This window comes from Humiphilus diazotrophicus (assembly GCF_059726315.1).
Genome location: NZ_AP040870.1, coordinates 5,056,886 through 5,287,571 on the forward strand (window position 1 = coordinate 5,056,886; position 230,686 = coordinate 5,287,571).

The window sequence follows — 230,686 nt, forward strand, 5'->3', positions numbered from 1 at the left end:
CACTCCTCCGTGGTGATCATGATGCCCTGACCGTTTACGTCTATCGAGCCGCCTTCCAGGACAAGACGGCGTTCCCCCCCATCTGGGAGTGGGGTAGTGGGCGTCCAGACCGGTACCTGGAGGAATTCTGCTGCCAGTGTGGGTAGCTGGTCGTCTAACTGCCAGTTGTCGTATTTTGCCCAGCCGTTGAATTTCCAATTTGTTGCTGCCAGCTTGCCGCTCGAGTCGCGGACAAAGATCGGTCCGGAATCCCTTGTCCAAACACGATTCGTTGGCCAAGTGTGAAAACTGATATTTTCCAGATTTGCCCCGACGCGATGCAGCATTCCTTCCGCACGCTTCTCCGCTACAGCATCGTTCACCGCAATATGAACTTTTTCAACCCGAGACAGATTGCGTACGATATCGGCGTAGACCCAAGGTATCGCCTGAAATTTACCTGGCCAGTCATTGGCATTGTGCGGCCAGGCAATCCAGGTTGCCTCATGCTGTTCCCATTCCGCCGGCATGCGGTAACCGAGAGAGTGCGGTGTTTGTTCCTTCGTCAAAATCATGGAGATGGTCACTTCTCCATTCCGGGGACGTCGAGGAAACGGTGCACGATTGGTCCATAAGCGTCGATACGTCGGTCACGCAGGAAGGGCCAATTGCGACGCGTATCCTCCAACAATGCCAAGTCGATTTTGCCGATGAGAATTTCTTCTTTGTCATGGGAGGCCTTTGCCAGGATTCGACCAAAGGGATCGGCCAAGAAGGATCCGCCCCAAAACTCCAGTCCTGGGCCATCGACGCGGTTGCCGCGAATATCGCCGTGCTCGGGTCCGACTCGGTTGACCGCGGCTACATAGACCCCATTGGCAATTGCATGAGACCTCTGGATGGTCTGCCATGCTTCATATTGAGCCGTTCCGTACTCTTCTTTTTCGGCCGGATGCCAACCGATTGCTGTTGGGTAGAAAAGCAGATTTGCGCCCTGTAACGCTGTTAACCGAGCCCCTTCCGGATACCACTGGTCCCAGCAAACGAGCGTGCCCACTCGTCCTACCTTGGTGTCGCAGGCGCGAAAGCCTAGATCTCCCGGAGTGAAGTAGAACTTTTCGTAGTACAGAGGGTCATCCGGAATGTGCATTTTGCGGTACATGCTGGCAATCGATCCGTCCGCATGCAGCGTTACCGCAGTATTGTGATAAAGTCCCGCGGCCCGGCGCTCAAATAGGGAAGCAACAATAACGACATTTTCCTCACGAGCGACGGCTCCCAACTTTTCGGTGCTGGGCCCTGGAATTGGCTCAGCTAAATCGAAGAGCCGAATATCTTCGCGCTGGCAAAAGTATTGTGCACGGAAGAGTTCCGGCAGGCAGATGATTTGCGCACCCTGCTTAGCTGCCTGGCGGACCAGGTCAGCAGCTTTTTCCAGGTTGGCATCTGGATCAGGACTGCAGCTCATTTGAATCAAGCCAACTCTGTAGTTCTTTACTTCAGACATGAATCGTCTCCCATGCACACGAAAGGCGCAGGCTCTAGAGCGTTTTCGCTTTTAGTATGGTCCAGCGGAATTCAGTGCAGTGTGGCCGTTCTTTGACGAAACGGCCACGCGGTCATTTGTTCCGGGTCTACAGTGAAAGCGAAATTGCTCTAGTTCAAACCCGCGCCCGACTGTATCTGCATTCTTTATTCGAAGATTAAGATTGCTGCTGCAATCGTCGTGGTCCAAAGACCACGTTTGTCGCCGATGGCAGATTGCGTCACATTAGCGGTACGAACAATTTTATTCGAAAACCTATAAATCTCTTTTTTCTCGTCCCAGCTCTTGTCTGGATCGAATTCTACGTTGAGCGTAGTTGCAAGCATCTCGGCAGCTAGCTCTTCTGCGTATTCTCCAGCCTGTTCTTCAGTTTCACCGAAGCTATGGTGCTCGCTGAGGTATCCGTAGGTATTCCGGTCCGAGGGAATGGCAACTCCGATACTGGATGCCACTAATCGATGCGCCTCACGTGTGGAGTTTTCTGCCACCACCGCAAATACTACTTCTCCGGGAGAAAGGTATTTTAGGCCTTCCTTGCGGGGAATTAGCTTCGCATTGGGTGGGAAAATCGACGATACGCGGACAAGATTTTGGGCCGCGATTCCAGCATCTCGAAGAGCAAGCTCAAATGACGTTAGACGTTCCTTATGTTTCCCTACGCCCTTTGTGAAAAAGAGGCGCTTCGGGACCATACTTTTTCCCAATTCAAAGACCCTCCGAAAAGGCAAATTAGCAGCAAATCCTTGTGGTTCCCGCATGAAAGTATCACATTCATACCCCCGGGGAAACGATTAGCCACGATTTTATGATGTGTTTTTACATGAAGAGGCGGATTTGCTTCCTAGAAGCTTTGGATGTTCCAGCTTACGGTTAGGTGCTACCTAGGTGTATGATGCCCGGTTGCTAACTTTGAGCTAGTTTGAAATTTCTTGAGAATATGCAACGTCTTCGTATTCTGACTGTTGTCGCCGTTCTGGTTTTCCTGGCTGCGCTGGCGGCCTTGGCCGCGGCCGAAGTTTTCGCCTAATCTTTGTTGACTGGTCCCAGGAGATACAGAGGTTTCTTCGGGTTGGAAATCTGCTGCCTGAATGCCCTTGCTGTGTCTCCCTGGACACAAGAAGGCAGGCCGTTTGAGGCTCGGTTTTCTTTTCAAGTGTCCCGAAATGCTACTCTGAAAGTTGCTGGCATCAGGAACAGCAAGGAGTTTTTCAGATATGACAGGATCCACGCTCGCATGAAAATCTGTTTAACCGCAGGTTCCCTGCTGCTTTCCACCCTAGTTTTCGGTAGTTTCGGTGCAATTGCTCAAGAAACTTCAATTCAAACAAACCTGAAAAAATCGAACTCGCCACAGGTAGCTGGTTCAGGAGCAAATTCTCCTCTTCTTATCCCGGTGGAATCAATTCCGGAGTCCGCTCAGGTTGGTTCTGCTTACATCCCTGTCGATAGCTGGGTCTATCCCGCGATGTGGCGTTTGTTCTCCCTCGGGTACGCAGATTCAGCGTATCTCGGATTGCGTCCATGGACGCGTCTCAGTGTGCTCAATATCCTTCGGGAGACAGCTAGCAAGCTGGAGCAAGACTCAGACAATGCTGAGGCACGAGAGATCTATGCAGCCGTTCGTAAAGAGATGCTGAGGGAAGAACCCGTAGCTGGAGATAATCTGGTCAACGATGCGCGGCTAGAGTCCGTATATACGCGTTTGGAGGGTATCTCCGGAACGCCGTTGAACGATAGCACCCATTTCGGGCAGACCATCATCAATGACTACGGGCGTCCCTTCCAGGAAGGTTTCAATAACCTGACTGGATTTAGTGTGAGAAGTGAAGCTGGGCATCGTTTCTCGCTATATTTCCGCGGTGAGTACCAGCATTCACCCTCTGCTACTGGCTATTCGAAGACAGTAGCTACCACGCTGGCGAATATCGATGACACTCCTCTTGGTCCTCGCCTTTCTACCATTCCCTTTGGCGCTATTGCTGCGCGGGACGATATGAGGGTAATAGAGGCCAACCTTTCCGCCAATTTCTTGAATCACGAAGTTTCTTTCGGAAAGAGTGACGAATGGATGGGGCCAGCACAGGGCGCCAGCATGGCATACAGCAACAATGCCGAAAATATCTATTCTTTTCGAATTAATAGGGTCGAGCCGCTTTATATACCAGGCATATCCCGCATTACAGGGCCATTCCGTTATGACTTTCTAGTGGGCAGCTTGAAGGGGCATAGTTATCCGAATTCTCCCTGGATCCATGCCGAGAAACTGAGTTTCAAGCCCACAAAGAATCTTGAATTCGGCTTCCAGCGGTCAACAATCTGGGGTGGTAAGGACCATGCGCCGATTACCTTTCACAGTTTTTTGAAGAGCTTTTTCAGCTTCCAAAATGTCACACCTGCGAAGAAGCTTTCTAGAGACGATCCTGGCGCTCGCTTTGGCTCTTTCGATTTCTCCTATCGTTTGCCGTATCTGAGAGACTGGGTGACTTTATACACCGATTCAACCGTTCACGACGATGTAAGTGCGATCAGTGCGCCTCGTCGAGCTGGATGGCGGCCGGGTGTTTATCTGGCGAAGTTCCCGCATGCGCATAATCTCGATCTCCGCATGGAGGGTACTTATACAGAGACAGTCAGCCATTCGGCAGATTTAGGGCGGTTTTTGTATTGGGAAGGTGTTCAGCGGCAGGGGTATACCAATAAGGGCTTCTTTATTGGGGATTGGATCGGCCGACAGGGAAAAGGCGGACAGGCGTGGCTTACCTACCACCTTAGCCCGAGTGAGTCTGTTCAACTGAGCTATCGGAGAGCAAAGGTATCAAAGAATTTCATCCCCGGGGGAAGTACCCAGGATGATTTCACTGTCGATGTGGTGAAGCGCCTTGGACGAGAATTCGAGGTCCACGGCTGGATGCAATACGAACAATGGAAGGCGCCTCTCATCAAGAGTGGTTCACAGAATAACGCCGTAATCGGCGCTCAGATTACCTGGATTCCAGGGAAAGCCTTACATTTCTAGAGTCCACAACCCCTGTTCAACAGATAAGCCTTTCCGTCTCGGAAAGGCTTATCTGTTTTATCGATACTTTTTGCATCTTCAACTGGCTATTGGAAATCGTCTATCAATAGAGTTTGCTGCTGCTATACCGTATCGTGAATTTGTGGCCAAAGTCATGTTGCACGGCACAACCGTTCTGGAGCTATTCGTCCTAGTGAACTCTCTTCCTGTGCCGCAATTGTCACTCGGGACTTCACGGTGATAGCCTCGAAATGCCTAGAGCATTCTCAGCGTAGCTACCTGCCGGGAGCCACGAGGAATTGCGCAGTTGTCTCTTCCGGTATGAGGCCTGCATTTTGATGGTCTCGGATGTGTGGTAACACGGGAATGCTTTTGAAACGATGCCTGGTTTGGCATTAAACGTAACTTCCTCGGAGTGTCCAGAGAGAGATGAAATCAAGCTATAACGGAGTTCCTCTACCGGCTGATGGTGAGCCCATTCAATATGCAAATGGCAGTTTCAAAATACCTGACTGCCCTATTATTCCCTTTATCGAGGGTGATGGCACCGGGCGTGACATTTGGCGAGCTTCGCAGCGTGTGTTCGATGCCGCGGTTGCTAAGGCCTATGGCGGAAAGCGCGCTGTTCGCTGGTATGAAATTTTTGCCGGGGAAAAAGCGTATCGTCAATTTCAGACCTGGTTGCCGGACGAGTCAGTGGAAGCTGCCCGCGATTTGCGTGTTTCGATCAAAGGACCACTAACTACGCCTGTAGGTGGCGGCATTCGTTCTTTGAATGTGACTCTGCGCCAGACTTTAGATCTGTATTCCTGTGTACGTCCGGTGAAGTATTACAGCGGTGTACCTTCTCCTGTAAAACATCCTGAAAAGTTGAATGTCGTTATATTCCGGGAGAATACGGAAGACGTCTATGCCGGAATTGAGTTCCGTCAGGGAACTCTTGAGGCAGAGAAGCTTATTGGCTTCTTGAACAATGAGATGTTGAAGGGTGGAAAAAAGAAGGTTCGGGAAGATTCGGGCATCGGTATCAAGCCAATTTCCATCTTCGGAACGAAAAGGTTGGTACGCCGCGCGATTGAGTTCGCGATTGCTAATGATCGCAAAACGGTGACTCTGGTTCATAAGGGCAATATTCAGAAATTCACTGAGGGTGCCTTCCGTGAGTGGGGATATGAAGTAGCCAAGTCCGAATTTCGCGATGCAGTAGTAACCGAGCGGGAGAGCTGGATCCTCGGTAATGTCGAAAAAGACCCTTCAATGACGGTCGAGCAAAATGCTGTATTGATTGAACCTGGGTTGGAATTTGCGTCTGAGAGTTTTCGGAATGAGCTATACGCTGAGGTAAAGGGTGTTCTGGACTCCATTGGCCAAACCCATGGTGGCGGTAAGTGGAAACAGAAGGTGTTGATCAATGACCGGATTGCCGATTCTATCTTTCAGCAGGTCATTATCCGTCCCGAAGAATACAGCGTCTTGGCTACACCGAATTTGAATGGAGACTATATCTCCGACGCCTGTGCGGCACAGGTCGGAGGGTTGGGAATCGCTCCGGGAGCGAATATCGGCGACGGTTATGCCGTCTTTGAAGCGACTCACGGAACGGCACCTAAGTATGCCGACAAGGATGTTATTAATCCGGGTTCAGTCATGCTCTCGGGAGTTATGCTCTTCGAGTTTCTCGGTTGGAAAGAGGCTGCTCAGCTGATTGAGAGTTCGATAGAAAAGACCATTCAGCAGAAGTATGTCACCTATGACTTCGAGAGGCAGATGCAGGGTGCTACGAAGGTAAAGACGAGTGAATTTGCCACTCGCATGATTGAGAATATGTAACGGTTACAGGTTCCCCTAAGGCCGAAGTTCCCCTTATCAACCAAAGGAGGTTTATGCGTAAGAAAGTATCGATTGTCGGAGCTGGCAATGTTGGTGCGACCGCAGCGCACTGGCTGGCAGCAAAAGAGTTGGCAGATATCGTTTTAGTGGATGTTGTCGAAGGTGTTCCCCAGGGTAAAGCTCTGGATCTGCTTGAGGCAATGCCCATCGAAAAGCGGGATTCTCTAGTAATAGGTTCGAATGACTATGCTGCTACTTCCAACTCCGACATCGTTGTAATTACTGCCGGTATTCCCCGGAAACCGGGAATGAGCCGCGATGACTTGCTACAAACCAACCATAAAATCATGTCGGATGTTGTCAGCAAGGTGGTTGCGCAGTCTCCCGACTGTATCCTGATCATCGTGTCAAATCCTCTGGATGCGATGGCTCAGGCTGCGTTCCGTCAGTCAAAGTTCAATCGTGAACGTGTGATAGGTATGGCCGGAGTTTTGGATTCGGCTCGGTTCCGCTCTTTCATTGCCGAAGAGTTGAAGGTCTCTGTTGAGAATGTAACTGCATTTGTTCTGGGTGGACATGGCGATACTATGGTGCCTTTGCCGCGCTACTCTACGGTGGCAGGTATTCCAATTACAGAGTTGATTGCTCCCGACCGTTTGGAATCTTTGGTACAGCGTACCCGTGATGGCGGCGCAGAGATTGTGAAATATCTGAAAACTGGAAGTGCCTACTATGCGCCTTCAGCTGCTGTTGCTGAGATGGTTGAAGCGATCTTGAAGGACAAGAAGAAGATTCTTCCATGTGCAGCCTATTTGAAAGGGGAGTATGGCATCAATGGATATTATGTCGGCGTGCCATGCAAGCTCGGAACCAGAGGGCTGGAACAGATCGTAGAAATCAAGTTGACAGCTGAAGAAGCAGCGGCTCTCCAGAAGAGCGCAGATTCGGTTAAAGAACTCTGCGACGTGATTGGTGTCTAGAGCGGATAACTAAAATCCTTCGGCCATTGCGACCGGCTGCTCTTGCTGAGATGTTTAATATCGGTTCGCGCTGGTTTGATGAAGAGAGAGAAAAAGGCCCATATGTGTGGGCCTTTTTCTCTCTCGTTCTTGGTATTGCTATACCGATTTCACAAAATACTAGACTATGTCCGGATAAACATTTGTGCGGAGCGGCTTTTCTTGACGGAAAAGCCGCTCCGTGTCCAGTTCTTTCGGATATACCCATTGTGAAAACGGTCTAGACGCGTTCAATTGTCAAAGTTTCAATTGTGATCGCTTTATGTGGCTTGTCCTGAGCATTGCGGGGAGCCTGCGAGATCTTTTCTACAATCTCGTAGCCTTCTACCACTTCGCCAAAAATCGTGTGCCGTCCTGTGAGCCACTCTGTTGGTGCTACGGTGATGAAGAATTGAGAGCCATTTGTATTTGGTCCCGCATTGGCCATAGCGAGCTTCCCCGGGATATCGAACTTGTAGGGTGATCCCTTGGTCTCATCTTCAAAGCGGTAGCCCGGCCCTCCGAAACCTGTGCCGGCAGGATCTCCCCCCTGAATCATGAACTGTGGAATGACACGATGAAAGACGCTCCCGTCGTAGAGCTTATTCGTGCTTTTTTCCTTGGTGACAGGATGTGTCCATTCCCGTTTGCCCTCGGCAAGCTCGATAAAATTAGCGACGGTTTTTGGGGCATCCTTTTCAAACAGGCGGCAAACAATCTTGCCTTCGCTGGTATTGAAGACGGCGTATGTGCCGGGTTCAAGGGACATAACTTCTCCTATTCTTGATTACTGTTTTGGAGCTGCGGTGGAACTTGGAGTTGGCGCAGGTGACGGCGTCGCCGGCAAAGGCGGCATTGGCTGTCCCTCTCGTACGATCGTGACTTTCTTAAGAACAACCGGCTCCAGTGGTTTGTCTTGACCATCCCGAGAAACTCTGGCGATCGAGTTAACCACAGAAACACCCGATTCATCACATTGTCCGAAAATGGTGTGGCGCTGGTTCAGATGTTCCGTAGGAGCCTCAGTGATGAAGAACTGTGAGCCATTTGTGTTGGGGCCGGAATTGGCCATTGCCAACCGTCCAGGAACATCGAAGTTGAGGCTGGGATTAAATTCATCTGCAAAGAAATACCCCGGATCGCCCATTCCTGTTCCTGTCGGATCGCCACCCTGAATCATGAAACCTGGGATAACCCGATGAAAGATCGTGCCGTTATAGAGTGGCTTGCCATGGATTTTCTTATGATTGACCCCGTCGACCCAATCTTTGGTTCCCTCTGCCAAAGCAATGAAGTTAGCTACTGTTTCCGGTGCCTGCTGATCGAATAGCTTGCACGTGATACGACCCATGCTTGTGTCCAAAACCGCAGTTGGGCCTGTTGGCTGTACCTGAGGTTGAATTTGGGCGCCGGGTGCATCTGGCAGCTCTTCAGGCTTCTGAGTTGATTGCTGAGCGCTGGCAGCTGTACATGCCAGCACAAAGGCAAGAAGGGAAGACATCACTTTCATGCTTTCAGAAGACTATAGCGTTTTCGTATTCAATGTAAACCCAGGGCTAAGGCCCGTATCGTCATGCCCGACTGGGAAGTTCTGAACGTTTGCGGTGTAAATACGGGCGGATAGGTCCGTGAAAAGAGTTGAGAGGCGCTTTTTGAGGCGAAGCGCCTCCTCTGGCTTGTATTACTACTTCTTTTCGAAAGGCTGTTTTTCAATAATTCGAGGGCGATTCTGAGTCTGCAGGTCACGGCTTACCCGTTCAACTTCCCGAAACACACGGAGCAAGTTTCCGCCCAGTATTTTGCGGCAATCTTCTGCGCTATAGCCACGCTGCATCAAAGCTGCGGTGATCTTTGGCAGGTCAGCTGCGGAATCGATTCCTTCGGGTAAGGAGCTGATTCCATCAAAGTCAGAGCCCAGCCCCACGTGATCGATCCCTGCAACCTTTGCGATGTGGTCGATATGATCGATTAGCACATTGAATGGTGGACGTGGAATTTTGGCTGACCATTCTCTTTCAAGTGCATATACGGCGTTGTCGTCGACTGGTTTGCCCTCGGCTTGATATTTTGCTTTGAGTGCATCAATCGCAGCTTTTCGCTCCGGGGCTTGCTTGGCATACGCGTCGCGGTATTGGGGGCTTAGAAATCCTGAATAGAAATTCACCATTACCACTCCGCCATTTACACCGACAGCATGAAGCATCTCATCGGTCATGTTACGGGGAACGTCGCAAAGGGCACGTGCAGAGGAATGGGAAGCAATGACCGGGGCTCGGCTAATGACCAGGGTTCGGTAGAAGGTTTTGTCTGCTACATGTGAGACATCCACCATCATGCCTAAACGGTTCATCTCATAGACGACATCCTTTCCGAACTCATTCAGTCCCTCTTCTGTGTGAGGAACTTTGGAATCAGTAATATCCCCAGAAGAGTCCGCCCATCCTATGGAGTTTGTCCAGGTGAGGGTCATATAGCGGACGCCGAGCCGATAACAATCGCGAAGCAGGCCAATGTTATTTTCGATGGAATGACCGCCTTCTATTCCCATCAGCGCAGCTAATTTGCCTTCAGTATGAGCTCGCTCGATGTCCGCCGGGGAGAAGGCCAGCTTTATGCGGTCTGGGTGTTTTGCCGCCTCTTGATACACACTATCGATGAGTGCCAAAGTGCGGTGAGCGTACTGGCCCTTAAAGCGTTCTGGATCAACCCATATTGAGAAGAACTCGGCTCCAAGATTGCCTTTTCGGGCTGAGTCCAGATTGAGGTGACCCCCCTTGAGGGCGTCGGCAAGATCATAATTCTCGTCAAGTAAACGTTGCGTTGTATCGGCATGCGTGTCGATGACAATAGCACTGTGGTGAACCTGTTCTGGAGTCAAGTGCTTTGAGACCGCTTTCTTTGAGACGTTTTGAGCCGTTGTAACGATTGAGACAAACAGAAGGGCTGCGATGGCAACTGCGCTTCGGGTCTTCATATTCGTATGCAAAGTCTACACTTTGCACTCCCGAAGGAGTTAAAAAACAAGGAGCTCAAATATTCGAGCTCCTTGTTTTTCTGCGGATTAGCTTCGGAGGAAGTCTTTCACTTTTTGCACTACGACATCTCTCCCCACATCGGCTATAGCGTTGGTGAGAGGAAGCTGCTTGGGACATGCTTGCACACAATTTTGTGCATAGCCGCATTCCTGGATGCCGCCATCGCCTGCAAGGGCGCGCAAGCGCTCTTCTTTTAGGACCGCTCCTGTGGGATGCTCATTGAACAGCTTGACCTGTGCAATCGTAGCTGCGCCAACAAAGCCGGTAGCTTCGTTGAATTGAGGACAAACTTCCATACAGCAGCAGCAGGAAATGCATCGGGAGAGTGGATAGTTTACTTCCTGGACTTGGGGAAATATCCGGGGTCCTGTGCCCAGGTCATAAGTTCCGTCCAGCGGAACCCATGCCTTGACGGCTTTGAGATTTTCGAAGAGAACACTCCGATCTACGGAGAGATCCCGAACCACGGGAAACTTTGACAATGGTTCGAGTTTCAAGGGTTGTTCGAGGCGATCAACCAAAGCGGAGCAGGCCATTCTAGCTTTGCCGTTGATGACCATTGAACAGGATCCGCAGATTTCTTCCAGGCAATTCGAGTCGTAGGTAATCGGCGTTGTCGGCTTGCCATCTGCCGTGTTCGGGTTGGCGGCAATTTCCTGGAGCACCGAAGTGACATTCATGCCTGGACGATAGGGTATTTCGAATTTTTCCCAGACCACCTTGGCGTCAGGTCCACTCTGGCGTTTGATCTCGACCTTAATCGTTCGTTCTGCCATGACTTATTCGTTTCTCCCTTGTCTATTTGGCGGCGTCATAACGGCGCGGGCGTGGCTTGATGTACTGGGTATCAACGGGGTCGTACTCAAAGCGTGGCTCATCGGCATCAGGAGCAAAGCTGGCTTTGGTTGTTTTTAGGAAGCGCTCATCATCACGATCTGGAAAATCGGGTTTGTAATGAGCTCCACGAGATTCATCGCGACGGGCCGCTCCTTGAGCGATCACTCTTGCAAGTTGCAGCATGTTGTAGAGTTGCCGTGTAAAGGCAAAGCTGGTATTGGCCCACATGCTTTTGTCGCTGAGATTGATCTTGCGATACCTCTCTAGAAGTTCACAGATCTTGGTGTCGGTATCGAGAATGGCCTTGTTATAGCGAATAACCGTGACATTCTTCGTCATGATTTCGCCCAGTTCCCGCCAGAGCTTGAACGGGTTTTCTGTTCCATCCGAACTTAGTAAGCGATGGTTGAGTTCCTGCTGACGTAGCTTTTCTGCGGCATGCCCGCCATCGCCCGGAGCAGCTGAAAGGCTTTTGGCATAGGCTATAGCTTTTGGTCCAGCCTGAAAACCGCCGAAGATGCAGGAAACTAAGGAGTTTGCGCCAAGACGATTGGCTCCATGGTATTGATATTCTGCTTCACCGGCAGCAAAGAGTCCGGGAATGTTTGTCATCTGATCGAAATCCACCCAGAGACCACCCATGGTGTAGTGCATTCCAGGGAAGATCTTCATTGGGGTATCCCGGGGATCGTCGCCGACAAACTTCTCGTAAATCTCAAGGATGCCTTCCAGCTTGCGGTCCAACGTGGCGCGATCAATGTGAGTCAGGTCTAGATAGACCATTGGCTGACCGTCAATACCTAGTCCGTGCTCATAGACGACCTTATGGATTGCCCGGGTTGCCACATCTCGAGGAACCAGATTCCCGTACTTGGGATACCACTCTTCCAGGAAATACCAGCGTTCAGACTCAGGAATGCTGCGAGGGGCGCGGTTGTCTCCCGATTTCTTGGGCACCCAAACACGTCCGCCCTCTCCTCTGGCCGATTCGGACATCAGGCGCAGTTTGTCTTCGCCAGGGATCGATGTCGGATGGACCTGGATGAACTCGCCATTGGCATAGTACGCACCTTGCTGGTAGACGGCAGATTGTGCCGAGCCCGTGCAGACAACAGAATTTGTGCTTTTGCCAAAGATGGCGCCTATACCGCCTGTGGCTAGAATGACGGCATCTGCCCGGAAGGTTCGCAGTTCCATCGAGCGCAGATCGAGTGCACTGATGCCTCGGCAAACATGATTGGAATCCAGAACGGCGGAAAGAAATTCCCAACCCTCGTATTTCTTGACCTTGCCTTCGGATTCGTAACGGCGCACCTGTTCGTCCAGCGCATACAGCAGCTGCTGTCCTGTGGTAGCGCCTGCAAATGCCGTACGGTGATAGAGGGTTCCTCCAAAGCGACGAAAATCGAGCAAACCTTCCGGAGTACGGTTAAAGGGAACGCCCATGCGATCCAGTAAGTCGATGATTCCCGGAGCAGCTTCGCACATTGCTTTTACGGGAGTCTGATTGGCGAGGAAGTCTCCGCCGTAAACGGTATCGTCAAAGTGCTGCCAGGTAGTGTCGCCCTCGCCCTTCAGATTTTTGGCGGCATTGATTCCGCCTTGGGCGCATACCGAATGCGACCGTTTTACAGGGACGATAGAGAAGAGATCTACATTTCCGCCGGCTTCGGCGATTTTGATTACAGCCGCCAGTCCGGCTAAGCCTCCACCGACGACGATGATCTTGGGAACCGCTGCCATGATGAAATTCCTATCCTTTCCTACATAAGGCGCTGAATCGCCTATTGGCTGATCTTTGGAGAGTGCCAGTTATTTCGAGAGTGGTGGTTCTCCGCTCGCGGGTGGTGGGGCTGTTGCTCCCTCAATAATTTGAGCCGGAGTCAGATCCGCAGGAGCATTCTTGTACCAGGGGCCGACAAAGGCATAGAGGCTCCCCAGTCCAATGACTCCCAAAATAATGCCGAGAGCTGTACAGGCTACTCCAAAGCGCTTCCTTGACTTGGTTCCTGGCGTGATGCCCCACTTGGCGGCAAATAACCAAACGCCGTAAGAGAAATGCCAGCAGGTGGCGACGATGGCTATGACATAAAAGAGAAGCATCCAGGGATTGGATAATTCCATTTGAACCTTGTGGAACGAGGCTCCAGGATGTTCCGGCAGCATTACGCCCGTAAAACGCTGCCTCCAGACATGCTGGATGATGTAGAGAAAGGCGATGTAGCCAGTCCATCGCTGAACTTGATACATCCAATTGCCTGCCCAGGGATAGTAAATAACGTTACTCTTGCCTCGGACAGCAATATACACACCATAAAGTCCGTGGTAGAGGATTGGCAGAAAGATAAACGCCCACTCAAGCACTCTGACGAAAGGCAGGCTGTTAAGAAACTTTACCTGGGCTGCATAGGCTGCAGGTCCCTTCAGCGCTTCGAAGTTAGAGACCAGATGCTCGATGAGGAATGCTCCGATGGGCACAATTCCGCTGAGTGAATGCAATCTACGGAGCAGAAACGAATGCCCTTGACCGGCACGGAGAGGCTGCACTCCGCGTAGCTGTTCCGTGGTGTTAGGGCCGACGGCGGTAGCCATGTTGTTTGACTCCTTACTCTAGGTCCCGCATAGGGGGATAACGGTGGGTCTCTGTGACCAGAATCACAAATCATTATTCGTGTCCACAAACACCACCGTCAAGGAAAGTACCTCTTAGTGAGACTTTATTAGGTCTGGAAGATGTAAGAGAAGGGATCGAAAAGCTCGTCCTCTATGGCTCAAAGTGTGTTTGATTTCGATATCGATCTCTGCCATCGTCTGATCCAGTTCCGGCAGATAAAATAGCGGATCATATCCAAAACCACCAGTGCCGCGAGGTGCTGTTAAAATTTTACCGTCTACTGAACCGTCGGCTGTGATAAGGCACTCTCCGTCTTTTGCAGCAGCGAGGACGCAATAATAACGTCCTTGTCGCATACCATCCGGAACATCCGTCATATTTGTGAGCAGAAGCATGTTGTTCCAGACGTCCGAATTGTCATTGGCATCTGGGCTGTCTGTCATTCCGGCATCTGCGGCATAACGGGCGGAACGCACTCCAGGTGCGCCATGGAGGGCATCTACTTCCAGTCCGGAATCATCTGCCAGGACAATTTCTCCAGGAAGATATTGGCTATAGTAGGTGGCTTTTGATCGAGCATTGCCCTCAAATGTCGGTTCTTCTTCTGGTGCCGGAGGGATTTGGTCAAGTCCAGGAACAGGCAGAATCAAAATGTCATGAGCAGCACTAGCGACAGCGAAATCACGTAATTTCCCTGCATTTGTGCTGGCGACGTAAAGCGTTATCGACATGGCTCCAGTTTACCTGTGGGCTTTTGTGAGCGAGTTGCGGAGATCTTTTGCCAAGGGGCATTCTTCACACTTCGGCTTTTGGCTGCAATGTCTTTTGCCTACTTCGACAATAAGCGCATGAAACTCGTTGAAATGTTGCAGGTGGCTGGAGGGAAGGTCTTCGGCAAAGGCACGGGTTGCTAAATCCTGGAGTTCGGAATAGTTGGGGTTTTCGTTGCTGAATCCATGACGAATTGCCACTCGTCGCAAATATTCGTCCACAACCATGACCGGGTATCCCAGTGCGTATAGCAGGATGGCATCTGCGGTCTCTGGTCCAACTCCGAATAGAGAAAGAAGCTTAGCTCGGGCAACATCGACAGGCTCCATGGCCAGTGATTCCATAGAACCTTGATATTCATTATCGAGAAACTCGACAAATGTTTTCAGTGCGGATGCTTTGCGTTGCATATAGCCCGATGGGCGAATCAATAGTCGTAGGTGCTCTTCAGGGATTGTTCTTATGCCGCATGGAGTGAGTAGATTGTTTTCGCGAAGGTTCTTGATTGAGCGTTCGACGCTAGTCCATGAGGTGTTTTGAGTCAGATATGCTCCCACTACTACCTCAAAGGGTGTTTCGGCTGGCCACCATTTTCGAGGGCCGTAGGCCGAGAAGAGCAAGTCGTACAGTTTGCGTAGGTGGCGAACCGATCGTTGTTTGATGGGTCTGTTGGCCATAGTTATGACAAGGAAGTAACAAAAGGGAATGATTGCCGAAACATCGAAGCACAAAGGCTTTGGCAGATTTTCGCTAAAGGAAGCTGCTCTTCCCCTTTCCGGGTGTGTGTATATCTATGCGGGAAATGCTCTGCTTCTTCAACTCCATGTAAATAGCATTCTTCAACGAGAGTTCGTGGACTGTCTGGCGGAGGAGCAAGGGAGGAAGACATCTCACTGGTTATGATAAATGTCGGGAGGATGAATGAAGAGCTATACCGAATATCTGAAATTCGAGACAAAGAAGCGTCGGGAGATGGTGCATATTACTCCCAAGATTGAACAGATTGTTAAAAAAAGTGGAATTCGTGACGGACTATGCTTCGTTTCTCCGATGCATATTACGGCTGCAATCTACGTGAATGATCATGAATCTGGACTGATTGAGGATATTGAGAAGTGGCTTGAAGAATTAGCGCCTGCGAAACCTGGGTACAAGCACCACCAGACCGGTGAAGATAATGCAGACGCACATTTGAAATCTTTATTGTTACATCATGAAACAACGCTGCCGGTTACCAATGGAAAACTGGATTTGGGAACCTGGCAGCGAGTCTTTTATGCAGAATTCGATGGCCAACGCTCAAAGCGGGTTATCGTGAAGGTTTTGGGAGTGGAATAGCTGTTGCAGCAGGTGAACCCTTTTGCGGCTTTTCCGGATCTGTAATGCGTTGCCAAACTACAGCTGTTTTTGCGCGTTGGTTACCTTGCAGGCTCGAATGAGGGAGAACAATGACGTCAACCCGGCGATTCTGAGCACGGCCTTCCGGTGTATCGTTCGAAGCTACAGGATGAAATTCGGCATAGCCGGAGGCCGAAAGCCGTTCAGGTTGGTAGTTATGCCCTTCGATAAAAATACGAGCTAATTTTGTTGCACGAGTCGTTGAGAGCTCCCAATTCGAGTCGAATTGGGACGTGTGGATCGGAATGTTATCGGTATGACCTTCGATACGAATGTCATATGGCGTTGCCCGCAGAGCAGATGCAATCTGTCCTAGAACAGGTATTGTTGCCTCGTGGGGGGTTGCTGAGCCGCTATCGAAGAATCCCGCTTCTCGCAAGGATATGACCAATCCATCATGAGTCATGTGGATGGAAACAGTGTGCTGTGCGATCTGGTTCGAAAGTAGACCTTCCAGCCTTTGCTGAATAACACGCAGATCTTCTTGCTGTGCCGCGGGAGACATGGCCTGCTCTCCCATCACAATGTTCATCGGAACCATGGGTGTATCGGTTCCCTGCGCGGGCAATGCTGGAAATTTACCATTCGCTCTGCCTACATCTTGAAACATTCCAAGAGAACGGAAGGCTGCATCGATAGCTTGCGCAAACTGTGCTTGTTTGCGACTGTCGGCCTTTGAGGATGCATATAGAACTACAAAGAAGGCAAACAATAACGTCAGAAAGTCCGCATAAGAGACCAGCCACCGTTCATGGCTAGGTGATTTATGTACCCTGCGCTTCATGCTTTCCGCTCCGAATCAACACCTTTTGCATCGGACAAAAAGCTGGATAGCTTAATTTCAATCATGCGAGGGTTCATACCCTCAATGATGGAAACAACGCCTTCGAGCATCATTTCTTGTAATAGCTGCTCTTCGCGAATACGAATCTTCAGCTTTCCTGCGGCAGGGAGAAAGACAAGGTTAGCTGCACCGACTCCGTAGATTGTGGCAACGAAAGCGACTGCAATACCTTTACCTACTTCGTCCATTTTGTCCAGGTGTTGCATAACCTGGATTAGGCCGAGGACAGCACCAATAATTCCGATCGTAGGAGAGAAACCTCCGGCCGATTCGAAAACAGAAGGAATACGTTCTTCACTTTCCGTTCTGTTGTAGATCTCCAGCTCCATAATCTTGCGGAGTTCGCTGGGCTCTGTACCGTCGATGGCCAGCATGAGAGCCTGCTTAAGGAAGGGGTCCTGAATTGTTCCCAAATCCTGATCGAGAGAGACTACACCGCTGCGCCGCGCCTTATTGGCATAAGCAACGATTTGCTTAATGAAAGCTTCTTCTTTACTCTTCGGGGTAAAGAAAACAATAGCTAGTCGGCGTATTGCGGCATAGATTGTCTTGAGAGGGAACTGAAGCATAATTGCTCCGAGCGTGCCACCAAAGACAATCATCGCTGCAGTGGGCTGCAGGATCTGTCCAATATTGCCGCCTTCTAAGAGCAGGCCGGCGATGATCCCTCCAATCGCCAGCACAATTCCAATAACGCTACTTTTATCCATGTTTCGTTGCCTTTATCATGCTCTGTGAATCACTGCGGGACGCATGGTAGTTGGTTGCGACTGCCTCAGTCGTCCTTACGTCGTCTTTGTGCCGCACCTTGGTCTATTTCAATCTCGTCGCCCGATCCTCTGTTCATTTCTTCCAGAGATCTCCGTTGGAGTGCTCCTCCGGGAGCCGATAGAACGGCCAGAGATCCCGGGGCTAGTTTGGCTACTTCAGCCAAGAGGCTGGCGCGCCATACCATCACTTTTTCAACGACCTGCTGGCAGCTCTCGCGAACCATAATCTTTTCGCCATTGATAAGCGTCAGCATGGTATCGGGAGAAGATTCGGCCGATTTGATCAAATCACTGTTGAGTACAACCGCATTACCATTGAGACGTGTCAGTTCAATCATTTAGGTGGATAGCCTCCGCTCTCTAAAGCCTATCGGCAGAAGATGGCAAAGGTTGATATTGAGCAATATGGCTCTTGTTGGTGCCTCTGCTTCCAACACCTATTAAGAGAGTGGTTCAGCGGAATTAAGAATGTTCTCTGGGCTTTGGGTGCTGGACGATCTGTCAGCCGGAAGAGAGATCATTAGAGAAAATTAAGTAAAAACGATTCAGGAGAGCCTTAGGATGGTTTTTCTTTGTACCCAAATTCCCGGATTGGTACCTTTCTTCCGGGGCATAATGTGCTCTGGCCATCGGGGGAAATCTTTGAAAAATAAGGGCAGTATTTTTGCTTAAAAGAGCTGATTGGAAGTTCTACGGAGGGGCTCCAAGTGGAATTCCACAGCTTTCCAAGGACAGTCAAAAGAAGGTGTAAAGTGTAAATTCCCTGGGTCGATGAAGCCAGTGAGTAACGTGGTTCCTTATAGCTAAGGTGAGCAAGGACGAGCAAGATCCGGTCAGGCACCCACTAGGAGGGAACCCGAGTTTAACTCATATTGAATTCAAAATAGGAGTAATCATATGTCCTTGGGTGTCCTGAATAATATTTCCGCAATTTACGCACAGAATAACCTCAGCAATACACAGAAGAGTCTGCAAAACACCCTTCAGCAGCTTTCTTCCGGTTCACGCATTAATTCCGGTGCCGATGACGCAGCCGGTCTGTCTCTTTCCGATGCTTTGAATGCTTCGGCAACAGCTCTTTCACAGTCTGCCAAGAATGCCAGTGAAGGTGTTGACCTTCTGCAGGTTGCTGACGGAGCAATGTCGCAGATCACCAGCTTGCTGAATCGCGCTGTCACGCTGGCCACGGAAGCTTCCAACGGTACTCTGAATTCGACTCAGATCTCCGCAGCCAATGCTGAGTACACCAACATTATGGGTGAGATCGACAATATTCAGAACAAGACTGAATACAACGGCATCACGATCTTCGGTGGAACTATCAACATCTACACCAGCGATGGTACTTCCAACCAGACCAATAGCAATGCATTTACCAAGGTTGATTCAAGCACATTGGGATTATCCAGTGCTGGCTTTACGACTGCGTCTTCGGCTCAAAGTGAGCTTACAAAGATCACTCAGGCGATTTCTACCATAGCAGCAGATCGCGGTGCGGTAGGTGCAAACATCAACACGCTGCAAGCGGTATCAAACGTGATGTCAACTGAGTCGACGAATACCCTGGCAGCTCAGAACGACGTTGTGGCGACCGATTATGGCACAGCAACCTCGAACCTGTCGAAGTATCAGATCCTGATGCAGACCGGTATTTCCGCTTTGGCCCAGGCCAACAGCACACAGCAACTGGTTACCAAGCTGCTTCAGTAGTCTAGATAGCTTGATTTGAAAAAGAGGGCAAGCTGCAAACGCAGCTTGCCCTCTTTGTTGGGGCAGAGTTCAGGCATAACTTCGGCATGTTGTCGAACGAACTTCTGGTCATTAGGTTCGTGAATACCCTGTCAATAAAGATGATGTGAGGTGACGAATTCGGTGTATTCGGACGAAGACGTGTGCACATTCTAAAGAAGCCCGCTGGATTCCAACAGATGCTTTTGGGTGAAAGGGACTCTAAGTGATTGTTAAATTAATGATTTATAAGGTTGGACCAAACAAAAGGTGTAAAGTGTTTTGCTTGCATGTCGATGAAATCAGTGGGTAACGTGGTTCCTTATAGCTAAGGTGAGCCGGGACGAGTAAGGCCCGGTCAGGCACCCTCTAGGGGGGAACCCGAGATTAACTCATATCGAACGTAAAATAGGAGCAATCAAATGTCCTTGGGTGTCCTGAATAATATTTCGGCGATTTACGCACAGAATAACCTCAACAATACACAGAAGAGTCTGCAAACCACCCTTCAGCAGCTTTCTTCCGGTTCACGTATTAATTCCGGTGCCGATGACGCAGCCGGTCTATCTCTTTCCGATGCTTTGAATGCTTCGGCAACAGCTCTTTCACAGTCTGCCAAGAATGCCAGCGAAGGTGTTGACCTTCTGCAGGTTGCTGACGGAGCAATGTCGCAGATCACCAGCTTGCTGAATCGCGCTGTCACGCTGGCCACGGAAGCTTCCAACGGTACTCTGAATTCGGTTCAGGTCTCTGCAGCCAATGCTGAGTACACCAACATCATGGGCGAGATCGACAATATTCAGAGCAAGACTGAATACAACGGCATTGCGATCTTCGGTGGAACCATCAACATCTACACCAGCGATGGTACTTCCAACCAGACCAATAGCAATGTCTTCACCAAGGTTGATTCGAGCACATTAGGATTGACCAGCACTGGCTTTACGGATGCGTCTTCGGCTCAGACTGAGCTTGGAAAGATCACCAAGGCGATTTCGACGGTAGCAGCCGATCGCGGTGCGGTAGGTGCAAACATCAACACGCTGCAAGCGGTATCAAACGTGATGTCAACTGAGTCGACGAACACCCTGGCAGCTCAGAACGACGTTGTGGCGACCGACTATGGCACAGCAACCTCGAACCTGTCGAAGTATCAGATCCTGATGCAGACCGGTATCTCCGCTTTGGCCCAGGCCAACAGCACACAGCAACTGGTTACCAAGCTACTTCAGTAGTCTAGATAGCTTGATTTGAAAGAAGGCAAGCTGCAAACGCAGCTTGCCTTCTTTATTGGACTAGTGTTCAGACAATGAATTCTGGTTTGTATCGTATGAACTCCAGGGCTGCAGATTCATCTATGTATGTATTTAGAGAATTGCGGTATCAGTGGCGATTGAATGAGATCTGTGCAATGTGAGGTAAGCAAATTGAGGCATTCGTCGAATATGTGTACACATTCTTTAGTGCTTGTTCCTTTCCTCTAGGGTCTGTTAAGTGGCGAATACCTCTTTACCTACCTTCATCTGAAGAAGATCCCCGATTTCTTTTGTAAAAGGGACTCTAAGTGATTGTTAAATTAATGATTTATAAGGTTAGACCAAACAAAAGGTGTAAAGTGTTTTGCTTGCATGTCGATGAAATCAGTGGGTAACGCGGTTCCTTGTAGCTAAGGTGAGTCGGGTCGAGTAAGGCCCGGTCAGGCATCTTCTATGAAGGATCCCAGAAAATTAACTCGCATTGAACTCAAATAGGAGCAAGATCAAATGTCCTTGGGTGTCCTGAATAATATTTCGGCGATTTATGCACAGAATAACCTCAACAGTACCCAGAAGAATCTGCAAACCACCCTTCAGCAGCTTTCTTCCGGTTCACGCATTAATTCCGGTGCCGATGACGCTGCCGGTCTATCTCTTTCCGATGCTTTGAATGCTTCGGCAACAGCTCTTTCACAGTCTGCCAAGAATGCCAGCGAAGGTGTTGACCTTCTGCAGGTTGCTGACGGAGCAATGTCGCAGATCACCAGCTTGCTGAATCGCGCTGTCACGCTGGCCACGGAAGCTTCCAACGGTACTCTGAATTCGGTTCAGGTCTCTGCAGCCAATGCTGAGTACACCAACATCATGGGCGAGATCGACAATATTCAGAGCAAGACTGAATACAACGGCATTGCGATCTTCGGTGGAACCATCAACATCTACACCAGCGATGGTACTTCCAACCAGACCAATAGCAATGTCTTCACCAAGGTTGATTCGAGCACATTAGGATTGACCAGCGGCGGCTTTTCAAATGCATCTTCGGCTCAGACTGAGCTTGGAAAGATCACCAAGGCGATTTCGACGGTAGCAGCAGATCGCGGTGCGGTAGGCGCAAACATCAACACGCTGCAAGCGGTATCGAACGTGATGTCAACTGAGTCGACAAACACCCTGGCAGCTCAGAACGACGTTGTGGCGACCGACTATGGCACAGCAACCTCGAACCTGTCGAAGTATCAGATCCTGATGCAGACCGGTATCTCTGCTTTGGCCCAGGCCAACAGCACTCAGCAACTGGTCACCAAGCTGCTTCAGTAATGTATTGACGGCTTGAGTCGATAAAACAGGAAGGCTGCTCACATAGAGCCTTCCTGTTTTATTAGGAGTTCCTAATCTTTTGAGCCGATAGTGGCGAGTGCTTTGCTGGGTAAAGATTGAGTAAGGAGAAATTATCATGGGTGTTGTTGGACTAAGTTTTGGTTCCGCTACCAGTGGTCAGGGGTTCGATGTATCAAATACGGTCTCTCAAATTGTTTCGAATTTGAGAACTGTGGAGACACCCTGGAAGGCGCAGCTGACCAAATTGCAGGCACAAGACGCCGTATTGAGTACGCTTGGTACCGATCTGTCATCCATGCTGACGACTCTGCAAACTCTAACCGATTTTACTGGGGTATTGTCGTACAAAAAAGGATCGAGTTCCAATACTAATATTTTGCAGCTCCAAGGAGCCACTTCGTCTGCTGCAGCTGGTACTCATACCGTTGTTGTAACGCAATTGGCCCAAGCCCAATCTGATGCTTCGAATTATCTATCCTCTGCTAGTAATACCCTAAGCGGATCGATCACAGTCGCTGGAGCGACCTTTAATCTGACGAGTGGTACAGATACCCTTACAAGTTTAGCCGCAGAAATTAACAGCCGCGGCTTAGGTGTGACGGCTTCTATCTTAACTGGGGCAAGTGGTGTCAAACTATCGATCGTGAGTAACACCACCGGATCATCTGGGGGATTTACCGCTACTGCTAGCAACTTGAAAGATTCTACGGGAACTGACGTTTCTATGTCTCAGGGGCAGCCTCCTCAGGATGCCCAATTTACTGTTGATGGAGTGTCCCTTACCAGCACTTCAAATACGGTCACAAATGCTATTGGCGGAGTGACATTCCAATTATTGACGTCCACAGATCATTCCCCCGTACAGATTGTTATTACCAATGACAATGATAGTGTAGAAAGTTCCATCCTGAGCTTCGTAAGCAAATACAACACAGTTATCACTGCTCTTAATGATCAGGAAGGCAACGATACCTCCGGGAATGCTAAGCCTCTTTATGGAAGCTCCATAGTTTCCAGTTTGCAGCAACAGCTTGAACAGGGCATGATTTATTCTTCCGGACCTGGAAAAGTCAAGGCGTTGACAAATCTTGGAATTTCAATGAATAAAGATGGCACAATGTCTGTTAATACAGACACTTTGGTATCCGCTTTGAATTCTAACTATTCAGACGTGGTTTCGTTCTTCCAGGATTCGGGCCAATTCGGTAGGACTTTATCAACAACTTTGAACAACGTTGGCAGCGTATATAGCTCTGGTCTGATCACGCTAACAAAGGATGAAATCTCCTCTCAAGAGAAGTTGATCCAGGACAAACTAGATTCGCAGGAATCCCTGATTTCGCTCAAGCAAGAAACCCTGACCTCCGAGCTAAATAAGGCAAACCAAACACTACAGGCGATCAAGGATAATCTCGATTACGTAAATAAGATTTATTCCGCCGCGACCGGCTACAACACCAGCAAGTAATGGCCAAAGGTGAATATGGATTACTATCAGGTACACGCACTCGAAGGTGCTTCGCCCGTTGATTTAGTGGTATCCCTTTATGACGGGATTATCCGCTTCCTCTCCTCCGCAATCGATGCGGTGGAGAGGAAAGATGTTAGTGCACGGAGAATGTATGTCAAGAAAGCCATGGACATTATCATTCATTTGCAAGCAACACTGCGGATGGATGTTGGTGGCAAGGTAGCCGAGACTCTTTCCGAATACTACAGTTCCATATTCGCCATCATTCTGCAGGCTTCACAGCTGGAATCGCGTGAGCGTTTTGAGCACGCAATCAGCTGTGTTCAGACAGTTAGAGAGGCGTGGAAGAAAGTTGCTTCCGATCCCGAGGCTCTCGAAGCGCTACGAAATCGGCAGGAGGCTTCTTCTGGGGTGGTTAGAGCTTCTGTTGTTCAGCAGCAAGAATCGGATAGCTCTCCTCGCTGGACAGCCTAGCCCGCAAGCTTAAGTATTTCTCTTAGTGCTCAATACTCAGTTCTTCTTCTAGTAATTGCTTTTGGAAAAGGGCGGCATAATATCCGCCTTTTTCAAGCAGTTCTTCATGTGTGCCGAGTTCTACTATACGTCCGGCAAGAAGGACAGCAATTTGATCGGCATTACGCACTGTTGAGATACGATGTGAGATGAAGATTGTTGTTCTTCCCTTCATCTCTTGACGTAGCTGTTCGAGAATTTGCTCTTCTGTATAGGTATCTACGCTGGCGAGAGCATCATCTAGAATCAAAATCTTCGGTTGCCGAATCAGAGCTCGCGCGATACTGGCACGCTGCTTTTGTCCGCCGGACAGTGTGACTCCGCGTTCTCCTACCATCGTTTCGAATTGGTGAGGAAACTCTTCAAATTCTCTTCTGATGTGTGCAGCTTCAGCTGCCTGTAAAATCTCTTCCTGATTGGCTTCAGGTTTTCCAATGGAGATATTTGCCCGAATTGTTTCGCTGAAAAGGAACGTCTCTTGAGGTACCACTCCGATGTTGGATCGCAGAAAGGCCAGAGGATAATCCTGAATGGGACGACCATCGATCAAGATTGACCCGTCCGGGGCATCATACAGGCGTGGAATGAGATTGATCAGCGTCGATTTTCCTGTGCCTGTAGGTCCAACGATTGCCAGGCTCGTGCCGGCTGGAATCTTCAAGGAAATATCGTGAAGTACTTCGGTATCTGCATAGCTGAAGCTAAGATGACGAAATTCTATTTCTCCCTGGATAGAAGGCGCGTCTTCTATCGGGAATTTCGCGTGGCGATCATCAATTTCGGCCTTGGCCTTTAGCAGTTCATCGAGTCTTCCGATGGAGGCCGTGCCTCGTTGAAAGAGGTTTACCACCCATCCCAATGCAATGATCGGCCACGTCAACATCAGCATGTATGTGTTGAAGGCAACAAACTTACCCACCGTGATGCGATGAGCCAGGACTTGATGCCCTCCGACAAGGAGCGTGACAGCTAAAGCCAGGCCCAAAATGAATTCAAGGGTGGGCCAGAGCATTCCCATTAGCTGAACAAGTCGAAGGCCGCGCCGGATGTTTTCGCGGTTCGATTTCTCAAAGGCATTAATCTGTGCTTTTTCTTGAGCAAACGCACGAATTAATCTTGCCCCGGAGATGTTTTCCTGTGCTTGGGCGGAGATTTCCGAAAACATAGCTTGGATCTTTTCGAAGCGTTCATGAATTCTCCTGCCGAAAAACTGTACCAGGATGCTGGCTAATGGCAGCGGAGCCAAAGCCACCAGCGTGAGTGTAGGGCTAATACGTATCAGGAAAAATACCGCCGCCGCAAAGAAGACAAGCGTGTTTGCGCTGTACATAATTGCCGGACCCAGCAACATTCGTACCGCGTTCAGATCGTTTGTCATACGAGCCATAACATCGCCGGTGCGATGTCGATGGTAGTAGGCTGGGGATTGTTGCTCGAGATTGCGGAAGAGGTCATTTCGCAGGTCAAACTCAATTTCTCGCGAAATACCAATAAGGATCCAGCGCGTCAGAAAGGTAAATATTCCTTTTACCAGGGAGACTGTCAGCAACAATGTGGCATAGAAAAGGATCTTCTGGCGGGTGATACTCAGATTTAGATCGTCGATAGCGTGCTGAATGACTTGGGGAAAGAGTACCGAGACCAGGTTGCCAACTACGACACAGACTCCGCCCTCTATGTAGCCTTTTCGATAACGCCGCATGTAGCCAAAGAGGGGACGAAGCTGATTCAACATAGGATTATTGTAATGGGCTCTTGCCGAAGTTTATGTCGGTGTTCTCAGTAGCAGATATCCTCCAGCCAGGCCAAAAAGTATATCCGGGGACCAGGCCGCCATCATGGCGGGCAATAAATTCACGTTGCCCATTGCTTCGAAGATGCCTGCTACGACCCAATAAGTAACGGCGACTCCAATCGCTATAGCGACTCCTGTCAGAGAGCCACGACGACCCGTCGAAAGCGAAAAGGGAATGGCCAAAATTGCCATAACCAATGCAATCAATGGATAAGCAAGCTTGCGGTTCAACTGCACACGGAGCCGCATAGTATCGAAACCGCTCTGTCGTAAATCCCGGATGTATCGTTCCAGCTCTCCGAAATTCATTTCCTGGGACTGATAATTCTCTTTTTTGAAGTACGTTGGTTCTTCGCTGATCTCAGAAAAGGTTTGAACTTCGAAGGTGTTGAAGTTGCTTATGATTTCACCGTTGCTTGTTCGTACCCAGCCTTTTTCGAAGATCCAACGGTGTAGCTCCGGTTCCCAGTGCGCGCTCGAAGCAAAGATCCTTTTCGATATCGAGAATGTCTCGGGATTGAACTCAAAGACACTGATGTTTGCGAATTTGTTTTGATCGGGATCGAAAAATTGGTAGTAGAAGATCCGGCCTGGTTTTCCCGTTTCCTGCAGGCCAAAAATCCATTTTCTATCCGGACGAAGAAAGGTCTGCGCCGGCTTCCCCTTTATGATGCTTCGCAATGCCTCTTGTTTCCGATTTGCTTGCGGTACATAGAACTCATTGAAGATGAACAGAGCAGTAGCAAGGGTTGCCGCAATCACCAGAACGGGAACTACGAGGCGGTATAAGCTGATGCCGGTGGCCTTCATCGCCGTCAATTCATTTGTGCGATTTAAAACGCTAAACGTAACCAAAACAGCGATCAAAACGCATAACGGAGTGATGTTGTAGATCAGGCTCGGAGTCAGATTGATCAGATACTCGCCCACCGTGAGCAGGGGAGTATGGTTCTTGATGATATCTCCGATCAGCTCAAAGAATGTAAAGACGAGCAGGAGCATGATGAAGCTAATCAGCACCAGAGCAAAAGTGGTTAGGAATTCTCGCAAGACGTAATCGTCGAGAATAAGTGGAAATCTGCTGCGGCCATGCCTTGCAACCCGTTTGGGCAGAGCAATTCGATCCAAAGGCCCATGGCTTTCCGGTCGTTTGCTTTTCAGACTGATAGAGGTAAGTGCCGCAAGAAAACTCCCCCCTGTTGACATCTGCCGTAGCAGGATAGTTCCGCAAACAGCAAAGAGGGTGTTTGCCAACCAGACGCCTACAAACGCAGGCAATTTGTTTTGCCTGCCTAATGCCACACCTGTGATCGAAAAGAAGTAATAGATAAAGACAAGGACGATGGTGAGGATGAACCCTGCACTTTTCCCACCTCGTTTGGAGGAGACGCCGAGCGGGACTCCGACAAGCATGAGCACTAAACAGGCAGTCGGATAGGCAAAGCGCTTATGGAGCTCAACTAGGTACCATCTGCCGTCTCTTTGGTGACCACGTGCCCACAGCTCTTCAGTTGACATGGCCAGGGTTGGAGAATTGCTGCGTCCCTTTTGTGTGGCGGTCTGCTCTCCTATTTGTAGCGGAACATCCGTATCCGCAAAGGTCGAGATTGTATATTGTGTCGGATTACTGGAGGAAGTTTCGTGTCGAGCTCCGTTACGCAAGCGCATACGGAGGCTCTGTTCGTCACCATTCACAACCGTTGCAGATTCTGAAGTTGTGACGATAGGTGCTACAGGATCACTCAGGTCGGCAAGAAAGATTCGATGCCAATAAGCGGCTCCATAGCCTGTCCGGACGTCCTGAACGTAAATTGCGTAATTCCGAAAACCTTCATAGAAGACTCTCGGCTGGATCTCATAGGAGATTTGAGAGTTCTTGAGCCGGTTTTCCAGATCCAGTAAAGCCTGGGTAGCTTTGGGAGCAAGATATAGAGAGTTGGCCAGCCCTATCAGCCATCCCGCAACGCCTACAATCGCCACGATGCGGACAAAGGCCCAGATGCCTACTCCTGAGGCGCGCATTGCGGTAATTTCGCTGTCGGCGGCAAGCCTGCTCAGTCCGAGCAGAATTCCGACCAAAACAGCCATTGGAATGGTCAAGGTAAAGCTATTAGGAAGAGTAAAGAGGAAGATTTCTATGACATTGGTAACGGAAGCGCTATTTCGGACCAGAATTTCCAAAATACTGGAAAGATCCTTCATGAAAAGGATGAACGTAAACAGTGCGCCGCCTAAAAACGCGTGCGATAGCACCTCTCCCAGGATGTAACGCCTCAAAATCCGCACTGGAAATCTTCCTAAGCTCAAGTCTACCGTGCATGGCGGTAGATTAAGTCGATCAATTCGTCATACATAGCTTCTGCCGAAGTCTCATCCTTTTTGATGGCTGAAGTGGCACAATGCTTCAGATGATTTCTCATCATCATGCGAGAAACGCCTCGGAGAGCTTCCTGTACCGAGCATATCTGAACCAGAATATCGGCACAGTACCGTTCCGTTTCAACCATCTTCTGCAATCCCCGGACCTGACCCTCGATTCTGGCCAGCCTTCGTAGGGTTGCGGCTTTAATTTCCGGGTCCACCGCAACGGCTTGCCTGTTGCTGTGGACGAGACATTGTTCTTCTGAATCCGAAGTCTTCTTTTTCATTGGGCAATGAAACTCCTCAGCCGGAGGCTGTTCGCCAGTACACTGATCGAACTCATGGCCATAGCTGCACTGGCGAGGGCCGGGCTCAGCAAAATGTGAAAAGCGGGGTAAAGGACCCCGGCCGCAATAGGAATGCCAATCACGTTATAGAGCAGTGCCCACCAGAGGTTTTGCTTCATTGTGGCAACCGCTTTCCGTGCTAAAAGAATTGCGGCTGGAATGCTCCTGGGATTTCCACCCAGAAGTATTGCATCGCCTGCTTCACGTGCGAGATCGGTGCCCGTTCCAACTGCCAACCCTGCGTCCGCCTGGGCCAGTGCTGCGGCGTCGTTGATTCCATCGCCAACCATTGCTACTTTGTGGCCCTCTTTCTGTAGTTTTCGGATGTGCTCAAGCTTCTGCTCAGGGAGCATTGAGGCGATATATTTATCCACGCCAGCTGCCTCTGCGATTGGCTTGGCGGCTTCCGGACTATCTCCGGTCACCATGGTTGTTTTCAGCCCCTGCTTCTTGAGTGACTCAATGGCAGCAGTGCTTTCCTGGCGTAATGTGTCGCGAGCTTCCAGCCATCCGGCCAAAACGTTATCGCGTGCGACAAAAAGCAAAGTGGAGCCTGTTGTGTTTGACTGAATTTCGGGGAGGAGGGGGATGCCGTATTCTTCGATCAGGCGGCGACTTCCCACCATGATTTGGTGCCCATTCATTTCAGCCTGAATGCCACGTCCGGCCAGTATCTGAATTTCTTTTGCAGGTACGAATGGAATCCCGCTTTCTTTGGCTTTTTCAACAACCGAATGTGCCAAGGGGTGTTCTGATCTGGATTCCACAGCGGCTGCCATCTCTAGCAGGAGGTTGTCCTCAATCCCATTCTGTCCTTGAACAGAGACAATCTGAGGTTTGCCGTAGGTCAGAGTTCCAGTTTTGTCGAAGAGGACGCTGTCGACTCCGGCTAGTCGTTCTAGAGCCTCTCCCCCTTTGAAGAGAACCCCTATCTGCGCTCCTCGTCCTATGGCAACAGTAAGAGCTGCCGGAACTGCCAGACCCATTGCGCAGGGGCAAGCGATAACTAATACTGCAACTGATGCTGCGAAGGCACGTCCAAAACTGTGTTCCGGGTCCAACACCAACCAGAGTACGAAGGTGATCAGGGCCAGGATCAGAACTGAGGGTACAAAAACGGCGCTGACTTTATCTGCCAGCCGTTGCATGGGCGCTTTTGACGATTGCGCCTGGTCCATCAATTTCATCATTTGGGCCAGCACACTATCACTTCCAAGCGACGATGCCTTGCACACAAAGGCTCCATCGTAATTGAGCGATCCCCCAATGACCTTATCCCCAATCGAGCGTTCTACCGGGGTCGATTCTCCTGTGATGAGGGATTCATCAATCGTAGTGCGGCCCTCTATGATGATTCCGTCCACAGGGATGCGTTCTCCTGGACGAACCAGGACTCTGTCGCCAAGGACGACCTCACTCAATTGAAGCTCTGTTTCGGCCTGATCTCTCAATACATGGGCAGTGGAAGGCTGCAAGCTGGCAAATGCCTGCAAAGCTCCCAACGTACGATGTTTAGCGCGGTCTTCCAGCCAGTGGCCAAGGAGCAGGAATCCTAGAATCAGCAGAACCGATTCGTAGTAGATCTGTGGTTTCAGGCCATGCCGCAGAAAGAATTGAGGCGCAAAGGTAGCGATTGTCGAATAAACGAATGCTGCTCCAGTTCCCAGCGTCACCAAAGTATTCATATTGGAGGTGCCATGTCTGAAGGCGCGTATAGCACTTCCGTATATCGAACGGCCAGACCAGACGATTCCCCCTAATGCCATGAGGAAAAGGAGCACATAGAGACGTTGTGCTGGGATTTCCCAAAGAACAGGGAAAAGCCGCATCAGCCAATGATCCAGTGCGCTGTGGGTTTGCATCAACGGCATCGAAAGGACCATGGCGATGAGCCCTGCAAATACCGTTAGCAGCGCCTTCAGCTGAAGACGGTTCTTTGGGTTATCCTCCGCTGTATCGTCTGTCTGCTGGTTGTTACGGGGAATGCTGGCTTCATATCCCGCGTCTCTTATCGCCTCAACCAGATTCTCAGGTCCGGTTTTTGCCGGATCGTAGGAGACACGAGCGCTATGCGTCATCATGTTGACATTTGCGTCTTGGACTCCTGGCGTATTCTGCAACGCCTGCTCAACATGGTGCTGGCAGGCGGCGCAGGTCATTCCCAGGACTGGAATTGTTAACTCTGTTGGTGTGGAAACCGTTGTATCGACTGCCATGGCTACTTCTCCTGATAGGCGCTGTATCCGGCGTTACCTACAGCAGCAATGGCGGCTTCAGTATTGGCCGGATCCTGGACTTTCAGGCGGGCAGTTCCAACCTTGATTTCTTCTGCTTCAACACCAGAAACAGATTGCAGTGCTTGCGTTACACGGCGGACGCAGGCTCCGCAGTGCATTCCATCGATCTTCAAAACTACTTCAGTCATTCCGTATACCCCCTACCCCTATGATAAGGGAAAGAGAGTAAAGGATCTAATTTTTTACGGCTTCTGGAACAGGTTGGAAGCGATACCCCACCCCTCGTATGGTTGTCAGGTAGATCGGATGGGTCGGATCATCTTCAATATATCTGCGAAGTCGAACGATGAAGTTGTCGATAGCTCTGGTATCTGTGTCCTCATGGACCCGCCAGACCTGTTCCAACAGCTCTTTTCGCGAAACGATACGCCCCTGATTCTTAACGAGATAGCGTAAAAGATCGACCTCCATAACGGTTAAGTGGGTCGTTTTCCCCAAAGCTTTCAACTCTAGAGAATCAAAATCGATCTTTCTATCCGCGAAGGAGAAAGATGTAGGTTCCGCTTTCTCCGGGGCATTGTCGATCTGTTGTTTTTGCCAGGCGGTCCGACGCAGTAAACCTTTAAGGCGTGCAAGCAAAATGGACAAGTCGAATGGCTTAGGCAGGTAATCGTCGGCACCGGCGGCAAAACCTTCCAGAACATCTTCCGGCCTGCCTCTGGCTGTCAGCACTAGCACCGGGACGTAATTCTGTTTTTGACGAAGGGTAGAAACCACCTCGAAGCCATTTATTCCCGGCAACATAACGTCCAGGATGATGGCGTCAAATGACTCCCCACTGGCAAATCTTTGCAGGGCAGACTCGCCGTCACCCTCCAACAGGACAGAGTAGCCTTCTGCCTGCAGGTTGAATAAAAGGCCCTGTGCCAAGTGAATCTCATCTTCGACAATCAGAATGCGAGTTTGTTGCGGTATGGCAGAAGAGAGATTCTGTGTCATTTCTTTTCCTCCCCTTTATCTTTCTCGGAGAGTATGCGGGGCAAAAGAAAACGTACTGTTGTTCCTTTACCTTCTCCGGTACTCTCTGCGGTGGCATCGCCTCCGTGCTGGCGAGCAATGGTTCGGACCAGAAAGAGGCCTAGTCCGGTTCCTTTCACCCGAAAGGTGCTTAGATTGGGTACTCGATAGAAGCGGCGAAAGACTCGTTTCAAATGTGCTGCTGGAATTCCAATGCCCTGATCCGTTACGGTGACAACTACCCAGGCATCATTCTCGATTGATATGCGAATACCGATATGAGGGCCTTGTGGCGAGTATTTGACGGCATTATCCAGAATATTGAGAACTGCAGTTTTGATCTCTTCAGGATTTCCGCGAATATGAAAGCTGGTATTTTCGCTGTCTCTCTGTACTGTTATCGCTTCCGCATTCAGGTGATATCTCTGCAACGCGGTTTGAACGGCTTCAGCGACAAGCTCAATCATATCGATGTGCGTGCGAACAGCATTGTGACTGCGCTGGCCCAGTTCCCCAGCTTTCAGAACCTGCTCTACGGTAGCTAGCAAGCGATCACTATCGATCAACATCGTTCGATAGAACTCTTGCCGCTGTTCCTCGCTCAAATTCCGGCGTTGCAATGTTTCCAGGTAAAGACGGATAGAGGCGATTGGCGTTTTCAGCTCGTGAGTAACAGCGTTGATGAAGCTGTCGTGACGTTCATTGCGTTTGACTTCTCTGACCAGGAAGATCGTGTTCAGAATGACTCCGGCAATGAGCAGGCAGAAGAAGGGGATTCCGAGAACCAGTGGAACCAGTTCCCTCCAGTTCAAGATGATCCAACCAACGTTGAGTGCGATGGCTAATGCGACAAGGCAGGAGCCCAACGTGATAAAGAAGACGACAGCCGGTCTACGTCGAGAAATACGCATTGAAAAAATTTTAGGCGTCTGTCAGGAACTCTGAACAGGCGCCTTCAGGGTAAACCAGTTTGAGAAGTATTAGAGTATTTCCCTCATAGGTATAGACTCGCCAAATATAGAGAGGTGCAGCTTTCTTTGGCGGAAAGCTGCGTAAGCTTTTGTGAATTGGTCTACGTCTTTGCGGGAAATGCTCAGGCTGCACCTGCCGGTTTTGGATCGGCAGGATCGTATTGAGCGATTTTCACGTTCCAGGCGAGTCCTAGCTTCTTTAGCAGCCAGATCCCGTAATAATTGGGATCAAATTCGTACCACTTCAGCCCATGACGGGCAGAAACCGGGTGGGCATGATGGTTGTTGTGCCAACCCTCGCCTCCGGTCAGCAGGGCGACCCACCAGTTGTTTCTCGAGTCGTCGCGTGTTGGGAACCGCTTTGAGCCCCACAGATGGCTTGCCGAGTTGACCATCCATGTGGCATGCAGCCCTGCGGTCACGCGCAGAAAGACTCCCCAAAACACAAAACTCCATCCTCCAAATGCAAGGAGCAGCAGTCCAACGGTGGTCAAGGGAACCCAATGATATTTGCTGAGCAGCACATGGAATCGATCTCGTGCCAAATCCGGAGCGTATCGGCCTAGGAGTGCAGTTTCCGAGTGCAGTGCTGCTCCGCTCATGATCCAACCTGCATGTGCCCACCAGGTTCCTTCGTGCGGTGTATGCGGATCGCCTGGATGGTCACTGAGCTGGTGGTGAACTCGATGGGTGGCTACCCAAAAGATTGGTCCGCCTTCGAGTGAAAGAGTTCCACAGACGGCTAAGGCATATTCAATCCACTTGTAGGTGGAATATCCACGATGTGTATGCAGCCGATGGTAGCCCATCCCAATTCCCATATTGATAGCCAGAACATAGAGAATTGCCGAAACAATCAGAGCTTTCCATGAGAAGCAGAACAACGCTGCTATCGCGCCAGCATGGAAGATGAGCATAAAAAGAATGGTTACCCAATTGGGCTTGTTTCCTTGTGTTGCTCGTCCGAGTTGAGGCACCTTAGGGGTTTGCCGAGCTGCTTTCACTTGAGACCGATACGTCGTCTCAGAAACATCTGTGACAGATTCCGATTTTGTCGATACAGGGTCGAGTAGGTCAACTGGAGTCAAAGTGGGGAATTCCTTTGTAGCAATATCGCTACTTTGACGCTATCAAGCCTTCTCTTCAGGGTGGCGTAACAGTTTTGTAATTATGGAAACTGCTGCTGGTTGGGGGATTCTGGCGTTCTTCAGACTTCCAGCCTGTCATATCCGGTACTGTGCGTATGTTGCTGGTCACATTGGTCATACATAAAAATTTGATAAAAGTACCTGTTCCTGTTTCAGGAGTCGAATCTGTCTCGTTAGGAGTTCTGCTTCAATAACAGTTATGAGGATTGCCCGGCGTTTTCTTTTCTTGAATTGTCTGCTGGTGTTTTTGCCGATGTCGGTTTTAGCTCAGGAATCCATCAATTTGCCTACTAGTAAGCAACTCATTGAACCGGTTCCTGGATCACCAAAGCCATTGAATAGTCTTCCCATGTCCATGTCATGGTCGCCAGACGGGCGCTATCTGGCTATTCTCAATGCCGGTTATGGTACCTATGAGTCGCAGTACGCTCAGTCGATTGCGGTGTTAGATACCACAACAGGAACGATTATGGATTTTCCTGAACAGCGCACATTGAGCTCGGCACCACAGACTCTCTATCAGGGACTGGCATTCAGTGCGGATGGCGTGCACCTTTACGCCAGCTTCGATTCCTTATCCTCTCCCGAGGGCGGATCTTCAGAGAAGACAGGAAATGCAATCGCTGTGTACCGGCTGGCTGACGGCAAATTGGTTTCCGAACGTTTAATTCCTATTCCTTTGCAGTCTCTAGCTCCTGGGAAAAGGCAGAATTCCATAGGAAGTGTTCTGCCCAATGGAAAGGCGATTCCTGCTCCAGCTGGAATCGCAGTCGTACGGAGCAAAGAGGGAACAGAACAGCTTTTGGTCGCAGACAATTTTTCCGATGATGCTCTTCTCCTTGAGGCTGCAACGGGAAAGATCATTTATCGATTTGATTTGTCCGACGGGAATGTAGTGCCTGCAACCTATCCCATTTCGGTGACTGTGACTGCAGATGGCCATAAGGGATTCGTTGCTTTGTGGAATGGCTCCGCAATTGTCGAGTTGGATCTCCATAACGGCAAGATTCTCGACAGGCTACCGCTGTTGCCGCCTACGCAGGCTATTTTGCCTAGCTCTCATCCAACTGCATTTGCATTCAGTCCAGATGAAACTCAGCTCTATGTCGCTCTGGCAAATCGTGACGCAATTGCTGCCGTAGATATCAAGCACACGAAAATGCGGGTGAGAGGATTTTTCGATACACGTTTATCAGGGCAGGGATTTTTCGGTGCTATGCCTGATGCCGTCGTTATTTCTCCCGATGGGAAACGACTGTACGCAGCAAATACCGGATCCAATTCCGTTGCTGTTTTTGATGCGCAACCACGGTTCTCTTCGAAAGCAGTTATGCCGGGAATCAAAGCCCTGGGGTTTATTCCGACGGAGTGGTATCCCACTGCCCTGGCTGTTCGTAATCAGCATCTCTATGTCGCTACCGCGAAAGGGAAGGGAACAGGCCCCAATGCAGCGCCGCAAAGAGTAGTTGAAGGATCTGCAAGTGGTCACCGCGCGCATACCTACATTGCGAGTCTTTTGTACGGATCTCTTGCCACAATCGATCTTTCTACACTCGATCCTAACTTGGCGGCATTAACGAGAGAGACGATTGTCAGCAATCGTATTAGCGCGGCCCGGAAACATATCCAATTTGCGAGCGGAAAGAATCCGATTCGACATGTCATTTACATCATTAAGGAAAACCGGACCTACGATCAGATCTTTGGCGATCTTGGAGTAGGGAATAGCGATCCCAGCCTTACGATGTACGGGAGAGGGATTACTCCCAATCTTCATAAACTGGCTGAGCAGTTCGGCGTCCTCGATAATTTCTACGATTCCGGAGAGGTTTCAGGCGATGGCCATGTTTGGTCTACCGCTGCAATATCGAGTGACTATACAGAGAAGACTTGGCAGCAGAGCTACCGGGGCGGACAGAGGCTGTATGACTATGAAGGCGTAGTCGAAGAAGGATATCCGCTGGAAGAAGGCATTTCAGATGTCAATGAGCCGAACAGCGGCTATCTTTGGACGAATCTCGCACGAAATAAGAAGTCTTTATATCATTTCGGCGAATTCATCTCCACGAAGTTTTGCGATGATTCCGGTGAAGCTCCCAAAAAACAATTACCAACGGAAGGAACGCCTGAGCTAGCCGGTAAAGGATGCACACGCAGTTACATTCATTTGGGAGAGCCTGTTCCTCAGAATTATGGCGGCGGACAGAGCCCCTGGCCATGGAAGATTCCTCTTATTTTGAAGAACACAGCGACGAAGCCGGAACTCGAAGGCCACTTCGATCCGGAATTTCCGGATTTTCATCTGAGCTTTCCTGATCAACTTCGTTACGAAGAATTCGCGACTTATTTCAATAAATGGGTGCAAGCTCGTAAGGCCGGGCGGGATGAGATGCCTCAATTCGTAATGCTGCGTTTCCCAAACGATCACACGGCCGGAACACATCCTGGCATGCCTCGTCCTCAAGCCTCTGTTGCCGATAACGATTTGGCTGTGGGCCGTGCTGTCGAGGCTGTTTCGAATAGCCCATACTGGGACGATACGGCATTCTTTATTCTGGAAGATGATGCTCAAGATGGAGCAGATCATGTAGATGCTCATCGCAGTACGGCTTTGGTGATAAGCAAGTATTCTCCTCGCCAAACCAAACCATTCATTGACAGCCATTTCTACACCACGGTCAGCTTTATTCGAAGTATGGAGGATCTGCTCGGTGTTCCTCCAATGAACAACAATGACGCTTTTGCTTCTTTGGTTGAGCCGCTATTTAGCGGCAAGGGTGACCAGCCAGCCTTCCATGCCGACTACACCAATCGCGACAGTGGAATGATCTATGAAGTGAATACTCCTAAAGCTCCTGGTGCGAAGGAATCGAGCAAGATGGACTTTCGTCATGAAGATAGGGCGGATGCGCGACTGCTAAATGTCATTCTCTGGCGAGATGCGATGGGATCAAAGCCAATACCGGCTATGATTTTGCATCCTCACGAGAAAGCTAGAGATGATGATGACGACTAGGGCAATTTCGCTTTCACTGTAGACCCGGAACAAATGACCGCGTGGACGTTCCGTCAAAGAACGGCCACACTGCACTGAATTCCTCTGGACCATACTAAAAGCGAAAATGCTCTAGGGATGTTGCGGCATAGCTGTATCCTGGAGTCCACGAAAACTGCACTTTAGACGCATAAGCGGCTTTGCCTGGCAGAGCCGCTTATGATCCCTTCCTCAGCTCTTAAACGGGTTCTATCAAGGCACTCAAAAGCTTCAGGCGACTGTCTGTTCCGGATCTGTGGATGGTGGTTCTTGATCGTCAGTTGTGAGCTTTGACGGTACCTTATCGCCATAGCGGAAGATGTAATTCGGACCTAAAGCTTTCGCATAGAAGAGGGCTTGTTGCGCTTCCCTCAGGACAACTAAGGGAGATCGTCCTCGACTTTGGGATAGTCCAAAGCTTGCGGATATGGACGCAGTGCGGAAGCCGAGGTCGAAGGGCTTTTGGAAAACGACCTTGCGCAGCCTTTCTGCCAGCATGATGCTGTCTTCTTTGCTGCAGCCTGGTAATGCGATCAGAAACTCGTCTTCTCCCATCCTTCCAATGAGGTCGTAACTGCGGAGGTAGCGCTGAAAGCGTTCTACAACCATTTGCAAAACTCTATCGCCGGCATCCATTCCCCACTCAGCATTGATTTTGGAGAAGCCGTCGAGATCGAGAAGCATAAAGCAGAGCGGAGTCCGCATTCTCTGTACCCGATCAGTTTCGCGAAAGAGATTGGAGAGCATCGTTTCGCGGTTGAGAACGCCTGTCAGCTTATCGTGCAAATTGTGGAATCTGGATCTTTCCAGAGAGTGATTCAGTTCTTCCTGCAGGATGCGCATTCGCTCAGCAGTATGAATACGTACCTTTAGATCCAACTCCTGTAACGGCCGTGCTACCAGATCATCAACGCCTGCATCTACCGCCATTTGCACCAAATCCGGTGCAGAAGAACTAATCAGAAGGATCGTCCACATCCGTTTTCTTGCTTCTGATTGTCTTAGCTTATGTAAGACATCGATGGCGGGAGTTCCGGTGAGGTTTGAATCGAGTAGTACGATCTCGGCAGCTTGCGGATCGGCCAGTCGTCTCAGGACTTCTGTCCCTGAACGAACCACCTCGACTTTGTAACTCCAGGACTCAAGCAATTGGCGCAAAGCTTCTGCGGTGTTCTCGTTACTGTCGCCCAGCAGAATTCGAGTCCCAGATAGAGGAGCAGTCGTCATTCTCTTCTCCAAAATTCAATTATCGGAGATTCTTAGAATTTCCTTAAGATTTTCTGCGTTTCTTCACATCCAGTGGGTCTTTGGAAATCGCTCCGGTTGGCGTTGTTTTGACGACAAACGCGATCTGGCAGTGGTTGCTTTGGACTACTTCGAATGTAAAAACGCTCACGGGGGAACAGCATAACCAAACTCCAGTTTTGCGAATAGCTGGAGAAAGTTCAAGTCGTTTGAGAGAGCTTTGTCGAAATTTCTTTTGGATGTGACAAAAAACGGAACTTTTGGATGAAGGCGAGGGAAAAGGGGGAAGAAGTGCAGTATCCGCCAGGGATCTGCACTTCATTCGACAGAATTAGCCTACAAAGTCGATTTTTGGAGCATTGGGAATGATTCCGCGCTCATGTCCCATCTCCAGTAGCTTGCGGATTGCCAGTTGGCCATCTTCACCATAGCTCAGCGTCCGCTCGTTGACGTACATGCTGACAAAACGGTTCGCTAAGGTTGTGTCGAGATCACGGGCAAACTGCATTGCATAAGCCAGAGCCTCATCACGATGATCGAGAGCATGCTGAATGCTTTCTCTCAAAGCCTGGGTGACGATCTCCATTGTTTTTTGTCCGAGCTCACGACGGATGGCATTTCCGCCTAGAGGCAGAGGCAAATTGGTCTGCTCACGCCACCATTGGCCTAGATCGATGATTCGCTGCAAGCCGTTGTTTGCGTAGGTGAGTTGTCCTTCGTGAATAATCAGTCCTGCTTCGAAGTTTCCGGCTACCACTTCAGGAATGATTTTGTCGAATGGGACAACCGTCGTCTCGATCTCGGGGCAAAAGAGCTTTAACGTCAGATATGCCGTTGTCAGCGTGCCCGGGACGGCAATGCGAACTTTCTTGAGTTCGTCCAGCGTGAATTTTCTGTTGGACACTACCATCGGGCCGTAGCCTTCGCCCACGCTGCCACCGCAGGTCATTAATGCATAGTTGTCCTGAATGTAGGGATAGGCGTGGAAGGATATCGCTGTAACGTCGTAGTAGACCTCATCCATAGCCTTACGGTTCAAGGTCTCGATATCGCATAAAGTGTGCGTGAATTTAAAGCCGTTCTTTCTGACCTTGTTCGTGGCCAGTCCATAAAACATAAAAGCGTCATCAGAATCGGGACTATGCGCGATTTTGATTTCCCGGCTTGCGGCCGACCTGCTTCCGTCGAGCGGTGAAGGTGATGATGCTGTCACTGCTTTTTCTGGTCCTTTCTACTTGGCGGCGGGGCACTTCGTGCAGTCCTATCGCCGTAACAAAACATGGCTGCTTATGGTCTTCTGCGAAGACGTGTAAATCCTGCCGCAATTCCTGCCGCGGCAATGACCTTTAGTGCGTCTCCGGGAAGGAATGGCAATATGGTCTGAGCGGCAGCAACCTTAAGCGGCATGTGTGTGAGTGTGAATAGCCAGAGCGCACCACAGGTCAAAATGACCGCATTTCCTACAGCTGCAGCAATGGCTAAATTCTGAAAACTTCTGGTCTTTAAGCGCGCCAACCACGAGGTGGCAGCCGCTGAAAGCGGGTAGGAGAGCAAATACCCTCCAGTAATGCCAAAAAGCTGAACGACCCCACCGGGACCCTGCGGGGTGAAAACCGGCAGGCCGGTCGCGCCTTCCACAAGGTAGAGCAGCATGGAGGCAAAGGCCACCGTAGGGCTCAATAGCAGGCCAATCAATATAACGGCAAAGGGCTGCAATGTGAGTGGCACCGGTGTGAAGAAGAGCGGTATCGCTATATGGGAGCAAATGGCAACGAACAGGCTTGCCGATATGGCCTTTCCCGCCATTCGAAGCTTCTCATTGACTCTGCCAGTCACATCCAGGGTGCTGCTCGAAACGTACATCGGTTTCGCCATTGTTTCTCCCTTTGATCTAGTATGCATCTGGATTATCTAGTGTGCGCTTTGCTCATTTATTAAGGCGCGTTTGCTCTTCCGCATTGCTCTTTTCAGCTGTCTTTTTGGCCCCATGCCGACGAATGTGCCTGGCAATCGAAATTGCCGCCCAGAGCAATGCACATAGACACAGGATAAGAACGAAAAAGAGGACTCGCATGAAGAGAAAGCCTGGCTCAGAATATCAGAGCTTACACATCATCGGAGACTCGAAGCTATCCATTTGAGGTATTCTTCCCCTCCGCCTTCGGGGCTGAGAACCAAAAATTCAGGTAAATCATAGCTATGAAGCTTGCGGATTGCCTCATGTACTGGTTCTATCGAAGAGGCCTCGGTCTTGATGATAAGAAGCACCTCCTGTGATTCTTCCACTTGTCCCTTCCAGCGGTAAATAGAGTGGATGGAATCAACAAGATTTACACAGGCAGCTAACCGGTTTTCCACAAGGAATCGGGCGATCTTCTCCGCTTCTTCGCGGGTACCAGCGGTGCTAAGGGCTATCCGCGTCTCGACCAAGATGTCTTTTCCCTTTCGACAGATACCCTAGAACTAAGGGCTTGCCTGGGATTCTAGAGCATTTCGCGCATAGGGACATAGAGTGTGCGGCTTTCTTTCCACTCCAGCCAAAGATATGTTTACCGTGCTTCGGCTTTGGCTGAAGCTGTTTGGTCTGATAGCCCTCTTTGCGGGAAGTTTTCTAGAGCCTGGCTTTTATGTGCGTGCAGTTCTGAACTTTTTGCTCCAGGTACAGTCGAGAGTTGCATCTGAGAAGCAAGTTGCTATCGCTGGAGAGTTTTGCGATGAAGACTGCGAAGAATTGTTGACCAGTACGGCACATTTATACAGCTGAAGCACATAATTCCCCTTCCGTCCGGTTATCTGGTGGAAACTTGAAAATGGGGAATGCTGTTGTCGAGTCAGTTGCCACAACTAACTTCCTCGACGCTTCCGCCGATGATCACGAAGTATAGCTCTATGAAGCTCCGTCAGGCTTCTAGTGTATTGGAGCGTTGATCCGCGAATGCAGCTCGCAATGAGTAACGTGCAGAGGTGACGACTCGTGGACATGTTCCAGAGATGGATGGTGCTCTTGCCGACTTCTTATCGCTGAAATAGTAGCGAGTCGAGTAAGAATCTTGGAGCTTTATTCAAGGAACTATTTGTCAAAGTTGGTTCCTCTTTCTCTGCCGGGCAGAACTTCCGCTTGACTCTGGAGGAGAAACAAAAGTTCACTGAGAAATTGCGGCAAGATCCTTCGGAGTTGAGTGGTAGGCGAAGCAGTCAGGACGTACGCCCCAATGATTTGAAGTTGATCTTCGAAGATGGTTCGTGGGCGTACTGTCGGGTTTCCGAGACGGAGCCAATAATCCGCGCTCTTACCGAGACCCGATCGGGAGCGGATTGAAATTACTGAGCAAGGCCGCCAGAGAATGGATGCTGGCGTAGAACAGCTTTCATCTCATGGTTAGGAGTTGGAAGCCGATAGCTCAAAGCTGCGTATTAAGGATCAGAATGCCAAAGAGTTCCAATGCGTCTGTATCACCAAGACTGACTGTCCGGCTTGTCCGGGCGATGTATCAGTCGCGGCGCCGTATTGGTACGGGTTTGGCCATTGTCTTTGCCTTGTTTCTGGGCTATCACGTGATGATGGGACGGAATGGTCTCTCCAGTTATCAACAGAAGCGCAGAGAAGACCGCGCGCTGCAGCAGGAGATTCAGCAACTGCAGGATGAAAACGTGCGCTTGAAGCAGCATGTAGACCGGTTGCAGAACGATCCCGACGCCATTGAACACGAAGCTCGCGAGCGGCTGCACTATGCGCGGCCGGGTGAGGTGATTTATACCTTGCCGGAGAAGCGTCCTGCCGAAGGTTCATCCTCGAAGTAACGCCTGCAACTTTTTTCTAGAGGAAAACCAGCGTTACTATGTCCTATCCAAATTCGGCGATGTGCAGGTTTTTTTGACGGAAAACCTGCGCAGGGAGTTGTGGCTCGGGATACACCTACGCTGGTTTTGCTCTAACGAATCTATCCCCTGCGAAAATGCTTTAGCAATGCAGGGAGCTGCAATCATCCTTGCCTATAAGGCTTGATAGGAAGCAAGACTCTACAGCCCATCGCCAGATGCAGAAACCCTTCGGCACGGCAAAAGCCGTGCCTCTTTTCGGTCTTAAGAGCTAGGCCAGCATATCTTCGCGCAGCTGTTCCAGCATTGCCAGCAGTACTGAGGCCAGGGCTTCCCGAGTTTGAGCTTCGAGTTTGGCTCCGTTCTGGGTCAGATAGAACACATCGATTGCTGTTTCTCCCTCTGTGTCCACCAGGGCTACCTCGATGTTGCAATCATGCTTGGCAAGTGTGAGGGCAATTTGGCGCAATAATCCTGGTTCATCCTGCGCCACAATCTGCAGCAGTGTGCTGTGGGAAGAGGATTCGATATCGAACTCCAGTCGGGTTTCGATGTCGATTTTGACGGCGCCATTGCGGTGAGAGTGCCTGCGTCCGCGAAGGAGGTCTTCTACCTTGACCTTCCTTGCGACGATGTCCTTTACGCTTTGTTGAAAGCGTTCTATTTCCGACGGATTCAATTCCAATGTACGGAAGGTGTCAGTGAAGTGAAAGCTGTCAACGATGACTCCGGTATCGTTTGAAAAAGCATCTGCTTTGACGATGTTCATGCCCCAGGCGGAGAGTACCCCTGCCATATCGGCGAAGAGCATGCTGCGATCCTGAGTAATAACCGTGAGTTCGCATAGCTGGCGAGTCGTACGGAACTCCACCTGAACTGGATCTGCAGGAAGTTTCAGCGCCAGGAGGAAGTGGTTGCGTACCTGCTCCGGTAGCCTGGTCTGGAGATAACGCTGTGGCAGTCCATCCAGAAATTGCTTGAGCTCTTCGGGGCGATCCGGAACCATTGCCCGGATGCGATAGAGCAATGTCGGATCGATATCCGAGTGGTAGCGAACCTCATCGACACTGCGATCCATGAAGTTCGAGGTTCCCATGTATAGCTGCCAAAGTGCTTCTGCCTTCCAAGGTGTCAGTGCATCAGGACTGACAGCCTTGATGTCCGCAAAGGTCATTAAGGTCAGCATTCTAAGCTGCATCGGCGTGCCGGCCTTATCTGCGAAGTGGCGGATATTTTCTGGGTCGAAGACATCGCGGCGGAGAGCGGCAGACATCTCCAGGTGATTGCGAATCAATCTGCGAACGGTATCCCTCTCCTCGGCATCGAAGTCCAAGCGCGCCAGAAGAGCCTCTGCCAACTCGACACTTTGCTCCGTATGCTCGCCCGTTCTTCTTGCCTTGCCCGTATCGTGGAGCAAAAGAGCGAGAAGAAACAGGTCGAGACGGTCGATCTCCGGAAGTAGGGTGGATAACCGTTTTTCCCAGTCATTTCGCGGCTGGCGGAGATTATGAATGTTGTCGATGACGAGGAAGGTATGCTCGTCTACCGTATAGCGATGATAGCTATCCCGAATGACCAGAGCATCGATGCCATGGAATTCCGGAATCAGCATCTCCAGAATGCCCAAAGCATGCATTGTGCGTAGGGCATGGGCAGCTTGAGGGCCAAGCAAAATTTCGCGCAGACAATTCCAGAGATAAGGCCCTTCCGGCATATGAACAGCCAGGACTGGGAGAGCATCGGTGATGCGATCCTCGGAATTCTGACTGAGTTTGTAGCCGTGGGTCGCCATCAGAGCCATTACGCGCAGAATCGCGTCGGCATCGTTGACCTCTGTTCCTTCCGTCAGGTCGATGCGCCCCTGCTCGAGGAAAAAGTTTGTGTCGTTGATCTGTGTCCGTCGGCGGCGAAATTGGCGGTAAAAGCTGGCTCTCGCCGGTGGCAGATCTTCGATGAGCAGAACTGCACGCCGATAGATGGTTCGGGCATGACGATAGTACGTACGCATCCAGTATGCCGGATCCGCCGTGCCTCGAGTCTCAAGGCCGATGCTCAATGCCGCTGCTTCGTCCTGGGCCTGCCAATCAAGCGTGTTGTCGTCGCGTCCACAACGGAAATGCAGGAAACATCGCACAGCAGCCAGGAAGTCGAAAGCCGCTTCTGCTTCGCCATGCACACTGGAAAAGGCATTGTTGCTTTGCCTCGGCCATTCATGCTGATCGCGAAGGTAAAAGAGCAGGGCAAACCACTTTGCGAAGTTGTAATCCCGCAATCCTCCCGGACAGTCTTTAAGACTCGGTTCCAGGTGGAAAATCGTATTTCCGTACTTCTGGTGCCGGGCACGAGCGATTTCACCTAATTTCTGCGCTATGGTGTTCCATTCGCGCATAACCAGAGCCGGCAAAAGATCTCGTTGGAGCCGCTGGTAAAGGGCATAATCGCCGGCGAGAAATCTGCGATCCAATAAAGCCAGGGTGAATTCCAGGTTATCGGGATCGAAGCGGTCACATTCTTTCAGAGTACGGGTTGCCGGACTGGCGCGGAGGCCAATATCCCACATGGCCTGATTAATCGTTCGAATTGTTTCGCGAAGTGTCTTCTCAGTTTGTTCGTCGGCACAGAGGTAGAGAATGTCAATGTCCGAGCAAGGGAAGAGTTCCCGTCGCCCAAAACCTCCTGTGGCTACGATGGCGATTCCATCCGGTTCCTGACCGTCGGCGGAAAGCTGTTTCCAGAGGTCGATGATGAGACGGTCCACAATGGAGGAACGCCGGTGAATCGCAGCTGTACCATCGCTGGTACGTTCAAACGTTTGCCGCACAGCCGCCATTTCCTGCTGATACTGCGTACGCAACTCGTCGATGGAAAAGGGCTGAGAGATCATTCCTTCCTTAAGAAACGCTTGAGGGTTCTATTGAGAACTATATAAGGTGAGCTGGCAAAAGCCAGCCCTCCTCATGAGTGTCCTAAAGAGCTGTATCTCCACGCTCGTCATTACGGATACGAATTGCATCCTCAACGCGAGAGACAAAGATTTTGCCGTCGCCGATCTTGCCGGTCCGGGCAGCTCCTACGATTGTCTGTATCGCTTTCTCGACGAGTTCGTCAGGCAATACCAGCTCCAGTTTGATTTTCGGGAGAAGGTCTACCGTATATTCGCGGCCACGATAAAACTCGGTATGGCCTTTTTGTCGGCCATGCCCGCGTGCTTCCAGAATGGTCATACCCTCTACTCCGATTTCGAGAAGGGCATCTTTCACGGTATCCAATTTCGATGGTTGGATAATTGCTTCGATCTTCTGCATACGTTCAAGCCTCAGGCTAGCAAGAGTATCAGTTCTACTGCGTATACGGGGCCAACGGCCCCGTGCCGGCTATGTCCAGTCGTAACCTTCTTCGCCATGTTGCGTCAGGTCCAGACCCTCGTTTTCTTCTTCGGCGGTTACACGCAAACCGATTACCATGTCCACCAACTTCAACAGGATCAGTGTACCGACAATGGAGATGCCCCAGGCCAAAGCAATACCAACAAATTGATTCAATAGCTGGTGAGCATTTCCTTCCAGCAGTCCCAACGGTAAGGGATTGCCTTTAGCATCCTTCAAAATCGGATTGATGGTGCTAGAGGCAAAAACTCCAGTAAGGATTGCCCCGAGGGTACCACCTGCTCCGTGTACACCAAAGGCGTCGAGTGAATCGTCATACCCAAAGATCTGCTTCACCTTGACAACCATGAAGAAGCAGAAGACTCCGACAACGAGACCGATGACGATGGCCGACATCGGCTGAACAAATCCCGCTGCAGGCGTGATTGCCACGAGTCCAGCGACGGAGCCGGAAATTCCACCCAAAGCACTGGGCTTGCCATTCTTAATCCATTCCGCAATTGCCCAGCTTAACGCTGCTGCTGCAGCTGCAAAATGTGTGTTGATGAAGGCGCTGGTAGCCAGTTTGCCGGATCCCAGGGCGCTGCCTGCATTGAAGCCAAACCAACCCACCCACAAGAGGCAAGCTCCGATAAAGCTCAGAACCATGGAGTGCGGAGGCATCGCGACTTTCGGATATCCGACGCGTTTTCCCAGATAAAGGGCGCAGACAAGAGCTGAAACACCGGAGGTGATGTGGACAACAGTACCCCCTGCAAAATCAAGGCAGGGGAACCTGCCACCGAGGGCAGCGTTCAACAGTCCGCCCTTCCCCCATACCATGTGCGCCATCGGTGCATAAATCACGATGGACCAGAGGATGAGAAATACCGCCATGGCACTGAACTTCATGCGTTCCGCGAAAGCTCCGGTGATCAATGCCGGAGTGATGATCGCGAACATGAGCTGGTAGACCATGAAGGTTTGCAAAGGAATTGTTGCCGCGTAGTCAGGATCGGGAGTGAGTCCGACGCCATGGAGGAAGACATTATGGAATCCTCCAATGAAGCTGGTTCCGGAGCCGAAACAGAGTGAGTAGCTGACCAATCCCCAGAGAACGGTAATGATGGCCATCATGGCAAAGCTTTGCATCATCGTGGCCAACACATTTTTCTTGCGAACCAGGCCCCCATAGAACAGGGCCAGTCCAGGACCGGTCATCATCAATACCAGCGCGGAGCTAACCAACATCCAGGCATTGTCTGCTGATGATTGTGCGTCAGCCGTTGCTTGTTCCATCTTTGCCAGACGATCGGCTGTGGATACAGTTGGTGCTGCCGGCGAGGCGGCGGGTGTTTGTGCCTGTATGAAACTGCAACCGCAACAGGCAAGTATTACAGTTAAAAACAGCTTCACGGAGAAACTACGCATAGGCCTCCATTCTTGCCAAAGAAAAAGTCGATTTCTGAAAATTAGGGCCGCTGAACCGCCGGCCTCTCCGCTGGTGTTGAGAAGGAATACAAGTAAGGCGTGACATCCAGCCAGGATGGCTACACGAATCTCAAATGTAGTTTCAGCCTGGGAGCAGAGGAGTCCTGCCTCGATGGTGCGTTGGCTTACTTTTACAATATTTTTGGAAATCCTTAAACATGAAAACGCATTCCGCATCGTATTTTGGTGTCTCTTCGCCCCTCCCGAGAGGGGAGAATAAGGCAAGCTGGCCGATCCGGAGTTCCTAGACTGAATGAAATCAACCATTAGAGGCGCTAGGTAGGCTGGAGCGAATTCGACTCTCCGTCTGTTTATCTTGGAATCATCAAACGATTTCGAAACATCGTATATTAAGAGATATGACCGAGTTGAGCACCCAGGATCGTTACCTGTTCGGAGCACTGGAAAGCAGCGGTAAGAACCGTGAAAAACTCCGTGAGGTTAGCTACGGGTACGATCAGCCCGAAGGCGTATTTATGACCTCTCTGGATCTGGCCATCAACTGGGTCCGCAAAAGCTCTGTCTGGCCGATGACCTTCGGTCTTGCCTGTTGCGCGATCGAGATGATGTCCATGGGCGCTTCCCGCTTCGATATCGCTCGTTTTGGAGCGGAAGTGTTTCGCCCCTCGCCTCGTCAGGCCGACTTGATGGTGATTGCAGGCCGTGTTTCTCAGAAAATGGCGCCGGTGATTCGGCGTCTGTATGAGCAGATGCCCGAGCCCAAGTGGGTCATCTCCATGGGCGCGTGTGCGACCTCTGGAGGAGTGTTCAACAACTATGCCTTGGTGCAGGGCGTCAATCAGATCATCCCTATCGACGTTTACGTCCCGGGATGCCCGCCGCGTCCTGAGCAGCTAATTTATGCCATCACCCTCTTGCAGGAAAAAATTCAGCGAGAGAAGGGAAGCTTCCAAAAGGCACTCAATCTGAAATAAATCGGTTATCAAATAGACAACTTTTTCGCTGTTTCGCGTAGATGATTAATTGTGCAATTTTTCAGATACAATCGTTACTGTTTGTAAACTATGTGCTAGCTTGATTCCTTTTCCTGCAATAGGTAGCTTTCTCAGAAACAATAAGTTGCGGTAAGTGTCTTTGTTCTCAAGGGGCAGGATGGTAATGTTTGTCATCCAGCTTCTGTGGAAATATACGGTTACTTTCATAGAGCCTGATAGGCAACTTGTTGAAGAATTTATGCTCTAACGATAGTGAACGTGTGTTACTTTGTACCTTGCGGTTATTGAGACCCTTGGTTTGCCTTGAGTCTCTGGTGCGCTGATTTAGGAAGATTGCGCATTATAGTTCATCAAGATCTTTTACGTATTTTGGTTGCGGAGGATAACGCATGCATTCTCGTCCGTTGAGTTCTCTGAGCCGGATTCTGTTTGTAGCTTGTGCCGTTGGGCTTGGTACATCGAGTCTCTACGGGCAGAGTTCGCCCAGTGCTACATCAAACACCCCTGCTAAGCCCGCTGCTGGTGATCAGGCTTCACGGTGGGATATTTTTGCTGGTTACAGCTATCTGGCGCCTCACGGTACTGTTCGTGTTCCTGGAGCTGGGGCAGGCGGCACAGATTTGCAGGTAAAGCCCTCGTCGGTTGATCTGGGCGCAATTGGTAGTGGTACATACTACTTCAATCGTTACGTAGGCGGACAGGTCGAAGTCGGAGCTCATCCGGATGGAAACAATGACGGTTTCTATACCTTCTCCGCAGGTCCTGTTTTCCGGTATCCCACGGCTGAAGTCACCCCGTTTGTTCATGCTTTAGCTGGTGCTGTCCGTGGTGGTGGCCCCTATCATGAGCCTTATACCTGGGGACCCGCCCTCACCGTCGGTGGTGGTATGGACTATGCTCTGCCTTTCTTCAACGGCAAGCTTGGTCTGCGCCTCTTCCAAGCCGACTATGAGTACATGCACATCAACTTCGGGCCTCAGGCTCCGTATCCAACGGGCGGTCGCGCTAATTACAGCAACGCACGTTTGAGCACAGGCCTGTTGCTCCATCTAGGATCGATTGTTCCGCCGCCGCCGGTTACCTACTCCTGCTCGGTGAATCCTTCCTCGGTATTTCCTGGAGATCCGGTTACCGTCACAGGTACCGCGGCCAATCTGAATCCGAAGAAAACCCCGCAGTACACCTGGAGTGGCCAGGGCTTCACCGTCAAGGGTGACTCGAACACCGGTGCCATTGACACTGCAAGCCTCGCTCCCGGCAACTACACTGTGACCGGTCACGTGACTGAAGGTGCAAAGGCTGGACAGTCTGCCGATTGCACTGCAAGCTTCACCGTCAAGGCCTTCGAGCCGCCGACAATTTCCTGCTCGGCCAGCCCGTCGACTATCAAGCCTGGTGATAGCGCCACCATCACTTCGAATGCTGTCAGCCCGCAGAATCGTCCGCTGACTTACAGCTACTCGGCTTCCGCTGGCTCCATCTCCGGTACCGGCAACACGGCAACCCTGTCTTCGACTGGTGCTCCTGCAGGTTCGATCACTGTGACCTGCAATGTCCAGGATGACAAGGGCCAGACTGCTTCTTCGACCACAACCGTGAGCGTTGAAGCTCCTCCACCGCCGCCGGCTCCGAAGACTCAGGCTCTCTGCTCGATCAACTTTGGCCGCGACAAGAAGCGCCCGGCTCGTGTCGATAACGAAGCCAAGGCCTGCTTGGACGAAGTTGGCTTGAACCTGCAGCGTCAGTCGGATGCCTCACTGGCCATCGTCGGCGAGTCCGATCCTTCTGAGAAGGCAGGAGCAAAACTAGCTGAGACTCGTGCAGTCAACACGAAGGACTACCTGGTGAAGGAGAAGGGCGTAGATGCTTCCCGCATCTCGGTCTACACCGGATCCACCGCAGGCAAGACTGCTGAGAACTACCTCATCCCATCCGGCGCAAGCTTCACCAGCGATGTGCAGGGTGCGACCAAGGTAGACGAGAGCACTGTCAAGGCTCAGCCCCGCAACAAGGCCGTCAAGAAGCACCACAAGGCCAAGAAGGCTGCTAAGTAAAACAAATCGCTTCTTTTAAGAGGCAAAAGGGGCTGACCGCGTGCGGTTAGCCCCTTTTCACTTTTGGTCCCTGATACGCACAAAATGGATCCTGAGAGTGGTATAGCCATGTCTTTCTGGCTGTCTGTCCTGTTACTGTGCAGTAAGGGAGACCGGGAATACCGATTCAACCTTGGAGGTTTGTTCCGATCGGCTCCGCTCTCTTTCGGCTCTGGTCCAGAGAAACGAATGCTTTCTGTGGACATGTAAGCGTACAGATAATTTTAGAAATGGTTTAGGTTCGCATGAATTGCTATAAGAAGTGCTGTTTCCCCCTCTTAGCTGTTCTAATATTCCTCTCCATACCTAGCTTTGCAGCGCAATCGTCCTCTTGGGTTTCAGTTGGGCCAGATGGCGGCGATGCCCGCAGTTTTGCTGCGAGTGCTTCGACTCCTAACCACCTTTATCTGGGAACCACCAGCAGTTGGATCTATGAATCGGTAAACGGCGGAGCAAGCTGGACACGCTTGAGCAAGATCGCAAATACCGACGATTTCGTTGTAGACAACATTGTGGTTGATTCCTCCGACCCGAAGACGCTTTATGTCGGTGCCTGGGTCGTAAACCATCCGGATGGTGGCCTCTTCATCAGCCATGATGGAGGAAAGAGCTGGAGCGCGGTGGCCGATATGCATGGGCAATCGATCCGTGCCTTGTCTCAGGCTCCCTCCAATCCAAAGATTCTTGTGGCTGGAACGCTGAAAGGCGTTTATCGCAGCACGGATAGTGGTGCTCACTGGAGCTTGATCACTCCAGAGGGAAGCACAGAATTACATGAGGTAGAGTCCATCGCCATCGATCCTGTCGATCCGGCAATGGTTTATGCCGGAACCTGGCATCTACCCTGGAAGACTACCGATGGCGGAAAAAACTGGTTCAACGTCAAGGACGGAATCATTGACGATTCCGATGTCTTTTCGATCATCATCGATCCCAAGCAGCCTACGATTGTCTTTGCGAGTGCTTGTTCCGGCATTTATAAAAGCGAGAATTCCGGAGCCCTCTTCCATAAGGTTCAAGGCATTCCATCCACCGCTCGCAGGACTCGTGTTCTTATGCAGGATCCGGTAAATCGAAATGTCGTTTATGCCGGTACGACAGAGGGCCTGTATCGCACGACTGATACCGGAGACAAATGGCAACGCGTGACTGGTCCGGATGTGATCGTCAATGACGTTTATGTCGATCCGTCTAATCCTCAGCACGTCTTGCTGGCGACCGATCGTAGTGGCGTTTTGGCAAGCCAGGATGGCTCAACTACCTTTACCGCATCCAACACAGGTTTCTCACAGCGTCAGGTGGAAACACTGATTGTAGATCAGAAGAATCCTTCAACTCTCTATGCTGGAGTTGTGAATGACAAGACCTACGGCGGTGTGTTCGTTTCTACCGACGGAGGGACTTCATGGCAACAGCGAAGTGCTGGACTTGATGGTCGTGATGTCTTCAGTCTCAGCCAGACTCCTGAAGGCACCCTTCTAGCTGGAACCAATCGCGGGATCTTTCGCTGGACAGGTTCCCGCTGGGAGATCACCGACAAGGTAATCAACCTCACCCACAAGACCAGTTACATTGTTCGCAAAAAGACTAAGGTTCCGGTGGTCAAGGATATTTCGGTTCCCGGCTCCGCTATTTCCGGTCGAGTGAACTACGTCGATGTGAATGGTTCAAACTGGTATGCGGCATCGACTCAGGGAGTGTACTGGAGCGCAAATCAGGGAGTCAGTTGGCGAGGGGGACCGGTTCTAGGACTCTCCGACTACTCGTTGGTCTGTGCCAGTGAGGGCAAAGTCCTGGCTGCCAGCAGGAGGAGCTTGGCTCTGTCTACGGATTCCGGCGAAACCTGGTCCGCAGTTTCCTTGCCTTCGGCTCTTACCTCTGTACGTGCTATCGAGATTGCTCCGAATGGAAGCCTTTGGGTTGGCGGTCGTGAGGGGGTGTGGGTCAGTGACGATGCCGGAAAGACTTGGCAGGCAGAAGAAAAGTTGCCCTTCCGCGATATCAATGGTCTGACCTACGATCCGACACTGCACAGTGTCCTCGCAACTTCATGGCAGAGCACCTGGATTTTCGCCATCAATGTTGCCGACAAGAGCTGGAAATCGTGGGATGCCGGATGGAGTATCCATCAGGTCCGCTCGTTCTCCGGGCGCCTGATTGCTGCTTCCGTGTATGACGGAGTCCTTCTACAACCTGCATCGACAGCTTCCATCGCGGCGGATGTCCAGAAATAACTTAGGAAACGATCAACCGGCGCAGATGAAACCTCGCTTTCATCTGCGCCCTTTTCATTCCGACGACTTTCAGCAACTCCTCGAACTCGATCAGCTCTGTTTCCGTCCTGGAATTGCTTATTCAAGCGAGGACCTCCTGGAATTCTTGGTGCATCCAGCTTCGATTGCTGTGATCGCGGAGAATGTACAAGGTCAAATTGCGGGATTCGCCATTCTGGAGCTCTACTCCGAACGAAAAAAAGTAGTTGGTCATGTCATTACCTTGGACATATATCCCGATCAGCGACGATTGGGTCTGGGCAGGCAACTGATGAATGCTTTGGAAGAGATCGCCAGGAGATTCGGTGCTGGCCTCCTGCGGCTCGAAGTGGCTGCAGATGACCAAGGAGCACAGGCCTTTTATTCTCGATTGGGATTTACTTTCGTAGGAAGACGCAAGAAGTACTACATAAACCAAATCGATGCGCTATCTCTTGAGCGCTCAATCGTGGCCGTTCCGTCAGAGAACGACTACAGATAAAAGATTTCTCTCTACTCCACTGCATGCGGACAACGCATAGAAATCAAGAACGTATGCGTTGAAATAACACCGCCAAATATGGCCGTCCCGGTAACTTTACGTGATTTGTTTCGCCGACGACCCTATCGCCCACATTTTCATCTACAAAATGTGATTCTTTGGTTTTACCTGTGTAGATACCGGGTAGCTTTTCTATTGTCATGGCAAAGGGGTCAATCAGCATGCCCGTAAACTTTATGCCCATCGGCAGAGGGAAGTTATATTCTGCGAGAGCATGGGTATCGAAATAGTAGAGATAGATTTCATTCTCTACGCCTGCGGAAAGATAGTAGGCATTAGGGAACTCGTTAAGCCCGGTGATTGGTAGCTTCTCCAGCAGATTCCGCAGAAACTTTATACGCGGCGCGCTTGTTCCACGTAGCTTGCCGCCATCGGACCACATGGGCTCTCCTTTAGGCACAATATACGTTTCGCCATGAGTGGCATATGTGCCTGCGACTGTGGCCAGCCAGAAGCGGCGTGTCATCTCCTCCGGCGATATATTTCCCCAACGTGCGGCTATGTTTCCCTCGTATTGGATTTCGTCATAGACAATTGGTTTGTTCCAGACTGCATGCCGCTCAGCCGAGCGCTGGAAGTCGTACTCTTGCAGGCTGGCGTGCGTGCACCACAGCTTCGCATTGTCGTAGACAACTTTGCTGTGATGGATGGAGCGGAGATGGCTGTAAGGGTCGCACTCTAGAGTGATTCTGAAGAAGCGATCCCAGTCAGCGAGTGTCTTGGAGTGTACGAGATCGTATTCGTTAGCGATGGACCACCATACATTTCGGTATGCGGAAAGACGTGCGATTGCATAGCGCAGGTATCGGTCGTCGACGTCGGCAGGCATACTGCGAAATCCCCATGCGTCGTATGGGTGGAAGAGAATGATATCGGCTTGGATATTCAGCCGGAGCAAACCGCGCACCCGAGCCTCGAAGTGCTGGAAGTAGGCCGGATTGAATTTGCTCAGATTAAATTTCTCCTGGCTCTTACCTCCATCTTGGAGATCGCTTGACGTCTCTGTCGGCGAGCCAGGGACATGCTCAAATGGCATGAACGGAAGTTGCCGTGTACCTTGTGGCTTGGGCAAAAGGCAGAGGCGCACTTTGTTGAAACCAGCTTCTTTGAGTGCATTTATCGTCTCGGTTTCAAAGGGCTCGCCCATAAATCCCATGGAGTAACAAGTTGTGCCAAACGGGAAATACGGCTTGCCATCCGAGTAGGCAAAGTGAAAGCGATGGGATACTTGCACTGGCCCACGGTTTTCCCCTTTGCAGGGCACTACGGTTACTGCACCCTTGTGATCCGCCAATTCTTTGTGTGAGCTTTGTGTGGTATATATCCATTCTCCCGGCATATCGGGCATGAAACGGATCAAGTAGCGCCCCTCTCCGTCATAAAAACCGGGGATGAGGACAGAACGATTTCCATGGCAGAAGCTGCCGGCTAACGTGACTTCTTCAAACGGATTTCCACCTTGCGGCCCGTGCAACAGAACTTCGAAGCAGTCCCACTGCTCGATTTCAACAGAGCTACCGGATGTTTTAGCGGATTCGGCAAACATATCGGCGTTGGAACTGCTGAGCAGTACGCTGGCGGCTCCGCTTGCTCCCATCTTGAGCATCTGTCTTCGATTCATCTCACTTCCCATATCTTTTCCTTTTATGTTGTTCACATTTGCGTTCATGCTCTACGAGCACGAATGGGGGAACAAACTAGATCATTTCGAGAATAAGCAGATTCCAGTCCATGAATCCCTTATGGCTCAGAGGGGCTCCTGTGTCTGGATGGTAGTACTCATTGAGCGAGCCTGAGGACAAGAGGTCCTTAGCCAACATGTTTGCAGTGCGATTCGCCAGCGAGGCAGCTTCCTTGGTGTATCCGTATTCTATGAGGCCTTTCCACACCAGATAGCTCGCAACAATCCAGATCGGTCCCAGCCAGTTGCTTGGATTCGTGCTTGCCGCAAGAGAATACATCGATTCGGCTGCAGACAGCGTTCGAACTCCGTGCTCTGCTGCAAAGGTTTTCGGATCTCGGAGATGCTCGACAAGCGCTCCAGCCTGCTCTGTGGAGGCAAGCTTGCACCACATAGGCAAAAATCCTGTGAATGTCTGGATCCGGAGGGGAATTGAACTCCAGGACATGTCCATCCCTCTCGGGATCTTAGCGATGAGCTCTGCTCTGCGATCAACACACTGAACGTCGGCAGTGTAGAAGAAGCGATCGCGAGAGTCCCAACAGTGCAGCTGAATGGCATGGCCTAATGCGGCAATCTGAGAAGAGAGTCGCGCGTGCGCTTCAGGATGGCGCAATCGTGCAGCCAATTCTGCGGCCGCTTTTAAGTCTTGGTAATACAGACAGTTCAACAGAAGGTTTGCCGAGGAGAAATATGGTCTTCCAAAGGTCGTTGGGTCGTTGTCATTCCCGATAGCGACATCATCACCCCAGACCAGAAGGCCAACGTGACTTAGGTTGTCAGCCGTCCAGGAATCGTAAAAGAGCAGAAGCTTCTCAAGGTATGGGGCAAACCAGGTGTCTTCACCCGTTTCCTGAATTTCCAACAGAGCTAATTGAGCCAGTATTGGCTTGGCCTGATTCTCTTTGTGCGGACGTGTTCCTTTCATGCACCCCAGGGGATCGGCGCTTTCCACCGTAATCAGCGCCGGGATACGTCCTTCTCTGGATTGGTGGTCGAAGAAGTTTGCAAGACTGCCGCGCACGTGTGCAGAGATGTCTGCCTTCAATTTAGGGTCACCAACAAGGCGGCCCACCCGAAAAAGTCCGCGTGCGGTCCAAAGTGTGTCCCAGTCCCAAAGATCCGCAGAATAAGTGCTTCTCGGCAGGCTTGGCGAGATGCTGGGGAAGCGCAGAGCACCCGATGAATTGCGCAACAGCTTACGAGCATTTGAAAAAAAGTAGTTGAGCAACGCTTCTCGATGCGCTACTGGCAAACTAGGTGCCATTTCCGAGGAGCTTGCGAGTGTACTGCTTCGTGTCACTAGGGAAGCGCCTACTGCGGATAATCCGGCGAGCACATTTCGCCGAGTGAAATTCCTACTCATAGATGAACCCAACCTCTGCCGAACCGGCGGTCTGGAGAAATAGGGCGGGGTACACAGTGCGTATCCGCCCTATGGAGCTAGAGCAAAACCAGCGTAGGTGTATCCCGAACCACAACTCCCTACGCAGGTTTTCCGTCAAGAAAACCTGCGCATCGCCGAATTTGGATAGGACATAGTAACGCTGGTTTTGCTCTAGAACGCCAGCTTCAGTGCAAGCTGGGCAATACGCGGATCATTCGCGCCTGTGATTCTTCCGAAGGTCGTGGCGGACAAATTCACGGAAGGATCACTCAGGTTCGTATGGTTGAGGACATTGAAATACTCGGCACGGAATTGGAGATTCACGCTTTCATGGATCGGGAATGTACGAGCCAGACTCGCATCCCAGTCGATGTACCGCGGACCAACGAAGGAGCCCTTTGCGACATTGCCGAACTGACCGGCAGGTGCATTCGCAAAGCTGGTGGGGTTGAAGTAGTTTTTGCAGAGAACTACGGTGCCACAGGCTTTTCCTCCGATCGGCGAACCGACCAGAAGCGGAACATCGCGATTCAATCCCGTTCCGGAGTTATCCTTGCCTGCCACGACGGACAAGGGGTTGCCGCTGCGGAAGCTGAGGATGCCGTTGGTTTGCCACCCATTGATCACGTAGCGCGCAATAGGATTGCCACCATGAAGGGCGGGAATGATCCAAACGTAGTTCACGCTGATGTTATTGCGATGGTCGAAGTCTGAAGGCCCAATGTCCAGTCGCTTGTAGTTCGGTAAATATACCGGTAGCACATACGAAATGCCTGCGCCAGCACTGGTGACCGCCGTTCCGGTAGGTACGCTGTCGATGCTCTTAGACCATGTGTAATTGATTGTCCCGGAGATGCCGTATTTCATCCGGTTTCGCAGCGTTACTTGCATCGAGTGATAGTTTGAATTGCCGCCTAGATCGGCTTTGCTGATGGTGGAGTAGTTCTGGTAGATCCTCCTCGCATTTACCGAGGCAGTGCAGGCGATGGAGGTGCCAGGCAAGGTTCCTGAGCTGCAGTATCGGGCCGGATTAATTTCAGGCGAGGTGAAGACGTGGCTGGCGTGTACTCCTACGTAGGCAAGACGGCTACTAAAGGTATTGGTGATCTGCTGTTCGAGTGCCATGTTCCAGCTATAGGTAAGGGGAACTTTGAACGTTCCTGTTGGATCAAAGGTAATTACAGCAAAGGGAGTAATGAAAGGCGTGTTCTTCGCCGGGGGAACTGGTGCGGGAAATGGATTGGACTGTGTTCCATATGGATTGGAGAAGGTTGCGCCAGCCTGCTGGATCAGGTCAACCGACGTGCTGAAGGGAGTGCTTCCGATCCAGCCGTTGTTGAACAAGCCATTGCTACGTGTTTCATAGAACAATCCGCCACCGCCACGAAGGCTGGTGCGTCCATCTCCGAAGAGATCGTAGGCGAAACCGAGGCGCGGCATGAAGTTCTTATATACAGGACGGATGCCGTCATTCGGCACGCCGGTATCACCACGGAACAGGAGGCCTGCCGGTGCATTCGGATAAACGGCGGAGTGAACGTTCGCTACATAGGCTGTAGGGTTGAACTGCCCCACACGGCCACCTTGATCATGCAGAGGCAGATACGGTTCATAGCGGAGACCATAGTCGAGTGTGAAGCGGCGGTTGATCTTCCAGACGTCCTGAGCATAGCCGCCCAGATATTTGCCGCGATTCGCCTGGTACTGTCCGGAACTCTGCTTAGTCTCGTATACGTAGCCGAGGAAGAAATTCGCAATAGCGCTATTGCTGACGTTTGGATTGAAGCTATAAGTGCCTGGTTGGCCGTTCTGGTTGACTACGTCTACGCGGCTCAATTCTCCATGAAATCCGAAGCTGAAGCTATGTGAACCTTTGATCCAGTGCAGGTCGTCTGCCAGGGTTACATTTGAGCGCTTAAACGTTGCATATGGATTATCACCGATAGAAAAATAGCCGCTGACGCCGATGTTCTGAATGGCCTTTTGCGATGGCTGCCATACGTTCACGCCAAGATCATTCACATTAATCGATCCGGAAGCAGGTCCGCGTACCGCGCCTTCCCGTTGGTAGCTAACGATCAGATTGTTGATGAGGTTCGGTGTAAAGGTGTGCGCTTCTGATACCAATGCGTTCTGGTATGTAATTTCCGACTGGTCGGCATAGGTGAGCAGGTTGCTCAAATCCAACACACCCTTATTGTGAAAGATGTCCAGGAAGTAACGAGCAACGAGATGATCGTTTTGGCTGAGATCCTGGTCGAAACGGCCGACACCTTCATCAAGATCTTGAGAGGTAGGCTTTTTGTAGCCAAATGCTGCACCGTTGCTTGTGACCGGGATGTGCTTTAGCAGGTTCAGCGAGGCCTTGTCGAAGCGGGAGGTCGGAATGGTGGATTGATAAGTCGTGCCTGATAGAAGGGTGTAAGGAAAACATGGAGTGCCCGTAGCAAAGGGATCCTTGATGCAGCTTGTTGCCGCGGCTGTTGGATTGGCGGCAGTGAAGGTAAACAGGCCTGCCTGATTTTGCGTTGTCGGTAGGGTCGAAGTTGCCACGCTGGCGTTCTGTGTACGCAGAATCGTGTGTTGATAGCCTCCGAAAAAGAAGCCTTGCTTCATCTTCCAGATTCCGGGGATGGCGACCGGGCCGCCCAACGTGCCTCCGAACTGATTCCGTTTCAGAGGATCGACGAACGGGACAAGCTTTCCTGCAGAGTTGGTCACGAAAGAGAAGTAGTTATGTGCGTTGAAGGCGGCATTGCGGACGTATTCAAATACATTTCCGTGATAGTTCGCGGTTCCTGATTTGGTGATGATGTTTACTACGCCACCGGCGCTTTGCCCATATTCGGCGGCGAAATTACTCGTTTGGACGCTGAACTCCTGTAACGCATCCGGGAAGGGAAAGGGAGCGTTGACATTGGTGTATTCGTCCAAGTTGTTTCCCCCGTCCAGCAGATAATTGGTCTGGTTAGCCCGGGTGCCATTTACCGACACATTCACGACGGCCGGGAATGTCTTTGTGTTTCCCTGATCCGAGGCGCCACTCGGGGCGGACGTTACACCGGCAACAAGTGTTGTGAGCGCTGCTGCATTCCGTCCGTTCAGCGGAAGTTCGTTAATCTGGCGATCGGAGATTACCTGGGAAATTGTTCCTGTCGTGGTGTCCACCTGGGGTGGCTCCGAGGACACGGTTACTGTTTCATCTGTCCCCCCAACTTTCAGACTGGCGTTCACCGTGATGGCGGCATCGGCCTCCAGGTGAATATTGCTCTGGGTATAGCCGCCGAATCCCAGTGCTGTCACCTTAAGGGTGTACGAAGACGGTTTTAGAGCGGGAAATACATACTCCCCTTGATTGTTCGTGGTTGCGGTGCTGAGAGTCCCGGTTCCGGTTTCGGTGACAACTACTGTTGCGGATGGGATCGCCGCCCCGGAGGAATCGGTCACGATGCCGCTCATGCGAGAAAACCCCTGGGCAAAAACCATCCCCGTCGTAAGAAGCAGGGTGGCAAAGAAAATGTAGACGGTACGGTACGCTGAATGCGTCCTAGGAGTTTCGATTCGGTTCATGTAAGCCTCACAGTTCGTACGGATACGGTCTCTACGGCCCAAGAAACGGCTGCAGAAGTCAGCACTATGTTTCTGGAGCTGTGTTGTCAGCTCTCTTCTCCTCGTCAGATACTCCTACTCCAGCGCGAATTATTCCGGGCTGAATGACTCTTTGTCTCTGTCGGCCACGGTTCGACTGCTTTGTTTCCCAACGAGGAAAAATGACTTGTTAAATCGTCGAGGGTTTTACAAAGCGGGAGCACGGTGTGCCAGACAGGTACGGTTCCTGCCACGTCACTGACCTTAGTAAATTGTTTATTTGTAATTAGTTAGAGAGATGGGAAGGTGTGACTGACACTGAATAGATTTACTCTGATGAAACCGCGAGGATTTGCGGAACCCCTGGAGTATCGTCCGTCACGGTAGTACCCAGGACGATCTGGAGGTTCATTCGAGGGTTATTCATCGGCACGGTTTTCGCGATGGCTTGTATCATTTGGGGGGTCGTGATGAACTCTCCAGCAGCCTCCGTGCCATAGGCATACAGGCCTCCGATGACAACCACGACATGCCCCGTTTCCGAATTCCAGACTCGGGATACCAGGGCGTAGTCCTGTTTGGTCGGACCGCCGCGAGATATCTGCTGCTCCAACGTTTTGCCCGTGATCTGGCTCCAGCGTCGATCGAGCGGGTTTTTGGCATCGCGGATGTAGATCAGGTTCTTCTGTGCGTCCAGTGCCAGAGAGAACCGGAGCTGGTGGGTCAGGCGCAGGCTCCATTCATTGTTGAAGGCACCAATCAGGACCACGGGCCCTTCGCGAAAATCGGAAAAACTACTACTCGTCTCCGGCCTGATAACGACTCGTTTTCCACGTGACTGCAGGACACCGAGCACACGTGCGATTGTCACTGTATCGGCAAACGGCACATTGGCAGCAAGAGACTTTTGAATGATTGGGACCGGCTGGGTCTTGTCTCCGGCGGAGGCAGACGGCGGACCATTGGGTATATCGCCTACAGCCAGCAATACCGACCCGGGACTATCCAATACAGGCTGCCAGAATAGATCCTCCGGATTGCTGGGATGTAGCTCTCTGTAGGCCAAAAAGCACAATAGCAACAATGCTGCCAATGCGGGGCCATAGAAAAAGAGGCGGCGCCATGTGCTTCGCGGAGTCATGGGAATACTTGGCGATGTTGGGTGCGAAGCGTTTGTATCGGAAGGTGTAACGTTGACAGCATCTGGAGGCGAGGTTTCATCCGCCTGTGAGGGAAGTTGTTGCTCCACGGACGAAGATGCTGAGAGTGGTGCCGCGAACCGCGGAATATAAGAACCTGGCACCAAGCTCATTCGCAGTTCAGCCCTGTGCCGCTCGTCGCCGTAATAGATTGCTAGTCGTTTGCGGAGCTCGATAGCTGCAGTTCGTACAACATGATCGGCAGTGGTGTCATACGATGGCTCACGACCAAAGACTTCGACCCCGATTGTCCGTTCTTTAATTTGGTCGGCTGCTCCGTTCAGCGTCTGTTCGACAACATATCGCAAAAACTGAACAGATCTTTTGCTGGACCGGAACACTTGGTCTTGCACCAAGAGCTCAAGCTGTTTGCGGATGGCATCTGGACTCAATGTCGAATTTGCCGATTCGAGTATTTCCAACTTCGACATAGCATTCCGCGTACCTCACTTTATCACCGCTCTCCTGGAATCGCTAAAGGAAACTGGACGTCACCACCATTGACGAGTGCATAATTATGCGAGAAATGCTCTAGCGTGTGGCCGCATTGTCATTTAGCGCGGTAGTCAGGGATGTTTTTTTCTCTGGGGTAAAGGAGCCGGAGCTGCGCCAGAGAACTTTTCCGGTCTTGTCTACCAACAGCACCGTCACTTCCCGGTCGGAGCGGAGATTCATATGCTGCATGAACTTCTGCTTATTCAGGTAGAGAGGGACCGTCCACTTCCATCTGCTGTTATCCGGTGTGCTTGATCTCATCGAAGAGTTCATCCACCAGCGGTAGAGGAAGTTTTGCCTGGAATAGACCGGCATCAGGTAATAGTGAAGCTCTTGCTTTGAGGTGCTCAGCTGAGCTTTGGCCGAGATCCACGATTCGGCATCGCGATATTGATCCTGATCGAAGAATAGAACTACCAGATTTGCCGGAGAGCGGAAGTCCGCAGGAAGGGTGACCTTGGCTTTATCCAGGTTGTAGGCATTGATCTGGGGTAGACTCACAGTTTTCTGCTCGCCTGTTTGCGAAGCTGCCGTGGCGATAGCTATCGATGCGAACCAAAAGAGCAGAAGCCGAAATAATCTAGGCATGTGAAAAAACAATGGAGTCTTTTTCGGATTCTACCAGTTTGTAGATGGAGGGTCGGAGCTCAGAGACGGATTTATCAGTAGCTTCGGGGGTTCCTCCACCGCGATATTGCCAGATTGCGATATTGCCCGGGGAAGAAGAAGCCCGGTCTCCAAGGCGATGAGGCCGTAAATCCCTGGAGGTCTGCTTCGATTCTCAAACGGATCTTGTGCCCTTGACCAGGCAGGTCAGAGTGCTGTGATTCCGAACTCTTGGGTATCATGGAAGTATGCATCAGTCTGCTGCTGATTTTCCCCGCCACCCACTGCAAATCAATGATCGGCGTCTTGCTTCTATTGCCGAAAAGGTCTTGAGTAGTCAACAACTTGATTTCGATGATGGTCTAGCCCTGTACTCCTCCAGCGATATTCTGGCTGTCGGATGGCTGGCGAACTGGGTGCGGGAGAAGCTGCATGGTGATCGTACCTTTTTCAATGTGAATCGGCATATCAACCATACAAATGTCTGTGTGGCAGCCTGCCGGTTGTGCGCTTTCGGGCGGAAGAAGGGGACTGAGGGCTCCTATACCATGGCTTTGGAACAGGCCTGGGAGGCAGCAGCTTCCGGGTATTCCGAGGCGGTTACCGAGTTCCACATCGTCGGTGGGCTTCATCCCGATCTGCCTCTGGAGTATTTCCTGGATCTGGTGCGCGGACTGAAGGAGCGTTTCCCTCAGGTTCATATCAAGGCCTTTACGATGGTTGAGGTTGCTTTCCTGGCCCGCCGCGCCAAGATTTCCATTGAAGAGACGCTTATCCGGTTGCGGGAAGCTGGCGTGGATTCTCTCCCGGGAGGCGGTGCGGAGATCTTTGCCGATCGTGTCCGCCATATCATTTGCGATCACAAGATTGATGGAGACGAGTGGCTGGAGACGGCACGTATCGCTCATCGCCTGGGCTTCCGGTCCAACGCCACCATGCTGTACGGGCATATCGAGAACGACGAGGATCGTGTCGATCATCTGCTTCGCCTGCGAGCTCTGCAGGCCGAGACGGGGGGATTCCAAACCTTTATTCCTCTGGCCTTTCACCCCGACAACACTCCACTCGATCATTTGCCGAGGACAACGGGCCTGACCGATATCCGCCAGATTGCCGTCAGCCGCTTGCTTCTGGACAACTTCTCTCATATCAAAGCTTACTGGCAGATGATGACCCCTAAGATTGCCCAAATCGCTCTGCGCTTTGGCGCGGACGACCTGGATGGGACAGTTATAGAAGAGAAGATTTATCACGATGCCGGAGCTACGACTCCGCAGGGAATGCAGCGCAAGGAACTGATTCGATTGATCACTGAAGCGGGCCGTGTTCCTGTAGAGCGAGATACCCTTTATCGTCCTGTCACCCGGACAGAAGATGCTTTCACCATCGCTGTGTAAGTCTCAGGAATTTGTCAGCGCAGGTCTCTAGAGAACATCTTTCGAAGCTTGCTTTTGAAAAGCGAGCTTCGCTTGGGCCCTTGCAGAGCTAGAGTAAAACCAGCGTAGGTGTATTCCGAAACACAACTCCCTACGCAGGCTTTTCGTCAAGAAAACCTGCATATCGCTGAATTTGGATAGGACACAGTAACGCTGGTTTTGCTCTAAGCGGCCTTGAGCTATATCTTTGCTTCCTGAACAGTATTGCCATCGCGTTTTCTTTGGTGTTTGGTATGCCGCTTTTGCGCCTCTCTGATGGCAACCAGCAAGATCCCTGAAAATGTCATAGCCAGCAAAGCTATGGCGATCATCCCGTGCACCTCTGTCATGTCTTGGTAGAGAAGTGCCAATCCCCCAAAGACAAAGACGATATGCGCACAGAAAACCTCAAGAGAGGCTTTCCCCAGGGTCAAGAAAGGCTCGATGGAGATGAGCTTGGTAAGCCCCTTTCTGAGCCAATAGATAAGGATTGTGAAGGCAATCAGGTTCAGTAGACGCAGAGGTCCAATTCTCCATTTGTCAAAAGCTAAGCCTAAATGCCATTTTGCGAAGGCCATTTCTAGTGCCGGCTGGGTTAGATAGGGCCCGAGCCATGCATGTCGTACACCTACAAAGAACGCACAAAGGACCGCGCCGAGAGCCACCAGCCATCCCGGACTAAGCTTTAGAGGATTGTGCGCTTCTGCCGATCTGGCTCCCAGCCACATTCCTGAAATCCAGACCAACTGCCATGCAAACAGGTCGAACGCGCCTGTTTGCTCAAGCGGGATTTTCAGATGGGTCACGTGAACTACCCAGGAATGAACAAGACCTCGTAAGCCAAACTGAGCTGCAAGCCACAAAGCCCAGCTAAGGACCAGAAGCCATCGCCAGCCGATGCGCAGTGCTGCCGACAAGAGTAAGGGAGTGACAAACAAGTACGCCACGTACATCGGCAGAATGTCGAGAAGCGGAGGGCAATACACCAGCAGGACAGAGCCGACGATAGCCACAACCGGGTGTGCCAGATAAAAATCCAATAGATTCTCAAGAGCGTGGCGATGTGTTGCTACTGCCAGTCCTGCGGCAGCCGTAAAGGCAAATGCAAGCAGCAACAAATGGTAGCCATAGATCCGGAGGGAACGGCGCCACAGTTTGTGACGCAGACTGGGCGGGTCTTCTTTCGCCTGACGGATTGAAAGGCGGCTTACTAGCAGGGCCGAAAGGAAGACGAATCCCTCCGCTGAGGTCACATAACCGAAGGGCTGATTTAGATATTCACTTATGCGAGTAGGCAGATGGGTGAGCGTCATCCACACCAAAAACAAGCCCCGCAAGGCATCGAGTTCCGGTTTGCGTTCGGTCATGGATGGTCGTTACTTCCAGTCTGCTTAACATAGGATCCAGCCGCACTCGTTTTAGGATTTCTACATCTTTCGGATTGTTCTATTAGGAGAGCGGCAGCAATTCTCTGTTTAGACGGCTTTTGCACCTTGTTCAGTTGTAACCCGGTATGGAATCTACAGTGTCGCTTCTGCACTGAGAAATTAATACTCTAGGCAAGAAATTCTTTGAGGAAAGGATCGTTGGATTCAAGCAGTGCGCGAGTTGTTCCGTCAAAGACCAGTTCTCCCTCATGTAGAACCAGAAATGTCGTGTTTGGATCGATCTGCTTTTCCGGTAGGGCCTCAATGCGGTTTTCTTCCCTGTTGTAACGGTGAGTTGTCATCACAAAGGCATCTTGGAGCCGATGAGTGACCAGAAGAGAACTGGAGTGGTACACGTCCCGTTGCTTCACAACCAGTTCAATGATGGTCGTTGAAGTAATAGGATCGAGCCCCCCGGTAGGAGAGTCATAAAGCAGTAGTTCAGGCTTTGTGATTATGGCGCGAGCGATGGCCACCCGGCGCTTCATGCCTCCCGAGAGTTCGGAAGGAAACTTCTCCATCGTGTGTTCCAGCTCCACAAACCGGAGAGCTTGCTCGACCCGGTCATTGATTTCATTTTCAGCAACATGTTCTTCCATGAGGCGGAAGGCAACATTGTCTCTGACATTCATCGAGTCGAAAAGTGCACTTTCCTGAAAAACAATGCCGATTCTGTCGCGCAAAGCAAAGAGGTCCCGTTCGGGCATCTTGGAGATATTCTGTCCGAAAACATAGATATCGCCGGAGTCGGGGCGAATGAGGCCATTTGCAAGCTTAAGCAGAACGCTCTTGCCCACTCCGGCCGGCCCCAGCAGAATACGGGTTTCTCCACGAGCTACCTGAAAAGAGATGTTTTTAAGGACCGGATTTCTATCGAACGAGATCGAAACATTGTCAAAGACAACGACCGGTTCACTCGTCGGTGTTTCTTGAGAACGCGCAAATGTGAGTGCGGTTTCTCCCACGGTCACCGCCCGAAGATGCCAATCATGAATCGGCTGATGATGAAGTCAACGGCGATGATAAGCACCGAAGACCAGACGACGGCTTGTGTTGTGGATCTGCCTACACCCTGCGTTCCACCCCGTGTGGACATGCCGTAAAAACAGCCGATGGTGGCGATGATGAATCCGAAGATGACGGGTTTGACCAGCCCCTGAATGACATCGGCAAACATTAGAGATTGATAGGCGCGATTAAAGTACTGCGAACCGTCCTGTCCCATCATGAAAACAGCAACTACTCCTCCGCCTAAAGTGCCGACTGCGTCAGAGATGATGGTCAAGAAAAAGAGCATGAAGACGGTAGCTACGATTCTGGGAGTAATCAGCTTCCTGATCGGGTCCGTCCCCAGAGAACGCATCGCGTCAATTTGCTCTGTCACAATCATGGATCCGAGCTCACTCGCCATTCCCGAGGCATTTCTGCCTGAAACCATAAGACTTGTGAGAACAGGACCCAATTCTTTGATCATCGACATGCTTACCAGCTCTCCGGTAACCGCCGTTGCTCCAAAGTGTGCCAATTGGGTTGCTGACTGGAGTGCCAGGACGCCGCCCGTAAAAAACCCGGTAAGAATGACAATTGGAATGGAGCCGACGCCGATCAGGTCAGCCTGGATGATCATGTCCGCCATATAACGGGGACGGGTAAACAGGTTTGCCAGCGCTTTACCGGAAAGGATGGCATAGTCCTGAACGGATTTCACAATTCGTTTGGCTATACCCTCAATCTTGTTCACTGGCATGATGTTCTGTCACTTAGATGCAACCCAATCGGCTCCGATGCGGAAACCTAAGGACTTAGCGTCATCGCTGATCAGGATGCTGTGGCTATTCTTTCACGCGCTTCTTGATTTCGATGTTTAAGCGCTTGATTTTCTGATTCAAAGTGGAAAGAGGGATGCGAAATTGCTCGGCTGCATCAGTTTGATTCCAATTGCAGCGTTCGAGCTTATCGATAATGATGCGCCGTTCAATATCCTCCAGGATGTCGAAAAGGGAGGCATCGGGGTTGTGTTCGACCAAGGCTGTCGAGTAGTTTTTGCCGGTCAAGTGGCCCGGCAGTAAATCGACTGTTATCGTTGTTCCTGAAGAGAGAACAACTCCACGTTCAATCACGTTCTCTAATTCTCGGACGTTCCCCGGCCAATCGTAATCGATTAGCACTCGCATGGCGTCGGGAGCCAACTGGCGGAGGGGAAGATCATTTTCGCTGGAAAACTGCTTGAGAAAGTGTGCGGTTAGGAGCGGAATATCCTGGCGGCGATTGCGTAGCGGCGGCAGGTCGATCGTAATCACATTCAGGCGGTAATAGAGATCTTCACGGAACTTTCCTTCGCGTACAGCCTGACGCAAATCCACATTGGTAGCCGCAATGATTCGGACATCCACCTGGATCTCCTGTACGCCACCCAGATGCATAAAGCGCCTGTCCTGCAGAACACGGAGGATTTTGGCCTGGGTATCCAGTCCCATGGTTCCGATTTCGTCCAGGAACAGGGTCCCTCCATTGGCTACTTCAAAGAGGCCCTTCTTTGCCGCAATTGCTGAGGTAAAGGCTCCTTTGACGTGGCCAAACAGAGTGGATTCCAGTAATTCGCTAGGAACGGCACCGGTATTTACCGGAACGAAAGGCCGGTCCTTGCGCGGCGAATTGGCGTGGAGAGCCTTTGCGATGAGCTCTTTCCCGGTACCACTCTCTCCTTGGACGAGGACGGTAGATCTGCTTGGAGCCACTTGCGCCACCAGATCGAAGATGCGCAACATCGGCTCGCTTTTGCCGATGATATTTTCGAAGTTGTACCGCTGCTTGAGGGCGCGCTTGAGCTGAATATTCTCTTCTTCAGCCTTGAAGCGGGCGATGGCAGCTCGAATATCGGCAAGAAGCTTCTCGTTATCCCATGGCTTTTGGACGAAATTCTGCGCTCCGGCCCGAATGGCATCGACTACGTTGTCGACTGTGCCGTAGGCCGTAATCATGATGACGGGAATATCGGTATGCTTTTGCCGGAGTTGGCCGAGTACTTCGATGCCGTTTTGTCCCGGGAGTGCTAAATCGAGCAGAACAAGGTCGTAAGACTTACGATCAAGCTGCGACAGGCCTGACTCCCCATCGACGGCCATTTCTACTGTGTAGCCCTCCAGCGTCAGGAGGGTTTCTAGTGATTCTCGAATACCTGCTTCGTCGTCGATGACGAGAATTCGGTGACTAACTTCTGATTCTGCATTCGGTGTTTCGGCGTTCACCGTAACAGTGCCTTCAGGCATGAGCCGGTTTCCTTACCATGGGGAATTCAAGATGAAATGTAGTTCCAGAGCCAACTTGGCTTTCGACGTAGATCTTTCCAGCATGTTCCTGGATGATTCCGTAGGTGACTGCCAGTCCTAATCCCGTACCGCGACGCTCCCCTTGCTTGGGAGCTGTCTTGGTGGTGAAGAATGGATCGTAGATGCGGTTTAGGTGCTCCGGGGCAATACCGGAACCCGTATCTGTAATTTTCACACAAGCATGGCCGTTGCTGACAGTGCTGACGTTCAAAGTTCCGCCACCTGTCATTGCATCCTTCGCGTTTAAGAACAGATTCAGGAAGACCTGCTGAAGCTTGCCGGGATTCCCCAGAATTAACGGCATTGACTCCTGCAAGTCGAGCTGCACATGCACCTGGGCTGTCTTGAATTGGTGTTCGAGCAGCACCAGAGTGTCGTGAATGATCCTATTCAGATCGAGTTCCCGGAACTCGGTTGTCCCTGTTCTGGAGAAGTTCAGAAGGCCGTTAACGATCTCCGAAGCTCGGAACGTCTGCTGCGTAATCTTCTCCAACAGCATTCCCAAGCGATCATCACCACGTACCTGCTTAGCCAGCATTTGCGTGTAGGACGAGATCACGGTCAAAGGCGTGTTGACCTCGTGAGCGACTCCTGCGGCAAGCAGGCCGATAGAAGAGAGCTTTTCCGCTTGAGTCAGCTGTGCTTCCAGTTCGACGCGATCAGTGATGTCGTCAACCAGGATGATTCGTCCCAGCGCGATGAAGTCTCTTGAAAGCAGTGGAGCGATAGCCAGATTAACGGTGCGTACCTCTCCCGCCTGGGTCGTCAACTTGAACTTGTAAAGGTTGTGTACCCCGGAGTCGTCGCGAACTTTATTGAACTCTTCTACAAACTCGGGCGGGAAGATGTCCTGCAGTTTCTTCCCGACAGTTTCATGACGGGCCATGGCATACATGGCCTCCATCTGAGTGTTCCAGCCTTCAATGTGGTCGTCCAGATCGACAGCAAGGATTCCGACATTGATGGATTCAACAATGTTCTCGTTGAATTCCTTCAGCTGCTCGTATTCGCTGATCTTTTCTTCAAGCTTGGTATAGAGACGTGCGTTCTGGATAGCAATGCCGATGTAGCTGGCTAACGATTCGAGCAGCTCAACATCTTCACTTGAGAGGAAGTCTCCGTCTGTCGTGCGGCCCAGCCCGATGACGGCGATGGTACGATCTTGCACCCGACAAGGCAGGTAGTAGTTGATATCCAGAAGGGAGGCCGCATGACGCTGTGCCTCAGGCAGATGCAGTACCTGCTGGGTATTTTCCAGGAAGAGATGGGTGCCGGATTCAGGCCGGTCGAAATTCAGAAAGTTCAGGTCCAGGTTTTCCTGTCCATCGGTGATGGATGCAGGCAGCCCGTGTGCAGCACGAATCTGGAAGCCACCCTCGTCCTTAATGACAAAGACTGCCACCCGGGCGACAAGCAAAGTCAGCGATAGCCGATCGACAATCGAATTCAACAGCGTCTTGAGATCGGTCTGGGAACTCAGCCCACGTCCAAACTCAATCAAGGTCTGGCGATAGTCATAGCGCGTGCGATCGAAGAGCCTGTCGACTCGACGCTGAATCATTCGCTTCAGCGGGTCGAAAAGCTGAGCCGTAATGGCGATAGCGAGGATCAATCCCCACGGACCGGCACTGGCAAAGCGGGTATGGACCAGTTCGGCAGCAAGAGCAACAGCTCCGAAGTAGAGACCTACGATGGTGGCCGTAGCCAAGGTGTAGGTCACACCGCGCTTGAAGATCAGGTCTACATCCATCAGCCGGTAGCGGATGATGGCCCAGCTGAAGGTCAGAGGGAGAAAGACCAGGGAGAACCCGGCTACTGTAGTGATCCATCCCCTCACCTGAATATCCGCAATAGAGGGGATAGCACTCAGGAGGGTGAAGGGAATAACGGTGAGCAAGGCACCGCGAGTCAACCACTTGAGCTGTTGACGGCGTAAAGGATTGTCTGTCCGCTTATAGCTGATGAGTAAAAGCACCGCAGCCAGGATGTAAAAGGAATCCTGATAAGCGGTTGCGATTTGATCCAACCGGTGCTGCAGTCGCTCGGTTGCGGAAAACCATTCGATTGCCGCAAGCTGCAGGCCCACCACCATCGCTGCCGGTGTGTACACGGCATAAACGAGCCATCGCTTATTGCGAATGGAATCGCGTTCTTGTGGAAAGGCTAGAGCGAAATGTACGAAGAGAGCCGGTTGAAGAGCTCCCGCTAGGATCTTTCCCCAGTAAATGGTCCAGTCGAGAATGTCGAACTCAGTCGTGTAATTAAAGGCGTACAGGATGAACGACACTAGACAGAACACATAAAAGTGCATCGATCTTGGTGCAGTCCACCGTCTGAACAAAACGTACAGGCCGATAAACAGGTAAACAAGAGCGACAAATCGCAATACCTGGTTGAGATTGCGGTTTTGAGGCTCCAGGATGATCGGGATATCGAACTTTACCCCGTCACGAACGATGGTATAGGTTGCCTTGGCGTAGGGGCCGGTACGAAACAGTTCTCTGGTAAGCGAGGCGATTCGTGAAGTGGAGTGGTTGTTAGCGGCTACGAGCAAGTCTCCGGGCTTAATTCCTGCTCTTTGTCCCGGGCCACCGGCAAGAACCTGTTCGGCCACTAAGTTTCTTTGGCCATTTTGGCTTTCCAGCCACCAGACTCCATCGACGGGCTGTTGGAAATGGTTTTCTTCCATGAAATTCATACCAGCGAGAATGGTTGCTGCCAGCGTGAAAACAGCCAACAACACCACCGCCAGTCGAATTGATACAGGCCGCTGCATGGTTACACGTATAGTTTCGCCCTAAATTAGGACAATGCGAGAGTCAGGTGTGCACGTTACCTGCCAACCGCAAAAAGCTCCCTCGGGTGGAGCTTTGTAACAGTATACCTTTGAAAAATCTGCTAGTTAGGATGCTGAACGTTTGATAAGTCTTATCTTCCGCCCCACGGGAGAATCCGTTTTTCAGAAGATTTTGAATCTATCTATGGAAGTGTGTAACCTGTTTAAATTTTTCTGAAAGGTTCGTACAGACGGTACTGGACATCTTTTTCCCCATCAATTCTCTCTAACCATCAGCGTTTTGAGTGCCGTGCGGAAGGGGTTGTAGCAGTTTATGACGTTAGCCACCTGGATGTATTCAGGGGAAGATGCCGATTCCATAGCGGCAGAAGAGAAGTGGGTTGAAGTCGACGGTCGGCGGATTCGATATCTGAAGGCAGGGAGTGGGCCTGATCTGGTCCTGCTGCATGGCTTGTTGGGTTCGGCGGATTGTTGGGAACGCGTCTTCCCCCACCTCGCAAAAGATTCGACAGTTTACGCGATCGATGCTCTGGGATGCGGAAAGTCCGATAGAGTTAGCAATCTCGATGCGGGGCTTGGAGCTGCTGCCGAACGCTTATTAGCCTTCCTTAATGCCGTAGGTTTGGAAAGAGTCGATTTACTCGGCACCTCTCATGGAGGTTCTGTAGCCATGACTCTTGCTGCCCGGTATCCCAGACGGATTCGTAACTTAATTCTGCACGCTCCAGCAAATCCTTATTCCAAAGCTGCAGATCCACTGATCTTCTTCTATCAAACAATGCTAGGGAGATGGTTCGCTCATCGCATGCTTACCATGCCCAGAAGACTGCAGCGGCTTGCTTTGGCACGCATGTATGGAACGGTTAAGGACATTCGGGAGGGATTGATAGAGAGGCATCTCGGCTGTCTTCTGCAGAAAGGCACCATAGAGCATCAATTGGAAATTGTCCGCAATTTCTCCAGAGACATGAAGCTTCTTACCTCAGAGATACCGCTGCTCGCCAGTCATCCCGTGTTGATTTTGTGGGGAACTCATGACCGGGTGGTCAGTCTGCAATCGGGAATGGAGTTAAGAAAGCTGTTGCCGAACGTTACGGTGACACTTCTTCCTGGTGCCGGACATCTGCCCTATGAAGAATCCCCGGAAGAGTTTGCTCAGGCTGTAAACCTGTTTCTGCGTAAGCAGAACAGGGAAGTAAATCTGAAGCCTGTACTCGTCGAGCGGGAACCGAGACAGATTTCTTCTGCCGCATAGTCAGGAAAAAATACAGCCGTTCTTTGGGGAACGGCTGTATTCCGGCGTGCGATGTATTTGAAAGTCTTGCTGCTACTTATAATTTCTGAACCGCAGCAGCAATCTTCTTTAGTTCAAGGAGCACTTCTCCGAGTGGCACAGCGGCGGCATCGCGTGTACCGAGCGAGAAGTAGACCTTCTTATAAAGTGCAAACAGCTTTTCGTAAACGGCAACCGATTCCGGCTCCGGTTGAAATACCTTTTCCGGCAGGCACATCTTTTTCTGTGCCTCTTCGATGGATGGGAAGGCCTTTGCCGCAAGGAGTGCGAAGATCGCCGCACCGCGGCTTGTCGGAATTCCGTCCGGCACCAGAATCGGCTTGTTCAATACATTCGCGTAAATCTGGTTCAGGACAGCGTTTTGCTGCGGAATGCCACCGGCATTGATAACGCGCTCAACGGGAACACCGTGCTCTGCCATTCTTTCCAGGATGATCCGGGTATGGAATGCAGTGCCTTCGATTGCAGCGAAGAGCTCGTCCTGTGCTGTGTGGATCAGATTCCAACCCAGGGTGACACCACCAAGCTCGGCGTTTACGAGAACGGTGCGGTCGCCATTGTCCCAGCTTAGGCGCAGCAGTCCGGTTTGGCCGCCACGGTACTTTTCCAGTCCATTGGACAGGTCCTTCACCGAAGTTCCAGCACGGCGCGCGATGGCACTAAAGATGTCTCCTGTTGCGGAAAGCCCTGCTTCGATACCCGTGTAGGCGGGATGTACGCTTCCCGGAACAACCCCGCAAACGCCCGGCACCAGCTCTGTCTTTGCTGCCATGGCGATAATGCAGGTCGAGGTTCCGACAACATTGACGACGTCTCCCTCACGGCAACCTGCTCCGATGGCATCCCAGTGTGCGTCGAAAGCTCCTACCGGAATTGGTATACCGGCATTCAACCCCATCTGTTCTGCCCACTCCGAAGCGAGGCCTCCGGCAATGTGATCGGAGGTGTAGCAAGGGCTATCCAGCTTTTCACGTACGCCGTCGAAGAGCGGATCGAGCTTTGATAAGAACGATTGCGGCGGAAGTCCTCCCCACTTGGGATTCCACATCCACTTGTGACCCATGGCGCAAACGCTGCGGTTTACTTTGCTGGCATCCTTAATGCCGCACAGAGTTGCCGCCACCATGTCGCAATGTTCAAAAGCTGTCACGAATTGATCGCGCTTGTCCGGATTATGCCGCAGCCAGTGCAGCAATTTGGCGAAGCCCCATTCGTGGGAATAAACGCCGCCGCACCATTGAATTGCTTCGACGCCCTCGGCGTGAGCTAAACGAGTGATCTCTTCGGCTTCGGATTTTGCCCGATGATCGCACCAGAGATAGTAATCGCCAAGCGGCTTCAGATCTTTGCCGACCGGGATGACGCTTGATCCTGTGGTATCGATAGCCAGAGCCGCAACATCTTTTCCCTGTACGCCCGCCGATTTGAGTGCCTCCCGGGTGGCTTTCACCAGAGCCTTCATCTGGTCGTCGTGAGACTGGGTGGCGTAATCGGGATCGTCACGCCGGCGCTTGAGTTCGTATTCCGCAACGGCAGTGCCCAGCCAGCCGCGCTCGCTATCGAGAAGAGTTACACGCACGCTGAGCGTGCCAAAATCCACACCTGCAACAGTCGTCATTGTCCTTGTCCGTAGGTTGCCTTCGCGCCATGTTTGCGGAAGTAGTGATGGTCTTGCACGTATTTGGCTAATCCCTCGGCGGGAGCACCTAACGTGACAGTGCGATATGCCAAGCGGGCAATGTATTCAAGCAGGTCGGCATTCTCTACCGCATCTGCTGCATTTTTGCCCCAGGTGAATGGTGCATGTCCGGCAACAACCACACCGGGAACAGCCAGCGGATCCAGTCCACCCTCGCGGAAGCGACGAACGATTACGACGCCTGTATTAAGGACATAGGCACTGTTCACCTCTTCTTCCGAGAGCTGTTCCGTTACCGGGACCGAACCGTGAAAGTAGTCGGCATGAGTTGTCCCAAAGCATGGAATTGGGCGCTGCGCTTGTGCCCATGAGGTGGCAAATTCAGAGTGCGTATGTACGACGCCACCGATTTGGGGGAACTCTTTGTAAAGCAACAAATGTGTTTCCAGATCGCTGGAAGGACGAAGAGTGCCATCTACGCGGCTGCCGTCCAGTTTTACCACCACGATGTCTTCCGGGCGCATCGTGTCGTACGGGACACCGCTTGGTTTGATCGCCACTACCGGTTCCGATCCGGAGCGATCGATTCCGCTGGCATTCCCGAAGGTGTGGAGAGCCAGCCCACGCCGAGCGATCTCTACATTTGCATGCAACACTTCTTCACGCAGTTTTTGATAGAGCACGAGATAATCTCCCATTGGTATGGCCATCGAGCCAAGATCGGCGGAACCGTTCTTCTGAGGACGTGCGAACCAAACTCTAACACCTTCTCCAGGTCGTGAAAGAGATCGACGATTGCCTTCACGAATCCAAAATCAGGAGTACTAAAGCAATTCCGGTAGCGGTAAAGGGTTTTAATCTCCGATATACAACCGGGCCGGGGCTGCTTTAGGGCCGGGTTCTTTTTATCACATTTTTCAGCAAACGTTTGCTGAAACTTTCGCGATATCTCGGCTCGTTTGTTCCTGCTTCGGCTTCCCACTGATTCCAAAGAAGATACACCCCTGCTTTGGTTCTTCCTGGCCAGCCAGTCTCTTCGTTGACCAGCCGTTCTCCTCTATTGGGCGGGTCGCAACCGTGGCAAATCGGGATGAAAGGCTTTCCTGGAGCCTGGATTTCGTTCCTTTGGGGGTAAACCGGCCCAAGACGGACTCGTCTACATAAACAATGGAGCACAGCCTCACAATTCACGCTATTCCTCAGACGGATGTGACATCGAGCGAACAAGAGGAGTTCGATGAGATCTTCCTTCGTCACCGGGCACAAGTTTTCCGCTTTCTGCTATCGCTGTTGCGGGATCGGGATGCTGCCGAGACGCTGACGCAGGAATGCTTCCTTCGTGCTTTTCGCGGCTGGTCGAGCTTTCGTCAGGAGGCCAATCCCCTGACCTGGCTAATGCGTATCGCGGTCAATCTGACGCGGGACTATTGGCGAAATCGCAAACTCCAGTTCTGGAAGCATGTTCCTGCTGTCGAAGTGAGCGAAGTCAGCGACTGGCTTCCCGGGAATGGTGCGAATCCAGAGCGGAGGCTGTTGGCTTGTCAGCAGGTGGAAGCTGTATGGAAGGCCGTTGAGGAGTTATCTCCGCGCCAAAGGACGGTCTTTCTTCTGCGCTTCGTCGAGGAGATGGAACTTAGCGAAATTGCCGAGGCAACCGGAATGAACCTTGGGACTGTGAAGTCCCATTTAGCCCGAGGACTGGACTCAGTCCGTAAACAACTTAGGAGACAAGCGTGAAAAAGGACTGCGAGCTTGAACTCATGGATAAGGAGCTGGAAGAGATTCTCAGCCAGTTCCGAGCAAGTGCCCATGCGTGGAGTGCGCAGGAGTATGCCCGAACCTCTATCGAGTCTCCTGCTGCTTTCCGTCGTCACAGGAAGTGGCCCGTACGCTGGGCCCTGGCGGTATGCCTTATGGTGATTGCCGCTTCTGTTCCTGTACACCGGGAGCATGTCAGACAGACACATGAGATTCAGGCTGCCATGGATGCGCAAGCAGATGCGCAATTGCTGGAGGATGTAGATGCCGCTGTTTCCAGACGGGTCCCGGCATCCATGTCTCCACTGACGATCCTTATCGCTTCGGATGAACCTGGTTCCGAACAACTTACAAATCGCAAGACCAGGCAAGGAGAGACAGAACCATGAATTTACGAAAGGGACTTGGCATTGTTGCCTGCGTGATTGGGGTGCTTCTGCCTGTTGGCCTCGGTGCTCAACAGAAGCAACCTAGTCCGCCGACTGCCATGGGACCAAAGCGACCTCCGATGGAGAGAGCCTTTGGCCCGCGAGGACCACGTCCTCGTTGGTGGGATGACCCACAGATTGCCCAAAAAATTGGGCTTACCGAAGATCAGCGGAAGAAAATGGATGACATTTTCCATCAGCACCGTCTAAAACTTATCGACCTTGAAGCGAATCTTCGGAAAGAAGAAATAGCAATGGAGCCGCTTGTGGATGCCGATCAGCCAGATGAGCCAAAACTTCTGGCGCAGATCGATAAAGTTGCACAAGCGCGGGCAGAGCTGGAGAAAGCAAACGCCCGTATGCTGCTCGGTATCCGGCGAGTCATGACTGCTGACCAGTGGAAGAAGTTGCAGGCGGAACATCGCGAAGGAAGAGAGCATAACGTACCACCTCCTCCAGGTTGGGGCGGCGGCCCCCATGGGCAAAATGGCCCTCCGGGAGAACCTCCCCACGGAATGGACGATTAGGCGAACCATTCCAACCGAATTTCCCCTGTGTCACACACATACACCTTGAGCAGCCGGCCCAGAAACGGCTGCTCGTTTTTTTTTTGCTCTAGACGCCTATCTGTTCGGTCCAACAAAATCCGCTCTTCATTCTTTTGCCAGTGCATAGTAGTAGAAGAAGTGTTCCGGAGATGAAGGCGCAGAATGTTGCGGATTGCATTCGACGATCTACAAGAAACCCTCATACGAGTTCTGGAGAAATTGAGCTTCACTCCCGAGCGTGCAGAAACCTGCTCCAGGCTTTTTGTCGAGACCACATGCGATGGGGTGTACACGCATGGAGTGAATCGTTTTCCACGATTCGTCGCCATGATTCATAACGGCTGCATCGATGTCTCCAACTCTCCGGAGAGAATATCCAGCTTCGGAGCTCTTGAACGTTGGGATGGCCGACGTGGCCCCGGGAATCTCAATGCGTATGACTGTATGGCACGTGCCATCACCCTGAGCTGTGAACACGGAATTGGCTGCGTCAGTCTTCGAAATACCAATCACTGGATGCGAGGTGGCTCCTACGGATGGCAAGCCGCCGAGGCTGGCGTTATCGGAATTTGCTGGACAAACACTCTGCCGAACTTGCCTCCCTGGGGTGGACTGGACCCTTGCTTGGGGAATAATCCTCTTGTCTTCGCTGTGCCTCGAAGGGCCGGACATGTTGTTCTCGATATGGCTATGTCGCAGTTTTCTTACGGAGCACTTGAGAGCTACCGCAAGCGTGGAGAGAGCCTGCCTGTTGATGGAGGTTTCGATTCGGAAGGCAATCTCACTCGTGATCCCGGTCAAATAGAAAAGTCGCAGAGACCGTTACCTATTGGCTATTGGAAGGGGTCCGGACTTTCCATGGTTCTGGACATGATTGCCGCGATGACATCTCTGGGTAAGGCAACACATCAGCTGGCTCCCGATCCTCTGCAGGAGGTCGGAATCTCTCAGATGTTTATCGCTATTCATCCCGCTGCATTGGGTTCCGAGGATGAGCTTTCGAAGATTGCCGATGACATAGTCGCATCTCTGCGTCAATGTCGAACCGCCGTGTCCAACAAACCAACTCGTTATCCGGGAGAACGAGTCTTGAGTATTCGTGCTGAGAATCAAAAGCTTGGAATACCAGTTGATGAAGAGGTATGGCAGCAGATATTGGCAATGGCCTAGTCTGCATCGTTTGCAGGTAGCTGGCTAGCTCATCCGGTGAAACTTGGGGATATCATAGAACCCATGTCGAAACCTCGCCGCAATTTTTCGTTCTTGCTGGATGACTCTATGTCCTCAGCGAAGCGGCGTAAGGTTCCGCATGAATTCGTTCTTGATAAGCTCTCTCCCTTACCAATTGAAACCCGTTCTATGTTCGGGTGTCTTGCAGTTTATGTAGGTGACAAGATTGTTCTTCTCTTGCGAGATCGGGCCGACCATACAGTGGATAACGGAGTTTGGCTGGCCACAACGAAAGATCACCATGACAGCTTGCGGAAGGAATTTCCGAATATGCGGTCAATCTACGTCCTTGGCAAAGATCCCACAGGCTGGCAGGTGCTTCCCGTGAGTGCTTCGGATTTTGAGGAAGCGGCCCTACACGCCTGTGAACTTATTCTCGGGGGCGATTCTCGTATCGGTAAGATTCCGAAATCCCGGCAGCGCTCACGTTCATAGCAGATAGCTCCAATACCTGTTGATGAAAGATCGGGCGTGAGTCGTGGAGCTGTTATCAGTAGAGCTGTCGAATAGTCATAGAACTGGGACTCATGCTCTGAGCGGCGATTCATTCCGGCAGTGCATGCATTGTTGTAGCTGGGTAGAAAGAAAACTGCTTTTCTCTACATACAGCAGCCCTCGACAAAAGTTGCGGTTCTGCTAGATGAATCCTTATCTTTTCCTCTTTTGGTCCTTATAAGAGGTCATAGATTACCTTTTCTCTATGTTTGACGAAGAGGTATTAACTTATGTGGCATCTGTGGGCATCGGTTTTAGCATCGTATTCAACGCATACCCGAGGTAGGTTCCGCAGCTGAAAGATCGGATATGTAGATAAGGGCTCGTGATGCGGCTATCCAGACTTTACTTCTTTTCTCTTGCATCTTTGTTGGCTTTGGTTGCTGGTTGTAGTGTCAATGTTCATCCTAGCGAATCTACTGGCGGTGGTTCCGGAGGCGGCAGTATTTCACCTCTTGTGATTACTACTACGTCACCTCTTCCGGTGGGAGTAGCCAACACTGTATATAGCGATACGCTCACGGCAGTTGGTGGCAACGGAATATTCAGTTGGAGTATTGTGTCCGGGAGTTTGCCTGCCGGATTAAGCCTGAATAGTGGAACAGGGATTATCTCTGGGACGCCTACTACGGCTGGTTCGAGCTCTTTCATTATTCAGGTTTCCGATTCTGAATCCACTCCACAAAAAACCACCCTGAACACTGTCCTCACGATTGATGCTCCTCTTGTAATCACAACAACCTCGTTGCCTGCGGGACAACAGAACGCTGCATATAGCGCACAGCTCACCGCAACCGGCGGTGTGCTTCCGTATACGTGGAGTCTGGGAGCGGGAAGCCAATTGCCTGCTGGTCTGACTTTGAGCGCAGGAGGCTTACTCTCTGGAGTTCCAACAGCAGCCAGCGATACAACGCTTCAATTCGTTGTAACCGACTCTGCGAAAAATACTGCTACAGCAAATCTGAGGCTGGTGATTAACCCGGCTATTGCAGCAATTCCGGATGGTACTTACTCTTTCGTCTTTTCCGGTACTACGCCTCAAGGGTCGCCTAGCAGACAGGATGCGATTACGGTCAATGGAACGTTTACTCTTCAATCGGGCGAGGTACTTTCCGGGTTTGTCGATGAACATACGAACAGCGGAGCGGCCCTGAATAAGCAAGCGATCTCCGGTGGGACCTGGACGAATAGCTCAACCGGCTTAGGCTCCATCCTCTTCAATTTCCCTGGAGGAGGAACTGTAGCTCTTGCTGTCGCTACACCTGCGTCGGTAGCTCCCGGGAAAAATACTGCGATGCGTATCATCCAGTTTGACGATACGAACGGGAATGGAACCAGGGGTTCCGGTATTCTCAAGCTGGCTTCTCCTGTAGCATCTACTACTGCCATCAAGGGAAATTTTGCCTTCCTCTTCAGTGGCATAGATCTGAATCAACGTCAGGAAGCATTGGTCGGTTCCTTCCAGACAGATGGAGCTGGAAAGATTGTTGGTGGTTCTGCCGACGCAAATTCAGCAGGTACAGCAGGACGCTGGAATAACCTTGGCGGCTCTTACTCCGTCGATGCGAATGGCCGAGGTATTCTCACCCTTGTCATAGGAGGAGGCAGCTACCACTTCAGCTTCTACGCGGTCTCGCCTGGCGAGTGGATGGTAACTTCTACTGACAAGCCAAGTCTGAATGCTCCTCTTGTCAGTGGTCGCGTACTACAGCAGTCTTTCACCCTAAATCCTTCTCCATTGCCTGCAAAGGGCGTCATGGCACTCAACGGTTTGTCCCCGCTTGCTGGCGGTGGCGTGACCCCCGACCTTACGGTAGGGATAGCGACCTCGGATGGTACGGGGCATGTGGTTTACATCTTTGATGAGTACAACGGAACCCTGGCTACCGGGACAGAGGTTTCCGTCCACTATACGATTGACCCCACAACTGGAAAGGTGATTCCTCCCGAGCCGAGTTGGCAACCGCTTCTATATGTCATTGACAATACTTCGGCATTTATCTTGGTGCCGGATAAGTCTGCGGATTCCGGGATCATTGAGGCTCAGTCGGGTGGACCTTTTGCAAATCCATCTTTCAAAGGGAATTATCTCGGCGGAAGCATGCCATTGGGAATTCCAAGTGCATTGAATGAGATTGCATTGGTTGCGGCGGATGGGCAGGGAAACATAACTATTACTTCAGACCGGAGTACAAGCCAGGGATTGATTCAGAACCAGAGTGTATCCGGTACCTATGCTGCCGACAGCAATGGCCGAATCCTGGTTACAACTCCGGATGGTCTTGTTCGGATTTTCTATGTTGTTTCCCCGGATAAAGCCGTATATCTGACGAATGATGGTGGAGGTTATCTCGGCAGCTTCGAACAATAAATTGGCAGCTGGAAGAAAAAGATAGAAAGGCTGTCTATTTCCGTTTTCGTCGTTCGATACAGAGCAGAGATTTCAGTGGATTCAGCCCAGGCTGAGTCTCTGAGATCTCTGCTCTAAAGTTTTTTGGGAGAAGAGAGGACCTCATGCAGAAGATCACGCCGTTTTTGTGGTTTAACGACAAGGCCGAAGAGGCAATGAACTTTTACATTTCCATCTTTAAACAATCGAAGCCATGCAGGATCTCCCGTTACGGAGATGCTGGTCCTGGACCCAAGGGATCTGTGATGTGTGCGTCCTTCGAAATCTGTGGTCAGGAATTTATCGCACTCAATGGCGGCCCCCATTTCACCTTCACTCCTGCCGTTTCTTTTATGGTCAATTGCGAGACGCAGGAGGAGGTAGATGAATTCTGGGAAAAGCTTTCCGAAGGCGGCGAGAAAAGCCAGTGTGGGTGGCTGAAGGATAAGTTCGGCCTTTCCTGGCAGGTTGTTCCTACCGTCCTAAATGAGCTCATGAGCGATCCGGATCCAGCACGAACAGGTCGCGTGATGAGAGCCATCCTTCAGATGGGCAAGATAGACATTAAGCAATTGCAGGAAGCCTACGACGGCACGCAAGAGATGCCGAGTGTAAAGATGGCTAGCTAGAAATCCCCGAAAGATAAAAGACTAAGCAGCTGATCTTGGAATGGACGCGTAGAAGCGAAGGAGAGTAACTGTGAAATTCATGATGATGGTAAGGGCAAATCAGGAGTCCGAAGCTGGCGTAATGCCCAGCGAAGAGCTTATTGCTGCGATGGGACGATACAACGAGGAATTGGTGAAGGCCGGAGTGCTTCTTGATCTTGCAGGACTTCAACCTAGCTCCAAGGGTGCCCGCATCAAGTTTTCAGGCGGTAAGCCGCTGGTGATTGACGGTCCGTTTGCAGAGGCAAAGGAGCTGATTGCCGGATATTGGATTATTCAGGTGAAGTCTCGGGAAGAGGCTGTCGAATGGGCGAAACGTGTTCCTTCGCCTTTTGGAGAAGACAAAGAGGGAGAAATTGAGCTACGTCAATTCTTCGAGTTGGAAGATTTCGCTCCCAGCGAGGCCGTCGATCGCGCACGCAAACTAGGCGAGGAGCTAGTAGCAACTAAGAAATAAATCAATGTTGCAGGAACGGGCTCGCAACGGATGTAGACCTAGAGATTCGGCAAAAGACTGTGGCCGCAGCACCTCGCATTTCTTTGAGGTAGCGCTGCGGCCACAATAAAAGTAACAACTTATGTTGCTAGATTAGATATGCTGTACGGCTTGTGCCAGTTGAGTGAGCGAACCTTTGGCATCTCCGTAGAGCATGGTTGTGCACGATTTGAAGAACAATGGATTTTCGAGTCCTGAGAATCCGCGTCCTTGTCCGCGCTTCAAAACGATTACGCTCTTTGCGCGGTCGACTTCCAGGATTGGCATTCCGGCAATCAGTGAATCCGGATTATCACGTGCATCGGGGTTAACTACGTCGTTGGCTCCGATGACCACAGCTACATCTGTGGAGGGGAATTCCGGATTAATCTGTTCCAGCTCATAGAGCGATCCGTAGGGGACGTTGGCTTCGGCAAGCAGCACATTCATGTGGCCAGGCATACGTCCGGCAACAGGGTGAATTGCGTACTTGACGGTGACGCCGCGTCCTTCCAGCAGTTCGGCCAATTCTCTGACTGCATGCTGTGCCTGAGCCGTTGCCAGGCCATATCCGGGAACAAAGATCACTCGGTTGGCATAGGCGAGCTGTACGGCAGCATCGTCAACGGAGATCTCTCTCATTACGCCGCCCGCATGTGCCGCACTGGCTGTGGCGGTATGTGCTCCAAAGCCACCGAAGAGCACATTGGTTATCGAGCGGTTCATGGCTTTGCACATCAAGACGGAGAGAATGAAGCCGGAGAATCCGTCCAAAGTACCGGCAATGATCAGCACGTTGTTGCCGAGAACGAAACCGGTAGCAGCGGCGGCCAAGCCCGCATAGGAGTTTAAGAGGGACATGACGACTGGCATATCTGCCGAGCCGATGGGGATCACCACCATGATTCCAAAGAGGAAAGCCAGTCCGACCATCGAATAGAAGCATGTGGTTGCTTCCGGATGCACCAGAGTGTAGATGAAGCATCCTACTGTTCCAAGGAATACCAGAAGATTGACAAAATTCTGTCCCTTGAACTGTATTGGCGTTCCCTTGACTATGCCTTGTAGTTTTCCTGCTGCTATCAGTGAGCCCGTAGTTGTAAGGGAACCAAGCATTACCTCGAATCCCAAGGCACTACGTGTGAAGAGCGTCATCTCTCCGCCACGTATGCTGAATTCGGCAATACCGACCAGTGCCGCAGCCATGGCTCCGAAGGCATGGGACAGTGCCGTTCGTTGTGGCATAGCAGTCATTGGCACACTGATTGCCATCCAGGCGCCGATGATCGATCCAACTACGAGTCCTGCAAGGATCCATTCGTAACTAACAATTTCTTTATGCAGCAGCGTACCGATGATGGCTGCCAGCATGCCGCCTTCTGCCAGGAACATGCCGCGACGAGCCGACTCCGGATGCGACATGAACTTGAGGCTCAGAATAAAAAGAATTGAGGCGATGAGATAAGTGAATTCTGTAAAGTAAGCGGCTGTTGTCACTTTTGCACCGCCTTTGCGGGCTGCCGCTTCTGGAACATCTTCAGCATGCGGTCGGTAATTCCGAATCCGCCGACTACGTTAATGGTAGCTGTGGTCACGGCCACAAAACCCAGGATGGTAGAAAGCCGGGAATGATGTGCTCCGGCAATCACAATGGAACCAATCAGCGAAATGCCGGAGATGGCATTCGTCGCCGACATTAGCGGCGTGTGCAGAAGAGGGGGAACACGCGAGATGACTTGATAGCCAAGAAAAGCGGCCAGAGCAAATACATAGATAGAAGCAATCAGTACTGCTGGATTCATCGTTTCTTATTCCTCTTGTGCTAGGCGTGAGCAGTCGATCCAATGATCTTGGCTACACGCTCATTTACGATCTTGCCTTGATGCGCTACACAGGAACCGGTGATGATCTCATCCTTAAAGTCGAGCGAGATCGTTCCATCGCGAAGGATCAGCTGCAAGAAGTTGCTGATGTTGCGCGAATAGAGCTGGCTGGCATGGACCGGCACCGTTACGGGCAGATTCAAAGGTGCGAAGATTCTTACTCCATTGACATCCGTCGTAACTCCTGGCTGCGTCAATTCACAGTTGCCGCCACCAGGAGCTGCCATATCGATGATGAGCGATCCGGGACGCATCGCTTCAACGGCATCTTTGCGGATTAGCAGTGGTGCGCGACGTCCTGGAACCTGAGCCGTAGTGATGATGACATCGGAGTAAGAGGCCGTCTTCGCGATGAGATCGCGTCCTAGGTTCAGAGCTTCTTCACTAAGCTCCTTGGCATATCCGCCCTTGTCTTCCGTTTCCAGACTGCCGAGATCGATCTTCAGGAACTTTGCACCGAGAGAGAGAACCTGCTCTCCAGCTGCGGCACGTACATCGTAAGCCTCGACGACGGCGCCAAGGCGGCGGGCAGTTGCGATTGCCTGAAGTCCGGCCACACCCGCGCCGATCACAAACACCTTTGCCGGTGGAACCGTTCCTGCGGCGGTCATCAACATCGGGAACAGTTTCGGTAACATATCTGCTGCAATGACGGCAGCTTTATATCCGGCGACCGTTGCCATAGAGGAAAGCGCATCCATAGCTTGTGCGCGGGTTATGCGAGGCACAAGCTCGGTAGAAAACAGCGTTACTCCATGTTCGACTGCCGGCAACAACTCTTGAGGGGCATCCAGAGGACGCATGAAGCCGATCACAACGGCTCCCGGTTTCAGCAGCTTTTGATCGGCTGCTGCCGGACAATTGACTACAGGCAGGATGTCTGCCGTTCCTAAAAGCTTTGTCCGATCATTTGTAATAACGGCTCCGGCCTGTTGATAGGCCTCGTCCGTAGCGCCTGCGGCAACTCCAGCGCCTGCTTCGACAGATATTTCAAGGCCCTTCGCTACAAGGTTCTTGACGGTATCTGGAAGCAAAGCAACACGGGTCTCACCGCTTGCTGATTCCTTCACAATACCAAGATGCAAACTGCCCTCCTCCGAAAACAAAACACACAGATAGAGATCACCCTTCTCTCGACGCATGCGTAAGTGCTGTAGGCGCGAGCTCAGGGCTATGGAGAGATTCTCTCGACATCTATAGGTGTAACAGGAGTTATATCATCTTCTGAAGCGTATCTATATATGACACGCTATTGCATGTGATATGTATCACGTATGTTGTACTTATGAATTACATCAGAATGAGCAAAGTGGCTGGTAATGAAGGGCTTGGAGAGTGGTCAGTCCAATACGTCTCACGAGCCCACAAAATCATCCTTTTTTGATGATTTGTGGACTCGCGATCCTGGAGTTTACTGCTGATCGGCGATCAGCAGACGGATGTCTCTCAGGTTGTGTCCTGTTGGACCGGTAACGACAGAGTCTCCCAATGCCGTGAATAGTGGGCAGGCGTCAAAGTGTTTGAGCGACTCCTCCGGATCGAATCCAAAGGTCCGTGCTCTCGCAACCGTGGTCGTATCGGCAATGGCCCCAGCTGCAGAACTATTGCCGTCGATTCCATCGGATCCGGCACTGAAGACGGCAAGTGATTGGTCTTCATATTGTGCCAATTCGAGTGCGCAAGCCAAAGCAAACTGCTGATTTCTGCCTCCCGTCCCCGGAGACTTGTCCAGCGTTATGGTTACTTCTCCGCCGGAGATCAGGCACAGACGTGGGTGCTGCTTGCGCAAGGCATGAAAGCGTTCCAGCAGATATCGGGCCGCATCCATGTAGTTCCAGTCGTCGCAGGTATTGTCGATGACTACTCGGTAGCCAAGTTCTTTTGCTCTATCTCGGGTTGCATTCACGAGGTCATGGCTGGAGAGCAAGGTATCCAGTTGTGAATTGGCAAAACCAGCTGCTTCCGCTCCGAAATCGACGGTTTGTTCGATCCTGCGGTGGGCTGTTTTGTCTCCGACCAGTTTGGCGAGGAATGGCGGTTTCCAGCTTTTGTTTCCAGGAGATTCTGGTAGATCGGCCCGTTCGAAGAAGCGCTGTATGCTGACAGGAAACTTCGGCATCAGATTGTAGCGTTCAATCACTGTCTTGGTGTCTTCGATTGTGGTGCGATCTGGGAGGGTTGGAGACGAGGCCAGAGCATCGAGCTTGCCCATCGGGACATCGGGCAGGAGGATGGACAGCTTGGTAGCTTCCGGAGCTGCCAAGGCCAGTCTTCCTGCTTTTACAGCCGAGATGTGTTTCCTGACCGCATTAATCTCTGAAATCGGAGCTCCGCAACCCAGCAGAGTCTCATGGAAGGCGATCATGTCGTCCAGAGTGATAGAGGAATCGAGAGGCAAGTCGAACATTGCCGAGCCTCCACCGCTGATCAGGAAGAAAACAAAGGTGTCTTTCGAAGCTTTCTTCAGGAGGGTTAAGGCGGCTTTTGCTGCGTTCAGAGAGTCTTGATTGGGAAGAGGGTGTCCTCCGACGAAATACCGGATACGCCAATTGCGCTTTTTGGGCAGTTCAAGCCCACAACAGACTCCACGGAGCCCCTTTCGGCGCTTCATTCTGCTCAGGAGCGTCTGCAGCATTGGCAGAGCTACTTTTCCGATGGCGACTACAAAGATTCGCTTGTAATTGTTCAGCGGAATATGGACAGGCTTAAGAATATCGTGCGGAGTTCGTATGAGAACATCTCCTTCGAAATGGAGATGTCGATCGAAGGCCGGTTCTAAACCACAATCTTCGAGGCCACCAAGGAAGAGAGAGGTGGCTGTCTCATGGAGCGTATCGAGTACATCGGGTTCGCTGCCGGTCATAGGAGGTTAGCCTCCACCCAGGAACGTATGGCTGCTTGCATCGTATCCAGCTTTCCGACAAAGAAATGATCAGCTTGGGGAACAATGTGGAGCTCTTTCGGTTCTGCAGCTTGTTCAACGATTGCCTTTACCTGACCCAGAGGTCCGTATTGGTCGTGATCTCCACTGACAAAGAGCTTAGGCTTTTTGCACTCAGATAGAAAGCCATAGGCGTAATCTCTGCCCTCGGCGTGCGTCGGAATGCCTAGACCGATAAGCGCCTGGACCCGGTCATCGTTGTAGCAGGCTGCCAGACTTACCGCGGCGCCGAAGGAGAAACCTGCAACCAGCAGTGGCTTGCGATAGGAAGATTCCAGCCAATCGAGGGCTGTTCGTACATCGTCCATTTCTCCAATGCCGTGATCGTGAGAGCCTTCACTCAGTCCCGTTCCCCGGAAATTGAACCGGAGGACAGGCATCCCAAGTGTCTGAAAGACCTTCATTGCGTGGTAGACGACTTTGTTATGCATCGTTCCCCCGCCAAGGGGGTGAGGATGGCAGACCAGGACAGAATATGCGGCGTCTGGCTTCCCTTCGTTGAGGAGTGCTTCTAGACGTCCCGCCGGTCCCTGGAGATCAATAGAACGCAGGCTGGTTGAAGTAGTGGAATTTTGCGACATGGCCGACCTCTATTGTAACCATTTCAAATTAGAGAATTGGATTTCGGATAGCGGTACGATATCGGGTGAAAATGGAAGAATCCTGTAGGGTATTCTGGAGTTCAGATGCGACTCGATCCCATTCTGTTCACTCGCCAGCTTGTTGACATTGAATCCACCACCTACCACGAGGGTGCTGTAGGGGATTTCCTTGCTGAATTCCTTGCCGGACGAGGATGGAAGGTTGAAAAGACCCCAGTTCCCCAGCCAGAGGAGAGCCGCAACGAGGGGCCGCGCTGGAATATTTATGCAGGCCCAGAGAGTGGCAATCCAGATCTCGTCTTTTCCACACACATCGATACGGTTCCTCCGTTCATCCCCAGCAGTGAAGATGATGAATACCTCTATGGGCGGGGCGTTTGCGATGCGAAGGGGATACTTGCCGCACAGACAATTGCCGCCGAGGCCTTGCGCGAGGAAGGTTTTCGTGTGGGATTGCTCTTTGTTTCCGGGGAGGAACGGGATTCGGCCGGCGCTTCCGTCGCCAATCTTTCCCCCAAGGGAAGCAAATTCCTGATCAACGGCGAACCTACTGATAATCGTCTGGCCCTTGCTTCGAAGGGCGCTCTGAGGGTTGTGCTGAAGGCTCATGGAAAGATGGCTCATTCGGCCTATCCGGAGTTGGGCGACAGCGCCATTAACAAGCTTGTCGAGGTGTTGCATCGGCTGCTGGCTCTGGAATTGCCCATTGAGGAAGAAGTAGGACCAAGTACGTTAAATATTGGCTTGATTTGCGGCGGACGTGCTCCGAATGTCATTTCCGACAATGCCGAAGCCCAATTATTGATTCGCTTGGTAGGAGACTCCTCTTCCACCAAGGAAGCTATCTCGAAGGCCTCAGAGGGACTGGTAGAGGTGGACTTCACTCTGGAGATTCCTTTTGTGCGCATGCGCCAGGTCGAGGGCCTGCCGACGATGATCGCTGCCTTTACGACCGACATCCCCAAGCTGAGCAATTGGGGCGAACCCTTGCTTCTCGGACCCGGCTCAATTCATGTTGCGCACACTCCGCATGAGCGCGTTTCCAAGAAAGAATTGCATGAAGCAGTCGAGCTTTACCACCAGGTGGCGCGTCGTTTGTTGAGTGCATAAATTCTCATTCAAAGCAAAACAGAAGCGTACAACCAACATTGAAACTCACTTTTTTGCCGATAAAAATTTGGCGATAGCAGGTGGAGGGGATATTCTCCCTAAGATGAGCGACCAGACGAATTCTCTTCGCCACGCCGCTTCTTCTTACCTCCGGTCAGCCATGCATCAGCCAGTGCAGTGGTATCAGTGGGGCGCGGAGGCATTTCAGCGCGCGGCGGCAGAGCAGAAACCAATTTTGCTCGATATCGGGGCTGTATGGTGTCATTGGTGTCACGTTATGGATCGGGAGTCTTATGAAGATCCCGAGGTGGCAGCGGTAATCAATGAGCGTTTTATTGCGATCAAGGTGGATCGCGATGAAAGGCCGGATATCGACAGCCGGTATCAGGCTGCGGTTTCAGCTATCAGTGGGCAGGGCGGTTGGCCTCTTACAGCATTTCTTACTCCTGATGGACGCCCGTATTTCGGCGGAACGTATTTCCCAAAAGAAGATCGCTACAACCGGCCCGGAATTGTACGTGTTCTGCTCACGATGTCCGACGCCTGGCAACAGCGCCGCGATGAAGTCCTGGAATCTGCAGGCAGCGTAATGGCGGCCATCGAGGAATCGGAATCTTTTGCAGGACGAAAGGGACCGCTTTCTGCTCTTCTTATTCAGAAGCTAGTCAGCTCGGCTACCTCGTTGTTCGATCCCAAACATGGCGGTTTCGGATCTCAACCGAAGTTTCCTTATCCTTCCACGCTGGATTTCTTGATGGAGGTGTCTTCCCGCACAGGAAGCGCAGAGGCCAAGAAAGCGGTCACCGTAACGCTGGATGCAATGGCGCGTGGAGGTGTCTATGACCAGCTGGGAGGCGGCTTCCATCGTTATTCTGTCGATGAACGCTGGATAGTTCCTCACTTCGAGAAGATGCTCTATGACAACGCTGGTCTCCTTCGAAACTATGTACACGCCTACCAGACCTTCCTCGATGAAAGCTATGCAGCTGTTTCCCGCGACATTATGCGCTGGATGGATGAATGGCTCTCCGATCGCGAGCTGGGTGGCTTTTATACTTCGCAAGATGCGGATGTAAATCTGGACGACGATGGCGACTATTTCACCTGGACCTTGGAGGAAGCGAAGTCTGTTCTGGATGGCGAAGAGCTTCGATTTGCCAGTGAATACTGGGATATCGGAGAACTGGGAGACATGCATCATGATCCTGCAAGGAACGTTTTGCATGTTCCGGTAAGCTTAGCGGAGCTTGCTCAAAAGTATGGCGTAAAATCCGAGCGCCTTGCCTCAATTCTTGATGCTGCAAAGCAGAAGTTGTATCAAGCGAGGTTACATAGGCCCACACCCTTTGTCGACAAGACCATTTATACCTGCTGGAATGCTATGGCCATTACGGCATATCTGGAAGCGGCTCAGGTATTGCAGCTGACAAAGCCACGTGACTTTGCGCTAAAGACACTGGATCGTCTACTACAGCAGGCTTGGGATTCAAAACTGGGTTTGGCCCATGTGATTGCTTATCCGGATGGGCAATCTGCGCAGGAACGCGTTGCCGGAATTCTGGACGACTATGCCTTCACTGTACATGCCTGCATCGATGGCTGGGCTGCTACCGGGAAGCTCAAGTACTTCCATCTGGCTACTGAGATTGCAGATACCATGATTGCGCGTTTTTACGATCAGGCGGGGGCTTCCTTCTTCGATACGGAACAGACGACGGAGAAGTCAACGATAGGAGCATTGGCAACACATCGAAAGCCTCTACAGGACTCACCGACTCCTGCCGGAAACCCGGTTGCTGTTTCAGCCCTGTTGCGCCTGGAGATGCTGGGCGCCAACAGCAAGTATCACGAAATTGCGGAAGATACCCTAAAGTCTTTTGCCGGTATTGTTGAGGGATTCGGGATGTACGCTTCGACCTACGGGTTGGCATTACAGCAGCTAATGCTTGGTCCTGCCCAGGTTGTTATTGTGGGTGACGATCAGGAAGCCGACCGGATGGCATCGCTGGCAATCACCCGGTACGCTATCAACAAAATAGTCCTGCGGTTCCGCCATCGAGAAGACCTGACAACAGAAAACTTGCCTCCTGCTTTGGGGGAGACACTGCCATTCTTGCCCGATGATGGGGAACAGGAGAGCTTCGCCGTAGTCTGCCGGGGAAATAGTTGTCAGCCTCCGGTGAAGACTGCAGATGAGTTGGTTGAGGCATTGAGACAGGCTATGTGAAGTATTGCCTCGCGCAATACTTCATTGCTCGATGAGAGATGGGGGCGAGATTGGAGGGGGAGCCGTCCATTACCGGATGAGAGGGAGCTCCAGTCTGACAATCAAGCCTCCATCGGTAGCATTTTCGGCACTGACATTTCCACCATGCATTCGCATGATACGTTCTGTAATCGCCAAACCTAATCCAGAATTTCCCGTCTCCTCACTGCATGTGGTCGCCACCCGATAAAAAGGGAGGAAAATCTTGCACAGATGTTCAGCTGCGATACCGGGACCATGGTCTCGTACCTGAATGACTGCAATTGCAGGTGTACTCTGCCTGGATAAGGTGATTTCTACGTCTGTGCAGGGCTGTGTGTACCGAATGGCATTGCGCACGACATTTTCAACAGCGCGGCGCAGTTGTTCTTCTGCTCCGGCTATCGGGCATAGTTCGAGCGAGCTTATTTTGACGCTACGATGTCTGGCTTGTGCTTCGAAGTTTCCATCTACAGCTACCTCTTGCACCAGGGTGCTTAGTTCAATATTTTCTTTGCAGCTTGCGTCTGTTCCACTGTCGATTCTAGCCAGGGTGAGTAGCTGGCCAATTAGCTGATCGAGATGTTGCACCTCGAGTTCTATCCTGTTTAGGTATTCCTCCCGTTCCTCAGGTGGGCATTGTCTCAATAACCCTTCCGAGAGACTCAAGCGTGCGAGAGGGGAGCGCAGTTCATGCGAGACATCTCGTAGGAGTCTCTGTTGCCCGCGTACGAGAGATTCGATTTGTTCAGCCATGCAGTCGAAGCTCCGGCCCAACCGCCCAATTTCATCCTGGCGGGAAGAAATACTTTTATCCGTTCGCGCATCGAGATCTCCCTCTGCAATCCGGCTGGCTGTTTTACTCAACTGCTCCACTGGTCTGGCAATATGATGTGCAAGCCAGAAGCAGAATGTGCCTCCTACCACCAAGATGGTCAACAAAATACGGGATGTTCTTAGGTCGGGTACCGTGTGCAAGATAGCAACAGAAGGGTGGGTAATGACAACCAGCATCGTATAGCTTCGCCCGCTTGCTCCGATGGCACGTTGTGCGGCAAAGATATTCCATAATATGGCTTTGCAGGTCCATGATGGACCGAACTTTGCTGTTCTTGCGAACTCAACTGCTCGCACGGGCGGCGTATGGCCTAACAGGTCATTTCCTTTTTCATCCAGGAAGTATGGCCTGATAATTCCACCCCGTTGCATACGATCAAAATGGCTTTGAAGACTGACTCTTCCTTCTTTTTCGTAAATTTCGGCAGCTTGCTTAACTTCGACAGGCAGGTGTAGCTCGAGCCTGAGTCTGGCCTCGTTGTTTATTTCCTTCCTGCGAATGCTAAATGTAATGGTTAGTAATGTAACCAATACAATTGCAAATGTTAGCCAAAACCATAACAGGATCTTCAGGAAAAGACTTCGCATTGGGTTCATTTGTTTATGAAGTAATTGCTTACAGCATAAAGATATCCAATGCCGCGAATGCCCTTTATTCTTTCAGTCCCGTCCGGGGCACTCCCGATCTTTTTTCTCAGGCTCCACACATGAGTATCGATGCTTCTGTCAAAAGGCGAGAACTCTCTGCCGAGGACATTCTTCGTCAATTCCTCCCGTTCTACGACAGATCCTGCTGATCGCATGAGCCGGTTGAGAAGATCGAATTCCACCGTAGTGAGATTTAGTATTTCATTTCCGCAACGTGCTGTTCTAGCTCCGGCATTCAGCTCCATATCCCCGACTCGAACCGATGACATATCTGAATGCAGAATTGCTTTCGTTGTATTTGTCCTGCGTAAGATTGCGCGGACACGTGCTGAAAGTTCGCGGGTGTTGAATGGTTTAGGAAGGTAATCGTCAGCTCCAATTTCCAGTCCCAAAATCCTGTCGAGATCGTCGCCGCGGGCAGTGAGCATCAGCACCGGTGTGTTCGACCTGGTACGAATCCGTCGAAGTACTTCAAACCCGTCCATAATCGGCATCATTACATCCAGAACTACGAGATCGTAGCTCCCGGAAAGTGCACGCTCGATGCCGATTTCGCTGTTTTGAACGGTCTGAACAGCGTAGCCTTCTGCGCCCAGAAAACGCGATACCAGCAGGCATAACTCTACATCGTCATCGACGACCAGGATCTGCCCTGTCGCCGACTCCGATTGGCCTTCTTCGCAAAGTCCGTGATTACCGCCTTGCATTCCTTACTCCGCAAAACACCGGATTATTGTATGTCTTGCTGACACAGAACTACGTTTAGAAATGTCAAGCGTCTCTTCTGTCTTGACAATTCTGAACTGCAGCTTGACATACCTTAACATTCGCTTACTACGCGGCAGGTGAAACTACGAAGAGAAACTTATCCCGAAAAGTAAGGTGCGTTCTGAATGTCAATGCGTGATGGTGGTGGAGCTATACCCTATCGAAACCGGTTGCTAAATTCGAAGCCGGATTTTCCTTCTCGAATAGGGAACCACTCGCTTTCTGGTTTGGGGCGAATACTTAGGGTCCTGTTTTTAGTCATCGTTTTCACTGACCTATCGTTACAAGCGGGAAGTCAGGCTGTGTCTACTCCCGAAGCATCTTCGAAAGTGAAACAGCAGGATTTACCCGATGCTCCGTCAGCCGCAGGTGCTACCTCGACGCCGGAATTGCATCAATCTCATAACTCCACTTTCGCTTCACGCTTTAATCAATCACTGCAGCCAATGAATACCGAAGAAAAATTGAAGTATTTTCTTGAACGCCCATTTGGGCCTCGCGCATTTTTTACTGCCGCTCTCAACAGCGGGATTCGGATGGCCAAGCCTCCCGATAATTATCCTCGCGAGTGGCGCTCCGGGGCGGAAGCCTATGGCCGCTTCTATGGAGACAGTTTTGCTCGTAAAGGGGCTCAGGAGATTGGACGTGCTTCCGCTTCGATTCTCTTCCACGAAGATCCGCGTTATCGTCGCTCGGAGAGCTCATCCTCAGCAGGAAGATTGGCGCATGCCCTGATCTTCACCTTCGTTGATCGCACGGACGGAGGGCACGCAACAATCGCCTTATCGAATTTCACCGGAGCGGCTGCTGGCGGGTTTATTGGGAATGCCTATCTGCCTTGCGGCTTCGACAATCTGACCCACGCGGGACAAAGAAGCACCGGAGCGTTTACAGGCCTCGCAATGCAGAATGTCGGAGAGGAGTTCGCTCCCGATTTTGCCAGGTTTCTGCGGAAAGTTCATCTGCCACACGTCCCTTTACCGCCAGTCTGGTGGACAAAGAGCAACTAAAAGCAATTCAGGATGGCTATTTTCTCTTTTGACCAGGAGCATTGTGGAGAAAGGCAGCTTCTTGTGCAAACAGACTCCGATATCTTTCTTGCACATCTGGGTCAACTTTATCGTCTCGCACTTGCACTCTGCGGCGATCATGCTATAGCAGAGCAAGCGATCGTAGATGCTTACAAGCGGGCGGCAGATGCAGATTACGTGCGCCCCGGATGGCACCTTCGCTGGATGAAGCATTGCTTGATTAAGTCGTGCCTGGAATCCCTGAAAGCGGTGAAGAAGGAGAACCCTAACGATTCTCCTTCTATACCGTGCTGGAGTGATACTCTATCCGCTCCATTCCGCACTACTCTTCCACGCGTTGTTTTTGTGTTGAGGATATTGGAAGGCATTTCTCTTATGGATGTGAGTCGCTATTGCTCTCTATCGCATGCAAATGTTCAAGACATTTTATTGCAAACATGGAAGACGATACGACTTGGACCAGAAAGTCTCTCCGAATTCATTGGCGCTCTCGCATGCCATCCCCGATTGTGCCTGGCATACAGGACGAATTGCCCTACATGCCTTCCCCTGTGAATGGGTTTATTTCGTTAGGCTTGATCTGAGTCGGATCCATTTTTGCTTCGGCGATGGATTGCTTGGGCTTTCCCGTGAGTTTGTCCATGGTCCGATTGAAGACTCGGTAAGGATCGCCTGGTAGCATTTCATGTTCTTCCAGCGCTAGACGAATGCGGCGACGAGTCTCGCGCGTTGCGTCCCACTGTTTGTTGGCTTTTGTTCTGAGTTGCAGTGGGTAGATTACCTCCGAGCCCCGCAGTGCATCGACGCCTAGTACCTTTGGATCTGTGAGGAATGCGTCTGAATATGCCGGGTCGTTGCGCACACCCATTGCGATATTAGTCAACAATGCCATTACCTCATCAGGGTTGGCGGAATAGTCGACAGATACATTGATGGTGGCCACCGAGAAATCGCGGCTTTGATTGGCTACAGTGGTGATTAGCGAATTTGGAATCACATACAGCGTGCCATCTGCGTCCCGGATCGTTGTTTTCCTTAGGGTCATGCTCTCGACCGTTCCTGCTACGCCCGCAACTTTTACGATTTCTCCGACACCAAATTGATCTTCCATGAGAATGAAGATTCCGTTCAGCATGTCCTTGACAAGTGTTTGCCCTGCAAATCCAATTGCTACGCCAGCAGCCGCACTGGGGGCCAGCAGCGGACCCAGATTCAAACCCAGGGTGGCCAGCGCCATCGTTATGCAAAACAGACTGATTGCGGCGATGCCCGTGGTACGGATGACCGAGGACAGTGTTTTGACTTGGGAGATACGGATCGCTTCGGCCGCGTGCCGTTCGGCAACATAGACCATACGGTGGGTAATCAGGCGGAGCAGGCGGATAAGGACGAATGCCAGAATGAGCCAAAGTAACAATTCCGGTAGGTCACGGAGGAACTTCTGCGCATCAATGAGCCATCCGCCGAACAGATTATCCAGAAAATTGTTTTGCAGGTAGGACGACAAAACGGGTAGTACAATCATGCGTTTCTTATTCCTGGTGGTGCGAGACAAAATGCCCTGTTTCTATAATGAACCGATGTTCTCACGGCGTGTGAAATTCCGTCGCTTTCGGCTGAGTGCCAGAATTGCTCAGCTTGTCATGCTTGGGGCCTTTCTGTTATCTGTAGCTCCAGTTTGGGGTCAGAGCTCAGGCCAACTGCCACAACAGCATCAGCCTACCGAGCAGATGCCATCGGGGCCGATTTCCCCTGGCGACCACCCAAATCCGCTCGAGGATAAGATGCTTCGGCAGCGCATGAAGGCTCTCAATGAGCAGCGCCAAAAGCAGTTGGTTGAGGATGCAAACCAGCTGCTTACGCTTGCAACCGAGCTCAAGGAGGAGGTTGACAAATCCACCAAGGATACCCTCTCAATTTCGGTGATCAAGAAAGCTGAACAGATCGAGAAACTAGCCAAAAGCGTCAAGGACAAAATGAAGACCCAATAGCTCTCCTGGAATTATGCAGTGCCCCAGGTCACGAAATCGATTGTCTGGACGGAGTTTAATAGAGTCAGGGCCGCTAGAAAACCGATTCTTCTCAGCGAGATCAAGGAGTCCTGCCGTTCGTTAAAGGACCTTGATTTTGCGGGGCTGCTCGGTTGTTGGCGCTCCCCTTGGGGCTTGTTCAGTTGATACAATCACATGTCGCCATTGCAAAAACCGCCTCGGCAACACCCAGGTAAGTTAAGGAGTATCTATGGCCCGGAATGGAATTCGAGTGGCAGAAAAAAAAGAAAGTAAAACTGCTTCCGGCCTCACCAAAGATCAGCTAGTTCAGATGTACCGGTTGATGTATCTCTCCCGGTGTGTAGACGATCGTGAAATCCTGCTTAAGCGGCAACAGAAAATTTTCTTCCAGATCTCGTGCGCTGGACATGAAGCTCTGTTGGTTGGTGCCGGATTGGCCTTACGGCCAGGTTATGACTGGTTTTTCCCTTACTACCGCGACCGCGCTCTTTGCCTCACTTTGGGTGTAACGCCCACCGAAATGCTGTTGCAGTCGGTTGGAGCCGCGGCCGATCCGGCAAGCGGTGGCCGTCAGATGCCGACCCATTGGGGTGACAGGCAAAAACACATTGTTTCGCAGTCCTCGGCAACAAGCACCCAGCTGCTGCATGCCGTAGGTTGCTCGGAAGCCGGACGCTATTACTCGCGTTTCCCTGAATCGGCCGAAAAGTCGTCCGATGACTACCGCGCTTATCACGATATTTCGTTCCATGGAGACGAGGTTGTCTATACATCGCTCGGAGAAGGATCGACCTCGCAGGGCGAATTCTGGGAAGCACTGAATACAGCTTCAAATCAGAAGCTGCCCGTGATCTTCGTGGTGGAAGACAATGGTTATGCCATCTCCGTTCCGGTCGAGGTAAACACTCCCGGCGGCAATATCTCCACGTTGGTAGCGAATTTCCCCAACTTCCATTTCGAGGAGATCGACGGAACCGATCCGGTAGAGAGTTTCTTTGCCTTTCAACGGGCAGCTGAGTATTGCCGCGCAGGTTTAGGACCGGCATTTGTTCATGGTCATGTGATGCGTCTCTATTCGCATTCCCTATCGGACGACGATCGACTGTATCGTACGAAGGCCGAAAGAGAGCGCGATGCTCTGCGTGATCCCATCGCCAAGATGCAGATGCGACTTCTTCGGGAGGGTGTTCTGACAGCCGAAGAGATTAACCGGCTGGAACACGAAGTGGATGAAGAGGTAAAGAAGGCAGCAGAAACGGCCCTCCGCTCGCCTCTTCCTGAGGTTTCCTCTATTCGCCGCCACGTCTATTCCGAAGATTACGATCCTACCCGTGCTTCTTTAGCTACCGAACCCGCCCGTACAGCCGATTCGCATGAACGGACAATGGCTGATTTGATCAACGCCTGTCTCAAGGATGAGATGCGGCACGATCCCCGCATTGTCATCTTCGGCGAGGATGTGGCCGATTGCAGTCGCGAAGAGGCACTCAAAGAAGTTAAGGGCAAGGGCGGAGTTTTTAAGCTGACAGCGGGATTGCAGTGCGAGTTTGGCTCGGCCCGGGTTTTCAACTCTCCCTTGGCTGAAGCCAATATCGTAGGCCGTGCCGTCGGCTATGGTGTACGTGGAATGAAGCCGGTCGTCGAAATTCAATTCTTCGACTACATTTGGCCTTCGATGCACCAATTCCGCAACGAGCTTTCGGTGATGCGGTGGCGTTCGAATGGAAGTTATTCCGCTCCCGCTGTCGTCCGCGTCGCAATCGGCGGATATCTGACGGGAGGCTCCATCTATCACTCGCAGTCGGGAGAGAGTATGTTTACCCACATTCCCGGATTGCGCGTCGTATTTCCATCGAATGCCTTGGACGCCAATGGACTGTTGCGTACCGCCATCCGCTGCGATGATCCGGTGCTCTTTCTCGAGCATAAGCGGCTTTATCGTGAGACATTTGGCCGTGCAGCCTATCCCGGACCGGATTATATGATTCCGTTCGGTAAGGCAAAGATTGTTCGTCCGGGAGATGACCTGACTCTGGTGACCTATGGTGCTGTCGTTCCACGTGCCTTGCAAGCCGCCGAGAAGGCCAAGCGTGATAAAGGGATCGAGGTTGAGGTGATTGACCTCCGCACCTTGAGTCCGTACGATTGGGACGCAATTGCCACCTCTGTCCGCAAGACCAGCAAAGTCATTGTCGCTCATGAGGATATGCAGAGCTGGGGGTATGGAGCGGAGATTGCAGCGCGAATTGCCGACGAGCTTTTCGAAGATCTCGATGCTCCGGTGCGCCGCGTTGCTTCGATCGACACCTTTGTGGCCTACCAGCCGATTCTGGAAGACGCAATTCTGCCTCAGCCTGAAGATCTGCTTCGGGCAATCACGGAGCTTGATGCCTTCTAGATACTGACCTCCATACAGCTGTTTCATAGGAGCCCTGTTCTAGCGAGCAGGGCTTTTCTCTTCTGCGGAGACCCAGATTCGACCTTCTACGGGTTTCCCTGCAGCCTTCTTGTCCCTGAAACAAACGTTAATCGCGCCGATTTACGGGGTAAATCGGCCCTGCTTTTCTACTGTTTACGTGTAATTTTGTCGAATATGTTCTCCAAAGCGCGAAATTTCTTCCTTGGAGGCCCGGACCATTTGAATTGGTTTATCGGGCGGCGTTGTGCATTCTGCGGGGGCCTTTCCCCTAAATATGGAAGAGCGTCTGGCATGGGAATGGCGGGATCCCTTTGATTCTCGAAGCAGGAACGGCTGAGATAAGCAATAAATTCACCCGGGGAAATCTTTGGAGATATTGGGTGTAAGAGGAGAGAGTCGGAAACTGCGCACCTGCGTGGATGATCTGCGGCGAGACCCATCTCTCATGCGCTGATCCCGCCCACCTGTAAATTTAACCTTCCCTTACGTATCCTGCGGAATTTCGTAAGTCATTTAATTGCCGTCGGTTCAACAAAGCTGTTTTGGAACGAGCTCTACAGCCATCTGGCATTACGAGACTCTCTGAGACTGCAGAGTTGGAAGAGCAAGGAAACGGGATGCGGCACTATGACTCGAAGGATGGCGATTTTGAACGGATGTGGGGGTGTGATGAATCCGTTCGGCGATTGCCCGGGATCGATGAGCTGCTGCTCGTGCAAAGAGAAGATCGGGAGGATCTTTATGCGTGCTTTTTGGAGGCTGTTTTTGCTGTTCGTCAGCGTATCGACGGTGACATGGGCCCAGGTGGATCGAGGGTCAATCACCGGTACGGTAACTGATCCGAGCGGCGCTTTGGTTTCCGGGGTGGAGGTGACGATCTATGAGGCCGAAACCGGAGTGCATTATCAGGGAGACACAACGAACGAGCAGGGTATCTATAGGGTATTGAATTTGCCGGTCGGCAAATATGCGCTGCAGTTCATTAAACCCGGGTTCAAAACCTATTCGCGTAAGGGAATCACGGTTTCTATGTCTCAGAACGTGACGCTAAACGCGAAATTGGAAGTAGGTTCTCTTCAGGAGAGTGTCACCGTAACTGCGGATGCATCCCTTCTCAACACCGAAGACGCAACTTTGGGCAGCATGGTTACGGGGAATGTCCTGACAGATCTGCCTTTGACAGCCGATGGTGGACGTGATGTTCGCGCCTTTGGCCGTTCCGTAGTGGCGACATTCAGTACCGTGCAAGGTGGCCAGCAGGGATACAACAACAGCGTCGCCGGATCGCAAATTGCCTCTCTGGCGACATCGGTAGATGGAACCAGCTCCGATGCGGGCATCATGGGAATCGTGAATGGCCCGGGAATGGATTCCGTCGATCAGTTCCAGGTGCAGACCAGCGGTATCAGTGCTGCCGCCGCACAGTCCGGTGGCGGAGAGTTGATGTATGAGCTGAAATCCGGAACCAACACTCTACATGGCAGTGCTTTCGGCTTTCTGGCGAATGAGGCCTTGAACGCCAACACCTGGGATAACAAATATTTCCTCTCCCAGTGCGACTCAGGGGATGCGAAATGCAAATCCAACTATAAGCGTCCCCTGAATCGCTATAACGATTGGGGCTTTAGCGCAGGTGGTCCAATCTGGAAGAACCATACCTTTGTCTTCGGCGCTTATGAGCGTTTTCACAAACGCAATATGACCTACATGGTCAATCAAGCGACCGTGCCGACCACAAAGATGCTTGACGGCGACTTTAGTCAGCTGCTCAATGCTGTTACAACGAATCCTTTAACGAATCAACCTTGCAATGCTCCATGCCCAACCGGCAAGCTTGATGCTTCCGGCAATCCGATTTATTTCGGTGCGATCTTCAATCCTCTGTCCCCTGGAAATGTCTTTCCAGGGAATGTCATCCCCTCCAGCTATCTCAGCAGCCAATCGAAAAAGATCGCCGACATATTCAGGAAGAACTATGCTCCGCAGAACAACAATCTGAGCCAGAACTATTGGAATCTGGCGACCTTTGGCGATCTTCCGATCAACGACAACTATCATTTCGATATTAAGTTCGATCACCACTTCTCAGAGCGCAACCACGCCAACTTCTCCTACAACCGTTATCGCGAAACACCGATACAGACCTCCGGCCTGTGGCAGCATGACACCAGCGATGGCGGACCTCTGACCCAAAGCTATGTGCAAGGAACGGTAGGTTGGCAAGTGCGTTTGCAGGACTACCACACCATCAATGCGAACCTTGTGAACTTTGCCTCGGCGTCATATAACTATTGGCTACGTTGGGATGTGAGTTCGCACTCAGTAGATAATGCAGCTCTAGGCTTTCCCTCGACTGGAACCGGAGCCAACAATTTCCCGAATATCAATTTCAACGGGAACAATAACTATGGAGAGCCGTCTTTAGGATCAAACAAAGCAGACCATTTGCCCTACTACCAAGCTCACTATAAAGATGAGCTTTCCTGGGTACGTGGACGGCACGTCCTTAAGTTCGGTGGAGAATTTGTCTCTTACGGTGCTAATAGCACCGGAGCCGATGGATACCTCAACTACACTTTTAACTCCAATACCGGCGAATCGCTCTCAACTTATAATGATCCATCGATTTCTCCCTATGTCGGCTTCGGCTTTGCTAACTTCATGGTCGGGCAAGTGGGATCTGCCTCCAAGCAAGTTGGTGGACATCTGCGCGGTCGCCGGAAGGGACTGAACTTCTATGTGGACGACACGGTCAAGTTGAATTCCAAACTCACCTTGAACGGTAGTCTACGCTGGGACTTCAATACTCCCTGGAAAGAGATTAACGGGCAGTGGACGAACTTTAATCTGGATGCGAAGAACTCCAGTTGGGCTCCACTATCGGGTGCTTTTGAGTATCTCTCCAACGGGAGCCAATCCTTTGAAAAGAATCAAGACTGGCATCTGTTTTCACCGCACATCGGAGCATCCTATCAGGTCACGAGCAAGCTGGTTGCCCGTGGCTCCTATGGATTGTTTTATGTTCCTCTTGGTATCAATCAATGGGGTGGAGCGCCGTATGCCGGTGAAGCCTCTTTCGGTTATACCGACCAGAACATCATGCCTGCAGCAGCTGTTCCTGTGAATTCCATTTATCAATGGGATGGTGGATCAACCTATCCTGGAAATATCATTACTCCTACTAGAAACCCGAATGCCAATATCATTTGTTCCTGGTGTACGGTCGCGATTGATCCCGACAAGTTGTACTTGGGCCATACGCAGAATTGGAACGTCGGTATCGAGTACGAAATTGCTCACAACACCGTTATCGATGTGAACTACATCGGCAACCGTGGCGGACATCTGCACGATGGTGCTAACGATCCCCGCAACTCTGCCCGGTGGAGTGCCTACCAGACCATCTTGCAGAAAGATTGCGGTACAGCTGATTCGGGCTTCCAGTCTTGTGCTGGACAATGGGTGAGCAGTGAGGCGGATGCGACAAAGGCCGGTGTGCCTTGGTATTCCTTCATGACTACAATGACCAACGGATCAGGAGGTTACGCTGCTCCGAATGCCTTGCGGCCCTATCCCCAGACCTCACAAAGTGGTGGAATTCTCTTTACCGATTCTGCGATTGGTAGCAGCCGTTACGACGCGCTGGTCGTAGAAGTGAAGCGTCGTACCACCAATAACCTCAGCATGGATCTGAGCTACACCTTTTCTCATGAAGCCGGCAACGTAAATCGTGCCAACGGAAACTTTGCTGAAAACTGGGGAGGAGGGAATCCATACCAGGATCCTTACGCCATGGATCAGATGAAGAACCTGGTTTCCCCGAACGATGTTCGACATGAGGTGAAGGGCTATCTCTCTTATACGTTGCCCCTGGGTAGCGGACAAAGATGGCTGGCAAATAGCCATCCGATTGTAAAGCAGGTAGTAAGCAACTGGATTGTATCAACCCTGGTTGATTACCATGGTGGACAGCCGATGGGAGCAGTACGGCCTAGTTTCTGGAGCTATCCAAACTGGGGCAATACCTTTGCGAATGTTGTAAAGACACCGGGCGCCCTGTCCAATCACTTCAAGCGTCTCGATCTCAATAATCTTGGCAACGTATCGAATCAGTTTGTTAACCCGTCGAGCTTCACGGACTTGTACGCGGCGGATGGTTCCGGCAAGTTTCTTGGAACTCTCGGAAATCAAAAGCCCTACTACAGTGACTGGAGAGGATGGGCCTGGTACAACGAGGATCTAAGCATTCTGAAGAGATTCTCTTTCCACGATAGTCGTTACAAAACCACTCTGCGTGCTGAGTTCTTCGATATCTTCAATCGTCATCATTGGAACTCACCGAATACGGGCAATATTGGAGGAGCCTATTTCGGCAATGTTACGGGGGTAAGTGGAAACCGTCGAGGTCAACTCGGTGCACGCTTCGAATGGTAATTCGTAACTGGAGCATCGTATAGCTGTGAGCGGCGGACAATCGCAAAAGCGTTTGCCCGCCGCCCTCATCCAGATGTGTATTCGACTCCTTCAAGCGAAATCGTATGTCAATGAGAACTAACCGGCGCATCGGGTCATGGAATCTTTTGCTGAGAGGCTGTGCGTATGTACTGCTAGCCTTTCTCTGTGGGATCTGCTCCACCGTGCAGGCGCAGATATCGCAGAGGACCGATGCTGGGACGAAAAATCATGACATTCGGGATACCAATGAACTTATCCGAGCAAGACAGTTGCTGGATACACCTCAATGGAAAGAATCCGAATCCATCGTACGTGACTATCTGGAAAAGAATCCCAAATCAACGGATGCACACGCACTGCTCGGCCTGGTTCTTTACCGGCAACATAAACCCCATGAATCTATGGCGGAGATTATTCGGGCTTCGGAACTCGACGAATTATCTGCCTTCGATCTTCGTATCTTTGCACTCGATTGTGCTGCAATTCCGGATTTGCAGGAAGCCGAGAAGTGGTTGATGCGCTCACTCGAAAAGAACGATCAGGATGCGGCTACCTGGGAGGCCTTGGGGCATATACGCTTCTCTGCGCAGCATTTCGATGGTGCAATCGATGCCTTGAACCACACGCTTCAACTTGCTCCGCGCACTGTTTCTGCAGAGTCATTGATCGGTCTCTCTAACGAAGGCCTTACCCAGATGGATGCTGCCGAGGCAGCATATCGCACAGCTATCGCCTGGCAAGCAGAGAAGCGGGAGAAGGATCCTGTTCCCTATATAGGGTTGGGTCGCGTCTTGTTGAATAAGAACCAACCTGAAGATGCGATTCCCTGGCTGCAGATGGCAGAGAAGTCGTCGAAGCCAGTTTCCTCAACCTATGAACTTCTTGGTCTCGCGTATGCAAAGACAGGCAGGCAAGCTGAAGCAGTAAAAGAATTGGAAGCTGCGATTCGTATCGACTTGAAGAATGAGCGGCTTTATCTCATGCTTGCGCGTGTCTATCGCCAACTCGGAAATCGGGAAAAGGCAGAAATCATGCAGGCGCAGTACACGAAGTTGAAAAGTGGTGGTGCGCAATGAAGCGGTGGAAGATTGCAAAGGCCCTGACTGTTTGCCAAAGCACCTTTGGGGCGCTGGCAATCTTCTTTTCCCTGTCCGCCAGATCTTATACGCAAAGTTGCGATCAGGACCCGGGTGTGCGATTTGCAGAGAAAGCGAATACTTATGGAATCAATTTTCGCCACCACGCTTATCACAGTTCGAGGAGCTATCCTCTGGAGGTTATGGGCTCCGGTGTCGCCTTGCTGGATTACGACAACGACGGCCTGCTAGACATCTTCTTTGTGAATGGAGCTTCGTTTCCCGATCCTAATAAGGAGAAACGTGAACCGCATAAATCTGGGCCTGAGGATTGGAATCGCCTATACCACCAGAAGCCAGATGGAACCTTTGAGGATGTAACAGCAAAGGCTGGAGTGGCAGGGGAAGGCTATGGAATGGGCGTTGCCGTGGGCGACTACGATAACGACGGGTATGAGGACCTGTTTGTTACGGGGTTTCCGAATAACCGGCTTTACCACAACAACGGTAACGGGACATTCACCGATGTGACAACATCTGCCGGAGTAACTGGTGACGGATGGTCGACGAGTGCAGCCTGGGTTGATCTCGATCATGATGGCTGGCTCGATCTGGTGGTGCTGCGTTATTTGAAGTGGAACTTTGACGACAAAGAGTGCCCTACTCCGGATGGAAAGCAAAGCTATTGTGATCCGAAGATCTTCCCAGCGATTGAGCCACTTGTCTATCACAACGATGGCAAAGGCCACTTTACTGAGGTTACTCAAAAGATTGGTATGGGGCGTCCTGGCAAGGGACTCGGCATTGCCATTGCCGATTACGACCGTGACGGGAAGATCGACGTATATGTTGCGAACGACGGCATGGATGAGTTTCTCTTCCGGAATAAAGGCGATGGGAGCTTCGAAGAAGTAGGTATAACAGCAAATGTTGCGGCCGATGAGAATGGACACAATTTCGCCGGAATGGGAGTTGTTTTCGAGGATCTCAATAGAGATGGTCATCCGGACATAGTGGTGGGCGACCTTGCCTTGCAGACGTATGCGTTGTATCTGAATCGCGGAGACGGCAGTTTTGACTATTCCAGTGCTTCGGCAGGATTGACCCGGCTTACCATGGGACATTCAGCGTGGGGGATGCAGGCTGTCGATGTCGATAATCGCGGGGCAAGAGACTTGGTTATCGCCCAAGGGCACGTCAATATAGATATTCAAAAAGATAATCCTCGTCTGAACTATCTCGAACCGCCTGCGCTGTTACGTAATGCCGGCCCTAGCTATCGCAATGCCTCGGGTTGTCTTGGAGAAATTTCCAGTATTCCGTTTGCCGGTCGAGGTTTGGCTGTTGGAGATATCGATAATGATGGACAAGTCGATGTCGTTATATCCAGTAATGATGGACGGGCATTCCTTCTGCACAACGAATCGACGGTTGAGAATCACTGGATCTCATTGCAGCTAATCGGAGGTGCAAGTAATCGGGACGGGATTGGTGCCGGAGTCAAACTTGTAACCAACAAAGGTATCCAGTGGGCGACGGTAACAACTTCCGGGAGTTATGAGTCTGCAAGCGATAAGCGAATGCATTTCGGTTTAGGGGCAGAAACAGTAATACGAGAAATCGAGATCCTCTGGCCTTCGGGCTTGAAGGAAACGATAGTTCCGTCTCATGTCGATCGTCTTTACACCGTGACAGAAGGTAAAGGAATTAGCAGGGTTTCCTGTGGTAACAAATCCTGTTCCGCAGAAGCAGAGCCCCTTGCGGCGGCTCTGCAGTCAGCGCAATCCACGGTCGAAAGAAGGCAGAGCGGCAAAAAGTGAATATTGGGGGAGAATTGGCTGTCAGGAAATCTAAAGAGAAACGGAGTTCAGGATCTCAATATCCTGGACGTCGCGATGTGCTTTGCGGTCTTGGCGCAATCCTCCTGTCGGGAGTGTTGCCTGGGCGTGGATGGTCACAAACCGCTCCTTTGAAGCGTGACGAGATTGAACAGCTGCTAAAGCCACTATTGATTACTGAAGATTCTTCGATGTGGAAGTTTGCTGTGGATGTGTATGAGTACTGCATCTTCGACCGCATTCAATCGGCTGTTCCGCCGCTTCGCCATCCCTGGTTGGTTCCGGGAGGGATCTATGTTGGACAGTGGCTGTGGGATACGACGTTCTTAACGGATCTGCTTGCAATTGTTCCTGGCCAACAAGCGTTTATTCGCGGGATCTACACTAACTATTGGGAGTTTCAAGAGAGATGGAATCAGGCGAAACCCGACTATGCCCGTGGGATGATTGCTAATTTTATCGCACCAGAGAGTGGGCCTCCTGGTTTTACCGGGAAGGATTGGCTACGTTTCCCTACATATTCGCAGGCTCCTCTGCTGGCTTGGGGTGTGGAGCGAGTCTATCGGCGCAATCATGATGTGGAACTAGTACGCCTTGCATTACCGCATCTGGAGTCCTTTCACGACTGGTATTGGCGTGAACGCGATCTGGATGGAGTCGGCATGGTAACTGTAGGCGTGTATGACGGGATGATTCAACACGCGCGCTATGAGACCTACGATAATGAAGTCGATCTCGATACCCTGAAACTTACTCCTCACCCTGGCCGACCTAAAGGTCCTGAGAATGGCAACTGGTATGGGGATATCTACATTCCGGCAAATACAGCTTACCTGCTGCTTTCGGAACAGAGCCTGATCCGCTTGGCGGAAGCTGCGGGAGATGAGTCGCTGGCAGCCCGCCGCCGTCCTATTCTCGCCAAGGGAATTGATGCGATGCGCAAGCATATGTGGGATGAAAAGCAGGGGTGTTTCCTGGCTGTACGCAGAGAAGGATTGCACAAGATATCCACCGCAACTGTCGGCGGCATGGTGCCCTTGCAGGCACGAATTCCCACGGCGGAGCAAGCTGCGCGCATGGCTCGCGCTCTGGTGACTCCGCATTGGAAGACGCATGTCCCGATTCCCTCCGTCGATGCCAAGGATCGTCAATACAAGAGCGATGGATTCTGGCGTGGCGATGTGTGGCCTTCGTCTGTCTATCAGACTCTTGAAGGGTTATCCGCCTATGGACATAAAGAGGTGGTTGCAGAGCTGGCCGGACGACTGCTCGATAATGCACTCAAAGTAGGTATCAGTGAGCATTACGATTCCAGGACAGGAGTTCCATTGGGAGTGAGAAATTTGGGCATGTCGGCAGTGATGCTGACTATGGCATTGGAAGGACTAAGTCCCCGGCATGTAATTCGGGTGGCATAAATAGGCATAGCGTTCTTTTGTAAGACTGCGGTTTTGTTTCTTAAGGAGAGTTCGATCATGTATTCATCCCGGTGGGATGTTCTGTTTACCTTTTTGGGCCTTTTGGTTTTTCAGGTTGGAGTTCCCGGCGCACGAGCTCAGGCTCCAGTACCCGATAGTCCGGCGATTGAACAACGTGTTGACAAGATGCTTTCGGCACTTACGTTGGAACAAAAGATTCGCTTGATTGGTGGCGAAGATAGCCTGTTTATCCGGGCCGAGCCATCTGCGAGTTTCCCTAAATTGAAAATGTCGGATGGCCCGTTAGGCGTGCGGAGTTGGGGACCTGTGACTGGATTTACTGCGGGTATAGGATTGGCTGCCACCTGGAATCCCGAGTTGGCCCAGAGCGTTGGTTCGGCTCTAGGCCGGGACGCACGTGCACGCGGAGTTCACTTCCTTTTGGGCCCGGGGGTGAATATTTACCGCGCTCCTATGACAGGCAGGAACTTTGAATACTTCGGTGAAGACCCCTTCCTCTCTTCTCGCATTACTGTCGGCTATATCCGTGGCGTGCAAGACCAGGGGGTAATTGCCACGGTGAAGCATTTTGCCGCGAACAATCAGGAGTATGACAGGCATAACGTTAGCTCAGATCTCGATGAACGGACTCTCCGTGAGATTTATCTACCTGCCTTCGAGGCGGCAGTAAAAGAAGCTAGAGTGGGCGCCGTAATGGATTCTTATAACCTTATTAATGGCGAGCATGCTACCCAGAATTCTCATTTAAATAACGAGATCCTGAAGAAGGAATGGGGATTCAATGGCATCTTAATGTCCGATTGGTGGTCCACTTACGATGGTGTAGCCGCAGCGAATGGAGGGTTGGATCTGGAGATGCCCGATCCTAACTTCATGAATGCAAAAGCATTAATTCCTGCAGTTAAGGAAGGGAAGGTTTCCGAGGCTGTCATTGATGACAAGGTGCGCAGGATTTTTCGGACTGCAATTCGTTTTGGATTCCTTGACCGTGAGCAGCAGGACCTTTCGATCCCTGCTTATAGCCAGGAAAACCGGAAGATTGCACTTCAAGAAGCGAGAGAGAGCATCGTCCTTCTGAAGAACGATCATGCAATTCTTCCTCTCGACCTCAACAAAACGAAGACCATTGCTGTGTTAGGTCCCGATGCGTGGCCTGCAGTAATTGGCGGCGGTGGCAGTTCACAAGTGACACCTTTCGCTGCAGCAAGTCTGTTGACTGGACTTAGCGATACTTATGCAGGAAAGACGAAGATTTTATATGCACGTGGCGTTCCTCCTCTGGATGAAATGCTAGGTAAGACAACTTTCCAACTGCCGGCCAAGATTGCATCCGCGGAAATTGCTGGAGCAAAAGGCCATAGCGTGATGGTCGAACAGTTCGATAACGCGGATTTCACCGGCACTCCACTATCGACGCGTTTTGTCGATCATGTCGATACGATCCAGAATCCAGAAGGTTCGCTGAACCCGCAACCGAAGGGAATTCGTTATTCAACCGAATTTGTGCCAACAGAAGACGGCATCTATTTGTTCCTGGCGACTGCTGGCGGCGGTGGAGCCTACAACTTATATGTTGATGGCAAGCCTCAAATTCGCCAGATTGCACGGGAGGGAATCGAGCCACAGTGGGTAGAGCTTCCGCTGAAGGCTGGTCGCTCAGTAGCCGTGCGGCTTGATTATGTACCAGCAACCGGAGGAACTCCTCAAACAGGTTTAGCCATCCGTTCAATTAAGGAGATGGTTACACCCGAAGCCCGGAGGATTGCTTCCATGGCAGATGTTGCGGTTGTCAACGCCGGATTTGAAGGTTCAACCGAAAGCGAAGGCTTTGATCGTCCCTACATGCTTCCTTGGGGACAGGATGAGCTGATTGAGGCTGCTCTTGCTGCCAATCCAAAAACCATTGTTGTCCTCACCGGTGGTGGTGATGTCGATACACACCGCTGGGTAGAAAAGGTTCCGGCATTATTGCACCAGTGGTATCCGGGGCAAGAGGGGGCAACTGCATTGGCGGAGATTCTTTCCGGCGTTCGTTCTCCTGAGGGAAGGCTGCCCATTACGTTCCCTCATAGCTGGGAAGAGAATCCTACTCACGACAGCTACTACGCGCCTGAAGCCCCCACCGGCAAGACACCGCATGTTCGTTACAGCGAAGGTGTATTCGTAGGCTATCGTGCATTTGTAACTTCGAATAAGACTCCGTTATTTCCTTTTGGCTTCGGTTTGACCTATACGTCGTTCTCTTTTTCAAACCTGAAGGTTGTACCGAATACCACCAATGGACATCCTTCCGTACAGGTATCTTTCGATGTGACGAATACCGGAAAGGTCGCAAGTGCGGATGTTGCTCAGGTTTATGTCGGCGACCCTTCCTCCAAAGTGAAGCGTCCAAGAATCGAACTCAAAGGCTTTCAGAAGGTTCGGCTCGCTTCCAGAGAGAAGCGTCATATCTCCCTTTCGCTCGATGAACGTGCATTCTCTTATTGGGACGAAAGCGGAAATCGCTGGCAGTGGGATCCCGGCACTTTCACCGTGGCGGTGGGTGACTCATCGGCGAACACTCCTTTGACAACCAATATCGAACTGAAAAAGTAGGCCGTTCGGCGGAGCATCTTCGATGTTCCGCCGCTTATCTAGGGCGGGGTTCTCTGCATAAGTCCCGCGAACGGTACAGCTGTGTCTGAAGGCGATGCCCGAACTGAGGAAGAGCACTGTCTTGGTACACGAAGAGTTGTCTGGTCCTGATTTAACGGAAAGCTGCGCCAACTTCTATCACTTTGGTCTACATCTTTTCGGGAAATGCTCTAGGGAGAAAGATCGATGCTATCAGTCAAATCTAGCCGTAAAGTTCTGCCATCGGTGTTGGTGCTCATGAGCATTTTGTTCGGTGGTGCAATGCGGGCCGGGTGGGCCATGGAAACGCATGGATCTCCAGCAAATGCAAATAAAGAATGGACGCTTGTTTGGAGCGATGAATTCAATGGTCCCGATGGAAGTCCTCCCGATTCCAGCAAGTGGAGTGCTGTAGTAGGCGGATCCGGTTTCGGGAATGAAGAGCTTGAGTCCTATACGGATCGCCCGGAAAATCTTAGACAGGAGAAGGGAAATCTCGTCATCACCGCGAGACGAAAAAGCGGCATCGCCGAAGCGCCTATTACTCACAGTTACACGTCTGCACGCATTCAAACGAAGGGACACTTTGAGCAGAAGTACGGGCGAGTAGAAGCGAGAATCAAAATGCCAGGCGGGCAAGGAATTTGGCCTGCGTTTTGGATGTTGGGAGCCGATTGGGGAACCGTAAAGTGGCCAGGTTGTGGAGAAATCGATATTGTGGAGAACGTCGGATCTGAACCGTCGGTTGTGCACGGGAGTTTGCATGGCCCGGGCTATTCGGGAGATTTTGCTTTAACCGGCAAATTCATGCTGCCTACAGGTACCCGATTCAGTGACGATTTTCATGTCTTTGCTGTGGAGTGGGAGCCGCAGGCAATTCGCTTTTATGTGGACGACGTGCTCTATCAAACACAGAAGGCCGAGGACCTTGGCCCAGGAAAGCGATGGGTCTTCGATCATCCCTTTTTTATTCTCCTGAACGTCGCCGTCGGGGGGCGTTGGCCGGGAGATCCTGATGCTACTACCATGTTTCCTGCAAGTATGCTCGTAGATTACGTACGTGTATACCGTTGATCTTGAACAATTCAGAGTACTTGGAATTCAAGCGGAAGAAGGGTAGGGATATTTCTCTTCAGATGGTATTCTGCGTGCAAGTATTGTCAGACAAACGTCGCCAACGTTAGCATCGTGACCAGCACAGCAACTTCGGTCCGAGATTTGATCGTTGACTCCGGCGTTGTCGGCATGGTGCGCAGACGAAAATGCATCTCGACCCATCAAGTGGAGAACTGAACCAGTCCAAGGCTTCGGCTTCTGTTTCTGCCAGTGAATCCAGTGAGACATCTCATCCTCAGCCGTTTGCTTTGGAGCGTGCGGAACTGGAGTGGGTCCTTGCCCAGCCGGAGATTAGCCGTGCCGCAAATCTAGTCCGCTTTCTCTCCTTCATTTGTAGCAAGTATTTTGAGGGCGAAATTCGGGATATTCGGGAGCACACAATTGCTACCGAAGCTCTTGGCCGCAAATCTTCAAACTTTGATTCCCATATCGATCCCATTGTGCGCGTTACAGCTCGCACTCTTCGGAAAAAGCTGCAAACGCTTTATTCGTCAGATGGACAAAACCGGCAGCTTCAAATCGTGCTTCCTGTCGGACGTTACGTCCCTGAGTTTGTACAACGTGTAGAGGCTGCGATTCAGACCCCTCCTTCAGATCTAACTGAGAATGCATCTGAAAAGGTCGAGTCCGAGGACCTTGAGACATCGTTGCCTGGGGATGTTGCTAAAGAGGAGACTTCACGGTCTATCCCATCTTTCGTAACCAGATTGCGTAACACCTGGAAGATTACTGCCGCTCTCGTCGTGGTAGTCGTCGTCTTTCTTGCTGGTTTTCTCTTCGGGCGGCATGCGAACAGATTTCCCGATCCAGTTGCAAAGGACCTGCATTGGGGAGAACCGGTATGGAACGATGAGTTTGATGGGAACGCGCAGCAACTGCCTGATTCGGCAAAGTGGACCTACGAGCTAGAGCCTCAATGGGAGATCGGAGCTGGGCATCAGAACGTTTACTGCTCCCCTCAGCCCGGAGTTTCCAAGGAATGCGATCCCCACCGTCCAAATGCTTTTGAGGATGGCATGGGACATCTGATACTTCGTGCACAGAAGAACAATAACGGAATTTGGACAGTTATCCGGCTCACGACCAAAGGTCTTAAAAGCTTTCAGTATGGGCGTATTGAAGCCCGTATGAAGTTGCCTGTAGGCAAGGGACTGTGGCCATCGTTTGTGATGGCGGGCTCGAATATGGATACCGTCGGTTGGCCTGTTTCCGGCTCCGTGGACATCATGGAGAATGTGTCACTCACACCGGGAGCTAACGGCTTGGGACCTACGATGATCCGGTCCACGTTGCATGGCCCGCGCTACTTCGGTTCGAACGGTCTATGGCACGACTTCAAGCTGCCAAACGGTGCCAGGGTGGACGACGGAAGCTTTCATACTTACGGCATCATCTGGTCTCCAGGATTGATGCAGTTTTATGTAGATGATCCAGCCAATGTTTATTTTGTCCATGAAGCCAGTGATGTTCCCGAGGGCGGTGCCTGGGTATTCGATCATCCGTTCTACTTGATGATGAATTTCAGTGTCGGAGGCGACTGGGCCGGTGAGCCGGATGCTACAACGCCCAATCCGGCGGATGTACTGGTCGATTATGTACGGGCTTACAAGATTCCAACGGTTCCGGCACCCAAGATTGAGTGGCAACCCGGACGTGTGAGGGCTGGCTCTTCTGCTCCAAGTATTGTCTCTCTGAATGCTACGAGCTATGCCGGACGGGTGCGGCTGAGCTGTACTACCGATTCTTCCGCTGTGCCTTGCTCACTGGCGACCTCAGTGCTGGATTTTTCCAATACTCTTTCGCAGCAGGACACCCTGACGCTTTCAACGAATTCTTTTACCGAGAAGGGAAGAATAGAGGCTCCCCCAGGCCGCTATAAAGTAACCATCACCGCTACGACGATCAGCGGTGATCGCTCTCAACTGACAATGCCCTTCGAAGTAAAGAAAGGCGACTGAGCTTTGATCGCGCCTTGAGGCTCGGTTATCAATCGATCTCGGAAATCTTCAATCCTGCAATTTCTAATTCCAGCCCACCGAATTCCGGATGCTCATTTTCCCGCAGGCGGTAAGCGATATCGATGATGCTCTCTTCCCCAATGCCCATCGCTTGCACCCGGTCTGCCCAGTGCCATCCTAGAGCAGGAAAACTGGTGCCACGAGGACCTTGCGAAACCTGTAGACGTATGTGCCGCTCTTTGATGATTCGGGGAGGTGCAGCAACGCGAACCTTTCGCGCAATCAGAATTGGATCGGGATTACCGATGCCAACCGGCTCCAGTTTGCGTAGCCAGCCATAGACTGTGGGGGTAATGCGGTCCAGGGGCAGCTCCGCATGGCATTCCAGAACGACGGCAGGTTCTTCTCCTCCGCTCTTGGCCTCGGCGTATTCATTCATTCGCCTCCGCAGTTCGGGAACCCGGTCCGAGGGAAGAGAGAAACCGACGGCATGAGAGTGACCGCCAAAACGTGAGAAAAGATCGGCGCAGCTCTCCAGTGCCTCCAAGAGGTGAAAGCCTGGAATAGAGCGACCTGAGCCATGTGCAACATCACCCTCGTAGGTGATGACCAGTGCCGGTCTTGCCGTGCGGTCCACCACACGAGAGGCCAAAATACCGATGACTCCCCGATGCCATCCTTGGCCATCGATAACCAGGCAGTGAGCTCGTTGCAGATTCTCGTCTTGAGCCAGGAGTATTTCGATTTCGTCCAGAGCTGCCAGCTCCGTCTCCCGGCGTTCCGTATTTAGTCTGTCGAGTTTTGCCGCGAGTTCCTGTGCGCGGCCGTGGTCCCGCGTTGTAAAGAGCTCAACAACCTCTGAGGCGACATCCATGCGTCCTGCAGCATTGATTCGCGGTGCAAGGCGGAATGCCACATCCACAGCGGTGAGCTTGCGTTGTGCCGGATCCAGATTGGCTACCTGCATCAGAGCCCTGAGCCCAGCCGCCATAGGTCGGCGCAGTTCTTGCAGCCCAACGGCTGCAATGATGCGGTTTTCGCCAAGAAGTGGCACAGCGTCGGCTACAGTAGCAATTGCCAGCATCTTTAGGAAGGACGGCAGAATTTTGTTACGGGTGCGTTCCCGGTCTTGAGCTTCGAGCAGTGCCTGAGCCAGCTTGAAGGCGACACCTGCGCCACAGAGATGCTTGCAGGGGTATCCGCAACCTGGCTGATTGGGATTCAGGACGGCGATGGCGTCCGGTATCGTTTCGTCGCCATCGGGAAGATGATGGTCGGTAATAATCAGGTCGAGCCCTAACTCTTTTGCAATTTCCGCTTCGGCGAAGGCTCGCATGCCTGTATCTACGCTGACTACCAGCCGGATCTTCTCCTGTGCAGCAATCTCCAGAACGCTTCCCTGGATTCCATAGCCTTCCTTCAATCGATGGGGAACATGGAAGCGGACTATCCCTCCGAGCATCTCAAGGGCTGTCTTCAGGAGGACAATTGCCGTGGTACCGTCAACGTCGTAGTCCCCATAGATCAGGATCGGTTCCTGTTCGCTGATGGCTGTCTGCAATCGTTTGACGGCAGCCTGCATGCCGAACATGGCATAGGGATCGGTGAGGTTGGCGATGTCCGGGTGGAGAAAGGAATGGGCATCCTTTTCGTTTGTAATACCACGTGCAACCAGCAACTCGGCTATCAGCTGGGGCAGTTGGGCAGAACGTGCCAACTCTGCCGCCAGCACTGGATCGGTTTCCGCGAGTAGCCAGCGTTGCTTAAGAGGCTTCTGATTTCGAGGTAGAGCAACTTCCGTTGAGGCCATTACTCTTCGTCGTCGCCTGAATCGTCAATCAAAATGTCGCCGAAACCCTCAACCTCTTCCAGGAGCTCCTGATAGCGTTCATACCATTCAGTCGAGCTTTCGTGCAGAAAGGCCACGCCCTGGTGAATAAAACCCAGCTGGATATAGCCGGTCTTTCCGGCGAATTGTTCTAGCCACTGGGCGTCCGCAATCTCGGTTGCGTCTTCGTCCGGGAAGTTCTGGTCGCGCACCCGCTCTTGCAGAATCTCGATTTCGTCTCGATCGAGGGTGATTGTGCTCATCGTCAGGAACGGAGCTCCGGCTGTTTTGGCCATTTCGACGAAATCTTTCCAGCTGTCCGGGTTGTCTTCATCTTCCCACAGGACACTGGGGATGTCTTCGGTTACATAGCCGGGCAGGCGGCGCATTCCGTGACCTTCAATGAACGCCACCATGTCGTCTTTCAGCGATAGCAAGTTTTCTGCGCGCATGATTTCTATCTTATTGTCGCAGATGGTAATGCCATGGAACGGAGTTGGGAAGAAGGAATGCGTTCACCTGTACTTCAGGATCAAAACAGTCATCAGGATCATCCTTTAGGATCAAAAGAGAAGGAGTTCTCCCTTGCCCAACTTGGAACGCCACGTTTTTGTCTGTACCAACCACCGCGAACCTGGCAGTGCTCGCCCTTCTTGTACGATGGACGGAAAAAGTGAACTGCATCGACTATTTAAGGAAAAAACCGATGCCGCCGGTCTGAAGCATCGGGTTCGCATCAATAAGTCCGGCTGCCTAGGGCAGTGCGAGCATGGGCCGACGGTGGTGGTGTATCCGGAGCAGGTCTGGTATGGGTTCGTCCGTCCGGAAGATGTCGAAACTATTGTGCAGGAGCATCTTGTCGGGGGACATCCGGTAGAGAGGCTTAGGCTCCCCCAGGAGTGCATCCAGACGGCCTCCTGCCCCCATCGGCCTGCATCCATCTTGGTTACAAAGAAGTAGATCCTGCTTTTGCCGTCCCAAAAGCGGTTGAGAGCGCTATGCTATTCTTTCGATTGATAATTCCATGATTTTCTCTCGTGAGTACGTAGGATATCTGGCGAAGCACACTGTTAAGCACCTCGTCGCCGCCAAGATGATCCGGACCGACAAGTTGCACCTTGTCGAGGAACGGGTCGCCAACGCTCTGATTGAAGAGCTTAGCCTCGAAGATCGCATCAATGAGGAAGTTCGCGTCATCCTGGAGGCCTATCAGGATGAAATGCGACGCACCGGTGCGCAATATGCGGAGATGTTCAAGAAGGTGAAGAACGAACTGGCCCGCAAGTATAAGGCGGTGCTATGAGAATCTCGCGCGACAAGCTGAATAAACTTGCCCATACCGTGGCCGATACACTGGCCGAAATCAACGAGGTCGACTTTCTCGAGGACCGGAATACGATCCGTCAGGAAGCCCGGAAAGCACTGGAGCACCTGTTGCTTGAGGAAACGAAGATCGATGCGGCTGCAAGGCAGAAGATCTCGTCCCAACGGCGAATCATTCTTGAGGGTTCTCAGGAGTGGGAGATTCTTTATCGCAAGTATTACAACGAGGAAGTAAAGAAACTCGGAATTTAAGCGGATTCAGAGATTTTAGGATCTGATGCTGCTGCCGGGATGAATGCTCATTCAATCCTGGATCATGATTTCTTGTGCTTCCTTGCTGTAAGCCCAGGCATTTGTTATCTTGGGTAAGTCACTTCTGTGGCGTCATGGTGTAATTGGTTAACACGTCGCCCTCTCAAGGCGAAGAGTACGGGTTCGATCCCCGTTGACGCTACCAATATTCGGGAGACCGAATATACTCTACTTTCATTTCACAACCCATTCATCTACACTTAAAACCACATTCTTTGCCTGGGTTGTAAGCACGCGGTAGCCAGCTGAGTCCGGAATCGAAATTTAGGACAAGATCTGCGCGAAAAAGTTCTCGCATCAGGGCGGCATTGTCCTCTATATTTTAGACTCTCTGCTTCTGCGCTGACTGGCGTGGACTGACTCCTGACATGGTTCGTTCGAAACAGTAATCAGCCGGTGCTATCGGCTCAGCGCATGTGTCTAACGTGCATACACTCTGAGAAATGAAAGGAAGACATGCCTAATCCGCACCCCTTTTCCCATTTCCCTCCCGCGGCGGGGCTCTATCATCCCCGAAATGAACATGATGCTTGCGGAATGGGTCTGGTAGCCAGTGTTCGTGGTGAAAAGAGCCATGAGATCATCCTCAAAGGCCTGGAGGTTTTGATTAACCTCACTCATCGCGGCGCCAGTGGCTGTGACCCAGAGACGGGCGATGGGGCTGGCATTCTGATCCAGATTCCACACCGTTTCTTTCAGAAAGAAACTGCGAACCTGGGCTTTCAACTTCCCGAGCCCGGCAAGTATGCCGTCGGTATGGTCTTCCTGCCCGTAGAGAAACACGAGCGCTTGCTCTGCGAGGGTATTTTCGAGCGTATCACCCGTGAAGAAGGTCTGGAAGTTCTCGGCTGGCGTGACACCCCAGTCGATGGAGATGCCGTCGGCCGTGTGGCCCGTGCCTCCCAGCCGTATATTGAACAGCTATTCCTTGCCTGTCCGGCTGGTCTGAGCGAAGACGCCTTTGAGCGCAAGCTTTACATTGTTCGCCGCCGTACCGAGAACGAGATTGCCAATAACGAGGACATCGAGGATCGTGCTCTGTTCTACGTTCCTAGCCTCTCTTCCCGCACCATCATCTACAAGGGCCTGATGCTTGCTCCGCAGATCGCCAATTTCTATACCGAATTGGCTGATCCGGAAGTTGTCAGCGCTCTGTGCGTTGTTCACCAGCGCTTTTCTACGAATACGTTTCCCAGCTGGCCGCTGGCTCATCCCTACCGTTACATTGCGCACAATGGCGAGATCAACACCCTGCGCGGTAACGTGAGCTGGATGTGGGCTCGCCAGTCTCTGCTGCAGTCGCCACAGTTCGGCGACGATATTAAAAAGCTCTTCCCTGTGGTCACTCCGGGCGGCAGCGACTCCGCTTCACTGGACAACGCGGTTGAGCTGCTTTATCAATCCGGACGCTCCCTGCCTCACGTGATGGCGATGCTTATCCCTGAAGCCTGGGGCGGCAATCCGCACATGTCCGATGAGAAGAAGGCCTTTTACGAGTATCACGCTTCCTTGATGGAGCCGTGGGATGGTCCCGCAGCAATTGCCTTTACGGATGGACGGGTGGTTGGCGCCACGCTGGATCGCAATGGACTGCGTCCCGGCCGCTACATCCTGACCAAGGACGATATCGTGGTTCTGGCCTCTGAAGCCGGCGTTCTCGATGTTCCACCTGAGAACATCAAGAAAAAGGGCCGCTTGCAGCCGGGCAAGATGTTCCTGGTGGATACGGTCGCTCAGCGCATTATCTCCGACAAGGAGATCAAGAAGGAGCTCTCCTCCCGCCAGCCTTATCGCGACTGGTTGAAGGAGAATCAGATCAGCATCGACGAGTTGCCTGAGCCGCCGCGTGTTCATGTAGCACATCCTGATACACTCTTGCGTCGTCAGCGTGCCTTTGGTTATTCCGAAGAAGATTTGAAGTTGATCCTGCAGCCGATGGCAGCCAATGCTATGGAGCCGATCGGTTCCATGGGAACGGACACGCCGCTTGCTTGTTTGTCTGACAAGCCGCAGCAATTGTTCAACTACTTCCGGCAGCTATTTGCTCAGGTTACGAATCCGCCGATTGATCCTATCCGCGAAGAGATGGTGATGTCGCTGACCAGCTATATCGGTTCCGAGCGCAACATCCTCGACGAGGCTCCGATCAATTGCCACACGATCAAGCTTCCGCATCCGATTCTTACCAATCGCGATCTTGAGAAGCTGCGTCGCATCTCCTCTGGCGATCTACTGGCGACTACGTTGCCTGCATTGTTCCGTGCACAGGAAGGGGAAGCTGGACTTCGTCGCGCACTTGACGAACTCTGTCAACGTGCATCGCTGGCTGTCCGCTCCGGCTACACACTGCTGATTCTTTCCGATCGGGGAGTTGATTCGCAGTATGCTCCAATCCCCAGCCTCTTGGCCTTGGCCGCGGTTCATAATCTGTTGGTTCGTGAAGAGACCCGTACTTCGGTTGCTCTGATTATCGAGTCCGGTGAACCCCGCGAAGTAATGCACTTTGCGTTGTTGATCGGTTATGGTGCCAGCGCCGTTAATCCTTGCCTGGCGATTGAAACCATCGAGGATCTGGCCCGCCGCGGGTATCTGCCTGAGGGCATCACGGCGGAGAAGGCCACATATAACTTCGTCAAGGCCATTAATAAGGGCCTGCTGAAGACCTTCTCGAAGATGGGTATCTCCACTTTGCAGAGCTACCGTGGAGCCCAGGTATTCGAGGCCGTTGGCCTGAATCAACAACTGATTGACAGCTACTTTGCTGGAACGGCCTCTCGTATCGAGGGCGTCGGTATTGAGGTTCTTGCTCGCGAAGCACAATTGAAGCACGAATATGCCTTCCGTCCGCTGACCGATTCGGAAACGGATTTGGCCGTCGGTGGTGCCTATCAATACCGCAAGGATGGCGAGTATCACCTGGTCAATCCGGATACGATCAGTAAGCTGCAACACTCTGTCCGGCAGAACAATGCTAAGACCTTCCAGGAGTACACGGACCTGATCGATAACCAGAACCGCAATATGGCTACATTGCGCGGTCTGCTGCAGATTAAGCCTTCGTCGCATCCTGTACCTATTGAAGATGTCGAGCCCGCCAAAGAGATCGTCAAGCGCTTTACGACCGGAGCTATGTCCTACGGCTCTATCAGCAAGGAAGCGCACGAAACCTTGGCCATCGCCATGAACCGGATCGGTGGTAAGTCGAATACCGGTGAAGGTGGTGAGGACGAAGCCCGCTTTACTCCCGATGAGAACGGAGATTCTCGCCGTAGCGCGATCAAACAAATTGCTTCAGGGCGCTTTGGCGTTACGACAAACTATCTGATCAATGCCGATGAGCTTCAGATCAAGATGGCGCAGGGTGCCAAGCCGGGTGAGGGTGGACAGCTGCCCGGACATAAGGTGGATGAGGTTATCGCGAAGACGCGGCATTCGATTCCCGGCGTAGGTTTGATTTCGCCTCCACCGCATCACGACATCTACTCGATTGAAGATCTTGCACAACTGATCTTCGATCTCAAGAATGTAAATCCTCGGGCTCGCATTTCCGTGAAGCTTGTTTCCGAGGTCGGTGTTGGAACTGTAGCTGCCGGTGTAGCAAAAGCACATGCCGATGTGGTTTTAATCAGCGGAGATTCCGGTGGCACCGGTGCTTCGCCGCTCAGCTCCATCAAGCATGCAGGTTTGCCTTGGGAGTTGGGACTGGCAGAGACACAGCAGGTCCTGCTGCTCAACGATCTTCGCAGTCGTATTCGCGTACAGACTGATGGCAAGTTGCAGACCGGGCGTGACGTAACTATCGCGGCGTTGTTAGGCGCAGAAGAATTTGGTTTTGCTACCATGCCGCTCATCACCATGGGTTGCATCATGTTGAGGAAGTGCCACCTGAACACCTGTTCGGTTGGTATCGCCACGCAAGATCCGGAATTGCGCAAGCGCTTTGCCGGACAGCCCGAGCATGTCATCAACTTCTTCTTCTTCATTGCCGAGCAGGTACGTCAGTACATGGCGCAGATGGGCTTCCGCAAGTTCGACGAAATGGTTGGGCGCGTGGATATGCTCGATACTCGTCTGGCAACGGATCACTGGAAGGCAAAGGGCATCGATCTATCGTCGATTCTCTACAATCCGGAATTGCCTAGCCGTGTTGCCCGCCGCTGTGTGCAGGCTCAAGACCACGGCCTGGATCAGGCTCTGGATCGCGAGTTGATCGAGGCTGCAAAGCCAGCTCTGGAACATCAGAAACCGGTAGAGGCCAACTTCCAGATTCGTAACGTGCACCGTACCGTTGGTGCGATGCTTGGTGGTGCCATTGCGAGGCAGTATGGCTCGGTTGGGCTGCCTGACAATACAATTCGCCTCAACTTCAAGGGTTCTGCAGGACAGAGCTTTGGCGCATTCCTTCCAAAGGGAGTAACCCTTTCGCTGGAAGGTGAAGCCAACGACTATGTCGGTAAGGGGCTCTCCGGTGGGCGCGTTATCGTGTATCCTCCGCGGAATTCAACCTTCCAGCCGGAAGAGAGCATCCTAGTCGGAAACGTAGTTCTCTATGGTGCCACCAGCGGTGAGGCTTTCTTCAACGGAATAGCGGGCGAGCGTTTTGCAGTCCGTAACTCCGGTGCAACGGCTGTGGTGGAAGGTGTTGGCGACCATGGTTGCGAGTACATGACCAATGGCTTGGTCATTGTTCTCGGCTCCTGTGGCCGGAACTTTGCTGCAGGCATGAGCGGCGGTGTTGCTTATATATTCGATGATCGCGGCGACTTTACGCAGAAGCGTTGCAACCTGTCTTCTGTCGATCTGGAGCCGCTGGTAAAGGACGAGGACATCCATAAGGTTCACTCCTTGCTGGTTCGGCATCGGGATTTGACTGGAAGTCCGCGGGCAGCGTGGCTGTTAGAGAATTGGGAAGAGATCGTGCCACGCTTTATCAAGGTCTTCCCGCATGAGTACAAGCGTGTTCTGGGTGTAGAACGCACAGCAGACGCATATATCCCGGCAGCCGCCGTCCGGTCTTGGGTGCCGATTGAGCAGGTGCAGCATGGGTAAGGTTACAGGGTTCAAGGAAATTAACCGTGAGCAGCCAGGCCGTCGGCGTCCAGAAGAACGGATCAAGGACTGGAAGGAGATCTATCAGCCGTTTCCTGAAGAGAAGCAGAAGGAACAGGCCGCACGATGTATGGATTGCGGTATCCCTTTCTGTCACACCGGTTGTCCGGTAAACAACATCATTCCCGACTGGAATGACATGGTATATCGCGGTCGCTGGCAGGAGGCTGTTCGCCGCCTGCACGCGACAAACAACTTCCCGGAGTTTACGGGAAGAATCTGTCCTGCTCCCTGTGAGGCTGCCTGTACTCTAGGGATTAACCGGGACCCAGTCTCGATCAAACTGACTGAGAAGAACATCATCGAGCGTGCCTTTGCCGAGGGATGGATTCAGCCCGAACCTCCGGAGTTTTCGAGTGGCAAACGCGTTGCGGTTGTCGGTTCAGGCCCATCCGGGCTGGCCGCTGCCCAGCAACTTTGCAGGGCAGGACATTCTGTAACAGTCTTTGAGAAGAATGATCGTATTGGCGGATTGCTCCGCTACGGCATTCCCAATTTCAAGCTGGAAAAACAGGTCCTCGATCGTCGGTTGGAACTGATGCAGGCCGAGGGCGTTAAGTTTATTACCGGCGCCCATATCGGCTTCAATATTCCAATCGAAAAATTGCGCAAAGAGTTCCATGCCGTTCTACTTGCAGGCGGCTCAGAGCAGCCTCGCGATCTGACGGTTCCCGGACGTGAGCTACGTGGTATCCATTTTGCGATGGACTTCCTGCGCCAGCAGAACCGTCGTAATGAAGGTGATACGGTCGCCCGCGATTCTGAGATTTCCGCAGCAGGAAAGAGGGTCATCATTCTGGGTGGCGGCGATACCGGTGCCGATTGCCTCGGTACCAGTCATCGCCAGGGTGCAATCTCGGTTGAGCAGTTCGAGATTATGCCTGAGCCTCCAGCTCAACGCGCTCCGCAGACGCCTTGGCCCATGTGGCCGATGCAGCTTCGTGTGGAAAGCTCGCACGAAGAAGGCGGCATTCGCAATTGGGGTGTGGCTACGACGAAGTTCACCGGTGACGAGAACGGACATGTCCGTCAGATCCACGGTGTTCATGTCGGTCCTCCGCCAAAGTTCGAGACGATTCCCGGCGGCGAGTTTATTAAGGATGTCGATCTGGTTCTTCTGGCCATGGGTTTCACAGGCCCGGTTCGGAATGGCATGATCGAACAACTTAGCCTGGTGCTCGATGCTCGCGGCAATGTTGCTACAGACGAGAACTGCATGACCTCAGCTGAGGGTGTTTTCGCCGCTGGCGATATGCGTCGTGGTCAATCGCTGGTAGTTTGGGCAATTTCCGAAGGACGCCGGGCAGCGGACTGTATCAATCGCTATCTGACTGTTTCCGAAGAACATCGCCCTGCCCGTCTGGCTGCTTTGGCTGAGAAGTAAACGCAGCTAAGCTCGGGCTTGCGATAAACCGGATAATTAAGAACCTGTTGGGCGATAGTGTCCAACTAAAGAATCCCGGGTGCCGATCAACGGACCCGGGATCTTGTTTTGTTTGGCTTTCCAGGTTTCAGACCCCTTTCCCTGAAAATCTTCACAGGTCGTATGCGGCGTATCTTACCTGCTTCGTCATACAATCACCTCTGTCAGTAGGAATTTTCCCTGGAGATCATTTAAATGGATGCACACGAAGCTCACGAGCTGCAAGAGCATAACGAGCATGCCGGAGCGGACAAGTCCATGCGGCCTGTTGCCTTCGCCATGAGTATCTTGGCCGTTCTGGTGGCAATTACCACGGTTCTAGGTCATCGTTCCCACACAGAAGCAGTTCTGGAACAATCCCGTGCCAGCGACCAATGGAATCTATATCAGGCGAAGAAGATTCGTCAGAGCGATACTTCCATCGCTGTCGATGTACTAAAAGTTGTTCCCAGTGGGGATAGCGCGGCGGCACAAAAGTTGATTGCCGGTTATCAGCAGCACATCGATAAGTGGAACGACGATCTCGATGAGGAGCAGAAGACCGCAAGAGAATTCGAAGCCGAAGTTAAACTTCAGGAGCGGCGAGCCAATCGATTCGATCTTGGCGAAGCTCTCTTAGAAATCGGTCTGGTAGTTACCTCCATTACCTTATTGACGCGAAGAAAGGCCTATGCTTTCTTCGGAGGAGCCTTTGGTATCGCTGGTGTAGTAATGGCGGTGCTTGGAATTCTGTTACGTGGTTAATTGTCTCTAGAAGTGAATCCTAAGGAAAGAAGACAGGTATCATGAGTACGCCCACAGAGCAAAGCTTTAAGAACCATGTCCGTATCGATCCCTCCTTTCACTATGCAATACTGGGTATTCTCTTCACTAACCTCATCGTTTGGATTGTTTATGCCATTTGGCGCCATAGCTTGCTGGGTGGATGGCAGGCTGTTCTTGGCATAGGATTGTTGCTCATGGCTGTTAAGTCGAGGGTTTATTCTCTGAAGGTGCAGGATCGCGTGATTCGACTTGAGGAGCGCCTACGCTTGGCAACCATCCTTCCTGAGCCTCTGCGTTTGCGGATTTCGGAACTGACCGAAGTTCAGCTAGTAGCGCTTCGCTTTGCTCCCGATGCGGAGCTTCCGTTACTCGTGGAGACAGTACTAAAAGAGAAATCGACGCCTAAGCAGATCAAGGAACTAATTCAGAACTGGCGGCCCGATTATTGGCGGGTATAAGAAAGGAATCGTCATTGAGCTTAGTCTTGAATGGGAAGGCTCTCGCGCAGAAGCTTGAGGGTGAGTTGAAATTGAGAGTGGACTCTTTGCTGAAGAAGTCCGGGGAACCGCCGATTCTGGCAACGATTCTGGTAGGTTCCGATCCAGCATCGGCAACCTATGTTCGTATGAAGGGCAATGCCTGCCGTCGTGTTGGGATGGAGTCTATGAGCATTACCCTTCCGGATAACACTACGACGGAGGAACTCCTCTCTGTAATTGACGATCTGAATGCCAATCCGCAAGTCTACGGAATCCTGCTACAGCATCCAACTCCGCACCAAATCAAGGAACGGGAGTGCTTTGATAGGATTGCTCTGGAAAAGGATGTAGATGGGGTGACCAGCCTCGGCTTTGGCCGTATGGCAATGGGAGAATTCGCCTATGGTTCGGCTACTCCAGCCGGCATCATGCGACTTCTGCAGCATTATCAGATTCCGCTTCAAGGGAAAGAGGCTGTCATCGTAGGCCGCAGCCCGATCCTGGGGAAGCCCATGGCTCAGATGCTGCTAAATGCAAATGCTACAGTTACGATTTGTCATTCAAGGACAGAGAATCTTCCTGAAGTTGTCAAGCGTGCCCATATTGTTATTGGCGCTGTGGGAAAACCTGAATTTATCAAGGGCGCATGGATCAGGGATGGAGCCGTTGTTGTTGACGCTGGAGCACATCCGAATAAGGTGGGAGACATTGAGCTTTCAGCTGTGATTGATAAATGCTCTGCGTATACTCCCGTTCCCGGTGGCGTGGGACCGATGACCATTGCAACTTTGATAGCCCAGACAGTGGATGCCGCGGAAAGAAGGCTGCATCGTTCCTAATATTATCTTGTTTAGGGGAGGATTCATCTTTCTAAGCAGTGAGCTCGGCGGGTATTAGAACATTCCTCTCAGAGGTATATATTCACCAGGGTGAGAAATGTACTTTTCTTTGACCGAAGGCTGCCAAAGCTTTTGTGCTTCCGTTCACATCTGCGTGAGAAATTACTCTCCAGCAGCTCCAATATGTTGTTAAAGCTGCATAATCCCACGGCGCACTGCAATGGCTACAGCTTCAGTGCGGTCTTTCGCCTGAAGCTTTTCCATGATATGTCGCAAGTGTGCCTTAACAGTTTGTTCCGAAATGAAAAGCTGGTTGGCGATTTCCTTATTGCCGCTTCCTTTGGAAACCAATTCGAGAATCTCAATTTCGCGTGTTGTGAGATTTTCGTCCGTCAGGTGCTGTGCTAGTTCAGAGGCCACTTGTGGTGGGATATATTTCTTTCCGGCATGAACCGTGCGTATTACGTCGAGCAACTCATCGGGAACCATACTCTTAAGCAAGTACGCTCTAGCTCCATTTGCGAGGGAATTCCTGATTTCGATATCGCCCTGAAAAGTGGAAAGCATGATGACGCGTGCTTCTGGGAACTCATTTCGAATGATAGTTAAGGCTTCTATTCCACTCATCCCTGGCAAGCGCACATCCATGAGAGTGACATCGGGTCGACATTCCCGATAGCTGTTGATTCCTTCTTCACCATTTGAAGCTTGCGCGATGATTCTCATATCTGGCTGGCTGTTTATGACAGTTGCTATTCCTTCACGTAGGAAGGGGTGATCGTCTACGCTCAATATGCGGATATAGCTATTTTCACTCATACATCAGCATCCCTTTTATCGCGTGCCTCGTGCTGCTTTCGGAAAAACTTTATCATCTTCAATAGAGAGGGAAGTCTATCAGTACGGAACGAGGATTTGTCTGTATCGGTCATGATATTTTGACTGTATGCTACCTTCCCGGGAATACACAGCTCGATGGTAGTTCCCTTTCCAGGGCGAGAATGAACCTTTAGCTGTCCTCCGATATGTCTTGCCCGTTCGATCATTCCTGTAATGCCCCAATGGTCAATCTTTACTGCCGGTCCGGTGATTCCGCATCCATCATCGGTGACCTTGAGGTTCATCTTCTTTTTAGAGTAGGCAATTTCGATTTGTATTTGCGAAGCTTTTGCATGTTGAATTGTGTTTAGAACTGCCTCCCTAACGATCTGAAAGGTCTCCTCCTGTACTCTGGAGTTAATCGGCAGCGATGGACCCGATGTCACAATCTGGAGGTGGGTATTCGAGGGGATTTCGAGGCCCCGGAGAATGAGGGAGAGCGATTCGTCGAGAGTTCCATAACTTGGCGAGGAGGAGCGAAGATCTCTTAATGTCTTGCGCCCTTCTTCGATGACGGTGTGCAACCGATCTACAACACGGTTGAGGATTGGAGTGGCAGGAGAATCGAAAGGTAGATGCTTGACGGCTGTATAGATTTGCATTGAAACGCCTAGAATACCCTGCAGCAACGTATCGTGGAGATCGCGGGCGATGCGGGTTCGTTCTTCTACTCTGCCTTGAATGCGATAGTGAACTTGGGCTGCCACTTGTGCTGTGCGAAAGCGCAAGATGATCCAAAATAGGAAACCAAGTAGCACTGCACACGAGGAGAGAAACCAGGTTGTTTGATAAAAGAAGGCTTTGACTTCAACTGAGAGAGTGGCTTCCTTGGGGTTCCATACGCCATATTCATTGGCAACCATGACGCGAAAGCGGTACCATCCCGCTGGGATGCCGGTATAAGAGATCTGGCGCCTGTTACCATCCTCCACCCAGTTCCGGTCCCAACCTTCCAGTTTGTAACGAAAATGGATACGATCCTGCGTGTTAAAGTCCGGTGCCGAATAGCCGAACTCGATACGATGATGACCCGGTGGCACCGTTAGAATACTGGTCGGGTCAACTGGAGCATCGTCTAGATTTGCTGATCTGATGTAGATCGATGGGGGCGTGTCGACATACAAATGTCTGGGTGAAATTGAGGCAATTTCTTTGGCCGTCATGAGCCATATATGGCCATCTCGAGCGCGAAAGATGGAATTTTGTCGAACTTCAGAGCTTCGCAAACCATCGCTTTTGCCGAACAAGGCGGGAAGAAAATAATGGCTTTTCTCTTCTGCATCTCTTGCAAACAGGAAGTTCTTATCCAGCCGAATAACACCTTGCAGTGTACCAAGCCAGAGATTTCCATCCTCATCTTCTGTTAAGCCCTCGATATCATTTGTTGGGAGTCCATCGCGTTGAGTGAAGATCCGAACCTGATTGTTTTTGTAATGAACAAGTCCCGATTCCGATCCCGCCCAGATACTTCCATCGCTTCCTTCTATAACAGAAGTAACTACTTCGCAGGAGACGACCTTGTTTAGTTTTCCGTTGTGGAGCCGCGTGAGTCCTGTAGTCGTGCCGATCCACAAATCACCGTGTCGATCTTGGCGAATAACCTTTACATGATTGTCCGGCAATCCATCCCGGTTAGTGTATGACCTTAGCTTCTTCCCATTTTGATAGACAAGGATTCCTTCATCCGTGCTTCCCGCCCAGAGAATTCCACTTCGATCATGGAAGAGGAATTCGACTCCATATAAAGGGATATGCCCTAGGCTGAAGGAGGTTTTCCCCCGCGTAATAAAGATCTCCCCATCTCTGGACATTGATGGGAGTCCTTCCTTTGCGGGGACTGCACTTTGATAAATCGTAGTAATGAGCGTACGGTTTGATCCAGGCGAGAGTACCTTGATGTTGTTGTCTGCAATTTTGATTATCTTCTGGTCGATTCCAAACCAGATAGAGTGGTCTGTATCTCCAAATGCATTCATGCTCCAGGATGTTGCAGGTATACCTTCTGTTTTGCCAAACGAGGTGAAGATACCATTTCTCAGCTGATTCAGACCGCTAACTGCTCCTATCCAAAGATCTCCGTTACGACCTTCCATAACTGTGTACAGTTCATCACTTGTCAATCCCTGCGCAGATGTAAGTCTGCTGACGTCACTTCCATTTATACGAAAAAGTCCAGAACCTGTTGCACCAGTCCACAGATTGCCGTCACGGTCGATTTGTAGAAAGGTAGCAATCGTCAGATTTCGAATTGGCTTGGGGACAAAGCGCCGTCCATTCCAGTGGCTCAGTCCATTTGAACCCGCGGTCCAAAGCGTTCCATCCCTGTCCAGGCATACAGCGTAGATGGTTTCCGCCGGTAAACCATCTGTCGTAGAGTAACGCCGAACGGCAGTATTCTTTCGAAAGGCGTAGAGACCGTGAAAAGTTGCGATCCAGAGAGTGTGATTGCCGTCTTCTACGAGAGAAGTGGTCTCACCAAAATGTCCGGAAATTGGAAGCTCAAAATGCTGGAATTGATGGCTGTCGAAATGAAGCAACTTCCCGTAGGCGGTGATAATCCAAATCCCTCCTTCGGGGTCGGCACTGATTCTGGATATCGAATTTTCGGGAAGCCCGTCGTGGACAGTAAAAGTGTGAAACCGATTTCCATAATAGCGAGTTAGCCCACCAGGAGTTGCAATCCACAAGACACCGCTGCTGTCTTCCGCAAGACTGGTGACTCGATCGTTAGGAATCGATCCTGTTTCCGACTCTTTGAAAACGTCAAAATGTCGTCCATCAAATCGGCTGAGTCCGCTATTTGTCCCTATCCACAAATAACCGTCGCGTGTCTGAAGCAGGGCCGTTATCCAATCAAGAGGTAGCCCCTGATCCGTTGTCCAGGTGTTAATAGCATATTGGGTAATCCTTTTGTGTGGATCCAACCCATGAAGATTAATGTCGGTAGCGAGTATCGCGATCACCAGGCAGAAAAGTAGGATGAAGCGACCCGAGCGGCGCAGAAGCACGCTGAGCAGCCGAAAGATTCCAGTTGTCCTCATCTTATTCGGGCGCTTCGAAACTTGTAGCAAAAACGACATGAAAAGGTTCTCGGTCGATGCGTAATCGGGTGCTTCCGGTATCCCTTGTAATTTCATCGGGCCTCTGTCTGGAAGACAGATTGTTCGCCGCAGTTCTACCACGGAGATCGTACGCCGAAGTATAGACAAACTAAGGGCATTATGCTCTTGAATTGGACCGACACCGGGTGCCCCGATAACGATACTCCTGCTCAAAATGAATGGTCTCGGGGGAGAACACCTGTTTTATATCACAAGGACTACTCTCCTATAGCCCAAAAGAACGATGCCACCCATGGCCCAAAAAGCCTATAAAAAAAGCCGTCTTTCTAGACATGCGAGTCCTGAGTGCCGGCCTCTATAGTTGCTTTCCGCGATTGATAATGTTCTCGCGGCAGGCCGCTAAGGCATTTTCATAAAAATGTAGACCTCGCCATCCTTGGCGGAAACACAGTATTACGAAAATGTTCCAAACAGATTTTCTAGCGGTTTCTCGAGAGAAAGCTTCATAGGTCGCAAGGAAAAAGACTTTGATTTTGCAACTCATGGAAGGCTACACGCGAGGCCAGCGATGAAAAATAAGTTTTGGCGTTTTCTCTTAATCTGTGGGTGTTTCGTGGTGTTATTCACGTCACATCTATTCGGTCAGGAATTTACCGGAAGAGTCTCAGACAATACAGGTGCGGCTCTTGCGAAGACAAAGGTGATTGTCCGCAATCTGTTAACCAACGTGGATATCGCTACGACGACCACGCATTCGGGTGACTACACTGTTCCTTATCTGAAGCCAGGTCTGTATAGCGTCACAGCCGAGGCTCCAGGATTTAAATCCGAAAGCAAAACGGATATCACATTGCAGGTAGGCCAGACTGCGAAGATCGACTTTACTCTGGAAGTTGGAAACGTAACCGAAACAATTACTGTAAAGGCAGAGGCGTTGCTGGATGCGAGCAAGGCAGACCGTGGTGAGGTTGTAGAAAACGAGCGCGTTACTGAGCTTCCTCTGAACGGGCGAGATCCGGGGATGCTCTCTGTTCTGAATGCCGGTGCCATTTGGACTGGAAACCTAAAGTGGACAAGGCCTTTCGATGATACCCAGGCGAATCTAACCATCAATGGTGGTCAAGGTGGGACGAATCAGTTGCTGCTGGACGGAGTTAGCAACGAGTCTCCAGTTGAAGGTGGAAATGGAAAGATAGCCTACGTTCCTCCGGTCGATTCCGTACAAGAGTTCAAAATTGTTACAAATCCATATGATGCTCAATATGGCCGTGCGGCAGGTGGTGCAGAGGATGTTCGATTGAAGTCGGGCACTAACCGCGTACATGGGGATGCGTATGAGTTCATGCGTCGCGGCTGGTTGGATGGAAATACCTGGTCAAATAATTATTACGGAAACACCAGGGCACAACACAAGCTCGATCAATGGGGTGCGGAACTAGATGGACCTGTCTTTATTCCCAAACTCTATGACGGAAGAGATCGCACCTTCTTCGTCATGCAATACGAGAACTGGAATGAAAAGACACCGAATACGCTTGTGGAGTCCGTCGCCGATCCTACGTGGCTCACCGGAGACTTTAGCAATCTGAGGTATTGGACAGGAAATACCTATGCACCGGTGATTCTCTATGACCCTCTGACTCTTCACCAGGATTCGGCTGGAACTTATATTCGCGACGCGTTTCCGGGGAATATCATCCCTACATCTCGAATCAACCAGGTAGCCAAGACGATTTTGTCGTACTATCCGAAGCCAAACGTTACTCCCCCATCAGGATCGAATCCATTCGAGAACAACTACCAGGTACCCGTACCTACAAAAAATCTGTACAGGAATGTGTTAGGCAAGATTGACGAAAACATCGGTAGTGCCGACAGAGTCAGCTTGCGTTACGGCTACTGGGAACGCTACGAAACCAGAAGTGCGAACGGTATCGATGGTCCAGCGAATAATGGCCAGCTTCCGGGAGGCAACCGGGTTCATACCTTTGGCGCAGAGTGGATCCATACTTTCACTCCGAACCTGCTATTCAATTTCCGGACAACCGTAGCGGTGAGGTATGCGCCCCGGCTTAGCGGACCTTCGGGTTTCCCCGTCAGCAAACTCGGATACTCCAGTTCTCAAATCGCACAATTTGGTGCCTACGCGAATACCTTTCCGGAAACGGAGCTGAGCGAGTTTACAACGCTTGGCAATTGGGGAACCTATCGTGCTATTGGCAATTCGTTGAGCATGATTCCCAGTGTGACTTGGATTAAGGGAAAGCATACGATCCATGCCGGCATGGATTGGAGACTGCTACAGAATGGCGTTATGTCCAATCAGGGTGGGGGTATGGATACCTGGACGGACCGTACCTGGACACAGAAAAATTACACGCCCGCAGACTGGACGAATGACAGCGGTAACTCCATTGCATCCCTGCTGCTGGGCACTGCCACCAATGGAAGTTTCAATATCAAGCCTACGGCATATTGGAACCGTCATTACTATGCACCCTTTGTTCAAGATGATTGGAAGGTGAGCCGGAAGCTGACCCTGAACCTCGGTATTCGCTACGATCTAAACGGTCCGAGCCGGGAGCGCCAGAATAAGGCAGATTATGTTTTCGATCCATCAATTGTGAACCCTGTCAATTCTCAAGTAAGTTCGCCCTATTTTTCAGGCAATCTCATGGGGGGCATGACCTTTCTCGGAGTCAATGGAAATCCTCAGACTCTGTACAAAATGGATAAGTGGAACATTCAACCCCGCGTGGGATTCGCTTATGCATTGACGGACAAGACGGTCCTTCGCGGCGGCATTGGTGAGATGTTTCTTAATCCAACCCCGGGAGCCAATCAACTGGGGTGGAGCGCTTCAACCAGCTATGAAGCAAGTCTTGACGGCTGGAAGACTCCTACGCAAAACTTCTCCAATCCTTTCCCCTCTGTGATTCAAGCAGCAGGTTCGTCAGCTGGCGCCTTGACAGGATTAGGTCAGAGCCTCAATTACATCAATCCCAAATACAAGACTCCTCAATTCTGGAGCTTCTCATTTGGTATTCAGCAACAGATCTTCGATCACGACACAATTGAGATCAGCTATGTCGGTAGTCGAACTCGTAAGCTCGACAGTAGCAAGAATATCAATCCTATTAGCAGAGCCTGGCAGACCAAATGCAATGTGGAGTTAGGAGGGGATCCGGATATCTGTGATAATAACTACCTCACCAACCCATTTAAGAACGTTTCAGCATTTCAAGGAACCAGTTATTACGATGCAGATACGATTTCAAGCGGAACCTTTACCCGGCCCTATCCTCACTTCGGCGATATCACGGTATACCAGCTGAACGAAAAGAAGTCTTGGTATAACTCTTTGCAGGTTACAGCTATGCATAAGTGGAGCAACTCTCTGGTTTTGCATGGAACTTGGACCTGGTCGAAAAACATGAACGCTGGAGGCTGGACTGACCAGATCTATGGCATTCCATCTCGTAGTATTGATTCCAACGACAGAACTCATCGCGTTACCTTCTCCGGCGTCTACACCTTGCCTATTGGTCGTGGCCGCAGATTGTTGGGCAAAACAAATCGATTGGTAGATGCTGCAATTGGAGGTTGGGAACTTGCTCCTATGTATATCTACGAGACTGGAACACCCTGGAGCGTGCCTTCATCTCTTGAGTATGTCCACAACGCTTGGATGCCGCGCACCACGGTGAAAAGCAATGGGTATATCAGGGGCGTAGAGCCCTGCGTGGCACAACGCAATCGCAAGACCGGAGTGCTGAGCTTAATGGATTACTCCATTGCTTACGGTTGTACTCAACCTAACTTTATCGTTGTGCCGGCATATGGAGCTTCACGAAACGTTGTGTATTCGGGAATTCGTATTCCAAGCTATCAGCAGTTCGACGCGAATCTTTCGAAGAACTTTGCCATCTTTGAGTCGATGAAACTTCAGCTACGCCTGGAGGCCTTCAACGTTCTCAATCATCCGCTGTGGCAGGTAAGCTATGACACAACCACAAATGATTCGACTTTCGGCCAAATTAAGAAGGGACCATCGGATCAAAGTAACTTGCCGCGTCAGGTGCAGGTTGCTGTGAAGCTGTTCTGGTAGACCACCCGAGTCACTAACAGGATTTGCGCACCCCACACGGGAGTGCGCAAATCCGTATCTATACAAATTGCTCACGTTGAGGATTGAATGTCGAATTGGACCCGTCGCGATCTCTTAAAGACAGGTGTTATAGCTTCTGCTGGAGTCTTAGCTGTAAATACAGCCGATGCAGCAACAACCGGCCGGAAAACGTCACCTGAGTCAACCGAACTTCAAGGGAGTCAGCTCAATACACTCCCAAATATGAAGGATGCTCTGTCCCCCCGACAAAGATTATTGTTTGACTTTGGTTGGAAATTTCATTTAGGGAACGCCAACGATCCCACGAGAGATTTTGAATACGGCAAGTTGAACCGCGAAGCAATTTTTGCGAAGGCCGATTGTTTCTCTCTCGTTGCAACTGTCGATTTTAAGGATGAGGACTGGAGATCTATTGACCTTCCGCATGACTGGTCTGTCGAACTTCCTTTTACAGACGATGTTGAGCCAAATGCTCATGGCGCAAAGCCTGTTGGTCGGAATTACCCGGAAACCAGCATTGGTTGGTATCGGAGAGTATTTGATATCCCCAAAGAAGATCTGGGAAAGAGAATTGCTATTGAGTTTGATGGAATCTTTCGTGACGCTGTAGTTATTCTAAATGGACATTTCATTGGCAGGAACTTGAGTGGCTATCTTCCATTTGCCTATGACGTGACGGATTATCTCAATTACGATGGAAAAAATGTGCTCGCCATTCGTGTCGACGCGAGTTTAGAAGAAGGCTGGTTCTACGAGGGTGCTGGCATCTATCGTCACATCTGGCTTTCGAAGTACGACTCATTACACATTCCACAGTCGGGCGTTTACGTTCGTAGTGAGGTGAAGAGCGGATCTGCGGATCTGTTTATCGAAACGGATGTTGTTAACGACAATATCGAGGATAAGGAGTTTGTTCTAATCTCCAGGATCTTAGATAAAAACGAGTATATAGTTGCTGCGAGCAAGTCGAAGCCGATCAAGATAGCTGCTCAGGAGAGGGTTACAGTCTCCTCCAAGGTTAAGCTGAACAGCCCTAAGCTGTGGTCTCTTGAAGATCCACATCTTTATCGAATTGTGACAACCATAGAAAGCAATGGCAAGAGCGTTGACCATGATAGCAGTACCTTCGGGATCCGTACGATCCGGTTTGACGCTGAACGCGGCTTCTTCCTAAACGATAAGCCGGTCAAGATCAAGGGGACCTGTAACCACCAAGATCATGCTGGTGTTGGTGGGGCAATTCCAGATCGCTTACAGGTTTATCGTGTGGAGCGTCTCAAAGAGCTAGGTTCGAATGCGTATCGGACAGCGCATAATCCTGCAACGACTGAACTCCTGGACGCCTGTGACCGGCTGGGAATGTTGGTTATGTCTGAGGTCCGTATGATGGCATCTACTCCGGAGGGTCTCAGTCAGCTGGAACGAATGATCCGGCGCGATCGTAATCACCCGAGTATTTTTATCTGGTCGTTAGCCAACGAAGAGCCCGTTCAAGGAGATATTCGTGGAGAGCGCATTGTTGCAACGATGAAATCCCTCGCGAAGAAACTGGATCCCAGTCGCCCCGTAACTGCGGGAATGAATGGCGGTTTTGGGGAAGGGATCTCTAATGTAGTAGACGTGCAGGGATTCAATTATCACACCGGCGATATCGACGATTTTCATAAGAAATTTCCCAAGAAACCGCTGATCGGTTCAGAGACAGCCAGTGCCTTCTCTACTCGAGGTGCCTATGAAGATAGTGAAGAGGATGGTTTCGTGAGCGCATATGACATTCATCCTCCAGGTTATGGGGATACAGCCGAGAGCTGGTGGAGCTTCTATGCCGCTCGGGAATTTATAGCCGGAGGCTTTGCATGGACGGGCTTTGACTATAGAGGGGAACCGAGTCCATATTGGCAAGCTTGCATCAGCTCTCAGTTCGGAATTATCGACACATGCGGTTTCCCGAAGGATGCCTATTACTATTACAAATCCTGGTGGGGATCAGAGCCGGTATTGCATGTCTTTCCCCACTGGGATTGGCCAGAGAAGCTTGGAAAAGAGATCGATGTTTGGTGCTACTCCAATCTGGAAAGCGTCGAGCTTTTTCTGAATGGGCAAAGTCTTGGTAGCAAGAAGATCGCAGCAAATTCACATGCATCATGGAAGGTGAAGTATGTGCCTGGGGTCCTTGAGGTTCGGGGGACGAAGAATGGCAAGGTGATTTTGACTGATCGGCGTGAGACCACGGGAAAGGCCGAGAAGCTGATTCTTCGTCCCGATTGCAGCAAGATAAAGGCAGATGGAGAGGATGTCTCAATGATCGCAGTTGAGATACAAGATGCGAAAGGCCGTATCGTTCCGACCGCTGTCGACCGTGTTTCGTTCAAACTATCCGGTCCAGGGCGGATCATCGGGGTCGGTAATGGCGATCCTAGTTCGCGAGAAGCCGATAAACCGCACTCTCCAACATTGGCCAAGCGACGCGCATTTCATGGCTTGTGCATGATTTTTATCCAGGCATCCAAGCAGCCCGGAGTTATCAGACTGGTTGCGAACGCAGATGGTTTGGATTCTGCCGAGCTTGTCATCGAAAGTGCCTTCACAAAGCCGCGTCCGGCGGTGGTTTAGTTTGCATGATTATGGAGCAAGGATCGATGTCGGATGCGCAAGGAAAGACTAGCAGGCGTAGTTTTCTGAAAACGGTCGGAGTGGGTGCCGTAGCCTCGGCGATTGGTGCTGATGCATTGGCCACAGACGGTGCAATTCCATCGCCGGTGCATGTGGATACTCCGAAGGTGAGCAATCATGAAGGACAACATTTTGGGCGAAGACTCGTCGATTTAGTGAATCCTCTTCAAGGGACTGATTCTACGCCTGCCTTTTCCCGTGGCAACACTCTTCCCCTCGTGGCCCTGCCATTTGGAATGGCACATTGGAGCATACAGAGCTCCAGTTCCGGATCATGGTTCTTCCGGCCAGGAGACCAACGTATAGAGGGGATACGTTCTACGCATCAGTTAAGTCCATGGCTTTCGGATTATGGCTATGCGACCTTTCTTCCTTTTGCAGGGGAACCATCTCTCGAACCATGGGCGCGAGCTTCTTCTTATCGCCATCAAGAGCTGGAGATTGCGCCCTATTTCCTCCACTTAAATCTGTTAAGGTATCGCTGCTCTTTAGATCTTGTCCCCTCTGAACGATGTGCTTTCATGCGCATCCGGTATGCCGAAACCGGAGATGCAGGATTTATGATCGATCTTCCCGGGAAGGAGGCGGAATTTCATTCTGAGAGGGAGAGTGGAATCGTTACATGCCTAACCCGTGCGAATGAGGGCGGTGTGCCCAAGGGCTTTGCTACTTATTATGCCATTCGTTTTCAGAGTCCCTTTGCCAGTTTTGAAGCAAAGGAACTGGAGGGAAGGCGAGTCGGTGTCATTCATTTTCCCGTGCATGCAGGCACCCCGGTCAATATCCGAATAGGCACTTCCTTTATCTCTCATGAACAGGCCCTGCGTAATCTGGATTTGGAACTGGCGAATAAGTCATTTGAAGCTGTTAAGGAACATTCTGCGGAAATTTGGGAGAAACAATTAAGCTGTGTTTCTGTCCAGGGAGGGACAAGGGATCAGCAGCGCATTTTGTATTCCGGTCTCTATCGCGCATTCCTCTTTCCGCGCATCTGGCATGAACCAGATGGTTCAGGAAACTACATTCACTACAGTCCCTATAACGGTTCGGTCGTTTCCGAACTAATGTATGCGGACCATGGTTACTGGGATGTTTATCGCGCCTGGTATCCTCTGATGTCTATCCTCGATCCTGTTCGTTTAGGTGAAATCTTGCAGGCTTGGGTGAATGCATCGAGGGAAGGTGGCTGGCTTCCGCAGTTTCCCTGTCCCGGGTATCGTTCCTGCATGACGGGGAGCCTGATCGATTCTGTCTTTGGAGATGCTGCTTCGAAAGGCATTCGAGGTTTCGATTTGGAGGAGGCCTATCAAGCCCTTAAGAAGCATGCCACGATAGCTGGCGATCCTCAGAAGGGCTACGGCCGTAGAGGTATTGACGAGTATCTCCGGCAAGGCTATATATCAACCGATCGTGTTGAGCAATCTGCTGTCGAGACGCTTGATTCCGCTTACGGAGACTTTTGTATCGCGCAGGTAGCCCGTGCAGCGGGGCACTTGGAAGATGCGGCAGTGTTTGAACGTCGATCCCAGAACTGGCGAAATGTCTTCGACTCCGAAACTCGCTTTATGCGTGGGAAGAAGGGAAATGGACAGTGGTTGGAACCCTTCGACCCTTACCTGTGGGGGAGCCCCTATGTGGAGGGATCTGCATGGCAGCATCGCTTTTCTGTACCCCATGATGTTACCGGCTTGATTCAAATGATGGGAGGACGGAAGTCTTTTGTCTCAACTCTTGAGGAGATGCTCAATCAATCTCCACGTTTCGAAGTCGGAATCTATGGGCAAGAGATCCACGAGATGTCAGAGATGGCTGCCGTTGAGTTTGGACAGTATGCGCACAGCAACCAGCCCGTTCATCATGTGCTCTATTTGTTTGCGGCTGCAGGTAGGCCCGACCTCACTCAGTATTGGGTGCGCAGGGTTATGAATGAACTCTATACTCCAGATCAATTTGCAGGCGATGAAGATACCGGTTCTATGTCTGCATGGTTCATCTTGAGTGCATTAGGTTTTTACTCGCTATGTCCAGGCAAAGCCACTTACACGTTGGGAAGCCCTCTCTTTGACTATGCCGTTCTCACTCTGCAAGAGGGGAAGAAGACGACAATTGAGGCGGTAAATAACGGAGAAAAGAATATCTATGTGAAGAGATTTCAACTGAACGAAGCTCTTCATCGGGAACCGGACATCTCGCATGCTGCCATTGTTCGCGGATCATCGTTGCTGTTTACGATGTCAGATCAATCTTAACGGGTGCAGAACAGATTATTAGCAAAGCTGAAGGGGAGAAAGCGAGTCATGGATTTCAAGAAGTATCTATACGTAGTACTGGCGATTATTGGCATCGGTGTCGGGATTTTTATCCCATTCCGTATGGAGGCTCAGAACTTTTCTGAGATTAAGCCGAGTCCTCAGCAGGTGGAGTGGCAGGATCTGGAATTTGGAGTTCTTATCCACTTTGGAACGAATACCTTCCTAGACAAGGAAGTTGGAGAAGGAAATGCCGACCCCACCGTCTTTAATCCCGTAAATTTCGACGCCGAACAGTGGATGAAGGCAATCAAGGCGGCAGGGGCGAAGTATGTTGTTTTAGTTGCGAAGCACCATGACGGCTTCTGCCTCTGGCCTTCAGAGCAAACCGACTACAGTGTGAAAAGTAGTCCGTGGAAGAATGGCAAGGGAGATATGGTTCGCGAAGTTTCAGATGCCGCTAGAAAATATGGCCTGAAGTTTGGAGTATATCTCTCTCCCTATGATCGCCATGACAAACGCTATTCTGAAGATCCAAAAGCATATGATGACTATTACCTCTCACAAATAAGTGAGCTTAGCTCTCACTATGGAGATCTCGTAGAGTTTTGGATGGATGGCGCTGGAAGTGGAGGACACCCATATGATTTCAACAAGATCATTCAGGAACTCCGTATTCACCAGCCGAACACAATTGTCTTTGCAGATGTGGCACTCTTTCAATTCGCAGATATTCGCTGGGTCGGGAATGAAGATGGCAAAGTTGATTACGAGAATTGGAATGTGGTCGACCGAACCGGCTATCTCCGCTGGCGTCCAGCAGAGGCAGACACTCCTCTACGCAATGGCCATTGGTTCTGGCATACCAATAGCGATAACAGCACCAAGAGTCTTCCTGAATTAATGAAAGAGTACAACGAGACGATCGGCAGGGGAGCTCAGTTGATGCTTGGAATTGCTCCCGATAATATGGGGCGAGTTGCCGACGTAGATGTGATTCGCCTGAAAGAATTCGGTGAAGAGGTCCAGCGTGTCTATGGACAGAACCTGATTCGAGAGAAGAGCGTTTTGGCTACGCCGCAGGCGTTGGCGACGGACAATAATCCCAAGACCTTCTGGTCGGCGCCTAAGGACTCTCATAGCGCGGTTATTGAAGTAGAGTTCCGTAACCCCGTGACATTCGATCGTGCTCTAACGATGGAGTGGTTGAATGATGGGCAACACGTTCAGGAATATGCGATTGAAATAGAAGATCATGGTGTTTGGAAACCGGTTGTTGAAGGCCATGCGATTGGGCACAAGAAGATAGACATCTTTGCTCCTGTAACAGCAAAGCATGTTCGGCTAAACTTGATATCTACTTCGTCTGAAGCACATATTCGGGAATTTCAACTATTTAATGGGGCTATGAAGTAACACCATCACTTGCCACCGATGAAGACAAGGAGATTTGAATGCCTGTCTTCATCGGTGTCGGTTCAGCTACAGCCGAATGCAATACACTAGTTCGTCGGACTTGCAAGCTGCTTGGTATTCGGCTCTTGAGGAATGGCTTCGCCATCGGAACGTGGATCTGCCCCGGCGAAGTTCACATTACGACGGCTGTCTCTCACCACAGCTTCGCCTTGCCCTACTGTGAAAGAAAAAGGTTCTAGCAACTGAATCTGATGTCCGCGTTGCGTGAGCCCGGACCTTATGTTGTCTGGAATAGTCTCTTCCATCTCTACGTCACAACCAGCAAAGGTTCCTTTGGTAAAACGCGGTTGTTCCAGGGCTGCTTGTACATTCATGCCGTAGTCCACTACGTTAGCTACAAACTGCGCATGAGCTTGTGCCTGATTCCAGCCGCCCATAATACCGAAGCCGATGTGAATGTCTCCTTTTTCCATGAAAGCCGGAATGATGGTGTGTAAGGGACGCTTGTGGCCTGCCAGGGAGTTCGGGAGTCCCGGTGTGAGTTCGAATCCTGCTCCACGGTTATGAAATGAGAATCCAAGTCCGGGAGCAACCATGCCTGTTCCGTATCCGGCGAAGTTGCTCTGTATCAAAGAAACGATGTTTCCATCTTTGTCTATAGCGGAGAGATAGATCGTAGTCTTTCCATGTGCATCTAGTCTCTTCTCTATTTTCGACGGTACGACCTGACAGGAAGCTTTGTTCATCTGAATTAGCTTGGCGCGCTCTTTTGCCAGGTCTTTCGACACCATCTCTTTTACGGGGACAGGTGTGAAGCGAGGATCTCCAACATAGTGGTACATATCGGCGTACGCCAGTTTCTTGGCCTCTATCATTACATGCAAAGCATCGACAGAGTTATGTCCATACTGCTTCATGGGGAATTGCTCCATGATATTGAGCATGGACAATGCTGCGATGCCTTGTCCATTGGGCGGCAGTTCGTAAACCGTCCAGCCTCGATAGTTGGTGGAGAGTGGCTCGACCCATTCCGGTTGAAAATCTTTGAAATCTTCTACGGTGTGAGTTCCTCCATGTGCGCGGAGGAACTGCACCATTGTTTCTGTCATTGGGCCGTTATAGAAAGCATCTCGTCCTTGCGTGGCGATTGCACGGAGTGAGTTCGCGAGGGGTGGATTTTTGAATTCATCTCCTACTTTTGGTGCGACTCCATTGGGAAGGTATGTCTCCCGATATCCTGGTTGATCCATAAGTTTCTTGGCCACCCAATAACGCGCATTGCGCTCAGCAAGTGGAAATCCGTTTTGTGCATAGTAGATTGCTGGCGCCAGAATCTGACTGAAGGGAAGCGTTCCGAAACGATTTCTTAAGGCATCCCAGCCTGCGACAGCTCCTGGAATATCGATGGTCTCTACTCCAATAGGATTTAGCTGCTCGACATGATGCTCTTTCAGATAGTCAATTGTGAGCCCTTTAGGCGTCCATCCACTGGAATTCAAACCATAAAGCTTGCCGGTTTTGGCTTCGTAATAAATAGCGAAGAGGTCGCCTCCTATGCCATTTACATATGGCTGGACAACTCCCATGACAGCATTTGCCGCAATTGCAGCGTCGACGGCATTGCCACCTTGTTCGAGGACGTGTGCGCCCGCCTGCGAGGCTAGGAACTGTGGCGCGGCCACAATCCCAAACTTTGTTACTACCATTGAACGGCCTTGTCCAGGAACGGAAGAGAACTCCTGAGCGAATGCAGTTGAAGATATCGAGAGAAGCAATGCAGAGACAAGAGATAAGCGTTTCAAGCAATTTCCTTTCCCTGATCTGAACTGGCCCATGAAAGAGCTGACCACATCGCGACAGGATTACAGAACTCGACTATTTTGATTTGTTGAAGATAGGATCATTGCACTCCTAGCAAGAGTGCGCTTCAGATGAATTCAATATTAGTGAAGAATAGCTGGATCGCAAGCAAAAAGTAGACTGTTCTGATGAGGCGGGAACTGCACTCTGCTTTGATCTCCTGTCGTGGTTTGCAGGAGATCAAAGCTGTACATACTTATCTTTAGCAATTACTTGGATGGCATTGAGGCCATTTGTTCGGTTTTGAGCTGAAGCTCTTTGCAAACACGATCAATTACCGGATCCCAGCTTCCGAGTGTGTGCTTGCGAAAGAGTCGGATTGTCGGGTACCAGGGGCTATCTTCACGTTCCATCAACCATCTCCATTCGGAAGCGAAGGGCAGCATGACCCATGTGGGTTTGCCCAAAGCGCCAGCTAAGTGCGCCACTGAAGTATCTACAGTAATAACCAGATCGAGACAGGCTATCAGGGCTGCTGTATCGGACATATTGCTCATGTGCGCCATGAGATCTGTTACATGTTCCGCTGTATTGGTCATTTCCGCCGCAGCTTCCCCGACCTGCAAAGAAAAGAAGTTAACACCCTCTTGCTTGAGAATTGGTGAGAGTTGCGAAAACGAAATCGAGCGATAGCGAGCATCCTCTGAACAATAAACAGGATTTCCTGCCCACACCAAGCCAACTCTTAAGCCTTTGTCCGGCCAAGGGAATGCTGCTGCTTTCGTTTGGGACTCAGGAGGCACCGAGAGATAGGGGATTCGAGCAGGGATCGTATCCAGAGTAGTTCCGAAGACAAGCGGGAGGCTCATCAAAGGGCAGTGAACATCGAATTGTGGCAGTGAGCTTCCGGAGGGGATCACTTCAGAGACTCCGGGCAATCCAGCCGCGAGCTGAGACAAAGTTTCTTGTACTGCCAGGATTACCGTTCCACCTCTTGCGTGGACCATGGGGACATAGCGGAGGAATTGGAGAGTGTCTCCTAGTCCCTGTTCGGCGTGAATTAGAATTTTTGCTCCGTTGAGAGGCTCGCCATACCACTGCGGACGGGAAAAGATTCTCTTTGAAAGCTGAGATTTCTTTGAATGCCAGCGCCATTCATAATTTTTCCAGCCGGATGCGAAGTCTCCTGCTCGCAATTGTGCTACGGCCAGGTTGCCATATGCCTCGGTGAGGTTAGGGTTCAGTGTCAGTGCGCGTGTGAAGTGCGGGATGGCTTCATCGAGCTCGCCCAGGATGGCCAGGGCATTTCCGATACTGTTATGAGCCTCTGCGTAATCCGGACGAATGGCCAGTGCCTGAGTATGTCTGGCTATAGCCTCTTCCAGTTTGCCTTGTACTTCGAGAAGTGTTCCGTAATTACTAAGAGCTTCCACATAGGAATGCCTGAGTGCCAAAGCCTCTTCATAATGTTTGGTGGCCAGTTCGTAATTTTTCTTTTCAAAGAATGCAGCTCCAAGGCCGTTATGCGCTTCGGCTAGGTTGGGCTTGATGGCCAGCGCATGATTGAAGCGGCTGATTGCTTCATCCAGATTTTTCTGCTCCATGCAGATACAGCCGATATTGCAGATAGCCTCAGCATAATTGGACCTGAGTTCCAATGCATTTTCATAGCAGGTGATTGCATCCTTGAATTTGCCTTGAGCCTGCAGTGTCGCTCCGAGATGGAAATGTAGTTCAGGGAAATCCGGTTTAATCGAAATTGCCTGCACAAAGCAATTTGCGGCTTGATTTAGTTTTTGCTGTTCCTTCAGCACCGATCCCAAGTTGGCAAGGATTTCAGGCTGTTTGGGAGAAAGACGAAGTGCTTGTTCATACTCCTGTTGCGCCTCACTCAATTTCCCTTCAGCCTGGAACAAGGTTCCAAGATTAGAGTGATACGATGGCTCCTTTGGATTGACCGCAATCGCCTTCTGGACAAGGTTAATGGCAGTGTCAATTTGTCGGCCTTGAAAGTGGAGCATTCCAAGTAAATGCAGAGCATCGGCCTGCGAAGGATTTAGTCCTAAAATTTTTTGATAGAGTTGAGCCGCGTCCACCAGCCTTCCTGCCTGGTGGTGCTGAAGCCCTTTTTTTAGCAGCTGCCCGATTTTCCCTTGATCTTTCATCACTCATTCCAAGCTATTACGCTGTGCGGTATCTGTATAGACGAAATTCTCTCAGGAAGCTTGCACGTGAGTTGATTTGGGTATCGAAATGAACTTGTCCCAAATGGACCGTTGAATCCGTTGTATATAACTGTTATGCGCGCTCTTTATCCTATACCGGCTTCATGGCAAGAGTCCCTATAGAATCCGGCGGGAGCTCGATACCAACAGCTCGATTGCGCACTTGTAGCTGGACTATTTGAGCATGTGGCAATTCGTTCCGTATTATCAGCACTGTTGTACCGTCAGGATTGACGAATGCCAGCGCATCATCGCACGTCCCATTTGTCTCTAACAGCTTTGCACCGGGATCGACAAAATGGGTGAGGTGTTTTAGCAAATAGTAGTCGTGGTTGTATTGGAAGGTTCGCGTGGCGGTGTCAACGCTAACGAGAGAATTTTGATTCCATCCCCAGGTACTCTTGCCGCCGTTTGCTGTAGAGATATTCCAGTACATATAGGCACAAGCGCCACTGCGGAAATAATGCTTCATCAACTGCCAGCAGTAGCTGGTGTAGTTCCAGGTATTTTTGCCGTCACCGCATTCCTGTTCCGATTGATAGATGTGAAGCTCCGGAAATTCGCGATGTATAGCCGGTAACGCGTTCTTGCCTGCCCATTGCACCCCGACGCCTTTGATGAAGGACGAGGCTTCTTTATCATTCATTACCGCCTGCAGCAATTTTGGATTGCCGCGTTCCAAAGTGCCGAAGAAGACATCGACATCGCGTTTCTTCATCTCCGGTCCGAGATAACGAAGGAATTTTGCCAGTCCCTCCAGAGTCCATGTGCAGCTGGGGAAATTCTGTGCAGAGTTAAACTCATTCTGCGGCATGACCATGCCGACAGAAATTCCTTCTGCCCGATAGGCATCGATGAAACGTCCGAAATACTTTGCATAGGCTTCGAAGTAGCGTGGCTCCTGGATAAACATGTCTTCACCTTCGTGGCCTGTCTGCTCCTGGCGGATTCCGTTATCTGCCATTCCCGGGAAGGACTTTGCCTCTGCATAGAAGTGATTGCGTTTCATCCAGCTTGGAGGAGTCCAAGGCGAAGCCCATAGACGCAACTTGGGCTGATAGCGCTGTGCAGCATGAATGAAAGAAATTAAGGTCGCTCTGTCATGGTCGATGCTGAAGTGTTTTAGCTCAAAATCTCCATCGGATTCGTCGTAAGTGTAAGCTTCGGTAGCGAAGTCATTGGCTCCTATCGGCATTCGGCAATAGGTAAAACGAGCACCGGCAGAAGGATGAAAGAGCTCACTCAGAATGCTTTCGCGGTCCCGCTCGGCAAGTGAGTTAAGAGAGGTCCATCCCAGCTCATTGAAGCATGCTCCGAAGCCCTCAATCGGGCGTCCTAACGGTTGAGTCTGTGATGGGTCTACATTCAGATTGAGAAAGTCCCATCCAAAGCTGGGTTTGAGCGTATTCCCTTTTTGCCATGGATCTTTTTCTGTTGTGGTAAGGAAAGTAAGCCGATTGTCGTGCAGAGGCTCCGGTGGAGGCAGTTGCGCAGATGCAATTTTGTTAAGGGCAATGTTGGTGAATGCTGCACCTGCTGCTACTCGTAGAGAATTCTTTAGAATTTGCCGCCGATTCAACAGTCTCGTCTTCATTGCCGCTTTCGCTCTCGTGTTTGGAAGTAAGCCGATTGGGAATCGAATTATACATTCGTCATCGAACCTTCCTCCAGGTTGTGAGAACGCCGAAAGCCGAAGCTTTTGTGCTTCGGCTTTCACCTGAGAGAAATAGCTAGCGGCCGTATGGCGTGGCAGCATTGACTTGAGGATCAAGCGGCATTGTCCACGATTCCGGCGCATCCGGTTTTGATGGGTCGATTCCCTTCACGTCGTGACGGAGATTCTTTGCCAACGGCAGGTGGGCGTCTTTAATGCCTTTTACCACGCAACGGGCCAGCTCATATGCTCCGTAGCTGGTGAAGTGCGTGTCGTCTTTTAACTCTTCGGGCTGACCAGGAAAGGTGTTTGGAGGGTAATGAACAAAGGCCTTCAGCGTTTTCTCCGGCCCTAGTACTTCGAAGAGAGTTTTGCTCATGGCATTCAAATCGATCAATGCAAGATGCTCTTCCTGTGCTACTTCACGCATCGCTGCAGGGTAATCGCCTAAGGTCTGATTGATCTTTCCATTGCTATCGAAGTTTCTCCTGTTCATCGAGGTAACCAGAACGGGAGTTGCTCCATGGTCACGAGCCAGTTTGATGTATTTTTTCAGGAGATCTTTGTAATCGGGAATGGAGACAAATCCCTTCCCCGGCTTCTGATCGTTGTGGGCGAACTGCATAAAGAGATAGTCTCCGCCCTGGATCGTGCTGGCTATTTTATCGAACCGCTTCTCGACAACAAAGCTTCGGATCGTTTCTCCGGACTCAGCCTGATTGGATACAACTACCTTTGAGTCAAAGAAGACAGGTAGCATCTGTCCCCAGGCTGCCCACGGCTCTTTATCCTGATCCACGACCGTAGAATCCCCGGCAAGATAAACGGTTGGAATATGGTCCAGCTTACGGATAGCGAGCTTTCGAAACGCCGGTTTTGTTCCACTGAATTCAATTGTGAGTTTGTCGTCCCAATCGAGTGCGCCAATTTCCCGTGGCTTAAGCTTGACCTCACCTCCCGTGCTGATTTCTCGGGTTCTGACGTGTACGGTGAAGCTTTCAGTCTTCGCGTGATGGGCGGAGGTCCTTACATTGTTCAACATCAGCCGGCGGGATTCGGCCTTAATGGTTGTCACAGAGTCCTGGTCATCACTACCTAGTTCGACTGTGACCAGATAGGTCCCATCCTGAGCTTTGACTGAGAAGAAGAAGGGCCGGTCGGATGTACAGCCTTTCTTCCCAATTTGGGGTGCCGAACCAAGATCAAAACCAGCAGGTGTATCGGGAGAAAAGCGGAAATTTTCCGTCAGCGGGAGAATATTCTGCTTATGTTCGCCCGGATTACAGCTGAATTTCCATTCTGTCGGCGTTTGTGCCAGCGAGAGGGACGTGCCTAAAAGGCAAATTCCAGAAAAAACAAGCGATCTTGACCCGATTTTCATTACTACCGATTCACTCCTTGTAGAGCCGTTTGAGTTTGTCAGGATTCAGGCAGAATCTGCAACGAATGCGCTTCCTTCAATGGAAAGAGACACGCTACCATGCGTTCTCTGATAGAGGCTCCTGCGCGCCCAAACTCTAAATACCGACAACTTTGATGTCAATAGGAGAATATTTTCAAAAATGATGATAGCCTGTTGCGCGAATATAATTTCGCCCATTTTGCGGGAATAAGAATCATGCATCGTAATTGGAATACAAAATCGAGACGGCGTAGATGCGGCGTGCTCGCTATGACGGTTCTCTCAGGAATCATGACTCTGGGGGCATATGCGGCCCAGCCACAACACCATACCTTCGGCGTCGAGCAGGACCACTTTGTCCTGGATGGCAAGCCTTTCGAGATTCTCTCCGGCGAGATGCACTATGCGCGCATTCCTCGCGAATACTGGCGGGATCGTATTCGGATGGCCAAGGCCATGGGCTTGAACACCATTGCTACCTATGTGTTCTGGAATGTGCACGAGCCGAAGCCGGGTGTGTATGACTTCAGTGGAAATGCGGATCTGGCGGCCTTTGTGCGGACGGTGCAGGAAGAAGGGATGTATGTGATCCTTCGTGCGGGTCCATATTCCTGTGCCGAGTGGGAGTTTGGCGGTTATCCGGCGTGGCTGATGGCCGATCCCAAAATGACTACAGCTTTGCGCAGTAACGATCCGGCTTTCATGGTTCCGGTAGAACGTTGGATGAAGCGTCTAGGCCAGGAGACAGCCAATCTTCAGCTCAGCAAAGGTGGGCCGATTCTTGCCGTTCAAGTCGAGAATGAGTACGGGAACTTCGGATCCGATAAAGTCTATCTTGCTCATGTGAAGGATATCTTCCTGAAGTCCGGTTTCACCGATTCCATGCTCTTTACTACCGATCCGACCAAAGGTCTGGCTCACGGTTCTCTAGAGGGCACTTTTGCTGCTGTGAACTTTGGAGTTACCAGGTCGCAGGCAGGGCTTGATGCGCTTGCGGCCATGCGTCCAGGACAACCTTTGCTTGCCGGAGAGTATTGGCCCGGCTGGTTCGATCACTGGGGACAGCCACATATTACCCGCCCGGTCGAACCGCAGTTGAAGGATCTGGACTACATCCTTTCGAAGAAGGCTTCTGTAAACCTCTATATGTTTCATGGTGGCACCAGCTTTGGATTTATGAGCGGATCCAGCTGGACAGATAATCAATTCCTTCCGGACGTTACCAGCTATGACTATGACGCTCCTCTCGATGAGGCTGGACATCCTACGGAAAAGTACTATGCCTATCGGAAGGTAATCGAGAAGTATGCGGGGAAGGTGTTGCCCGCAGTTCCTGCTTTGCCTCCGGTTATTGAAGTTCCGGCTTTCTCCTTGAAGGAAAGTGCTTCTCTTTGGAATAACCTGCCCGCTGCCGTCGAATCCCAGGAGCCTAAGCCGATGGAGTTCTATGGGCAATCTTACGGATTCATTCTGTATCGGACGAAGTTACATGGCTCTGTCCATGGACCGCTTGTTCTAAACGGGCTGAACGATTATGCGCTGGTCTATCTCAATGGGAAACTGGCAGGCGTGGCAGATCGCAGGTTGAAGCAGGATCAGATCATTCTTGATTCTCCTTCTGAAGGAGCGCAGCTCGATATCCTGGTGCAGAACTCAGGACGTATTAATTCGACGAGGATGATGCGTCAGGAGAATAAAGGCATCACCGGCGTCACTCTGGGTGGCGAGCCCCTCAAGAATTGGCAGGTCTTCTGTTTGCCGATGGAGAAGCTGGACACGATTCAGTACAAGGTGAATCCGGTTACGGGGCCAGCTTTCTATCGTGGGGAGTTTGAACTCAAGGCCACAGGAGATACCTTTCTCGATATTCGCAGTCTTGGGAAAGGTGCAGTCTGGATCAACGGGCATGCTATCGGACGCTACTGGAACATTGGACCACAGCAGACGTTGTATGTTCCTGGTCCGTGGTTGAAGAAGGGTCGGAATGAAATTGTAGTCTTTGACCTTCAAGAAAAGCCGAAAACAGGTGTTCCGCAGTTGAGCGGTTTGAAGGCTCCGATACTAGCTGCTCCTATCTCCGGACCTGGATCGAAGGCGGATGAATAAGCAGGCTGAGATGAATACAAATATTTCTGCAATGGTATCTTCCCGGCTCTCCAGAACTATCTGGAGAGCTGTTTGTGCTGGGCTTCTCTTCTCCGGATTAAGTGCAGGTTTTGTATATGGGCAGGCGTCCGAAAAGGGAAGTGTTGTCAACTTGCTTAAGTCCTTTCAGCAGCCACCGGACGACTCACGCATCATGATGCGGTGGTGGTGGTTTGGACCTGGAGTAGAAAAGACAGAACTCGAACGCGAGATTCTGAAGATGAAGTCGGTTGGGATCGGCGGCTTTGAAATTCAGCCGGTATATCCGCTTGCTCTGGATGATCCGAATACAGGATTTCACAATGTTCCTTATCTTTCGGACGAGTTCATCGACGATGTGCGCTTTGTGAATCAGAAGGCTAAAGAACAGGGGATGCGAGTGGACCTTACGCTCGCGAGCGGCTGGCCCTATGGTGGTTCACATGTTCCAGTGACTCAAGCTGCCAGTCAGCTGCGGCTAGTTGCCATTCCGGCTATTGCCGGTTCCAATTCTGTTCTGCTACCGAGTATTGGAAGCGGAGAGGCGTTGCTCGCTGCTTTTCGTGCTCAGGGCCAGGGAAAAGCCTTCGATGCCTCAACTGCGCAGCGACTGCCACTGCCCTCGGCCAGAGAGCAACGGCTCACTCTCACAGCACCGGCTTCGAGTGGAGAAGAGATTCTTTTCTTTGTATCGAGCCGCACGGGACAAATGGTGAAGCGTCCGGCTGCAGGTGCCGACGGTTTTGTCCTGGATCATTTCGATCGCGGTGCTATTGATAATCATCTGAAGATTGTCGGTGACCGGCTGATGCAAGCGTTCGGCGATAAACCGCCTTATGCAGTCTTCAGTGATAGCCTTGAGGTCTTTGGTTCCGATTGGACAAGCACTTTCCCTGCCGAGTTCCAGAAGCGGCGTGGATATGACATTCTCCCCTACCTGCCTGTGTTGTATTCGGGTGCCGGACCGGAAGCTAAAGCCATTCGTCGTGATTGGGGACTAACCCTCGCAGAGCTGATTAACGAGAATTATCTGGCTCCCATTACGGAATGGGCACATCAGCATCAGACGCGTTTCCGCTCCCAGACCTATGGAATTCCTGCTGTTACAGAATCCAGCAATAATCTAGTCGATCTGCCCGAAGGGGAAGGGCCACAGTGGAGATCGTTCTCCTTTACTCGCTGGGCAACCTCTGCGAGTCATGTCTACGGGCGCCCGGTAACTTCCGCCGAGACCTGGACCTGGTTGCATTCGCCTTCTTTTAGAGCCACGCCTCTCGATATGAAGCAAGAAGCGGACAAGATGTTTCTAGAGGGAGTAAATCAGATCGTCGGTCATGGATGGCCCTATTCTCCGGCGTCGGCCTTGGAACCTGGATGGGCACTGTACGCCGCGGCTTCTTTCAATGATCACAACCCATGGTTTAGCGTCATGCCGGATATAACCCGTTATCTCCACCGCATGAGCTGGCTCCTGCGGCAAGGAGAAGCCGCGAATGATATAGCTATCCTGGTGCCGACAGACGATGCCTTCGCGGATTTTCAACCAGGGAAGGCATCGATTACAGAGAGGATGCATAATTTCGTTACGCCCGAGCTGGCAGCCAGTATCCTCGATGCGGGTTATAACTTTGACTTCATTGATGCGCAGGCAATCGAGAAGTTGGGGATTCGTTATCCCGTGCTGGTTTTGCCAAATGTTGATCGTCTCTCGCTCTCTACTTATCGGAAGATGGAAAAGTATGTCCAAGGAGGAGGCAAAATCGTTGCCGTAGGCCGGTTGCCCGAACATGCTCCCGGACTTAAGGATCAGGGGGATTCCTCCGCTATTCATACCTTGTCGCAAAGCCTTTTCCATGGTGAAGGCAAAGGTCTTTATGTGCAGGATGAAAAAGAACTAGGTGCCGTTCTCAAGAAGGCTCTGGTTCCGGACATGCTTCTGAGTAAGCCTTCTTCCGCGATTGGTTTCATTCATCGCAAAATTGCCGATACGGATATCTACTTTGTGGCAAATACCGGTAACGAAACGATTGATACTCAGGTGAGCTTCCGTACGAAGCATAAGACGGCAGAGGTGTGGAATTCATTCTCCGGGGAGAGTTCGCAACTCAATCCGCAACATATTGGATTACACCTTGCGCCTTACGAATCTACGGTTGTGGTCTTCCATGAAGAGGCTCCTTCTTCAAAGAAGCCAGCCATCGCTGAAATTCCAGGAGCCGTCTTCGCCGACCTGAGTCAAGACTGGCAGGTGCGTTTTCCAAGTACTGGAAAGACCGAAACGATGCATGAACTGAAATCCTGGTCAGACGATACAGCTACTCAGTATTACTCCGGAGAAGTTGCTTACGAGCGGGACTTCGATCTGAAGAAGATACCGGGTCGTGTGCTGCTCGATTTCGGCGAAGGAAATCCTCTTCCCATCGTCAATACGAACAAGCCTGGAACTCATGCTGATTTGGAAAGTCCGGTACGTGAAGCCGCGGTAGTGCTGATCAACGGGAAGCAGGCTGGCTATATTTGGCATCCGCCTTTCCAGTTAGAGGTTGCGTCGTTGCTAAAGCCCGGCCGCAATCACATCGAGATTCGTGTAGCAAACACGGCAATCAATGGATGGTCAGGCCGTTCTCTTACCGACTATCGACTGCTTAACAGCCGGTATGGCGAGCGGTTTGTGCCTCAAGATGTACAGGGAATGCAGCCACTGCCTTCCGGCATTTTGGGAAAAGTGCAGCTACGGGAAGAGTCCTCGAGATAAGAAAGAAAATAAGATCACAAAAGAAAGGGCTGCATTCTTGCGATGTAGCCCTTTCTTTTTACATCGAGATGAGTTCAGTGAATGTTCTGATCTTTATTCACAGCTTTTTCGTCATCACTGAAGCCATGACCAGATACTTTTTGTTCTGACAACAAGTGTGTTTTGAGCTTATCGGGAGATTGCTTCCGAGCCCCTGGATAGATCGACAGCAAATGCATCCAGGCTGAGTGGACGAAGTAAGTTGCGGCGCATGCCACTTTCTACTTGAGACAGGCTGGTTGCGGCATTTTCAATCCACTTCAGAGAAATGCTATCTGCAAACTTTGTCAGTTCCGGCAAGATGTCGATATTACGAGCCAGAGCGGGCGTTCCTGCTTGAATGAGCAGCAGATCTTCCAGCAGTACTCCCATGGTACGAAGCAGGTTTACTGTTTTCTCCTGGCCTTCTGCTCCTCCGCGATAGGTCTCAGTCATACGGAAGAGTGTTGAGTAATCAGAATTGACCAGCGAGTTACGCAGGAAAGTCAAAGCGTCCTGACGCCCCGTCAAATATCCATCGAGATTAAAGCCTAGTGCCCGTCCCACGGCTCCTTGTGCCAAACGTGCGACGAGTGACCGCTGTGCCGGTTTCCATTCCTTCCGTTTCTCTTGTAGCAACGATTCCAATACTTCGGTTGGAATTGCTCCCAGACGATAGATCAGCGCTCGAGAACGGATTGTGGGCAACAGCTCTCCGGGATTCTCGGCCAGCAGGATGATGGTTGTGTTTGCCGGTGGTTCTTCCAGGACCTTTAGAATCGAGTTGGCCGCTTCCTTCATGAAAGCTGTGCTGGTGAAGAGATAAATAGCGCGGCGTCCCTCGGTAGGAGGACGATAGTAGGCCGCGTGAATGACGGTTCTCACCTGACCCAGCTTGATCATCAGTTGCGGTGGATCTGGAGGAATGACCAGCAAATCCGGATGCGTCTGGATGAGGATGCGAGTTTCCTTTTTGTCGGTCTCGCGCATCTCTTCGCGCGCGGCTACAGCTTCATCGACTCGCTCTTCCAGATTCTGAGATGCCGCGATACGAGTGCAATTCTCACAGTGACCGCAAAAGTCGGGTAAGCCATCTTCTGCCGTTGGTCGCTCAAGGCAATTGATTGCTTGAGCAAACATGAGAGCCAGGGTATATTTGCCTGCTCCTCTGGGCCCAGCAAGTATGAGTGCCTGCGGTATGCGTTCCGCACGAATGCTTTCGCGCAGGTGTTGAACCGTCGAATCGTTTCCTAAAAACTCTTGAAACCCCACAGGCTGAGGCTATCAGATTGAGCTTCGATGGGAACAACTTTTGCGGTGGGTCTAGCGACTTGTTGTGGAAAGCGAGACTCGATCCCCGAGGCGTTTGGCCACAATTGCTACGATTTGCTCGTGAATCGCCTCGATAGAGCCATTTCCGTCGACCACAACTACCCGTGAGGGCTCACGCCGGGCGATTTCCTGGTATTTGTCGAAGACTCGCTGATAGAAGGCATCCCGTTCCTTCTCGAAACGGCCCTCATCTTTTCCTGAGGCTTCAGTCCGGGCATTGCGGCGCCGGGCACGCGCCAAGGATGCCTGGAAGTCGGAGATCAGCAATATCGTCAGGTCGGGTTGAAGTCCTCCGCAAAGGATCTTATGCAGGGCTAGAACGACCTCACTGCCTAATTCCCGTCCACCGCCCTGGTAAGCCTCGCTGGAATCGGTAAAGCGGTCGCAAACAACGATTCGCCCCTGGCTCAGCGTCGGCTCGATGATTTCCTTAACGGCTTGCGCCCGGTCGGAGAACATCAACCCCAATTCGGTCATCGGAGCGGGGTTTTTCGTCTTGGAATCGAGTACCAATTCACGGATGCGGTCGCCAATCGGGGTGCCTCCCGGTTGGCGCATCACTAAAGGGTGTTCTCCCTGGGATTCCAGCCATGAGGCCAATTTTTTGATTTGTGTCGTTTTGCCGGAACCATCCAGACCTTCAAATGTGAGAAAAAACCCTTGCTGCATGGGCCGAGTGTATCACCCTGGGCTTTGTTTTCTGCAGAACAGGCGCATTCCGCAACTTCGGTCGCTCGCCGGAGTTTGAAAGGACATACTGACCTGGAGCTGTTGCAGCCAGTTTTTGCGTCGGGTTGTACTCCCGGTTTTCCCCAATGTTTTTGCCGGAGAGGAATATGTCCATCAATCGTCGTGTTTTTCTTAAGAACGGTGCTTTGGCTCTTGTGGGCACCGCTACTGTGCCTGGGTTCCTGATTCGTTCCGTTCTAGCTCAAGCCACTGCTGCCGGAGCGCAGCGAAAAAAATTGGTTGTAGTCTTCCAGCGGGGTGCTGCAGACGGGCTGAATGTGGTGGTCCCCTATGCCGAAAGCCAGTACTATGCCGTTCGTCCTACGATTGCAATTCAGAAGAATCAGGTTCTCGATCTGGACGGTTTTTTCGGATTCCACCCGGCGTTACAGCCTCTCAAAGCTCTATGGGATCAAAAGCATCTCGCCGTGGTGCATGCTTCGGGTTCTCCGGACACAACGCGTTCTCACTTCGATGCTCAGGACTTTATGGAGAGTGGAACTCCGGGAGTCAAGCTGACCCAGGATGGCTGGCTGAACCGGGCGCTGCAGGCTGAGGATAGAAGGAAGAAGCAACAGGAGACGGCTTTTCGTGCTGTAGCACTGGGATCTCAGTTGCCGCGTACGCTGCAAGGCAAAATTCCAGCCATTGCTATGGGCAATTTGCAGGATTTTTCTGTCGGAGGGCGAAATCCGAATCAGACTGTTTCCGATGGATTTCAATCGATGTATGCCAGTGCCGTGAATACGGTTCTGCATGGTACCGGGCAAGAGACCTTCGAAGCAGTCAAGATGCTGCGTTCCGCAGATCCTGGCCGTTATGTTCCGGCGGCGAACGCCAATTATCCCAAGGGCGAGTTTGGCAATAGCATGAAGCAGATTGCTCAGCTATTGAAGGCCGATCTGGGGGTGGAAGCTGCCTTTGCCGACATCGGCGGCTGGGACACTCATCAGAATCAGGGGGCCGCCAATGGTCAGCTTGCCAATCGGTTAAGAGACTTTGCTCAGGGGCTTTCAGCTTTCTGGAATGATCTTGGGGACAGGGCTGACGACGTTGTTCTGGTTACGATGTCGGAGTTCGGGCGAACGGTCCATCAAAACGGTACGGCTGGAACCGATCATGGGCATGCCAACGTAATGTTCGTTCTTGGTGGTCCGGTTAAGGGTGGAAAGGTTTATGGCAAGTGGCCAGGATTGGCTCCCGAACAGCTCTATGAAAACCGCGATCTGGCAATCACTACGGATTTTCGACAGGTCCTTGGAGAGGCTGTCTATAAACAGCTCGGGGCTCAGGATCTGGAAATGACCTTTCCCGGTTCGCAGTTGGAACCCCGGCTTTTTCTGAATCTGCTACAAGCCTGAACGGAGTTTGAATGTAGGAGATTTGCACCGCGTTTTCCACAGCTTTGATTTTTGTAACTTTTCTGTATTCAATCGTTTATTGAATCACTCGCGCGGGAGGAATGTTGAATGTGTTCCTGAAATCGGATTGAGCCATGGTCTTCCGCCTTGTCAGCCTAAAAGTGATAAGGGAAACCTTTGTTTCTTTGCCGCATCTATCTGAAATTTCGTGTTTTAGGAATATCGAGATGCACTCAGGTGCTCACTCACCCAGGAACCTGGAGATAGCCTCGCGAGCGTTTCGATCATGTGCAAGCGGGCTCTTGAGATATACGACGGTCTTGGGGCTGGCTGCCCTCGCATATCCGACTGGAGGCTGGTCTCCGCTTTGATCGGACAAGAATAGCTTCGGTGTCTTCAACTCCCCAACTTTCGAAGCAATCTCAAACCGATCATGGAAGAGCAAACGAAGCGGTAGAAGCTTTGTACGCGGATCAGCTTGGATTTGCTGCAGAGCCGGGGCCGCCGGATCGTCGAGGACGATTCCAGGAAGTGCAGCATGCTCCAGGGCCAAATCTGCCGCCAGCAAAGCGCCTAACCCTTTTCCGTAAGGGACAATGACATTGACCGGGAGATGCCGAATCCCTGTAAGGTAATTCAACGCTGCGTCTGCATCCTGTTTCAGGCGAGTTTCGCTTGGATGAACATCTTTACTCTGACCAAAGCCTCGATAGTCGAAGATGAAGAGATTGGCCCCGAGGTCATGAACTAGAGAGACGTAGGGCAGGGAATCGCTCATCGTACCGGAGCCGTCGTGCAGAAATAGAATCGTGGTTTTCGCATAACGGGCACCGGGATCGACTGGCACCCACCAGCCGGAAAGCTGTTGTTCGCCGGTTTCGGTTGCGCTGAAACGAATAGCGTCGAAAGGTATTCCGATGCTTCCCGGATTACTTTGAACGGAATGGGATGGGTGAAAGAGAATCTGCCATTGTCCTTGCCAAAAAAGCAGACAGAGAGCCAGATAGGCACAGACTCCAGCGCCGAGGACGGAAAGTAGAAGGGTCCTTATCAGCCATCGTCCGGAGACAAGCGGCTGCTTCGGTGCTAGTGGATCGACCCAGTCCTTTGGCCGAGATGGGGAGGCTTTTTTACTTGCAGTCTTCGTCTTCATCAGCCAAACGCCAATTCATCTGCATTTTCGAGCGGAGTTCCGCAGACTCGGCAAATCACGGCAGAGCAGTCGCCGCAGACCAGTGGATCGGAAACCGGTTTGCTGCATTGGGGACACCAGAGGCCGGTTTCAGTCGGTTTGGTTTCCTTGTTCTTCTCGTCGCTCATCCTCTCCATGGTACCCCGGGCTGACCTACTCCGCTTTATGATACGAAAGGGATCTCTTCCCCAGAGGGCTCGAAACCTATCATGAGTGAGTTCGTTCGCATTTGCGGCAAGTCTGAACTTCCCGAACCAGGCACAGCAAAAGAATTTGGCGCCGGTACCGCTGCTGTATGTGTGGCCAATGTAGATGGCGAGATCACTGCTATGGACAATCTCTGTCCTCACCGCCAAGGTCCGCTCGGACAAGGAACGATCGAGAATGGCAAGGTCGTCTGTCCCTGGCATGCCTGGGCTTTCGACGCCAAGACCGGCGCTGCTGCTCATAATCCCAATGCAAAGGTGAAGGTCTACGAGGTGAAAGTCGAAGGCGACGATGTGTTGGTGGCTATGTAGGGAAGAAGTTCCGAGATTCAGAGATGAAATGCCCGCCGTATATTGGCGGGCATTTTTCTAGAGCATTTCCCGCATAGGTATAGACTCGCCAAGTATAGAGAGGTGCAGCTTTCTTTGGCGGAAAGCTGCATAAGCTTTTGTGAATTGGGCTACATCTTTGCGGGAAAGGCTCTAGGAGGCGATTGCTTCGACTGTTTGTCCTGCTGGAGCGGCCTTGCGGCGTCTGCGGCCACTGATCAAATAGATGGCTGCACGAAGCTCCAGTAGCGGATCCTCGGAAGGTTCGATGCCATCGACACGGGGGATTGGGTCGAAGATAATGTGCTGTTGTTCGGCAGCATCTTCGGATACTAGATCTGTAAGTGTGATTGTGCCGAATTCAATCAATGTCCGATCTTCGGGCCAATGGACAGTGGCGTCGTTGACTGTGTCCTCTTCATTTGCCAATTGGACAAGAATGCGGAATTTTACCGGTCCTTTGGCGATTCTTTCTTCGATTTCCTGGAAGAGATAATCCGTATCCTTTCCCTCAATCTCATTCGAATTCAGATAAGCATTGCCTGCATCCGGAAGGATTCTGTAGCGTCCGTAGCGGCTATCGCCATTGCTATTGAAGAACTTCATTGCCGTTACACCGAAGTAGGTTTCCGTGGCAAAGCTTATGGGAAAGGGCTTTGGTGTTTGCACAAATTGGAGAGCTTTGGGATGAGCGCCCAGAAATTCTTCGACAGGGGAGGGCGATGCTGTAGAGGAACTGCTGGCGGCAATGGCGCGGAGAAGCTCCAGAAACTCTTGACCGGTTCGTGTTGGGAATCCGTCGGTAGAGTGGCTTACGATGTCCGTATGGACATGCTCCGCCAATTGAAAGCGAATTGCTAAACCTCGTGGATTCGCATTGGGATCGTTGTCCGGAACAAGCGGCAATCCCGTCGAATTGGAGAAGCGAATCGTAACGGGAGTCGATTCACGCTGAAGATGTGGCGCACGGGTGATGGACGCGGCCTGCTTAGATGGCGTAAAGGTGCCCGTCAGCAGAATGCCCTTTGCATGGGCAGGGCGAAATCCTGGATGCAATCCGAAGATGTTATCGAATTGCTGAAGAAGGTCTTGGCTCAGAGCGAGAATTTTTTCGTCTGTAGGAAGAGGCATGATGTCCCTCCGGGGAAGCTTGATAACTATCGTAATAATGTACTAGCCGAAATATTACTGGTCTATAAATATCCTCCCGATTGCGGATTCCAGATGCGGCAGCCCAGAGACCTCCGCATCCGGGGCCTTACGCCTTTACCTCGAAGGCCCAATTATTGCCCAGCCAGAAATTCACGATTGAGCAGAAGAGAATCGCAATACAACTTGAAATCAGAACCGGAACCTCCATCTCCTCGACCAGGATTCGCATAAACACGAGATTTCCCAGCATCGATACCAGGCCATTAGAGAGATGAAACCGGATCAGCTGCGAAAGCCGTTGAGACACATGCTGCTGCCGGTCACGCCAGGTGTAATGCAAGTGCCATACGAAGTTATGCAACAGCGTGAGCTCGATTGCCACTGCTGTGGCGAGCAGGTAATTCACCTCTGTCCATTGGTTTAAAAGAGCGAGTATCGCGAGTTGCAGCAGCATTCCAAGGGCGCCTACTAAATTGAATTTCAGCCACCGTACAAGTGGACTCACGGTAACGGCTCCTGCCTGTAAAGCTGTGCTGTGTGACGGATGGTGACAACAACGGCCATTACAAGCATGCAGATCGCCGCTATTGTTCCGCCTAGATCGAAAAGTAGGAAGCTACGCCCAAAGAGGTTTGAATACGGACTATGCAGGAGTGCCAGGTTCCCGATGATTAGCAGAATGCGAATTTCCGTGGGGCCAAAGATACCTTGCGAAAGTTGAAAGCACGACAGGGTATATGTGGCCAGATAGCTCTCGCTCGAGAGCAGCAGGAACGCGATTAGCATTGCAATTGCTGTTTGCCAGTGCAGAAACCCCGAGAGTCCGAGTCCGCACATCAAAGCAACAGATCCAAAGATGTCCACCATGTGGTCTACATAAAACCCATACCGTGGGCGCTGCTGCCGTCGTACACGGGCTAGCGTGCCGTCCATGCTGTCTCCGAACCAGTTGAGGGCCAGGCAGAGAATAACCAGGAGCAGGGCATAGCGGTTGTAACGCGACAGGGCATAAAAAGTCCCCGCCCCAACTTGAGCACCTAGCCCGAGTCTGGTCAGTTGGTCGGAAGTGACCCACTGCGGCATGCGTTCGGCCATCCACTGCAAAGCTCGCTTTTCAATAGAGGCTGTTAACGAGTGATTTACACGATTGGCATTTGTAAATGCTCCTGTGCTGAGTGTTGTTACTTTGGCGTTCATGGTCGTTCCTCAATCAAGCCGCTTTCTTTAGTGCATTGCAGGTGCTGCGTAGGGTGAACTCGAGAGATTCGCGCGGCACACTTTCGACAAACGGACCTATTGCCCAGCCGAGTCCGTGGGGAATCGATCGGGTGAGAGAGATCGATTCAATCTGCATATAGAGTCCACCGTCGCGTTCTTCGTAGCTCCAGTAGGTATTCAAGCGCCAGAGGAATCCGTGCTCCTCACTCGGATTCAAAGCGTGTTCGGAGCTCGTCCCCGGAGAATCGATCTCGGAGATCCGGGTACTACGCGAGACGCTATCGCCATGTTGTGCATCGAGCTGTCCAAAGGTGACGTCATAGGTGGTATCCATGACGACGGTGATGACGTGCTTTTGCCGCACACGCATCAGGACTTGAAATTGATTGTCATGTTGCATGAGGATTTTCGATTGCACTACCTGTGGCGCAAAGTACTGAGGGTAGCTGGCGAAATTCTTCATCAGGTGCTCGAAGCTTGCGGCCTTTGCACCCGGGACAAAAGCTGTACCGCGCCAGTGGTGCAACATTGCTCCCGGCGGATTTCCGCTACCGGCTGGCGTGAGCTTTTCAATAATTAGGCCCCCTCTCCTCAAGCGGCTTTCCATATCGGAGGATGCAGACACGGTGCCAAGAAAGCTGGAAGGAGACCTATGCTGTTGGGCCAGTCGGGACTCTACCGTATTGGCATAGGAATTAAAGGCGGAAGTCGCTGCAATGGAAGGCTCTCCCCTGAGCTTTCCTGGTGCAGACAAGGCCAGCAATAATCCGCAAAGAACAACGAGTGTTTTCGAATTTAGAAATTTGTTCTTCGTCATAACCGCATACTCCTGTTTCGCGCGCTGCAAAGCAATGCAGGAAACCTCATCTATGAAAGAATGTTTATCACGGTGTAAGTTGCTGTAAATAGAAGGCTTGTATCAAGTTGTGCTTTGCGAAGTCCTGCCGTGATCGGATAAACTGGACAACAAAAAGATGACGGATCCACAACCAGATCGACGGTATCGCTTCGGGATTTTTGAGGTAGATGCCAACGCGGGGGAACTTCGCCGTAAGGGGATCCGCGTAAAGCTAAACACGCAGCCCTTCCAGATATTACTGATGCTTCTCGAGCGCCCCGGCGAGCTGTTGACGCGTGAAGAGATTTCCCGGCAACTCTGGCCTGATGGCACCTTCGTGGATTACGAACATGGGGTGAATTCGGCGATCAATCGTCTGCGTGAAGCCTTGGGTGATACTGCAAACAATCCAAGATTTGTCGAAACTCTGGCGCGACGGGGATATCGATTCGTGGCTCCCGTGGAGCAAATTGTCTCCGGTAAGGACGTGGCAAAATCGGAGGTTGTTCCGCAGCTGGTGGAGGTCGAAGAAACTCCCGCTGAGGAGCCAGCGGAGAGTTTGACGAGCCGGATTCTGGCTACTCCGGAGGAACTCCCCAAGGCTTCTTATTCGATAGTGCAGACTCTCTTCCTGTTGCTGCAGTTCATGTACTTGGCCTTTTACATCGGGGCACTGGCGAATCTTGTGGAGATCGAAGATCTCTTATCGGTGATTCCAAAGAGCGCGCAGATTCTGACAGCCATGATTGTGACCGCTGTGATTCTGATTCCAGTTCGAGCTTTTGTCATTTCAGCGGCACTCTTCCACGCTCCGAGGTCTCGCGAGAAGTTTCTGAAGATCTGGCCGTTTATGCTGCCACTCGATATCTTCTGGGCTCTTTCGCCCTTTCTGCTCTTGCACCACATCAACTTCGGACTGGCACTGGCGTGTACGGCACTTCTTGTCTATTCGCCCTTTGCACAGCGGTCTCTGGTTCTGATGGGGGCGGGTGGAAGGGATAGCTCTGAGATTGAGGCAGCTGTTCGCTGAAATATCCGTTCTTCTGGGACGGTGATTGCTAGAGATAAAGAAAGCCCACCTGACGAGGTGGGCTTTTTAGAATTACGCAGTTTATGTTTCACGAATTGTCAGCCGGAGCGTAGCGATGCTGGTTTTGCTGTCCGCTTTACCAGCTGTCCGGGCCTTATTAGCTGCCCGTTGTATAGCCGCCCGCTTCTTAGCTGTTTTTTAGTACTTCACAATTCCGGAGAAGCTATCGGGCTTCAGGCTGGCGCCGCCAACGAGAGCTCCGTCGATGTCGGGCTGTCCGAGGAGAGCCTTGGCATTCTCGGGCTTGACGCTGCCGCCATAGAGGATGCGCATCTTGTCGGCAACTTCGGCTCCCAACAGCTTGGCAACCTGAGCGCGGATGACGGCGTGAGTTTCCTGCGCCATTTCCGGAGTAGCAGTTTTACCGGTTCCAATTGCCCAGACAGGCTCGTAGGCGATGACGATCGGAGCTGCTTCCGCAGCGGTGATTCCAGCCAGGCCCTTGGTGATCTGGCCAGTCAGAACTTCAGTGGTTTTTCCGCCCTCACGCTCTGCCAAAACCTCACCGATGCAGACGACCGGAATCAGATGATGCTTGAGTGCGGTCTTCAGCTTGGAGTTGACGATCTCGTCAGTTTCGCCAAAGTACTGGCGGCGTTCCGAGTGTCCGATCAGGGTGTGGGTAGCACCGATAGCGGTAACCATTCCGGCTGCGGTCTCACCGGTGTAAGCACCTTCTTCAGCGAAGTGGATGTTCTGGCAGCCAACAGCGATGTTGGAACCGCGGGTAGCCTGAACAACGATGGCTAAAGAAGTGGCTGGAGGAAACAGAGCGATCTCGTCGCGGGTGTGACCCTTAACGAGAGGCAGAAAGGCATCGACGAAGGCTTTGGCTTCGGTCGGTGTCTTGTACATCTTCCAATTTGCAGCAATCAGTGCTTTACGCATGAATATCTCTTTTCTTTTTTGAGGGAAGCCGCGCAGGGCAGAGAGAGCTCTGCCCTGTTATGTTCGGCTACTTGTCAGTCAATGCGACAACACCGGGGAGCTGTTTGCCTTCGAGGAATTCGAGGCTGGCGCCACCGCCAGTGGAGATGTGGGTGACCCTGTCAGCAACGCCCGCCTTCTTGACGGCCGAAACCGAGTCACCGCCGCCGATGATCGAGATTGCGGAAGATGCGGCAACAGCTTCGGCAACCTTGAAGGTTCCCTTGGCAAAGGCCGGCATCTCGAAGACGCCCATTGGGCCATTCCAGACAATGGTCTTGGCTGCGGCTACTTCCTTCGAGAAGAGCTCAACAGACTTCGGTCCGATGTCGAGGCCCATCCAATCAGCCGGGAAGGCACCTGTACCCTCGAAGACCTGAGTTGCCGCATCGGCAGCAAACTTGTCGGCGAGGATGTGGTCGATAGGAAGCAGGAACTTGACGCCCTTCTCTTCGGCCTTCTTCAAGGCTTCACGAGCGGTATCGATCTTGTCTTCTTCGACCAGGGACTTTCCGACTTCCTGACCCTTTGCCTTCAGGAAGGTGTAGGCCATACCACCGCCGATGATCAGGGTGTTGACCTTGGTCAGCAGGTTTTCGATAACCTGGATCTTGTCGGAGACCTTGGCGCCGCCGAGGATGGCGACAAATGGCTTCTCGGGAGCTTCCAGAGCTTTTCCGAGATATGTGATTTCCTTCTCCATCAGAAGACCGGCAGCCGACTGCTTGACGTAGTGGGTGATGCCTTCTGTCGAAGCATGGGCGCGGTGTGCGCTGCCGAAAGCATCGTTGACGTAGATGTCGCAGATCGAAGCCAGCTGCTTGGCGAACTCGGGATCGTTCTTCTCCTCTTCGGCATGGAAGCGGAGATTCTCAAGTAACAGCACCTGACCGGACTCGAGCTGATGAGCTGTTTCCTTGGCGATATCGCCGATGCAATCGGGCGAGAAGGCGACATTGATTTTCTTGCCCATCTGCTCGTCCAGAAGCTGCCGCAGACGATCGACGACCGGACGCAGGCTGTACTTAGGATTGACTTTGCCCTTGGGGCGACCGAGGTGAGAGGCGAGGATCAGCTTTGCCTTGTGCTCAAGCGCATACTTGATGGTCGGTAGAGTAGCGCGAATACGGTTATCGTCAGTAATTTCAGAGCCGTCTTCGGTGAGAGGCACGTTGAAATCAACGCGCATGAAGACACGCTTATTGGCTAAATCGAGATCACGAATAGAAAGCTTTGCCATGTAGATTTACTCCGGACGGAAAAGGCGGCTCTCCCGCCCGGAGTAGTGTGAATTGCTCTCCAGGCGGAGAGCAGACGTGCTTGAATCGAGCGTTTTCACTTCCGCTGCTGACAAGATCGCTTAGCTACTCGCGGGTTTTCCGTTAAGAAAACCCGCACTTCGCATTTCTCTCCCTGTATAGCCCAGAAGTGAAAAGGCTTTTAGAGGCCCTTCTTCGCGAGGAAGCCAATCAGATCGACAACGCGGTTGGAATAACCCCACTCGTTGTCATACCAGCTGACGACCTTTGCCATGTTCCCGACAACCTTGGTCAACGGAGCATCGAAGATCGAGGAGCGCTTGTCGCCCTTGAAGTCGGAGGAGACCAGCTCGTTGTCGTCATAGCCGAGGATGCCCTTCAGAGCGCCTTCGGAAGCAGCCTTCATGGCAGCATTGATCGACTCGATGGTGACCGGCTTCTCAGGAACGAAGGTCAGGTCGACAACCGAGACGTTCGGGGTTGGGACGCGGATAGCAAAGCCGTCCAACTTGCCGCTCAGCTCAGGGATGACCAGCTTCAGAGCCTTGGCTGCACCGGTCGAGGTCGGGATCATGGACAGAGCTGCAGCGCGAGCGCGGCGCAGGTCCTTGTGCGGGAAGTCCAGGATGACCTGATCGTTGGTGTAGCTGTGGATGGTGGTCATGATGCCGCTGACGATTCCGAAGGTATCCTGCAGAACCTTGGCAACCGGGGCCAAGCAGTTCGTGGTGCAAGATGCGTTGGAAATGATGTTGTGCTTGGCGGGATCGTACTTGTTGTCGTTTACGCCGAGCACGATGGTGAGATCCTCATTCTTGGCAGGAGCCGAGATGATGACCTTCTTGACGGTGGTTCCGAGGTGAGCCTTCGCAACTGTCGCGTCGGTGAAACGGCCAGTGGACTCGACAACAACCTGTGCACCTACAGATGCCCAGGGCAGCTTGGCGGGATCCTTCTCAGCGAAGACCTTGATTGTCTTGCCATCAACGGTGATGAAGTCATCTCCAGCCGAAATGTCGTTCGGCAGGTTGCCAAGGATGGAGTCGTACTTCAGCAGGTGAGCCAGCGTTTTGGGGCTGGTGAGATCATTGACGGCGACGAATTCGATTTCAGGATTGCCTAGTGCAGCGCGAAAAACGTTACGGCCAATACGGCCGAAACCATTAATGCCAACCTTGACAGCCATGTTCGTGTTTTCTCCTCAGTAGTGCGTAAATCGTTTTATATCAAGCAGATTGTTAGAGCCAGAGCCTGCCTGCGCAGACTCCACCCAAACAGGCGATGCTAACACTCTTGTCAAGCGTCTCAAAATGAAAAATGAATAGCCATTCGGTAGACGCTCGCCTTATGAGAATTTTCTCCTTTCTGGATGATTCCAGTATGTGATGTGGTGCACAGGGTTTGCGGCAGGCACAAAGAGTGTGTTACATCGAAAGCATGCGCGAATGGATGCGCGAGCGAATGAGACGACGTTCCAAGCGTGGACCGAATGAATCGGAGTCCACAGGCAAGATAGGACAGGAGTTACCAGCAAATCAGCCCAAGCCGCTGAGTCCAGCGTATTTGGAAGCAGGTTCTACGGAAGAGGAACCTGTCGATACGGAAACCCAACTCACTCCGGAATCTCCTGCCGGAGAAGTATTGGGCGAAGATCTGGAATCGGTTGGTCGTGAGAGCGATGTGGCCGCGGATGGTTCTGCCGGTGAAGCTCCCGAAATTACTGAGCCTATCTCCACTGAGGGCAAACTGGTTGTGGAAACACAACCGGAATCGCCTTCCCAACCTCCACCCGAGCCTCAGGTAGCTGTGCCTTCCGCACGGAATCCAAAGGGCTATGTGGTGTTAACAATTGGTTTACCCGGCTCCGGCAAGACGACGTGGTTCAAACGGCGTGGCGTTACTCCGTTGTCCAGTGACATGTTGCGCAGCATTCTTTTCGACGACATCACCGAACAGCGTTATCAGGGGCTGGTTTTTTCCACTTTGCGTTCTTTATTGCGCGCCAGGCTGATTGCAAAGATGCCGTGGAATTATGTCGATGCCACCAATCTGTCTCCGCATGAACGCCGCCAGTGGATCAAAATGGCGAAGAGCTTTGGCTACGATGTGCAAGCCGTTTTCTTCGATGTCCCTCTTGAAGTATGCCTTGAACGAAATAGAAGGCGGGAACGGACAGTCAGCGAAGAGATCATGCACAAGATGGCTGACCGGTTGAGGCCGCCCTCTTTCAAAGAGGGTTTTTCCAAAATCGTTGTTGTTCGCGTGAAGGGAGCTATTCCGTCGACCGACCCCTCCGCATCAACTACTCCTGAGCCCGAGGTCTAGACCAGGCACAGGACCGCAAGAAAGCTGTTGAAAAAAGAGCCGGGAGCTACCCGGCTCTTTGTCTTTGGAGGCTTATGCCGGAGACGGGCATCGAGTTCCGCGCGGTCGGTTTGCAGCTTCCGAACGGACACCGCATCCTTGAAAACATCTCCCTCAGCCTGGAAAAAGGAAGCACGACTGCTTTGCTTGGGCGTAGTGGTTCGGGCAAAACGACACTGTTGCGTCTGGTAAACCGCCTGATTGATCCCACAGCTGGAGAGGTCCTGGTCGAAAGCAAGCCAACGATTGCCTACGATCCCATCGTGTTACGTCGCCGTATCGGCTATGTCATTCAAGAGACTGGTCTTTTCCCTCATTTCACCATCGAACGCAATACCGCGGCTGCTCTGGAGATTTCCGGTATCGGAAAAGCCGAACGTATCGCTCGTGCTCATCAGCTATTGATCTCGGTTGGCCTGGATGCTCAAAGCTTTGCCAAACGCCATCCACATGAGCTTTCGGGCGGACAACGCCAGCGTGTGGGGCTAGCGAGAGCTCTGGCGTCAGATCCAGCCTTATTGCTCATGGATGAGCCTTTTGGCGCATTGGATCCTCTGACCAGGGCAGAGATGCAGCAAATGCTTCGCGATCTTCTGCAACGAATGAGGAAAACGGTGCTGATTGTTACTCATGATCTCGATGAGGCCCTCCAACTGGCGCAACGCATTGTGCTTCTAGATTCAGGACGTGTCATCGCCGACTTGGCTCCTGACGAGATGTTGCATTCCGATCAGCCTGAAGTGCTCGAATATGTCGAAGCTTTTCAGCGGAGCCGCCGGATATGACAGACTTTTTGCTTCAACATTGGCGGGAAATTCTGACGTTGACCCTTGAACATCTTTGGCTTACGGCCTGGGCGATGTTCTTTGCCGTAGGTATTGGAATTCCGGCGGGAATCTGGCTAACGCGGCGACCGCAATGGGCTCGCTGGGTCCTGGGCCTTGCCAATGTTTTACAGACCATCCCGAGTCTGGCCATGTTCGGCTTTCTTCTTCCCTTACCCTGGCTTGGAGATAGGGCTGCCCGCTTGGCCATCGTTGCTTTGATTGCCTATGCATTACTGCCGGTATTGAGGAATACGTATGTAGGCATTCGTGGTGTCGATCCGGTTGTGGTCGAGGTGGCGCAGGCTCTGGGGATGACAGGAAGTCAGCGCCTCGTGAAAGTTGAATTGCCGTTGGCTGCCGACGTAATCCTTGCTGGAATCCGGACTGCAACTGTGATCTGTGTGGGCGTTGCCACGATAGCGGCTGCAGTAGGTGCTGGTGGCCTGGGTGAGCTGATTTTTCGTGGAGTGGCTTCGGTAGATAATCGCCTGGTGCTCAGCGGTGCAGTTCCGGCGGCTGGTCTGGCACTGATAGCCGATGGAATGCTCGGATTTCTGGAGCGTAAACTGCGTGTCCCGGGCCGGAGGAGGCTGTGAAGACCTTACTCCGTGCGGCCCTCCTGTTGAGCTGCTTGGGGTTCGTTTCGGCCTGTTCTCCTCCCCGCTCGAATTACCCCGTGATTGGAGCGAAGAACTTCACCGAGCAGGTTATTTTGGGGGAGTTGCTGGCGCAACACCTCGAAGCGAAAACCGGCTTGAAGGTTGAGAGGCGCTTCTATCTTGCCGGTAGCTACATTGCTCATCAGGCATTGATTTCAGGACGCATCGATGCTTATGTTGAATACACCGGTACTGCACTGACCGGCGTTCTGAAGCAGCGTCTGGTAAAAGACCGGGTTGCGGCGCGGGAGATCGTTCGCCGCCTTTATCGCGAGCGCTATGGGGTCCTGGCTGCTGCACCGTTGGGATTTGAAAATACGTTTGCAATGGCTATGCGCGGGACGGATGCGCAACGGTTTCACGTCCACACCTTGAGCGAGGTCGCCAGTATTGCTCCGCAGTTGCGTCTTGGTGTTGGTTATGAGTTTGAAGAACGTCCGGATGGTTTACGTGGACTGGAGGCCATGTACGGTCTGCACTTTACCGGCATCCCAAGAGTTATGGATCTGGGCTTGCTCTACCGGGCACTGAATGCAAAGCAAGTCGATATCGTGGCGGGAAATTCGACAGATGGCCCTATTCGTGCCTTTGGCTTGACTATTCTGGAGGATGACAGGCATTATTTCCCTCCTTACGAAGCCGTCCCTCTTGTTAGGGAAGATGCATTGCGGCGTTGGCCTCAAATGCGCGTTGCTCTGGATGATCTTGCAGGCAAGATAACTGCGGAAGAGATGCAAGCGATGAACAACGCCGTGGATGGGGAGCATCGGGATCCAGCAGAAGTTGTTCGGGAGTTTCGACTTAAGAAAGATTTGTAGCAAGGGAGATTGCGAATGCCAGTAACAATCAAACATGCTTTGCCTGAACCCTGGCTGCGCGGTACTCATGGAGATCTCCCCCCAGTGATACGAGCCGCGATTCATGCCATTGAGCTGGCCGATGAGGATACAAGCAGGTGGTGGGGACTCCTGAAGGAAGACGAGCTAAGTATGAGACCTTTCGGTCTGTCTCCGGTCTCCTTTCACATGCGGCATATAGGCAGAAGTCTGGATCGGTTGCTGACGTATGCGGAAGGCAAAGCACTTCAGGATGGTCAAATGGCCGGACTCAATTCCGAACTTAGCGCACGGGCGAATAAAGCTGAGTTATTGTCGGAATTCAGTACGGCAGTTCGGAGCGCTAAGGAAAGAGTTCTGGCACTTCAAGGTGTTGATCTCGAAGAGAAACGTACAGTGGGAAGAAAGCAATTGCCTACGACTGTAGGTGGATTGCTTGTTCACGTTGCTGACCACACACAACGCCACGCCGGTCAACTGGTAACTACGTCGAAGCTCATTATTGGAATGAGAACGGTGCGCTGCTAGCAAAGTGGATGGAAAGGGAACAACTCCAAAAAGCTGTTCCCTCTGCGTAACCCATCGCTCGGGTTACTTATAGCTGTAGTACTTATCCGGCTTTCGGCAATTGAGTAGATTCTTCCTGTGTAGCGACGATTGTACTGGGCGTATGCACAGGTTTGGTACGGCGGTTGTTGGATGGCAAGGCCGATTTCTTTACCGGCTTCTCCTGCAGCAGTAACTCCGTTGCACGTATTTGCGGGTTCGCGTGGAAGTAATACTGCATGAGATTTTGGTAAAGCAGATTCGTCAACGCAAGCAACGACATCCCTAAGTGATGGGCCATCCATTCCCGAACCAGTATCGGACGGTGTGTCGACTCTGTGTAATCCGCCGATTCGTAGAAGCCATAGGTCCCTATCCACCCTGCCGACTCCATGTAGTGGAGGTTGCGCATGCAGGTAGGAAGGTCCAGATTCATAGCTAGAAATGTTGAATACGGAGAGACGACCGGACCTGCATCGGCATCGATTTTGATCGCGACATCGGGTATTCCAAAGGCATGGTAGCCGTAGTGCCCCGCCGCATCCCGCTTGGAATGTCCACATTCGGAGATGCCCCACGGAATTCGAAAACTTCTACCGAAGTCGTGTTGTATGCCGACAACGTTACGAATCGTATTCCGAAGCAGAGTATCGGGATAACTCTGCATCCAGAGTGCGGGCATAAGATACTCGAACATCGTGCCCGTCCAGGATAGGAGCACTGGCCGGTTGAAGGCAACGATGTGGGTCCGGTCCAGCCGGAACCAGCTACGTTGTGGTATCTCGCCTTTGGCAACGGCAATATAGGAAGCTGTTCTTGCTTCCGAGGCAAGCAGGTCATAGCAGGCTGCATGCACTTCGTCCGTTTCGACGTTATAGCCAATCGATAGAAGCTGCCGCGATTCGTTATAGAGAAAAGCGAAATCCATTTGATCTGCCAGGGAGAACGAGTTCTCTGCCAGCCGGTGAAGAGAACTTATCAGCCTCTCCAGGTGCTCATGTGCCTCAGGGAGCATCGTGCGGAGTTTTTCCATCAAGACAACAGTTGGAGCATCCCCACTGGTGGCCCACTGGCGTCCTAATGCTGCATCAAGGTAGGTCGCATAGCTCGAGGCTCCTTCAAGCGTCAGATGTTGTGTTTCGGAATTGAGTTCGAATTCTGCAATGGCATGAAGCGGTACAAATTCGGGAAGAAGCCAGGGCAGGTAACCACGAACGATGCTGGCAAGCGTGCGAATGCGTTGGCCAAGCTCCATCGTCCACCAAGCAGCTTCGGAGTTTTCTTCTGCGGATATGAAATTGGATATGAGTGCTTCTGTTCCCAAAATCCATGCAATCCAGCTACTGAAGGTTGCATCTATGGCGGGCAGCTTGATTTCTGTCTGGGTGCGTAAGGTAGAAAGCTGCCAGATATCGTGAATGCCCTGGAAGAGATCTTTGGAAATAAGTGGTCGTTTCAGAAGTTCGCGCGTTCCTGTAGAGAAACAGTAGAGCGAAGCCGCAAGATTCCCGCTATCGACAGTGGATACGGTAGCCGGGCGAAGCGGTTCCAATGTGTGTGTTGAATACCAGTTATAGAGATGCCCTCGATGTTTCGGTAACTTATCGATGGAGGCAAAAGTTTGCTCTCCGAGAAAAGCATATTCGGGAATACTCAGAAAACCGAAACGAAGAGCTGCCTGACGTGCATTGAATAAGAGTCCCAGATTCGTTGGTGAGACTCGCGCAGCTTCCTTACGTCCGTCTTCTTCGATGTTATCGGGAATGAGATAGTTATGGGATTCCCCGCCCAACTCCAGGAAAAAGCGCCAGATCATCAAAGCGTGTCTACGTAGGAATTGCTCATCATTTGCTGATACCGTAAATTCTTTTTCGCGCGTCGATTGGTTGAGCCAGGCTGCGAATGCACTTTCGGCGGCCCAGAGAACCAGAACCGGCGTTGCTACGAGGATCGCCTTGCTGTTGATGATGGCAATCAGTATGCCAAGCCCCAATGAAATAAGTGGAGTAATTGCCAGATAGCGGTCAACTGCTGTTATCCTGCCTCGATTGCTCTCGGCCTCTGCAGCGGTTTCCCATTCCAGCAGACGTTGTCCGGTGATGAATCTTCGGATAAGTGCACGAGCAATTGCGTCAATTCCCAAGAGCGTTTGATGGGGAAGAAAGACAAAGTTCAAGAAGGTGATGTTCAGTGCCTGCAGGAAGTCAACAAGAGAATCCTTCAGGGCTGTCCAGCTAAAGCCCATCGCCAATCTTCCGAAGGAAAATGCCAGACGTACAAAGGTTGGCAACGCCATTAGAAGTAGCGTTGCGACTGTCCAATAAAGCGCCCCACCGGGCAGTCCAAACCATCCGGCGATGAACAGGATAAAGGTCAGCGGTTCGACCAGCGATCGGCGGAGGTTGTCGAAAATCTTCCAGCGGGAGATTGTCGAAATGGGATTACGAACAAAGCGACCCGTTTCATCGGGAACGCGTGAAAAGAGCCATTGCATAATCTGCCAATCACCGCGTACCCAACGGTGTTTGCGGCGCGAATATGCAGAATAGTGCGAGGGGTAATCGTCGATTACCTCAACGTCGGTTACAAGTCCTGCTCGCACATAGGCTCCTTCGATCAGATCGTGACTGAGGAGCGAGTTGCGCGGAAAGCGGCGGTCGAGGACAGCGTGAAAAGCTGCTACTTCGTAAATGCCTTTGCCTGCAAAGATGCCTTCTCCATAAAGGTCCTGATAAGTATCGGAGACAGCACGCGTGTATGGATCGAAACCTGCCTGCCCTGCAAAGATCGAGGCAAGACGGGAGCGTGAGGCCGATTGCACACTGATGCCGACGCGAGGCTGCAGAATCCCATACCCCTGAGTAACGATCCGCAGTTGCGGATCGATCACGGCCCGGTTCAACGGATGAGCAAGCGCACCGATCATCGCTGCGGCAGTGCCACGAGGAAGTTGTGTATCGGAATCCAGTGTGATGACGTAGTGAATGCGTGGAAGCACGTCCAAATTGCCGGTCTTAACAGGGAAGCTGTCGTATTCCTGACTTAGCAGTTTGTTGAGATCGATGATCTTGCCACGCTTCCGCTCCCATCCCATCCAGACACCTTGGCGGGCATTAAAAATTCGATGACGATGCAACAATAGAAAACCTCCGGCACCATTGGAGGCATATTTCCGATTGAGTTCATCGATGGAGCGGAGTGCCAGATCAACCAGTGGATCTGTGTCGTTTTCACGAGGGCGTGAGATTGAATCGGGAAGATCCGTCAGGAGAGCGAAATGCAGATTAGGATCCTGATTAGCCAGGAAGCGAACCTCTAGATCTTCCAGCAGTTCGCGTGTCTGCTTCTCGTTTATCAGTAGAGTCGGTATTGCAACCAGTGTGGTGAGTTCTTCCGGAATTCCTTTGCTAAGGTCGAGTTTGGGTAGACTGCGAGCGGGGAAGAGCGAGGTAACTGTGTTATTGAAGAGGTCCACCGCTCCCTGAGTCGCTGGGACTAACAGTAAAAAGAAGGCCCAAAGCAGTCCCCCGAGAATGGTGTAGTTGGGAATCAGAGGTGCAAGAATAATGGCCAGCAAAAGGAAGCTGACGACTTCAATTCCACCGATGTAGAAGTCATCGGGGTGGCGTTGCAGCCACAGGCGCAGACGCTCTCCCATCGGTGGTCTGTAGCCGATACGTGAGGACAACAGCGACAGACCTTGATCTATCATCAGATAGTAACCAATGTGGGTTCGCCTCAGAAAGAGCCGTGCATCGGTCAGTGGTTGTTGCTTTGCTTCTTTTGCCAGGTCCAAGCACGTTTGAGCAACTTGTATTTCGCTGCAATCGGAATATCTGGACAGATGGGCGATCTTCTTGCGATAAACCTCGCGGCTCTCAAAATCCATGCGGCTGTAGGCGTGAGCGGGATCTTCGCAAAGCAAATGATCGAATGCAATGAGTGGTTCCAGGATGTCGGGCCAGTCAGTTTGGCCTATCTCTCTCAAGCCTTTAAGCTGCAGAGAAAGAGGCGTATTGATTGAGGCGTGAATAGGCGCTTCTTGAGTAAGAAGCCCTTCTGCCGTTGTCAGGCAACGTTCAAGTAGTGCGAATTTGATTGCGCTCGGCAAGGCCCAATGCTCTTCCAGGAGCAAAGGATCGAAGTGCTGCAGCTCTTCCAGATAAATCGTGAAAGAGTCGAGCGACCACTCTCCCTTGGTTGCGTCGAAGTAGGAGGCAGCGGCTGAGACGATTCTGGGCTCGTCTCCTTCCGGCGACAGGAGGACTCGCGGGTAGCTCGTTACCTTTTCGCGAACGGAGTGGATATCGGCAGCGGCAGCACGCAACAGCCGGGTGTTTTCTCGAAGATCGTGTAGAGGTGTGAATAGCTCACCCTCTGCTGCCGGAGGCATCGTTGACAACTGCTCGATGAGCAGGTCGACACGCTCTTTTGCATTTTCGATTCTCTGCGGAAAGGTACTCGGTTGTACGGGACGGTGTAGAACCCTCCAGGTTCCTGGCACGGCAGCAGCGTGAGCCCGGAGAGCAGTAGATATCTGTGTGCCGGAAAAAGGACTGGGGTCAGTCATGAAAAGCCTCTCTCTTTACCATTCTCACTTTTGCTCTGGTCCGGTATGGAGCGTATTCGATAATTTTCTCGGACGCTGAGCAGCCGAATCTTGCGACACTCGGATGATGCCGAAGTTACTAGCGATAACTGGCTGCCTGCATCTCGAACATTTCAGCATAGCGACCACCTACGGACATCAACTGTGTGTGGCTGCCTTCTTCAACCAGGCGTCCACCTTCGAGAACTACGATACGATCTGCCATTCGGACAGTAGAAAAACGATGGGAGATAAGTAGTGCCATTTTGCCTTGCGTCAACTCGGCAAAGCGTTCAAAAACTTCCAACTCTGAACGGGCATCGAGCGCTGCTGTCGGTTCGTCGAGAATGAGCAACTGTGCGTCCCTGAGATAGGCCCGTGCCAAAGCCAGTTTCTGCCATTCTCCACCTGAGAGATCGACACCACCCTCGAATCGCCGGCCGAGCATCTGTTCATACTTTCCTGCCAGTTTGGCGACAACTCCTGCAGCCAGGCTCTTTTCTGCGGCATATCGGATGTCTTCATCGCTGTGTAGTTGATCGATACGTCCAACAGCGATATTTTCACGCGCCGTCATCTCATAACGCATGAAGTCCTGAAAGATGACCCCGATCTCGTGATGAAGATCTTCTACCGAGTATTCCCGCAGGTCGACACCGTCAAGCAGAATCCGCCCTTCAGTTGGGTCGTATAAGCGGGTAATGAGCTTGACGATAGTTGTCTTGCCTTGGCCATTCTCTCCGATAAGAGCAATGCGTTCCCCGGGTGCTAAGTGGAAATTGAAATTCTTGAGAATTCGGCGTTGGGCTCCGGGATATGCGAAAGAAACATTCTGGAATTCAAAGCCGCGGCGAATTGGACGCGGAGCAGGCAGCGCATTCGGCTTCGATTGAACCGTAGGCTTCATTTCCAGGAAGGCAAGCAAATCCGTAAGGAACAAAGCCTGATCTGCAATGCCGGAAGCTGTAGAGAAAACCTGTTGGATATTTGAACTTGCTTGGATGATGGCGCCGGTCAAGAAAGTCAGCAAGCCGATGGAGTAGGCACCATGAACGGCTCGCCAGATGACGAAAGCATAAGCACCGTAATAACCAAGAGTGCCTATGATGGAAAGAATCCCACCTGCGAAGAGTTTTCTTCGCGCCAGATCTACATTCTCGTTATAGATCTGTGTAGCAAGAACATCGAAACGTTCCGTCAGATATTTTGAGAGGCCAAAGAGCTTGAGCTCTTTAGCTGCTTCCTTGCTTCCTCCTACCTGGCGGAGATAATCCATCTGCCGTCGAACGGGTGTCTGCCGAAAGTTTTTTGCATAACCAAGAAAGGCGAAATGACTTTCCCCGAGGAAGGCTGGAAGAACGCCCGCAATCAGCAGGAACAACAACCACGGGGAGTAGTACAAGAGTGCCGCCGAGAACGTAATGGTGGTCATGATTTGCTGAATCAATCGCCCCATTGACTGGATCATCGCCAAACGATCTGTAGCTTGCACGCGCGCACGTTCAAGACGGTCATAGAACACCGGATCTTCGTAGACCGTTACATCCAGAGCTGCGGCGTGACGCATGACCTCGACAGAGACATGATGTGTATATCTGTCCGCTAGAAGTTGATCACAGTAATCGATGAGGCGCATAACGATTCCGGACAGGACGGCAAGTGCCATTTCCAGCGCGACCAAATACCAGAAATGAGGGGCCAGCGGCTGGTGGTAACTTATTACCCGATTCGTTCCGTCAACGATGTATTGGGCAACTTTGCCAATACAGATCGGCAAGAACGCGACCAGCACCCGCAGGATGATGTTCCATGTCACAACCGCCGGTCCGGACTCCCATACGAAGTGCAAAACAGGCGGAATATTGCGAAGCGCACGTAAACGATCTCCCCATGCGCTTTGAGCCGAGAGTGTGCTGGTTTCAGTCATTCGTGGTATAGAACACCTGAGCCTGTAAGAACGGGCGAATTTCGTTTTGGTTTACAGCGAAGTATCTAGCTTTACTTTGCTCGAGCTTGGTAACCGGCTTGCCGGTTGCCATCGGGCGGGTTGTGTTGTGTGATGCTTATGTTGCATGCAGCACCTCTCCGCCACACCCATCATAAACTTCGGTAGATCCGTTTATTTGTACAACTTCTGTAAGTTGAATAGGATGCCGTTCTTTGTCTCTGGCGTTGCGTGAGAACGTTCTGGATCCGAGATGCCCTTCGCTGAATTTAATAATCTCGATAACTCGAAGGCCCTGCCCCTATTTAAGAGCAGTATCAGTTACGAATAGCGGAGTATTTGCGAAATATGTGTTCAGGGTCTCGAATCATTTCGTCCTAAAGCGAAACCTCCTGGCGATGCCTGCTGTTTCGAAATTGGTTGCTCTTGACGAAGGCGTAAAATTCGAAAGTCTGTAGAATGAGGAAGCCATGAAACTTGCGGTTTTGTGTAAGCAGAAAAGACAACAGTGAGTGTCTGTAACTGTGCAAGTTCCGTGGGGAAGGGGTTTACCGCAAAGACGATTCAAAACCAAAGAAGGGCTAGGACGAAGGTGCTCCCCGGACCGGAGTTGGAGAAATGGAATTGGTCGTACCACTCGTCTGGATTTAGATGTTCTTCTGTGGAAGTAATTTGAAACGGAAGATTTGTGATTTCCCTCACAAATCTAGAGGTGTCAATCGGGGAAAGCCTCAAAGTTTTGCGGAATTTTTACGTATGACTCAGAGAAATCAGGAGGATGATGGTTGGGTGTTCACCACTAACCGTCGGAATTTACAGCGCCGCATGGCAACCGGTACCGCGCAGCTGTTAGATCTAGATCACGTTGCCACCGGGTCTGTTGCCCCCCAGGCACTTCCTTCCTTGTCCGACAAGCTCCATTTGGCAGGAGATTTCGGACGATATCGTCTTAGGTTGGCTGAATCGGAAGCGGAACGAATCGAAGCCTGTCGCCTTCGTTTCAAAGTCTTCAATATCGAATTGGGAGAGGGACTCCAGGCCTCCTATAAAACGGGGCTCGATACCGATCAGTTCGATATGGTTTGCGATCATCTGCTTGTCGAGGAGAAGGCAGGGCGCCGGGTGGTGGGTACCTATCGCATGCAATCTGGCGATGCTGCCCTGAGAAATTTGGGATATTACTCGGCCCAGGAGTTCGATTTTGCTCCCTACGAGTGCATTCGCTCGCAGACTTTGGAACTGGGGCGTGCTTCGATTGATAGAGAGCACCGCAGCAGCGAGGTCCTGACTTTGTTGTGGCGGGGAATCATACAGTATGCCCTGCACTACAATCTGCGTTATCTGATTGGATGCTCGTCCTTGACCTCCCAGAACCCGCGTGAGGGCTGGGCCATGTATGAGCAGCTGAAGTCCTGCCTCGCGGCTCCCGAATTCCTTACTTTGCCTACGGCTGCCTTCGAGTGTCCTTCACAGGAAGAAGGATCGAATGAGACTCCCAAAGTCCCCAAACTGCTAAAGACGTATCTGGCCTGCGGCGCAAAGATTTGTGCGACCCCTGCCTGGGATCGGGAGTTTGGTACCATTGACTTCCTGACTCTGATGGATATGGAGGATATAACGCCGGCTGCGAGAACTCGTTTCATGTTGCCCGGACGTTCCTAAGTATTTCGTTGAAGGCTTATTTCCGGCTGACCAAGTTGGTCCTTGTAATCGTCTTTGCCCTGGTTGTGTTTGGTATGCGCAGCCTGCGTGGCAGGCTTTCTACGCGTCAACGCGCTGAATGGCTGCATTGGACCTGTAAACTTATTCTCCGCTTCCTTGGCATCGAGCTGGTGCAAAGCGGAGTACCTCCTCAGCACGGGCTCCTGGTCTCAAATCATCTGAGCTATCTGGATATCTTGATCTATGCAGCTTCTGCCCCTTGTGTCTTTGTCTCCAAGGTCGAAGTACGCTCCTGGCCGCTTATCGGCCTGGCTGCAAGCTGTTGTGGAACGGTTTTTATCGATCGCTCCAGTAAAGCGAGTGCAGCAGCTGCTGCTGAGCAGATGAAGAGCCTGTTGGCGGAAGGTGTTCCGGTGTTGCTATTTCCAGAAGGGACCAGCACGGATGGATCCTCTGTTCTGAAATTCCACTCCACATTATTTGAACCCGCAGTTGCCCATCAGATTCCAGTCTCTGCAGCGGCTATTCGCTATCTGGATGGATCGGATTATCAGGAGCGAGATCTCTGCTATTACGACGACATTCACTTTGCACCGCATATATTGCAGACGATGGGGCGGGATGGCCTGACTGCTCGCCTGGATTATGCTCCACAGCCCCACATCTATGCGCAAAGGCGTATGGCTGCAGACGAAGCCAGAAATGAAATCGTAGCCTTACGCTCGCTGCAGAGTACTTCCGCTCTTGTTTAGGTAGTTGGGAAGTACCTCATCCTTCGCTTGGAGGAGCAGCGGTAGAAGCTCTCAAAATCAGATTCGTGCTTACCGCATACTTGCGCTTTACTAGCGGCGGATTTTCTTCCACCTGATCGAGCAGTGCATTGAAGGCAGCCCGAGCCAGGTCCAACCGCGACAAGCGAATCGTCGTAAGAGGGGGCAAAGTAAATTCCGCAAAATGGATGTCATCGAGGCCGATGACAGAGATATCTTCCGGCACCCGCAACTTTGCATGATAGGCAGCGCGTAGAACGCCGATAGCGGTCTGGTCGTTCGAGCACATGATTGCTGTCGGCGTGATCTTCTGCGAGAGGAGCTCTTCAAAAGCGCTGACGCCACCTTCAGGGGTGTGATCGCCTTCGATGATCCACTGCTTGCGAATCTGCAGACCAAACTCTTTCATCGAGTTGGTAAAGGCTGCCGACCGGCTAAGTGCCGAGTGCAAGGTGCGTGGTCCGCTGATGAATGCCACTTTTTGATGTCCGAGATTATGCAGGTGCTGCACTCCTTCACGGATACCGCTCTGGTAATCCAGCAGCAAGGTGCTCATCCTGGGGTTCTTCAGGGCAAACTCTGCGACCACCAACGGCACATTCCGGCTGGTAAGCTGCTCGAGTACAGGTTCCTCCAGGCCGAAGGTCATGACGGCCACGCCCTCTACTTTGCGCTCCAACATGCGGCGGACACACGTCATAAGGCGTTTGAGATCGTTATTGGTCGAGCTGATCAGAATCTCGTATCCATGGTCGACAGCAATCTCTTCGAAGCCCTGAATGAGTTCCGGGAAGAAGGGATTGGTGATTTCCGGAACGATCAACCCAAAGATACGGCTGTGACCGGAGACCAGTCCCCGCGCCTGCGTATTGGGGAAATAATTCAGTTCTTCAATCGAGGCCCATACCCTTTTGGCAAGTTCTGGACTAACCGAGGGGACAGAATTGATAACACGAGAAACCGTCGCGATGGATACACGCGCATTTTCGGCAACCGTTCGAATGTCGAGCTTGGCTTTGGTGCTCTTGCGCTTCCTTTTCTGGATCACGCCGCGTATCTTATCCTTTTCCTTCGTTTAGGCACAGTACTTTCTGCGGAAGTAGCTGTTTTTTGCACCTCTGGACGGTATCTTTCGATATCCCGCCTGTTGGGATTTTATTCCAAAGATGTGATTGGGCTGCACCGGTTCCGGAATCTGAAACGGCTGGAATTACAGGGGATTTGGCGGTTTCCGCTTATTTCTCAAGAAGCATTTGTCTCAAAACTATTGTCTGATACCGCATTTTGGAGATGCTTCTTAAGTTCCTATCAAGTGGTTGGGGCATTACGATATCTTGGTTTTTCCCGATCCTATTTCGGTTGATCAATAGAGCGTTTGTTGAATTGCTTTAGAGCAGAGGCGGAATGAAACTGCAGGTTTTTTGTCGTTGTTTTTCAAGAGCAGCAGGTGCTGCGCTTTTGTCTTGTGTCTTGGGACCGGTTGTCCTGCAAGCTCAGGAGCATATGCCAATGGTGCTGTGGTACAGGCAGCCTGCTGCGCTGGACCATTGGACAGATGCTTTGCCTATCGGTAATGGCCGGATGGGTGCCATGATCTTTGGAGGAACGGATAAAGAGCGGATCCAACTGAACGAGGATACCGTCTGGAGCGGGGAGGTTCGGGACAGGAAGAACCCCGAGGCAGCCAAAACCGTTCAGGAGATGCGGCGGCTTCTGTTTGCTGGCAAGGTTGGAGAGGCCGAACAGCTGGCCGATCCGGGAATGATCGGCATTCCTTCACGTCTTCCGCACTACGAGCCGTTAGGCGACCTGTTGTTGAATTTCTCAGCCAACGGTGCGGTTACCGATTACAGACGGGATCTGGACCTGGGAACCGGCGTTGCCCATGTAAGCTACACCCAAAATGGGGTCCACTATGCGCGAGAGATTTTTGCCTCCGCTCCCGATCAGGTAATCGTCATTCGCCTGACAGCTGATAAGCCTGGAAGCATCACTTTTCATAGCACCTTGACGCGAATTGCGGATGCAACAACATCTGCGCAGGGGAAAGATACTCTTGCGTTGCAAAGCACTCCCACCCGTCCGGGATTTGTTCGGTTTTTGGCGGAATTGAAAGCCGTTGCCGAAGGTGGCAGTGTCCAGGCGGAAAAAGATCAACTATCGGTTTCAGGCGCGAACTCAGTCACGTTGATTCTTGCTGCCGGAACCAATCTGGATCGCAAGGATTTCATCAAGGATTGCACCAAAGACCTGGATGCGGCAAAGAAGCCGTATGCCTCTTTGCGCTCCGCGGCTGTTGCGGATCATTCTCGCTATTTCAATCGTGCATGGCTGCAGCTGGGAGGCGAACAGGACCCGCTTGCGGGCGTACCGACAGACGAGCGCTTAAAACGTATGCAGCAGGGCTCCGATGACGAGCATCTGCTCATGCTCTATTTCCAGTATGGCCGGTATTTGCTGATTGCCAGCAGCAGGCCCGATTCTCCCGCTCCTGCAAATCTGCAGGGAATCTGGAATGAGAGCATGAATCCACCCTGGGGGAGCAAGTACACGATCAATGTCAATACGGAGATGAATTACTGGATCTCCGAAATTGGCAATCTCTCGGAGTTGCATCAGCCGCTCTTTCGCCTGGTCGATCAGACACGGGGACCGGGTGCGGATGTAGCCAAGGCGTATTACGGGGCTCGTGGCTTTGTCTTGCATCACAATACGGACATCTGGGGTGACGCTATCCCCATAGATAGCTACCGTTCGGGGGTCTGGGCGATGGGTGCCGCCTGGTTGTCACTGCACTACTGGGATCATTACGAGTTCACCGGAGACAAGAAGTTTCTGGATGAACGTGCCTATCCCGTTATGCGGGATGCTGCCGAGTTCCTTCTCGACTACCTGACTCCGGATTCCGACGGACATCTGGTTTCGGGACCCTCTCTCTCTCCCGAGAACCGTTACAAGCTTCCCGATGGAAGTGCGCACTCACTGTGCATGGGACCTGTGATGGATATCGAGATTGCCAGAGAGCTGTTTTCGCGACTAATCGAAGCCAGCGACGTCTTGAAGAAAGATCCGGCCTTTCGCGGCCAGTTGCAGTCTGCTATGCAAAAACTGCCTCCTTTCAAGATTGGGAAATATGGCCAGCTGCAAGAGTGGCAGCAGGACTATGAAGAGGCTGAGCTTGGCCACCGCCATATCTCGCACTTGTGGGCACTCTTTCCGGGCGACCAGATCAGCTATGCAAAGACTCCGGAACTTGCCAAGGCTGCCCAAACCACTCTTGATCGTCGGCTTGCCCACGGTGGGGGAGCTACAGGGTGGAGCCGCGCGTGGCTCGTGAACTATTGGGCACGTTTGGGAGAGGGTGACAAGGCATATGAGAGCATCGAAGTTCTGCTGCGCCGGTCCACTCTTCCCAATCTGTTCGATAATCACCCGCCATTTCAAATCGACGGCAATTTTGGTGGCGCAACAGGCATGATCGAGATGCTGCTCCAAAGCCAGAATGGTGAGTTAAGATTCCTCCCTGCATTGCCTCATGTCTGGCAGCAGGGAAGTTTCACTGGTCTGCGTGGCCGTGGCGGTTGGGAGATCAGTCTCAAATGGAACCAGGGGAAAGCGACGGAGGCAACGCTCAAAGCCGGTTTGACTCTCACTCAGCGGCTTTGTGCTCCTCGCGGTCAGGGCATTGCCAGCCTGACCAGTGATGGTAAGCCAGTAGCATTTGAGAAGGCGACGGATGGAACTATTTCGTTTGCAGCAAAGAGCGGTTCGACATATCGCGTGACGTTTCAATAGAGCATCCAGCTTTCGGTACAGCCGAGTGGGCTGAATTTCCGTAAAGCGACCGTGCTCGATGAAAGATCAAATGAAAAAAAGTGGTTCTACCACGTCACTGATATGCTCAAAAACAGTGGATATAAGGAAATGCGGGCAAAGTCCCGGATTTCGGTATCAGCCGCCGTTACCGGCTGAAAGGAAAGGACAAACAGTGGGAATTCTGGATCGATTTCGTCTTGAAGGAAAAACGGCACTTGTGACAGGAGCGGCCAGTGGTTTAGGAGCGGCGATAGCTGTCGCGTTAGCTGAGGCTGGAGCCGCCGTAGCCTGTCATGGAAATCGCCGTCCGGCTGATGCCACGGCAGAGAAGATCAAAAGCAGCGGCGGAAAAGCAATCGCCCTTTCGGCTGATCTCTCCGATCCCGAAGCGGCGGATGCATTGTTTGCTGCAACCATGAAGGAATTTGGCAAGCTGGACATTCTGGTGAACAATGCCGGAACCATCCGGCGCGCTCCGGCAGAGGAATTTCCTGCGCAGGACTGGTCCGATGTATTGCAGATTAATCTGACGAGCCCTTTCCGTCTTTGCCAACTTGCAGGACAGCACATGCTGGCTCGCAAGAGCGGGAAGATCATCAATATCGCATCGCTGCTTTCTTTTCAGGGTGGCATTCGGGTTCCGTCGTATGCTGCAGCCAAGGGTGGTATCGCACAAATCACCAAGGCTCTGGCGAATGAGTGGGCTGGACGCGGCGTACAAGTAAACGCGATTGCTCCGGGGTACTTCGCTACCGAAAACACCGCTCCCTTGCGGGGCGATGAGCAGCGTAATCGTCAGATTCTGGAGAGGATTCCGGCAGGACGCTGGGGCGATCCTACTGATCTGGCTGGGGCTGCTGTCTTTTTGTCATCGCCTGCGAGTGACTATGTGAACGGTGAAGTGCTGGTTGTCGATGGCGGCTGGCTGGCTCGCTAAAGAAAGAATTTGTTGGATCAACTCCTTTTTCAAGAGGGCGTTGATCGATAGGGCTTCTCTTCTTGAGAAGAAGAGGCAATTTCAAAAGGATACGAAAGACCGGGAAGGGGAAAAATGAAGCTTTATCAAATGGCTGATCCGGTGCGGTACAAGCGCATGACTACCGAAGAACTGCGCGAAACATTTCTTGTTGAGGATCTTTTCAAACCTGGCAAGATTGAACTGGTTTACACGGACCTTGATCGCGCAGTGATCGGTTCGGCAGTGCCGACGAATGCGCCTCTTACGTTGCCGACAGAGCCGGAATTGCGCGCCGAATATTTCACAGAGCGTCGTGAGCTTGGTGCTCTGAATGTGGGTGGAAAGGGAAGCATTGAGGTAGAGGGCAAGAAGTATTCTCTCGACCGCCTGGATTGTCTCTACATTGGTCGTGGTAATCCGAAGGTTACCTTCTCCAGTGACGATCCTTCCAATCCTGCTCAGTTCTATCTGTTGAGCTATCTGGCTCACACCGTCTATCCGACTACTTTGGTGAAGCAGGCGGACGCGGATGTGGTTCATCTGGGCTCTTTGGAGACCTGCAACAAGAGAACCATCTACCGCATGATTCACTTGAAGGGAGCCAAGAGCTGCCAGTTGGTCATGGGATATACGCAGCTGGCTGAAGGCAGCAACTGGAACACGATGCCGGCGCACACCCACAACCGCCGTTCCGAAGTCTATTTTTATTTCGACCTCGGTCCGCAGGATCGCGTTGTTCACTTGATGGGTCCTGGAGATCAGACCCGCAATATCATGATGGCCGACAAGCAGGTTGTTCTGTCCCCCGGCTGGTCCATTCATGCCGGTGTCGGAACTCGCGCCTATACCTTCTGCTGGGGAATGGGCGGCGAAAATCAGGTCTATGACGACATGGATGTGATCGCCGTAGCCGACATGAAGTAGAAATCGATTCAATTCTGTAGATCTTGAGGGAAGGGCTCAGCATTCTTGGGCCCTTCCCTTTTTGGTAGGCAGCACTGATCCGGAGAGCAGCACTGTCCGGATCGAATCGCGATATACTGAAGACGCGACCGAGTGGGAGAGACTGGATATCCAGCGCCGAAGGAGCAACCGCCCCGGAAACTCTCAGGCAAAAGGACCATCGGACGCTGTAACCTCTGGAGAGTGGTACAGGCGAAGCCACGAATCCCTTCGCTCGAGTACCCGCCGATGGGATAACTTTCTCAGGCAAACATACAGACGGGGCATCCAAAGCGTTGCAAGACCTTTCGGAGTGGCTGTATGTCTGACGTTTGCCTGCAAAAGCGTGCCAATCGAAATACTCGCCTTTGTGCTCTTACGTTTCGTTCCTCCCGGACGGAACATCAAACGTCTCCACTTCCCGATACTTTCGAAAATCTGTTCGATCCACGTCTAGAAGAACCTTCTGCAAAGATCTTTTGAACGAAGCCGAATACGGAATTACGAGGGATACGACCGAATGAGCACTGTGATTCATCCCGCTGGAAAAGCGGCCGAGACTGATAATTTGAATGGCTTCGTGAAGAACGAAGCTCCTGCTACCACCTTCGAGCGGCGCCACATCGGCCCTTCTCCAAAAGATATCGAAGCGATGCTCAAGACCGTCGGTGCCCAGAGTCTTGACGATCTGATGTCGCAGACCATTCCTTCTTCTATTCGGCAGAAAGAGCCTCTGTTGCTAGGGGAACCTTTATCCGAAATCGAGGCTTTGGCTCGCGTGAAAGAGATTGCGGCCAAGAATACTCTCTTTACTTCACTGATTGGCACCGGCTATTACGGGACGATTCTTCCTCCGGTGATTCAACGAAATATTCTCGAGAATCCGGCTTGGTATACGGCCTATACGCCTTATCAGCCGGAGATTAGCCAAGGAAGATTGGAAGCTCTTCTGAATTTTCAGACGATGATTTCCGAACTCACGGCTCTCGATATCGCCAACGCTTCCTTACTCGATGAGGCGACTGCCGCGGCTGAAGCGATGGCTCTGGCGCGCCGTGTTTCCAACAAGCCGGAGACGGCTACCTTCTTTGTCGATCGTCAGGTACATCCTCAAACTTTGTCTGTTCTGCATACGAGAGCGGAGGCGCATGGCTGGAAGTTGGTCGTTGGTGATCCCGAAGGCGACTTTTACACCGGTGACATGTTTGGAGCTCTGCTCCAATATCCGGCCACCTTTGGGGAAGTTCGCGATCTGCGGGCGCCTATCGCAGCTGTGCACAAGAATGGTGGGTTGGCCGTTGTCTCTGCCGATCTTTTATCGCTTTGTTTGTTGACTCCTCCGGGAGAGATGGGTGCCGATATTGCCATCGGCTCGACTCAGCGTTTTGGTGTGCCGATGGGTTTTGGTGGTCCTCATGCCGCTTATATGTCCGTGAAGGAAGCCTACAAACGCTCCATGCCTGGACGCCTTGTTGGCGTTTCTGTAGATTCTCGGGGCACACCTGCACTGCGCCTCGCGTTGCAGACTCGTGAACAGCACATTCGCCGTCAGGCTGCGACTTCGAATATCTGTACAGCGCAAGTGCTGCTGGCTGTGATTGCATCGATGTATGCGGTCTACCATGGACCGGAAGGACTTACACAAATTGCGAAGGAAGTGCATCGCAAAACGGCTATCCTGGCTGCAGGTTTACGTAAGCTTGGCTTTAAGCTTCTGACTCACTCCTTCTTCGATACAGTTACTGTTTCTGTTGCAGAAAAGCAGAAGGAGATTCTTGATCGTTGCACGAAGGAAAAGATCAATCTGAGGATCATCGCTGCCGGGCAGTATGGAGCAGCGGCGGCACTTGGAATTTCTGTAGATGAGACTACTACCCCGGCTGTAATTGAGGCCGTGTGGCACGCTTTTGGCGGAAGCTTATCGTTTGCCGACCTCTCCGGTGAAACAAAAGAGTCAATCCCTGAAGGGCTGTTGCGTACTTCGAAGTTCCTGCAGCATCCGGTATTTCACCGCTACCGGTCGGAGACTGAGATTCTTCGTTATATGCGCAAGCTTGCAGACAGAGATCTTGCTCTTGATCGCTCGATGATTCCTCTCGGCTCCTGCACCATGAAGCTGAATGCTACGGCTGAGATGGTTCCAATTACATGGCCAGAGTTTGCAGAGATGCATCCGCATGTTCCTGCCGAACAGGCTGGTGGATATCACGAATTGTTCGCAGAATTGAAGCGTATGCTTTGTGCGATTACCGGTTATGACGATGTTTCCTTGCAGCCAAATTCCGGCGCGCAAGGAGAATATGCCGGATTAATGGCGATTCGTGGCTATTACCTGAGCCGCGGAGAGGGTCATCGTAATGTCTGCTTGATTCCTGCCTCGGCACATGGAACGAACCCTGCCTCGGCAGCAATGGCTGGTATGGAAGTCGTTGTTGTCAATTGCGATTCGCAAGGAAATGTGGAGCTCGCGGATGTTAAGGCCAAAGCCGAGCAGTACAAGGATAAGCTAGCAGCAATCATGGTTACATATCCTTCGACACATGGTGTGTTCGAGGAGCATATCCGGGAGATCTGCAACATTATTCATGAGTGCGGAGGTCAGGTTTATGTCGATGGCGCAAACCTGAATGCTCAAGTAGGTCTCGCACGACCTGGAGAATATGGCTCGGATGTGTCGCATTTGAATCTGCATAAGACCTTCTGTATTCCTCACGGTGGTGGCGGTCCCGGGATGGGTCCGATTGGAGTTAAGGCACATCTGGCTCCATTCCTGCCCGCCGATCCGCAAGATCATATGTTGAAGGAGCATTCTGGAGCTGTTTCTGCGGCAATGTTCGGTTCCGCTTCGATTCTGCCCATCTCGTATATGTACATCCTGATGATGGGAGGCGAAGGGCTCAAGAAGGCTTCGGAGATGGCCATCCTGAATGCCAACTATATTGCCGCCCGTCTTGAGGAGCATTTCCCTGTTCTCTATAAGAACGACAAGGGCCGTGTTGCTCACGAGTGCATCGTCGATCCTCGAGGGTTAAAGAATGACAGCGGCGTTACCGTTGACGATATTGCCAAGCGCCTCGTTGACTATGGTTTTCATGCGCCAACAATGAGTTTCCCCGTTGCGGGTACGTTGATGATCGAGCCAACTGAGTCTGAATCGAAGGAAGAGCTGGATCGTTTCTGTGATGCCATGATCTCTATTCGCCATGAGATTCAGGATGTACAGGATGGACGCTTCCCGATTGAACAATCTCCGCTTCGGTATGCGCCCCACACCACAGTCGATATTGCAGACGATGAATGGAACAGGCCTTATTCCCGTCGCGAGGGATGCTTCCCCGAAGGCGTGTCGCCGACAGACAAGTATTGGCCATCTGTTTCTCGTATCGACAATGTTTACGGTGATCGGAACCTGGTCTGCACCTGTGCTCCGATATCGGACTATCAGAAGTAGGTAGAAGAAGACACTATGGAAGCCCCACATTTGAATGACTGCTGTATCGTTGTTCGAGTGTGGGGTAACCCCAGAGGATTTCAGCCCACCAAAGAGAACGCCATAAGTTTCCCCTCTTAACGACAGAGCTGTTCCCATCCATTGACGTCCTTCAGACTGTCGTGTTTCGATGAAAATCAGTGAACCGTAAATCTGCACTTCCGGTAGACGCAATTCTTCCGGAAATAATCGAATCCGTTAAACGCAAGCCCAACCTTGTGATTGAGGCTGCTCCCGGAGCTGGCAAAACCACCCGGGTTCCTCCCGCACTGCTCGATGTGGTCAGCGGGGAAGTAGTTGTTCTCGAACCGCGGCGTATTGCTGCTCGTTTGGCGGCGCGGCGCGTGGCCTGGGAGTTGGGGGAACAACTCGGTCTCACGGTCGGATATCAGGTTCGATTTGAAGAGGTGGGGGGCAGGCATACACGACTGCGGTTCGTTACTGAGGGTGTGCTGACGCGACGCATGTTGTCCGATCCTGAGTTGAAAGGCGTGTCGTGCGTAGTGCTCGATGAATTTCACGAGCGGCATTTGGAGAGCGATCTTGCTTTGGCTCTTCTGAAGCGTCTGCAACAGACACGGCCCGACTTGCTGATCGTAGTTATGTCTGCAACGCTCGATGCCGATCCCATCGCGGAATTTCTTGGTAACTGCTCAATCCTGCGTTCCGAAGGCAGACTCTTTGATCTGGATATCCGGCATTTACCCTATTCGCCGAAGCCGTTGGAAGTTCAGGTTCGGGAAGCTGTCGAGCAATTGATTCAGACAAACCACTCCGGCGACATTCTTGCTTTCTTACCCGGTGTGGCAGAGATTCGACGCGCCATGCGGGAATGCGAAGCGCTTGCTCGCCGAACAGAGATGCTGGTGCTTCCTTTGCACGGCGATCTTCCGCCTGCTGATCAAGATCGCGCTGTTTCTCCATCGGAGCGTCGAAAGCTGATTCTCGCCACCAATGTTGCGGAAAGCTCAATTACGGTGGAGGGCGTGACGGCGGTTATCGATAGTGGTTTGGCTCGCTTTGCTTCTTACTCGCCGTGGATTGGGTTGCCAACGTTGCAGGTTGGCCGCATCAGCAAGGCCTCGGCAAAACAACGTGCAGGCCGCGCAGGCCGCACCGGCCCTGGTTTAGTGTTGAGGCTTTATTCTGCCGAGGATTTCGCTCAGCGTCCGGAGCACGACATCCCGGAAATCATGCGCAGTGATCTCTCTCAGCTCTGCCTTTCTTTGCGGGCGATGAGGGTTGCTCATATTCACGACCTCAGCTGGCCAGATGCTCCGCCTGAGGCTGCGATTGCTGCTGCCGAGTCGTTGTTGGACAGTCTTGGGGCAACGGGAGAGATGGCACAGCGGTTAGCAAAATATCCTTTGCCTCCCCGCCTGTCGCGCATTCTTGTCGAAGCCGTTTCTCGTGGCGTCGGAGAGGATGGTTGTGTGGTAACGGCTTTGCTCGGCTCCGGAGTCCGAATCGATAAAAACGATCTACTTGCCGCCATGGAATCTGAACTGGACAGCAGAACCCTGAAGCATGTCGAACAGCTGCGCAGAATCGTGCGGCCAGCCAAGCAAAAAAAGCATGACGACGATGCCTTGTTAATCGCGGCATTAACAGGATTTCCCGATCGAGTAGCCCGGTTGCGGGCAGGGAAGCAGGTATTGCTTTCTTCCGGTGGTTCTGCGGAGATAGCCGGAGAGCCGCCTCAATATGAGTTCATGGTCGCAGTGGATGCTGAGGACCGAAAGGATAAGCCACTTCCGCTGATACGAATATCTGCGCGAATTGAACCCGAGTGGCTGATCGATCTATTTCCAGAGAGGATTCGTGAGCGATCTGCTGTGGAGTGGAATCGAACCGGGGAACGCGTCGAGGCTGTAAGTGCATTGCTGTACGACGAACTGGTGATACAGGAATCGCGTGGTGCAATGCCTGATGCAGATGCTGCTGCAGAACTGCTGGCACAAAAGGCGCTTGAGGCTGGAATAGAACGTTTTGTGGATCGGGATCAGTTGCAGGAATTTCTGATGAGGGTGTCTTTTGCCGGATTGGAGCAGCCCGATCTTGCCGCAACCTTAAGGGAGGTTTGCACCGGACTTAGGAGCTTCGCCGAACTCAGAGGTGCTGCGTCAGGTTTTCTTCCTCTTCTGGAGCAGAAGGTAGGATCGCGTAAGCTCGAAGAAATTGCACCCACACGCATAAGACTACAAGGTGGACGTCAGACGAAAGTTCATTACGAACAGGACAAGCAACCCTGGATCTCCTCCCGGCTTCAGGATTTCTTTGGGATGAAGGAGACGCCACGTATCGGAAAGGACCTGACTCCTGTTGTAGTCCATCTGCTGGCACCTAATCAGCGCCCGGTACAGACTACGACGGATCTGGCAGGTTTTTGGCAACGGCTCTATCCTCAGGTACGTCGCGAGCTGATGCGCAGGTATCCCAGGCATGCTTGGCCGGAAAATCCCTAGGGCTCCTCTCTGGTATCCAGATATATCGAGCGGGGGAATATCAGCCTGCTTACAGAAGGCGCCAAAATCCTAAAGGAGAGGAGCATGCTATCTCAACTGTTCCCTCTGCCTTTATGATTGCCACCATGAACAAGAAGATTCGTTGGGGCGTTCTCAGCACTGCAGCCATTGGACTAAAGAAGGTTCTTCCCGGTATGCAGAAGGGACAATACTGCAGTATTGTCGCGATTGCCTCTCGTAATCGTGCGAAGGCTCAGCAGGCAGCCGATTCCTTGGGGATTGAAAGAGCATATGGCTCCTATGAGGAGTTGTTATCCGACCCTAATATTGATGCCATCTATAATCCTCTTCCCAATCAGCTCCATGTTCCTTGGACAATAAAGGCCGCCGAAGCTGGCAAGCATGTTCTTTGCGAAAAACCGCTGAGCCTGACTGTAGACGAGGCCAGGTCTCTCTTGTCCGTTCGGGACCGTACCGGCGTCAAAATTGGTGAAGCATTCATGATCCGCAGGCATCCGCAATGGCTTCGTGTTCGGGAGCTGTTGAACGAAGGGCGCATCGGAGAGCTGCGGTCTGTCATGGGATTTTTTAGCTACTTCAATATCAACCCTGAAAACATACGCAACCAGGTGGAATGCGGAGGTGGAGCTCTGATGGATATTGGCTGTTATGCTATCCACGCTTCGCGCTATGGTTTCGGAACAGAGCCAACCCGTGTGGTTGCTCTAATCGATCGAGATCCGAAGATGCAAACCGATCGCCTTACTTCCGCGCTACTCGATTTCCCAGGAGGCCAAGCGATCTTTACCTGCAGTACTCAGCTTGTTCCCTATCAACGGGTGCATTTCCTAGGTACGCGCGGGCGTATTGAAATAGAGATTCCCTTTAACGCTCCTCCAGATCGCCCCACGCGAATCTTCATCGATGATGGAAGTGACCTCTTCGGTGCGGGAATTACCACGGAAACATTTGATACCTGTGACCAGTACACTCTCCAAGGCGATGCCTTTGCCCGGGCCATTCTCGACAACACTGAAGTTCCGGTTACGGTAGAAGATGGCATCAAGAACATGAAGGTAATTGAAGCCCTCTTTCGTTCTGCCAAGTCCGGTAATTGGGAATCACTGTAGCGCGTTTTGAAAGATGCTGCTGCGAGCTATGACTCTGGGTATAACAGCTGGCAGCGCTTCCCTTGAATGTGGTCGAGGCCAGCTTATTGGTTAACGCAGGAAGTCTATTTTGTGAAGGCAGTGATGCTGTCGAAGTCTGCTGTGTTCTGAAGTCGTAGGAGTTGATCTAGAGCATTTTTCGAATTAGTGTAGACCATTTATACAGAGACGGAACCAAGCCTGAGCATTATCAGGGGAAATAAGCTTGAGAGCGTCGGCTATAGCTTGCTCAAGGGATTCTCTGGTTCTAGCTTTGGCAGCCCGAAGCAGTTGTTTGAGCTTAGCCCAAGCCTTTTCGATCGGATTCAGATCGGGCGAGTAAGGCGGCAGGTATAGCAATTCTGCTCCAGCGGCCTCGATCAGCCTCCGTACGCCGTTGACCTTATGGGAACTCAAGTTGTCCATTACCACCACATCGCCAGCTGTCAGTGCCGGACAGAGTATGTGTTCGACATAGGCTAGGAATATCTCCGCATCGGTAGCGGCTTCGATGGTCATCGTTGCTACCATGCCACGAAAACTCATTGCTCCCAGGATGGTCATGATTTTCCATTGTCCTCCAGGAGTAGATTCGTGTATACGAGTGCCTCCGAGGCAACGGGCATAACGCCTCGTCATCGAAGTTGTCACACCACTCTCGTCAAGGAAGATCAGCCGTTCCAGACTTGTCGCCTGGATCTTGGCGACAAATTCTTGGCGTCGCTGGCGGTTCGCTTCGGTATCGCGTTCACTGGCATAGAGCGACTTTTTTTCAGCCGTAAACCCAGTTTCCGAAGTAGAAACCAAATCCGCCCCAAGCTCAGTTCCACGCTTGCTTCATTGTGCAACTTTGCTTGCACTTCAGCCAACGTTAAATCCGGCTCCGCTTCCACCCACGCTATTACCTGCTTTTGCTCTCTGGCTCCGACGTGTGGTTTTCTCCCGGGACGATGAACAACTCGCTCGGCTTGACCACTATGCTTCCGCTGGCTGGAAACCTTCTTCGCCCAACCTACACTTACTCCAAATAGCTCTGCCAATTCCTCCAGCGTCCCATTCCCATCATCATAGGCTGCTAGGAACTTACGTCGCAGATCATCTTCGTAGGCTTTCGCCATTGCTTTGCTTGTCGCTGAGTTTCGCCATGCTCAGTCTACACTAATTCGAAAAATGCTCTAGAGTATTGTTCGCGTGGGTATACCCTCGGCAAACCAAGGATAGATTTGCCGAGGACTGCAGCTTTTGACGGAAAGCTGCTAAAACTCGTGTGCTTTGGTTTACCCCTGAGCGGAAAATGCTCCAGCCGACGATAGAACAGCAGGTTTCAGCTGGCTCTATCGTCGGCTACATGTTTTGCCCGAATCGTCTTTTAACTGGCGGGCTTGGCCGCTTCTGCCGAGTGCTCTTTAGCTAGGTTGCGGATGTAAACAATGAGATTCCATACGTCGTCGTCTTTGGCACGGGCTGCATCTTCGGCAGGCATCTTCTCTTTGCCCTTGCGGATAACCTGGAAGAGATCGCTATCCGACTTTGAGGCGAAGGTTTTCGGATCGGTCCAATCTAGAAGCTGTAAGTCTTTCCCTAGATCGGTTTTGCCATTGCCGGCTGTTCCATGGCACATCTCACAGTCCATCGCATACATCTTTTTGGCCTTTGCCTGGGACTCCGGCGTAGGCTTGACTGGGTTTTTCGAGGCAGATGGCGCTGGTGCAGGAGCGGTCTCCTGTGCGGATCGCCCTGGCGCAGGCATGGCAGCAAGTCCAAATAAGATTACTGAGGTCAAAAGCAGCGATGACTTTAACATAGCAGCCCCCTCAGTTGCAGGTGTCAGACTACGGGCATCTTGCAGCTGATGATTCGGTTTTCGGTTGGAATTATAAGCCAAATTGCTTTCAGAAGATCAACTAACGTATATCTAGCCGTATAACGGTACAAATTTAGGAAGCATACCTGCAGGATGGTCGGTTGTAGTGTGCCTGGTTTTTGGGTCGAATAAGCGCCTTATAATCCCAGGATGAAGAAGAGCTGGAAGACAAAGCTGATTCATTCCGACGTGAAGGTTCCAGAAGGGTTCCGCTCGCTTTCCGTACCAACCTGGCGTGGTTCGACCGTCCTATTTCCCGATGCCGCTTCTGTGACAGAGCATTGGGATCAATATGAAATGGGATATACCTATGGCCTCTACGGAACGCCCACCACGGTGGAGCTTGCTATGCGTGTCTGTGAGTTGGAACAGGGTTACCGAACCATTGTTACGGCTGGAGGGCAGGGAGCTATCTCCCTTATTAACCTGGCTTTCTTAAGTAATGGTGATCATGTTCTCCTCCCCGAGAACATCTATGGCCCGAATAGAAAGATAGCCAGAAGCATGTTGTCGCGTTTCGGGGTAGAGAGCAGCTTTTATGATCCGACGACCGGTGAAGGCATTGAGGAACTACTTCAGCCGAATACCCGGTTGATATGGTGCGAAAGCCCCGGATCTATCACGATGGAGATACAGGATGTTCCAGCGATTGTGCGTGTTGCGCACTCGCATGGCATAAGAGTAGTGCTGGACAATACCTGGTCTGCTGGAGTGTATTTCGATGCTTTCGCGCATGGCGTCGACATCACAATGCAGGCTCTAACTAAGTATGCCGGAGGACATAGCGACCTGCTGCTGGGCTCGGTTACCGTCCGGGATAAAGAGGCCTGGCAAAAGCTTGGATCGACATATCAATTGATCGGATGTGCTCCCTCTCCCGATGACTGCTCTTTAGCCCTGCGCGGCATGAAGACTATGTCCGTACGGTTGTGCCATATCGAAGATTCGGCTTTACAAATCGCGAACTGGTTGGCAGCCAGGACTGAAGTCGATTGTGTACTGCATCCGGCCTTGGAATCCTGCCCGGGACACAGGTTCTGGCAGAGGGATTTCACTGGTTCGTCTGGGGTGTTCTCAATCGTCTTCCGACAAGGAGCCTCCAGAGAAGAGGTCCATGGTTTTATCGATGCATTGGAGTTATTTGAGATTGGCTATAGCTGGGCAGGCGTTACCAGTCTTGTGATGACTTATGATTTCTCCGGCTGGCAGAACCGTCCCAAATACGACCATCGCCTCGTCCGGTTGAATATCGGTCTGGAAGCTACGGAAGACTTGATTGCCGATTTGGAGAATGCTTTGCTTTCTAGTGTGCGGGGATAATTCCTTTGCTAGGAAGCATTAACGGAGGGCGACTCTTCGTATTGCTAGGCATCTATAAAAATTTTCAATCAGAGTATTGATTCCGCCACGGGGACTTACGGCAAGACCTCGGAAAGCTGAACACTTAAGAAAGGCGTCCAGCTCTCTATTCCTTCCACTCGGTTAGTTACTGGGCTGTGGGTAGTTCTTCTCAATCGCTCTGATCATCAGATAGAGCATGTCATTAATAGGTGTTGGAACATTATGTTGACGTCCCAACTCGATGATGGTTCCGGCGAAGGCATCCACCTCTGTTTTTCTTCCAGCCTCTACGTCCTGCAGCATGGAGGTTCTGCCCTCCGGACTCAATCCTTCGATGATCGGGAAATAGGCTTCAACGTCCTCAGGTGCGAGTCCTATATTCAGCTTTTCCGACAAGCACACTACTTCCATACATGCCTTCCTCATTAGCTTCCGCGCCTCTTCTGTAGTCTGGTAGATGCCATAAGGTGCACGCATAACGGCTGAGGTCTGGTTGATGCCGACATTCATCATGAACTTCCACCAAAGATCGCGAAGCATATCCTTGGGAATGCGATAGGGAATTCCCGACTGTTCAAACAATTGCTTAACAGCCATTACTTTGTCTGAGTAAGTAGAGTTATGTTTTTCGCCAAAGACAATGGTGCCCAGTTTCGAATATTGAATCGTAGTGCCTTCGCGTGCTGCATCAGTTCCGACTACGAATGAGTAAAGTAGCTTGTCGTTTCCATATTCCGTGGCGATACGTTCTTCACTGTCAATTCCGTTTAGCAGGGAAAGGATGATGGTCTTGTCTCCAACGAAATTACGAATCGCAGAAACAGCTTCTGAAAGTTGATTATGCTTTACCGCGATGAGAATCAGATCGGCAACGGTTCCTTTCTCTTCAGGACGGATGTAAGAGAAAGGAACGGTATTACCGTTGACCTTAATGCCTGTTTGAGAATAACGCATGATTCGTTCTTGATCGGCAATAATACGAGTGCATCCCGGCTGCCACCGCTCCAGTGTTGCTGCATAGGAGCAACCTACGGCTCCTAACCCGCAGAGGTAGATCTTTTTTATCTCTTGCATGAATCTTCCTTCTTGTGAGCTGCACATCTCAAGTGTCGTTATGAATTTCAAAACCAGCCAAAATCGTCTGAAAAGATTATTTTTAGACGACCTCGTTGGGCAAAATGCCGCATCATATAATGGTTAAGGGTCCTTTGAGGCGCCGCCTCAGAAGCCTCGTCAAAACTCAAGGATATCTGATCCGTCATCTTGCGGCTTCTTCCGCATAAGCGGACTGGACATTCGGAAACGAGAGGTCCATCCGTGCGTTCTCAGCAGGTGTATCAAGCTCTTACACACGTGCCTAATCGATTTGCGCTTTGCAGGATTACCTGCATGGCCTTACAGAAGCTTCATCGAACGTCGACTCGTCCTGAAGATACAATTAGCGATGTGCTCACAGATATTGATCGCTACAGAGCGCGAAGAGCTCATGCGCCTGAAGCGGAGAGAGTTCTGGACGCAGGTTTTGTAGTAGAGAAGTTGAATCTTCCAACCGAGGATCACAAAACCAACTTGACTATCAACTCAGATTTGATTTTTGCCGGAAACTAAAGGCGTCTTATAGCGACAGATGTATCCGTCAGAAAGAATTTTGGGTGCGCGGCTTTTCCGTCAAGAAAAGCCGCTTTTAGCGTGCCCTGCCCGCACACAGCATTTGTAAAAACGAAGTGGATCTTTTCCCGGTAATTCCGAATGGTCCACATTTCGTGCTGTTTGAGAACAGACAGTGTTACTTATATCGTTGCTTCGAGTGCGCGGAAGACACCTCTTAATTCTGCTAAACCACGCAACCGGCCGACAGCCGTGTATCCAGGCATCGACTTCCTTCCAATATCGGTCAAGATTTGATGACCGTGATCTGGTCGGAAGGGGATCTCTCCCTCGCCTTTTTCCTTCCGCTGGCGTTGTTCCAGGACAAATTCACGTGCTACCGCGATCATGTCGAAATCGCCATCGAGATGAGCTGCCTCATGAAAGGACATGGGATCGGCTTCGCGTTTTGTGCTGCGAAGATGGACGAAGTTTGTCCTTCCTGCAAAACGCTTGGCCATTGCCGGAATATCGTTTTGCGGACTTACACCGAGAGATCCAGTGCAGAAGGTGAGCCCATTGGCTTGTTCCGGCGATTGGTCGAGGATGAACGCAAGATCGTCGGCTGTACTTACGATACGAGGAAGTCCTAGCAGGGAGCGTGGCGGATCGTCCGGATGCACACCAAGGCGCACGCCAAGCTCTTCGGCAACCGGGCATACGGCACGTAGAAAGTCCGAAAAGTTTTGCCTCAGAGTGTTGGCATCGATGTCTCTATAAGTTGCCAGAGCACGTTGAATGTGCTCGATCGTGTACACATCTGTGGTTCCGGGCAGACCAGCCAGAACGGTGCGCGTTAGTTCGTCGCGTTCGCTCTGACTCATCTTGTCGTAGTACTCACGAGCTTTTTTTTGACGGTCCTCGGGCCACTCTGTTTCCGCCTCTTTTCTCTTCAAGATAAAGAGATCGAAAGCCGCAAAAGCTGTTGCGTCGAAGCGAAGAGTAAGGGCGCCATCTTCCAACCGCCATGCCAGCTGTGTGCGAGTCCAGTCCAGCACCGGCATGAAGTTGTAACAGACTGTATAGATTCCCTGTGCGGCAAGGTTGCGCAGAGTATCGCAATAGGCATCGATATGCTGCTTCCATTTAGGGCCGCGTGTCTTGATGTCCTCGCTGATATTGACGCTTTCTACGACAGACCATCTGAGGCCTGCGGCTTCGATCATCTGCTTACGCTTTGTGATCTCGTCCGGAGCCCACAGCTCGCCTGGAGGCAGATGATGCAGTGCTGAGACTATTCCAGTTGCTCCAGCTTGCCGGGCATCCGCCAGAGTGATTGGATCGTGCGGCCCATACCATCGCCAGGTCTGTTCCATGATGTTTGCTCCTCGCCTCGTTTTGTTCTGGTCGAAAACTAAATAGCACTTAAATCATAAGGGCTTTCCCATTACTCTGGGAATCTTCTTCTCTTGAATTGAGATGATTGGGCTGAAACGGCAGCGAGAGGGAGGCTATTCGAGGAAGAGGGCTTCTTCCGCCCAGCGAACTGCTTGCGTATAGTTTTCAACCACTTGGGATTCGGACAGGCCCATCTCTGTACAGATTTGAGAGCACTCCGGCCAATTTCCCTGCTCGTACTGTTCCAGGCATTCCAACAGCTTTCTTGCGTGATTCTTGTCGCCATTCAAGGCGGCAATAATTTCGGTGCGTAAAGGCAGCAATGGAACGATGTCTTCCATTCTCATCCGCAAGATAGCGGGTAGAAGCGAGAATAAACCGAGCAGGTATTGCTCCGTAGGATCTTCCTGTGCCGATGGAGCTCCCAATTCGCAAAAGCGGGCGCGGGCCAACGCCAGCACCAAAAGCTCTATCGGTTGTTCTTCATTGAGCTCTGTGGTGATTGCGATACTGGCCAGCTTGCGAAATTCGTTTTCCCCGATAGCCATCAGTGCCGTCATGATGGACTTGACCTCTTGTCGCAGGCCAAAGAGAGCAGAATTGACTAAGCGCAATAACCGATAGCAGAGAGAAGCCTCTCGCTTGACCAGCGTTTCAATTTCCGAAAGATCGAGGGGGTTTTGATGGAGAGCCCTGAGGACGGCTAGATAATTCAGGCGGTTTGGTGGAATTTCAGAGTTGGAGACGATTACAGGCCGACAGAAATAATAGCCCTGGAAGTAGTGATAACCCTCGGCAAGAGCTGCTTCGAATTCTTCTGCCGTTTCGATCTTTTCTGCGAGAAGGCGAGTACGGCTATTCGTGATCTTCTTGCGGATTCTGCGTCGTTCTTCAGGAGGAGAAGCCATGAAGTCGACCTTGATGTAGTCAGCCAGATCGATTAGCTGTTCCATTCCGCTACGAAAGACAAAGTCATCCAGCGCGATCTTGTAGCCCATCTCTTTGAGCTCGGTACAAGCCTTAATGATGGCAGGCTCAGGCTCAATCGACTCCAATACTTCCAGAACCGTAATTTTCGGAGGGAGTAGGGTTACGTATTTTTCCAGGAGTGCTTCGCGAGTGCAATTTACGAACGCCTTAGCCCGCCCTGTAAGGGCATTCATTCCGAACAAAAGAGTATTGTCCAGCATGATGCGGGTGGCTTTGTCGCCATTCCCGCTGAACTGATTCTCAGGACCTTGACGGTACAAGAGCTCATAGCCATGGATGCGGTTACGGGCGTCGAAAATAGGTTGTCGTGCTACAAAACGAAGCAGTCGAGGCATTTGGATAACGTTTTACAAGTTGAACTGCAGCAGAAGGATCTCAGCACATCCCTGAGATCCTATATCGGCTGCGAATAAGAAAACCTGAGATTTGGTAGTAACTTTATACTAATTCATAAACATCCCGCCATTGACGTCCAAGACATGACCGGTAATATAACCTGCTTCCTCAGAGGCCAGGAAGGCCACTGCATTTGCAATGTCAAAGTCTGTTCCAGGGCGTCCCAGCGGAATCTGGGTTGTCATTTGCGCGCGCTGCTGTTCGTTTAGAACTGCAGTCATGGGCGTTTCTATATATCCGGGAGCTACTGCATTCGCTGTAATTCCACGGGAGGCAAGTTCGCGTGCGAGAGATTGGGTAAATCCAATCAGTCCGGCCTTACTTGCTGCATAGTTTGTCTGTCCAGCCTGTCCGGTGCGACCGACCACGCTGGCAATGTTGATGATTCTTCCCCAGCGATTCTTGAGCATCGGTCCCATAAGAGCTTGGGTCAGCAGGAAGGTTCCGGTTAGATTGGTCGAAAGCACATCGTCCCAATCCTTTTTCTTCATCCGTAGTAACAAGCCGTCGCGAGTGATCCCCGCATTATTAACGAGAATCTCAATCTTCCCCATTTTGCCGAGGATGCTTTTGGCCGCAGACTGAATGGATTCTTCTTTGGCGACGTCGAGAGGGAAGATCTCTGCTTCTCCTCCGGCTGCCACGATTTCAGCAGCTACACCCTTAAGCTTGTCTTCATTTCTTGCGGCGAGAGCGACCTTTGCGCCTTCTTTTGCCAGGACTAGAGCGCATGCCCGGCCAATTCCTTGGGATGCTCCGGTGACCAGAGCGATCCTACCTTTCACATTTCCCATCTTTTCCTTCCAGAGCACAGCCGTTCGATGCAGCCGGGCTGGAGTACTACCGGATTTGATTATAGAGACTGGACTCCGGATCTCGGAGTCTGCAAGGTCTTGGCGGCTGCTGTGACCGAACCGGGCAGGCGGACGAGGGCCGGTCTTTGCACCAGCTCCGTTTGCCAGAGATAGACAACCAGCTCCCGGGAATAGTGCAAGAGTGGTTTTGTGTCCGGTAGGGAGATCCCGTTTACGTCGGGAAGGTCGTTCAAAACGATTTCAGCTTCAGCATCTTCCAGCGGCAGGGGCGAATGGTGAATCTCTCCTCGCAGAAGGCGTCCCTGGCTATTGGCTGTGAAAAGGCAATAGCGCTCTGTCAAAAAGTGCTCCAGCGTTCCCTGAGTCCGGTTGACCAAACGGCGATTGGGGCCCAACCCCCGATAGCGTGCTTTGAATCGAACAGGCTCCCGGCTGAAGAGACGCTCACTCTGATAGCTGCATTCCCTCTCGCTTCGCTGTTCTACTCGAATCCGTGCCCAGTGGTAGGGAAGCTGGTATATCAGGCGGGATCGAATGACAGACATCATTCTGCCCGCGTCGACGGAAAAGAAGAAGATTCCCCGGGCATTTGTGTGCCGTTCCCTTACGTATGTACGCAGATGCAATTCAGGATAGGTATTGAATCCTGGTATGAGAGGGAATTTGCTGGGTTTTGCTGCATCTATCCAGAACGGAATAATGCTGATCCATGCCGACCCGTCAAAGGTATCCACCACCAAGCCTTCGGGCAGCCTTCCGGCAAGTTCGGAGGCAGGGAGGGGCCAATGCAAAAACAAAAGATCATTCCACCGCTGAGTCATGGCCCAGCGAGTCTTTGGTAGCGGCCACGGCCGATGGCTTACTTCGGTCGGAATTTCGTTCAAAGAGATGTGTTTCTCCCCATATATACGTCCTTTTGCCGGTAAAGAGTTCTGCTCTAAAGACGGCATCACAAGGAGACAGGTTGCAGCTGATTGCAATCTACCTCAGCCTAGCCTCCAGGTCTACGGCATTTGCCCATTTTCACTGTCCTGCATGATCATTGATCTACATCGAATTCGGGGTGCTATCCTGTCCCCGACACCTTCATGCCCGACTCTTTAACGCTTTCTTCCGCTCCGTCCGCCTTAGCGCAATCACGGAATCAGACCGAAGTCTTTGCTGTTCACGGTGCTGATCCTGAAGTGCTGGCTTATGCTATGGCCAAATACTCACGTTCCGCCTTATCGATGCGTGAGTCGCTCAAAGAAATCAGCTCGCAACGCGCTGAGCAATTTCTTAACACCTTTTATTTTCAATACGGCCATCGCTCTATCGCTGATTTGGCGCACGTTGCTTTCGCCATCGAACGCTTATCCTTGCTGGCAGCCATTTCTCTTGTCGATGAGCAACGGTGGGATGGCCAGGAACGTTCCACAAGATACCAGAATTTCCGCAAATCCGGCTGGTATCTCCCGGAATTTGGTTCCGCGACTAAGGCTAAAGATCTTTACACCTCAGTTGTCGAAAATCTCTTCTGGCAATACGAGGTTGTTTCCAGCGCAGTCTTCAATTCCTTTAAAGAGCAGGTTTCCCGGCCTGACGATATGAAGCCGGATGCTTATGAACGGACATTGAAGGCAAGAGCTTTCGATGTGGCCCGTTATCTTCTCCCTCTGGCGACAAATACCTCCTTGGGGCAGATTGTGAATGCCAGGACCCTGGAGACACAGGTTTCCCGGCTTCTGACGCATCCTGCTGCCGAGATTCGCGAGTTGGGAGAAAAGCTGCGCCAGGCAGCTGCCGGTTCGGCTTGGAATGTCTATGCCGAAGAATTTCAAAATCTTCAGCAAGAGATTACGTCTCTGGATCCGGCCCTAGGGGAAAAAGCTGCTGCTCTGCTTTCACGCGATGTGAAGGTTTCTCCAACACTTGTAAAGTACGCCACTCCCTGTGGCTATCTGGATGAGACTTACCAGGATCTGCGGCAAGCAGCTTCAGAATTGATGGCCGGAACCAAGATTGCAGAAGCTCCGGTAGTCGATCTGGTGGAGAATTCCGAATCCTTGGAGGTTGAATTAGCCTCCTCGCTCCTCTATACAGCCTGCCACTATCCCTATCGTCAGATTCGGGATGCCGTAGCCGCTCTCCCGGAAGCACGTAGGGATGAGATTGTCGATCTGGGGCTTCGCCATCGTGGAAAACACGATGAGCTACTGCGCGAGTTCCATGCGGGACAAGGCCTGAGATTTGACATCCTGATGGATATAGGCGGTTTCCGGGATATGCACCGCCACCGCCGTTGTACCCAACTTTTACAGCGCTTCACCAATTTGCATGGCTACGAGATTCCTGAAGGACTGGAAGCCGCGGGTGCGCTACCCGATTTTCAGTCAGCTGTCGATCAGGCCCATGCAGCTTTTGGACAGGTGGCTTCTTCTCCGGCTCCCGAAGCAGAGGCGACAGCTGCTTATCTGTTGCCGCTGGCGACCCGTTGCCGTTCTCTCTTCAAAATGGATTTTGCCGAAGCTGTGTATATTTCAGAGCTGCGGTCCGGTCCTGCTGGACATTTTTCCTATCGAAGAATTGCCTGGGAGATGTACCAGGCTGTGGCACGCAAGCATCCTTCCTTGGCTAAATACTTTAGAGTCAGCGATGTGCGCGAGCCTGTCGACATGCTGAAACGCTGAATCGAAATAGATTCGTACTTCCTGGGCTGGCGGGGACTTTCGCTATTTCCTCGCCCCCCCCCTCTGCTGTACAATCCGCTCAAAAGGACCTGAAACCGCGATTAGGCCGTGTCGGCCTCTTATTTTTTGTCTGCGGCTCAGATTGATTGGAGATTTTCGTGGCAGATGACCGTTCCCGCGCCGTAGAGTTGGCGCTCGCACAAATTGAAAAGCAGTTTGGCAAAGGCTCCATTATGCGCCTTGGCAGCAAAGAGGCGATCGGGCCAATTCCCGTGATCTCCACCGGATCGATCTCTTTCGATGCCGCTCTAGGTGTGGGTGGAGTTCCCCGTGGCCGTGTAATTGAGATCTACGGACCGGAATCTTCCGGTAAAACGACGATTACCCTGCAGATCATTGCTGAAGCCCAAAAACTTGGAGGTATGGCGGCATTTGTCGATGCCGAGCATGCTCTTGATCCCACTTATGCCAAGAAGTTAGGTGTGGACGTCGATAATCTGCTCATTTCGCAGCCGGATTATGGTGAACAGGCTTTGGAAATTACCGAAGCCCTAGTCCGCTCCGGTGCTATCGATGTTCTGGTTGTTGATTCTGTGGCTGCTCTTGTGCCCAAGGCTGAACTCGATGGTGAAATGGGTGATTCTCACGTCGGCTTGCAGGCTCGCTTGATGTCTCAGGCTCTTCGCAAACTGACGGGCACAGTCTCCAAGTCTCGGACGGCTCTGATCTTCATCAACCAGATTCGTGAGAAGATCGGCGTCATGTTTGGCAATCCCGAGACGACGACAGGCGGGCGCGCACTCAAGTTTTACTCTTCCGTGCGTATCGATATCCGTCGTATTGCGGCCGTTAAGGAAGGCGATACCGTTGTTGGTTCCCGTACCAAGGTGAAGATTGTTAAGAATAAAGTTGCGGCTCCTTTCCGTGAAGCCGAATTTGACATTCTTTACGGTGAAGGAATTTCGCGTGAAGGCGACGTTCTCGATCTGGCGGTTGCGAATAACATCGTCGAAAAATCCGGAGCCTGGTTTAGTTATTCGGGAGATCGTATCGGACAAGGGCGTGAAAATGTGCGCAACTTCCTTAAGGAGAACAAGGAAGTTTTTGCCCGCATGGATTCTCAGGTTCGCCAGAAGCTTGGAATTGGCGGAAAGCCGGATGCCGAGGTTCCTCCTGTTCCAGCCAATGGTGCTGCTGTAGCGCATGAAGCTGTGAAGCCGAGTAAGCGTTCGTAGTTGTACAAACATATTGACCGAAAAGAGCAAGGCAAACGCCTTGCTCTTTTTGTCTGAAGAGTTGCCTTGTATTCAAGAGATTGTCACTTTTATTTATTCCGAACTTCCGATATGTCTCTGCTGTTGTAATGAACTGCTTGAGTACAATCTTTCGAAAAACCTCTATTCAAAAATCAATTCCATCTCGTTGGGCTCATTCACTCATGAATTACTAATTCACTCTATGTGAAATTAACTATTCACTTGAGTGCCTTAGCTTCTGATGTAGCTTCGACAGTCGGGAAAAAAGCTTGAACAGACTGCTGTGAAAGCGATCGTGCGTCTCTGAAAATTATGCGTCTCTGCTTGTATCGCTATAGCGACCGCTCTTATCTGAGATCGGATCGGAAGGCAACGTTTGTTCCTATCTCTTTATCTCACCTACCACGTTTGAGAAGGAGAGCGCCATAGCGCCAAGGTGCGAGGATGTTTCATGGCGCCGTTGGATGAGCAGAGAAACATTGATAGCGAAAGACTACATCTCTTCCCGGACGGTAGAAATGGAACAGTTGCGGCGTCGTATAGAAGAGCTCAGTCCGTGGTTTCACAATTTCGATCTATGCGGTATTCCAACCGCTCCCAATCACTTTCTTTCCGATTACCCCTCCGTGAAGTGGAGCAAGATCGAGAGTGCTGTACCCCGGGATTTATCTGGAAAGACCGCTTTAGATATAGGCTGCAATGCGGGCTTCTATTCAATCGAATTGAAGAAGCGGGGCGCAAAAAGGGTGCTTGGGGTGGATAGTGATGATCATTATCTGGAGCAGGCACGTTTTGCTTCGCAGACGCTCGGTGTCGACATAGAGCTACAGAAATGCTCTGTATATGATGTCGATCAGATTTCCGGAGAGTTCGACCTTGTATTATTCATGGGGCTTTTCTATCACCTTCGCTACCCCTTATACGCACTGGACAAGGTTGTAAAGAAGGTCTCCGGGCATCTGCTATTTCAGACAATGATTCGTCCCTCTATTCCTGAAGAGCCTCTGATCGAGGTAGCTCCGGACTACGACTTTTGGGAAGAGGATGCTTTCAAGCAACACTCCTATCCACGAATGCACTTTATTGAGCACTCCTTTGCTGGAGACCAGACGAACTGGTGGATTGCCAATACCTCTTGCGCAGAAGCAATGCTCCGTAGCGCCGGTTTGGAGATCGTAGTTCACCCTGAGCCGGAAACATGGTTGTGTACTCCTGCCAACGTGAAGAAGAACGGTGAATATATCCAGGAGTTGGAGTTACACGGTCAGCTACATTGAAGGTTACAGAATCGAGGACTAGGCATGGTGGAAGCTGTCATGTTGTGGAATGAGCCAAATAATCTCTCGCACTGGAACTTTCATCTGGACCCCGGGTGGGAACGGTTTGCCGAGATGGTTCGGGAGTCTTCTGCAGCGATCCACAAAATCCGGCCCAACCTGAAGATTGTTCTAGGTGGGGTTTCGTCTTGCGACGCCAACTTTATTCGGCTCATGGATTCTCTGGGCGCTTTAGACGACGTCGATGTGGTTGCGATTCATGGGTTTCCTCTTGACTGGAACCATTGGTCAATCCATGAGTGGCCTGATCGGATTCGCGAGGCTCGGGCTGCAAGTTCCAAACCCGTATGGGTGAGCGAAGTCGGTGCTTCTTCGTTTGGTGCGGAAGAGGTACAGGTTTTTGGACTGGAATGCATGTCGTCTCTGTTAGCGAAGGAGAAGGTAGAGCGTGTGCATTGGTACAGTCTCTTCGATCTTCCTCCTACTTGGGAAGCGACGACTCGTCATAAAGAAGCAGAGGGCAGTGCCTACTATCGGCACTACTACATGGGGCTTCTGAAGCACGACGGCACACCGAAGCTTGCACTGGAAAAGTTTCCGGCAATTGAAGGTTTTGGCCTTTGCCAATGGTTTCATTTCGAAGATGAGCGCCTTGATCCCGCGGTGGAGTGGATGCGTCGTTTAGGTGTGCGTTATCTCCGGACTGGGATTAGTTGGGCTGACTATTTTCGGGCTGGTGCAGAAATCTGGTTCGATCGTCAGATGTCGGCTCTCGATGAATTTGAAACGACAATGACGCTTTGTTTTACTCCGGATCACTTAGGTATCGAACCGCATTGGACGAGTCCTCCCGTCAATGCCAGGGATTTTACGGATTTTGCTTGCTGGGCAGTGGATCGATATGTGCGCCCTGAGAGTGCTGTAACAAATAGCGTCAGACTTCCTGAGGAGGTTGTTTCCGATCGATGAGCAAAAGAGTTTTAATCACGGGCGGAGCTGGCTTTGTTGGCTCGCATCTTGCGGATGGCCTCTTAAGAGAGGGATACACCATCCGTGTGCTGGATAATCTTACTCCCCAGGTGCACCAAAATAAGTTGCCGACATATCTCTCTCCCGACGTTGAGCTTGTGTATGGCGACGTACGTGATCGCGATGTCCTGCTATATGCACTGAAGGATATCGACATTGTCTTTCACTTTGCAGCAGCTGTAGGTGTTGGGCAATCGATGTATGAGATCAGCCGGTACATGGAAGTAAATACTGTTGGAACCGCGCAGCTTCTGCAAGTGCTACTGGACAGTAAGGCAAATCTGCAGAAGTTGATCGTGGCCTCCTCTATGTCTATTTACGGCGAAGGTCGATATGGTTGTTCGAACTGTGGTCCGGTTGCTCCTCCAGTTCGAACAAATTTGCAGCTTCGTTCCGGTCAGTGGGAGATAAGCTGTCCAATTTGCGGAGAAAGTGTCACTCCCTGTCCGACATCGGAGGATAAGCCGTCGGCGGTGACCTCGGTTTATGCTCTTTCCAAGAGAGATCAAGAAGAGCTTTGTCTTGTCTTTGGTCGCACTTATGACATCCCGGTTGTAGCTCTGCGCTTCTTTAATATTTATGGGACCCGACAAGCGCTTTCGAATCCCTACACCGGTGTTGCGGCGATCTTCGCTTCCCGGTTGCTGAATGATCAGCCGCCGTTGATCTTTGAAGATGGAAATCAGTTACGTGATTTCGTCAGCATTCATGACATCGTGCGGGCAAATATTCTGGCAATCAATCGCGATCAGGCAGATGGTCAGATCATCAATATCGGCTCTGGTCAGCCAATCAAAATCCATAAAGTAGCTGAATTGCTCAGCCGGGCTTTAGGCAAAGATATCGAGCCGGTCATTACCCGGCAGTATCGGTCTGGAGATATTCGTCATTGCTACGCAGATTTAACTCGTGCGCGTGAAGTCCTGGGATACGAGCCACGAGTAACGCATGCTGAAGGGTTCCAGGAGCTTGTGGAATGGTTGCAACTACAGCGTGCGGAAGATAAGGCAGAGATCGCGATCAAAGAACTCAAAGCATATGGTCTGTCCGCTTAGGTCAAAAGGAGATTTGGAATCATGAAGAAGAGTACAGGCCGAAATGTGCTGATTACCGGAGGTGCAGGTTTTATTGGGTCAAATCTTGCGGCCCACCTGTTGAAGGATCCTTCGGTCAAGGTGCATATCTTCGACAATCTTTCTCGTTGGGGTGTCGAGCGAAATTTGAGATGGCTATCGGCCCTTACGAATTCTTCCCGCCTTACCATTACCCGAGGCGACGTGCGCGACCGTGAAGCATTACGGCGAGCGGCGAGCGATGCCACCGACATCTATCATTTCGCTGCGCAGGTTGCAGTTACCACTTCTCTTGAAGACCCCGTATCCGATTGCGAAGTAAATCTGCGAGGGACTCTGAACATGTTGGAGGCAGCGCGTGCTTCTTCACTGCGACCGTTCATCTTGTTTACCTCGACCAACAAGGTCTACGGAGCATTGCCCGATCTTCAGCTATCCAGGCAATCCACACGCTACTGGTTCCGCGATCCCAATATGGCAGGGATAAAAGAAGATTGTCCCCTGGATTTTCATTCCCCTTATGGTTGTTCTAAAGGTGCTGCAGATCAGTATGTACACGATTATGCGCGTATCTACAATTTGCCTACCGTAGTTTTTCGGATGTCCTGCATTGCCGGTCCGCGTCAGTTCGGAAACGAGGACCAGGGGTGGGTTGCTCACTTCCTTTATTCCGCCCTTCAGCATCGGCCGATTACGATCTATGGCGATGGCCGTCAGGTACGAGATGTTCTTCACGTGCAGGATCTGGTTGAAGCGATGTGTGCGGTACGAGCGAATCAGGGCGTCACGGCGGGGCAAGTCTATAACGTCGGTGGCGGTACAAGGCGGGCAGCATCTGTTCTCGAAATTCTCAAGCGCATACAAGAACTTCGTGGAGAGACGCCCCACTGCGATTTTGCGCAGGTGCGTCCCGGAGATCAACTGCTCTACATAACAGACCACAGTAAGTTATCCAAGCACACAGGGTGGATGCCTAAAAGAAGTCTCGACATGATTCTCGACGACATTACTGCCTTCTGGGAAAAGAATCTGCGTATGCAGGAAGTCCCCAGAGGTACAGATGCCCAGCCTGTGGGAGTGGAGCGCGTTGCATGAAATTTGCTCTGGTGAATCCGGTATGGACATTTGAGGGATCTACCTACTTCGGTTGCAGAGATCCGCATTTTCCTCTCGAACTGCTTCATGCGAGAGAGGAACTTCGCAGGCATGGTCACGATGTATTGCTCATCGATGCTTTTATGGAAGACTCCAGTATTGCGGATGTGCGCAGGAGAGTCTCGTCTTTCCATCCGGATTGGCTTGTTGTTCCCTCTGCACCTTCTTATCTCTTCTGGCGTTGTCCCCAACCTGAGTTGAGGGTTCCACGGGAGTGGATTCAAGAACTCTCGGCTGTGAGCGGCAAGACTGTGCTCATCGGACCTCATGGTTCGGCAACGCCTCTGGCAGCGCTGCGAAAGACGGGTTGCGATATTCTTCTTCAGGGAGAACACGATCAAACATTGCCCATGCTTGCGGATACGCCCTGGCAGAGCATTCCCGGCTGCTGCTGGCAGGATGAGTCTGGAGTTCATCTCGGCCATGGTTTGGGCGTGGCGGAGATGCATAAGCTATCAACGATAGATTTTTCCGACTACCCCGTTGAACGTCATACCCATAAGCATCACGTATTCCAAGAGACCTCGGGCTTGGGTGCTGAACTGGAGTTTGCGCGAGGCTGTCCATGGTCCTGCACCTTCTGCAATAAGACACTCTTCCGGAATAAATTCCGGGAGCGCGAAGTGGACGTTGTTCTTGCCGAACTGGATCACCTTATCAGCCGGGGCGTTGGATATGTCTATTTCATCGATGAGATCTTTGGTGTCGGGAAGAATGTTCGCCGCCTGCTTGAAGAGATTGCTAAACGTCCTATAGCCATTGGCTTTCAGACCCGGATCGATCTGTGGGAGGAAGAATCTCTCGAGCTGTTGGCTCGTGCCCACTGTATTTCGATGGAATGCGGTATCGAGTCGATTAGTGAGGAAGGGCGCGAGTCTCTGAATAAAAACTGCAGATTGACCACTGAGCGAATTACCGAACTCCTTCTTTATGCCCGAAAACAGATTCCCTGGGTACAGGCGAATCTGATTCGTACTCCCTCCGATGATATGACTCAGACTCATGCGTGGCAGGAGACTTTACGGCGGCATGGTGTTTGGGTCAGTGAACCGGTACCGATGTTCCCGTTCCCGGGAAGCCCTTTGTATTTGCAGACGTTCGGTGAAGCTCCCGATGAAATGGCGTGGGAGCGTGCTCATCGGTATTACCTGAGCCTGTTTGGTCGCGAAGGTTATAGCGACATTCAGGACCAGCAACCAGCCGAGCTTAAGGATCTCGAATGCACGTGCTCATGACCGCAGATACCGTAGGTGGTGTCTGGACCTATGCCTGCGATTTGGTCGGGGGATATCTGAGGAGAGGCGTGGATGTTTGTCTTGTGGCCTTAGGCCGAAGGTTCTTGGAGCCTCAATGGAACGACATCTGCCGCCTTAGCGGTATCGGTCCAGGAAAGCTTGAATGTATCTCTACCGATTACAAGCTTGAATGGATGGAAGACTGCGCCTACGACCTAAAGCAATCTGCAGAGTTCCTGTTCCGCCTTATCGAGGATAGGCAGCCGGACCTCCTGCATTTCAACCAGTTTTGTTATGGGGCACTCCCTGTCGAGATTCCCAAGATTGTTGTTGCTCATAGTGACGTGTTCAGCTGGTGGCGGGCTGTCTATGATACCGATCCACACGATTCGGATTGGATCAGCTTCTATCGGATGACAGTACAAAACGGACTTCAAGGTGCCGACGCGGTCATAGCCCCTACGAGTTGGATGGCTTCGCAAATTCGGGAGATTTATGGCGACCTTGCTCCGCTTCATGTGATTCCTAATGGGAGCAATCGTGCCGATTGGGATCTTGAAAAGGGGAAGCAATTACGAGTGGTAACGGTAGGGCGGCTGTGGGATGCCGGAAAGCAAGTGCGCATTCTCGAAGATGTGCGCACGAGCATGCCGATTTATGTTGCCGGGGATATTGCTCCTCCATCTGGAAGAGACGCGGCAGATCCCGAAGCATCTTTCCATGGGGTGCACTATCTGGGTTCTTTGGCGAGAGAAGATGTCCGTAATCTACTGGCAACAAGTGCCATTTATGTCGTTACCTCTCGGTATGAACCCTTTGGTCTGGCTCCCGTTGAAGCTGCGTTTTGCGGGTGTGCAGTAGTTGCCAATGACCTTTCTTCGTTACGGGAGATATGGGGTGACTCCATTTTTTATTTCGAGCGAAATAATCCAGAGTCTTTAACTGCATTGCTCAATTGGCTTGCTTCAAACCTGGTAGAGATTTCCCGCGCGGCTAAGCGTGTTCGGGAATTTGCACGGTTACATCTGGATAGCGAACAGATGGTTGACAGCTATCTTCGTCTATATGGAGAGTTCGTTCGGGAAGGATTGTGCCAATAATGTCCTTGCGGATCGCAGCCTTTTTTCATTCTCTTCGTTCCGATTGGAATAATGGCAACGCGCATTTCCTTCGTGGTCTCATGAGAAACCTTGTGGCTATGGGGCACCAGGTGCGTTGCTATGAGCCTGAAGAGGGATGGTCATATCGGAATCTGATTGGTATAGAAGGCGAAACAGGGGAAACGGCACGCGACAGATTCTATAGCACATACCCCGATCTGGATATTTGCACGTATCGCCTTGAAACAGGTTTCGAAGAGTTTTTGTTGAAGGAACTGAAGGATACGGACATTATCCTTGTTCACGAATGGAATGAACCCGAGATAGTCAATGCTATTCTCGCTACGAGAGATCGTTATCGAAGCAAGGCTATTTTTCACGATACTCATCATCGTGCTTCTTCGACGCCAGAGACATTGCAACGACTACAGATACAGCGTTTTGACGGAGTGCTGGCCTTTGGCGAGTCGCTTCGGCAGATTTATCTTCGGCGTTGGGGGCTAACAAAGGTGTGGACCTTCCACGAAGCTGCAGATATATCGGTCTTTTGTCCCCTCTCGCTAGAGAAGAAAGTGGATGTGGTTTGGGTAGGCAATTGGGGAGATGATGAGAGAACGAAAGAACTGAATGAGTTTCTCATCCAGCCTGCAAAGGAATTTCCGGAAAATCATTTTGTTGTGTACGGGGTGCGTTACCCTGACGCGGGTTTACGGGCACTGTCCGATGCGGGAATCGAATTTCGGGGATATCTGCCGAACCTCTCCGCTCCGTGTAGCTATGCCGAATCTCTCCTGACGTTGCATGTGCTTCGCAAGGAGTATGCAAGCACCTTAGTAGGCATTCCAACGATACGTGTTTTCGAAGCTCTTGCCTGTGGTATTCCACTGATCAGCGCCCCGTGGATTGATTCGGAGGGACTCTTCCGTCCCGAAGATTTTCGGATGGTCAGGAGCGGAGAGGAAATGCGGAGTGCCATCCGAGAATTGTTAGCTGATGAAAAGGCGCGCAAGCAGCAGGCTGCAAGCGGATTGGAGACGGTGACACGACGGCACAGTTGTGGACATCGTGCGGAACAATTTACTCAAATTTGCGAGGAGCTATTACAGTGAAATTTCTGGTTTTCGGTTCAAGCATCCTCTCTTCTTATTGGAATGGTGCAGCTACATATTACCGGGGTATCTATAAAGAACTCGCCAAGCTTGGGCACGAAATTGTATTTGCTGAGCCGGACTGCTATGGACGGCAGCAGCATTTGGATGCTTCACGATATTCATACGTAGAGTCGGTGGTCTATCGACCAGGCGAATATCGAGAGGTATTGAAGCAATATGGCAATCAGGCTGATGCAGTTGTCAAACATAGCGGGTTGGGCGCCGACGATTGTGCTCTGGAAGAAGAGGTCCTTTCTGTAAGAGAGCATGGAGCCCTGGCAATCTTTTGGGATGTCGATGCACCTGCGACGCTGGCACGCCTGGAACAAGATAGCAACGATCCTTTTCGCCAGCAGATTCCACTTTACGATGCTGTGTTGACATACGGAGGCGGAGCACCGGTGATCGAGCATTACAGGCGCTTTGGTGCCAGGAGTTGCCACCCTGTCTACAATGCACTCGATCCAGATACGCATTTCCCGGTAGATACCGATCAAGATTATCGATGTGACCTTCTCTTTGTAGGAAATCGGCTGCCGGATCGTGAACGGCGCGTCGAGCAGATGTTTATAGAAGTTGCGGAGAGAATGTCCGACAAGAACTTTATCCTGGGTGGGGAAGGCTGGGGAGGCAAGAATATGCCTTCGAACATCCGCTGGATCGGGCATGTACCAACAGGCATGCACAATGTGCTGAATTGCTCCGCTCAAATGGTTTTGAACATCAATCGGGATTCGATGGCAGCGGTTGGATTCTCTCCACCGACGCGTGTTTTTGAAGCAGCAGGCAGCGGAGCTTGTCTTATCTGCGATAACTGGCCCGGACTTGAGAAGTTCTTTGAACCGGAGAAAGAAATCCTGGTTGCGCGGTCTGCCGACGATATCGTGCGATATCTGCAAACATACGGTGCGGGGCAAGCAGTCTCCGTAGGCACCAGATCTCGACGTCGTGCCTTAAGGGATCACACCTACAGGCAACGAGCCATAAATGTCGACACAGTTTTACGAAGTTTACGTGCAGATAGGACCGTAGTTTCTATATCGGATGCAGGAGCCGTAGCATGAAGCTTCTCTTTCTCGGTTTGACTATTACTTCATCTTGGGGGAATGGACACGCAACAACCTTCCGCTCTTTGTGTAGGGCGTTAGCTGAACGCGGTCACGAGATTGCGTTCCTGGAGAAAGACGTAGAGTGGTACAGAAATAATCGAGATCTTCCTGCTCCTCACTACTGCAGGTTAAAACTGTATCGTGAATGGAAGGAAGCGAAGAGCTGGCTCAAAAAGGAAGTGAAAGAGAGCGACGCGGTTATTCTTGGCTCCTATTTCCCTGACGGAATTGAAGCCGCCTCCCTTCTTCTCGATCGTGATGACTTGCCTGTCTTCTTTTACGATATCGATACTCCTATTACGCTTGCAGCATTGCGTAAGACAGGCAATAGCGGTTATATCACTTCGGAGCTTCTTCCTGGCTTCGACGCCTATCTGACCTTCACCGGGGGCCCAACTCTGGATGAATTAGTGACGGAGTTCGGTGTGCAACGCGCATATCCTCTCTATTGCTCTGTCGACCCTCGCGCTCATTCGTTGAAAGCGCCTAAGGCTGCTTATGCTTGCGACCTCAGCTATCTTGGGACCTATTCTGAGGATCGTCAACCAAAACTCGAGACCCTGCTGATTGATCCTGCCAGGAATATGTCGCAGAGACGATTCCTGATTGCGGGTGCGCAGTATCCGGCAGACTTAGCATTGCCGGAGAACGTGCGGCATTTGGAACATGTTGCTCCGGCGGAGCATTCGTACTTCTATTCTTCCTCTCGCTTTACATTGAATCTGACTCGTCTCGCTATGGTTCAGGCTGGTTACTCTCCTTCGGTGCGATTATTCGAGGCCGCTGCCTGTGGCTCAGCAATTCTCTCCGATACGTGGCTTGGGATAGAGGAGTTTTTCTGTCCAGGTTCAGAGATTCTGCTTCCTAAGAATGGCGATGAGATCCGGGATATCCTCAGCGGGCTTTCGGAACAAGAACGGCAGAGGATAGGTAAGGCGGCTCAGGCCAGAATTCTTGAAGAACATACACATCAGCATCGTGCCAAGGAATTCGAGCAGATTGTTGAGAAAGTTGCGAATGATTCCGATGCTGTAATCCCTTCGCGCACCTGTGCCTGACAAGTTTTAGTGCCAGGGGTATTTCCAGAGAGATTAATTCATGCGTGGACATTTTCCGTCCTGAAGATGCCTTTTATTATTAGACTCAGGACGCTTGATATGTTCGGAACGCCGGTATTAGCAGTATGCGGTTATTCGGGTTCAGGAAAGACTACCTTACTGGAATCAGTTGTCAGTACCCTTGTCCAGCGAGGACTTGCGGTCGCAGTAGTCAAACATGACGCACATGGATTTTCAGTAGATCGCGAGGGTAAGGACTCTGACCGGTTCTTTCGAGCGGGGGCCGCTGTAGCTCTACGTGGAAGTGAAGAACAGTTTTTGCGCAGGGGTAAGAATACTCTACTCAGCCTTGAGGATGTGATTGCCGGTTTTGCTCTGGATCATGATCTGATTCTCGTCGAGGGACACAAGAACACACCGTTGCCCAAAGTCTGGATGGCGAGTCGAGGGGAATTGTCGCCACCAGAATCCATAACAGAGGTTAAAGCGTGTCTGTCCTGGGATAGCGATCGAATTTCTGCGTTTTTGAGTTTCCTGGAAAGCTGGATGCAGGAGACTTGGATGCGCCGCCCAATGTATATCGGGGTCGAGAAGAACCCGTTTTCAATGCATAAGTGGGAGGAGGTTTTCCCGCCTTTCAATCTTCCGACATACGGCCTTGGGGTCTCCTGTGAACAGCGGCCAATGACTCTAATCCCCTTAGCTCCTGATCTCTCTGGCCCCATGGCAGGAATATTGACGGCGCATCGTTGGGCTCCCTATGCCACTTGGCTGGTTACCTCTGGTGAACTGTGCGCTCGGGAGGTGGAACAACTTTCAGGCCTGAGGAGGTCCGGGGTTTGGTCGATTCTTCCTGCGCAATCTGCGACGGGTGAAGAAGGTAAATGGCAAATCTATGAGCCGCAGGCCCTTGAATTCCTTGCAAGAGCATGGCAAACCTCAGAAACAAAAGATTTCGATAGCTCCGTTTTGCGGAGACACCCCAAAACAATTCTCTGTGGATGTTGAATTTCAGTAGCGCCAATTGTTGAGGGGAAGAGGCTTGTCCCGAGGCAGTCTCTTCTCTCTGTGTTTTCCCCGGCACAAATTTCATGTCTAGAGGAAAAGTCTTCATTTGAGAAAACGTTATCTAGTAAAATGACGACTTTGCGGAATTTAATTGACATTTCCTTTATAAATTGCGTAAAACGTCGGAAATCATTGAGGGAATGTTTTCTCTCCATCTGAAAGAGAGAACTTCTTCAGCGATAAACAGATTGATCTGGGAACCGTGAAGACGTCGGCAAGAGACGTTTTCGGAAACGGGGGATAGATGGAAAGACGCAGTTTCCTCAAGGGAACTGCCCTGGCAGGTGCCGGCTTGGTGTTATCCAGCCGGAAGATGTGGGCAGCTTCAGCTGATTCAAGAATTGAGATCCTTCTAGACGAGCCGATCGGGACGATTGCTCCGGAGATCTATGGACAGTTCACCGAACATCTCGGTGGCGTGATCTATGACGGAATATGGGTGGGCGAAAAGTCTTCAATTCCCAATATCGGTGGTATTCGTAAAGCGATTGTTGAACAGCTTCGGAAGATCCACATCCCTGTTGTTCGCTGGCCGGGAGGCTGCTTTGCCGACAGTTACGATTGGCGAGATGGCATCGGAGCGCGCAGTAAACGTCCGCGACGTACAAATTTCTGGGTAGATGATTCTGACTCTCGCCGTATCAAGGGGAAGAATCCCGTTCAACTGTACGAGGACAATGCCTTCGGCACGGATGAGTTCATTCGCTTCTGCAAACTTTCCAATGCCCAACCATATCTAGCCGCCAATCTTCGCAGCTTGACTCCTCTTGATTTCGATCACTGGGTGGAATACTGCAACTCGCCTGCGGGGAGTACGACGCTCGCCGAGCAGCGTGCCGCAAACGGCTCTCCTGAGCCCTACAATGTTCGCTACTGGGGTGTAGGGAATGAAAGTTGGGGTTGCGGCGGCAACTTTACGCCTGAAGAATATGCGACGGAATTTCGCCGTTTTGCCACTTGGGTTCCAAGCTATGGAGTCGATCTTGCTTTTATCGGTTCCGGACCGAATGATTTCGATGTCGATTGGAGTCGCCGGTTCTTTGAAAATCTAACCGGCAATCGATCCTTCTTCCCGCGCAATATGTTTGGCTGGAGCATTCACTACTACACATGGAATCTGAGTAGAGGAAAGACCCGGGATTGGGTGGAAGGTAAAGGAGAGGCCCTTAATTTCGAGGCTGTCGATTGGTATGAACTGCTGCGTGAAGGCAGCCAGATGGAGAAGATTGTTCAGGATCAGTGGACTGCCCTCGGTGAGTACGACAAGCAGCATCGGGTGAAATTAGTTGTCGATGAATATGGTCCCTGGTACCGACCTGGTACTCAGGTTGATCCGACCCATCAACTCGGTCAACAGATAACGCTTCGCGATGCTATTCACACGGCGATGACCCTGGATATCTTCAATCGTCATGCGGATAAAGTTGGAATGGCGGCCTGTGCGCAGTTAGTAAATTGTCTGAATGCGCTCTTCCTGACGCATGAGGACAAGTTTGCCCTCACTCCGAACTTCCATGTCTTCGATATGTATTCCGCTCATCAAGGGGCTCAGTCGGTACGTGCTGACTTCCTTGCTCCGAAGGTTCATTACTTACGCGACGGGAAGGATTCCGATATTTGGGGGTTGCGTGGTTCTGCTTCAAGAAGAGATAAGTCGGTGATCTTGACCGTCGTAAATCCAAGCCTTGATCAGCCACGGGAAACTCAGATCAATTTGCGTTCGGGAAGTGTCTCCAGCGCCAAGGCTACCGTGCTGACGAACAGTGATCCTCATGCGCACAGTACTTTGGAGAATCCAGATGTGGTGCTTCCCAGGGAGGCGGCCGTGCAGATAAATGGAGGTCTATTGAACTTTACCTTCCCACCTGCTTCGGTCACCAAACTGGAGATCTCTCTATGAAAAGAGAGCTGTTAAGAAAAATCGGTTTAGCAAGTCTTACAGTTGCTTTTTGCTCAGGAGCCTGCCTGATTTCACAGGCCCAGGCTCCTGAGGTGTATACCTTGTCGGGCGAATATGAGGGAACGCATGATCCCTCGATAGCAAAAGACGGCAATACCTACTATGTCTTTGCTACGGGAAAGACGAAGTTGGGCGGGCAGTTCACGATTCGCTGTTCGCCGGACCTGAAGCAATGGAAGATTTGCGGCCAGGTCTTCGATCAGATTCCAGCCTGGATCAGGAAAGAGAGCCCTGGAACGGAAGAGCTTTGGGCTCCGGATATTAGCTATTACAAAGGGCAATACCGTCTCTACTATGCCTATTCTCTCTTTGGCAAAAATACTTCTGGAATAGCTCTGGCGACGAATAAGACCCTCGATCCCAGGAGTCCGGATTACAAGTGGGAGGATCAAGGTCTGGTTTTGCGTTCCGTTGAAGCCGATACTTTCAACGCTATCGATCCAAATTTTATCGTCGATAAGGAAGGGCGTACTTGGTTAGCGTTTGGCAGTTTCTGGAGCGGGATCAAGATGCGCGAGCTCGATCCGACGACAGGCAAGCTCTCCGCCTCAAATTCGCAGCTTTATTCACTGGCAAGCAGGACAAAACCTACTGTGGCAGAACCGGCGAAGCCCGGTCTTCCTCCGGATTGGCAGGCAGTGGAGGCGCCGTTCCTTGTTTACCATGATGGCTATTACTATCTCTTTGTCTCTTGGGATCTTTGCTGTCGTGGTGTAAAAAGCAACTATCACGTTGTCGTGGGGAGATCTTCCTCGGTAACCGGACCGTATTTGGATAAATCCGGGAGGGCGTTGGCCGAAGGCGGAGGCTCGGAAGTAATGGTGGCAAACAAGAGATGGCTAGGTCCGGGCGGACAATCTGTTCTGATGCAGCCCAACGGCCCGGCTATCATGGTCTTCCATGCTTATGGTGCGACAGATGGAAAACCTGCACTACAAGTTTCAACAATTGCCTGGGAGGGTGGCTGGCCGAAGATAGCTATGGAGCAGTAGAGAATATTATGGAAGAGCCCGGTAGATGCGGCTTGCATAGCGGTCGGAGCTCTTCCGATTCAAGATTTCAGGAGTCTGGGGTACGTGTGACTTGTATGTCGGCTCCCACCTCGGAAGAAGAAAGATAGTGGTTCCTTAATCATGCCTAAGACACCTTCAGCAGATCACGGGAAAAAGCGTATTGATATACGCGATGTGGCCAAGCACGCCGGAGTATCTATCTCGACCGTCTCAAGAACTATCAACCATATTCCGAGCGTCGATAAAGGATTGGCCAAGAAGGTCTGGCGTTCCATCAAGGAGCTAAACTACTATCCCAACACGCACGCTCGTTCTCTCGTCTCCGGTCGTAGCCATATCTTTGGGCTTCTTGTTCCAGAGATTACAAACCCATTCTTTCCGGAACTGATTCAAGGCTTCGAAAATGTAGCTCTCGACAGTGGATACGAAATTCTGATCAGTTCCACCAACCACGATCCTTTGCGGATGGAACGCTCAATCCGCAGGCTTTTGGAACGGAAGGTAGATGGCGTGGCTGTGATGACCTTCGGTGTGGAGGCTCCTCTGCGGGGCCAACTGGAGGAATTGTCTCTACAGAATATTCCTCTCGTCTTTGTCGACGAAGCTCCTCCTGGGACCCGCATGGTCGGGTTAAAGATTGACTACGAGTCTGGCTTCCGGCAGGGCGTACAACATTTAGCCATTCTTGGGCATCGGAACATTGCTTTCATTTGTGGTCCCCAAGAGCAGCTTTCAAGCCGCTTGAGGAAAAATGCCTTCGTCCGGGGTATGGCTGAAATTGGTTGCCCAGAAGATAGTCTTATTTTCTTTAGTGGAGATCACACAGTAGAAGGTGGCGTTACCGCAGCGGCGCAGTTACTGGAGAGCGATCAGCCGATATCCGCTGTGATGTGTTCGAACGATTTGATGGCGATCGGAGTTCTTCGTGCTCTAGCGCAAGCCGGAGTGGATGTACCAAAAGACCTCTCCGTAATTGGCTTCGACAATATCCACCTTACGGAGTACGTATCTCCACCGCTCACCAGCATTCAGCTCTCGCGTGAAGATCTTTGCCGTGCGGCTTTTGAAGCTTTGAAGGATCAATCCGGACGCAAGGCGAACGCTCCTTTCGTACAGCCCGCTCCGATTCTAACAACTCTCAATGTCCGTCAGTCAACAGGAGTTCCGAAGGGGGCTTATGGACATTCAGAGGAAAAAACAGCGAAAACATTGAGGAAAAAGCTTCGTACCTCTTGAAACATAGTTGTAACAATTCCAGTATTTCCCTGTGGATCACAATTTATAGTGCGCCATAGGGTAACTTGAGTGATATCCTCAAGCTTCACTGGTTGATTGGTAGGTTTGATTTATCAGCCAGGTGTGTGTAAAAGAGTGCTGGAGTTGTTTGCATCTCATGGAATTGATCTGGTATTTGCTGGTGATACTGGCAATGGGCGCTTTGTGCTCGCTTGCAATGATTCTGATATCAGACCATCTTCAACATAGAGAGATGTACGTGTCCTCCGTTCGCAAGCAGGACATCTTTCAGTACCAACTGGACAGAATTACTGCACAGCAAAATTTAGCTTCTGAGAAACAGCCTCCTGCAAGAAGTACTCTGGATGGGCGTCCTGCGCACCGGGAAGTCTCTTCTGCTAAGGCTGAGCCGGTTGCTCAAGGATCAAAGACAAGAGCGCGTTAGTAGGGGCTTGGTCCTCCCCATCTTCTTTCCCTAGTAATAACAAGGTGTTCATGTACCAACCAGATCTAGAAGCTTCCTAAATCCGGTTAGAAAATTCCTATTTTCCTGTTTCCAAGAATCCTCCCATTCAGAATCATGATTCGGATTGGTCTGTCTCTTTTCCGATATGCCATATCCATTTGGACCAAGATCATTTTGGAATCGGAATGGGTCTTGGCAAGCGGAGTGTTCCCAACCAGGAACGGAATGAAACGCTTTCCTCGGAATGACTGCCGGGAATGGTACAATAAAACAAGTTTGGCCCGCTAGGCGCAACTCATTGAGAACATGTGAGTTGGAACTAATGCGGAGAGGTGGCAGAGCCCGGTTGAATGCACCTGACTCGAAATCAGACATAGTCGCAAGGCTATCGGGGGTTCGAATCCCCCCCTCTCCGCCAGTCATTCCCACCTGAACTTCAGCATTTCTCTCAATCCTTTTTGTTTTCCGCGGCAAATAATTTTTTTGGGTTTGGTGCTTTTTCCTCCTGAATCGCGCTTTATGTATTAGGGGAATATTGCCCAGTGTTGAAGTGAGAGGATTTTGTCATCATCTCACGGCGATTTGCTACGCATGCTTAGCAGGAAGCTGGTAAGTTGGTTTCCACTTCCGGGGCCACTCCTCCAGCGTTTTCTGTTTAGTGGTGTAGATCGTAGTAGCTGTAGTTAGCAAGATCAGTTAGTGGAGAGTCGGGGGAAAGATCAAGAGAGATATTTCAACTTTCAATTACTGAATGTACTTACCGTTTGTACGGACTACAGCAAGGATCTCTGCTTCAAGCTCTGCCTGGGTAGTGGCTGTGTAATTTCGGATGCGGCGCTGTTTCTTGTTGAAGACTAACGGAGGGGGGACCTGTCTTTATGTCTGTCCTTCATCTGCAAACCGGGCTTCGGTGAGTAGTTAAGGTCACCGTGAGAAGCTTGTTTCTCTCGGTAGCTTGTCGTGTGTCCAGATAGAGTGTACAGCTGTAACCAAGCCTAATAAGTGTAATGGAGATAAGCGTCCATTCACTTTCCAACTCCATCCATAGAGCATCTGTAAGGTCCTCTTACGGTATGTTGGTGTGCCGAGTAGATCGAGCATCAGGTGCGCCTCACTCGATTGGAGAAGATACTGCCGACATCGGTAGTGCTGCTGCTAACAGACCAATGCTGCCGGGTTTCCCTTTCCATCAATTTCGTTATCATTTCCCATGAGCTACAAACGAAGTACGGTATCGGCAGCAATTTCGGTATCGCGATGGGAGGTCAGAACGAGAGAGAAAGTATGGATGAATTAGAGAGGATAACTGCCAGACGGAAGAAGGCCCATGCAAAGCTTGTCGGTTTGAGATCCAAGGTATATGAAGGCTTTCTTCAAATGGAAAAAGCAGCCTACTCCGATGGCGCTTTGTCGAAGAAGCAGAAAGAATTGATTGCCGTCGGCATCTCTGTTGTAAAAGATTGTGAGTCTTGCATGCAGTGGCATATTGAGCAGGCAGCTGCGTCAGGGGCATCTTTTGAAGAGATATTCGAAGCTATCGAGGTTGGAATCGAGATGGGTGGCGGGCCGGCTACTGTCTCCGCCAGATTCGCTTTGGAAGTAATGGAGAGCCTGAAGCCCTAAGAGCGGAGTTGCCGCATGGGTCTCTTGTAGATACAGGAGACCCTACTCTCTGTGGTTCCGGTTCTGTTGCTCTTCGTCTTCTATTCCGCAAAGATCCTGACTTTGGCTTTATCATCATCGACATCAATGGTCAGATCTTGTAATTGATCTACGATCTCTTCCAGATTCTCAGGGCGTATCTGTGCCAGGTCTATGGCAATGCCTTCCTTCTTCAAAGCATTTTCGACGTGAGTTCGAGCCTGTGTTGGAATCAGGCCTGCCAAACGTACCCCGGAGCGCAGCAATTGCATCGGTACCCGTATATTCACTTTGGAGGGCGCTTTCCCCGGGGTGGTCTCCGTATCGACGGTTACACGAATGTACTTAGCTTTCTGCTTGACCTCTGAGGATGCAGGAGTCGAGGACTGAGCTTCGCTTCCTAGTGCTGCTATCAAGCGCTCTGCTTCTTGTACATTGATCTTGCCGTTAGCAAGCATTTCCAAAACCTGGCGGCTATTCTCGTTCATGTCAATCTCCTTATTCCTAAAGCGAAATCAACGAAGATATAAATTGGAACCACAATGGCTGATATCTATTTCCATGACAGAAGGTGGAAAGGATGGCCATCTGTCACGGTACTTTGCTGGACCATGTTCGAAGATAAAGCGGTTTAGACAATACGAATTCTTAAAGAAATTCCGGGGTTTTCTACCTCGACCAACGTATGTCTTAACGATGTAAGGATTTGCCAAATTACAAAATAAAGGCGTGTTGCGCTGATTCGGACACACAATCCAACTACAAACACAAATGGAAACAGGACGATCAGCAGAGGCAACAACAAAAGCCAGACAAGAAACAGTGGCAGCCACAGTTGGTGTTTCTTGCTACAGCTATGATGCCAGTGAATAATAGCGGCAAAAGGGATCACTTCCTCGCCTCCAGTTCACGAATAGCTTCTTCGGCAGTAATATCGCCGCGGTTGAGCCTTTCAAGAATTTCACTGCGCGATGGAGTGGGATTGTTTTCTACGAACTCAAGATTTGCGGCAATACGAGTCAGTCTGGCCTTGATCGTTGGATAGCTGACCCCAAAGATCTGTTCCATCTCCTTGATAGATCCATGACAGCGGACGAAGGCCATAACAAATACCTGATCTTCAGCTGTCAGTCGGGCCAGTTGCGGTAATTCAAAAGCTCCTTCAATTGCAACTTCCTTTTCTGTGAGCCGTACCCTTTCAACTATGATCGGCTGGCCTTGAGTCATCTTGGTCAGTTCCTGCCAATCGGAAGTTCTATGAGGGCGTACGGACATGGATCAATCTCCTTCTCTCCAACATAATGCATTTCATGATTAATAAAGTCAATTTGCAAATTCAATTTATTAATATTTTTGTTGTATCAAATTGTAAAAATGAATTTTTAAGTGAAATAGAGTATTTTAAGGTGGTCTGGAGAACGAAATTGTACCGATGGGTCCCAAAATCCATCGTTTGCGGTGCTCATTGGCGAAGGATGAATTTAGGATAGAGAGAGCCTACACTCGCGAACCCTCGCAATAGTAGCTGAAAAGAGTGGGTTGCCCTTCAGCCAAAGATCGCACCTTCTGGGAAATTGGGTCCCTCTTAAAGATTTCCGATACGCACGATTGGATCAGGACGGAATAGTTTTTTGGAACAGACCGCCTTTACTGGAGAATGCAAAATACCTGTTGCACAATCAAATTCCGCTACAACGGAGTTCGACACTTTGCCGTCTTCTGAGAGGGGCGTAGGAATAAAACACCCCGCCTGGATGCCCAAGCACATTCCCGAGTTGGATGGACTACGTGGCCTGGCCATTCTGTGGGTTGTTTTGTATCACTGTCATGACAAACTGAACGGTACTCCTTTACTGGCGCTTGCAAAATGGGGATGGGCGGGAGTCGACCTGTTCTTTGTCCTTTCTGGATTTTTGATCACAGGAATTGTGCTCGATTCGAGATCGAAATCAGTTCCTTCCGGACAGTTCTTTCGTGATTTTTATGCTCGAAGGGCTTTGCGCATTTGGCCCGTATACGTTCTTTTACTATTCCTCGTATACCTCGGTGTTCCGCTGATCTTTGGTGTGTCCTGGCTAGCGGAGGCCAAAGCTGCCCCCTGGCTTCACTACGCGCTATTTTTGCAAAACCTCTTTATGATGCCTCTGCCGGGAACATTGGGTCCGACCTGGAGCCTGGCGATTGAGCAGCAATACTATCTGGGGTGGGCACCGTTGGCCCGCTGGTTTCAGCCTCGCAACCTGGCAGTGTTGCTTGTTGGCATCGTTATAGCTTCGCCCTTCCTCCGCATAGGGCTCTCGGGAGCCGTTTCCAGGACCCATACGCTGATTCATCTGGATGGCATCGCATTGGGGAGTCTGGTTGCCGTCGCTCTTCGTTCCGCGCCACTTACGCAAAAGCTTTGGAGAAATATCTCTCGCGTTGTCATTCTTGCAGGTGCTTTGGGGCTTTACTATGCATCTGCCCGTTTTCCCGCGGCGCTGGATTCAGCCTTTGCTCTTCTTTTTGCCGGAATGCTGCTCGCTGCGATCTGTTTCAACGGAACGGCTGGAATTTACACCTCAATCTGGAGGTTCCGGGGCCTGGTCTTTTATGGACGTGTGAGCTATGGGCTTTACATGATCCACATCCTGGTCTTTTCTTTGCTCGGAAATTTTGACTTGATGATGGCTCCTCACGGAATGGCAGGCAATTTAGCGATCGTTTTAGTCCGCTTACTCGTTGCAACAGCGGTGGCTTCGGTACTTTGGTATGGATTCGAGAAGCCTATCCTGGGCTGGAAGCGGCATTTTGCAAACTAAAGCACAACCTTGCTCTTCAGCAGGGGAGGGAAGTGGCTATAGTTTCTTTTTCGATAGGAAGACTAGTTCCAGGTTTGGAGAAACCTGTTTCCTTCGTGTTTCCATGTAGCCCAAGCCTCGATAGAGCTTCAGATTTCCTTCGCTTTTGTGTCCGGTGAACAATTCATAGCTGGTTGCTAAGACCGCATCTTCGATTGCACGGAGGAGATTGCTTCCTATTCCTTGTCTCTGGCAATCGGGATGAACGATGAGCCGTCCGACAAAACAAGTGTCTCCGTCGCGAAAGCCGCGAACGGAACCGATAATCTTTCCATCTATGGTGGCAGCTAGAATGCAATAGCTTGCGAACTCTGCTTGCAGTTCTTCCAGTGTCTGTTGCAGCGGCGGTATCGAGTAGTCTCTGTAAAGTTCAGCCTCACTCTGGTAACAGAGATGCTGTAGTTCCAGGATTTCTGCTGCTTCTGTAACTTTTGCTGGTCGGATGGCAATAGACACGGTTTCCCTCCGCTTCCAGTATCGCTCCGCCCATTGGTAAATGATGTTCGCGGAAGAAGCAAAAGAAAGGGGAGCTTCTTTGCGGGAAGCTCCCTAGGAGTATTTCTGGTGAGGAAGTTATGTTTCTTGCTATCGCTGTGCGGTTAATGTCTTGGTGGCCGGTTTTTGTGCTCCAGGATTTACCTGCGTATCCAGATAGTCGGCTAGGGCCTTCAGCTCTTCTGGTGTTCCGGTGACCGGAGGCATAAAGCGGCGGTAAGGAGAATCTGGCTTGTATTCATGCAGCATATCGATGAAGCTGCCAATAGATGCCCGGTCCCGGCCTGCCAGCAAGCGGTTGAGCGCACGGTACCCGGTTAGCGTGTGGCAGGAACCACATTGACCGCGGTACATCGCTTCTCCCTGCGCAAAATGCTGGCTGGTGTTCTTGTCCAGCCATAGCGTATTTGTCAGATATCCTTGCTGATTTGCTTTGGATACGTAGCTGACCCGCATGCTGTTGGAGTACATATGCCGTCCGACAACATAAGGTTTACGCAGCATCTCTCGGGAGTATTCTCCCGATCCGGTGGCCATAAGTGCTAATAAGAGGATGGCACAGGCATGGGATAGGGTGAAATCGCGTGGACTGCGGTAGGCCATGAAATAGGTCACGGCCAGAATCGTTGCCGAGGTAATGATGATGATGAGTGCAACACGAGTTACTTGCGAAAAGGTCCCGGAGCCGATGGTCGATATTCCCAAGGTCAAGAGTGCACGTTGTGTTTCCGGTACAGAGAGCAGATACCAGATCATGATGATCGGCATCATCAAATACGACGGAATCAGCCAGCGTGTGCTCCACTGCACGGCGCTGGTTTTCAGGTCGGGATCCTTCTCTCCATCGATCCGGCTTGCCGTGATCAGAGCCCATACTCCTGCTAACGAGACGCAAACCATGATACGGAGCAAGAGGCTAGGCCAGTAGGTTGGATTGAAGAATGCATTCCAGAACTTACTGCTTTCGGCGCCCGTACCTGCAACATGCAGCCAGGTATCGCCTGGTGTAAGCATGAAGGTAAGGATTCCGTTGATGATGATCAATGTGCAAAGGGAGGCACCGGCGTAAAGCCACCCTACTTTAAGATGCAGCTTTTCCGGAATTTTATCCCAGCTGTAGTAGTAGACGGCAGCTGCGGAGAGCTCAACGATAAAGAAAACCCACTCAATTGCCCAGCCAAAGACAAAGTTGTGAATCAGGGTACTGGTTGCTTCCGGCTGTGTAAGTCCGATTGAAAACCAGATGCCAACTCCGGAGACCGCTCCGAAGACGCCTGTGAGAATCAGGAAGAACTTGGAGTGGCTGTGCAGCATGCGAATCCAATCCTGCCGATTCTCTTTGAGGGCTTTTCGTTCTGCCATGGGGAGATAGAGTCCGCCGCCTACGGCGAAATGAGAGATCATCACATGAAAGATAGAAATGATCCCAATGACCCATCCGCTGCCGATGACAGGTACTTCCCAGAATGGATAGTTCATAATTCTGCTTTCTCCTGTGTGCTACTGGAAGTGTCTCCGTGACGGTTTCCTTCTCTGTGTGCACACATCTAGCGAATGTCCTAACGTACTCCCCAATAGCCGAGAGCTGTGGTTACAAGCAACCCGACTAACAGGATGATTCCGAAGTAATGGGCTCTCTTCCCTCGTTGGCCTGAGGCACTGGTCGGGTCGTAGAAGGGAATAAGGAGCCAGAGAAGCAAAACTCCTCCAAAGAGCAGCATGCCTCCAAGTTCTCCAATTTCTCCCGGAAGCCAATTACCGATCATCTTTAGCAGGTGGAATGGACTCATGAAGTACCATTCGGGGTGAATTCCCTTAGGCGCGGGAGCAAGCACGTCAGCCTGCTTGCCGAGGTCCCATGGAAAGACTGAGGCCAGGAGAGCGACGACGTTAAGAGTGATGAGCCACATGGCCAGATCTTTGCGCAAGAAGTTCGGGAAGAAAGGAATCGTCTTACGCTCGGCAAGAGGTTTTGCCTCTTCGGAAGGTGGAGCTGCATTGCCGTTCTTCTGCACCAGCCACAAATGGAATCCGAGCAGAGGCAGAAAAAGGGCTGGTAACACGACAACGTGCAGAGCAAAGAATCGCTGAACTGTGAATTCGTTGACCTCTGTTCCGCCGCGTATCATGTTTGCGATCAGAGGACCCACGACAGGTAGGGATCCGGGGATTCCCAACCCTACTTTCGTAGCAAAGTAGGCCAACTCGTCCATCGGCAGCAGATATCCGCTGAAGCCGAATACTGTTGCAATCAGCAGGAGAGCCAGGCCTGAGAACCATCCGAACTCACGCGGCTTGCGATAGGCCTTCATGAAGAAGACCGAAAACATATGTACGCAGATGGCAAAGATCATCAAGTTCGCCGACCAGGAATGAGCCGAGCGAATTAACCAACCAAAGTGCATCTGATATGTGATCTGACGAACAGATTCAAAGGCATCCGCTCCCGGCCGGTAATAAACGAGCAGCAGGATCCCAGTGAATGCCTGAATCAGAAAGAGGAAGAGTGAGATTCCACCCCAGTAGTACCAGAAGGAGTGCTTGTGAACAGGTACAGTCTTGTGACGAGCAAAGGCCATGATCTCTCCGAGACCAAGACGTTCGTCTACCCAGTCGTAAATAGAAGTTGCAAGGGCTTTCACGTTTTTCTCCCGGTTATGCTCGTGAAACAACAACGCTGTCTGTGGCGACGTTGACCTTATAACGGGTAAGCGGTTTTGGTGGTGGTCCGCTTACATTTTGGCCGGTATGTGGATCGTAGTTGCCGCCGTGGCAAGCGCAATGGATACGATTGAGCGAGGGCTCGAACTGCACCGTGCAACCCAAATGCGTACACACTGCACTCAGCGCTACCCATTCGCCATTCGCATGGTGAATGAGCATTGCGGGAGAGCTGCCGAACTTGAACATCAAGGCGGAGCCAGCAGCCAGCTTTTGTGCATCTTTCAGTGTGACTTCTGTTATTGCCGAAGCCCCGGATGCCATTTCTACAGGGGAAGCCAGATATCGATAGATTGGATAAGTGAGCGCGGCAGCATAGGCCACGCCCGCGGCTGCGCCTATACCCATGAAAGCACGCCGGGTATAGGAATCTTCTACGCGTTCAATAGTGCCTTTTTCTGTGACTGGATCGCTCATATCAGGCAGTACTCTCCATAACTTTCTTGGCTCGAGCCATAACGGAGGCGAGCCATATTAGAACCCCAATTCCGGCTACGAAGAGGAAGAGGAACAGACCTACAACACTCCAGTTCGTGACAACGGTTCGTTGCCACACGTCGAATCCCTTGCTTAACAAGGTCAGATCGCGAATTCCGTCGCGATAGATGGTCATGCTCAACATGGTCAGCACCGCTATCAGCGCGACGCTCCATGCCAATAGATTGCTTGCCAGCTTCGCAAAGCCCGCTACCAATCCAATGAGAAGGATGACGGCCATAAGCGCCAGCCATGCTAATCCCGCAGTCTTGTAAACAGCATTACTATGCAGCCCGGCCTGAACAACTGCAGGTTGCAGACGTACTGCCCAAAGACCGGCAGTGACTTGTGCAATGACTCCCAGGACAGCGATCTTGCCACCGACTCCTGCAAGGTATTTGCCATCTTCAAGAGAGAAGCTCTTTCGTCCTGCCAGGTAGAGCATCCATAGACCGCCGAGCATAATGCCTCCGGCCATCATGAAGCACCAACGGGCCAGGATCGTCGGATCTCCGGTTGGTAAGTGTGTTCCTAAGGAAGAATTGGAATACATGCTCGGCCACACTTCCGGGCGAAGCATCAATGTCATATTGCTTGAGTAAATACGGGCGATATAGCCAGCCAGGAGCCAGGCGGACAATCCAATCCACCAGACATTGCGGCCGGCGTCCAGACCGGCGGAGAAGCGATATAGCAGCCAATAGCAGGCCATCAGCAGGAAGATGACTGCGATCCAGTAAGCGCCGATGAGGACACTACTCGTATAAAGGGCTCGTCCGTACAGGACCTGCGCAAAAAGTAGAGGCGGAACTCCAAGGTTGATGACGAAGGTCATGACCACGGGCAGACGGCGCGCAAGGGCCGAAGCTGCTGTTCTCGCCTGGGAGGATTTGGTTAGCAGACTAAGCAGAATTGCTATCAGCAACCCGCCCAACAGCAAATCGACAGCTACAAAATGCAATGCCAGCGTGACGATGTGCAATAGCTTTAGCAGCCAAACAGGCGCGGGCAGCGGTATGGGATCAACCGATGGGAAACCATACATTTTTACGGGGCTCCATACAGCAAAGTGAATTTCTTGAGGAGTTTAGAAAGGATTTTCGTGAGGCGTTGTGACGGGTATCACTTATTCGTGTGTGATTAAAGTCACAAGCCATGCGGAAAGCAGAAATTTCGGGGAATAATGTGATTTATTTCACTGTCTGCAACAGTCCTTTTGACCAGGAGATGTTGGGAAGCAGAGCAGCTTTTCAGGGCAAAAGAAAAGTGCAGTGACCCCGGAGGGTACCGCACTTTTTCTTTACTTCAGATGTCTGGTTAGGCGATCCGGAGTTGCAAACTTCGATTTATGCCCGGCGAAAAGAGGTCACGAGAGAGAGGTTTTCCGGAGCTCCCAATTTGCCGCTAGCTGCTGCCTGGCGATTCTGCGACAGAGTGAATTCGCGGATGATGCCATCGAGTTCACTTGCCAAGTTGGAAAGACTCTTGCACGCTTCCGATGTTTCTTCCGAGGCGTGGTAGTTTTCCATAGAGATCTGGGAGATCTGATTTGCAGATTCTGCAATTTCTCCCGAAGCTGAATTTTGTTGTGTAGCTGCAGTCGCGATCAGTTCGATCATGTGTTCCACATTCTTTGCGGACTCAATGATCGCTTCGAGGCTGGTCCGCGCGCGGCTGGTTTCGTTGATACCGGTATCGACTTCATTCCTGCTGCGCTGCATGACGTCGAGGGTTTCGGTGGTTTCCTGCTGGATGCTGAGAATCGTGCCGGCAATCTCTTCGGTTGCACTCTTGGTGCGTTCTGCCAGACGACGGACTTCTCCGGCGACCACGGCAAAACCGCGTCCATGTTCTCCTGCACGTGCCGCTTCGATTGCTGCATTCAGTGCGAGCAGGTTGGTCTGTTCACTGATCTCCTGAATGACGGTGACGACCTTTCCGATTTCTTCGGATCTGTGGGCCAGGGAGGTCATCTTGTCAGCCACAGAACCGGTGGCCGTAGCGATACGCTCCATGGTGGATGAGGCAGAGCTCATGACGCTTCCACCTTCACTGGCTGTCTGGGCGGATTTACGGCTGGCACCGGAGGCCAATTCAGCGTTCTGACTGATTTCGCCGATGGTGGCCGTCATCTCCTGCGCTGCAGCGGCGATTTGGTTGATCTTGTCGGTCTGAACCTGAGTGTTGCCCGTCGTCTGGACTGCGCGAACACTCAACTGGCTTGCTGAATTTGAGAGCATCTCAGCTCCCTGAGCCATCGAGCTTAAAACCGAGTGCATTGCTTCAACACTGGTGTTCAACGCAGCAGAGAGACGTCCAATTTCGTCTTCGCTCAAGACATCTACGCTTACGGTCAAATCTTTATTGGCTAGTCGTTCTAGAGCTGCGGTTGCCTGCTGGATCGGCGGGGCAATGAGCTTGGTCAGTAGCAGTCCGATGATTCCGCACAAAGCGACGATAACCACTGTTACAACAACCATGACGATGGTGGCGTGGCTACTGGAGGTGGTTACATCCTGGGAGGACTTAATACCAGCCTTCGCGTTCAGGTTTAGGTCGTCGGCGTTTGCCGTTAGTGCTTCGTCTAATTTAGCTCCTGTGGCATCGGACAGAACCAAATCCACCGCATCGGCGTTTTTCCCTGCCTGAATGGCGCTCAAAGCCTTGTTGCTGATTTCGGTGTATTGAGAGAAGGCGCTGGTTAGCTTATCGTGCAGTTCCCGTTCTCCAGGATAGCTGATCAACGGCTCGTATTTCCGCATGTTGGATTGGTAGGTTTCAAGAGCTTTTTGACGCTTGGCGACTTCACTATCTGTGCATGTTGCACTCTGACAAAGCAGCAAGTCTAAATCGGCCCGGCGGACATCGTTGACGGCACCGCGCATATCGGACAGATAGATGACAGCTGGAAAGGTATTTTCGCTAACGCCGGTGCTTACGCTACTCAGACCATGAAAGGTGGTAACTGCGTAGATGCCCAAGCACACGCACAATACACAAACAACACCAAAGGCCAACGCAAATTTGCGTGCGACGGGGAGATTACGAAGCGTGGACATGAAGAAAACATTCCTCTTTGTTCGGGTATTTAGATGTATCTACCAAAAGATTGTCGGCGGAATGAGCGTCCGAATATAGATAAGAAATCAACTATTCCATTTCCATTCCTGAAAAGGGAAATCTGATTAGAAATATTTTATTGTCTGGGGCCCGGAAGAGAGTGTCTTTGCCTAAAGCAATTTGCATGAGTTGCCGATATAAATATGCATCTCATCTTGCTTAAGCATGGTTTCGTGAGGAGCGGGATATTTCCATGGCCAAGCACTCGTGCGATGTATTAGTGATAGGTGCAGGTATTGCAGGCTTAAGTGCTGCCTATGCACTTGCAAAGGCAGGCAAGCATGTTGTCGTGCTGGAGGCACGTCCTCGAATAGGCGGGCGTATCTCTTCCCTGGAAGTATGTGGTTCCGATCTAGCCGTTGAACTAGGTGCGGAGTTCGTGCACGGACAACCTCTCGAATTGATTCAGCTCATCAGTGAAACGAGAAACTCTGCTTTTGAGTTGGACGGTGATGATATTTGCCTTGCTGAAGGAAGGCAAAAGTCCTGCGTCCAGGGCCAAGTATCAGAGGTGCTAAAGCAGTTGCCTTCGGCTGGTGATTGGAGTTTTCGAGAATGGATTGCAGGCAGGGAGTTCTCTTCGGAGCTTGTGAAGCAGGCGATTGATTACGTGGAAGGCTTCAATGCCGCCGACGCAGATATTGTGGGTACGGCTTTTCTGGCAGAGCAGCAAAGAGAAGAGGACGCAATCGAGGGCGGACGCCTTTTTCGCCTGGAGAAGGGGTATGCCTCTCTTCCTGAATATCTATTGCAGCGTTTAGTGGAAGCTCAGGGAGAGCTATTTCTCTCAACCGTGGCTCAAGCGATCCATTGGAGGCCTGGATCGGTGCAGGCGAAAGCCCTGTATGGTGCCAACAAAGCAGTTCTCCATTTTGAAGCTGAACAATGTATCGTCTCTGTCCCGCTAGGCGTTCTTCAGAAAAATGAGATCCGTTTTGACCCTGTTCCTAAAGATCGATTTTCAGCTATATCCCATCTGCGAATGGGAGCGGTAAGAAAGATCATTTTTGTTTTTCAGGAACGGTTCTGGTCGGCAAGATATCCCCGTGCCGGTTTTCTCCTGGTCGATAACGAAATCCCCGGAACATGGTGGACTTCTTTCCCAGACACGACTCCGATGTTGACAGGGTGGATTGGGGGCCCTGCTGCGTTAGATTCATCGATTGCGACGGATGAAGCCTTGATGCGAAAGAGTCTTTCAACTCTAGCGAAGATTTTTGATTTGACTACGCAAGCTCTTGAAAGTCAGATTCAAAGCTGGCACACCCATAATTGGCAGACCGATCCTTACAGTTACGGGGCGTATAGCTACGTTCCTAAAGGCGCGATGCCATCGGCCCTAGCTCTTACCGAGGGTGTGGAGCAGACGTTATTTTTTGCCGGAGAGCATACTGACGTCTCGGGTCATTGGGGAACTGTTCATGGTGCCCTGCGCTCCGGGTTGCGAGCAGCGCAGCAAATTCTGAAAGATGATTCAGCAGTGTATTTGCGTAGAGACGCCTCCTAGAACATTTTCCGCTTAGGTCTAGACATCGGATATCCTGTCGACGCAG

Annotated in this window: 173 protein-coding genes, 2 tRNA genes and 2 riboswitches (1 of these 177 only partly in view); of the genes, 90 read left to right on the plus strand and 85 right to left on the minus strand. The window is 51.4% G+C overall.

Annotated elements, in window-relative coordinates:
• The 3 genes from AC6I7T_RS21010 to AC6I7T_RS21020 all read right to left on the minus strand — a co-directional run.
• A protein-coding gene (locus AC6I7T_RS21010) for an agmatine deiminase family protein (RefSeq protein ID WP_497789558.1) crosses the window boundary here: on the minus strand, window positions 1–554 show its 5' portion. 532 nt of this gene lie to the left of the window's left edge; the window shows 554 of its 1,086 coding nt (coding positions 1–554); its start codon is at window positions 552–554; the stop codon falls past the left edge of the window.
• 8 nt (window positions 555–562) lie between these two features.
• The gene (locus tag AC6I7T_RS21015; protein ID WP_497789559.1) at window positions 563–1,486 is read right to left on the minus strand and encodes a carbon-nitrogen hydrolase; all 924 of its coding nucleotides are present in this window, start codon (window positions 1,484–1,486) and stop codon (window positions 563–565) included.
• 185 nt (window positions 1,487–1,671) lie between these two features.
• Complete coding sequence (locus AC6I7T_RS21020; protein ID WP_497789560.1) at window positions 1,672–2,217, minus strand: pyruvoyl-dependent arginine decarboxylase; 546 nt, start codon at window positions 2,215–2,217, stop codon at window positions 1,672–1,674.
• Window positions 2,218–2,759: 542 nt separating this feature from the next.
• Between AC6I7T_RS21020 and AC6I7T_RS21025 the strand changes: the two genes are divergently transcribed.
• The 3 genes from AC6I7T_RS21025 (at window position 2,760) to mdh (ending at window position 7,351) form a co-directional block, all read left to right on the plus strand.
• A complete protein-coding gene (locus tag AC6I7T_RS21025) occupies window positions 2,760–4,541 on the plus strand; it encodes a capsule assembly Wzi family protein (RefSeq protein WP_497789562.1) in 1,782 nt (593 codons plus the stop codon).
• 429 nt (window positions 4,542–4,970) lie between these two features.
• A complete protein-coding gene (locus AC6I7T_RS21030; RefSeq protein ID WP_497789563.1) occupies window positions 4,971–6,371 on the plus strand; it encodes an NADP-dependent isocitrate dehydrogenase in 1,401 nt (466 codons plus the stop codon).
• A gap of 53 nt (window positions 6,372–6,424) precedes the next feature.
• Entirely contained in the window at window positions 6,425–7,351 is a 927-nt protein-coding gene (gene mdh, locus AC6I7T_RS21035; RefSeq protein WP_497789564.1) for a malate dehydrogenase, read from the plus strand.
• A 259-nt stretch (window positions 7,352–7,610) separates the two neighbouring features.
• Here mdh and AC6I7T_RS21040 read toward each other — a convergent pair whose 3' ends face one another.
• The 8 genes from AC6I7T_RS21040 to AC6I7T_RS21075 form a co-directional block, all read right to left on the minus strand.
• The gene (locus AC6I7T_RS21040) at window positions 7,611–8,138 is read right to left on the minus strand and encodes a peptidylprolyl isomerase (RefSeq protein WP_497789565.1); all 528 of its coding nucleotides are present in this window, start codon (window positions 8,136–8,138) and stop codon (window positions 7,611–7,613) included.
• An 18-nt stretch (window positions 8,139–8,156) separates the two neighbouring features.
• Window positions 8,157–8,870 carry a peptidylprolyl isomerase gene (locus tag AC6I7T_RS21045; RefSeq protein WP_497789567.1) on the minus strand — a complete coding sequence of 238 codons (714 nt, stop codon included), beginning with the start codon at window positions 8,868–8,870 and terminating at the stop codon, window positions 8,157–8,159.
• 183 nt (window positions 8,871–9,053) lie between these two features.
• Complete coding sequence (locus AC6I7T_RS21050) at window positions 9,054–10,343, minus strand: dipeptidase (RefSeq protein WP_497789568.1); 1,290 nt, start codon at window positions 10,341–10,343, stop codon at window positions 9,054–9,056.
• An 87-nt stretch (window positions 10,344–10,430) separates the two neighbouring features.
• Window positions 10,431–11,180, minus strand: a complete 750-nt coding sequence (gene sdhB / locus AC6I7T_RS21055; protein ID WP_497789570.1) for a succinate dehydrogenase iron-sulfur subunit — start codon at window positions 11,178–11,180, stop codon at window positions 10,431–10,433.
• A gap of 22 nt (window positions 11,181–11,202) precedes the next feature.
• On the minus strand, window positions 11,203–12,984 hold the full coding sequence (gene sdhA / locus AC6I7T_RS21060) for a succinate dehydrogenase flavoprotein subunit (RefSeq protein ID WP_497789571.1): 1,782 nt from the start codon (window positions 12,982–12,984) through the stop codon (window positions 11,203–11,205).
• Between the two features lie 69 nt (window positions 12,985–13,053).
• Window positions 13,054–13,833 carry a succinate dehydrogenase cytochrome b558 subunit gene (locus tag AC6I7T_RS21065; protein WP_497789573.1) on the minus strand — a complete coding sequence of 260 codons (780 nt, stop codon included), beginning with the start codon at window positions 13,831–13,833 and terminating at the stop codon, window positions 13,054–13,056.
• Window positions 13,834–13,947: 114 nt separating this feature from the next.
• The gene (locus AC6I7T_RS21070) at window positions 13,948–14,586 is read right to left on the minus strand and encodes a non-canonical purine NTP pyrophosphatase (RefSeq protein WP_497789574.1); all 639 of its coding nucleotides are present in this window, start codon (window positions 14,584–14,586) and stop codon (window positions 13,948–13,950) included.
• A gap of 9 nt (window positions 14,587–14,595) precedes the next feature.
• The gene (locus AC6I7T_RS21075) at window positions 14,596–15,183 is read right to left on the minus strand and encodes an endonuclease III domain-containing protein (protein WP_497789575.1); all 588 of its coding nucleotides are present in this window, start codon (window positions 15,181–15,183) and stop codon (window positions 14,596–14,598) included.
• Window positions 15,184–15,547: 364 nt separating this feature from the next.
• Here AC6I7T_RS21075 and AC6I7T_RS21080 point away from each other — a divergent pair, with 364 nt between their 5' ends.
• Entirely contained in the window at window positions 15,548–15,964 is a 417-nt protein-coding gene (locus AC6I7T_RS21080) for a secondary thiamine-phosphate synthase enzyme YjbQ (protein WP_497789576.1), read from the plus strand.
• Here AC6I7T_RS21080 and AC6I7T_RS21085 read toward each other — a convergent pair.
• From AC6I7T_RS21085 to AC6I7T_RS21095, 3 genes are all read right to left on the minus strand, one after another.
• The gene (locus AC6I7T_RS21085; RefSeq protein WP_497789578.1) at window positions 15,936–16,808 is read right to left on the minus strand and encodes a flagellar motor protein MotB; all 873 of its coding nucleotides are present in this window, start codon (window positions 16,806–16,808) and stop codon (window positions 15,936–15,938) included. The two genes, AC6I7T_RS21080 and AC6I7T_RS21085, sit on opposite strands and share 29 nt — an antisense overlap.
• Window positions 16,805–17,578: a flagellar motor protein gene (locus tag AC6I7T_RS21090; protein ID WP_497789579.1), complete on the minus strand. Its 774-nt coding sequence runs from the start codon at window positions 17,576–17,578 to the stop codon at window positions 16,805–16,807. The genes AC6I7T_RS21085 and AC6I7T_RS21090 overlap by 4 nt, the downstream gene beginning before the upstream one ends.
• Before the next feature lie 65 nt (window positions 17,579–17,643).
• On the minus strand, window positions 17,644–17,976 hold the full coding sequence (locus AC6I7T_RS21095) for a flagellar FlbD family protein (protein ID WP_497789581.1): 333 nt from the start codon (window positions 17,974–17,976) through the stop codon (window positions 17,644–17,646).
• A 559-nt stretch (window positions 17,977–18,535) separates the two neighbouring features.
• Here AC6I7T_RS21095 and AC6I7T_RS21100 point away from each other — a divergent pair.
• The 5 genes from AC6I7T_RS21100 to fliS all read left to right on the plus strand — a co-directional run bounded on the left by AC6I7T_RS21100 (window position 18,536) and on the right by fliS (window position 23,908).
• Window positions 18,536–19,348: a flagellin gene (locus AC6I7T_RS21100; RefSeq protein ID WP_497789582.1), complete on the plus strand. Its 813-nt coding sequence runs from the start codon at window positions 18,536–18,538 to the stop codon at window positions 19,346–19,348.
• A 440-nt stretch (window positions 19,349–19,788) separates the two neighbouring features.
• Window positions 19,789–20,601 (plus strand): flagellin, encoded by an 813-nt coding sequence (locus AC6I7T_RS21105; RefSeq protein ID WP_497789584.1) that lies wholly within the window; start codon window positions 19,789–19,791, stop codon window positions 20,599–20,601.
• 528 nt (window positions 20,602–21,129) lie between these two features.
• Complete coding sequence (locus AC6I7T_RS21110; protein ID WP_497789586.1) at window positions 21,130–21,942, plus strand: flagellin; 813 nt, start codon at window positions 21,130–21,132, stop codon at window positions 21,940–21,942.
• Window positions 21,943–22,078: 136 nt separating this feature from the next.
• Window positions 22,079–23,431, plus strand: coding sequence for a flagellar filament capping protein FliD (gene fliD, locus AC6I7T_RS21115; protein WP_497789587.1), 1,353 nt, complete (start codon window positions 22,079–22,081; stop codon window positions 23,429–23,431).
• Window positions 23,432–23,446: 15 nt separating this feature from the next.
• Complete coding sequence (gene fliS / locus AC6I7T_RS21120; RefSeq protein ID WP_497789589.1) at window positions 23,447–23,908, plus strand: flagellar export chaperone FliS; 462 nt, start codon at window positions 23,447–23,449, stop codon at window positions 23,906–23,908.
• A 22-nt stretch (window positions 23,909–23,930) separates the two neighbouring features.
• Here fliS and AC6I7T_RS21125 read toward each other — a convergent pair whose 3' ends face one another.
• The 8 genes from AC6I7T_RS21125 to AC6I7T_RS21160 form a co-directional block, all read right to left on the minus strand.
• Window positions 23,931–25,682, minus strand: a complete 1,752-nt coding sequence (locus AC6I7T_RS21125) for an ABC transporter ATP-binding protein (protein WP_497789590.1) — start codon at window positions 25,680–25,682, stop codon at window positions 23,931–23,933.
• A gap of 30 nt (window positions 25,683–25,712) precedes the next feature.
• Entirely contained in the window at window positions 25,713–28,028 is a 2,316-nt protein-coding gene (locus AC6I7T_RS21130) for an LptF/LptG family permease (protein ID WP_497789591.1), read from the minus strand.
• A gap of 23 nt (window positions 28,029–28,051) precedes the next feature.
• Window positions 28,052–28,390 (minus strand): metal-sensitive transcriptional regulator, encoded by a 339-nt coding sequence (locus AC6I7T_RS21135; RefSeq protein WP_497789592.1) that lies wholly within the window; start codon window positions 28,388–28,390, stop codon window positions 28,052–28,054.
• Window positions 28,387–30,666 carry a heavy metal translocating P-type ATPase gene (locus tag AC6I7T_RS21140; RefSeq protein WP_497789594.1) on the minus strand — a complete coding sequence of 760 codons (2,280 nt, stop codon included), beginning with the start codon at window positions 30,664–30,666 and terminating at the stop codon, window positions 28,387–28,389. The genes AC6I7T_RS21135 and AC6I7T_RS21140 overlap by 4 nt, the downstream gene beginning before the upstream one ends.
• A 2-nt stretch (window positions 30,667–30,668) precedes the next feature.
• Complete coding sequence (locus AC6I7T_RS21145) at window positions 30,669–30,875, minus strand: heavy-metal-associated domain-containing protein (RefSeq protein ID WP_497789595.1); 207 nt, start codon at window positions 30,873–30,875, stop codon at window positions 30,669–30,671.
• A 46-nt stretch (window positions 30,876–30,921) separates the two neighbouring features.
• Window positions 30,922–31,686, minus strand: coding sequence for a response regulator transcription factor (locus tag AC6I7T_RS21150; RefSeq protein ID WP_497789597.1), 765 nt, complete (start codon window positions 31,684–31,686; stop codon window positions 30,922–30,924).
• Window positions 31,683–32,615, minus strand: coding sequence for a sensor histidine kinase (locus AC6I7T_RS21155; RefSeq protein WP_497789598.1), 933 nt, complete (start codon window positions 32,613–32,615; stop codon window positions 31,683–31,685). Before AC6I7T_RS21155 ends, AC6I7T_RS21150 begins: the two co-directional genes overlap by 4 nt.
• Before the next feature lie 182 nt (window positions 32,616–32,797).
• Window positions 32,798–33,763: an acyl-CoA desaturase gene (locus AC6I7T_RS21160; protein ID WP_497789600.1), complete on the minus strand. Its 966-nt coding sequence runs from the start codon at window positions 33,761–33,763 to the stop codon at window positions 32,798–32,800.
• A 313-nt stretch (window positions 33,764–34,076) separates the two neighbouring features.
• Here AC6I7T_RS21160 and AC6I7T_RS21165 point away from each other — a divergent pair, with 313 nt between their 5' ends.
• The gene (locus AC6I7T_RS21165) at window positions 34,077–36,839 is read left to right on the plus strand and encodes a bifunctional YncE family protein/alkaline phosphatase family protein (RefSeq protein ID WP_497789601.1); all 2,763 of its coding nucleotides are present in this window, start codon (window positions 34,077–34,079) and stop codon (window positions 36,837–36,839) included.
• 249 nt (window positions 36,840–37,088) lie between these two features.
• Here AC6I7T_RS21165 and AC6I7T_RS21170 read toward each other — a convergent pair whose 3' ends face one another.
• The 4 genes from AC6I7T_RS21170 to cutA all read right to left on the minus strand — a co-directional run bounded on the left by AC6I7T_RS21170 (window position 37,089) and on the right by cutA (window position 40,532).
• Window positions 37,089–38,084, minus strand: a complete 996-nt coding sequence (locus AC6I7T_RS21170) for a GGDEF domain-containing protein (protein ID WP_497789603.1) — start codon at window positions 38,082–38,084, stop codon at window positions 37,089–37,091.
• Between the two features lie 349 nt (window positions 38,085–38,433).
• Entirely contained in the window at window positions 38,434–39,315 is an 882-nt protein-coding gene (locus AC6I7T_RS21175) for a menaquinone biosynthesis family protein (RefSeq protein WP_497789605.1), read from the minus strand.
• Between the two features lie 74 nt (window positions 39,316–39,389).
• Window positions 39,390–39,977 (minus strand): biotin transporter BioY, encoded by a 588-nt coding sequence (locus tag AC6I7T_RS21180; protein WP_497789607.1) that lies wholly within the window; start codon window positions 39,975–39,977, stop codon window positions 39,390–39,392.
• Window positions 39,978–40,214: 237 nt separating this feature from the next.
• The gene (cutA, locus tag AC6I7T_RS21185) at window positions 40,215–40,532 is read right to left on the minus strand and encodes a divalent-cation tolerance protein CutA (RefSeq protein WP_497789609.1); all 318 of its coding nucleotides are present in this window, start codon (window positions 40,530–40,532) and stop codon (window positions 40,215–40,217) included.
• A gap of 996 nt (window positions 40,533–41,528) precedes the next feature.
• Between cutA and AC6I7T_RS21190 the strand changes: the two genes are divergently transcribed.
• Window positions 41,529–41,903 carry an FtsB family cell division protein gene (locus tag AC6I7T_RS21190; RefSeq protein ID WP_497789610.1) on the plus strand — a complete coding sequence of 125 codons (375 nt, stop codon included), beginning with the start codon at window positions 41,529–41,531 and terminating at the stop codon, window positions 41,901–41,903.
• Window positions 41,904–42,192: 289 nt separating this feature from the next.
• Here the strand turns inward: AC6I7T_RS21190 and glnD are convergent, their stop codons facing one another.
• The 3 genes from glnD to AC6I7T_RS21205 all read right to left on the minus strand — a co-directional run bounded on the left by glnD (window position 42,193) and on the right by AC6I7T_RS21205 (window position 46,717).
• Complete coding sequence (gene glnD, locus AC6I7T_RS21195) at window positions 42,193–44,805, minus strand: [protein-PII] uridylyltransferase (protein WP_497789611.1); 2,613 nt, start codon at window positions 44,803–44,805, stop codon at window positions 42,193–42,195.
• Window positions 44,806–44,887: 82 nt separating this feature from the next.
• Window positions 44,888–45,226, minus strand: coding sequence for a P-II family nitrogen regulator (locus tag AC6I7T_RS21200; RefSeq protein WP_497789613.1), 339 nt, complete (start codon window positions 45,224–45,226; stop codon window positions 44,888–44,890).
• 69 nt (window positions 45,227–45,295) lie between these two features.
• The gene (locus tag AC6I7T_RS21205; protein WP_497789615.1) at window positions 45,296–46,717 is read right to left on the minus strand and encodes an ammonium transporter; all 1,422 of its coding nucleotides are present in this window, start codon (window positions 46,715–46,717) and stop codon (window positions 45,296–45,298) included.
• A 419-nt stretch (window positions 46,718–47,136) separates the two neighbouring features.
• Between AC6I7T_RS21205 and AC6I7T_RS21210 the strand changes: the two genes are divergently transcribed.
• The 4 genes from AC6I7T_RS21210 to AC6I7T_RS21225 all read left to right on the plus strand — a co-directional run bounded on the left by AC6I7T_RS21210 (window position 47,137) and on the right by AC6I7T_RS21225 (window position 52,580).
• On the plus strand, window positions 47,137–47,712 hold the full coding sequence (locus AC6I7T_RS21210) for an NADH-quinone oxidoreductase subunit B (RefSeq protein ID WP_497789616.1): 576 nt from the start codon (window positions 47,137–47,139) through the stop codon (window positions 47,710–47,712).
• A gap of 410 nt (window positions 47,713–48,122) precedes the next feature.
• On the plus strand, window positions 48,123–49,787 hold the full coding sequence (locus AC6I7T_RS21215; protein ID WP_497789618.1) for an OmpA family protein: 1,665 nt from the start codon (window positions 48,123–48,125) through the stop codon (window positions 49,785–49,787).
• 284 nt (window positions 49,788–50,071) lie between these two features.
• Complete coding sequence (locus tag AC6I7T_RS21220) at window positions 50,072–52,060, plus strand: VPS10 domain-containing protein (protein WP_497789619.1); 1,989 nt, start codon at window positions 50,072–50,074, stop codon at window positions 52,058–52,060.
• Window positions 52,047–52,580 (plus strand): GNAT family N-acetyltransferase, encoded by a 534-nt coding sequence (locus AC6I7T_RS21225; RefSeq protein WP_497789620.1) that lies wholly within the window; start codon window positions 52,047–52,049, stop codon window positions 52,578–52,580. The genes AC6I7T_RS21220 and AC6I7T_RS21225 overlap by 14 nt, the downstream gene beginning before the upstream one ends.
• A 43-nt stretch (window positions 52,581–52,623) precedes the next feature.
• Here the strand turns inward: AC6I7T_RS21225 and AC6I7T_RS21230 are convergent, their stop codons facing one another.
• The 5 genes from AC6I7T_RS21230 to AC6I7T_RS21250 all read right to left on the minus strand — a co-directional run bounded on the left by AC6I7T_RS21230 (window position 52,624) and on the right by AC6I7T_RS21250 (window position 61,491).
• Window positions 52,624–54,261, minus strand: coding sequence for a DUF5060 domain-containing protein (locus AC6I7T_RS21230; protein WP_497789622.1), 1,638 nt, complete (start codon window positions 54,259–54,261; stop codon window positions 52,624–52,626).
• A gap of 76 nt (window positions 54,262–54,337) precedes the next feature.
• A complete protein-coding gene (locus AC6I7T_RS21235) occupies window positions 54,338–55,687 on the minus strand; it encodes an MGH1-like glycoside hydrolase domain-containing protein (protein ID WP_497789623.1) in 1,350 nt (449 codons plus the stop codon).
• 192 nt (window positions 55,688–55,879) lie between these two features.
• Window positions 55,880–59,278, minus strand: a complete 3,399-nt coding sequence (locus AC6I7T_RS21240) for a carboxypeptidase-like regulatory domain-containing protein (RefSeq protein WP_497789624.1) — start codon at window positions 59,276–59,278, stop codon at window positions 55,880–55,882.
• A gap of 346 nt (window positions 59,279–59,624) precedes the next feature.
• A complete protein-coding gene (locus tag AC6I7T_RS21245) occupies window positions 59,625–60,926 on the minus strand; it encodes an SEA domain-containing protein (RefSeq protein WP_497789625.1) in 1,302 nt (433 codons plus the stop codon).
• A 100-nt stretch (window positions 60,927–61,026) separates the two neighbouring features.
• Window positions 61,027–61,491, minus strand: a complete 465-nt coding sequence (locus tag AC6I7T_RS21250) for a hypothetical protein (protein ID WP_497789627.1) — start codon at window positions 61,489–61,491, stop codon at window positions 61,027–61,029.
• A gap of 353 nt (window positions 61,492–61,844) precedes the next feature.
• Here AC6I7T_RS21250 and mqnE point away from each other — a divergent pair, with 353 nt between their 5' ends.
• Complete coding sequence (mqnE, locus tag AC6I7T_RS21255; protein WP_497789628.1) at window positions 61,845–62,993, plus strand: aminofutalosine synthase MqnE; 1,149 nt, start codon at window positions 61,845–61,847, stop codon at window positions 62,991–62,993.
• A gap of 218 nt (window positions 62,994–63,211) precedes the next feature.
• Here mqnE and opgC read toward each other — a convergent pair whose 3' ends face one another.
• The 5 genes from opgC to AC6I7T_RS21280 form a co-directional block, all read right to left on the minus strand.
• Complete coding sequence (opgC, locus tag AC6I7T_RS21260) at window positions 63,212–64,378, minus strand: OpgC domain-containing protein (protein ID WP_497789629.1); 1,167 nt, start codon at window positions 64,376–64,378, stop codon at window positions 63,212–63,214.
• Between the two features lie 188 nt (window positions 64,379–64,566).
• Window positions 64,567–65,403 (minus strand): ABC transporter ATP-binding protein, encoded by an 837-nt coding sequence (locus AC6I7T_RS21265; RefSeq protein ID WP_497789631.1) that lies wholly within the window; start codon window positions 65,401–65,403, stop codon window positions 64,567–64,569.
• A 2-nt stretch (window positions 65,404–65,405) separates the two neighbouring features.
• On the minus strand, window positions 65,406–66,185 hold the full coding sequence (locus AC6I7T_RS21270) for an MlaE family ABC transporter permease (protein ID WP_497789632.1): 780 nt from the start codon (window positions 66,183–66,185) through the stop codon (window positions 65,406–65,408).
• Window positions 66,186–66,270: 85 nt separating this feature from the next.
• Window positions 66,271–67,707, minus strand: coding sequence for a sigma-54-dependent transcriptional regulator (locus AC6I7T_RS21275; RefSeq protein WP_497789634.1), 1,437 nt, complete (start codon window positions 67,705–67,707; stop codon window positions 66,271–66,273).
• On the minus strand, window positions 67,700–70,543 hold the full coding sequence (locus AC6I7T_RS21280; RefSeq protein ID WP_497789636.1) for an ATP-binding protein: 2,844 nt from the start codon (window positions 70,541–70,543) through the stop codon (window positions 67,700–67,702). Before AC6I7T_RS21280 ends, AC6I7T_RS21275 begins: the two co-directional genes overlap by 8 nt.
• Window positions 70,544–70,877: 334 nt before the next feature.
• Between AC6I7T_RS21280 and AC6I7T_RS21285 the strand changes: the two genes are divergently transcribed.
• Complete coding sequence (locus AC6I7T_RS21285) at window positions 70,878–71,819, plus strand: alpha/beta fold hydrolase (protein ID WP_497789637.1); 942 nt, start codon at window positions 70,878–70,880, stop codon at window positions 71,817–71,819.
• A 76-nt stretch (window positions 71,820–71,895) separates the two neighbouring features.
• On the opposite strand, the gene AC6I7T_RS21290 is transcribed toward AC6I7T_RS21285, so the two are convergent.
• Both AC6I7T_RS21290 and araD read right to left on the minus strand, forming a co-directional pair.
• Window positions 71,896–73,476 (minus strand): ribulokinase, encoded by a 1,581-nt coding sequence (locus tag AC6I7T_RS21290; protein ID WP_497789638.1) that lies wholly within the window; start codon window positions 73,474–73,476, stop codon window positions 71,896–71,898.
• Window positions 73,473–74,180, minus strand: a complete 708-nt coding sequence (gene araD / locus AC6I7T_RS21295) for an L-ribulose-5-phosphate 4-epimerase AraD (protein WP_497789639.1) — start codon at window positions 74,178–74,180, stop codon at window positions 73,473–73,475. The genes AC6I7T_RS21290 and araD overlap by 4 nt, the downstream gene beginning before the upstream one ends.
• A gap of 484 nt (window positions 74,181–74,664) precedes the next feature.
• On the opposite strand from araD, the gene AC6I7T_RS21300 reads away from it, so the two are divergent.
• The 8 genes from AC6I7T_RS21300 (at window position 74,665) to AC6I7T_RS21335 (ending at window position 81,470) form a co-directional block, all read left to right on the plus strand.
• Window positions 74,665–75,234 (plus strand): RNA polymerase sigma factor, encoded by a 570-nt coding sequence (locus tag AC6I7T_RS21300; RefSeq protein ID WP_497789640.1) that lies wholly within the window; start codon window positions 74,665–74,667, stop codon window positions 75,232–75,234.
• On the plus strand, window positions 75,231–75,644 hold the full coding sequence (locus AC6I7T_RS21305) for a hypothetical protein (protein ID WP_497789642.1): 414 nt from the start codon (window positions 75,231–75,233) through the stop codon (window positions 75,642–75,644). The genes AC6I7T_RS21300 and AC6I7T_RS21305 overlap by 4 nt, the downstream gene beginning before the upstream one ends.
• Window positions 75,641–76,210, plus strand: a complete 570-nt coding sequence (locus AC6I7T_RS21310; protein WP_497789643.1) for a Spy/CpxP family protein refolding chaperone — start codon at window positions 75,641–75,643, stop codon at window positions 76,208–76,210. Before AC6I7T_RS21305 ends, AC6I7T_RS21310 begins: the two co-directional genes overlap by 4 nt.
• Before the next feature lie 183 nt (window positions 76,211–76,393).
• Entirely contained in the window at window positions 76,394–77,401 is a 1,008-nt protein-coding gene (yiaK, locus tag AC6I7T_RS21315; RefSeq protein WP_497789644.1) for a 3-dehydro-L-gulonate 2-dehydrogenase, read from the plus strand.
• Between the two features lie 108 nt (window positions 77,402–77,509).
• A complete protein-coding gene (locus tag AC6I7T_RS21320) occupies window positions 77,510–77,896 on the plus strand; it encodes a hypothetical protein (protein WP_497789646.1) in 387 nt (128 codons plus the stop codon).
• 388 nt (window positions 77,897–78,284) lie between these two features.
• Window positions 78,285–80,327: a putative Ig domain-containing protein gene (locus AC6I7T_RS21325; RefSeq protein WP_497789647.1), complete on the plus strand. Its 2,043-nt coding sequence runs from the start codon at window positions 78,285–78,287 to the stop codon at window positions 80,325–80,327.
• 143 nt (window positions 80,328–80,470) lie between these two features.
• Window positions 80,471–80,974: a VOC family protein gene (locus tag AC6I7T_RS21330; protein WP_497789649.1), complete on the plus strand. Its 504-nt coding sequence runs from the start codon at window positions 80,471–80,473 to the stop codon at window positions 80,972–80,974.
• A gap of 79 nt (window positions 80,975–81,053) precedes the next feature.
• The gene (locus AC6I7T_RS21335) at window positions 81,054–81,470 is read left to right on the plus strand and encodes a YciI family protein (protein ID WP_497789651.1); all 417 of its coding nucleotides are present in this window, start codon (window positions 81,054–81,056) and stop codon (window positions 81,468–81,470) included.
• Window positions 81,471–81,602: 132 nt separating this feature from the next.
• On the opposite strand, the gene AC6I7T_RS21340 is transcribed toward AC6I7T_RS21335, so the two are convergent.
• The 5 genes from AC6I7T_RS21340 to AC6I7T_RS21360 all read right to left on the minus strand — a co-directional run bounded on the left by AC6I7T_RS21340 (window position 81,603) and on the right by AC6I7T_RS21360 (window position 86,893).
• A complete protein-coding gene (locus AC6I7T_RS21340) occupies window positions 81,603–82,985 on the minus strand; it encodes an NAD(P)(+) transhydrogenase (Re/Si-specific) subunit beta (RefSeq protein ID WP_497789652.1) in 1,383 nt (460 codons plus the stop codon).
• A complete protein-coding gene (locus AC6I7T_RS21345) occupies window positions 82,982–83,290 on the minus strand; it encodes an NAD(P) transhydrogenase subunit alpha part 2 (protein ID WP_497789654.1) in 309 nt (102 codons plus the stop codon). Before AC6I7T_RS21345 ends, AC6I7T_RS21340 begins: the two co-directional genes overlap by 4 nt.
• A gap of 20 nt (window positions 83,291–83,310) precedes the next feature.
• Window positions 83,311–84,456 carry a Re/Si-specific NAD(P)(+) transhydrogenase subunit alpha gene (locus tag AC6I7T_RS21350; RefSeq protein WP_497789655.1) on the minus strand — a complete coding sequence of 382 codons (1,146 nt, stop codon included), beginning with the start codon at window positions 84,454–84,456 and terminating at the stop codon, window positions 83,311–83,313.
• Between the two features lie 326 nt (window positions 84,457–84,782).
• Window positions 84,783–86,234: a glycerate kinase type-2 family protein gene (locus tag AC6I7T_RS21355; protein ID WP_497789657.1), complete on the minus strand. Its 1,452-nt coding sequence runs from the start codon at window positions 86,232–86,234 to the stop codon at window positions 84,783–84,785.
• Window positions 86,231–86,893, minus strand: coding sequence for an alpha/beta hydrolase (locus AC6I7T_RS21360; protein ID WP_497789658.1), 663 nt, complete (start codon window positions 86,891–86,893; stop codon window positions 86,231–86,233). The genes AC6I7T_RS21355 and AC6I7T_RS21360 overlap by 4 nt, the downstream gene beginning before the upstream one ends.
• 105 nt (window positions 86,894–86,998) lie before the next feature.
• Here AC6I7T_RS21360 and AC6I7T_RS21365 point away from each other — a divergent pair, with 105 nt between their 5' ends.
• Both AC6I7T_RS21365 and AC6I7T_RS21370 read left to right on the plus strand, forming a co-directional pair.
• Window positions 86,999–88,024: a M20/M25/M40 family metallo-hydrolase gene (locus tag AC6I7T_RS21365; RefSeq protein ID WP_497789659.1), complete on the plus strand. Its 1,026-nt coding sequence runs from the start codon at window positions 86,999–87,001 to the stop codon at window positions 88,022–88,024.
• Window positions 88,025–88,127: 103 nt separating this feature from the next.
• The gene (locus tag AC6I7T_RS21370; RefSeq protein ID WP_497789660.1) at window positions 88,128–90,251 is read left to right on the plus strand and encodes a thioredoxin domain-containing protein; all 2,124 of its coding nucleotides are present in this window, start codon (window positions 88,128–88,130) and stop codon (window positions 90,249–90,251) included.
• A gap of 69 nt (window positions 90,252–90,320) precedes the next feature.
• Here the strand turns inward: AC6I7T_RS21370 and AC6I7T_RS21375 are convergent, their stop codons facing one another.
• Together AC6I7T_RS21375 and AC6I7T_RS21380 are read right to left on the minus strand one after the other, a co-directional pair.
• Window positions 90,321–91,694 (minus strand): ATP-binding protein, encoded by a 1,374-nt coding sequence (locus AC6I7T_RS21375; RefSeq protein ID WP_497789662.1) that lies wholly within the window; start codon window positions 91,692–91,694, stop codon window positions 90,321–90,323.
• Between the two features lie 5 nt (window positions 91,695–91,699).
• The gene (locus tag AC6I7T_RS21380) at window positions 91,700–92,461 is read right to left on the minus strand and encodes a response regulator transcription factor (RefSeq protein WP_497789664.1); all 762 of its coding nucleotides are present in this window, start codon (window positions 92,459–92,461) and stop codon (window positions 91,700–91,702) included.
• 363 nt (window positions 92,462–92,824) lie between these two features.
• Between AC6I7T_RS21380 and AC6I7T_RS21385 the strand changes: the two genes are divergently transcribed.
• Window positions 92,825–93,532 (plus strand): hypothetical protein, encoded by a 708-nt coding sequence (locus AC6I7T_RS21385; protein ID WP_497789665.1) that lies wholly within the window; start codon window positions 92,825–92,827, stop codon window positions 93,530–93,532.
• Window positions 93,533–94,088: 556 nt separating this feature from the next.
• Here the strand turns inward: AC6I7T_RS21385 and AC6I7T_RS21390 are convergent.
• A complete protein-coding gene (locus AC6I7T_RS21390) occupies window positions 94,089–95,078 on the minus strand; it encodes a mechanosensitive ion channel family protein (RefSeq protein ID WP_497789667.1) in 990 nt (329 codons plus the stop codon).
• 31 nt (window positions 95,079–95,109) lie between these two features.
• On the opposite strand from AC6I7T_RS21390, the gene AC6I7T_RS21395 reads away from it, so the two are divergent.
• From AC6I7T_RS21395 to AC6I7T_RS21435, 9 genes are all read left to right on the plus strand, one after another.
• Window positions 95,110–95,544: a hypothetical protein gene (locus AC6I7T_RS21395; protein ID WP_497789668.1), complete on the plus strand. Its 435-nt coding sequence runs from the start codon at window positions 95,110–95,112 to the stop codon at window positions 95,542–95,544.
• Window positions 95,545–95,794: 250 nt separating this feature from the next.
• Window positions 95,795–97,963, plus strand: a complete 2,169-nt coding sequence (locus tag AC6I7T_RS21400) for an alpha-ketoacid dehydrogenase subunit alpha/beta (protein WP_497789669.1) — start codon at window positions 95,795–95,797, stop codon at window positions 97,961–97,963.
• A 762-nt stretch (window positions 97,964–98,725) separates the two neighbouring features.
• Complete coding sequence (locus AC6I7T_RS21405; RefSeq protein ID WP_497789670.1) at window positions 98,726–102,418, plus strand: outer membrane beta-barrel protein; 3,693 nt, start codon at window positions 98,726–98,728, stop codon at window positions 102,416–102,418.
• 104 nt (window positions 102,419–102,522) lie between these two features.
• Window positions 102,523–103,515, plus strand: coding sequence for a tetratricopeptide repeat protein (locus AC6I7T_RS21410; RefSeq protein WP_497789671.1), 993 nt, complete (start codon window positions 102,523–102,525; stop codon window positions 103,513–103,515).
• Complete coding sequence (locus tag AC6I7T_RS21415) at window positions 103,512–105,335, plus strand: CRTAC1 family protein (protein WP_497789672.1); 1,824 nt, start codon at window positions 103,512–103,514, stop codon at window positions 105,333–105,335. Before AC6I7T_RS21410 ends, AC6I7T_RS21415 begins: the two co-directional genes overlap by 4 nt.
• 14 nt (window positions 105,336–105,349) lie before the next feature.
• A complete protein-coding gene (locus tag AC6I7T_RS21420) occupies window positions 105,350–106,771 on the plus strand; it encodes an MGH1-like glycoside hydrolase domain-containing protein (protein WP_497789674.1) in 1,422 nt (473 codons plus the stop codon).
• Window positions 106,772–106,828: 57 nt separating this feature from the next.
• Window positions 106,829–109,387 (plus strand): beta-glucosidase, encoded by a 2,559-nt coding sequence (locus AC6I7T_RS21425; RefSeq protein WP_497789675.1) that lies wholly within the window; start codon window positions 106,829–106,831, stop codon window positions 109,385–109,387.
• 225 nt (window positions 109,388–109,612) lie between these two features.
• Window positions 109,613–110,479 carry a glycoside hydrolase family 16 protein gene (locus tag AC6I7T_RS21430; RefSeq protein ID WP_497789677.1) on the plus strand — a complete coding sequence of 289 codons (867 nt, stop codon included), beginning with the start codon at window positions 109,613–109,615 and terminating at the stop codon, window positions 110,477–110,479.
• A gap of 188 nt (window positions 110,480–110,667) precedes the next feature.
• Window positions 110,668–112,479 carry a glycoside hydrolase family 16 protein gene (locus AC6I7T_RS21435; protein WP_497789678.1) on the plus strand — a complete coding sequence of 604 codons (1,812 nt, stop codon included), beginning with the start codon at window positions 110,668–110,670 and terminating at the stop codon, window positions 112,477–112,479.
• A gap of 28 nt (window positions 112,480–112,507) precedes the next feature.
• Here AC6I7T_RS21435 and recJ read toward each other — a convergent pair whose 3' ends face one another.
• Together recJ and AC6I7T_RS21445 are read right to left on the minus strand one after the other, a co-directional pair.
• Window positions 112,508–114,289 carry a single-stranded-DNA-specific exonuclease RecJ gene (recJ, locus tag AC6I7T_RS21440; protein WP_497789679.1) on the minus strand — a complete coding sequence of 594 codons (1,782 nt, stop codon included), beginning with the start codon at window positions 114,287–114,289 and terminating at the stop codon, window positions 112,508–112,510.
• A complete protein-coding gene (locus AC6I7T_RS21445; RefSeq protein ID WP_497789680.1) occupies window positions 114,289–114,759 on the minus strand; it encodes a hypothetical protein in 471 nt (156 codons plus the stop codon). The genes recJ and AC6I7T_RS21445 overlap by 1 nt, the downstream gene beginning before the upstream one ends.
• 133 nt (window positions 114,760–114,892) lie before the next feature.
• Between AC6I7T_RS21445 and AC6I7T_RS21450 the strand changes: the two genes are divergently transcribed.
• From AC6I7T_RS21450 to folD, 9 genes are all read left to right on the plus strand, one after another.
• Window positions 114,893–115,267 (plus strand): (2Fe-2S) ferredoxin domain-containing protein, encoded by a 375-nt coding sequence (locus AC6I7T_RS21450; protein ID WP_497789682.1) that lies wholly within the window; start codon window positions 114,893–114,895, stop codon window positions 115,265–115,267.
• 64 nt (window positions 115,268–115,331) lie between these two features.
• Window positions 115,332–115,610 carry a DUF507 family protein gene (locus AC6I7T_RS21455; RefSeq protein ID WP_497789683.1) on the plus strand — a complete coding sequence of 93 codons (279 nt, stop codon included), beginning with the start codon at window positions 115,332–115,334 and terminating at the stop codon, window positions 115,608–115,610.
• The gene (locus AC6I7T_RS21460) at window positions 115,607–115,882 is read left to right on the plus strand and encodes a DUF507 family protein (RefSeq protein WP_497789684.1); all 276 of its coding nucleotides are present in this window, start codon (window positions 115,607–115,609) and stop codon (window positions 115,880–115,882) included. The genes AC6I7T_RS21455 and AC6I7T_RS21460 overlap by 4 nt, the downstream gene beginning before the upstream one ends.
• A 128-nt stretch (window positions 115,883–116,010) precedes the next feature.
• Window positions 116,011–116,087: transfer RNA gene (locus AC6I7T_RS21465), tRNA-Glu, on the plus strand.
• Between the two features lie 311 nt (window positions 116,088–116,398).
• A complete protein-coding gene (gene gltB, locus AC6I7T_RS21470) occupies window positions 116,399–120,991 on the plus strand; it encodes a glutamate synthase large subunit (RefSeq protein ID WP_497789685.1) in 4,593 nt (1,530 codons plus the stop codon).
• On the plus strand, window positions 120,984–122,435 hold the full coding sequence (locus AC6I7T_RS21475) for a glutamate synthase subunit beta (RefSeq protein WP_497789687.1): 1,452 nt from the start codon (window positions 120,984–120,986) through the stop codon (window positions 122,433–122,435). The genes gltB and AC6I7T_RS21475 overlap by 8 nt, the downstream gene beginning before the upstream one ends.
• Window positions 122,436–122,669: 234 nt before the next feature.
• Window positions 122,670–123,218, plus strand: a complete 549-nt coding sequence (locus tag AC6I7T_RS21480) for a DUF4337 domain-containing protein (RefSeq protein ID WP_497789689.1) — start codon at window positions 122,670–122,672, stop codon at window positions 123,216–123,218.
• Window positions 123,219–123,259: 41 nt separating this feature from the next.
• Window positions 123,260–123,697: a DUF6526 family protein gene (locus AC6I7T_RS21485; RefSeq protein ID WP_497789690.1), complete on the plus strand. Its 438-nt coding sequence runs from the start codon at window positions 123,260–123,262 to the stop codon at window positions 123,695–123,697.
• Window positions 123,698–123,711: 14 nt separating this feature from the next.
• Window positions 123,712–124,557: a bifunctional methylenetetrahydrofolate dehydrogenase/methenyltetrahydrofolate cyclohydrolase FolD gene (gene folD, locus AC6I7T_RS21490; protein WP_497789691.1), complete on the plus strand. Its 846-nt coding sequence runs from the start codon at window positions 123,712–123,714 to the stop codon at window positions 124,555–124,557.
• A gap of 189 nt (window positions 124,558–124,746) precedes the next feature.
• Here folD and AC6I7T_RS21495 read toward each other — a convergent pair whose 3' ends face one another.
• Both AC6I7T_RS21495 and AC6I7T_RS21500 read right to left on the minus strand, forming a co-directional pair.
• Window positions 124,747–125,376, minus strand: coding sequence for a response regulator (locus AC6I7T_RS21495; RefSeq protein ID WP_497789693.1), 630 nt, complete (start codon window positions 125,374–125,376; stop codon window positions 124,747–124,749).
• Entirely contained in the window at window positions 125,373–128,573 is a 3,201-nt protein-coding gene (locus tag AC6I7T_RS21500) for a sensor histidine kinase (RefSeq protein WP_497789694.1), read from the minus strand. The genes AC6I7T_RS21495 and AC6I7T_RS21500 overlap by 4 nt, the downstream gene beginning before the upstream one ends.
• 493 nt (window positions 128,574–129,066) lie before the next feature.
• Between AC6I7T_RS21500 and AC6I7T_RS21505 the strand changes: the two genes are divergently transcribed.
• The 4 genes from AC6I7T_RS21505 to AC6I7T_RS21520 all read left to right on the plus strand — a co-directional run bounded on the left by AC6I7T_RS21505 (window position 129,067) and on the right by AC6I7T_RS21520 (window position 138,965).
• On the plus strand, window positions 129,067–132,606 hold the full coding sequence (locus tag AC6I7T_RS21505; RefSeq protein WP_497789696.1) for a TonB-dependent receptor: 3,540 nt from the start codon (window positions 129,067–129,069) through the stop codon (window positions 132,604–132,606).
• Window positions 132,607–132,693: 87 nt separating this feature from the next.
• Window positions 132,694–135,240, plus strand: a complete 2,547-nt coding sequence (galA, locus tag AC6I7T_RS21510; RefSeq protein WP_497789697.1) for a beta-galactosidase GalA — start codon at window positions 132,694–132,696, stop codon at window positions 135,238–135,240.
• Between the two features lie 5 nt (window positions 135,241–135,245).
• On the plus strand, window positions 135,246–137,549 hold the full coding sequence (locus tag AC6I7T_RS21515) for a GH92 family glycosyl hydrolase (protein ID WP_497789698.1): 2,304 nt from the start codon (window positions 135,246–135,248) through the stop codon (window positions 137,547–137,549).
• Between the two features lie 48 nt (window positions 137,550–137,597).
• Window positions 137,598–138,965 carry an alpha-L-fucosidase gene (locus tag AC6I7T_RS21520; RefSeq protein ID WP_497789699.1) on the plus strand — a complete coding sequence of 456 codons (1,368 nt, stop codon included), beginning with the start codon at window positions 137,598–137,600 and terminating at the stop codon, window positions 138,963–138,965.
• An 86-nt stretch (window positions 138,966–139,051) separates the two neighbouring features.
• Here AC6I7T_RS21520 and ggt read toward each other — a convergent pair whose 3' ends face one another.
• The 4 genes from ggt to AC6I7T_RS21540 all read right to left on the minus strand — a co-directional run bounded on the left by ggt (window position 139,052) and on the right by AC6I7T_RS21540 (window position 146,025).
• On the minus strand, window positions 139,052–140,767 hold the full coding sequence (ggt, locus tag AC6I7T_RS21525; protein WP_497789700.1) for a gamma-glutamyltransferase: 1,716 nt from the start codon (window positions 140,765–140,767) through the stop codon (window positions 139,052–139,054).
• 267 nt (window positions 140,768–141,034) lie between these two features.
• Window positions 141,035–142,930: a tetratricopeptide repeat protein gene (locus AC6I7T_RS21530; RefSeq protein ID WP_497789701.1), complete on the minus strand. Its 1,896-nt coding sequence runs from the start codon at window positions 142,928–142,930 to the stop codon at window positions 141,035–141,037.
• Window positions 142,931–143,081: 151 nt separating this feature from the next.
• Complete coding sequence (locus tag AC6I7T_RS21535; protein WP_497789702.1) at window positions 143,082–144,584, minus strand: glycoside hydrolase family 30 protein; 1,503 nt, start codon at window positions 144,582–144,584, stop codon at window positions 143,082–143,084.
• A gap of 136 nt (window positions 144,585–144,720) precedes the next feature.
• Window positions 144,721–146,025 carry a rhamnogalacturonan acetylesterase gene (locus tag AC6I7T_RS21540; protein ID WP_497789704.1) on the minus strand — a complete coding sequence of 435 codons (1,305 nt, stop codon included), beginning with the start codon at window positions 146,023–146,025 and terminating at the stop codon, window positions 144,721–144,723.
• 237 nt (window positions 146,026–146,262) lie between these two features.
• On the opposite strand from AC6I7T_RS21540, the gene AC6I7T_RS21545 reads away from it, so the two are divergent.
• On the plus strand, window positions 146,263–148,152 hold the full coding sequence (locus tag AC6I7T_RS21545; RefSeq protein ID WP_497789705.1) for a glycoside hydrolase family 35 protein: 1,890 nt from the start codon (window positions 146,263–146,265) through the stop codon (window positions 148,150–148,152).
• Window positions 148,153–148,162: 10 nt separating this feature from the next.
• Window positions 148,163–150,925, plus strand: coding sequence for a glycosyl hydrolase (locus AC6I7T_RS21550; RefSeq protein ID WP_497789706.1), 2,763 nt, complete (start codon window positions 148,163–148,165; stop codon window positions 150,923–150,925).
• A 168-nt stretch (window positions 150,926–151,093) separates the two neighbouring features.
• Here AC6I7T_RS21550 and AC6I7T_RS21555 read toward each other — a convergent pair whose 3' ends face one another.
• Together AC6I7T_RS21555 and tmk are read right to left on the minus strand one after the other, a co-directional pair.
• Window positions 151,094–152,215 carry a DNA polymerase III subunit gene (locus AC6I7T_RS21555; protein ID WP_497789707.1) on the minus strand — a complete coding sequence of 374 codons (1,122 nt, stop codon included), beginning with the start codon at window positions 152,213–152,215 and terminating at the stop codon, window positions 151,094–151,096.
• A 51-nt stretch (window positions 152,216–152,266) separates the two neighbouring features.
• Window positions 152,267–152,944, minus strand: coding sequence for a dTMP kinase (gene tmk / locus AC6I7T_RS21560; RefSeq protein WP_497789709.1), 678 nt, complete (start codon window positions 152,942–152,944; stop codon window positions 152,267–152,269).
• A gap of 167 nt (window positions 152,945–153,111) precedes the next feature.
• On the opposite strand from tmk, the gene AC6I7T_RS21565 reads away from it, so the two are divergent.
• Window positions 153,112–154,365: a DUF1501 domain-containing protein gene (locus tag AC6I7T_RS21565; RefSeq protein WP_497789710.1), complete on the plus strand. Its 1,254-nt coding sequence runs from the start codon at window positions 153,112–153,114 to the stop codon at window positions 154,363–154,365.
• A gap of 241 nt (window positions 154,366–154,606) precedes the next feature.
• On the opposite strand, the gene AC6I7T_RS21570 is transcribed toward AC6I7T_RS21565, so the two are convergent.
• Window positions 154,607–155,518, minus strand: a complete 912-nt coding sequence (locus tag AC6I7T_RS21570) for an alpha/beta hydrolase (protein ID WP_497789712.1) — start codon at window positions 155,516–155,518, stop codon at window positions 154,607–154,609.
• A gap of 248 nt (window positions 155,519–155,766) precedes the next feature.
• On the opposite strand from AC6I7T_RS21570, the gene AC6I7T_RS21575 reads away from it, so the two are divergent.
• On the plus strand, window positions 155,767–156,075 hold the full coding sequence (locus AC6I7T_RS21575) for a Rieske (2Fe-2S) protein (RefSeq protein WP_497789713.1): 309 nt from the start codon (window positions 155,767–155,769) through the stop codon (window positions 156,073–156,075).
• Window positions 156,076–156,246: 171 nt separating this feature from the next.
• Here the strand turns inward: AC6I7T_RS21575 and AC6I7T_RS21580 are convergent, their stop codons facing one another.
• The 4 genes from AC6I7T_RS21580 to AC6I7T_RS21595 form a co-directional block, all read right to left on the minus strand.
• Entirely contained in the window at window positions 156,247–157,224 is a 978-nt protein-coding gene (locus AC6I7T_RS21580) for a catalase family peroxidase (RefSeq protein WP_497789715.1), read from the minus strand.
• A 127-nt stretch (window positions 157,225–157,351) separates the two neighbouring features.
• Entirely contained in the window at window positions 157,352–157,750 is a 399-nt protein-coding gene (locus AC6I7T_RS21585; protein ID WP_497789716.1) for a GtrA family protein, read from the minus strand.
• On the minus strand, window positions 157,747–158,442 hold the full coding sequence (locus tag AC6I7T_RS21590) for a CDP-alcohol phosphatidyltransferase family protein (protein ID WP_497789717.1): 696 nt from the start codon (window positions 158,440–158,442) through the stop codon (window positions 157,747–157,749). The genes AC6I7T_RS21585 and AC6I7T_RS21590 overlap by 4 nt, the downstream gene beginning before the upstream one ends.
• Before the next feature lie 13 nt (window positions 158,443–158,455).
• Window positions 158,456–159,280, minus strand: coding sequence for a hypothetical protein (locus tag AC6I7T_RS21595; RefSeq protein ID WP_497789718.1), 825 nt, complete (start codon window positions 159,278–159,280; stop codon window positions 158,456–158,458).
• A 157-nt stretch (window positions 159,281–159,437) separates the two neighbouring features.
• On the opposite strand from AC6I7T_RS21595, the gene AC6I7T_RS21600 reads away from it, so the two are divergent.
• Entirely contained in the window at window positions 159,438–160,331 is an 894-nt protein-coding gene (locus AC6I7T_RS21600) for a winged helix-turn-helix domain-containing protein (RefSeq protein ID WP_497789719.1), read from the plus strand.
• Between the two features lie 198 nt (window positions 160,332–160,529).
• On the opposite strand, the gene tpiA is transcribed toward AC6I7T_RS21600, so the two are convergent.
• From tpiA to gap, 3 genes are all read right to left on the minus strand, one after another.
• Window positions 160,530–161,279 (minus strand): triose-phosphate isomerase, encoded by a 750-nt coding sequence (gene tpiA, locus AC6I7T_RS21605; RefSeq protein WP_497789721.1) that lies wholly within the window; start codon window positions 161,277–161,279, stop codon window positions 160,530–160,532.
• A gap of 67 nt (window positions 161,280–161,346) precedes the next feature.
• Window positions 161,347–162,558: a phosphoglycerate kinase gene (locus tag AC6I7T_RS21610; protein ID WP_497789722.1), complete on the minus strand. Its 1,212-nt coding sequence runs from the start codon at window positions 162,556–162,558 to the stop codon at window positions 161,347–161,349.
• A 200-nt stretch (window positions 162,559–162,758) separates the two neighbouring features.
• Entirely contained in the window at window positions 162,759–163,763 is a 1,005-nt protein-coding gene (gene gap / locus AC6I7T_RS21615) for a type I glyceraldehyde-3-phosphate dehydrogenase (protein ID WP_497789724.1), read from the minus strand.
• A 275-nt stretch (window positions 163,764–164,038) separates the two neighbouring features.
• Here gap and AC6I7T_RS21620 point away from each other — a divergent pair, with 275 nt between their 5' ends.
• From AC6I7T_RS21620 to AC6I7T_RS21640, 5 genes are all read left to right on the plus strand, one after another.
• Complete coding sequence (locus tag AC6I7T_RS21620; RefSeq protein WP_497789725.1) at window positions 164,039–164,902, plus strand: AAA family ATPase; 864 nt, start codon at window positions 164,039–164,041, stop codon at window positions 164,900–164,902.
• A gap of 74 nt (window positions 164,903–164,976) precedes the next feature.
• Entirely contained in the window at window positions 164,977–165,726 is a 750-nt protein-coding gene (locus AC6I7T_RS21625; RefSeq protein WP_497789726.1) for an ATP-binding cassette domain-containing protein, read from the plus strand.
• Window positions 165,723–166,364: an ABC transporter permease gene (locus AC6I7T_RS21630; RefSeq protein ID WP_497789727.1), complete on the plus strand. Its 642-nt coding sequence runs from the start codon at window positions 165,723–165,725 to the stop codon at window positions 166,362–166,364. Before AC6I7T_RS21625 ends, AC6I7T_RS21630 begins: the two co-directional genes overlap by 4 nt.
• On the plus strand, window positions 166,361–167,245 hold the full coding sequence (locus tag AC6I7T_RS21635; protein WP_497789729.1) for a glycine betaine ABC transporter substrate-binding protein: 885 nt from the start codon (window positions 166,361–166,363) through the stop codon (window positions 167,243–167,245). The genes AC6I7T_RS21630 and AC6I7T_RS21635 overlap by 4 nt, the downstream gene beginning before the upstream one ends.
• A 15-nt stretch (window positions 167,246–167,260) precedes the next feature.
• Window positions 167,261–167,791, plus strand: a complete 531-nt coding sequence (locus AC6I7T_RS21640) for a DinB family protein (RefSeq protein ID WP_497789730.1) — start codon at window positions 167,261–167,263, stop codon at window positions 167,789–167,791.
• Between the two features lie 82 nt (window positions 167,792–167,873).
• On the opposite strand, the gene AC6I7T_RS21645 is transcribed toward AC6I7T_RS21640, so the two are convergent.
• The gene (locus AC6I7T_RS21645) at window positions 167,874–172,379 is read right to left on the minus strand and encodes a glucoamylase family protein (RefSeq protein ID WP_497789731.1); all 4,506 of its coding nucleotides are present in this window, start codon (window positions 172,377–172,379) and stop codon (window positions 167,874–167,876) included.
• Window positions 172,380–172,497: 118 nt separating this feature from the next.
• Entirely contained in the window at window positions 172,498–174,324 is a 1,827-nt protein-coding gene (locus AC6I7T_RS21650; protein ID WP_497789732.1) for an ABC transporter ATP-binding protein, read from the minus strand.
• A 774-nt stretch (window positions 174,325–175,098) separates the two neighbouring features.
• Here AC6I7T_RS21650 and AC6I7T_RS21655 point away from each other — a divergent pair.
• Both AC6I7T_RS21655 and AC6I7T_RS21660 read left to right on the plus strand, forming a co-directional pair.
• Window positions 175,099–176,004: a GNAT family N-acetyltransferase gene (locus tag AC6I7T_RS21655; protein WP_497789734.1), complete on the plus strand. Its 906-nt coding sequence runs from the start codon at window positions 175,099–175,101 to the stop codon at window positions 176,002–176,004.
• A gap of 8 nt (window positions 176,005–176,012) precedes the next feature.
• The gene (locus AC6I7T_RS21660) at window positions 176,013–176,756 is read left to right on the plus strand and encodes a lysophospholipid acyltransferase family protein (RefSeq protein WP_497789735.1); all 744 of its coding nucleotides are present in this window, start codon (window positions 176,013–176,015) and stop codon (window positions 176,754–176,756) included.
• Window positions 176,757–176,772: 16 nt separating this feature from the next.
• Here AC6I7T_RS21660 and AC6I7T_RS21665 read toward each other — a convergent pair whose 3' ends face one another.
• Window positions 176,773–177,822 carry a LacI family DNA-binding transcriptional regulator gene (locus AC6I7T_RS21665; RefSeq protein WP_497789736.1) on the minus strand — a complete coding sequence of 350 codons (1,050 nt, stop codon included), beginning with the start codon at window positions 177,820–177,822 and terminating at the stop codon, window positions 176,773–176,775.
• A 356-nt stretch (window positions 177,823–178,178) separates the two neighbouring features.
• Between AC6I7T_RS21665 and AC6I7T_RS21670 the strand changes: the two genes are divergently transcribed.
• From AC6I7T_RS21670 to AC6I7T_RS21695, 6 genes are all read left to right on the plus strand, one after another.
• Window positions 178,179–180,569 (plus strand): glycoside hydrolase family 95 protein, encoded by a 2,391-nt coding sequence (locus AC6I7T_RS21670; RefSeq protein ID WP_497789737.1) that lies wholly within the window; start codon window positions 178,179–178,181, stop codon window positions 180,567–180,569.
• 193 nt (window positions 180,570–180,762) lie between these two features.
• A complete protein-coding gene (gene kduD / locus AC6I7T_RS21675) occupies window positions 180,763–181,527 on the plus strand; it encodes a 2-dehydro-3-deoxy-D-gluconate 5-dehydrogenase KduD (RefSeq protein ID WP_497789738.1) in 765 nt (254 codons plus the stop codon).
• A 114-nt stretch (window positions 181,528–181,641) separates the two neighbouring features.
• The gene (kduI, locus tag AC6I7T_RS21680) at window positions 181,642–182,472 is read left to right on the plus strand and encodes a 5-dehydro-4-deoxy-D-glucuronate isomerase (RefSeq protein WP_497789740.1); all 831 of its coding nucleotides are present in this window, start codon (window positions 181,642–181,644) and stop codon (window positions 182,470–182,472) included.
• 122 nt (window positions 182,473–182,594) lie between these two features.
• Window positions 182,595–182,681, plus strand: a riboswitch (glycine riboswitch).
• Window positions 182,682–182,779, plus strand: a riboswitch (glycine riboswitch).
• Between the two features lie 231 nt (window positions 182,780–183,010).
• Window positions 183,011–185,941, plus strand: coding sequence for an aminomethyl-transferring glycine dehydrogenase (gene gcvP / locus AC6I7T_RS21685; RefSeq protein ID WP_497789741.1), 2,931 nt, complete (start codon window positions 183,011–183,013; stop codon window positions 185,939–185,941).
• Between the two features lie 179 nt (window positions 185,942–186,120).
• Window positions 186,121–188,445, plus strand: a complete 2,325-nt coding sequence (hrpB, locus tag AC6I7T_RS21690) for an ATP-dependent helicase HrpB (RefSeq protein ID WP_497789743.1) — start codon at window positions 186,121–186,123, stop codon at window positions 188,443–188,445.
• 125 nt (window positions 188,446–188,570) lie between these two features.
• On the plus strand, window positions 188,571–189,575 hold the full coding sequence (locus AC6I7T_RS21695; RefSeq protein WP_497789744.1) for a Gfo/Idh/MocA family protein: 1,005 nt from the start codon (window positions 188,571–188,573) through the stop codon (window positions 189,573–189,575).
• Window positions 189,576–189,758: 183 nt separating this feature from the next.
• Here AC6I7T_RS21695 and AC6I7T_RS21700 read toward each other — a convergent pair whose 3' ends face one another.
• Both AC6I7T_RS21700 and AC6I7T_RS21705 read right to left on the minus strand, forming a co-directional pair.
• Window positions 189,759–190,400, minus strand: a complete 642-nt coding sequence (locus AC6I7T_RS21700) for an IS630 family transposase (RefSeq protein WP_497788089.1) — start codon at window positions 190,398–190,400, stop codon at window positions 189,759–189,761.
• A gap of 562 nt (window positions 190,401–190,962) precedes the next feature.
• Window positions 190,963–191,397 carry a c-type cytochrome gene (locus AC6I7T_RS21705; RefSeq protein WP_497789746.1) on the minus strand — a complete coding sequence of 145 codons (435 nt, stop codon included), beginning with the start codon at window positions 191,395–191,397 and terminating at the stop codon, window positions 190,963–190,965.
• Between the two features lie 210 nt (window positions 191,398–191,607).
• Between AC6I7T_RS21705 and AC6I7T_RS21710 the strand changes: the two genes are divergently transcribed.
• Window positions 191,608–192,777: a cystathionine beta-lyase gene (locus tag AC6I7T_RS21710; RefSeq protein ID WP_497789747.1), complete on the plus strand. Its 1,170-nt coding sequence runs from the start codon at window positions 191,608–191,610 to the stop codon at window positions 192,775–192,777.
• 162 nt (window positions 192,778–192,939) lie between these two features.
• Here the strand turns inward: AC6I7T_RS21710 and AC6I7T_RS21715 are convergent, their stop codons facing one another.
• A complete protein-coding gene (locus AC6I7T_RS21715) occupies window positions 192,940–193,872 on the minus strand; it encodes a ketopantoate reductase family protein (protein WP_497789749.1) in 933 nt (310 codons plus the stop codon).
• A gap of 243 nt (window positions 193,873–194,115) precedes the next feature.
• Here AC6I7T_RS21715 and AC6I7T_RS21720 point away from each other — a divergent pair, with 243 nt between their 5' ends.
• The gene (locus tag AC6I7T_RS21720; protein WP_497789750.1) at window positions 194,116–194,406 is read left to right on the plus strand and encodes a hypothetical protein; all 291 of its coding nucleotides are present in this window, start codon (window positions 194,116–194,118) and stop codon (window positions 194,404–194,406) included.
• Between the two features lie 182 nt (window positions 194,407–194,588).
• On the opposite strand, the gene uxuA is transcribed toward AC6I7T_RS21720, so the two are convergent.
• From uxuA to AC6I7T_RS21740, 4 genes are all read right to left on the minus strand, one after another.
• Complete coding sequence (uxuA, locus tag AC6I7T_RS21725) at window positions 194,589–195,761, minus strand: mannonate dehydratase (protein WP_497789752.1); 1,173 nt, start codon at window positions 195,759–195,761, stop codon at window positions 194,589–194,591.
• Window positions 195,762–195,896: 135 nt separating this feature from the next.
• A complete protein-coding gene (locus AC6I7T_RS21730) occupies window positions 195,897–197,108 on the minus strand; it encodes an EAL and HDOD domain-containing protein (protein ID WP_497789753.1) in 1,212 nt (403 codons plus the stop codon).
• 108 nt (window positions 197,109–197,216) lie between these two features.
• Window positions 197,217–197,963: a 3-oxoacyl-[acyl-carrier-protein] reductase gene (fabG, locus tag AC6I7T_RS21735; protein WP_497789754.1), complete on the minus strand. Its 747-nt coding sequence runs from the start codon at window positions 197,961–197,963 to the stop codon at window positions 197,217–197,219.
• Between the two features lie 59 nt (window positions 197,964–198,022).
• Window positions 198,023–198,868, minus strand: a complete 846-nt coding sequence (locus AC6I7T_RS21740) for a YqjF family protein (RefSeq protein WP_497789756.1) — start codon at window positions 198,866–198,868, stop codon at window positions 198,023–198,025.
• A gap of 204 nt (window positions 198,869–199,072) precedes the next feature.
• Between AC6I7T_RS21740 and AC6I7T_RS21745 the strand changes: the two genes are divergently transcribed.
• From AC6I7T_RS21745 to AC6I7T_RS21830, 18 genes are all read left to right on the plus strand, one after another.
• The gene (locus AC6I7T_RS21745; RefSeq protein WP_497789757.1) at window positions 199,073–200,653 is read left to right on the plus strand and encodes an FAD-dependent thymidylate synthase; all 1,581 of its coding nucleotides are present in this window, start codon (window positions 199,073–199,075) and stop codon (window positions 200,651–200,653) included.
• A gap of 158 nt (window positions 200,654–200,811) precedes the next feature.
• Window positions 200,812–201,888 (plus strand): recombinase RecA, encoded by a 1,077-nt coding sequence (recA, locus tag AC6I7T_RS21750; protein ID WP_497789759.1) that lies wholly within the window; start codon window positions 200,812–200,814, stop codon window positions 201,886–201,888.
• A 485-nt stretch (window positions 201,889–202,373) separates the two neighbouring features.
• Complete coding sequence (locus AC6I7T_RS21755; protein WP_497789760.1) at window positions 202,374–203,186, plus strand: TIGR04290 family methyltransferase; 813 nt, start codon at window positions 202,374–202,376, stop codon at window positions 203,184–203,186.
• A gap of 24 nt (window positions 203,187–203,210) precedes the next feature.
• Window positions 203,211–204,155, plus strand: coding sequence for a glycosyl hydrolase (locus AC6I7T_RS21760; protein ID WP_497789761.1), 945 nt, complete (start codon window positions 203,211–203,213; stop codon window positions 204,153–204,155).
• A complete protein-coding gene (locus AC6I7T_RS21765; protein ID WP_497789763.1) occupies window positions 204,152–205,270 on the plus strand; it encodes an NAD-dependent epimerase/dehydratase family protein in 1,119 nt (372 codons plus the stop codon). The genes AC6I7T_RS21760 and AC6I7T_RS21765 overlap by 4 nt, the downstream gene beginning before the upstream one ends.
• A gap of 21 nt (window positions 205,271–205,291) precedes the next feature.
• Window positions 205,292–206,383 carry a GDP-mannose 4,6-dehydratase gene (locus AC6I7T_RS21770; RefSeq protein WP_497789764.1) on the plus strand — a complete coding sequence of 364 codons (1,092 nt, stop codon included), beginning with the start codon at window positions 205,292–205,294 and terminating at the stop codon, window positions 206,381–206,383.
• On the plus strand, window positions 206,380–207,678 hold the full coding sequence (locus AC6I7T_RS21775; protein ID WP_497789766.1) for a TIGR04295 family B12-binding domain-containing radical SAM protein: 1,299 nt from the start codon (window positions 206,380–206,382) through the stop codon (window positions 207,676–207,678). The genes AC6I7T_RS21770 and AC6I7T_RS21775 overlap by 4 nt, the downstream gene beginning before the upstream one ends.
• Window positions 207,675–208,778 (plus strand): glycosyltransferase family 4 protein, encoded by a 1,104-nt coding sequence (locus AC6I7T_RS21780; RefSeq protein WP_497789768.1) that lies wholly within the window; start codon window positions 207,675–207,677, stop codon window positions 208,776–208,778. Before AC6I7T_RS21775 ends, AC6I7T_RS21780 begins: the two co-directional genes overlap by 4 nt.
• Window positions 208,778–209,887 (plus strand): CgeB family protein, encoded by a 1,110-nt coding sequence (locus tag AC6I7T_RS21785; protein ID WP_497789769.1) that lies wholly within the window; start codon window positions 208,778–208,780, stop codon window positions 209,885–209,887. Before AC6I7T_RS21780 ends, AC6I7T_RS21785 begins: the two co-directional genes overlap by 1 nt.
• Window positions 209,884–210,993, plus strand: coding sequence for a CgeB family protein (locus tag AC6I7T_RS21790; RefSeq protein WP_497789771.1), 1,110 nt, complete (start codon window positions 209,884–209,886; stop codon window positions 210,991–210,993). Before AC6I7T_RS21785 ends, AC6I7T_RS21790 begins: the two co-directional genes overlap by 4 nt.
• Entirely contained in the window at window positions 210,990–212,096 is a 1,107-nt protein-coding gene (locus AC6I7T_RS21795) for a CgeB family protein (protein WP_497789773.1), read from the plus strand. Before AC6I7T_RS21790 ends, AC6I7T_RS21795 begins: the two co-directional genes overlap by 4 nt.
• Before the next feature lie 99 nt (window positions 212,097–212,195).
• Window positions 212,196–213,104: a molybdopterin-guanine dinucleotide biosynthesis protein B gene (gene mobB, locus AC6I7T_RS21800; protein WP_497789774.1), complete on the plus strand. Its 909-nt coding sequence runs from the start codon at window positions 212,196–212,198 to the stop codon at window positions 213,102–213,104.
• A gap of 304 nt (window positions 213,105–213,408) precedes the next feature.
• Window positions 213,409–215,064: an alpha-L-arabinofuranosidase C-terminal domain-containing protein gene (locus tag AC6I7T_RS21805; RefSeq protein WP_497789775.1), complete on the plus strand. Its 1,656-nt coding sequence runs from the start codon at window positions 213,409–213,411 to the stop codon at window positions 215,062–215,064.
• Window positions 215,061–216,116: an arabinan endo-1,5-alpha-L-arabinosidase gene (locus AC6I7T_RS21810; protein ID WP_497789776.1), complete on the plus strand. Its 1,056-nt coding sequence runs from the start codon at window positions 215,061–215,063 to the stop codon at window positions 216,114–216,116. The genes AC6I7T_RS21805 and AC6I7T_RS21810 overlap by 4 nt, the downstream gene beginning before the upstream one ends.
• 141 nt (window positions 216,117–216,257) lie before the next feature.
• Window positions 216,258–217,373, plus strand: coding sequence for a LacI family DNA-binding transcriptional regulator (locus AC6I7T_RS21815; RefSeq protein WP_497789778.1), 1,116 nt, complete (start codon window positions 216,258–216,260; stop codon window positions 217,371–217,373).
• A gap of 157 nt (window positions 217,374–217,530) precedes the next feature.
• Window positions 217,531–217,818, plus strand: a complete 288-nt coding sequence (locus AC6I7T_RS21820) for a hypothetical protein (protein WP_497789779.1) — start codon at window positions 217,531–217,533, stop codon at window positions 217,816–217,818.
• Between the two features lie 347 nt (window positions 217,819–218,165).
• Window positions 218,166–218,257: transfer RNA gene (locus AC6I7T_RS21825), tRNA-Ser, on the plus strand.
• A gap of 686 nt (window positions 218,258–218,943) precedes the next feature.
• Window positions 218,944–219,462 carry a carboxymuconolactone decarboxylase family protein gene (locus tag AC6I7T_RS21830; protein WP_497789780.1) on the plus strand — a complete coding sequence of 173 codons (519 nt, stop codon included), beginning with the start codon at window positions 218,944–218,946 and terminating at the stop codon, window positions 219,460–219,462.
• A gap of 80 nt (window positions 219,463–219,542) precedes the next feature.
• On the opposite strand, the gene AC6I7T_RS21835 is transcribed toward AC6I7T_RS21830, so the two are convergent.
• Window positions 219,543–219,968, minus strand: coding sequence for an SHOCT-like domain-containing protein (locus AC6I7T_RS21835; protein WP_497789782.1), 426 nt, complete (start codon window positions 219,966–219,968; stop codon window positions 219,543–219,545).
• A gap of 400 nt (window positions 219,969–220,368) precedes the next feature.
• The gene (locus AC6I7T_RS21840) at window positions 220,369–220,755 is read right to left on the minus strand and encodes a DUF2089 domain-containing protein (protein WP_497789783.1); all 387 of its coding nucleotides are present in this window, start codon (window positions 220,753–220,755) and stop codon (window positions 220,369–220,371) included.
• Between the two features lie 479 nt (window positions 220,756–221,234).
• Here AC6I7T_RS21840 and AC6I7T_RS21845 point away from each other — a divergent pair, with 479 nt between their 5' ends.
• Window positions 221,235–222,281 carry an acyltransferase family protein gene (locus AC6I7T_RS21845; RefSeq protein ID WP_497789785.1) on the plus strand — a complete coding sequence of 349 codons (1,047 nt, stop codon included), beginning with the start codon at window positions 221,235–221,237 and terminating at the stop codon, window positions 222,279–222,281.
• Window positions 222,282–222,317: 36 nt separating this feature from the next.
• On the opposite strand, the gene AC6I7T_RS21850 is transcribed toward AC6I7T_RS21845, so the two are convergent.
• From AC6I7T_RS21850 to AC6I7T_RS21875, 6 genes are all read right to left on the minus strand, one after another.
• Window positions 222,318–222,776 carry a GNAT family N-acetyltransferase gene (locus AC6I7T_RS21850; protein ID WP_497789786.1) on the minus strand — a complete coding sequence of 153 codons (459 nt, stop codon included), beginning with the start codon at window positions 222,774–222,776 and terminating at the stop codon, window positions 222,318–222,320.
• A 129-nt stretch (window positions 222,777–222,905) separates the two neighbouring features.
• Complete coding sequence (locus tag AC6I7T_RS21855; protein ID WP_497789787.1) at window positions 222,906–224,294, minus strand: cytochrome ubiquinol oxidase subunit I; 1,389 nt, start codon at window positions 224,292–224,294, stop codon at window positions 222,906–222,908.
• An 80-nt stretch (window positions 224,295–224,374) separates the two neighbouring features.
• The gene (locus AC6I7T_RS21860; protein WP_497789789.1) at window positions 224,375–225,457 is read right to left on the minus strand and encodes a cytochrome b; all 1,083 of its coding nucleotides are present in this window, start codon (window positions 225,455–225,457) and stop codon (window positions 224,375–224,377) included.
• 13 nt (window positions 225,458–225,470) lie between these two features.
• Complete coding sequence (locus AC6I7T_RS21865; RefSeq protein WP_497789790.1) at window positions 225,471–225,953, minus strand: QcrA and Rieske domain-containing protein; 483 nt, start codon at window positions 225,951–225,953, stop codon at window positions 225,471–225,473.
• A 1-nt stretch (window position 225,954) separates the two neighbouring features.
• On the minus strand, window positions 225,955–227,058 hold the full coding sequence (locus tag AC6I7T_RS21870; protein WP_497789791.1) for a hypothetical protein: 1,104 nt from the start codon (window positions 227,056–227,058) through the stop codon (window positions 225,955–225,957).
• 301 nt (window positions 227,059–227,359) lie between these two features.
• A complete protein-coding gene (locus tag AC6I7T_RS21875; RefSeq protein ID WP_497789793.1) occupies window positions 227,360–229,072 on the minus strand; it encodes a HAMP domain-containing methyl-accepting chemotaxis protein in 1,713 nt (570 codons plus the stop codon).
• A gap of 254 nt (window positions 229,073–229,326) precedes the next feature.
• Between AC6I7T_RS21875 and AC6I7T_RS21880 the strand changes: the two genes are divergently transcribed.
• The gene (locus tag AC6I7T_RS21880; protein WP_497789794.1) at window positions 229,327–230,640 is read left to right on the plus strand and encodes a flavin monoamine oxidase family protein; all 1,314 of its coding nucleotides are present in this window, start codon (window positions 229,327–229,329) and stop codon (window positions 230,638–230,640) included.
• Window positions 230,641–230,686 lie beyond the last annotated feature (46 nt).

Bases quoted from the DNA above. Each gene is read 5' to 3' on its own strand.
- AC6I7T_RS21015 (WP_497789559.1), bottom strand. From the start codon at position 1,486: ATGTCTGAAGTAAAGAACTACAGAGTTGGCTTGATTCAAATGAGCTGC.
- AC6I7T_RS21020 (WP_497789560.1), bottom strand. From the start codon at position 2,217: ATGGTCCCGAAGCGCCTCTTTTTCACAAAGGGCGTAGGGAAACATAAG.
- AC6I7T_RS21025 (WP_497789562.1), top strand. From the start codon at position 2,760: ATGAAAATCTGTTTAACCGCAGGTTCCCTGCTGCTTTCCACCCTAGTT.
- AC6I7T_RS21030 (WP_497789563.1), top strand. From the start codon at position 4,971: ATGAAATCAAGCTATAACGGAGTTCCTCTACCGGCTGATGGTGAGCCC.
- mdh (WP_497789564.1), top strand. From the start codon at position 6,425: ATGCGTAAGAAAGTATCGATTGTCGGAGCTGGCAATGTTGGTGCGACC.
- AC6I7T_RS21040 (WP_497789565.1), bottom strand. From the start codon at position 8,138: ATGTCCCTTGAACCCGGCACATACGCCGTCTTCAATACCAGCGAAGGC.
- AC6I7T_RS21045 (WP_497789567.1), bottom strand. From the start codon at position 8,870: ATGTCTTCCCTTCTTGCCTTTGTGCTGGCATGTACAGCTGCCAGCGCT.
- AC6I7T_RS21050 (WP_497789568.1), bottom strand. From the start codon at position 10,343: ATGAAGACCCGAAGCGCAGTTGCCATCGCAGCCCTTCTGTTTGTCTCA.
- sdhB (WP_497789570.1), bottom strand. From the start codon at position 11,180: ATGGCAGAACGAACGATTAAGGTCGAGATCAAACGCCAGAGTGGACCT.
- sdhA (WP_497789571.1), bottom strand. From the start codon at position 12,984: ATGGCAGCGGTTCCCAAGATCATCGTCGTCGGTGGAGGCTTAGCCGGA.
- AC6I7T_RS21065 (WP_497789573.1), bottom strand. From the start codon at position 13,833: ATGGCTACCGCCGTCGGCCCTAACACCACGGAACAGCTACGCGGAGTG.
- AC6I7T_RS21070 (WP_497789574.1), bottom strand. From the start codon at position 14,586: ATGTCGATAACGCTTTACGTCGCCAGCACAAATGCAGGGAAATTACGT.
- AC6I7T_RS21080 (WP_497789576.1), top strand. From the start codon at position 15,548: ATGAAGAGCTATACCGAATATCTGAAATTCGAGACAAAGAAGCGTCGG.
- AC6I7T_RS21085 (WP_497789578.1), bottom strand. From the start codon at position 16,808: ATGAAGCGCAGGGTACATAAATCACCTAGCCATGAACGGTGGCTGGTC.
- AC6I7T_RS21090 (WP_497789579.1), bottom strand. From the start codon at position 17,578: ATGGATAAAAGTAGCGTTATTGGAATTGTGCTGGCGATTGGAGGGATC.
- AC6I7T_RS21095 (WP_497789581.1), bottom strand. From the start codon at position 17,976: ATGATTGAACTGACACGTCTCAATGGTAATGCGGTTGTACTCAACAGT.
- AC6I7T_RS21100 (WP_497789582.1), top strand. From the start codon at position 18,536: ATGTCCTTGGGTGTCCTGAATAATATTTCCGCAATTTACGCACAGAAT.
- AC6I7T_RS21105 (WP_497789584.1), top strand. From the start codon at position 19,789: ATGTCCTTGGGTGTCCTGAATAATATTTCGGCGATTTACGCACAGAAT.
- AC6I7T_RS21110 (WP_497789586.1), top strand. From the start codon at position 21,130: ATGTCCTTGGGTGTCCTGAATAATATTTCGGCGATTTATGCACAGAAT.
- fliD (WP_497789587.1), top strand. From the start codon at position 22,079: ATGGGTGTTGTTGGACTAAGTTTTGGTTCCGCTACCAGTGGTCAGGGG.
- fliS (WP_497789589.1), top strand. From the start codon at position 23,447: ATGGATTACTATCAGGTACACGCACTCGAAGGTGCTTCGCCCGTTGAT.
- AC6I7T_RS21125 (WP_497789590.1), bottom strand. From the start codon at position 25,682: ATGTTGAATCAGCTTCGTCCCCTCTTTGGCTACATGCGGCGTTATCGA.
- AC6I7T_RS21135 (WP_497789592.1), bottom strand. From the start codon at position 28,390: ATGAAAAAGAAGACTTCGGATTCAGAAGAACAATGTCTCGTCCACAGC.
- AC6I7T_RS21140 (WP_497789594.1), bottom strand. From the start codon at position 30,666: ATGGCAGTCGATACAACGGTTTCCACACCAACAGAGTTAACAATTCCA.
- AC6I7T_RS21145 (WP_497789595.1), bottom strand. From the start codon at position 30,875: ATGACTGAAGTAGTTTTGAAGATCGATGGAATGCACTGCGGAGCCTGC.
- AC6I7T_RS21150 (WP_497789597.1), bottom strand. From the start codon at position 31,686: ATGACACAGAATCTCTCTTCTGCCATACCGCAACAAACTCGCATTCTG.
- AC6I7T_RS21155 (WP_497789598.1), bottom strand. From the start codon at position 32,615: ATGCGTATTTCTCGACGTAGACCGGCTGTCGTCTTCTTTATCACGTTG.
- AC6I7T_RS21165 (WP_497789601.1), top strand. From the start codon at position 34,077: ATGTCGGTTTTAGCTCAGGAATCCATCAATTTGCCTACTAGTAAGCAA.
- AC6I7T_RS21170 (WP_497789603.1), bottom strand. From the start codon at position 38,084: ATGACGACTGCTCCTCTATCTGGGACTCGAATTCTGCTGGGCGACAGT.
- AC6I7T_RS21180 (WP_497789607.1), bottom strand. From the start codon at position 39,977: ATGGCGAAACCGATGTACGTTTCGAGCAGCACCCTGGATGTGACTGGC.
- AC6I7T_RS21190 (WP_497789610.1), top strand. From the start codon at position 41,529: ATGCCAAAGAGTTCCAATGCGTCTGTATCACCAAGACTGACTGTCCGG.
- glnD (WP_497789611.1), bottom strand. From the start codon at position 44,805: ATGATCTCTCAGCCCTTTTCCATCGACGAGTTGCGTACGCAGTATCAG.
- AC6I7T_RS21200 (WP_497789613.1), bottom strand. From the start codon at position 45,226: ATGCAGAAGATCGAAGCAATTATCCAACCATCGAAATTGGATACCGTG.
- AC6I7T_RS21205 (WP_497789615.1), bottom strand. From the start codon at position 46,717: ATGCGTAGTTTCTCCGTGAAGCTGTTTTTAACTGTAATACTTGCCTGT.
- AC6I7T_RS21210 (WP_497789616.1), top strand. From the start codon at position 47,137: ATGACCGAGTTGAGCACCCAGGATCGTTACCTGTTCGGAGCACTGGAA.
- AC6I7T_RS21215 (WP_497789618.1), top strand. From the start codon at position 48,123: ATGCATTCTCGTCCGTTGAGTTCTCTGAGCCGGATTCTGTTTGTAGCT.
- AC6I7T_RS21220 (WP_497789619.1), top strand. From the start codon at position 50,072: ATGAATTGCTATAAGAAGTGCTGTTTCCCCCTCTTAGCTGTTCTAATA.
- AC6I7T_RS21225 (WP_497789620.1), top strand. From the start codon at position 52,047: ATGTCCAGAAATAACTTAGGAAACGATCAACCGGCGCAGATGAAACCT.
- AC6I7T_RS21230 (WP_497789622.1), bottom strand. From the start codon at position 54,261: ATGAATCGAAGACAGATGCTCAAGATGGGAGCAAGCGGAGCCGCCAGC.
- AC6I7T_RS21235 (WP_497789623.1), bottom strand. From the start codon at position 55,687: ATGAGTAGGAATTTCACTCGGCGAAATGTGCTCGCCGGATTATCCGCA.
- AC6I7T_RS21240 (WP_497789624.1), bottom strand. From the start codon at position 59,278: ATGAACCGAATCGAAACTCCTAGGACGCATTCAGCGTACCGTACCGTC.
- AC6I7T_RS21245 (WP_497789625.1), bottom strand. From the start codon at position 60,926: ATGTCGAAGTTGGAAATACTCGAATCGGCAAATTCGACATTGAGTCCA.
- mqnE (WP_497789628.1), top strand. From the start codon at position 61,845: ATGCATCAGTCTGCTGCTGATTTTCCCCGCCACCCACTGCAAATCAAT.
- opgC (WP_497789629.1), bottom strand. From the start codon at position 64,378: ATGACCGAACGCAAACCGGAACTCGATGCCTTGCGGGGCTTGTTTTTG.
- AC6I7T_RS21270 (WP_497789632.1), bottom strand. From the start codon at position 66,185: ATGCCAGTGAACAAGATTGAGGGTATAGCCAAACGAATTGTGAAATCC.
- AC6I7T_RS21275 (WP_497789634.1), bottom strand. From the start codon at position 67,707: ATGCCTGAAGGCACTGTTACGGTGAACGCCGAAACACCGAATGCAGAA.
- AC6I7T_RS21280 (WP_497789636.1), bottom strand. From the start codon at position 70,543: ATGCAGCGGCCTGTATCAATTCGACTGGCGGTGGTGTTGTTGGCTGTT.
- AC6I7T_RS21285 (WP_497789637.1), top strand. From the start codon at position 70,878: ATGACGTTAGCCACCTGGATGTATTCAGGGGAAGATGCCGATTCCATA.
- AC6I7T_RS21290 (WP_497789638.1), bottom strand. From the start codon at position 73,476: ATGACGACTGTTGCAGGTGTGGATTTTGGCACGCTCAGCGTGCGTGTA.
- AC6I7T_RS21300 (WP_497789640.1), top strand. From the start codon at position 74,665: ATGGAGCACAGCCTCACAATTCACGCTATTCCTCAGACGGATGTGACA.
- AC6I7T_RS21310 (WP_497789643.1), top strand. From the start codon at position 75,641: ATGAATTTACGAAAGGGACTTGGCATTGTTGCCTGCGTGATTGGGGTG.
- yiaK (WP_497789644.1), top strand. From the start codon at position 76,394: ATGTTGCGGATTGCATTCGACGATCTACAAGAAACCCTCATACGAGTT.
- AC6I7T_RS21320 (WP_497789646.1), top strand. From the start codon at position 77,510: ATGTCCTCAGCGAAGCGGCGTAAGGTTCCGCATGAATTCGTTCTTGAT.
- AC6I7T_RS21325 (WP_497789647.1), top strand. From the start codon at position 78,285: ATGCGGCTATCCAGACTTTACTTCTTTTCTCTTGCATCTTTGTTGGCT.
- AC6I7T_RS21330 (WP_497789649.1), top strand. From the start codon at position 80,471: ATGCAGAAGATCACGCCGTTTTTGTGGTTTAACGACAAGGCCGAAGAG.
- AC6I7T_RS21335 (WP_497789651.1), top strand. From the start codon at position 81,054: ATGATGATGGTAAGGGCAAATCAGGAGTCCGAAGCTGGCGTAATGCCC.
- AC6I7T_RS21345 (WP_497789654.1), bottom strand. From the start codon at position 83,290: ATGAATCCAGCAGTACTGATTGCTTCTATCTATGTATTTGCTCTGGCC.
- AC6I7T_RS21355 (WP_497789657.1), bottom strand. From the start codon at position 86,234: ATGACCGGCAGCGAACCCGATGTACTCGATACGCTCCATGAGACAGCC.
- AC6I7T_RS21360 (WP_497789658.1), bottom strand. From the start codon at position 86,893: ATGTCGCAAAATTCCACTACTTCAACCAGCCTGCGTTCTATTGATCTC.
- AC6I7T_RS21365 (WP_497789659.1), top strand. From the start codon at position 86,999: ATGCGACTCGATCCCATTCTGTTCACTCGCCAGCTTGTTGACATTGAA.
- AC6I7T_RS21370 (WP_497789660.1), top strand. From the start codon at position 88,128: ATGAGCGACCAGACGAATTCTCTTCGCCACGCCGCTTCTTCTTACCTC.
- AC6I7T_RS21375 (WP_497789662.1), bottom strand. From the start codon at position 91,694: ATGCGAAGTCTTTTCCTGAAGATCCTGTTATGGTTTTGGCTAACATTT.
- AC6I7T_RS21380 (WP_497789664.1), bottom strand. From the start codon at position 92,461: ATGCAAGGCGGTAATCACGGACTTTGCGAAGAAGGCCAATCGGAGTCG.
- AC6I7T_RS21390 (WP_497789667.1), bottom strand. From the start codon at position 95,078: ATGATTGTACTACCCGTTTTGTCGTCCTACCTGCAAAACAATTTTCTG.
- AC6I7T_RS21395 (WP_497789668.1), top strand. From the start codon at position 95,110: ATGCCCTGTTTCTATAATGAACCGATGTTCTCACGGCGTGTGAAATTC.
- AC6I7T_RS21400 (WP_497789669.1), top strand. From the start codon at position 95,795: ATGGCCCGGAATGGAATTCGAGTGGCAGAAAAAAAAGAAAGTAAAACT.
- AC6I7T_RS21405 (WP_497789670.1), top strand. From the start codon at position 98,726: ATGCGTGCTTTTTGGAGGCTGTTTTTGCTGTTCGTCAGCGTATCGACG.
- AC6I7T_RS21410 (WP_497789671.1), top strand. From the start codon at position 102,523: ATGTCAATGAGAACTAACCGGCGCATCGGGTCATGGAATCTTTTGCTG.
- AC6I7T_RS21415 (WP_497789672.1), top strand. From the start codon at position 103,512: ATGAAGCGGTGGAAGATTGCAAAGGCCCTGACTGTTTGCCAAAGCACC.
- AC6I7T_RS21425 (WP_497789675.1), top strand. From the start codon at position 106,829: ATGTATTCATCCCGGTGGGATGTTCTGTTTACCTTTTTGGGCCTTTTG.
- AC6I7T_RS21430 (WP_497789677.1), top strand. From the start codon at position 109,613: ATGCTATCAGTCAAATCTAGCCGTAAAGTTCTGCCATCGGTGTTGGTG.
- AC6I7T_RS21435 (WP_497789678.1), top strand. From the start codon at position 110,668: ATGCATCTCGACCCATCAAGTGGAGAACTGAACCAGTCCAAGGCTTCG.
- recJ (WP_497789679.1), bottom strand. From the start codon at position 114,289: ATGGCCTCAACGGAAGTTGCTCTACCTCGAAATCAGAAGCCTCTTAAG.
- AC6I7T_RS21445 (WP_497789680.1), bottom strand. From the start codon at position 114,759: ATGCGCGCAGAAAACTTGCTATCGCTGAAAGACGACATGGTGGCGTTC.
- AC6I7T_RS21455 (WP_497789683.1), top strand. From the start codon at position 115,332: ATGATTTTCTCTCGTGAGTACGTAGGATATCTGGCGAAGCACACTGTT.
- AC6I7T_RS21460 (WP_497789684.1), top strand. From the start codon at position 115,607: ATGAGAATCTCGCGCGACAAGCTGAATAAACTTGCCCATACCGTGGCC.
- gltB (WP_497789685.1), top strand. From the start codon at position 116,399: ATGCCTAATCCGCACCCCTTTTCCCATTTCCCTCCCGCGGCGGGGCTC.
- AC6I7T_RS21475 (WP_497789687.1), top strand. From the start codon at position 120,984: ATGGGTAAGGTTACAGGGTTCAAGGAAATTAACCGTGAGCAGCCAGGC.
- AC6I7T_RS21480 (WP_497789689.1), top strand. From the start codon at position 122,670: ATGGATGCACACGAAGCTCACGAGCTGCAAGAGCATAACGAGCATGCC.
- AC6I7T_RS21485 (WP_497789690.1), top strand. From the start codon at position 123,260: ATGAGTACGCCCACAGAGCAAAGCTTTAAGAACCATGTCCGTATCGAT.
- AC6I7T_RS21495 (WP_497789693.1), bottom strand. From the start codon at position 125,376: ATGAGTGAAAATAGCTATATCCGCATATTGAGCGTAGACGATCACCCC.
- AC6I7T_RS21500 (WP_497789694.1), bottom strand. From the start codon at position 128,573: ATGAAATTACAAGGGATACCGGAAGCACCCGATTACGCATCGACCGAG.
- AC6I7T_RS21505 (WP_497789696.1), top strand. From the start codon at position 129,067: ATGAAAAATAAGTTTTGGCGTTTTCTCTTAATCTGTGGGTGTTTCGTG.
- galA (WP_497789697.1), top strand. From the start codon at position 132,694: ATGTCGAATTGGACCCGTCGCGATCTCTTAAAGACAGGTGTTATAGCT.
- AC6I7T_RS21515 (WP_497789698.1), top strand. From the start codon at position 135,246: ATGATTATGGAGCAAGGATCGATGTCGGATGCGCAAGGAAAGACTAGC.
- AC6I7T_RS21520 (WP_497789699.1), top strand. From the start codon at position 137,598: ATGGATTTCAAGAAGTATCTATACGTAGTACTGGCGATTATTGGCATC.
- AC6I7T_RS21530 (WP_497789701.1), bottom strand. From the start codon at position 142,930: ATGAAAGATCAAGGGAAAATCGGGCAGCTGCTAAAAAAAGGGCTTCAG.
- AC6I7T_RS21535 (WP_497789702.1), bottom strand. From the start codon at position 144,584: ATGAAGACGAGACTGTTGAATCGGCGGCAAATTCTAAAGAATTCTCTA.
- AC6I7T_RS21540 (WP_497789704.1), bottom strand. From the start codon at position 146,025: ATGAAAATCGGGTCAAGATCGCTTGTTTTTTCTGGAATTTGCCTTTTA.
- AC6I7T_RS21545 (WP_497789705.1), top strand. From the start codon at position 146,263: ATGCATCGTAATTGGAATACAAAATCGAGACGGCGTAGATGCGGCGTG.
- AC6I7T_RS21550 (WP_497789706.1), top strand. From the start codon at position 148,163: ATGAATACAAATATTTCTGCAATGGTATCTTCCCGGCTCTCCAGAACT.
- tmk (WP_497789709.1), bottom strand. From the start codon at position 152,944: ATGCAGCAAGGGTTTTTTCTCACATTTGAAGGTCTGGATGGTTCCGGC.
- AC6I7T_RS21565 (WP_497789710.1), top strand. From the start codon at position 153,112: ATGTCCATCAATCGTCGTGTTTTTCTTAAGAACGGTGCTTTGGCTCTT.
- AC6I7T_RS21570 (WP_497789712.1), bottom strand. From the start codon at position 155,518: ATGAAGACGAAGACTGCAAGTAAAAAAGCCTCCCCATCTCGGCCAAAG.
- AC6I7T_RS21575 (WP_497789713.1), top strand. From the start codon at position 155,767: ATGAGTGAGTTCGTTCGCATTTGCGGCAAGTCTGAACTTCCCGAACCA.
- AC6I7T_RS21580 (WP_497789715.1), bottom strand. From the start codon at position 157,224: ATGCCTCTTCCTACAGACGAAAAAATTCTCGCTCTGAGCCAAGACCTT.
- AC6I7T_RS21590 (WP_497789717.1), bottom strand. From the start codon at position 158,442: ATGAACGCCAAAGTAACAACACTCAGCACAGGAGCATTTACAAATGCC.
- AC6I7T_RS21595 (WP_497789718.1), bottom strand. From the start codon at position 159,280: ATGACGAAGAACAAATTTCTAAATTCGAAAACACTCGTTGTTCTTTGC.
- AC6I7T_RS21600 (WP_497789719.1), top strand. From the start codon at position 159,438: ATGACGGATCCACAACCAGATCGACGGTATCGCTTCGGGATTTTTGAG.
- tpiA (WP_497789721.1), bottom strand. From the start codon at position 161,279: ATGCGTAAAGCACTGATTGCTGCAAATTGGAAGATGTACAAGACACCG.
- AC6I7T_RS21610 (WP_497789722.1), bottom strand. From the start codon at position 162,558: ATGGCAAAGCTTTCTATTCGTGATCTCGATTTAGCCAATAAGCGTGTC.
- gap (WP_497789724.1), bottom strand. From the start codon at position 163,763: ATGGCTGTCAAGGTTGGCATTAATGGTTTCGGCCGTATTGGCCGTAAC.
- AC6I7T_RS21620 (WP_497789725.1), top strand. From the start codon at position 164,039: ATGAGACGACGTTCCAAGCGTGGACCGAATGAATCGGAGTCCACAGGC.
- AC6I7T_RS21625 (WP_497789726.1), top strand. From the start codon at position 164,977: ATGCCGGAGACGGGCATCGAGTTCCGCGCGGTCGGTTTGCAGCTTCCG.
- AC6I7T_RS21630 (WP_497789727.1), top strand. From the start codon at position 165,723: ATGACAGACTTTTTGCTTCAACATTGGCGGGAAATTCTGACGTTGACC.
- AC6I7T_RS21640 (WP_497789730.1), top strand. From the start codon at position 167,261: ATGCCAGTAACAATCAAACATGCTTTGCCTGAACCCTGGCTGCGCGGT.
- AC6I7T_RS21645 (WP_497789731.1), bottom strand. From the start codon at position 172,379: ATGACTGACCCCAGTCCTTTTTCCGGCACACAGATATCTACTGCTCTC.
- AC6I7T_RS21650 (WP_497789732.1), bottom strand. From the start codon at position 174,324: ATGACTGAAACCAGCACACTCTCGGCTCAAAGCGCATGGGGAGATCGT.
- AC6I7T_RS21655 (WP_497789734.1), top strand. From the start codon at position 175,099: ATGACTCAGAGAAATCAGGAGGATGATGGTTGGGTGTTCACCACTAAC.
- AC6I7T_RS21670 (WP_497789737.1), top strand. From the start codon at position 178,179: ATGAAACTGCAGGTTTTTTGTCGTTGTTTTTCAAGAGCAGCAGGTGCT.
- kduI (WP_497789740.1), top strand. From the start codon at position 181,642: ATGAAGCTTTATCAAATGGCTGATCCGGTGCGGTACAAGCGCATGACT.
- gcvP (WP_497789741.1), top strand. From the start codon at position 183,011: ATGAGCACTGTGATTCATCCCGCTGGAAAAGCGGCCGAGACTGATAAT.
- AC6I7T_RS21695 (WP_497789744.1), top strand. From the start codon at position 188,571: ATGAACAAGAAGATTCGTTGGGGCGTTCTCAGCACTGCAGCCATTGGA.
- AC6I7T_RS21705 (WP_497789746.1), bottom strand. From the start codon at position 191,397: ATGTTAAAGTCATCGCTGCTTTTGACCTCAGTAATCTTATTTGGACTT.
- AC6I7T_RS21710 (WP_497789747.1), top strand. From the start codon at position 191,608: ATGAAGAAGAGCTGGAAGACAAAGCTGATTCATTCCGACGTGAAGGTT.
- AC6I7T_RS21715 (WP_497789749.1), bottom strand. From the start codon at position 193,872: ATGCAAGAGATAAAAAAGATCTACCTCTGCGGGTTAGGAGCCGTAGGT.
- uxuA (WP_497789752.1), bottom strand. From the start codon at position 195,761: ATGGAACAGACCTGGCGATGGTATGGGCCGCACGATCCAATCACTCTG.
- AC6I7T_RS21730 (WP_497789753.1), bottom strand. From the start codon at position 197,108: ATGCCTCGACTGCTTCGTTTTGTAGCACGACAACCTATTTTCGACGCC.
- fabG (WP_497789754.1), bottom strand. From the start codon at position 197,963: ATGGGAAATGTGAAAGGTAGGATCGCTCTGGTCACCGGAGCATCCCAA.
- AC6I7T_RS21745 (WP_497789757.1), top strand. From the start codon at position 199,073: ATGCCCGACTCTTTAACGCTTTCTTCCGCTCCGTCCGCCTTAGCGCAA.
- AC6I7T_RS21755 (WP_497789760.1), top strand. From the start codon at position 202,374: ATGAGCAGAGAAACATTGATAGCGAAAGACTACATCTCTTCCCGGACG.
- AC6I7T_RS21760 (WP_497789761.1), top strand. From the start codon at position 203,211: ATGGTGGAAGCTGTCATGTTGTGGAATGAGCCAAATAATCTCTCGCAC.
- AC6I7T_RS21765 (WP_497789763.1), top strand. From the start codon at position 204,152: ATGAGCAAAAGAGTTTTAATCACGGGCGGAGCTGGCTTTGTTGGCTCG.
- AC6I7T_RS21770 (WP_497789764.1), top strand. From the start codon at position 205,292: ATGAAGAAGAGTACAGGCCGAAATGTGCTGATTACCGGAGGTGCAGGT.
- AC6I7T_RS21775 (WP_497789766.1), top strand. From the start codon at position 206,380: ATGAAATTTGCTCTGGTGAATCCGGTATGGACATTTGAGGGATCTACC.
- AC6I7T_RS21780 (WP_497789768.1), top strand. From the start codon at position 207,675: ATGACCGCAGATACCGTAGGTGGTGTCTGGACCTATGCCTGCGATTTG.
- AC6I7T_RS21785 (WP_497789769.1), top strand. From the start codon at position 208,778: ATGTCCTTGCGGATCGCAGCCTTTTTTCATTCTCTTCGTTCCGATTGG.
- AC6I7T_RS21795 (WP_497789773.1), top strand. From the start codon at position 210,990: ATGAAGCTTCTCTTTCTCGGTTTGACTATTACTTCATCTTGGGGGAAT.
- mobB (WP_497789774.1), top strand. From the start codon at position 212,196: ATGTTCGGAACGCCGGTATTAGCAGTATGCGGTTATTCGGGTTCAGGA.
- AC6I7T_RS21805 (WP_497789775.1), top strand. From the start codon at position 213,409: ATGGAAAGACGCAGTTTCCTCAAGGGAACTGCCCTGGCAGGTGCCGGC.
- AC6I7T_RS21810 (WP_497789776.1), top strand. From the start codon at position 215,061: ATGAAAAGAGAGCTGTTAAGAAAAATCGGTTTAGCAAGTCTTACAGTT.
- AC6I7T_RS21815 (WP_497789778.1), top strand. From the start codon at position 216,258: ATGCCTAAGACACCTTCAGCAGATCACGGGAAAAAGCGTATTGATATA.
- AC6I7T_RS21820 (WP_497789779.1), top strand. From the start codon at position 217,531: ATGGAATTGATCTGGTATTTGCTGGTGATACTGGCAATGGGCGCTTTG.
- AC6I7T_RS21835 (WP_497789782.1), bottom strand. From the start codon at position 219,968: ATGAACGAGAATAGCCGCCAGGTTTTGGAAATGCTTGCTAACGGCAAG.
- AC6I7T_RS21840 (WP_497789783.1), bottom strand. From the start codon at position 220,755: ATGTCCGTACGCCCTCATAGAACTTCCGATTGGCAGGAACTGACCAAG.
- AC6I7T_RS21845 (WP_497789785.1), top strand. From the start codon at position 221,235: ATGCCCAAGCACATTCCCGAGTTGGATGGACTACGTGGCCTGGCCATT.
- AC6I7T_RS21855 (WP_497789787.1), bottom strand. From the start codon at position 224,294: ATGAACTATCCATTCTGGGAAGTACCTGTCATCGGCAGCGGATGGGTC.
- AC6I7T_RS21865 (WP_497789790.1), bottom strand. From the start codon at position 225,953: ATGAGCGATCCAGTCACAGAAAAAGGCACTATTGAACGCGTAGAAGAT.
- AC6I7T_RS21870 (WP_497789791.1), bottom strand. From the start codon at position 227,058: ATGTATGGTTTCCCATCGGTTGATCCCATACCGCTGCCCGCGCCTGTT.
- AC6I7T_RS21875 (WP_497789793.1), bottom strand. From the start codon at position 229,072: ATGTCCACGCTTCGTAATCTCCCCGTCGCACGCAAATTTGCGTTGGCC.
- AC6I7T_RS21880 (WP_497789794.1), top strand. From the start codon at position 229,327: ATGGCCAAGCACTCGTGCGATGTATTAGTGATAGGTGCAGGTATTGCA.